Below are 230686 nucleotides of genomic sequence, written 5' to 3' on the forward strand. Positions count from 1 at the left end.
TGGGTGCCTTCTGCATTGGGATCGAGCGGCAAGCCCTTGAGCGCATCGACCACCTGATTACGCAGACCCTGGGTGCGACGCTCGAGCTCCGCTGCGTATTCTCCCTGACTCAACTGATCCAGCACCATGTCGAGGTCGCGAAGCGTCTCGGCATCACGTAGCAGGCGACTGGTTTGCCGCAACAGAGCCATGCTGTCGAGGGCGTGCTGAGTGATCTGTACCCGATCATATGCCTGCTGAACGACCATGCTGCTGATGATGATCAGGGGCACGAAACACAACACGCTGATCAGGCAGAATTTCATCCCGTAACCGAGTCGGTTCATCAGCGCAATCGCTGGCGCTAGGAAACTCATCACATCCACTCTCCTCGTGAATCTGGCGCTCCGGCCTGGTTGGATGCCAGGGACGGGTCAGTTTGCCTGAGCGGGCGCTCGCCGCTCGGCAGGCCAATCGCTAGATGATAGCAATACAATGTCTGCAAGCCATCAGCTGGATTGTCTCATACTGATGCTATCGGCAGCGCCGGATGGTTCTTTAACCGACCAGCGAGAGGAAAGCGATGGTGAGCGCCCAGACCAGGAGGGAATGCTGTAGGAGTCTGCGCGTAATGCGTAGTCGAGGCTCGGCGGATAAGGGAATACGCACGCTCGCCTCGATTAGATGACCAGCCAATTGTAGGCTCGGAGTGTCCCAGTCAGCGAGGTGGCGACGAAGGACCTTCATGGTCTGGTCGAGCCTGCCACCCAGCGCGAGGCTCACACCCAGCAGGCGCAGTGGTATCCACTCCAGGGCCTGACAGGCCTCATCAGCGGCCGCGCCCGCGGCGCCTCTGCGCTCGGCGGCCAGCCAGCTGAGTCGATACCCCAGCGCGGCAACCGGCCCCAGCAACACATACCAGAATGCAGGGACGAAGTAGCCACGCAGCGCTTCCAGGGCGACTGTGGCACGGACCGCCTGCCCCAGGCTTTCGGCGCTATCGGAGCGTATCGACCAGTCGCGCTCAGCGATCAAGGCCGCCGCCTGCTGATCACCGCGCTGCCATGCCAGCTCGACGGAGGACGTCATCGCACCGAGCGGATCTCTGCGGCTCACACACGCTAACAGCACCAGTACGTGCACCAGCAGGGTGAGCAAACCATGGGCGATTCCTTCGATCAGCCACAGCAGCCCTACGAGTGATACCAGCGGCACTGCGATACCCAACCCCACCCACCAATGGGGCTTGCCGCTTCGCCGCTGCGCAAGACGCTGAACCTCATCCATCCAACGGTGTGCCGGATCGCGCGGGAGACCGGTACGCCGAGGCGAAAGCCAGGTGATCAGCGCAACCAGGCACAAAACCAGAAAGTTCATCGTCCGGGTGCCTCGTCGGTGGGCGAGGATAGCGCGCGCAGATAGCCTTGCCAGTCGAAGCAGCGTCCAGGATCGGTTTTGCGCCCGGGGGCTATGTGCTCGTGGCCGATGATGCGATAAGGGGTGATGTGCGGGTAGTGCCGCATCAGCGCCCGACTCAGGCTGGTCAACGTCTGGTACTGAGCGTCGGTGAAGGGCGTTTCGTCCGTCCCCTCGAGTTCGATGCCAATGGAGAAGTCGTTGCAGTCGGAACAACCGCCGTACGACGAAGCGCCGGCATGCCAGGCACGATCAAGACAGGAGACGAATTGCGTCAGACAGCCGGTACGCTCGATGAGAAAGTGGGCTGAAACCCGCAAGTGGCCAATCTCGGCGAAGTACGGATGAGCACTGCCATCAAGCTGGCCAGAGAAGAACGCCTGTACATGACCTCCGCCGAATTGGCCTGGCGGCAAGCTGATATTATGGATCACCAACAGGGATATCGGCAGGCCAGGTGGTCGGGCGTTGAAATGCTCTGACGGACATTTGTTCGCCTCCTTTACCCAGCCATCTCCCGATACGTGCACCATGTCCGCCTGCCGCTGCCGAAAAGCCTATGCTAGCAGGCGAAAAAGGATGGTGCATCTGCCGGTCAGCTTCGCGTCGATTGAAGCTTGCGCAGGTTGCCGATAACCGACTCGAGGGCCCGGTCGAACAACTGATTGTCGTTGAGCAGGCGAACGAGGCCCGCGTCGTAATGGTGGTGCAGTGCAGACTGGCTGAATTCAGCCACTTTCATGCCGTTGCGATTAACGAAGATGTACTTCCCGCTGAAGCTGATGATCGCTGCCAGCTTGCAACGCTGTGCCGGCTGCCCTTCATTGATCACCAACTCGAACCATGAGCCCGGATGCAAATCAGCGACCCACGCCGACGCGGTGACGCTCGCCAGGTCATCGACCGATTGCGGCGCCTCTTCGACCGTGGCGGCCTGAATGACCGGCTCGGCTACCAAAACTTGCTGGAAGTCTGCGGCCTCGGCCTCGATGACATCCGATTCGCGTTTCTTCGCGGGTTGGGGAGCTTCTTCCAGCGAAAGGGATGATTCGACGTAAACAGCTTTCGGTTCGGCAACGCCTGCCGCTTCGAACGACGAGTCGGACGTCGCAGGGGCCGGCTTCACCGTCACGAAGCTCTGTTGCAGCAACGCCAGGCGATCCAGCAACGGAACACTCTGCGTCTCGTCCTGGCCGACAAGCTGCAAACCGTCACGCAACGCCTGAATCACTCGGGCATTCAAGGTTTCACGCTCAGCCAAGCCGGCGCTGCCAAGTGGCTCGACAGAGTCGAGCGTGCGTTGAGCCGTGGTGACGACATCGACCCAGGCAGAAGACTCGTCACCCTCGCGCAACCAGGTGATCTGCATGACCTGGCTCCAGGTATCGCGCAGCAGATCGACTACGAAGACCGGTAGAGTTCGACCGACCAGCAAACGATTGAGGACAAGCCCCACTTCGCGACGCGCCGCTTCGACCTTGGCACGGCCTTCCTCGGCGTCACGGGTACGCTGTTCCAGCCTTTCCGAACGACGCTGCTCGACCCGGACGAAATCGGCCAGCTCGTCATGTAGACGCTCGAAGAGTTCAGGGGCAGGGGTAGGCTCATCGAGCAGTGTGCCGACGATACGTTCGAGCAGGTTATACAGCTGATCCTTGCGAAGGTCGTCTTGATCGCTCCAACCCATGGTCGCACGGGCAATCTCGTTGAGCAGGCGGCGAGCGGGATGACCGGAACGGTTGAAAAATGTCTTGTCGGCAATCGCCACCCGTAGCAAGGGTAATTGCAGACGGCTAACCAGCGCCTTCAACGCGGCAGGCAAATGGGGATCGTCGAGAATAAAATCGAACAGCATGGAAACAAGGCTGATCACGTCATCATCGACGCGTGCGACGCTGCGCACCTGCCCGGTTTCGTAGCGCTGTCGATCGAGCGCCTGATGCAGTCCCTGCCGGAGGTTGCGAATGGACTGTGCACTGCCGTCGCTGACGGGCAGGCGTGACAGCATTCCGAGCAACTCCTGGGTCTGCATCGGCGTACCGCCACTGGTTCCAAGTCCCGACAGAGCCACATCACCGCTGGCGTGGCGCCAGCTACCGATGAGGTCACTGAACATGGACAGCACCTGCTCACCCTCAGCACTGCTGGCGCTCCCCGGTGCAGACGACGATGCGGCACGGCCGCCCTGTCCGCTCCGCGGTGCCTGTCCCGGCACGCCGGACAGCTTCAGGTCCGGCATGACCCCAGCACCGATCAACAGACCGTTGGCGTCCTCATAGAGATTATCGACACGATTGAGCACATAACGCTCAAAGAGCTTCAGAACGATCAGCTTGACCTTGATATGCAGGCCAAGCGGCGCATAGCTCTGCACGAAGATATCGGCCAGCGAACCGGGGCCTAGCGGGTTGTCGCGCTCATCGATACGCGCCTTGATCAGGCTGTTGATACGCGTCGCCAGATGGGCCAGCGCAGAACGGTTGCGCAGCGAAGCCCGGCCGACCATGCCATCCAGTGCTACGGTCTGCTCAAGGTCGTCCGGCTGCACCAGCGACAGGGTGTCCAGCTCGAACGTCGAGGCGACCGCGGGCTGTGCCGACTCGCTCCGATTGAGCTCGTCAAGCTGGGTCATGAGGCTGTTCAGACAGGTTCGCTCAAGCCCATGACGCTGCAGGCGGAGTTGCCGCATCGCCTCGAAGTACATGGATTGCTCGTTATTGCTGCCTGCCTTGTCAGCCATCTCGAAGAGGCTGTCATCGGCATTGTCGAACAGCTCGCCCAGCGCAGACTTGAAGAACACCAGGGCATGTTCACGAACCGGAATCAACGGGGCAGGCAAGGCTGCCGCGCGTGCGTTCGTCGTTCCCGGGCGATTCGTGCCGGGCGCGATGGGAACGACTTTCCGATCCTGTGTCATGTCTGATCTCCGGACAAGCTTCGCTTGTCTTTGAGCGGCACCAGATTGCTCGACCCTGAGCGTCCATCCCTGTACGACGTTAATCTGGCGTCAATATTCGCAGTATACAGATATTTAAAATCGAGCCAGTCCTTTCGTTCGGATTGTCGACGTAGATCACATAATAGCCGCTGGCAAGCGGAAGGGCCTGGGTTTCGACGCATTCATGTAACAATTCGACGATCACAGACAGGCCGGCGACAGCCAAGCCGTCCATGCTGTTCTCAGCTTACGGACGCCATGCAAAATTCCAGCATGGTCAGTCCCTTAGCCGCGTTTCGCTGCCGCAGGGCCAGCGACGCCAACGACTATAACAACCCTGGAGAGCTGCATTAATGGAATCACTCATTGGCGCTATCAACGCCATCAACGGTGTTGTATGGGGCCCAGCCATGCTCGCGCTGCTGGCCGGAACGGGACTCTACCTGACGCTAGGCCTCAAGATCCTCCCGCAACGCAAGCTGGTTTACGGCTTCAAAATGCTCTGGCGTGGCCGCAAGAGCACCGAAGACGGCGATATCAGCCCCTTCAACGCGTTGATGACCGCCCTCTCGGCGACCGTGGGCACCGGCAACATTGCGGGCGTGGCAACCGCTCTGTTCTTCGGCGGTCCGGGTGCGCTGTTCTGGATGTGGCTGATTGCGCTTGTCGGCATGGCCACCAAGTTCTGTGAAGCCTCGCTCGCGGTCCACTTCCGTGAGAAGGACGCTCATGGTCGCCATGTGGGCGGGCCGATGTACTACATCAAGAACGGCCTGGGCGCCAAATGGAAATGGCTGGGCATACTTTTCGCCATTTTCGGCATGCTCGCCGGCTTCGGTATCGGCAACACCATCCAGTCCAACTCGGTAGCCGATGCGCTGGAAAGCACCTTTGGCGTGCAGCCGCTGGTTACCGGCATCGTCATCGCAGTATTGGTCGCCCTGGTGTTGATCGGCGGCATCAAGCGCATCGGTGATGTTGCCGGCAAACTGGTGCCGATCATGGCGCTGTTTTATGTCGGCGGCGGCCTGATCATCCTGATCATGCATGTCGATCGCATTCCCGACGCATTCGGGCTCATCTTCTACCACGCCTTCAATCCGATCGCAGCAGCAGGCGGTTTTGCCGGAGCCAGCATCTGGGCAGCCATACGTTTTGGCGTCGCCCGTGGCGTCTTCTCCAACGAGGCCGGCCTTGGCAGCGCGCCGATCGCCCACGCGGCAGCCCAAACCAACAATCCGATTCGCCAGGGCACCGTGGCCATGCTCGGTACATTCATCGATACCATCGTGATCTGCTCGATCACTGGCCTGGTGATTCTGGTGACTGGCGCCTGGCAGAGCGGTGAGAACGGTGCGTCGCTGTCGGCCTATGCCTTCAATGAAGGTCTGCCGGGCGGCTGGGGTCAGTACATCGTCAGTATCGGGCTGGCCATTTTTGCGTTCACCACCATCATCGGCTGGAGCTTCTACGGCGAAAAATGCACCCAGTTCCTATTCGGCGAGAAATCCAACATCCCGTTTCGCGTGCTGTGGATCATCGCCATACCGCTCGGCACATTGCCGGGCATCGATCTGGGTAGCCTATGGCTGGTGGCGGACACGCTGAACGCGATGATGGCCATTCCTAACCTGATTGCTCTATTGCTGCTGAGCCCGGTGGTGTTCAAGCTGGCCCGTGCGTACTTCGACGACCCGGCCAATTCCTTCAAGCGTTGACCTTCCACACCCGCCCGGCCCGGGCGGGTGTTTTCATGCCCATCGGTTATACTCGCCGCCATCATCTGATCCGCGACGGGAGCCTCTATGCCGAACCTCATCCTCGACAACCTGCAGGCGACGATACATGACGACGTTGCCCGCGCCCTCGCCGAGGATGTCGGTGAAGGCGACATCACCGCAGCATTGATCCCGGCCGAACGCCGGGCATCAGCCACGATCATCAGCCGTGAGCAGGCCACGCTCAGCGGCACTGCCTGGGCCGATGAAGTCTTTCGTCAGGTCGATCCGGCAATCGAAGTCGAATGGCGCGCGGCAGACGGCGACCAGCTCGAGCCAAATCAGCCGTTCTGCCTGTTGCGGGGGCCCGCGCGTGCATTGCTCACCGCCGAACGCAGTGCGTTGAACTTCCTGCAGATGTTGTCTGCAACGGCTACCCGCAGCCGGTATTTCGCCAACCTCGTCGAGGGCACCGGGGTGCGACTGCTAGACACGCGTAAAACCTTGCCGGGCCTGCGCATGGCGCAGAAGTACGCTGTCACCTGTGGTGGCTGTCACAATCATCGCATCGGACTCTACGACGCCTTCCTGATCAAGGAAAATCACATCGCCGCGTGCGGCGGGATCGCCCAAGCCGTGCGCCAGGCACACACCATCGCCCCGGGCAAGCCGGTCGAAGTGGAAGTGGAAAGTCTTGAAGAGCTGCGCCAGGCGCTCGAAGCCGGCGCAGATATCATCATGCTTGATGAACTGAGTGATGCAGACATGCGCAGTGCAGTGACCATCACCGCCGGGCGGGCCAAGCTGGAAGCATCCGGCGGCATCACCGAAAGCAACCTGCGCAGCGTTGCCGAGACCGGCGTCGACTACATCTCGATCGGCAGCCTGACCAAGGACATCAAGGCTGTCGACCTGTCCATGCGACTGAGCATGTAGCGCTCAGTGCGCGACTTCAGTCGCGCACGTTCTCGTAGAGCATGTAGTGCGAGGTTTCATACAGCCCGCGAGCCAGCGGGAGCAGACGCTGGTATTCCTCGGGATGCTGTTCGGCCACATTGTCCAGCGGCGTATCCGAGTCCAGGTCATGCAGGCTCGGCTCGGTCCCGTCGTAGTTCATCTGCAGCAGGAAGTCCTGCGTCACCGCACCGATCAGCGGGAAGCTACCCTCACGCAGCACCAGCGGCACTACCCGTTCGCCTTCGGGTGCCGGTTGCAGCAGGTCGCGCCCCATGGTCCGGTTTTCGTACTCGAAGCCCAGTAGCGAAGCGACCGTAGGCAGCAGGTCAGCCAGACCGACAGCCTCATCGAACTCGCGCGGCTGCAACAGCCCTGGCGCGTAAATCAGCAGCGGCACGTTGTTGCTTTCCAGGCCCAGCTTTTCGAATGCAGGCTTCATGTAATCGATATTGGCGATCCTGGTGTTGTGGTCGCCGAACATGACGAAGATGGTGTTGTTCAGGTACCCGCCTTCTTCGGCCAACTCCATGAGTCGACCGATATTGAAGTCCAGCAGACGCACGGCGTTGTACTGGGCAACGCTCTGCGAACCAGCCGCCTGGACCTCTTCGAGCGGACGGTCGATGACTTCAAAACCGTCGTTCTCGGGCGGAATGGTATAGGGGCGGTGATGCCCGGCAGTCTGGATGTAGGCGAAGAATGGTTTGTCCTTGGGCAGCTCACGAAGGATCTCGTCGGTCTCCTTGAACAGGTCGAGGTCGGAGATGCCCCACACATCGACGTTTTCTGCTTTCCAGCCACCCTCTTCATACAGCTGAACGCCATCGATACTCTGGCGAATCAGCGCACTCATGTTCGCCCAGCCGGCATTCCCGCCGATGGTATATACCTTGTGATAACCCTCCAACGCGTTGACCAGCGAATGCTGGCGGGTGATCAGCGGGTTGCGGGTCGCTGTTTCCTGTCGCGAGACGTCCGGTATGCCGGTAATGCTCGCCCACACCGTTTTCGCCGTGCCGGTGACCGGAACGTAGAAATGCCGGAAGAACCAGCTCTCCTTCGCCAGCCGGTCCAGGTTGGGCGTGGGCTGGAGCGGGTTCCCGTAGGCGCCTACCGCTGTGGTACCCAGCGATTCGAGCATGACGAAGATCACGTTCGGGCGCTTATCGCCAGCAAGGCGGTGGGGCTGCTGTGGAACCTGGCGGGACAGTGTCAGCTTCTCGATATGTGGCTCGGCGACGCCCAGATATTCGCTCACCTGCGGGTAATGACGACGTACCTGTTCCAGGTCGTAACGCTGCTGCGGGACCGCCAGGGTGTCATAGAAAAAGATCACCGGATTCAGGCCCAGCGCACCGAGCTGCGTGTCGCCAGCGAAAAAGGCATCGCTCCAGCGCAGCGGAACCGGGTTTTCCAGATTGATATTGGTGTAGCGGCCGAGAATCGCCAGAAACACCAGGACGACCATCAGCGCGCTGCCCCAGACGCGGGACCACAATCCGATCCGTATTGCCGGCCGGTTGAAGGTCAACCGTTCGAGCCCGATCAGCGCACCGACCGTGATCAACAACAAGGCCAGCCAGGCCAAGGTGATCCATACGACAGGATAGGTCTCCCACAGCATCTGCTGGGAAATCTGCGCATCGGCGATGAACTTCAGCGCGGACGCGTTGAGCCGTACCCCGAGATAGGCGTAGTGACCAAAGTCGATGATGTACATCAACAGAACGATCGCCAGCGCGATGATCAGATACAGCCGGCCGACCCAGCGCAGCACGCTGGAACGCAGACTGTTCCAGACCGGCAGCCAGGCCAGCAGCATCACCGGCAGCATGAGCAGAATGGCCAGTCGGAGATCGAATCGCACCCCGACACCCAGCGTTTCGAGTACCAGCGGCCAGGAATGGTCTTCGCCGGGTGAAACGGCCGAAAAGCCGATGAGGAAGATCGTCCGCAGCAACAGCAGCAGGACAAAGACGATGGCTACGCCACCAAGGAAATAATGCAGACGCCGAGAGCGCAACCAGCCCATGACAACTCCTAATATCGATCGTGTGTCGTTCCGGCCGGCAACCAGCGATCACGCCCGCCGGTCGAAACGCGCCAGGGTCTGCATCGCTATGGAGAAATGTTCTGCATGAGCCAGCCGGCGAGGACTCGTGCCCTCGCTTCCGGGCAATCGCCCGCGGCTCAGCAAGCCATGGTATTGGCTGAAACGCTCGGCACTGTACAACCGGCGACCGCATGCAGGCAACAGAACGTCCGCGTCCAACTGTAGAGACGCCAGCGCGTCGCGGGCAGGCTCGGGAAAATCCCAGGCGCGGGCGACCCGCGCAGTCAGGCGACGCGAGGCTTGCAGCCACTGTGCACGAAACAGCTGGCTGCTTGGCGTCTCACTGCCATCGAACAAGGAATCGAGCACGCGGGCGCCAATCAGCAACCCCAGGTTGCTCGACAGACCGGCCAGGTACGCGGAGAACTCGTCGGGATCGCCCTCCTCGCGCGCCAGCGCCGCGCTGATCGCTGCGGTCTTCTCCGCCTGGCCCCATAACAGGGGCGCGGCGATACTGCTGAAGTGCCCGCGCCGGGAGTTGTAGACCGGCTTGAGCATTATGTTGGCCACCATCTGGCGCAACCCGCGCTGCCCAAGCACCAGCACAGCCTGCTCCAGCGATCTAGCGTCGCTGGAGCGGCGGTAGAACGGACTGTTGGCCAGTCTCATGACCTCACTCACCGATACCAGGTCTCGGCCGACCAGTTCCGCTAGATCCCGGGAAGAGGTCGCCGGGTCACGAAAGCTGGTCAGAAGCCGTGGCAGGATCGCCGGCACACGCGGTATCAGCGCATGATCCTTCAAAGCGCTATCAGCGATGCTTTCAAGCCTGCGGATCGAAGCAAGCTCGAACTGGTTCAGCGCGAGCGGCAACGGCGAATGCACGCCAAGAAGCAGACCAAGGAACGCCTGTTCGATGTCCGCGCCCTGCGAGTGCTCCACAGGCGCGCGTTGCGCCCTGGACGCAGAGGAGGTGCCCCGAAGGACGGCCGCGGTTCGAGGTAACGAAACAAACAGGGCCTTGAAGCGGGTCCACATGAGGCGCGTTCCGGTAGTAGCACTTTGATCGCGCATCATACAGCCGCGCCACCCGGGGCGGCGAGTACCGGCGTTCTCAGCCCGCCGTACGGTCGGAGCCCAATCCGGGGCTGAGGCTGTTCAATACGGAGCGGCAATCCGGCATATGCCAGTCGGCCAGATCGGGCCAGCTGTTCTGCGGCAAGATCAGGCAGGTACGACATCCCGCGGCGCGGCCGGCCTCAAGATCGAAGCGAAAGTCGCCGACCATCACCACCTCGGCCCGATTCAACTGCCACCGCTGGGTCAACTGCAGAATGCCATCGGGGTCTGGCTTGGGCAGCGCATCCTTGCGCCCAAGCACGTCTTCCTCGTTGAAGCAGTCTGCTACGCCGAGCGCACGGAGCGATGAGAACGCTACCGAGCGCAGATTACGGGTAAGAATCCCCAGCCGGTCCCCACGATCGCGGAGAAAACGAATTAGCTGCGCCGCCCCCAGTGCTGGCTGAACCGCCTCGGCCAGCCGATGTTCAATCGCATCGAGCCGTGCCGACAGGTCACTGCGACCGGGTTCGGGCAACGCGGCGATATACGTGAGGATATCGTCGTTGGCGGGGATACCAAGCTCGCGACGGATGGCCGGAAAATCATGCTGAGCGATCGTGAGCGTACCGTCGAGATCGAAAACCCAGCCGCGGATGCCGTCCATCCTATGGATTGAGGCTGCGCATCAGGGATTCCTGGGTCACCGATGCGACCAACTGACCCTGGCGGTTGAATATCTGTCCGCGCGACAAGCCGCGCGAGCCGGCCGCTGAAGGGCTATCCATGGCATACAGCAGCCAGTCGTCCATACGCAGCGGACGGTGATACCAGACCGCGTGATCCAGACTGGCAATCTGCATGTTCGGCGACCAGGACGAGACCGCGTGCGGCTGCAGCGCGGTGCCCAGCAGATGGAAGTCCGAGGCATAGGCCAGCAGATAACGATGCAGCGGCGGATCATCCGGCAGGTTGCCGTCGGCGCGCAGCCACATGTGCCGTACCGGCTCGGCGGGCTTCGGATCGAACGGATTGAACACGCCTACCGGGCGAATCTCGATCGGCTTGTCGACCAGCACCTTGTCGCGCACTTTCTCATGCAGCAGGTGCTGATATTTGCGGGTCAGCTCGGTCTCGTTCATCAGGTCGTCCGGGCCGGGCACGTCGGGCATGGTCGCCTGATGCTCATAGCCTTCCTCAAAGCCCTGGAAGGAACAGATCATGGTGAAGATCGGCTTGCCCTTCTGGATCGCCTGCACCCGGCGGGTAGTGAAGTTGGCGCCATCGCGCACCGGATCCACCTGGTAGACGATGGCCATGCGCGCATCGCCCGGGCGCAGGAAATAGCCGTGCACGGAATGCACATGCCGCTGCGGGTCCACCGTCTGGCTCGCCGCCGACAGTGCCTGCCCCAATACCTGGCCACCGAACAATTGCTTGAAGCCCAGATCCTGACTGTGTCCGCGGAACAGCGTTTCCTCGATCTTTTCCAGCGCCAGCAGGCGAACCAGATCATCCAGCATTTGCGTCATCTTGCATCCTCAACCGCTTCCGGAGTGCTCCGAAAGAAAGATAGTCCTGGCTGCGACGGCCTGCCGCAGCGATCAATGCCGGGAGTGTACCTTGCCGAGACATTTTCGGCAGCCTCCGAGCAGGCCTGCGCGTCGCGAGCCGGTCTGGCGATCAGCAGCCTGCTCACCCATACTCGGCCTTTTCCATTACGGATCGCTCATGGATCTGCCGCTGGTTTACCACCCGGAATACAGCTTTCGCTTCGCATCGGCCCATCGCTTTCCGATGGAAAAGTTCGTGTTGCTGCACGACCATCTGCGTGTCTCCGGTGTGCTGGGCAACCACAACCTGCACCAACCCGAGCGCGCCAGCGACGAATTGCTGGGTCTGGCCCATGACGCCGGGTACGTCGAGCGATTCCATTACAACCAGCTTAGCCGCGAAGAAATCCGCCGCATGGGCCTGCCCTGGAGCGAACAACTCTGGCAACGCACAACGCGCGCCGTGGGTGGCTCGGTGCTTACGGCCGAGCTCGCGCTGCGTCACGGCTTGGCCTGTCATTTAGCCGGCGGCACCCATCATGCTCATCATGATTTTGCTTCCGGTTTTTGTATTTTCAATGACCTGGCGATTATTAGCCGCCATCTGCTCGCAACCGGGCAGGTGCGTCGCCTGTTGATCCTCGATTGCGACGTACATCAGGGCGACGGAACGGCGTGTATTCTGCAGGACGAACCGGATGCGGTGACCGTGTCGCTGCACTGCGAGAACAACTTCCCGGCACGCAAGGCGCACAGCGACTGGGACATCCCTTTGCCGCGCGGGCTGGACGACGAAGGATATCTGCAGGTGCTGCAACAGGCACTGGACTACCTGCTGCCGCTCTATCAGCCCGACCTGGTCCTGTACGACGCGGGAGTCGATGTGCACCGCGACGACGCGCTGGGCTATCTGAATCTGACCGATGCCGGCATAGCCAGGCGCGACCGCCTGGTGATCGATCAATGTCTGGGGCGCGACATCCCCGTGTGTGCGGTCATCGGCGGCGGGTACGACAAGGACCGTCACGCCCTGGCGCGGCGGCACGGCATTCTCCACCACAGTGCGCGCGACATTTGGCGCGAACGGGGTTTGGGGTAAACTCCCCGCCCTGCCCCGCTCTCCCCAGGATGCACCGCATGGCTCCCCCTACTCCGCTATCACCCACGGTGGCCGTCATCGGTGCTGGTCCGGCCGGGCTGATGGCCGCAGAAGTACTCGCCGCCAGCGGCGTGCAGGTAGACGTGTTCGATGCCATGCCATCGGTTGCCCGCAAGTTCCTGCTCGCCGGTGTCGGCGGCATGAATATTACCCATTCCGAAGACAAGCCGGCTTTCCTTGAGCGCTACCGTGAAGCCACGCCCTGGGTAACCGATTGGCTGGCCGACTGGGACGCCGATGCGCTGCGCCGATGGATTCACAATCTCGGTGTCGAGACCTTCGTCGGCTCGTCCGGGCGGGTATTCCCGACTGACATGAAAGCCGCACCGCTCCTGCGGGCCTGGCTGTCGCGCCTGCGTGCCGGCGGGGTGCGCTTTCATACCCGGCATCGCTGGACCGGCTGGACCGAAGCCGGCGAGCTGGCGTTTGACTCCCCTACGGGCACGGTGGTGTTGCGACCCGAAGCCACCATCCTGGCGCTGGGCGGCGGTAGCTGGTCGCGCCTGGGCTCGGACGGTGCCTGGGTGCCCTGGCTCGGACAGCGACATGTTCGGGTGAGATCGTTGAGGCCGGCCAATTGCGGCTTCATTGCGGGCTGGAGTTCGAAGCTGGTCGAGCGCTTCGCCGGCCAGCCGCTGAAACAGGTCATCGCCTCGACAACCGACACGAACGGTAACCGGTTATCGCGCCGCGGCGAATGCGTGGTTACCGCCGACGGACTCGAAGGCAGCCTGATCTATGCGCTGTCGGCAGAACTTCGCGACGCGCTGGAAGAGCATGGCGAGGCGCGGCTGGAATTCGACCTTGCTCCCGACCGTCCGATCGAGCAGCTTGAAACGGCATTGTCAGCTCCGCGCAAAGGTCAGTCTCTCGCCTCGGTACTGCGCAAGCGCGCCGGCCTCGATCCATTGAAGGTCAGCTTGCTGCATGAGTGCACCGCCAGAGATGCGCTGCAAGACCCGCCCAAGCTGGCCCGCGCAATAAAGGCCTTGCCGGTTACACTGCGTGGCACGCGCCCACTGGACGAAGCGATCAGCTCAGCCGGAGGAATCGTTCGGGCGGAATTGGACGAGCAGTTGATGCTTAAGAACCTCCGGGGCGTGTTCTGCGCGGGCGAGATGCTCGACTGGGAAGCCCCGACGGGGGGCTACCTGCTGACCGCCTGTTTCGCCAGCGGCCGCATCGCCGGGCTCGGCGCGCTGCGCTATCTGCAGCAGCTCAGCGAGACGACCTGACACCACTCAGACGCGGCACCATCCAGCGCTCGAACAGCTGCGGGAACAGGCGCGCCAGCATACGCGCACGCCAATCGACATTGGATAGCACCAGCAACCGCCTGCGCCGCGTCGCTCCCCGGAAGATGGCTTCCGCTACATCGGTCGGCGAAGCGACCTTCATGGTCGGGTGCAGGCTCTGCGGGCTGATCGAACCATCGCCGACCAATGCATTCTTGCGGATATCGGTGGCGGTAAAGCCGGGGGCCACCAGCATCACGTTCACATCCTGCTCTTTCAGCTCCAGGCGAAGCGTCTCGAACAGACCGTGCAGTGCATGCTTGCTGGCGGTGTAAGCGCTGCGGTTAGGCAACGGCGCGAAGCCGGACAGCGAGCTGAGTACGATGATCTGCCCCCGCCGCTCGATCAGGCTCTGCATGGCATAGCGGGTGAGATACAGCGCGCCAAAGTAATTCACGGCCATGATGCGCTGGAAGATGGCGGTATCGGTGTCGGCAAACGCGCTGCGGTGGGTGATGCCGGCATTGTTGATCAAAACATCGATGCCGCCCATTTGCTCGATCACCCGGCAGATGGCCTCGTTGCACGCCTGCTCGTCCGACACGTCGCAGTGCAGCGCCAATACCTCCGCTCCGGTCCGGTCCTGCAATTGCTGACGCAGCGCGACCAGAGCGTCATCCTGAACATCCAGTATGGCCAGCCGGGCACCAGCCTGGGCGAAACGCAAGGCCAGCGCCCGACCGATTCCGGCGCAACCGCCGCTGATGACAACCACCTTGTGCTGAAACATGCCAACGGCCATGGCGCTCCCCCGCTTATTATTCTCAGCAAAGAGTGGGCAATATCGCCGCCGGGCGCAAGCCGCAGATCAGGGTGCCAAGCGTATGCGGCTCCATAGTCCGTTCTCGAGCCGATAACACAAACGATCGTGTAGGCGACTCGACCGGCCTTGCCAGAATTCGATCAGTTCCGGCACCAGGCGATAGCCGCCCCAGTGCTCGGGTCGCGGCGGCGGGTTGTCCGCGTAGCGCTCTTGCAGGGACTGAAGGTTCTCTTCCAACACTTCACGACCAGCGATTACCTGGCTCTGCGGCGAGGCCCAGGCTCCCAGGCGACTACCCACCGGACGGCTGTGGTAATAGGCATCGGACTCATCCGGGCTGACCCGTTCGACCTGGCCTTCGATACGCACCTGGCGCTCGAGGTCGTGCCACCAGAAGGTCATGGCTGCTCGAGGTTGCTCGGCAAGCTGTCGGCCTTTGTCGCTCTGGTAATTGGTAAAGAAAATGAAGCCGCGCGGGTCGACCCCCTTGAGCAGCAGGGTGCGCAAATGCGGTTGACCCTCGCCATCGACCGTCGCCAGCATCATCGCGTTGGGCTCGGTCGACTCGATATCCACAGCCTGCTGGAACCAGGTCGCAAACAGCGACATGGGTTCGTCAGGGGCCTGGCTTTCCGTCAGACCATCACGGGTGTAGTCACGGCGCAGATCGGCAATGTTCGGTTTCATCTGATGCTCCTTTGGCAATGACCCAATGCTAGCAGCCGTATGCTGCGGGACCTTGATCCGCGGCAATCAATCGCTCTGACGCAGCACAGCGTAGATCGCCCGACTGAGCACCAGTGCCCGCGGGTCCATCAACACGTATGGACCCATGGTATTGGTCACGTAGCCAAAGCCGACCTGCGCATCCGGATCGCAGAAACCCAGCGAGCCACCCGCGCCGGGATGACCGAAGGCGCGCGCGCCCATGCCGAAGCCGCCGCCCTCGTAGTCCTGATCGAGCATGACGCCCAGGCCAAAGCGCGTCGGGGCCAGCAGTGTCCTGTCCATGCCATGGCTGTGTTCGCGCTGCATCAGACTGACCAGTTCGTCGTCCAGCAGCCGCACACCATCGAGGCTGCCGCCATGCGCCAGCAGCTGCCAGAAACGCGCCATGGAACGCGCGTTGCCGGTGCCGTTGGCAGAGAAGATTTCCGCCTGCTGCCATTCGCGGCGATTGCTGCTGGTCATCATGCTCGACGGGTTGCCGAAGGCCTTGAAGCTCAGCTCATCAGGCCGGCCCATGGCAGCGAACAATGCGCGGGCGTACTGATCGCCGTACTGATTGCGCAGGCGCGAGAGCGAGGCGATACGATCGAGTTCGCTATCCGGCACCCCAACGTAGAAATCCATACCCAACGGCTGGCACACATTCTGGTTGATGTAGGCGCCGGGGCGCTCGTCGCTGAGACGGGCCAGCGGTTCGCCGAGCAACCATGCGTAGGTGACCGGTGCGTAACCGTGCGCCTCGCCGGGAGTCCACCAGGGTTTCTGCGCAGCCAGCGCAGCGGCCATGGTGTCCCACTCGAACAGCGCCTCGGGCGGCAGCGGCGCGGCGATGCCCGACAGCCCCGAACGGTGACTCAGCGCGTGGCGCAACGTGACCGATTCCTTGCCAGCCTGGGCAAACTCTGGCCAGACACTGGCGAGCGGCGCATCGAGTTCGATACGCCCAGCCTCGACCTGTTGCAACAGCGCGACCGCGCCCAGCGGCTTGGTGCAGGAAAATACGTTGACCAGAGTGTCCTGCTCCCACACCCGCTGGTTGTCCTTGTCCATCACGCCCTGCCACAGATCGAGGACAGTCTCGCCGCCAATCGTCACGCAGAGTGCCGCACCGCGCGCCTGTTCGTCGCTCTGTTGCTCGGCGAAAAGGTCGCGCACCGCCTCGAAGCGAGGATCGAAATAGCCTTGGATGGTGGTCATGTCTTGGTCCGTATCGGTTGTTGTTCTGGCGCTATTAAAGCGTGCTGGAGGCGTCTTTTCAGCTCGGATAAGCGGCGGGTATCCGCCGACATAGCCGCAAACGGGCTACTCGATTTCGCGACGAAAAGGCGGCAGCGAATCGAGAATGGCCTTGCCGTAGCGCTGGGTCACCAGGCGCCGGTCGAGCAGTGTGATCACGCCAGCATCCTGCTCGCTGCGCAGCAAACGGCCGCAGGCCTGAATCAGCCGCAGCGAGGCGTCCGGGACGGCGATTTCCATGAACGGGTTGCCACCGTTGCGCTCGATCCACTCGGCCAGCGCTGCCTCGACCGGATCATCGGGTACGGCGAAGGGAATCTTGGCGATCACTACGTGTTCGCAATAGCGCCCGGGCAGGTCAACGCCCTCGGCAAAGCTGGCCAGACCGAAGATCACGCTGGGCTCGCCCTTGTCTACCCGTGCGCGATGCTGACGAATCAGCTCCTGCTTGGACAGATCACCCTGCACCAGAAGCCGTTCGCGGAACGCGGCCGGCAGTCCGGCGAAAACCTCGAGCATCTGACGCCGCGATGAAAATAACACCAGACTCCCAGGGACGCCTTCGAGCATGTCGGGCAACCGCTCGATGATCGCCGCGCTATGCCCGGCATTGTCTCGCGGGTCGGCGCCGAGATTGGGTATACGCAACACGCCCTTTTCGCCGTGTTTGAACGGGCTCGGCGCCATGGCACAGACCGCGTTGCGCGGCACTCCCGCACGCTGGTTGAAGCGATCGAAACGGCCCAGTGCAGTCAGCGTTGCCGAAGTGACCAGGCAGGCGAAGGCGCTGTACCACAGTGACTGGCGCAGCGTATCGGCAGCAAGGATCGGGCTGACGTGCACTTCAAGGTCGTTGGCTTCGGTCAGCGTCAGCCAGCGCGCCGTCGGCGGCTTGTCCTCGGCATCGATCAGACAAAACTGTGTCCAGAGCGTCCAGTTGCCCTCGGCTCGCGCCAGCAGCGCCCCGAATAGCGGATACCATTCCTCGGCCTGGGTCTGGTGCACGCCGACCGACTCCCCGTCCATGGCCTCCTTGAGCATATCGACCAACCGCTGCAGCGAGTCGGTGATCCGGCCAAAACCGGCCTTGAGCTCGGTGCCCATGTCGCGCAGATGATCCGGAACCACACCGTGTTCGAATCGAAACTGCGGCCGCACGTGGCCGCTCAGATCCTCGGCGCTGGCAAAGTCAGCGACTTCGCCCAGCGCCTGGGTCATGAATTGCTGATGCGGCTTGAGGTCGCGCGCCTGAACCGGGACCTGCTCCAGCAGCCGGCCGAAGTCGCCGGGGAGCGGGTGCTGTGCGAGCAGCTTGGTCAGGTTCTTGTCCAGCTGGTCGAGCCAATCGGTCGTGGCGGTCATGCGCGTGTGATGGGCAAAGTGCGCGATCGCCTTGTCAGGCAGGTGGTGCCCTTCGTCGAAGATGTACAGACAGTCGCGCGGGTCCGGCAGGATCGCCCCGCCGCCGAGCGCCAGATCGGACAGGACCAGGTCATGGTTGGTGACGATGACATCGACCTTCTGCACACCTTCGCGCGCCTTGTAGAACACGCACTGGTTGAAGTGGCCGCAGCGCCGGTTGCTGCATTGGATATGATCGGTGGTCAGCCGCGACCAGTCCTGATCGTCCAGAGCTTCCGGCCAGGAGTCGCGCTCACCGTCCCATTTCTTGCTGCCCAGCGCCTCGACCATGCGTGTGTAGAGCTTGAGCCCCGCCTCGTCGATGTCGATCCGGAAGCCTTCTTCAGCGAAGCCCTGCTGCTGGCTGGACAGTGCCTGGTTGTCGGAGAACAGCTGATCAAGCTTGGACAGGCAGACGTAACGGCCGCGACCCTTGGCCAGCGAAAAATGAAAATCCAGGCCAGCGTTGCGCTGAATATCCGGCAGATCCTTGAGCACGATCTGCTCCTGCAGCGCAACCGTGGCCGTGGAGATCACCAGCGGCTTGCCGAGATGCTTGGCTATCGGAATCGCAGCCAGGCAATAGGCGACGGTTTTGCCGGTACCGGTGCCGGCCTCGATCACTGCAATGGCCGGTTCACCGTCGCGACGCCCCTCGTCGTCCAGCGTAACGCCACCGAACACCTTGGCCACTTCAGCGATCATCACACGCTGCCCGTAACGAGGCTTGAGAGACTTGTTTTCGAGGAAAGTACGGTAGGCCGTTTGGATCTGGCCCTTGAGATCATCGTTCAGCATGCAGGCTCCGGGAAACAGCGGGCATGATACGCCAAACAAGGTTACAGCGGGGCACCAGCCCGCCAGCCGGCGTGACGGGGGTAGCTACCCAGCGGGGATAGCTGAGAACGAACCCGAGCGCGAAAAGACCTCGCATAGACCCGGTGGCTGCGGGTAACTGCTCCCGGCTTGCCGACTGCCGCGCCCACCCTGTAGCGTGTAGCACGTTCAGCCCGGAGCCTAACGCGATGACTGTCAGCCCCACCTCTGCCCTGTTGGGCATTCTCGACAAATACCGGCCGAAGCGGCTTCTATGCGTAAGCGCTGAACCCGTTCCGGCGGCTATGGCCTATTGCGGGCAATTCGAGGAGTGCCAGTGCGTGAATACGGCCGAGGTTCCGCTGCCTGACGAACTGGCCAACCAACGCTACGACCTTGCAATCGTCGCCAACGAACTGGAGCGACTGGACAAGCGCGCCGGAATCGAGCTGCTCGCAGGGCTTCGCAACCTGTCGGTGAGCCGCATGGCGGTATTGGTCGATCACAGCCAGACGAGCGTCTGGCAGGATACTGATTTCTATGCTCTGGCTCTGCAGCGCAGCGCGCGCTTCGAGCAGGGCGACCGGATGCTGACGCTCTATACCTACGATCTCGCGGAGTACAAGCAAGTCCCCGACTGGCTGAACTCCAAGTACTGGGCCAATCCGGAAATGTTCGGCAAATACTGGTGGTAGCGGTGAACGAAGTCGACGCCTGTCCCTGCGGCTCTACCGAGACCTATCAGCAGTGCTGCCAACCGCTGCATGGCGGGGCTGCGGCACCAACCCCTGAACGGCTGATGCGCTCACGGTATTGCGCCTACACGCTCGGCCTGATCAATTACCTGGTGGCCACGACCTTGCCCGCTCAGCAGGCGGAACTGGACCGGGAAGCGATGGAGCAATGGAGTCGCGAAAGCCGCTGGCTAGGGCTGGAGGTCGAGCATGCAGATCCGCCGAAAGGCGATCGCGCGCAGGTGACATTCGTCGCGCACTGGGCTGATCCCGGCGGGCGTCCGCACAGTCACCGGGAGTGCTCGGACTTCCTGCACAGGGCCGGGCGCTGGTATTTCCTGGATCCGAACCATGCGCTCAAGACCGGGCGTAACGAGCCTTGTCCCTGTGGGTCGGGCCGCAAGTTCAAGCAGTGCTGCATGCCGTGAAAAGCGGCGGTCCTCACTCGACCAGTTTCAAATGCCCGATATTGGGGGAGACTGGCGCTGTGTCCGGCTTGATCTGATCCAGATCTGCCCCCGGGGGCGCAAGACTCAGCGCCGACAGATCGAGCGGCAACGGCGTATGGTCGACATACTCGTCCTGTAGATCGGCCCCCAGCTCGGCGATTCCGAAGTCCGGCGCCTGCACATTGGAGAAGGCCGCCATGTATTCGTCTCGCGGCACGACGCGGGCGCCGGCGGTGGCGCTGGAAGTTGGCGCTGGTGCAGGCGCTTCAGGCTCTCGCGTCGGGTCCTGCGCCACGGATTCCATCGGTTCTACTAGGCACACAGCACCGGCACGATCAATGGCCTGGCGATAACGCTCGGCTGCGGCGGCGTCGAGGCCCTGCTTGATGACGATCCGGCGACCGGAAAACAGCGTGTCGAGCTGCTGCTCTCCGGCCTGAAACAGCTGGCCCAGTCGCGCACGCGCCTGCTCGGCCGCGACGCCCGTTTTCACCTGTCCCTGAAAAACAATCTCGAAAAGCGGCATGTTGTCACTCCCTGGCAGCAATTGCGGTTAGTATGGACAGGCACTGGCCGCCGCACAACTCCACCCGCGGCCGTCGCTACGGAGGGGCTCATGTTCGTTCGTCAGTTGAGTATGTGGCTGATGCTACTTGGCATGTCATCGCTGAGCGGCTGCGCCGCGCTGGGCCTCGGACCTTCGTACACCAAGCCCGAGATCGCCCTCGCCAATGTCGAGATGCTCAAGTCGAACCTTTGGGAACAATCCTTTCAGCTACGTCTGCGCGTGGACAACCCCAACGACCGCGTCCTGCCGATCCGCGGCATGCACTACGTGGTATATCTCAACGACACCAAGCTGGCGACGGGCGTGAGTGATTCGACCTTCGACGTGCCCGCCTACGGTTCTGAGTATTTTCACCTCAACGTGCGTTCGAACCTGTGGCGGCACCTGGGTGACCTGGCGAAGATGGTCGAGCGGCAGCAGGCCGTCGACTACCGACTCGAGGGGCATATCCGTACCGGGTTCTTCCTCTCGCCGAAAATCAATCTGAAGGAAGAGGGTAGCCTCGATCCTTCCGAAATGCGGTTCTGACAATGAACATATTTGACTGGCTGGCTATAGCCGGCCTCGTGGTGATCGTCGCCCTGGCAGCCTATGCATATGTACTATGGCGCCGAGTCTGGCGGAAGCGCCAGGAACTGGAACGGGTCACGCGTGAACGCGATGATCGACTCGCGGAAGATATCCGCTTTCTGGCGCAAAGCCTGCAGACCGGCCAGGTGCCGATCATCGAAGGGTCGATCCGGATCAAGGTGTTGCTGGATAACTATCAACGCACATTGCCTGATGGTGTCGATACCGACGTTTTCACCGTGATCTACGATGAGACCGCCGACATTCCTACGCATCAGGGCTGGAAGGATCTGCCGAAGACCGAGCGCAACGCCTATCGGCAACGTATGGAACAATTGGAAGCCGAGCATGGCCCCAGAGCCATTCAGGCTGCCGAGCAGCTCGGCAGCGGTCTGCGCTGAACGAACGCCCAACCGTGACCGGCCAGGCGTTCCCACGAGCATTTAGACGACCGAATTGCCGCCATCGACCGCGACTGCCTGGCCGGTTACGTGACGTGATGCTTCGGAAGCGAAGAACACTGCCAGCCCTTTGATGTCCTCTTCTCCGCCTACGCGTCCAAGTGGGGTGCCCTGCTTGATGTGCTCACTGACCTTCTCCAGGCCCTTGGACAATTTGGTCGGGAAATAGCCGGGGCAGATTGCGTTGACGTTGATATTGTAAGGGCCCCACTCGCCAGCCAGCGCCCGCGTCAGGTTGATCGCTGCTGCCTTGCTGGTGTTGTACGCAACGGTGTGGATCCCGGTATTCGGGCGGTTGCCCTTGAAGCCGGCAATCGAGGCGATGTTGATGATCTTGCCCGACTGGCGCGGAATCATGAAGCGCCGCGCGACCTCCTGAGCCATCAGGAAACAGGCGTCGACGTTGAGATACATGACCTTGTTCCAGCCTTCGTAGCTGTGTTCGGCAGCAGGCTGGCCCCAGGTAGTACCGGCGTTATTGACCAGAATATCGATGGTGCCGAACTTGGCTTCGACCGCGTCCACCAGGCTCTTCACCGGGTCGCTCTCGGGCTTGCCCAAGTCGCAGGCGGAGCCGCCGGCCTCGATGCCTTGCTGGCCCAGCTGAGCAACCACTTCATCGACCTCGGCTGCATTACGCGCGCTGATGAACACCTTGGCCCCCATTTCGCCTAGAGCTTCCGCCATTTGCAGACCGAGTCCCTTGGTGCCGCCGGTGATCAGGGCGACCTTGCCGTTCAGATCGAATAGTTGTTTGACGCTCATGACGTGTCCTCTTGATATTGTGGCTGTGACAGTAACCCGGCAAGCATAGCCGGTGTAACGGAGCTGACCCGACCATCAGTGACGTCAGTGATGACGCTGCCCGCGCCAGTGTTATCATGCGCGCCCTCGCCTTCTCACCGCAGCCGGACTCCAGCCGATGGCCGAACACGATTTTCGACGTACCGCTCTCAACCCTTCGCACACCCTTATCGAGTGCCGCACTCTGGGCGCGGGCCTGTATCAGGTGACCGGCCAGGGTGGAGGTGTACAGCCGGGGGACAAGCTCATCTGCACCGTCAAGGGCAGCCGTGACCTGCCGATGCCGTTACGCGTGGAGAAGGTGCGTTATCTGATCAATCCGCCAGGGCAATGGACGGCCACAGCCCAGGGCCCGGATCTGCGCGGCCAGATGGTGCTGGGCTGGTCGATTCGTTGCGACGAATGTGGCCGCGATCAGGCCTTCGAGTTTCTCGTCGCCGAAAAGGATGACCTCGCGACACGCACGGCAAAGGCCGTCAGCCGTATCGGCCAGCTCGGCTGGCAGCCGCGCGGAGAAAACCATCTGTGTCCGGCGTGCGCGAGAAAAGCGTCGACTAGAACAGAGTGAGCTGTTCGCCCAGGGGAGCATGGGCATTGTCCAGCCGCACGCCAACACCGATCAGGCGCACCGGCCGGCCACCCCTGGCGAACGCACGACTGCACAGCTCCCGGTATCCATCCGGGCTTACCGGCGCGCCAGCCTGCTCCAGGGTGGTCTGGGTAAAATCGGAAAATTTGAGTTTGATGAACGGCTTGCTGATCCGGTACTGATCGCCGAGCCGGCCCAACCTCTGCGCGAGCGTCTCCAACAAAGCCGGAAGTGCGTCCAGGCAGGCATTGAGATCAGGCAGATCCTGATCGTAGGTATTTTCCACGCTCACCGACTGGCGTTTGCTCTCGACGACGACTGGGCGGTCATCGATTCCTCGCGCCAGGTGCCACAGCCGCTCACCGAAGCTACCGAACTCGCGCACCAGATCCTGCTTGCGCCACGGCAGCAACTCGCCACAGACGTCGATGCCCAGGTTTTTCAGCCGGGTTGCGGTGACCTTCCCTACCCCATGCAACCGCTCGACCGGCAGCTTTTCGACAAAGGCTTCGACTTCGTCCGGAAGGATCACTTTCAGCCCGTCCGGCTTGTTCCAGTCACTGGCGATCTTGGCGAGAAACTTGTTCGGTGCCACGCCGGCCGAGACGGTGATGTGCTGCGCCGCCTGGACCCGCTGGCGAATGGTCTGGGCGATCAGGGTGGCACTTCCGCGACACGCCTGGCTGTCGCTTACGTCCAGATAGGCTTCGTCAAGCGACAGGGGCTGGATAAGCGGCGTGTAATCGGAAAAGATCGCCTGAATAGCGTCGGATACCTCTCGGTAGACAGCCATTCTCGGGGGCACTATCAGCAGGTCCGGACACAGTTTCTTGGCGTACCCCGAAGCCATCGCCGAGCGGACGCCGTAGGCTCTTGCTTCATAATTGCAGGTCGCGACCACTCCGCGCCTGCCCGGGTCTCCGCCCACCGCGAGCGGCCGACCGCGCAGCCGCGGATCGTCGCGCATTTCAATGGCGGCGTAGAAGCAGTCGCAGTCGACGTGGATGATCTTGCGCACGAGACATACCCGGACGAGTTGGCCGCCTAGTGTACTGCATCAAACAGTAATAACCCGATTCCGTCCGGCGCGTTTGCCCTCGTACAAGGCCTTGTCCGCTCGCTGAACAAGGCTTTCCAGCTGCTCCTCGTCAGGATCCCGCTGCACCACGCCGGCCGTCGCGGTAATTCGGATATCCTCGGCTCCAAGCGCAATCGGTGTCGCCGCCAGCGTTTCGATAAAGCGGCGCGCGATATGGGCTGCAGTCGGCAGGTCAGTGTCGGGAAGCAGTACGACAAACTCCTCGCCACCGAGGCGGCCGAGGATGTCGACAGCGCGGAAGTTGTCGCGACAAAGCTGCGCGACATCCCGAAGCACCTGGTCCCCGGCTGAATGACCCCATGTATCGTTGACCTGCTTGAAGTGATCCAGGTCGATGATGCACAACGCCAGCGCGTTGCCCTTGCGCTGGGCACGGGCCAGTTCAGTGGCGAATAGCGTCTCGTACTGTCTGCGGTTGTTCAACCCGGTCAGCGGGTCGGTAGTGGCCTGTTTGACCAGCGCCTCCTGCAGGCGCGCCCGCTCGTCCATTTCTCTGCTCAACGCTTCGTTGGCCTGCTGAGCCTGACGCCACAGAGCGTACTGCTTGCGCTGGAGGATTTGGGTCCGCAAGGCGGCAGCCCAGCCAATGCCGATCGGCACCAGCAACAGCAGGGAAAGAGCGGCCATCTCGCCAGGAGACCTGGGACTCACGAGATGAACCGCAACCACCGTGGCAACCGCCATGTAGAGCGCCACACCGAGAACCGCCGGTACCCGGTTCGGTAGAAAGATGAACAATGAAATCAACATGATCAGCGTCAGTGTCACTATCCAGGCCACGATCTCCGGTCGCAGCTGATACACGCCCATGAACAGCGAGATAGCGATGAGCTCCAGCATTGTGATCCAGCGTGCCTCGGTGGCGCGAATCGGGCTGCGCGCCACCAACAACGCCAACACACCGATCAGCAGGCAGGTCACGCCCCGCATCGCCAGGCTCTCCCAGAACGCTGGCGTCGGCCCTAGCGCGTGATAGTCGGGAATCGCAAACAACAGCATCAGAATGGCCCAGATCGCCAGAGCCGTGAGCAGCTGTCGGGCGATCAGCTGACTGTGCTTGTGCAGATATTCATGCTCGGCCTGCCGATCGACGAACTCACCTGACCAGGCGCTGATCTTCCAAAGGGACTGATCGCTGGTCAGCGCAGCCGGCGGCAGTTCGGGCATGTGCTTGCTCAGCTCGTTCATCAGACGCGGTCCTCACTGCCTTCCTGGCTGGCCGTCACGACCCGATTCCGGCCGCTCTGCTTTCCCTCGTATAGCGCCCGATCGGCGCGCTTGACCGCTTGTTCGATGTTCCCGTCCTGCGCTTCCACTTCAGTCAGACCGAAAGTGGCGGTGACATGGACGGTTTCGCCATCGGCTTCCACCGGAGCCTGTTCGAGGCACTGCCGCAACCGGTCCACCAGGCGCTCAGCGCATTCCAGATCGGTTTCTGGCAGGAGCACGATGAACTCCTCGCCACCGAAGCGACCCACGATGTCCGTCTGGCGCAACTTCCGGGTAAATAGTGCCGCGACATGCCTGAGCACCTGGTCGCCCACGTCATGTCCATGGGTGTCGTTGATATGTTTGAAATGATCCAGATCCAGCACACACAACGACAACCGGGTGCCGAGCCGCCGGCTGCGCTCTCGCTCGCGGTGGAATAAAAGTTCGTACTGACGACGGTTATACAGCCCGGTCAACGCATCGGTAGTCGCCTGCTTCTGCAGTTCCACCTCGAGTGACTCGCGACGCTCGATTTCGTGTTGCAGCGAGGTGTTGATTTCGACCATCTCGCTGTGCAGGGCAAACTGCTGGCGTTGCACGATCTGCAGGCGCAGCGCAGCAGCAAATCCGACCACGGTCGGCAGGCACATAAAAAAGAACACGCCAACAAGCTTGGGCGCCTCGGCACCGAGCAGCTTCAAGCAAAGCAGCGTGCCGACGATACCGCAGGCTGCGGCGAGGTTCGATAACACCACACGGTTGGGAATGAAGATGTAGAGACAGATGAGAAGGATCAGCGTAACGCCGATGTTCCAGATGGCGATGTCCGGCCGAACGAAGTGAATGAGGAAGAACAGCAGGAAACCGACGATTTCCATAGCGGTAACTGCGTAACCGGATGTGGCCCAATGGGGGTTATAGCGCAGGCGCCACCCCAGCAGGAACAATAGTGCCGCGCTGATGGCTCGCGCACCCATGATCAGGGCAAAGCCGACGCTCCAACCCAATGCGATGAAATCCAGAAACCCGAACGACAACAGCAGGCCCGCCCACACCTTGAGAGAGGTTCTCAAGTGTTTGGCGACCATAGGTTCGACGTGCTTGCGGTAGGCTCGTTCTTCGACAGGGTCCAGGAACTCGCCCCGCCATGAGGACAGCGCGAATCGCTCGTTGGGTGTCTTCAAGAGGTGTTCCCTCCCCGTTTTGCCATGCACGGAAGTGCTGCGTTTTTATTGTTATATATTCAGGCGAAGTATACGGCAGACTTCGCAGTATTAAAGTGATATCAGTCAAGATTCCGCCCACCCCCGACCGAAGGCGTGAATAGGTAGATTGCCGGACAATGACACACCGGCTCCCACGCCGCAAGCCAGCGGAAACTCGGCTCTTGCGCTATTGTTCGGGGCCGGAATCAGTTCGGCAGTACAACGTCGCCAGAACACCTTTCGGTAGACGAAAAAAAACCCCGCGCTGCGAAACAGTGCGGGGTTTTTCTGATTGGTTGCGGGGGCAGGATTTGAACCTACGACCTTCGGGTTATGAGCCCGACGAGCTACCAGACTGCTCCACCCCGCGTCAGAGGTCGCCATTCTACGGATTGGCGGTGAGCTGTCAAGCGATTGATGCGAAAAACATTTTTTTCAGTTCCGACAGGCGGATCATATAGCTCGGTGCCTGCTTAGCTCAACTATGGGACAAAATGAGTATACTGGCGGCACATTGATTGCAAGATGCCCCTATGCGTTACTTTCGAGCCTCTCTAGTCTTACTGCTTGCTGCGGTGATGTCTGCTCCGTGCACGGCACAGGAGCCTGTAGCGAACGAAGCGCCTGCCCGCTTCATGTCGGCCGAGGTATGGCCCTGGGCCTATCTGGACGATAGCAGGCAGCCTGCAGGCTTGCTGCACACGCTGGCCCAACGGCTTACGCAGGTGGCCGGTCTGCCTTTGCACAACCGGGTGCTGCCGCACCAGCGTCTCCGGCATGACTTCCGATTGGGCAATGGCGATTTTGCGGTTCTATTCGAGAATCCCACCCTGGACGATTTCGCCATTCCCTTGGGCGAGGTCCTGCGAAGCGACATGTTTCTCGTCGCCCCCGCGGGCTCCAGAGTCACGCTTTCCTTCGAAGGCCTCGCCGGCCGGCCGGTCGGCTACATAAGGGGAACTTATTATGGCGAAGCCTTCGAAGCCGATCAGGGGATGATCAAAATCGCGACGCACAACCTCGACCAGGCACTACAGATGCTTGAAGCAGGCCGCCTCGATGCCTTCCTGAGTAGTGACGTGGTCCTCTATCACACCTTCCTGGCCAAGGGTATCGACCCGGCAGACTTCAGGCTTCGTGTTTACACCAGCGGGTTGGGGGGACATCTGTACATGCAGCGTGAAGCGTCCCGCCCGGACTACGGACCAAGGCTGCGCGCGGCACTGGATATCCTGCGCGAGACCGGTGAACTGGAAGACATTTTTCGCGTACCGCTCGTCAGTGAGCCGTCGCCACGCTGATCGAAGCGTCGATTTTCCTGTCTTGCGTTACGTCTTCGAATAAATGGTGGGCAGGCTGGCCCAGCCACGCCCGCACCATGGAGCATGGTATGCATGGAGTCGGTATGAGTAGTACACCACCGTCAGTTCTTGCTGAGATTCGCCATCGCATCGGTTATCTCACGCTGAATCGACCAGAGGCGCTGAATGCCCTGAATCTGGACATGGTCCGCCTGTTACAGGCGCAGCTCGACCTGTGGCTCGCCAGTACGGATGTTCGGGTGGTGGTCATCCGTGCTGCAGGCAACCGCGCATTCTCGGTCGGTGGCGATGTACGTGTGCTGTATGAAAGTTACCAGGCTGGTGATACGGAGGCCGCCGAGACCTTCTTCACTGAAGAATACGCTCTTGATCTGTTGATTCATCACTACCCCAAGCCGATCATCGCGCTTGTCGACGGGTACGTGCTCGGCGGTGGTATGGGTCTGGCGCAGGGCGCTCTGACCATCGCCACTCGCCGTTCACGCCTGGGCATGCCGGAAACGGCAATCGGATTTTTCCCGGACGTGGGCGCAAGCTACTTCCTGTCGCGACTCCCGGGCGCCCTGGGTGCTTATCTGGGAGTTACCGGCCTGCAGCTGAGCGCAGCCGATGCGCGGTACGCCGGATTGCTGGACATCGTCGTCGAGGATGACGGGGTGGCGGCGGTTGAACTCGCTCTGGCTGGGCTGAACGGCGCCGACCAGGTATTTTCCATGTTCGAGCGTCAGCTGCGTGAAATGGGCCTGGCGCCGGAAAGCGAGCTTGAACAGCTGCGGCCGGCCATCGACCGACATTTTGCAGCAGCCAATCTGCGCGACATTCGCGACTCGCTGCGTAGCGAGCAGCACCCGGCCTGGCGTGGCTGGGCCGAGCAAACGCTCGCTCTGATGGAGACCCGCTCCCCTCTTGCAATGGCTGTGACGCTGGAACTGCTGGCTTGCGGCGAGCAATTGTCACTGGAGGAGTGTTTCGCGCTCGAGTTACACCTCGATAAGCAATGGTTCGAACATGGCGATATAGCCGAAGGCGTACGAGCGCTGCTGGTCGATAAAGACAAACAACCCCGCTGGAAAGTCGCAAGTATCGACCAGCTCGATGAGGACAGGATCAAGGGCTTTTTCGAAGGATTCGACTCCTAGCGAAAATCCCGGCTGCGCACGTCCAGCCCAGTGAGCAAAGGCGTCAGGTCCACCAGGCGGCCAGCGATCAGATGCGTGACGCCTTCTTTCATCTCCAGCCGGCCGTGCACTTCGAGCAGGCGCGAGCCGATCAACTCCTTGCGCTGCCGCTCACCCAGGTCCGCCCAGACGATCACATTGACCATGCCGAACTCGTCTTCCAACGTGACGAAAATCACGCCTGTGGCCGTGCCGGGCCGCTGTCGGCCGATCGCCAGGCCGGCTACCCGGATGTATCGGCCATGTTCGATGGCGGCCAGGTCACTTGAGCTGCGGCAGCGCCTGGCCTGGAGTTGTGGTCGCAGCAACTCCAGCGGGTGCGGGCCCAGCGTAGTGCCCACCGTGGCATAGTCCGCCTGCAGATCTTCAGCAACGCTGGGTACCGGCAGTGCGACAGCGGCTTCGGCTGGCGAATCGATGCCTTCGAACAAAGCCAGTTGCGGCTCGATACCGGCCATGGCCCAGCGTGCCTGATGACGATGCCCGACCAACCCGCGCAAGGCGCCTGCGTCAGCCAGCAGCTCTCGACTACGCGCATCCAGCCCGGCGCGGCGATCCAGATCGGCGACGCTGATGTACGGACCTTCGCCCCGCGCGGCCTCAATACGCAAACCAACATCCTCGCGCAGCCCCCGGATCATTCGTAGCCCCATGCGCAGGGCCGGCTGCTCGCCCTGCCCGGGCTCCAGCGAGCAGTCCCAGTCGCTGTAGCGCACGTCTACCGCCAGCGTTTCCAGATTATGGCGGCGCAGGTCCTGCAGGATCTGGTCAGGGCTGTAGAAGCCCATCGGCCAGCTGTTGATCAACGCGCAGGCGAAAGCCACCGGCTCATGACATTTGAGCCAGCAGCTGGCATAGGTCAGCAGCGCGAAGCTCGCCGCATGGGATTCGGGAAAGCCGTAGCTGCCGAACCCGCGAATCTGCTCAAAGATCTTCTCGGCGAACTCCAGCGTATAACCGTTTTTCAGCATGCCCTCGGTCAGCCGCAGCTTGTGCGGCTCCAATCCGCCATGGCGCTTCCAGGCGGCCATGGAGCGGCGCAGCTGGTCTGCCTCTCCCGGCGTGTAATCAGCCGCAACGATGGCCAGTTCCATCACCTGTTCCTGAAACAGCGGCACGCCCAGCGTCCGCTCGAACACCCGGCGCAACGCCTCGGACGGATAGCTGATCGGCTCTTCACGATTTCTGCGACGCAAATACGGATGCACCATGTCGCCCTGGATCGGACCGGGCCGCACGATGGCTACCTGAATCACCAGATCATAAAAGGTTTGAGGCTTCATGCGCGGTAGCATGGCCATCTGCGCGCGCGATTCGATCTGGAATACGCCGACGGTATCGGCTCGGCTGATCATGTCATAGGTCGGTCCATCTTCTGCCGGAATGGTCGCCAGGGTCAGCTCGCGCCCGCGGTAATCGCGAATCAGATCGAAGGTACGCCGAATGGCGCTGAGCATGCCCAGGGCGAGAATGTCCACCTTGAGCAGACCGACAAGATCCAGATCGTCCTTGTCCCATTGGATGATCGTGCGCTCGGCCATTGCGGCATTTTCCACCGGCACCAGCGTTTCAAGCGGCTGCTCGGAAATCACAAAGCCGCCAGGATGCTGCGACAGATGGCGGGGAAATCCGATCAGCTCACCTGCCAGCACCATGACCTTGTGCAATACCGGACTGTCCGGGTCGAAACCGGCTTCGATCAGACGCTCCGGTGACGGCAGACGGTCGGTCCAGCTGCCAGCGCACTTGGCCAGCGCGTTGACCTGGTCCGGCGGCATGCCCAGCGCCTTGCCCACGTCGCGCAGAGCCCCGGCTGCGTGATAACTGCTGACCACAGCGGTCAGCGCAGCGCGGTGGCGACCGTAGCGCCGGAAGACGTACTGAATGACCTCTTCGCGCCGGTCATGCTCGAAATCGACATCGATATCCGGCGGCTCGTTGCGCTCCTTGGACAGGAACCGCTCGAACAATAAGTTCGAGCGTGACGGATCGATCTCGGTGATGCCCAGCGCATAACAGACCGCCGAGTTGGCTGCCGAGCCTCGGCCCTGACAGAGAATCGCCTGCTCGCGGGCGAAGCGCACGATGTCGTGAACGGTCAGAAAATAGCTTTCATAATTCATCTCGGCGATCAGCCCCAGCTCCTTCTCGATCTGCTGCCAGGTCTGTTCGCTGATACCGCCAGGCCAGCGCCAGCGTGCGCCCTGCTCGGTCAGTTCACGCAACCAGCTGCTGGGCGTGTGGCCTGCCGGAACCAGCTCGTGTGGATATTGATACTTGAGCTGCCCCAGATCGAACTGGCAGCGCTCGGCGATGCGCAGCGTTTCGGCAAGTAGCTCCTGCGGGTAAATCTGCGGCAGCGCATCGAGACTGCGCAGATGCCGTTCACCGTTGGGAAACAGCCGATAACCGGCTTCGGCCACGGTACAGTGGTGATGAATAGCGGTCATGGTGTCTTGCAAGGCCCGGCGACCCCGCGCGTGCATATGTACGTCACCACTGGCTACCGTTGGCAGCTTCAAGCGTTGTGCCAGCGTTAGCAGGCTTTTCAGACGCCCCGCATCGTCAGCTCCGCAATGCAGCTCCACGGCAAGCCACAGCCTCGCGGCAAACAGCTCCTTGAGCCAGCAGCCGTTGGCATCATCTTCTGGCGAGCCGGGTAACCACAGCGCCAGCAGTCCCTCCCTGGACTGATCAAAATCGTCTTTCAGAAGCCGGTATTCACCCTTGGTCGTGCGTCTTCGCGCCAGGGTAATCAGGCGGCAAAGGTTCTGGTAACCCATGATGTTTTCCACCAGCAGCACCAGCCTGGGGCCCTCTTCGATGCGCATCTCACTGCCGATGATCAAGGGAATTCCGCTTTCCTTGGCCGCCTGCCAGGCACGCACGATGCCGCTGAGCGTGCATTCGTCAGTGATCGCCAATGCTCGATAACCGTGCTGGGCGGCGCGCTTGAACAGTTCCTCGGCGCTGGACGCACCGCGTTGAAAGCTGAAGTTCGACAGGCAGTGCAGTTCGGCGTAACCGCTCATGCGAACCATCCGTGCAGCATCAGCCGCCCCGGCTGATCGACACTGCAGTAGGCCCAGGCCAGCTGGCCGCTGCGGGTTTGCACCAGATAGTAATCACGGCGGATATCTCCTCCGTCCCACCAGCCCGATTCGATACGCTCGGGGCCGGCCAGCACGCGTGGCGCGAACTCGTGCAAGGCGATCGGTTGCCGCAGCAGCCAGCCCGGACGCGGTGGCAGTTCTGCCGGTTTGCCTGCACTACCGGCATCAGCCATCTGCCAGGCGGCCTCGGGCCGGTGATCGGCCAAGGCGTGAACGCCCTGAACCGCCTCGTCGCCCAAACGCGCGCGCAAACGTTCGCGCAGCTGTTCCCAGGGCACCGACTGTTGCGGCCTTTCCTCGAACAGCTCGCGATGTTCCGGGACAAAGGCCGGCAGGTCGCGCGCTACCAGTCTCAGTGCCTGGGTCGGGCCGGGAATCTGCAACTGCTCGAAGCGACCCCGGGCCAGTTCGAACAGCATGGCCGGATCGCGCTCGGCACCGAGCAGGCCGACCGGGACCTGGCTATCGGGTCCTTCGCGGTGCTCAAGCAATAGAACGAAACGCTGCACGCCGCTATCGCGCCCGGCCAGAAAGGCCGCCAGGTCGCTTGTCAGACGACGCAGCGGGAACAACAAGGCCTGATGTGATTCCACATCGAAATTCAGCTCTATGCGCTGATCGAATTCATCCGGTGGCGCATAACAATCGAGCACCAGCGAGCGGTCACCCAGCAGGGTATCGATATGCTGCAGTACCTCGCGCGGAAAGCGCCGGGCCAGGCTGTCTCGTGGCAACTCAAGCAATTGCTTGAAGCGCCGCAGCCCCATGCGCTCGAAAGCGATGGCCGTGTCATGATCGAAACCGCAGCGGGTTACCGGCATGTTGCCGAGCACGTCCCGCAGCGCCTGCCGTTCCGGCACGGCGAGCCCATCATGTGCATTGGTCAGAAATCGGGCCGCAGCCGCATTGGGCGCGACGACAATACGGTGGCGAAATCCCAGGCGAGTCAGCTCTTCCCGCAACCGCGCCTCGAAGCGCGGCCAGGGGCCGAACAGGTTGAAGCTCGATTCCACCTCCATCAGCAGTGCACGGGGATAGTCCAGGCTCACATGCGAGCTGAAACGATAGGCCCAGGCGGCGAGAAATCGATGCCAGTGATCGATCTGCGCGACATCGTATTCGGCTGTGGCAAAGCTGCGCGTCAACGCATGGGCTGCGGTCAGGGTCTGCCCCGGACGCAATCCCAACTCCCGGGCAGCGGGATTGACTGCCTGCACGACCCGGCGCTGGGTCGGGCCGGTGATCAGCACCAGTGGTGCGTCGGGATCCTCGCAATTGCGCAGCACGGCGTCCATGGCCAATTGAGGCAGAAGAATACAGGCCCAGCGCATGGCATCACTGCCCCGCTGCAAGGGATATGGTACGAGCCGGCGCCAGGCCGCCCCGACATTTGAGCACGCGGATTTCTCCCGGCCCGTCGAAGGCGAGCCGCAAGGCCGCCGGAGATGGATTCACCTCCTCACCGATCGGACGGTAGGCGAAAGCCAGGGTCTGGCCGGTTTCGGCGGCCACCTGGAGCCTGCGCAGCGAGCGGTCATCGACCTTTTCCGGCCAACACAGCACGGCAGCGCAGCTGCCCGAACGCAGGCACTGTTCGGTCGCCCACAGCGCATCGCGACCGCTGCAGCGGACGATGCTCATCCAGCGCAGATCGACGCCGGCAGCCTGCCAGGCCCAGGGGAAAGCGACATGCGGCGGCGCCACCAGAACGATGCGCTCTCGCGCCTGGGTCAGGCGCGCCAACGTAGGCCACAACAGTTGCAACTCGCCGATGCCTTCGGCAGGGAGCAGGATTTCACTCAAAGCAGACTCCGGCCAGCCACCTGCCGGCAGAGCCTGATCGAGCACGGCATGGCCGGTCGGCTGTACCCCAGCCGGCCCGGACAGCGACTGGCCACGCCAGACGCGCCGCTCATCGATGAGCGTATCGAGTGCAACAACCGACCCCATGATCAACGCAGGCCAGGTTGTGTAAGAGAAAAAGTATCAACGACAGGGCACATACATACCGCCTGAATACTGTATATGCATACAGCATATCATTCAGCGGTTGGGGGTCAATCGGTGCCGGATGAGAGGCGTCGGGGACAGCGACACACTATAGGAATATCAACGCAAAACGGGCACCGAATCAGCGATCCGGTGCCCGTTGCTTGTACTACCTGGCTGAAACCCGGTTATTCGAAAACGATAACGCCGCGGGCATTCTTGCCGTCCAGCATGTCCTGAAATGCCTGCGGCGCCTCGTCGATGCTGTAGGTCTTGGTGACCAGTTCATCCAGCTTCAGACGATTGGCCTTGTACAGATTGAGAATCTTCGGGAAGTCATACTGCGGACGCGCCGAACCCAGCCAGCTGCCCTTGATGGTGCGTTCATCTGCTGGCAGCGAAAAGGTGTTGATCGTGGTTTTGTCCTGCATGTCCGCAACACCCACCACGACGACCGTACCCGCGCGGCCCAGAGCCTTGTAAGCCTGTTCGACGACCTTGCCGTTGCCAACGCACTCGAACGCGTAATCGACACCGCCACTGAGCTTCTTGATCGACTTGCTGACGTCGTCTACCTGGGTGAGATTGATGGTATGGGTCGCGCCAAACTCCTTGGCCATTTCCAGTTTCGTGTCGTTGGTATCGACCGCGATGACCATTTCCGCACCGGCCGTCACGCAACCCTGGATGACGTTCAGACCGACCCCGCCGATACCGAACACGGCGGCACGCGAACCCGGCTCCAGCTGGGCGGTATTGAATACCGAACCGACGCCAGTGATGACCGCGCAGCCGACCAGCGCAGCGCTGGACATCGGCACGCCTTCGTCGATCTTCACGCAGTTGTCCACATGCATGGTCGCGTATTCGGCCATCACGCCACAGGCGCCAAACACGTTGAGATCCTCGCCATCCTTGCCATGGGTACGGACGGTGCCGTCAGGCAGGGTGACCAGTGACTTGCGCGCGTTCTCACAGAGAACCGGCCGGCCACGAACGCAATTACGACATTTGCCACACATGGTAATGAAGGTGCTGACCACATAGTCGCCTTCCTTCAACTCGGTGACGCCATCACCCACTTCAATCACGACGCCAGCGGCTTCGTGGCCCAGGACCAGCGGCGGCGGATACTGAATCTTGCCGGTCGTTGCAGAGTGATCGCTATGGCACACGCCACATGCAGCGACCTTGATGGTGACTTCGCCCCGCTTGGGCCCATCGACGGTGATGGTCTCCACTTGAACGGGCTGGCCCCATTCGCGGCACACCACAGCTTTTGCCTGACGACTCATGATTTTCTCCTCTGTTGTAAGCCAGCTAGTCGATCTGCCCTAACCCAATGAGTCTGTGATCGTCTGATGAGAACGATGATAACTCAGGTCGCGCAGCGGTATGGTAGTGCAAATCGCCTCTGATTGGCGCGATTTGCATTTTTGGATCACTGCGCGCTGTCAGGCAACCGGGCCCGGATTAACCGGTCCCGGCAAAGGTGCCCTGCGTCCTTACAATCGATTTCTGAGAAACCGGATGGCCGTATCAGTGACCACGCCGAAGAGCACATGCGCCGCCAAGCCGCGCGCATGATCCTGCCAGGGATACTCGCCAGGCTTGCCTGAGAGACCCATGAGCGTATTCAAACCCTCGTCCTGAGCCAGGAACAGCCCCAGACCAAACAGGCTGCCGCGTCCGGCTCCGAGTAGCGGCACCTTGTCGTACAGCGCGCCATAGAGCGCGCCTGGAAGCATACCCAGCGAGTAATGAATCGCCATGCCCGCCGGGTGCGGTTGTTCGACATGCTTGCCAGCCAGGCCGGCGACCTTGTCGGCCATGACGTGAGCCGGATCCATGCCCTGCGGGCGTGCATCGATGGTGCGCTGACGGTCGCGCTCAGGCATGCGCTTGTAGGCGTACCAATCCAATCGATCCATGACCCAGACGGCCAGGGTTCCTGCAGCTGCACCTGCAGCCACCCACAGCAGCGTGTTTCCCGGGGATGATTTGCTCAACATAGGATCTCCTCAATCAGCCGGTCGTGAATTCGGAATTCATATCTCCAAGAGCTGGTTCGAGATTGACCAGCACCTTGTGGATGCGACCCGGCGATTTCGAAGGCCGTTCCTGCCAAGCGACCAATGGGAGCAAGGAGCTGAAGCCGAAGAAGCAGTTGTGGATTAACCCCGAAGACCGGTCAGCCAATCAAGGTCTTCCGGGCGGGTGACCTTGATGTTGTCGGCCCGCCCCTCGATCAGCCGAGGCGCATGACCGGCCCACTCCATCGCCGAGGCTTCATCGGTCACCGGAATACCCGCCGCCAGTGCGCCGCCAAGCGCTTCGCGCAACATGCCGAGTCGAAACATCTGCGGCGTGTAGGCTTGCCAGTACAGGCTGCGATCAGGGGTAGCGACTACCCGGCCATCCGGACCGACCTGCTTGAGGGTGTCACGCACCGGCACTGCCAACAGGCCGCCGACCGGATCGTCTGCCAACGACTCCAGTAGTCGGGCCAGATCCGAGTGTGCAAGGTTGGGCCGCGCTGCGTCATGCACAAGCACCCAGTCGCCGTCAGCCGCACCGAGCGCAACAAGCCGCTTGATCCCGGCGAGTACCGAGTTGGCACGCTCAGCGCCGCCCGCTGCGAGATTAACGCGATCATCGGCCGCACAGGCTAGTGTCGGCCAGTATCCATCGGCCGCCGACAGGCTGACGACCAGACCGCGCAGCCCAGGGTGATCGAGAAAACAATCGAGGGTATGTTCGATGAGAGTGCGGTCACCCAGGCGGAGATACTGCTTGGGACGGTCCGCTTGCATCCGCGCGCCGACGCCAGCCGCGGGAATCACCACCCAGAATGAGGGCGAGGCAGTCATTCGTTGCTGAGCTGAAACAGGGTTTCGCCTTCCCGCACCATGCCGAGCTCGTGACGGGCACGTTCTTCGATGGTCTCCAGGCCCTGCTTGAGTTCGAGGACTTCCGCAGTGAGCACCCGGTTACGTTCGAGCAACTGTTCGTTTTCCTGTTGCTGTTGAGCAATCTGCTGTTTGAGCTGGGCGACATGGGCGAAGCTACCCTCCCCCACCCAAAGGCGGTATTGCAGGCCAGCCAGCAAAACCAGGGCGGCAATCCAAAGCCATTTCACAACGTCCAGCCTCCCAGCGGGCAGCGATTCGGTGAGCAGATACTAATCGGCAAGCCAGCCAATTGCCATGTTCCAACGCAAAGCGCGCCGACAGGCGGCGCGCTTTGTTGATCCGGCCTGAGTAGTGCTTAGCCGCGGAACTCGGCACGGCCCTTGTAGGGGGCCTGACCGTCCAGCTGCTCTTCGATGCGCAGCAGCTGGTTGTACTTGGAAACCCGATCGGAGCGGCACAGCGATCCGGTCTTGATCTGACCGGCGGCAGTACCGACGGCCAGATCGGCGATGGTGCTGTCTTCGGTTTCACCGGAGCGGTGCGAGATCACTGCCGTGTAGCCAGCCTTCTTGGCCATCTGGATGGCTTCGAGCGTCTCGGTCAGCGAGCCGATCTGATTGAACTTGATCAGGATCGAATTACCGATGCTCTTGTCGATGCCTTCCTTGAGGATCTTGGTGTTGGTGACGAACAGATCGTCACCAACCAGCTGGACCTTCTCACCAATCTTGTCGGTCAGGACTTTCCAGCCGTCCCAGTCGGATTCATCCATGCCGTCTTCGATGGAGATGATCGGGTAGCGCTGGGTCAGGCCAGCCAGGTAATCCGCAAACCCGGCAGCATCGAACACCTGGCCTTCGCCGGCGAGGTCGTACTTGCCATCCTTGTAGAACTCGCTGGATGCGCAGTCCAGGGCCAGCGTGACGTCGTCGCCCAGCTTGTAGCCGGCGTTGGCCACGGCTTCAGCGATGGCGCCCAGAGCATCTTCATTGGAAGACAGGTTCGGCGCGAAGCCGCCCTCGTCGCCCACCGAGGTGCTCAGACCACGTGCCTTGAGCACAGCCTTGAGGTGATGAAAGATTTCCGCGCCCATGCGCAGCGCATCGGCAAAGTTCTTGGCGCCAACCGGCTGAACCATGAACTCCTGGATGTCGACGTTATTGTCGGCGTGCTCGCCGCCGTTGATGATGTTCATCATCGGTACCGGCATGCTGTATTGGCCGGGTGTGCCATTCAGATCGGCAATGTGCGCGTACAGGGGGACGCCCTTGAACTGGGCGGCAGCCTTGGCCGCAGCCAGGGAGACCGCGAGGATCGCATTGGCGCCCAGCTTGGCCTTGTTCTCGGTACCGTCCAGGTCGATCATGGCCCGGTCCAGAGCAACCTGATCGGTCGCGTCCTTGCCCAACAGCAGTTCGCGGATCGGACCGTTGATGTTGGCCACGGCATTGAGCACGCCCTTGCCCATATAACGGCTCTTGTCGCCGTCTCGCAGCTCCAGCGCTTCGCGCGAGCCGGTCGAGGCGCCGGACGGGGCGCAGGCGCTACCAACGATGTTGCCATCCAGAATCACATCCGCTTCGACAGTCGGATTGCCGCGCGAATCGAGGACTTCACGTCCCTTGATGTCGATGATCTTTGCCATGATTGTGCTATCTCCTTATGAATCGTCCGAAAGTAGATCAGGTTCGACGCGACAAGTTCACGCGGTCTCGAGCGTCGGGAATCCCTTGACCAGATCATCCAGCTGCTTGAGCTGTGAAAGGAACGGTTCGAGCTTGTCCAGCCGCAGCGCACAGGGGCCATCGCACTTGGCGTTGTCCGGATCGGGGTGCGCTTCCAGGAACAGACCAGCCAGGCCCTGGCTCATTCCGGCCTTGGCCAGATCGGTCACCTGGGCGCGGCGGCCGCCCGCCGAATCACTGCGTCCACCGGGCATCTGCAAGGCATGGGTCACGTCGAAGAACACCGGATAACCCGTCTGCTTCATGATGCCGAAGCCAAGCATATCGACTACCAGGTTGTTGTAACCGAAGCTCGAGCCACGCTCGCACAGAATCAGCCGATCGTTGCCGGCTTCCTGGCACTTGGTAAGGATGTGCTGCATTTCCTGCGGAGCGAGAAACTGCGCTTTCTTGATATTGATCGCCGCGCCGGTTTTCGCCATGGCCACGACCAGGTCGGTCTGGCGCGACAGGAAAGCCGGCAGCTGGATGATGTCGCAGACTTCGGCCACCGGTGCGGCTTGATACGGCTCGTGAACGTCGGTGATCACCGGCACCCTGAAGGTCTGCTTGATCTCTTCGAAGATCCGCAGCCCCGCTTCCATCCCCGGACCGCGGAACGAATTGATCGAGGAACGATTGGCCTTGTCGAAGCTGGCCTTGAACACGTAGGGGATGCCCAGCTTGCTCGTGACCTCGACGTAGGCCTCGCATATCTGCATGGCCAGGTCGCGGCTTTCGAGTACGTTCATCCCACCGAACAGCACGAACGGCTTGTCGTTGGCGATCTGGATGTCGCCAACGGTGATGGTTTTCTGCGTCATCGCTTGTCCTCAGGCCTTGGCGGCACGCTGGGCAATGGCGGCATTGACGAAGCCGCTGAACAACGGATGCCCATAGCGCGGCGTGGAAGTGAATTCCGGGTGGAACTGGCAGGCGACGAACCAGGGGTGGTCACCCACTTCGACCATCTCCACCAGCGCACCGTCGACCGAACGACCGGTAATCTTCAAGCCACCCGCTTCGAGATCGGGCAACAGGTTATTGTTGACCTCGTAACGGTGGCGATGGCGCTCGACAATGACGTCCTGGCCGTAGCATTCGTGCGCGCGCGAACCAGGAGTCAGTGCACATTCCTGCGCACCCAGGCGCATGGTACCGCCCAGGTCGGAATCCTCGGAGCGTTGCTCCATCTGACCGGAAGCGGTCTGCCACTCGGTGATCAGACCAACCACCGGGTGGGTACTGGTCTTGTCGAATTCGGTGGAGTTGGCGTCCTGCCAGCCGAGCACGTCACGGGCATATTCGATGACCGCCACCTGCATGCCCAGACAGATGCCCAGGTAGGGAATCTTGTTTTCACGGGCGTAACGCACCGTAGCGATCTTGCCTTCAACACCGCGCAGACCGAAGCCACCCGGAACCAGAATCGCGTCGACGCCTTCCAGCAGCTCCAGACCTTTCTGTTCGATATCTTCGGAATCGATGTAGCGTACGTTGACCTTGGTCCGGCTCTGGATGCCCGCATGGCTCAAAGCCTCGATCAGCGACTTGTAGGCTTCGAGCAGCTCCATGTATTTGCCGACCATGGCGATGGTGACTTCCTTCTCAGGGTACAGCTTGGCATCAACCACGCGGTCCCATTCGGAAAGATCGGCCTGCGAGCATTCCAGACCGAAACGCTCGACCACGAAGTCATCCAGACCCTGCGCATGCAGGACCGAGGGGATACGGTAGATGGTGTCGACATCTTCCAGGCCGATGACCGCGCGCTCTTCGACGTTGGTAAACAGAGCGATCTTGCGGCGCGAAGACAGGTCGATCGGATGATCGGAGCGGCAGATCAGCACGTCAGGCTGCAGACCGATGGAGCGCAGCTCCTTGACCGAATGCTGGGTCGGCTTGGTCTTGGTCTCGCCAGCAGTAGCGATGTACGGCACCAGAGTCAGGTGCATGAGCATGGCGCGACGTGCGCCGACCTCCACTCGCAGCTGGCGGATCGCCTCGAGGAATGGCTGGGACTCGATGTCGCCTACCGTACCGCCGATTTCCACCAGCGCAACGTCGGCATCACCGGCACCCTTGATGATGCGGCTCTTGATCTCGTCGGTGATGTGCGGGATGACCTGAATGGTCGCGCCGAGGTAATCGCCACGACGCTCCTTGCGCAACACATGCTCGTATACACGACCGGCAGTGAAGTTGTTGGCGCGGCTCATGGTCGCCTTGACGAAACGCTCGTAATGACCAAGATCGAGGTCGGTTTCGGCGCCATCGTGGGTGACAAAGACCTCACCATGCTGGAAGGGGCTCATGGTGCCCGGATCGACGTTGATGTACGGATCCAGCTTGAGCATGGTGACTTTCAGGCCACGCGCTTCAAGGATCGCTGCCAGCGATGCGGAGGCGATACCCTTGCCCAATGAAGATACAACACCACCCGTGACGAAGATGTAGCGCGTCATAAAAACCCGTAGATTGACTGTTAGGCGACCGCCGGCCGCAGAGGAATCGAAGGGAGACCAAAGTCTCGTCAAGATGGGAAGCCAGAATACCAGAGGACCCTGGTTTGCTCAATCGCAATGGCCGGCCGAAACAGGCGCTACTGCGCGGCTTGCGGCTCCCATCGTACGTGCCAACCGGTCTCGCCCGGTCCGACGCAGCCAAGCTCGGCCTGCCAGCGCCCGCCGACCGAAACCAGGCGGCCATCGCAGTATAGCAACGGCACCCGCTCCCGCAGCCAGGCGGGGATTGCCGCATCCTGCAGCAGATGCTTGAGGCTCTGGCTGGGCCTGCCAGCAGGTTTTATCGTTTCTCCACCCTGGCGATAGCGAATGTCCCACTGGCCGTCGCCGCTCAGGCCACCTGGGCCAGGCTCGAAACAAAGCCTGCCATTGCCAGGCAGATCGATCTGTTTCGCTGGCTCGATTCGCTGAGCCTGAGGGATCGGCAGGTGCTGCGGCAGCAGCCACAGACAGCCGGACGCACGGATCAGACGATAACCATCGAGCGTGATGGCCGGCTGGCTGTCAGGCCGCGCAGCGAGCTGATCAATCAGTTCACGAAGCTGGCGCTGATCGGGCATCCGACAGCCGAGCCGATGCAGCCAGAAACGCAGCAGGTTCGCCTGACGCGCCCTGCTCAGGCCAAGCAGTGGCTCGACCATCAGAGCCGGCCAACAGTGAAGCCATGGATCCTTTGGGGACGGTACGACTCGCTTCCAATCTTCTTCGGCGCGCTCATCGAGCAGTTCCAGCGACTCGCCAACATGTTCGGCAAGTCGAAGCAAGCTTCCCTCGGCCATGGGCCAGGCCTGCCGGACCCGCGGAAGAATGTCATGCCGCAATGCCGTGCGCGCGAAACGCGGGTCGCTGTTGGCCGGATCTTCTATCCAGCTCAAACCCTGCTGTTGCGCCCAGCTCTGCAGTTGGGCTCGCGGCCAGTCCAGCAGCGGGCGAAACATAGTGGCCGACCCCAGAGAACGGCGCTGTGGCATGCCCGCCAGACCACGCAAACCCGTCCCCCGAAGCAAACGAAACAGGACCGTCTCGATCTGGTCATCTCGATGGTGCGCCAGCAGTAGTACCTCGCCAGGCTCGAGTGCCGCTTCAAAGGCGTCATATCGTGCGTTACGTGCGGCGTTCTCGACACTGGCACCGGGAGCGACCGTCACCTGTATCACCTGCAGCGGCACACCTGCGCGACGGCACGCGTCTGCGCACTGTGCAGCCCAGCGATCGGCATCGGCGTGCAATCCGTGATGAACATGAACGGCGGAGATGGGCGGCAACTCGGACGAGCCGCGTAACAGCGAAAGTGCATGAAGAAGGGCCATGGAATCCAGGCCCCCGGACAACCCCAGCCGCCAGGCCGGGGCATCCATGCAGGGCGCCAGCCTGTCGAGCAGCGCCTGCGGGTGGAACATGATTACTTGATACCGAAGGCCATCAGCCGCTCGTAGCGGGAATCAAGCAGCGAGTCGGCATCGTGCTCGTCGAGCGAAGTCAACTGCTCCAGAAGCTGGGTCTTGATTCGTGCGGCGGTTTCCTTGGGGTCACGGTGCGCGCCGCCCAACGGCTCGTTGATGAGTTTGTCGACCAAACCCAGCTCCTTCAACCGTCCAGCAGTGATACCCATGGCCTCGGCAGCGTCGGCGGCCTTCTCTGATTTTTTCCAGAGAATCGACGCGCAGCCCTCGGGAGAGATCACCGAGTACGTCGAATATTGCAGCATCATCAGCCGGTCGCAGACCCCGATCGCCAACGCACCACCGGAGCCGCCTTCGCCGATGACGGTAGCGATGATCGGCGTCTTCAGGCGCGACATGATCTGCAGGTTCCAGGCGATCGCCTCGCTCTGCCCACGCTCTTCCGCGTCGATACCGGGGTATGCACCGGGCGTGTCGATGAAGGTAATGATCGGCATCTGGAAGCGTTCGGCCAGCTGCATCAGCCGGCAGGCCTTGCGGTAGCCCTCGGGCTTGGGCATGCCGAAGTTACGGCGTACCTTGTCTTTGACGTCACGCCCTTTCTGGTGGCCGATGATCATGACCGGACGGCCATCGAGCCGGGCCATGCCGCCGACGATCGCGGCGTCGTCGGCAAAGTGACGATCGCCGTGCATTTCTTCGAAATCGGTGAAGATGTGCCGGATATAATCCAGCGTATAGGGACGCTGCGGATGCCGCGCCATTTGCGCGACCTGCCAGCTCGACAGGTTGGAGAAGATGCTTTCGGTGAGGGAACGGCTCTTGTCTTCCAGTCGGGTGATTTCATCGCCAATGTTCAGCGAGTTGTCGGTACCGACCAGGCGCAGCTCTTCGATCTTTGCCTGCAGGTCTGCAATAGGCTGTTCGAACTCCAAATACTTCTGACTCTTGCTCATAAGCGTCCATCATCCGCGGGGCGCCCGCCGGGGGCATCCGATTTTTTGTTGATTACCTTACGGGATTGAGCAGCCTGCGTCGAGCAAGCGGTCCCCGGGGGTAGCAGTCATCTGTAGTGCAAGGAGACGCTGTCTTTGCCGAGCTGGTCACGCAGACTCTGGACCAGCTCATCAGCAGGCTCCACCCGCCACTCCTCGCCCAGGCGCAGCAAAGCTGTGGCGTCCGGACGGGTCACGTCGATCGTCACGGCGCAGCCGCCACGATGCTTGCGCAGCAGGTTGGCGATCTGAGCCAGGCAGTCTGGCCCATGACGAACCGTATCCATACTGATTCGCACACTGTCGAGCAGACTGGTACGGGCATCCTCGAGGCTCATCACGCGCTTGGCACGCATGCGCAGGCCGCCGGAGAAATCATCCTGCGCGACCTCACCTTCGACCACCAGCAATGCGTCTTTCTGGAGCAGACTCTGCGCGGCCTGGAAAGCGTCGGCAAACAGTGAGACCTCGATCCGCGCGGAACGATCATCGAGGGTGACGAAACCCACCTTGTCGCCGCGTTTGCTCTTCATGACACGCATGTCGAAGACCAGGCCGGCAATGGTCTGGGCTTCTCGGGATGGTTTCAGGTCGATGATGCGCTGCCTGGCGAAGCGACGGACTTCCTTCTCATATTCATCGATAGGATGCCCGGTGAGATACAGACCCAGCGTTTCCTTTTCGCCCCGCAGTCGCTCCTTGAACGACCACTCCCTCACGCGACGATAACTCTCGAACACGTCCCGGTCGGTCGACGGTCCCAAGAGGTCGCCAAACAGGTCTTCATGCCCGCTGTCCGCGCTGCGTGCGGTCTGCTCTGCCGAGGCCATGGCCTCTTCCATCGCTGCCGCCAGAGCGGCGCGGTTACGATCAACCTGCTTGAGGTAGGCCTGCTGTTCTTCGTCGAAGAACGGGCCCAGGCGATCCAGCGCGCCGCTGCGGATCAGCGCTTCCATCACCCGCTTGTTGATGCGTTTGAGGTCGACCCGCGCGCAGAAATCGAACAGATCGTTGAACGGTCCACCTGCCTGGCGGGTCTCGACAATGGTTTCCACCGGACCTTCGCCGACACCCTTGATTGCGCCGAGGCCATAGACGACGTCACCTGCGTCGTCCACGGTGAACTTGAATTCCGAGACATTCACATCCGGCGCCTTGATGCGCAACTTCATGCTGCGACACTCTTCGATGAGCGTCACCACCTTGTCGGTGTTGTGCATATCCGCAGACAGCACGGCCGCCATGAACGGCGCAGGATGATGCGCCTTGAGCCAGGCGGTCTGATACGAGACCAGCCCGTAAGCTGCCGAGTGCGACTTGTTGAAGCCGTAGCCGGCGAATTTTTCCACCAGATCGAAGATATTGCCCGCGAGGTCGGCATCGATATTGTTGTTCTGGCAACCTTCGAGAAAGATCGCGCGCTGCTTGGCCATCTCCTCGGGCTTCTTCTTGCCCATTGCCCGACGCAGCATGTCCGCTCCGCCCAGCGTATATCCAGCCATCACCTGAGCGATCTGCATCACCTGTTCCTGATACAGGATGATGCCGTAGGTTGGCTTGAGTACCGGCTCGAGCCCTGGATACTGATAATTCGGGTGTGGGTAGGAGACGATCTCGCGTCCGTGTTTGCGGTTGATGAAATCGTCGACCATGCCTGACTGCAGCGGGCCGGGACGGAACAGTGCCACCAGGGCGATGAGATCTTCCAGACAGTCCGGCTTGAGCTTCTTGATCAGCTCCTTCATGCCGCGCGATTCGAGCTGGAAGACCGCAGTAGTCTCCGCCTTTTGCAGCATGTGGTAGGTAGGCGCGTCATCGAGCGGGATGAAATCGATGTTCAGCGGATCCAGGCCCTTCTTGGCCTGCTCGCGGTTGATCGTCTCCATCGCCCAATCGATGATGGTCAGCGTGCGCAGGCCGAGGAAGTCGAACTTCACCAGACCCGCGGCTTCGACGTCATCCTTGTCGAACTGGGTCACCAGGCCCGCACCGGCCTCGTCACAATACAGCGGCGCGAAATCCGTCAGCTTGGTCGGCGCGATGACCACGCCACCGGCGTGCTTGCCGACGTTACGGGTGATACCTTCGAGCTTGAGCGCCATGTCCCAGATTTCCTGGGCTTCCTCGTCGGCCGCAAGGAACTCGCGCAGCAGTTCTTCCTGCTCGTGAGCCTTGGCCAGGGTCATGCCGACTTCGAAGGGAATCATTTTCGACAGCTTGTCGGCCAGGCCATAGGACTTGCCCTGCACCCGAGCCACGTCGCGCACCACAGCCTTGGCCGCCATGGTGCCGAAGGTGATGATCTGCGATACCGCGTTGCGACCGTAGGCTTCGGCCACGTACTCGATTACCCGGTCGCGACCTTCCATGCAGAAGTCGATGTCGAAGTCGGGCATGGATACCCGTTCCGGGTTGAGGAAGCGTTCGAACAGCAGGTCATAGGCCAGCGGATCGAGATCGGTAATCAACAAGGAGTACGCCACGAGCGAACCGGCTCCGGAGCCCCGGCCAGGACCTACCGGTACGCCGTTGCCTTTGGCCCATTTGATGAAGTCCATCACGATCAGGAAGTAACCGGGAAAGCCCATCTGATTGATGATGTCGAGCTCGAAGTTCAGACGGTCGACATATACCTGACGGCGTGTTTCGTAATCCGGCGTGTCCTTCGGCAGGATGATCTTCAGTCGCTCTTCGAGACCTTCGAAGGAAACCTGCTTGAAGTACTCTTCGATGGTCAGGCCTTCCGGAATCGGAAACTCCGGCAGGAAGTAGGTACCAAGCTGCACCTCAATGCTGCAACGCCGGGCAATCTCGACCGAGTTTTCCAAGGCCTCGGGGATATCCGCGAACAGCTCGGCCATTTCCTCGGAGGTCTTGAGGTACTGCTCTTCGCTGTACTGGCGGACGCGCCGCGGATCGTCGAGCGCGCGGCCTTCGCCGATACATACACGGGTTTCGTGCGCCTCGAAGTCCCCGCGCTTGAGAAACCGAACGTCGTTGGTGGCGACAACGGGGCAATCGAAGCGCTCTGCAAGCGCTACCGCCGAATGCAAATATTCCTCGTCGTGAGGTCGACTGGTGCGTTGCAGCTCAAGATAGAACCGGTTCGGGAACACACCCATCCAGTATTCGATGAGAGCGTCCGCTTCATACGGGCTGTTCGACAGGAGCGATTGTCCGATCTCGCCTTCCTTCGCCCCTGAGAGCGCAATTACACCTTCACTGGCCTCGGCAATCCACTCGCGGCGAATCGTCACCAGGCCGTTGCGCTGGCCCTCGGTGTAACCTCGGGAGACCAGCTCAGTCAGATTGCGGTAGCCCTTCTTGTTCATCGACAGGAGGGTCATGCGGGTGAGCTGGCTATCATCGTCGTGACCGACAACCCATATATCTACACCTGAGATTGGCTTGATGCCGGCACCCATGGCCGCCTTGTAGAACTTGACCAGACTGCACATGTTGTTCTGATCGGTCACCGCAACGGCAGGCATGCCGGCTTCAGCGGTCGCCTTGATCAGCGGCTTGATCTTGACCAGGCCATCGACCAGGGAATACTCACTGTGAACGCGCAGGTGGACGAAGGAGACGGTCATAAAATTCCTGTAGGTGGAGCGGACTGCAAGAGAGCGATTGTAGCGACCGAGGGATGGCGGGACCAGTCGAAACAAGAGTTAACGACCGACGACCGGCGCGGAGAGAATCGGTGTGTATTTTACCGGAGAGTTTGTCGCTGCGAGTACATGCATTCCGCAGCCCCTCCCCCGGCAGGGTTGCGCAAGACGCCGCAACCGCCATGTATGGCGGAAGTGCCGAAAATGCAGGAGCATTTTCCGGCGATCCCTGGAGGCTTCACCAAAACATCCATGTTTTGGAGACTTGCTCCCCCTGCCGGGGGACGATCCGCTCGTTCAGACACCAGTGTGGCTGAAAGACGTGTAGTTGAGAATCATGCTCTACCGCGGAACAAGCGGCACGGTCGAGGCGGCGGGGCTAAGCCGACCGTCGATCGCATGGGTGCGATCGACGAGCTCAGGACGTACTTGCCGGGTATCGGCGTGCTCTGTCGCCTCGACCGTGCCTGGCACAGACTCAGCCGACGCCAAAGGAACCCAACAAGAGTCATACGCCAGCCAATCAGACCAGCAAAGACGCCGTCTCCAACTGCTCTTCGTCCTGCTCCGACAGCACTTCCAATCCGAGAGCCTGCCGCACGGGCGCGAAAGAGCGACGGTGGATGACGGTGGCCCCGAGTTCGGCCAGCGCCTGCAGATGGAAGGGTGTCGCGTAGCCCTTGTGGCTGGACAATCCATAGCCAGGGTACACCAGATCGAGCTCGCACATCTCCCGGTCGCGGGCGACCTTGGCGAGAATGGAGGCAGCTGCGATGGCCGGCACGCGGGCATCACCCTTGATCACTGGCTCGCTGGGCATCGGCAATACCGGACAGCGGTTGCCGTCTACCAATACCCGGTCGGGCTGGACCGACAAGCCAAGCACGGCCCGCTGCATCGCCAGCATGGTGGCGTGGAGAATATTGAGCTGGTCGATCTCCTCGACTTCGGCCCGGGCGATGCACCAGGCAATCGCCCTCTCCTGAATGATCGGAAAAAGCTCCTCGCGACGGGCCTCGGTGAGCTTTTTCGAATCGTTCAAGCCTTCGATCGGACGTAGCGGATCCAGGATCACAGCCGCAGTCACCACAGCGCCGCACAGCGGACCACGGCCCACTTCATCGACGCCCGCGACCAGCTGGCCTTCGGGCAATACCCATTCCATGATGACTTGGTTCATGCCAGACGACCCTTCTCTCTCATCAGTTCTATCACTGCGTCGGCCGCAGCGCGGTCCGCGTCACGACGCAACAGATGGTGCAGTTCAGCGAAGGTAGCTTGCGCCTGCTCCCGCTCCGGGGAGGGATCCAGGCGCGTCAACAAGGCTTGGCCCATCGCTTGCGGCGTGGCGGCGTCCTGCAGAAACTCCGGAACTACTTCGCGTCGAGCCAGCAGATTGGGCAACGATACATGCCCCACCTTGACCAGCCGCTTGAGTATACGGAAGGTCAGACCAGCCATGCGGTACGCCACGACCATTGGGCGCTTGAACAGCATGGCTTCCAGCGTCGCGGTACCCGAGGCAATCAGGACAGCGTCGCAGGCCGCGAGCGCCTCGTGCGACTTCCCATCCAGCAGCTGCAGCCATATATCGACGTTACTCTCGGCGACGATCGCCTGCATCTGAGCCATTCGATCGGCGTTGGCGCACGGCATGATGAAGCGCAACTCTGGTCGACGCTCGGCGCACCAGGCGGCAGTTTGCAGAAACAAGCCGCCAAGCTTGCGTAGCTCGCCGTTGCGACTGCCCGGCATCAATGCGATCACACGCGCGTCAGCAGGCAGCCCGAGAGTGGCGCGAGCCGCGTTGCGATCCGGCGCTAACGGAATCTGGTCCGCCAGGGTATGACCCACGCAGCGCACCGGCACACCATGCCGCTGGTACACGTCTTCCTCGAAGGGAAACAGCGTTAGCATCAGATCGGTAGATTGGCGGATGCCCAACACACGCTTCTCGCGCCATGCCCACACCGAGGGACTAACGTAGTGCACGGTGGGAACGCCTTCAGTCCGTAGCTTTTTCTCGATGTTCAGAACGAAATCCGGCGCGTCGATGCCGATGAACACATCCGGATTCTGCGCTTTGAAGAATTCGATCAGGTCCTTGCGGATTGCCAATAGCTCACGCAGCCGGCCGAGCACTTCAACCAGCCCCATGACCGAAAGCCTATCCATAGGCACCTGGCTGACGAGTCCCTCAGCGATCATGCGCGGCCCGCCTATTCCGATGAACCGCGCGTCAGGGTAATCGCGCTTGAGCGCGCGCATCAGGCCCGCCCCCAGCGTATCGCCGGATGCTTCACCGGCTACCAGAGCGATACACAGGGGGGAACGAACGGATGCGCTGGGGCCAGCCATGGGTTAGCGGGTGATGCCGCGAGTTGATGCCAGAATGGAGTCGCGGTAGAGCGCTATTTCAGCAAATTGCGAAGCACTGTCTTCCAGCGCAGCCAACGCTTCCTGCAACGTCAGCCCCTGACGATACACGGTCTTGTAGGCACGGCGCAGCAAAGCGACCAGCTCAGGGCTATAGCCGCGACGACGCATGCCTTCGAAATTCATACCGTGGGCGCTGGCGGGATTTCCGCCGACCATGACGAATGCGGGGATGTCCTTGAACACGGCGCTGTTGGCCGCGCTCATCGACCAGGCGCCAAGCCGGCAGAACTGGTGCACCGTGGTGTAGCCGCCAAGGATGGCACCGTCACCGACATGTACGTGTCCGGCGATGGTGGCGTTGTTCGCCATGATGATGTTGTCACCGACGACGCAGTCGTGAGCCACGTGAACGTATGCCATGAGCAAGTTGTTACTTCCGATGGAAGTAATGCCCTGGTCCTGCACCGTACCGCGATGAAGGGTGCAACCTTCGCGGATGATATTGTTATCGCCGATCACCAGCCGGGTCGGCTCGCCGCGGTACTTCTTGTCCTGGCAGTCTTCGCCGACCGAGGCGAACTGGAAGATCCGGTTGCCCTGTCCGATCGTGGTAGGCCCCTTGATCACGACATGCGGACCAATGACCGTCCCAGCAGCGATTTCCACGTCCGGGCCTATCAGAGTCCAGGGCCCGACCTCGACATCATCAGCCAGCCGAGCGGCCGGATCGACGATTGCCTGAGGATGAATCCGACTCATATCTTGCGTTCCGCGCAGATGATTTCAGCAGCGCAGACTTCATGCGCGCCAACGATCGCGCGGCAGGAAAACCGCCAGATGCCGCGCTTGTTGCTGAGATGCTGGGCCTCGAGCTGCAACTGGTCACCCGGCACGACAGGCTGGCGAAAGCGCAGCTTGTCCGAGCCGACGAAGTAGTACAGCGTTCCATCCGAGGGCTTCACATTCATCATCTTGAAGCCGAGCAGACCAGCGGCCTGAGCCATTGCTTCAATGATCAGCACGCCAGGCATGATGGGATGTTGCGGGAAGTGTCCGTTGAAGAAAGGCTCGTTAACCGATACGTTCTTGTAGGCCCGAATGCGGCGATTCTCGAGATCCAGCTCCACCACCCGATCCACCAGCAGGAACGGGTACCGGTGGGGCAGGTATTCTTTGATTTCGTTGATGTCCATGTAGGCAAGCCTTGCAGTGAAATTGGTGCGCCGCAGCGCCGGTCAGGACTCTGAAGAATCCTGCGCAGCTGGAGTCACTGCCGCCAGCTGCTTCTCCATTTGCTGCACCCGCTTGGCCAGCGAATCCAGCTGCCGAATCCGCGCAGCGCTCTTCCTCCATTCAGCCGCAGGCTGCATGGCCGTCCCGGAGGAGTAAGCGCCTGGTTCTGTGATCGAGCGGGTGACCATGGTCATGCCGCTGACGAAAACATTGTCGCAGACCTCGATGTGGCCGACCATGCCAACGCCCCCGGCGATCATGCAGTGGCTGCCGATTCTGGTACTGCCCGAAATCCCCACACAGGCCGCCATGGCGGTGTGGTCACCGATCTGCACGTTGTGCGCGATCTGGATCTGATTGTCGAGTTTGACGCCGTTGCCGATGACGGTATCGGCGAGAGCGCCGCGATCGATGGCGGTATTCGCACCGATCTCCACGTCGTCGCCAATGGTGACACCACCGATCTGCGCAATTTTTTCCCATCGACCGCCGCTATTGGCGAAGCCGAAACCTTCCGAACCGATGACCGCGCCGGACTGAATCACTACCCCAGCGCCGATCCGTACATCGTGATACAGCGTGACCCTCGGCGCGAGCCAGCCGCCCTGGCCGATCCGGGAGCGCGCGCCGACGTGACAGTGCGCACCGAGCGTGACGCCCGCGCCCACTTCAGCCTGGGCCTCGATCACCACAAAGGGACCCACTGACGCCTCGGGATGCACCGTTGCGTCGTCAGCGACTACCGCGGTCGGATGAATGCCTGCAGCAGGACGCGGCTTGGGATCGAATCTATGGGACAGCCGGGCATAGGCAAGATACGGATCGCTGACGATCAGGGCGTTGCCGCCAAAACCTTCAGCGTCGGCCTCGCGCAAAAGCACCGCCGCCGCGCGAGTCGTAGCGAGAAGCTTGCGGTACTGTGCATTCGCCAGGAAGCTCAGCTGGTCAGGGCCTGCGTCAGCCAGCGTAGAGAGTCCGGTAATCGGCAGGGAGCCGTCACCAACCAGCCGGGCGTCAAGCACTTCGGCCAGTTGCGACAGGGAAAGGCGAGTGTCAGCCATGGTTTAGCGGGCGCTGTTCAGGCGCTCGATGACCTGGCGGGTGATATCGAAGTCCGGCTTGACGTCCACCACCGCGCTGCGGTCGATAACCAGATCGTAATTGCCCGACTGGATGATAGCCTGAACCGCTTCTTCAAGCTTGGGACGCAGGGTTTCGACGACCTGCCGCTCGTCCTTGGCGCGTTGTTCGTTCAGCTCGCGGGAAAGAGACTGGAACTCGCGTGCTTTCTGGCGGAACTCCAGATCGAGCTTTTCCTTTTCGGTCTGATCCAGCTTCTCACCGTCCTGCTGCATACGCTCCTGCAAGCGTTTGGCCTCGCTCTCCAGGTTGCGCAGACGCTGCACCTGAGTGCCGTACTTCTTTTCGGCATCGGCGGAGTAACGCTTGGCGGCATCGGACTCTACCAGTGCCATCTGATAATCGAGCACGGCAATTTTCATTTCGGCAGCAGCTGGGAAGCTGGCGAGCACCATCAAGGACATTGCTGCAACGCTAATTAACTTACGCACCTTCAACTGCTCCTGAGTTTTGTAATGTGAGAGGGGTCAGCTTCAGAACGTCTGACCCAAGGTGAACTGGAAAACCTGGGTGTCGTCTTCCGCTTCGTCGTTCAAGGGCATCGCTAGGCTGAACCCGAGCGGGCCCAGAGCGGTCAGCCATGACAAACCAACACCGGCGCTGTAACGTAACTGACCGGCATCTACGCTACCACAGCCCGGATTCTCACGGCCATTCAGCAGCTGAGTGTTTTCACATTCTGTATCGAAGATATTACCCACGTCGACGAACAGCACAGTACGCAGCGATCGCTGGTCAGTGACGAACGGTGCGGGGAAAATCAGTTCCGCGCCACCGGTGACCTTGATATTGCCACCGAAGGGTAGCTGATCGCGGTCTGGATCGATCGTCGCCGGTGTGCTGCGCGGGCCGAGCGAGCTGTCGCGGAAACCCCGCACCGAGCCGATACCGCCAGCATAATAATGCTCGTAGAAAGGTACTCGGCCAGTATCACCGAAGCTCCCGGCGTAACCCAGGTTCGCATGCATGCGCAGGGTCAATGCTTCGCTAACCGGTAGGAACTTCTGACCGCGATAGTCGACCTTGTAGAAACTCAGATCGCTTCCCGGAATGGTGGACTCCACATTGAGGTTTTGCGACGACCCCCGATCAGGAAACACACCGCGATTGAGCGTTGACTGCGACCAGCCGGCATTCAACTTGAAGTTGGTGAAGGAATCGCCCTCCTCCTCAAGGAACCTGACGATTTCCTGCACGGTATAGGTGCCGGTCTGGATATCGTCCTGCTGTGCGTTCAGTCCGAAGGACAGGCGCGAAGTATCGCTGATGGGGTAACCGACGTTGAAACCAGCGCCATAGGAGTCCACCGCGTAACTGGAGATGTCGACGTTGAGCTCGTCATAGTCCGTGGTCCGGTAGAAGGCGTTGTATCCCAGGCTGACCCCGTCGACCGTGAAGTAAGGATCCAGAAAGCCGAACGACAGCGAAGTCTGGTACTCGGACCGGTTGGCGCTGACGCTCACCCGGTTGCCGGTGCCGAAGAAGTTGTTCTGACTGATCGAGCCGCCAAGAATCAGACCAGTACCCTGCGCGAAGCCGATACTCGCGGTAATCGAACCAGATGGTTGCTCCTCGACGGAGTAGTTCACGTCGATCAGGTCTTCCGCACCGGGAACCGGTACGGTCTCCACGTCGACTTCCTTGAAAAAGCCGAGGCGCTCGAGTCGCACCTTGGATTGGTCGATCAGATGAGTCGAGGCCCAGCCGCCTTCCATCTGCCGCATTTCACGGCGCAGGACTTCGTCGTCAGTCTTGGTGTTGCCGCGGAAGTTGATGCGGTTAACGTAGGCGCGACGACCCGGGTCAACGAAGAAAGTAACCGTCACGGTACGGTCGTCTTCGTGGATTTCAGGAATCGCGTTGACGTTGGCGAAGGTATATCCCTCGTTACCCAGGCGACGGGTAACCAGATCGCTGCTGGCGGTCATTACCTGGCGCGAGAACACCTGGCCCGGCTCGACCAGCAACAACCGCTCGACTTCGCTTTCATCTACTTTCAGGTCACCGGAAAGCTTGACGTCCCGAACGGTATAGCGGTCGCCTTCGTTGATGTTGACGGTGATATAGACGTTGCGCTTGTCGGGGGTGATCGATACCTGAGTAGAGGCTACATCCATGTTGATGTAACCGCGGTCCAGGTAGTGGGAACGCAGGCGCTCTAGATCGCCGGAGAGTTTTTCACGCGAGTACTTGTCATCGTTGCGCAGGAATGAGAACCAACCGGAGGTACTCAATTCGAACAGGTCGACCAGCTCCTCGGTGGGGAACACCGTGTTACCGACGACGTTGATGTGCTTGATCGAGGCAACCTGGCCTTCATCGACGATGATGCGCAGCGCTACCCGGTTACGCGGCTCGGCAACGACTTCGGTTTCGATGTCGGCAGAATAGCGACCCTGGGCAACGTACTGGCGGAGCAGCTCGTTGCGCACACCTTCCAGTGTGGCCTGCTGGAATATCTCGCCCTCCGCGAGACCGGCAGCGCGCAGACCTTCGAGGAGGTCCTCGCTCTTCAGCGCTTTGTTACCCTCCAGCTCGATCGAGGAAATGGAAGGACGTTCGACCAGGTTGATCACCAGCACGTTGCCTTCACGGCCGAGCTGAATGTCCTGGAAGAAGCCGGTACGGAACAGCGAGCGCGAAGCATCGACCAACTCCTGATCGTCCACCTCGTCGCCAATATTCAGCGGCAAAGCACTGAACACGCTACCAGCCGAGACACGTTGCAACCCATTGACGCGAATGTCGGAGATCCGGAAGGAATCTGCAAAAACTTCCGGCGCCAGGAGAATCATCAGTAGCGCAGGCAATAGGTAACGTTTCATGAAATCCGTTCTGACTGACTGGTTGAAATAATTGGCCGCCGCTACCTTACGACAGCTCGGCTTTCACTGCCTTCTCGATCAGCCCAAACGGCTGATATCGTTGTAGATGGCAAATACCATCACACCAACGATAAGTGTCAGGCCGATCTGCAAACCCCAGGCCTGAATACGCTCCGACAGCGGCTTGCCCCGAATCCATTCAGCGACGTAATAAACCAAGTGACCGCCATCAAGGACTGGAATCGGCAACAGGTTCAGTACGCCCAGACTGATACTCAGATAGGCGAGGAAGCTGAGAAAGCTTTCTGGACCGGACTTGGCGGAAGCGCCCGCCACTTTAGCAATGGTTATCGGGCCGCTCAAGTTTTTTGCCGAGACCAGGCCAGTGAGCATTTTCTTCAGCGACTCGAGGGTCAGGACCGTCATGTCCCAGGTTTTGCCCAGCGCGACCGGTATCGCTACCAGCGGGTTGTAATCGATGCTGCGAACCATGTGCTCCGGCCAGTCGAACGAAGCGACGCCTGCTCCGATGAAGCCTACGCTGCGGCCGTCGTTTTCCCGGACACGTGGCGTCACTTCGATCATCCGCGTGTCACCGTCCCGTTCGACGGTCAACCGCAACGACTCACCGGCGCTTCCCTGGATCGCCGGGACCACCTGCCTTACCCAGTCCTGCACCGGCTCGCCGTTGATAGCCTGGATCAGATCGCCTTCCTGCAAGCCCGCCGCCTCCGCAGCGCCGTCCGGGCTTATCTGTCCGATACGTGGCTCAACCGCCGGCTGCCAGGACGTCAGCCCCAGGGCCTCGATCGGATCAGGTTGGTCTGCTCCACGCAGCCAGTCTTGAAGCATCAATGTATAGTTCTGCGCTGCACTATCCGGAGCTTCGCGGGCTAGTACTTCCAGCCGGCCGGTTTCGCCCAGACGCCGAATCAATTGTAGATTCACCTCATGCCAACTGGGCGTGGCGACACCGTCGATCTCCACCAACTCCATGCCTTCGACGAGACCGGCGCGCTCGGCAACGCTACCCGGCTCCACCGGCCCGAGTACCGGAGCGATAGTGGTGATGCCCATAACGGCAATCAGCCAGAACGCGACGATGGCCAGCAGAAAGTTGGCTACCGGACCGGCGCAGACGATCGCGATGCGCTTTTTGACATCCTTGCGGTTGAAAGCCTGGTCCAGTTCGGATGCATCTACAGGCCCTTCCCGCTCGTCCAGCATCTTTACGTAGCCGCCGAGCGGAATGGCGGCGATCGCGTATTCGGTGCCGCGCTTGTCCCGCCAGCTGAACAGCGCTTTTCCAAACCCCACGGAAAATCTCAGCACCTTGACGCCGCAGCGCCGGGCTACCCAGAAATGACCATACTCGTGGATGGTGACCAGCAGCCCAAGGGCCACGATGGTCGCAAGAAGGGTAAACAGAAGATCCATTGACGCCTCGTTCGGGCGAGGCGGTCAAAGACCTGCCTCAGCCAGTCAAACTTTGTTCGCCAGCCAGGTGGCGGCATGCTCGCGCGCAAGCCGATCGGCTTGAAGAATGTGGTCCAGATCGCGAACCGTTTCCGCCGGCAGGCTGCTGAGCGCGTCGTCGATGATAACAGGGATGTCGGTAAAACCAATGCGCCGACTGAGAAACGCCTCGACGGCCACTTCGTTCGCCGCGTTGAGCACGGCGCTGGCGGTCCCGCCCGCCTCGGCTGCGGCGCGAGCCAGACGTAGACAAGGGAAGCGCTCGACATCAGGCGATTCGAAATCCAGACAGGCAACTTGCAGCAAATCCAGCGCGGCGACCCCGGAGTCGATGCGCTCCGGCCAGGCCAATGCATGGGCAATCGGGGTGCGCATGTCAGGATTGCCAAGCTGCGCCAGCACGGACCCGTCGACGTATTCCACCATTGAGTGGATGACGCTCTGCGGATGCACGACAATCTCCACCTGCTGCGGACTGGCGTCGAACAGCCAGCATGCCTCGATCAGCTCCAGACCCTTGTTCATCATGCTGGCCGAGTCGACCGAGATCTTCTGCCCCATCGACCAGTTGGGATGCGCGCAGGCCTGTTCCGGGCTCACGCCAGCTAACTGGTCCAACGGATATTGGCGAAACGGCCCTCCGGAAGCCGTTAGCAATATCTTGCGCACGCCAACGCTGGCTAGGCCATCGGCGTAGCCTGGCGGCATGCACTGAAAGATGGCGTTGTGTTCACTATCGATGGGTAGCAGTCTGGCTCCGGACACCTTCACCGCGTCCATGAACAGGCTGCCGGACATGACCAGCGCTTCCTTGTTCGCCAGCAGGACCCGCTTGCCAGCCTGTACTGCTGCCAGAGTAGGCGCGAGCCCAGCCGCACCGACGATGGCAGCCATGACCGCATCGACGCGCTCGTCCGCTGCAACGCTGGAGAGCGCTTCGGCACCATGCAGAACGCGAGTCTGCTTGCCCGCGGACTGCAGTGTGGATTGCAAAACCGCCGCCTGTTTACCGTCTGCTACCACAGCGTATACCGGATCGTGCTCCATGCACTGAGCCTGAAGCACATCCATCCGGCTATGGCCGGTCAGGGCGAATACCCCGTAGCGATCCGGATGACGAGCGATGACATCCAGTGTACTGACTCCTATCGAGCCGGTAGCGCCTAGAATGCAGACTTGGCTAGTGGTCACCCAAGACGGCTCCCGACCAGTAGCCAGCAGAGCGCGAATACCGGTATGGCGGCGGTCAGGCTGTCGATCCGATCCATGATGCCTCCATGCCCCGGAAGCAGGTTGCTGCTGTCCTTCATACCCTGTTCACGCTTGAACAAGCTTTCGGTAAGGTCGCCGACCACGGAGAACAGCACGACTAGCAGCGCGCCCAACTGGCCTAGCAGCAGATCAGGCAGTGGCCAGTCGAGATAGACAAGAACACCCAGCGTGGCCAACTGCGTGAAGATCACACCGCCGTACAAGCCTTCCCGCGTCTTACCCGGACTGACGTTGGGTAAGAGCTTGTTGCGACCGAAATTCTTGCCGGCGACATAGGCGCCGATGTCGGCAATCCAGATCAACAGCAGAACAGCCAGAATGAGCAACAGGCCGGACGGCTGCTCACGCAGCCAGACCAGGCCGTACCAGGCCGGCAGCAGCACCACGAGACCGAATAGCTGACAGACCATTGACCCGGCCCAGATGCCACGTCCGTTCGGATAGCGAATGATGAGGAAAGTCGCGAACACCCACCAGACTGCAGCAGGTGTGAATAGATATTCAGGCGGCCAGGTATCGCGATACAGACCGACCATCAGCAGCGCGACAGCCAGAGCGTAAATGACCCGCCCCTTCTGCGTTGTTTCGCCACCGAGCCGTGCCCACTCCCAGGCGGCGAGCGCAACTATCGCACCAACGAACAGAGCGAAAGGCATTCCCTCGAGGAACACGAAGCCGGCAATGGCCAGCGGGGCGAGTATGACGGCGGTTATGACGCGCTGTTTCAGCATCAGGATTCCGCCGCGACTTGTTCGCTGGTCTTGCCGAACCGGCGCTGACGCTTGGCGAAATCGTCGAAGGCAGCACGCAAGGCCTCGTGCTTGAAATCGGGCCAGTAGAGATCCGAAAAGTAGAGTTCGGCGTAGGCGATCTGCCAGAGAAGGAAGTTGCTCACCCGACGCTCACCGCCGGTACGGATGCACAGGTCCGGCAGCGGCCATTCGGCAGTACAAAGGCGCTCCTGGAAATCCTGCTCGTCGATCGCCGCGGCGTCGAGCCGGCCGGCCTGAGCTTCGATTGCCAGGCGACGTGCAGCCTGAGTGATATCCCACTGACCACCATAATTTGCTGCTACCACCAGGGTCAGGCGCGAGCTGTCGGCTGTGAGCGCCTCGGCTTCGGCCATGGCCTTCTGCAATTCAGGCGAGAATCGCGAGCGGTCGCCAACGATTCGCAGGCAGATATCGTTCTCCGCAAGCTTGCGCACTTCGCGACGCAACGCGCTGAGGAAGAGGTCCATCAGCGCGCCCACTTCGTCGGCGGGTCGATTCCAGTTTTCGCTGGAAAAGGCGAACAACGTCAGCACTTCGACGCCTTCTTCAGCACAGACTTCGATGACCGCACGCACAGCGTCGACACCAGCCTTATGGCCGGCGACACCAGGTAGAAAGCGCTTGCGCGCCCAGCGGTTGTTTCCGTCCATGATGATGGCCACATGGCGGGGAACGGACGGCGGACGACCAGCTGTTGTCATATCATTCATGAGTCAATGGGGAACGATGGCTCAGATGGCCATCAGGTCCGATTCCTTGGCTTCCAGCGCCTTGTCGATCTCGGCGATGTATTTGTCAGTCAACTTCTGGACCTCGTCGGCTGCACGACGTTCCTCGTCTTCGCTGATTTCCTTTTCCTTCTGCAGGTCCTTCAACTGACTCAGAGCGTCGCGACGAATATTGCGTACAGCTACCCGGGCGTTCTCGGATTCGGAGCGCGCCTGCTTGGTAAAGCCCTTGCGCGTCTCTTCGGTCAGCGCAGGCATCGGCACACGGATGGTGGTGCCAGCGGTTGCCGGGTTGAGGCCCAGATCAGAGGTCATGATGGCTTTTTCGACAGCCTGAATCATGCTGCGGTCGAAAACTGTCAAGGCCAGGGTGCGAGAGTCTTCCACGTTCACGTTAGCCACCTGGCGCAGAGGTGTATCGCTACCGTAGTAGGACACCATGACGCTGTCCAGAATGCTCGGATGAGCACGGCCGGTGCGAATCTTGGCGAACGCGTGGTCAAGTGCCTCGACCGACTTCTTCATGCGCTCCTGCGCATCTTTCTTGATTTCATTGATCATCGATTAGCCCTCGATCAGAGTTCCTTCGGCGCTTCCTACCACTGCGTTGAGCAGCGCGCCGGGCTTGTTCATGTTGAAAACCCGTAGCGGCATCTTGTGATCCCGGATCAGACAGATCGCGGTAAGGTCCATGACGCCCAGCTTCAGGTCCAGCACCTGGTCATAGCTGAGCGTATCGAACCGCTGGGCGTTCGGATCCTTCATTGGGTCGGCATTGTACACCCCGTCGACCTTGGTCGCCTTGAGTACCAGATCAGCGTCGACTTCGATGCCACGCAGGCAAGCCGCCGTGTCAGTGGTGAAGAACGGGTTACCGGTGCCAGCCGAAAATATTACCACGTCGCCACCAGCCAGGTAGCGCATCGCCTTCCGGCGGTCGTAGTGTTCGGTGACGCCTTCCATGGTGATGGCCGACATGACACGCGTCTGAATGTTCGAGCGTTCGAGCGAATCGCGCATGGCCAGAGCGTTCATGACGGTAGCCAGCATACCCATGTGGTCGCCGGTAACGCGATCCATACCAACCGAGTGCAGCGCGGCGCCGCGGAAGAGGTTGCCGCCGCCGATGACCAGGCCAACCTGGACGCCGATGCCGACCAGTTGGCCGACTTCCAGAGCCATGCGATCCAGCACCTTCGGGTCGATACCGAAATCTTCGGTACCCATTAGCGCTTCACCGCTGAGTTTGAGAAGGATCCGCTTGTACTTGGGCTGGCGGCTGCTGGGTACCTGGGCCATCGATTCACTCTCCTGCGATAAAGGGAGAAAAACTCAACGAGTTCCACCAAGACCGTGCTGATGGCCACTTGTTCAGTGTTTCAAAAAAGAGGCTTCACGCCTGCGCGGGAAGCCTCTGGAAGACCATATTGCAGACGCCCCCGCGGAGCGTCTGCAGTGCCGCGGTCAACGGACACTATCACTGCTTGGAGGCAGCGACCTGAGCAGCGACTTCAGCAGCGAAGTCGGTTTCGGCGCGCTCGATGCCTTCGCCCACTTCGAAGCGGATGAAAGAAACGACTTCGGCACCGGCTTTCTTGGCCAAATCACCAACCTTGATTTCCGGATCCTTGACGAAGGGCTGCTCGACCAGACTCGCTTCGGCCAGGAACTTGTTGATGCGGCCCTTGACCATGTTTTCGACGATGTTGTCGGGCTTGCCGGCAATCTTGTCCGCGTTCAGCGCCAGGAAGATTTCCTTTTCCTTGGCCACAGCTTCTTCGGAGACCTGGGAAGGATCGACGAACTGCGGATTGCTGGCCGCTACGTGCATGGCGATGTCGCGAGCCAATTCCTCGTTGCCGCCCTTCAGATTGACAACCACACCAATGCGGTGACCGTGCAGGTAGGCGCCGATCACGTCGCCCTCAACACGGGCCAGACGGCGGATATTCACGTTCTCACCGGTCTTGGCCACGAGTGCCTCGCGTGCGCTTTCCTGATCCGCAACCAGCGGGGCAGCGTCGGTGTAGCCCGCTTCGAAAGCCTTTTCCAGGCTGGCGTTGACGAAGGCCTTGAAGTCGTCCTGGAGAGCCAGGAAGTCGGTCTGCGAATTGACTTCAATGATGACCGCCGTCTTATTGTCGGCGGAGACCTTGGCTGCGATTGCCCCTTCAGCGGCAATGTTGCCAGCCTTCTTCGCGGCCTTGATCGCGCCGGAGGCACGCATGTCGTCGATCGCCTTTTCGATATCGCCATCGGCGGCAACCAGAGCCTTCTTGCATTCCATCATGCCCTGGCCGGTACGCTCGCGCAGTTCCTTGACCATGGCTGCAGTGATCTGTGTCATGAATGATTCCTCTCGAATGGCTTGATTCTTTACTGCCCCGGTGCTGCGGGACAGGTCGTTCATGGTGCGTTGAGCATATTGCAAAAAGGGGGCATAGCCCCCTTTTCGATACGGCAATAGCGCGCCGAAATCCCGCTTAGCCCGCAGAGGCCTCGGTAGCAGGTGCTTCTTCTTCGACGAACTCGTCAGCACCACCACCGTTGTTCTTGCCACGCAATACGGCGTCGGCCATCGCAGCAGCGTACAGCTTGATCGCGCGAATCGCGTCGTCGTTGCCGGGGATGACGTAATCGACGCCTTCCGGGCTGCTGTTGGTATCGACGATGCCAATGACCGGGATGCCGAGCTTGTTGGCTTCGGTGATAGCGATGCGCTCGTGCTCAACGTCGATGACGAAAAGCGCGTCAGGCAGGCCGCCCATGTCCTTGATACCACCGAGGCTGCGATCAAGCTTCTCGAGATCGCGCGAACGCATCAGGGCTTCTTTCTTGGTCAGCTTGGTGAAGGTGCCATCCTGAGCCTGGCCTTCCAGGTCGCGCAGACGCTTGATCGACTGGCGGATGGTCTTGTAGTTGGTGAGCATGCCGCCCAACCAACGATGATCAACGTAGGGCATGCCTGCGCGGCTCGCTTCTTCAGCAATGATCTTGCTGGCAGCACGCTTGGTGCCGACGAACAGCAGCTTGTTCTTGCCGGCGGCCAGCTTCTCCACAAAGCTCAGGGCTTCGTGGAACATCGGCATGGTCTTTTCCAGGTTGATGATGTGAATCTTGTTGCGGGCGCCGAAAATGAACTTGCCCATTTTCGGGTTCCAATAACGGGTCTGGTGGCCGAAGTGCGCACCGGCCTTCAGCATGTCACGCATAGAGACTTGGGTCATGATAACTCCATCATAAAGTCGGGTTGGGCCTCCACGCATCCCAGTGTCCAACCCCGAAGGGCACCCAGGGCACTGTGTCGATACGTGTGCGGATTTCAAGTTTCGCCTGACGCGGTCGCGTTATCTCAGGCGCGGCGCTTTATACCATATCGCGACCGGCGAGAAAAGTTCGACATGCCGAGCGGCCCGACTCCGGACTTGCGGCAGCCGCTCAACAGCGGGCTGCTTGTCTGGTAAACTCTCTCGTTTGTTCAGCCTGCGTGCCTTGCGGCGCCGTTCTAGAGTGAGAGAGCCTTCATGACAGTAACCATCAAGACTGCGGAAGATATTGCCGGCATGCGCGTGGCCGGCCGCCTGGCGGCCGAGGTGCTGGAAATGATCGGCGAGCATGTCAAGCCCGGGGTGACCACCGAAGAGCTCGACCGCATTTGCCATGACTATATTGTCAACGTGCAGAACGCCATTCCGGCCCCGCTCAACTATGGCGGTGCGCCCGATCGGATTCCATTCCCCAAGTCCATCTGCACCTCGATCAATCACGTTGTCTGCCACGGCATTCCGAATGAGAAGCCGCTTAAAAGCGGCGACGCGATGAATATCGACATCACCGTGATCAAGGATGGTTATCACGGCGATACCAGCAAAATGTTCATTGTCGGCGAGACCCCGGAATGGGTGGAACGCCTGAGCCGCGTCACCCAGGAATGCCTCTATAAAGGCATCTCGGTAGTCAAGCCGGGCGCACGACTGGGGGACATCGGCCAGATCATCCAGGATCACGCCCATGCCAATCGCTACAGCGTCGTACGCGAGTACTGCGGTCATGGCATCGGCAAGGTGTTCCATGAAGACCCGCAGGTGCTGCACTACGGCCGCGCCGGCACCGGCATGGAGCTGAAGGAAGGCATGACCTTTACCATCGAGCCGATGATCAATCAGGGTCGGCCCGATACTCGCTTGCTTGGCGACGGCTGGACTGCCATTACCAAGGACCGCAAGCTTTCCGCGCAATGGGAGCACACCATTCTGGTAACGGCGGACGGATACGAAGTGCTTACCCGTCGTCAGGAAGAATCCTTCCAGTAAGTGTTGCTCGTCGTCACTGCAGGGGGTAGCTGTGGATACCGAACTGTTCGATCCAGGTCAGTTTCAAGCTGAACTGGCACTGAAAAGCAGCCCCATCGCTGCTTTCAAGAAAGCCATCGCTCAGGCGGATTCCGTCCTGCAGGCGCGCTTTACCGGCGGAAGGGATATCCACAAGCTTATCCATGATCGTGCCTGGTTCATCGATCAGATTCTCTCGCAGGCCTGGAACCGCCTCGCCTGCGCATCGGATCCGGGCATCGCGCTGCTCGCCGTGGGCGGCTACGGCCGTGGCGAACTGCACCCGCATTCTGATATCGACCTGCTGATTCTGCTGCGCGAAGGCAATGCCGACAGCTATCGCGATTCGATCGAGCAGTTTCTCATGCTGCTTTGGGATATCGGTCTGGAGGTCGGACAGAGCGTTCGATCGGTAGAAGACTGTGCGCAGGAAGCGCGGGCCGACATCACCGTCATCACCAACCTGATGGAATCGCGCACTCTGGCCGGTGCCGAATCGCTACGCCAGGCGATGATGCAGGCGATCAGCTCAGAGCACATGTGGAGCGATGCCGAATTCTTCCGCGCCAAGCGCGCCGAGCAGCAGGCCCGCCATGCCAAGTTCAACGACACCGAGTACAACCTCGAGCCGAACGTGAAAAGCTCCCCGGGCGGGCTGCGTGACATCCAGACCATCGGCTGGGTGGCGCTGCGGCACTTCGGCACCAACGATCTGCGCGAACTGGTCGACCAGGGCTTTCTCAACGAGCCCGAGTACAACATCCTCGCGTCGGGACGCGCCTATCTGTGGAAGGTTCGTTTCGCCCTGCACACGCTGGCCGGTCGCGCCGAGGATCGCCTGCTGTTCGATCACCAGCGTACCCTGGCACAACTGCTCGGCTATGAAGACAGCGACGCCAAGCTCGCCGTCGAGCGCTTCATGCAGAAATATTATCGTGTGGTGATGTCGCTCTCCGAACTCAACGACTTGCTGATGCAGCATTTCGAAGAGATCCTCCTGCGCAACGCAGAGGCAGCAGACATCCGTCCGTTGAACGCCCGCTTCCGGGTACGCAATCACTACATCGAAGTGACCCACCCGCAGGTATTCAAGCGCACGCCCTTCGCCTTGTTGGAAATTTTCGTGCTGATGGCACAGAACCCGGAGATCCGTGGCGTGCGCGCCGACAGCATCCGGCTATTGCGCGACCATCGCCACCTGATCGACGACAAGTTCCGCAGTGACATCCGCAACACCAGCCTGTTCATCGAGCTGCTGCGCTGCCAGGAAGGCATTCACCGTAATCTGCGGCGCATGAACCGTTACGGCATACTCGGTCGCTATCTGCCGGAGTTCGGCAAGATTGTCGGCCAGATGCAGCACGACCTCTTCCATATCTATACGGTCGATGCGCACACGCTCAACCTGATCAAGCACCTGCGCAAGCTGGGGCGCCCGGATTACCAGGAGAAGTATCCGCTGGCCTGGCGGATCTTCTGTCGTCTGCCCAAGCCAGACCTGCTGTATATCGCCGGGCTGTACCACGACATTGCCAAGGGCCGCGGCGGCGATCATTCCGAACTCGGAAAGGTGGATGCGGAAGCCTTCTGCCAACGGCATCAGTTGCCTGCCTGGGATTCGCATCTGGTCGGCTGGCTGGTGGAAAATCATCTGTTGATGTCCACCACCGCACAGCGCAAGGACATATCCGATCCCGACGTCATCCACGACTTCGCGGTGAAGATGGGCAATCAGGTGCGCCTGGATTATCTCTATGTGCTGACCATCGCCGACATCAACGCGACCAACCCGACGCTATGGAACAGCTGGCGTGCCTCGCTGCTGCGCCAGCTGTACACCGAAACCAAGCGGGCGCTGCGCCGCGGACTGGAGAACCCGCCGGACCGCGAGGAGCAGATTCGTCAAACGCAGCAGGCGGCCGTGGATATCCTGGTTCGTGCCGGCGTCGACGAAGATGATGCCGAAGCTCTGTGGTCCGAGCTGGGCGAAGACTATTTCCTGCGTCACACCGCCAGCGATGTCGCCTGGCATACCGAAGCCATCGCGCAGCATCCAAACCGAAACGGGCCCTTGGTTCTGATGCGGGAAACCGCACAACGCGAGTTCGAAGGCGCTACGCAGATATTCATTTACACGCCCGAGCAGAACGACCTGTTCGCCGTAACCGCCGCAGCGATGGATCAGCTCAACCTGAACATTCAGGACGCGCGGATCATCACGTCGACCAGCCGTTTCAGCCTGGATACCTATATCGTCCTCGACGCGGATGGCGGCTCCATTGGTGACAACCCCGAGCGCATTCGCCAGATCAAGCACGGCCTGATCGAGGCGCTGTCGGAACCGGATGATTATCCATCGATCATTCAGCGCCGCGTCCCGCGCCAGTTGAAACATTTCGCCTTCGACCCGGAGGTAACCATCTTCAATGATCACAGCGGTCAGCATACGATTCTCGAGCTGTCTGCGCCGGACCGGCCCGGCCTGCTGGCGCGCATGGGCAAGATCTTTCTGGACTTCGAAATCAGCGTTCAGAACGCCAAGATCGTCACGCTGGGCGAGCGCGTGGATGACGTCTTCGTACTCACCGACTCGAATAACCAGCCATTGTCCGATCCACAATTGTGCCAGCGACTGCAGAGCACCATCATCAAGACGCTAGGCTCCAGCGCCCAGCGAACCGACAACAGCCCGCCGTCGCAGATAGCCATCGGCCCCTGAGGATACTTTGCGGATGAATCCCGATCTGGACCGCCTGCAACCCTACCCGTTCGAGAAGCTGCGCGCGTTGCTCGCCGACGTGACGCCGAACCCGGCGCTTGCTCCGGTCTCGCTGTCCATTGGCGAGCCAAAGCATCCGTCGCCGACACTGGTTCTGGAGGCACTGGCCGCCAACCTCGACAAGGCTGCCCTTTACCCGACTACCCTGGGCCTGCCCGAATTGCGCCGCAGCATCGCCCACTGGCTGACCCGACGCTTCGAGTTGAACGCTGGTTCGCTGGACATCGATCGCAATATCGTGCCGGTCAACGGCACCCGCGAAGCGCTGTTCTCTTTCACCCAGGCCGTGGTCAGCCGGAACCCGGATGGACTGGTTGTCAGTCCGAATCCCTTTTATCAGATTTATGAAGGCGCGGCCTTTCTGGCCGGCGTCGAGCCGCATTACCTCGCCTGCGACGACAGCAACGGCTTCGTGCCGGATTTCGCCGCGGTACCCGAATCGATCTGGCGCCGTTGTCAGCTGCTGTTCATCTGCACGCCAGGCAATCCGACCGGCTCCGTGATCGCGCTGGAAAAGCTTCAACAGTTGATCGAACTGGCCGACCGCTACGACTTTGTGATTGCGTCAGACGAGTGCTACAGCGAAATCCACGACCCGTCAGGCCCCGCGCCGGTCGGTCTGCTGCAAGCCTGCGCGGCGATGGGCCGGAATGACTTCAGTCGCTGCGTGGTTTTTCATAGCCTGTCCAAGCGTTCCAACCTTCCGGGGTTGCGTTCGGGCTTCGTCGCAGGCGACGCCAGCCTCCTCAAGCCCTACCTGACCTACCGCACCTATCACGGTTGCGCGATGCCGGTGCAGACCCAGTTGGCAAGTGTCGCCGCCTGGCAGGACGAAACGCATGTGCGCGAAAACCAGGCGCAGTATCAGGCCAAGTTCGATGCCGTGCTAAATATCCTTGGCGAGGTAATGGACGTCGGACGCCCGGATGCAGGCTTCTATCTCTGGCCTAGAACTCCGATCGACGACGAGACTTTCACACGACGGTTACTGGCCGAGCAGAACGTGGCTGTCGTGCCGGGGCGCTACTTGTCGCGTGACGTGGACGGCTATAATCCGGGCGCCGGACGGGTGCGCATGGCGTTGGTTGCCCCTCTGGCAGACTGCATCGAAGCCGCCCATCGCATTCGCCGCCTGGTAGAGAGCCTCTGAACATGATTACCCTGTACGGCATCAAGGCCTGCGACACGATGAAAAAAGCGCGTGTCTGGCTCGAAGAGCAAGGCATTGAGTACCAGTTTCACGACTACAGGAAAGAAGGCATCGACGCTGACCAATTGCGGGCCTGGTGTGACGAACATGGCTGGGAAACTGTTCTCAATCGTCAGGGCACGACGTTCCGCAAGCTCGACGACGCCGACAAGGAAGCTATCGATACCAGCAAAGCCGTTGGCCTGATGCAGGCCAACCCATCGATGATTAAAAGACCGGTGCTCGACACCGGCTCGCAGCGACTGGTCGGTTTCAAGCCGGACCAGTATGCCGCTGCCCTCAAATGACCCTCCATGCATAGCATCCAAGGAATTAGCCCATGAGCGAATGTTTCAGCCTGGCCTTTGGCGTCGGAACGCAGAACACGGCCGGCAACTGGCTCGAAGTGTTCTATCCACAGCCGATGTTGCACCCTGACCCCAAACTGGTTCAGGTCGTCGCCGAACAGCTTGGTTATAGCGAAGGTAACCAGGCTCTGTTGCTGAAGGCAACGCAGTGCGAAGCACTGGGCAAGGCGCTGGAGCAGGCCGGTTTTGCCGAAGCTGGCGCGATCGTCGCGCAGTTTGCGGGCAGCAGCCGTCCCTTGGTAGCGACCATCCTGGCTACCGACGAGGCGCCCTCCTCTACGCCCGAGGCCTATCTCAAGCTGCATCTGCTCTCGCATCGCTTGGTCAAGCCGCATGGCGTGGTACTGGCCGGCATCTTTCCGCTGCTGCCGAACGTGGCCTGGACCAACCAGGGCGCGATCGACATCACCGAGTTGCCGCAGCGCCAACTCGCCGCACGACTGAAGGGCGATACCATCATCGTTCACAGCATCGACAAGTTTCCGTCAATGACCGACTACGTTGTGCCGGCCGGCATACGTATCGCCGACACTGCTCGGGTGCGTCTGGGCGCCTACGTGGGCGAAGGCACAACCGTCATGCATGAAGGCTTCATCAACTTCAATGCCGGTACCGCAGGCACGAGCATGGTCGAAGGTCGGATATCCGCCGGGGTATTCGTTGGCAAGGGTTCGGACCTGGGTGGTGGCTGCTCGACCATGGGCACCTTGTCAGGGGGCGGGAACATCGTCATTTCGGTCGGCGAAGGCTGCCTGATCGGTGCCAACGCGGGTATCGGTATTCCGCTGGGCGATCGCTGCACCGTCGAGGCCGGCCTGTATATCACTGCCGGGATAAAGGTCGCCCTGCTGGACGACGCCGACAACATCGTCGAGATCGTCAAGGCACGCGACCTGGCCAATCAGACCGATCTGCTGTTCCGTCGGAATTCGCAGACTGGCGCGATCGAGTGCAAGACCAACAAGAGCGCCATCCAGCTCAACGAGATGCTTCACGCGCACAACTGAACACAGCGGCAAGCTTCAAGCGGCAAGCCGATTGGCGCCGCTTGAAGCTCCGCTTTATGGATAGATCGTACTGGCTGCTAGCTCGGGCATCGAGACTCTGGCATCCTGCCTTCAGCTCAGAACTCTCAACTCGCCGCGTGCTGCTTGTCGCTCAGCGGCTCCCGCCGCTACCCTCTACCTCAGCAGGCGCTCGACGATCTTTGCCGCCATGTTCAGGCCAATGGCGCCGGTCACCATCGATACCGCTCCCAGTCCGCCCTCGCAGTCCAGCTTGACCACTTCCCCGTCGAATACCTTGGTTCGGCATACGCTGCCGTCAGGCTGCGGGTAGGTCAGTTGTTCGGTCGAATACACGCAGGGCACTCCGAAGCTCCGCTTGCTGTCAGCGCGCGGAAAATTGTGATGCCGACGCAGCTCGGAGCGCGCCTTGGCCGCGAGCGGGTCGTTGGTGGTCCTGGACAGGTCAGCGACCTTGATCTGCAGCGGGTCGAATTGCCCTGCCGCGCCGCCGGAGGTCACGATGGGAATCTTGCGGCGCTTGCACCAGGCGATCAGCGCCACCTTGGATTTGACGCTATCGATACAGTCGGCAACCGCATCCATGTCGTTGGTGATGTAATCCGGTAGCGTCTTCTCGGAGATGAAGTCCATCACCGCGTTGACCTTGCACTCCGGGTTAATCTGGCGCAGCCGCTCGGCCATGACTTCGACCTTTGGGCGTCCAATCTGCCCCTGCAACGCCGGAAGTTGCCGGTTGGTGTTGGTCTGGCATACCTCGTCCAGGTCGATAAGGGTGATCTGGCCGATGCCTGTACGCGCCAGCGCTTCGGTCGCCCAGGAACCGACCCCACCGATGCCAACAATCGCCACGTGACATTTCCCCAACCGCGCCAGGCCGTCGCGCCCGTAAAGTCGTGCTATTCCGCCGAAGCGTGGATCATCTGTCGACATACTGAACCCTCTCGAATCTGTGGCGATTATACCAGCGGCCAGCTGGTGCGTGGGCGACCGCCTACTGCGGGCTGATTAAAAAACGAGCAAGATCCTCCGGGGCAGGACGGATGACAATCCGATGTGGTTATCCTGCACTTATCCACAGCTCCATCCACCGTAACTGTGCACAACTCGGTATTTGTTACGTCCGCAAGCTGTGGGACACTGCCGCTCCATCTTTCGGTGCCTACGGAACAATGAACCCACCTCGACAGCGCCCGCCAGCCGCCGCGCCACATCCGCGCAATCGGCATCGAGGCCGTTATGATTTCGCCGCCCTGACCCGGACGGCCCCTGAGCTGCAGGGCTTCATGCGCCTCGGCGTGCACGGCCAGCCAACGCTCGATTTCGCCAATCCGGAAGCGGTGCGCTTGCTGAACCAGGCGCTGCTCCGTGCCGATTACGGCATCGTAGAATGGGACATTCCGCCAGGCTATCTTTGCCCTCCCGTGCCCGGGCGTGCCGACTATGTCCACGCCCTGGCCGACCTGCTCGCCGAAAGCCATGACGGCGTGCTACCGGCAGGCGAGAAGCTGCTTGGCCTCGACATCGGCACCGGCGCGAACCTGATCTATCCCCTCATCGGACAGGTGGAATATGGCTGGCGTTTCATTGGCGCCGACATCGATCCGGTGGCTCTGGACAACGCAGCGCGCATCCTCGCCGCCAATCCGAACGCCGCCCAATCCATCACGTTGCGCCGGCAGCCGGATCCGCGAAACATTTTCCTTGGCCTGATCCAGGCGGACGAGTCGATCGACTTCACGCTCTGCAATCCGCCCTTTCACCGCAGTGCCGAAGAGGCGCAGGATGCCAACCGGAAAAAGTGGCAGAATCTCAGGGGTTCTGCCGACCGATCGTTGAACTTCGGCGGTCAGCACAACGAACTCTACTGTGAGGATGGCGAGGCGGGATTTCTGCAGCGCATGGCCGACCAGAGCGCAGCCCATCGCAGCCAGGTCTTCTGGTTCTCCACCCTCGTATCCAAGCGCGAAAATGTTCAGCCGTTACAGGAGCGCGTCCGGGCCTTGGGCGCCGCCGATATTCGGGACGTTCCGATGGCGCAGGGCAACAAGCGCAGCCGCTTCGTGGCCTGGACGTTTCTCGACAAGAAGCAGCGTCGGGCCTGGCGTCGCGCTCGCTGGCCATGACCCCTGCATAGGCGGATCGGACCGGCAACTCTGCTATCATGCCGCTCTCAAATCCGTTACGACAGACGAGCCATGACCGAGCTTTCCCCGACCCTTGCCCTGGCCTGCGAATTGATATCGCGAGACTCCACCACCCCTGCCGATGCCGGCTGTCAGGAGCTGATGGCTGAGCGCCTGGCCGCTTGTGGTTTTGCCATCGAGCCGATGCGCTTCGGCGAGGTGGACAATCTCTGGGCACGACGCGGGACTCAGGGCCCGGTCCTGTGTTTCGCCGGGCATACTGATGTCGTGCCGACCGGACCAGTCGAGCAATGGACCAACCCGCCGTTTTCTCCGGCCATCCACAACGGAATGCTGCACGGGCGCGGCGCCGCGGACATGAAAGGCAGTCTGGCAGCCATGATCATTGCCGCCGAGCGCTTCGTCGCCGACTACCCCGATCATCATGGTTCGATCGCTTTTCTCATCACCAGTGATGAAGAAGGGCCAGCGGTGGACGGAACGGTGAAGGTCGTCGAGACGCTGAAGGCCCGCGACGAGAAGGTCGACTGGTGCATAGTCGGCGAGCCTTCGAGCACCGAAGTGGTCGGCGATGTGGTGAAGAACGGCCGCCGCGGGTCGCTCAATGCCCGGCTATTGGTCAAGGGCAAGCAGGGCCATGTTGCCTATCCGCACCTGGCGCGCAACCCGATTCACCTGGCTGCGCCGGCGCTGGCCGAGCTGGCGGGTGAATCATGGGATGACGGCAATGAGTTCTTCCCGCCCACCAGTTTTCAGATCTCCAACATTCGCTCTGGCACCGGCGCGACCAACGTCGTGCCGGGTGAGCTGGAGGCTCTGATCAATTTCCGCTTTTCCACAGAGTCGACGGTAGAAAGCCTGCAGAGCCGTACCCGGGACATCCTTGCCCGGCACGGCCTGAATTATGAACTGGACTGGACGGTATCCGGACTACCCTTTCTTACCGAGCCCGGTGCCCTGCTCGACGGAGTGGCTGGCGCGATTCTCGAGGTCACCGGTCGGCAGACGCAACCGTCCACCTCCGGCGGCACCTCTGACGGCCGCTTCATCGCTACCATGGGCACGCAGGTCGTCGAGTTGGGACCGGTGAACGCGACTATTCACCAGGTGGACGAATGTATCCGCGCCGAGGACCTTGAGATCCTCGCTGATATCTATCAGGCCACACTGGTCAGGTTGCTCGGCTGATGCTGGAGCTTATCTGCCCGATATGCCATCAGGCGTTGACCAACCTGGGCCAGCAGTGGCGCTGCGACAACGGCCATAGCTACGATCAGGCTCGCCAGGGCTACCTGAACCTGCTGATGGTGCAGCACAAGAACAGCCGTCAGCCAGGCGATACGCCGGCGATGCTCGCCTGCCGTCAGGCGTTTCTCGACGCGGGTCATTATCAACCGGTCAGCGAGACGATCAACCGGGCCTTTCTTGCCCAGGGCCCCGGTACCTTGCTCGATATGGGCTGTGGTGAGGGCTACTACACGGCCCGGCTCGCCTCGGTGCTGTCCGACAGCGAAGTTGGCGGGCTGGATATCAGCAAGGACGCGGTGATCAGGGCGACCCGCCGCAGCCGCGACCTGCGCTGGCTGGTGGCTTCGAGTGCTCGGCTGCCTGTCGCCGATGCCAGCCTCGACGCCCTGCTCTCGGTATTCAGCCCCTGGTCCTGGGACGAGTGTCTTCGCACATTGAAACCTGGCGGCCATTTGATGCTCGTCGGACCGCACGCCGACCACCTGCGCAGCCTGCGCGCCGCACTGTATGACGATGTGCACGCGACGCCGGACCTGCTCAAGGAACCGCCGCCGGAGCTGCAGGTCGTCAGCGACAAGACCCTGCGCTATCCTCTGGAACTGGAAGCCACCGACTTGGCCAATCTGATCGGCATGACGCCACACAGCTTGCGCAGCGCTCCCGATCGGCAACGGCATATTATCGAAACCGGTCTGGTCGGGCTGGAGGTCGCCATGCGCTTGGTCATCCTGCAACGTTGCTGAGGACATTCTGTGCGTCAACCTGACATCGAGATCTATCTGCGTGACGATCATCTGGACGACCTGTTCAACTGGCTGGGCCGTGAAGTCGGGCAGCTGAATCTGCACGCGCCGACGGGGCTGACCCAGCGCGGCTCCTTGAAGACATCTCACACGACTCCGGTCATGGTCGTTCGCAAGGCAGCCGGAAAATGGGCAAGCATCTGGTTCGACAGCGACCAGACACCTTGGGAGACGGACGTCGACTGCGCCCGGGCGGTTCACGCTGGCATCGGACATGAAGTCCGCTGTTCGGTCGGCGGGTGGACCGAATCGGACGGCGAAGCGGATGCTGATCGCTGGCTGAAGGTCAACAGCGAAGGCGAGGCGGAATTCGTCTGGGCACAAAAGCCTTAATGGCGCTCGGTTACTTCATCGTTGCGCTGGCAACAGCACTGATTACCATCGCGGCGATCGTCTTCCATTACGAGGCCGCGTACAGGCTCGGCGCCGTTACTAGCTGGTCCACGCTGCGGCCGCGCCTGCGGATACTCGTGTTGTTCTTCGGCCTGCTGCTTGCTCATGTGCTGGAAATATGGCTGTTTGGGATTGGCGCCTGGCTGCTCGCCGGTGTCGGCCCAGGCAGCGGCATTTCAGAGATGCAGCAGCCCGGATTGCTCGATTACGTTTACCTGTCCGCCGCAACCTATACCACGGTAGGTTACGGTGACCTCTCGCCTGGCGGCCATCTGCGATTCCTGTTCGGTACCGAAGCTCTGGCTGGACTCATGCTGATCACCTGGTCCGCCTCACTGACGTTCATCGAAATGCAGAACCACTGGCGGGACGAATGACCCCGAGGGCTGAAGCGGTGACTTACGGGCTACACTTCAGCGCACATGTCGAAGGAGGATAGTCTGATGAGCGAAACGATGATCCTGGCGTGCCCGAACTGCCACAAGAAGAACCGTCTGGCTGCCGAACGGCTCGAAGCCGGACCGAGCTGCGGCGCGTGCAAACAGCCCCTGTTCAACGGCCGCCCTGTCGCGGTCGGCCAGGCCACGTTCGCCAACCATGCGCAGAGCGATCTGCCAGTAGTGATCGATTTCTGGGCGCCCTGGTGCGGCCCGTGTCGACAGTTCGCACCGGTCTTCGAGCAGGCCACTGCCGAGTTGGAACCCCGGGCACGGCTGGTCAAGATCAACACCGAAGACGAGCCGGAACTGGCCTCTCGCTACGCCATTCGAAGCATACCGACACTGATGATCGTCCGACGTGGAAAGGAAATAGCTCGCCTTGCCGGAGCATTACCCGCTGCACAATTTCGTCAGTGGGTAAACCAGCACATCCAGTGAGCGGAGCGGGACGCTGCCATCTCGGCAACGCCCCTTCGCCTCATACCGGCGAAACGTCCTCCGCCTGCAGACCTTTCTGGCCCTGGGTCACAGTGAACTCTACCTTCTGGCCCTCGGCCAGTGTTCGGTGTCCGTCTCCGCGGATAGCTCGAAAATGTACGAATACGTCCGGACCGGACTCGCGTTGAATGAAGCCAAAACCCTTGGCATCGTTGAACCATTTAACGGTGCCGTGCTCACGCTCAGCCATTACCACTTCTCCACACACTGCGTTGTGTCACGCCGTCCGCATTACCGGACCGGCAATCCCGGCGCTCCCAACCACCGTCCCAGCGTCGCGCTCCTACTGTTCTGCTATCCGGTATGCCAAGCCCGGGCAGCTACGCGTCAGTGAAGAAAGGCTGTAAGAGACCGTATTTCGATTCTAGTCGAAGCGAAACACCGCGCAAGTATAGGGGAGCGACGGAGCGGCCTGTATCAGGGCGATACAGGCCAAACTGCCAGGGAGGGAAAAGAGGCTACTCTGCCGCTTGCCGGATGAGGTCTTCACGGCGCTTGTTCAGATTCTCGACCTGGCCGATGTTCAGCTGGTAGGCCCAGCGAGCGTCGGCGTTGACCGCGAGCGGCTCCTCGCCCGGATTGTCGAACTGGTCGATCAGCAACCAGTATTTTCCTTCGATCTCGTGCAGGCTCGCCTGCAACTCGGCACCGGCAAAGGTGCTCAATTGCATGCGCAGCATGGGCTCGCCCAGGGCAAGCTCACTGCGCAGCGTCACATCCTGTGCGCGCAGCTGAGCAAGGGCCAGAACCATGCTATTGATCGAGCGTTCATTCCCCGCCTGGACCTCGGCAGGCACACCAACGAGCCGGAAGTTGTAATCACCCTCCTGCGCCTTGTCCAGCTCCACTACTTCGCCATCGGCATGTTCCCAGCGCGCTGTCGCCAGACGCGCCATAGGCAGGCCAATCACTGAAAGCGCAAGCCAGTCTTGTGGGTTCACCGACATGGAGAAAGGCCTGTTGACCAGCCAGACCTGATCCTGATCGCGCATCCTGACCAGCTGTCCACCGCCGACGGTGTTACCGTAAATCAAAGACAGATCGCCTTCGTCGTCGCGCAGTATCACCTCCAGCGCTTCACTGCCTTCGGCTTGTGGATCCAGACCGAGCCGGGCGTGATGTTCGGGATTGCCCGTCTTGTCCTCGACGATACGTACCCCGCGGACCGCATGCAGCAGCGCTGCGATACGCTCGCGTTGCGCGGGGTAGTGATAGTGGTTGACGACGCCCCACTGCTGGTCCCGATACTCCAGTTCCACCTGCTGACCACCGCGACGCAGCTCGATACGCTCGAGGTCGTCGATGATCTCGCGCTGGGTGTCGGAAAACAGCGGTCGCGTTTCCAGGTCAGCGACGCGGTCTTCACTGCGCATTTGGACCGCCAGGGCGACCAGGGCGATGGAAACTACCGCGATCACTAGGATGATAATGTTGCGCATTGTCTATCTTCCTCAGGCCGAACGACGGCGAAGCCGGCCGATGCCCCACCACAACAGCACGCCCAGGGTGAGCAGGGCCGGTACCAGAGCAATGTTGATTACCTTGAGCCACATGCCGAGGCGCTCGATATCGGCGTTGAGCTGGAAGCGTACATCGCGCAGCTGCTTGCGGATCGCCAGCTTTTCATCCAGGAAACGCTGAATCGCCTGCTCCTGCTCCGCGCTCATCTCGGACAGCTGCGAAGGATCCTGCTCCTGCTGTAGCTCCGCCAACCGCCGCTCGGTCTCGGCAAGCTGCTGCTGCAGACGCTGTTCGCTGGCGCGGAAGCGGCGCTCGGCACGGCGCTGGAGCTCTTCAACGACAGTGAACGGACGGCTGAAGTCGCCACGCGAGCGGACGCTGATCAGGGCTTCGGATCCGGACAGGTTGTCCAGGGCGTTGATCAGCAGACCGCCGTTATCAGCCCAAGGCTGGGGGATGCGCTGGCCGAAAAGGTCCTGAATCTGCACCCACATGCGGTCGGTCAGCATGTCGGTATCGGCGATGACCACGACATTGATGTTGTCGCTCTCGACCACCTGCGGCTCACGCCCTTCCAGTCCCTCCGGGTAGGCGGTGCTGGCCGGGCCCTGCACGCGGGCGCCGAACAGGTATCGCTTTTCATCAGGCTCGAAGCCATCGAGCAGGGTTTCCGGGTCCCGCAGTTCGGTAAAGCGGCTCGAGGGCACCAGCGCGCTGTTGGTCGTGCTGGTGAGCAGCGGCGTGATGCGCGTGCTGGCGCCTTCGATAGGCTGCAGTGCACCGCCACTGGCGAGCGTCAACAGTTGGAGCGGCGCGGTGACGGTATCGTCGTCGCTGAGCTGCGCTGCTTCGAGTTCCAGCCAGCCAATGTGGCGCGCGGGCAATTGGCCCTGACCACGGCTCACCGACATGCCCAGGCGCGCATCCAGCACGACCTGCTCGGGGTTGTAATCGAGCCCCCAGGCCTTGAGCAGGGGTCCCAGATCCGAGGACTTGCCATCCGCCATGGCGGCGATCATCGCTTCCTGGCTCTGGTCAGCTTCGGCAACCGGGTCGATAAAGGCAAGCAGCTTGCCGCCGCGCAGCACGAACTGATCTACCGCGAACAGAGCCGCCTCGCTCAGAGACTTCGGGTGCACCAGCAACAGCACGTCGATCTCTGCTGGGATCTCGTCAAGATCGGCTTCGAGGTTGCGCACGGTGAACAGTTGCTGAACCTGCTCGTAAGCGACCCACGGTTCCCCACCCTGCCCCAGCATCGGATTCATGCTACCGCCAGCGATCGGCAGGCCGGTGATCAGACCGATTTCCGGCTTGTCCGGCTGAGCCAGACTGTTGACCAGTCGGCTCAGCTCGTACTCCAGCAGACCTTCCTGTTCCAGCGCAAAGAACGGAATCACCTCACGCTGGGCCAGACTGTTGGTGCCGGCAAGGCCGAAATACAACTGCTCGCCGGTATCGGACAAGGGAATCGCCTGCAACCCGAACTCCGCAGCACGGTCCTCCGCTTCCGAGAACGGCTGCGGATCGATGATGTGCAGCCGAATGTTGCCCTCGGCAACCCGCTCGTACTCCTGCAGCATCTCCTCGACACGGCGGGCGTAGTTGCGCAGCACCACCATGTCCTTGCTGGCGCGATCGGAGAAAAAGAAGTACAGGTCGATCGGCTCCTCCAGGTCCTCGAGGATCTGCTCGGTACCGTCGGAGATGGTGTACAGATTTTGCTCGGTCAAATCGAGTCTGGCGCCGGGCAGCAGCACATTGGAAGCCATATTGAAAGCGACGAAGGCCAGCAAAAGTACCAGCAGGCCGGTACCCGAATACATGATGCGTTTCATTGTTGTTCTCCTCGCCTCAATCGGCCTTTTTAAGGTCGATGACAATCGCCGTCGCCAATAACCAGACAACGATCAGCGAAATGAAATAAAGCAGGTCGCGCAGGTCGAGAACGCCCTTGCTGATGGCATCGAAGCGGATCAGGAAACTGAGCGAGGCGATCGCATCGAGCAGCCACTGCGGAGCCCAGCCGCTGAATACGTCCAGCACCAGCGGAAAGCCGCTGACGATAAAGACGAAACAGGCGACGACGCTGACGATGAATGCGATCACCTGGTTCTTGGTAACAGCCGACATGCATGAACCGATCGCCAGGTAGCCCCCTGCGAGCAGCCAGCTGCCGATATATCCGGTGAAGATCGCGCCATTGTCAGGCGAGCCGAGGTAGTTGACCGTGATGATCATCGGAAAGGTCAGCAGCAGCGCGAGACCGATAAACACCCAGGCGGCGAGGAATTTACCCATGACCATGTCGGTACGCGAGACAGGCAGCGTCATCAACAGCTCGATGGTGCCGGACTTGCGCTCTTCGGCCCACAGGCGCATCGCTACCGCCGGCACCAGGAACAGATACAACCAAGGATGAAAGTTGAAGAAGGGATTCAGGTCGGCCTGGCCACTTTCGTAAAAGCCGCCCAGATAAAAGGTGAAAACAGCCGAGAGCACCAAGAAGATGACGATGAAGATATACGCCAGCGGCGTGGCGAAGTAGCTGCGCAGCTCTCGCTTGAAGATCACTCCGAGGTTTTTCATGCCGCTTCCTCCGAGGTCAGGCGACGGAAGACTTCATCAAGACGGCCTCGCTCGACCGACAATTCCAGCACCGGCCAAGCGTGCTCACGCGCGTACTGCCCGACCACCGGAAAAATAACCTCGCCTGGTTTCGCGACCACCGTCAGCAGACGCCCTTCCCGCTGACGCTCGACGTCCAACACCCCGGGCAGCGCCAGCAATGGCTGACTGTCGACCGGCTGTGCGAGCGCGACGGTCACCGCCTGGTGATAGCGCGAACGCGCCTCGAGCTGATCCGGCGTTCCATCAGCCAGCAGTCGGCCGCGTGCAATGACGACGGCCCGGGTGCAGACCGCACTGACTTCTTCGAGAATGTGCGTAGAGATCACCACGATCTTGTTGCTACCGCTGGCGAGCTGCTGGATCAGCTGGCGAACCTGATGTTTCTGGTTGGGGTCGAGGCCATCGGTGGGCTCGTCGAGGATCAACACTTGAGGGTCGTGCAGGATCGCCTGCGCCAGCCCGACGCGGCGCTTGAAGCCTTTGGATAAGGTTTCGATGCTCTGGCCCAGAACACCCTGAAGCTCGACCTGCTCTACCGCCTGCTCGACTCGCTTGCGCTTCTCAGCGCCACTGAAGCCGCGAACTTCGGCAATGAACTCAAGAAATCCCTTAACCCGCATGTCGCCGTAGCACGGCGCACCTTCGGGCAGATAGCCCATATGCTTCTGAGCCTGGAGAATCTGGCTCTGGATATCGAAGCCGCACACCGAGGCAGAACCACCATCAGGCGTGAGGAAACCGGTCAGCATCTTCATAGTGGTCGACTTGCCGGCCCCGTTCGGGCCGAGAAAGCCAAGCACTTCCCCCGGTTGCACATCGAAGGAAAGATTGTCCACCGCAAGGTGATCGCCGAAGCGTTTGGTCAGGCTGTTTATCTTTATCATGGCCTCTTCCGTTCCCCAAAAAAACCGGCGCACCGCGACAGGCTGCGCACCGCAACGGGCAAGCATACATTGAATGCCGAAGTAATAAAGGACGATCTGAACCGGCGTGCATGACGGCCGAGGGGGATGATATCCGCCTGCGACGACAGGGATTGCCGACCCAGATTCCGTTTCTCACCGCACGAAATGATCAGCGCTGGAGCGCAAAGACTATATGAACCGAAGCGGACCATTTCAAGAGCTCTGCGGTTCGTGCAGCACCGCCATGTCACGCGCCAACAAAACCGTTAGAATCGCCGCAAAATGAACGCGGTCTGCCGCGATGACAACGAGAACGATATGTCTGCGGGTTTTTCATCATTGTTCGGGCGGTTGCGCTTCGGCTTTCTGCGCCGCCTGCTGTTCACCTGGGCGCGCTCGGAAACCATAGCCAACTCGGCTTACAACGAGCGACTCGACCAGCATCGACCGATTGTCTACGTCCTGCCCTCTCGCTCTCTGTCAGACCTGCTGGTACTGGATCGTGAATGCGCCAAGGCTGGCCTGCCACGACCGGTGCGGCCCACGCATGCGCCGCTCGACGAGCCTGAAGCCCATGTATTTCTCAATAACGGCCACGCCTGGGTCAACCGGCCGGACCCGCGCGATCAATCCCCACGACTGCTGCGGGTTCTCGATGCGGTGGAACGCCAGCACGCCATGGAAGTGCAGCTGGTACCGGTAAGCGTTTTCTGGGGTCAATCGCCGGACGCCGAATCCTCGCCGATCAAGTTGCTGTTTGCCTACAACTGGGCGGTCGGTGGGCGCTTGCGCAAACTGATGGCAATCCTGCTGCACGGCCGCAAGATACGCGTGCGCTTCGGCGAACCGATGTCGATGCGCGGTCTTGTCGATGAGAACCTCGGACACCAGCGCAACGTACGCAAGGTCAACCGTCTGCTGCGCGTGCACTTCCGCCAGCAACGGGGCGCTGTGGTCGGTCCGGACCTGTCACACCGCAGCACATTGTTGAAAGGGTTGTTACGCGCACCGCTCGTACGCGAAGCGATAGCTCGTGAGATGCAGGAAAAGGACGTAGACGAAGCCAGGGCGCGAAGGGAAGCCTCGCGGTACGCCAACGAAATTGCCTCCGATTTCACCTACACCATCATCCGCTTCCTCGAAGTCGTCCTGTCCTGGTTCTGGAACAAGCTGTACAAGGGCATCCGCATTCATCACATCGAAAGAGTCCAGGAAATCGCTCGCGGCAACGAGATCATCTATGTGCCCTGCCATCGCAGCCATATCGATTACCTGCTGTTGTCCTACATTCTGTTCCAGAACAGCCTGACCCCACCGCATATCGCTGCCGGCATCAACCTCAACATGCCCGTCATCGGGGGCATCCTGCGGCGGGGCGGGGCGTTTTTCATGCGTCGCACTTTCAAGGGCAATCAGCTGTATACGGCAGTGTTCAACGAATACCTGCATACGCTGTTCAGCCGTGGTTTCCCCGTCGAATATTTCATCGAAGGTGGCCGCTCGCGCACCGGCCGCATGCTCAATCCGAAAACCGGCATGCTCGCGATCACCCTCCGCAGCTATCTGCGCAGTTCACGCCGGCCCATTGTCTTCGTCCCGGTGTACATCGGTTATGAACGGGTTCTGGAGGGTCGCACTTATCTGGGCGAGCTGCGCGGACAGGCGAAAAAGAAGGAATCGATCTTCGACCTGTTTCGCGTGCTCGGGGCGTTGAAGCTGCCGTTCGGCCAGGTCGCGGTCAATTTCGGCGAGCCGGTGGCGCTGAGCGAGTTCCTCGATCGACGCCAGCCGGGCTGGCGTGAGCTGAGCCAGGCAGAGCAGCACCGCCCATCCTGGCTGCCCCAGGCGACCAATGACCTCGCCCAGCTACTCGCCCGGTCGATCAACGCCGCGGCCGATGTGAACCCGGTGAATCTGGTCGCCCTGGCCATGCTCTCGACCCCGCGCCTGGCACTCGACGAACCAGCGCTGGCGCGCGTATTGGAGAGCTTCACCGCCCTGCTTCGCCGAGTGCCCTATTGCGGCTGCGTTACGCTGCCGCAGCTCGAGGGCCGCGCGTTGATTGGCTATGTGGAACAGATGGGGCTGATTGGTCGCCAGTCCGATGCGTTGGGCGAGATACTCTTCCTGGACGAGCCGCAGGCCGTGTTGATGACCTATTACCGCAACAACGTGCTGCATCTGGTCGCACTGCCTGCACTGATCGCTTGCCTGTTTCTGAACAATCCGCGTGTCACCCGGTCGCAGATCGAGCGGCTCATTACGGCTATCTATCCCTACCTGCAGGCCGAACTCTTCCTGCAATGGAACGAAGCCGAGCTGCCTCAGGTGATCGAGCAATGGATCAATGGTCTGATCGCCCAGGGATTGCTCCGCGAGGAGAACGAGCAGCTTCACCGTCCTGACCCAAGCTCGGGGGAGTTCGTGCTGCTCAGCTTGCTGGCTCGCACCATTATCCAAATGCTCGAGCGGTTCTACATGGCCGCCGCGCTATTGCTGAACAATCCGAACGGCAGCCTGACGGCGGAGGAGCTGGAAGGCCTTTGTACGGTGATGGCGCAACGTCTGTCGATTCTGCATGGACTCAACGCGCCCGAGTTCTTCGACAAGACACTGTTCCGCCAATTCATCCAGCGGCTGACCGAACTGGAGGTACTCAGCACCAACGGGGAGGGACGTCTGCATTTCCAGCCGGGGCTTGAGGAAATTGCCGAAAGCACGGCCAGACGCGTACTCAGCGCAGAAATCCGGTTATCGATTCGGCAGGTCGCCCGCACCTCCGCTCCAGCAGCCACTGTCTGAAACGTCAGCCGAGCTTTCTCAGCCCATAGATATCGTAACGGCTCGACTGTCCCTGCAGCTTCGCATTCGGCTCGGGGCCGTCGATTACCGGCGCCTTGCGCGGACGCTTCACGGCCACACGGTGGCTGGCCAGGCCCAGCGCTTCAGATAGCAGCTTCGGTGCGTCGAGATCGTCTCCTGCCAAGGGACGGAAGAGACGCATCTCCTTTTTCACCAGAGCCGACTTGTCCCGGTGCGGAAACATCGGGTCCAAATGGATGACTTGCGGGACCGGGCCGGCCCAGTCGCGCATCGCCTCGATCGCATCAGCCTCGGTCAGTCGCATTCTCGCGGCGATCTCAGCTACTTCACCGCCCGCTTGCAGCGCCCGGCTCAGCCCATCGGCCAGCAGCGCGGCGATCACCGGCTGACGCTCGATCATCATCACTTCGCAACCCAGAGCCGCCAGCACGAAAGCATCGCGCCCAAGACCCGCCGTGGCGTCGAGAACAGAGGGCCTGATAGAGCCGCGCAGGCCGACAGCACGCGCGACCATCTGCCCGGCGCCACCACCGTACTGCCGACGGTGCGCCAGCGCACCCTCTACGAAGTCGACACGCACAGCGCCTGGCGCTCCCGCCTCGGTCGAACGCAGACTGAGGCCATCGTCAGCCAACTGCAGCAATAGTTCGGTGGTGCTCTGCTCGGGTGGGACGGCAGGGATGTTGAGCCGATTCGCCAGGTGTTCAGCGGCTTGCTGATGCTCAGCGCTGAGCCAGGTGACGGCCAACGACGCGGAAACGGATTGAACAAAAGTGGCAGGAGGCGTAGCAATCATGGCGTCAGGCGTAGAGGTCAACGCCGAAGATGCCTTCGACCTCGGATTCCAGCGGCAGGTTGGCGGTAGATTCGTAGCTGGCCAAGGCCTGGTTGACGCGGCCATACACCGGCTGGGATGACTCGCGACGTGCAGGGATGTATTCGGCATTGGCAGACAGCGCAACGACAGCTCTGGGGGTCAGCGCCCTGGTCGGCTCGACCGGAGCCGCGTGGCCGGGACGAGCCGACTCACTGCTGGCCGGTGGGGCCACAGATCGGCTGCGCTCAACGAGCGAGTTGAATGGAAGCTGACCATCCAGACGCATTTAGCCACTCCAGAATGAGTCCCGCCAGATTATCCGCAGGACGCCCTTGCAGCAAAGCTTCGCCGACGAAGCGGCTTTTTCGCCTTCATTTAGCGTCCTTTCGGAGTCGCCACCTGATCCCGCAGATAGATTGGCTGAGCGTCAGCCGCATCCAGGGTTGCCCCGCTGCGCCAGGCTGGCAATGCCAGGTCGATCAGATCGCGTGCATCGGGCAGATAATCAGCGCCCGTAGCCGGGACCTTCACTGCAAGCCGATCAACATAAGACCAACCGGTGCCACAACCAAACTGCGGTTCGAAACCGTCAGGCACCGATACTCGCTCCGGCGAACAGACGACTTCTTCCGAAACCGGTTGCATGACACCTTCGACCAAGCGGAAACAGCCCCAATACACCTCGTCCATCCGCGCATCGATTGCTGCACATACCCTTTCGGCGCCCTGCTCGCGCCAACCCCGTTGGGCCAGAGCCGCCAGGTTGGAGACCGCGATGACCGGTTTGCCGCTAGCAAAGGCCAGCCCCTGCACCATGCCGGTGGCTATCCGCACCCCGGTAAATGCGCCGGGACCCCTGCCGAAAACCAGGGCATCGAGCTCATCAAGAATGACTCCGCTCTCGGTCAGTAGTTCATCGACCATCGGCAGCAGCCGCTGAGCATGCATTCGGGGAATGATCTCGAAACGGTGGAACAGCCTATCACCGTGCAGGAGCGCGGCAGAGCAGGCCTCGGTGGCAGTATCAATGGCAAGCAGGGTAGTCATGCTGGACGCCTGAAAAGGAAGCGATTGTACCCAAAACGCGAAAGCCCGCGCGACAGCATCGCACGGGCTTTCATTGATGACGCGTCAGTGTTCAGCTCAGCGCAGCAAGCACCTTGGCGGTGATCTGATCAACGCTACCGACGCCTTCGATCTTCGAACACTTGGGCGTACCGGTGGCTGCGGATACCTTGCTGTAGAACTCCACGAGCGGCTTGGTCTGGGTGTGGTAGATCTGGAGACGCTTGCGAACGGTCTCTTCGCGATCATCGTCCCGCTGAATCAGCGGCTCGCCAGTGACATCGTCCTGCCCGGTCACCTTCGGCGGATTGTACTGAACGTGATATACGCGGCCAGAGTTCGGATGGACGCGACGGCCTGACAGACGCTGCACGATCTCCTCGTCGTCGACCGCGATTTCCAGAACGTGGTCAATCGCGATGCCTGCCTCGGCCAGCGCCTCGGCCTGCGGAATGGTGCGCGGGAAACCGTCGAAGAGGAACCCGTTGGCGCAGTCTTCCTGCTTGATCCGCTCGCTGATCAAGCCGATGATGAGTTCGTCAGAAACCAGTGCGCCACTGTCCATCACTTCCTTGACCTGCTTGCCCAGCTCGGAGCCGGCCTTGACTGCAGCACGCAGCATGTCGCCGGTGGAAATCTGCGGAATATTGAACCGCTGGCAGATGAACTGGGCCTGTGTGCCCTTCCCCGCTCCGGGGGCACCCAAAAGGATGACACGCATTGTTGAACTCCTCATCTAACTGAAACCGGGCCGCCTGGGGTATCGGACCACAAGCCGGCAGACACCAGCGCCGCTGGTGTGCGAGATTCGCGCATGCAAGGCAGAAGCGATGCGAAAAGGGCGTTCAACATACACGCACAGCCTGGCATGTACAAGCTGGACCAAGGTCGAGGGCAGGGTCTTCCAGACCCCACCACGCCTCGCCGTTCAGCCGGTGTTGCGCATCCCTGCAGCGATCCCTGCGACCGTGACCAGCAATGCCCGCTCAAGCTCAGGGGTCACGTCCTGACCCTGCGCACGAGTGCGCTTGAGCAACTCCGCTTGAAGCACGTGCAGCGGATCGGTGTAGGGATTGCGCACGGCTACCGATTCGGCCAGCAGATGGCTCCGCGACAGTAGCCGGTCGGTCTGGCGCAGCTCCAGCACGCTGTCGATGGCCTGTTGCAATGCGTCTCGAAGGCGTGTGCCGAGCTCCCAGAGCTGAGGCTCGGCGAGACGCTCTTCATAGAACCTGGCGATGCCGCCATCCGCCTTAGATAGCACCATTTCCAGCATCTCGATGCGTGCCGTGAAGAACGGCCACTGCGACATCATGTCGCGTAGTTCGGGAGCCTGGCCGGCATCGATCGCTTCGGCCAGCGCCTGCCCGGCGCCGAGCCAGGCCGGCAACATCAGGCGCGTCTGGGTCCAGGCGAAAATCCACGGGATCGCCCGCAACGTTTCGATGCCGCCCTGCGATCTGCGCTTTGCCGGACGGCTTCCAAGGGGCAGCCGAGCCAATTCCTGTTCCGGGGTGGCCTGGCGAAAGTATTCGACGAATTGAGACTCGTGACGGACCACGCCACGATAGATCTCCACCGACCGATCGGCCAGCGCCTGCATGGTCTCGCGCCACTGCGGCTGGGGCGCAGGCGGGGGCAACAGCGACGCTTCGAGCACTGCACTGGTGTAGAGGCGCAGACTCTGCACGGCGATTCCCGGAAGCCCGAACTTGAAGCGGATCATTTCGCCCTGCTCGGTGACTCGGAACTGGCCGTTCACCGAACCCGGAGGCTGCGACAGAATCGCCATGTGCGCCGGCGCGCCGCCGCGACCCACCGTGCCGCCCCGGCCGTGGAACAATCGCAATTTGACCTTGCGCTCGGCGCAGACCCGGACCAGCGCTTCCTGCGCCCGGTACTGGGCCCAGCCGGCCGCTAGCGCACCAGCATCCTTGGCGGAATCGGAATAGCCGATCATGACCTCCTGTTCATCACCGGCGAGCGTCCGGTAGGCCTCGTATGAGAGCAGGCGGTCAATGGTCGAGGCGCCATTTTCAAGGTCGGAGAGCGTCTCGAACAGCGGCGCCACGCGCATCGGCCAGCGCACGCCCGTCTCCTTCAGCAGCAGTTTCACCGCCAGCACATCGGAGGCGTTCGAGGCCATCGAGATTACGTAGGAACCAAGCAGTCCGGCTGGCTGACTCGCCACCACCCGGCAGGTTTCCAGCACCTCGGCGGTCTCGGCAGACGGTGTCCAGTGCGCAGGCAACAGCGGCCGGCGACCGTGAAGCTCGTCGAGCAGCCATTGGCAGCGACGCTCCTCGCTCCACTCGCCGAAACGGCCCATCCCCAGATACTCGGTGAGCTCACTCAAGGCATCCGAATGCCGCGATGCATCCTGACGAATGTCCAACCGCACCAAACCCAGGCCAAAGGCGTTCACCCGACGCAGCACGTCCAGCAGCAAACCATCGGCGATGATGCGCATGCCGCTCTCGGTCAACGAGCGATAGCAGCATTCCAGCGGATCGCGCAGCTCCTCGAGCCTGTGGAGTACATCCTCCGGCTCGTCCGTCGGTCTGCGCAACGCCTGCTCTGCCCAGGAACGGGTCGCCTGCAAGCGGCTGCGCAGCTGTTTGAGCAGGGCGCGATAGGGTTCGTCACTGTCGCCAGCGAGTTGCAGCAACTCCTCGCTTGCGGCCTGCATCGATAGTTGCGACGTGAGTTGTTCAATGTCACGCAGGTACAGATCCGCCGCCATCCAGCGACCCAGCAGCAGCACTTCCCGGGTTACCGACGCCGTCACGTTGGGATTGCCGTCGCGATCCCCGCCCATCCAGGATGCCACCCGTATGGGGGCGGCTCGCACGCCGAGCGCATCGCCAGCCTCGCGGCCTATCTCGCTATCGAGCTCGCGTAGAAAGCGTGGAAGCGCCTGCCACAGTGAATGTTCGATCACCGCAAAGCCCCACTTGGCTTCGTCCACCGGCGTGGGACGATTGCGGCGAATTTCGTCGGTATGCCAGGCCTCGCTGATCAGCCGCGCGAGATCACTGCGCAGCTCGGCCGTCTCGCCGATACTCAGATCATCATGATCCCGGCGCTCCAGCGTAGCGGCGATCGCATCGTATTTCTGGATCAGCGTACGACGGGTCACTTCGGTGGGGTGAGCGGTCAACACCAGCTCAATGTCCAGCGTTTCAACCTGTCGTGTCAAAGACGGGCCGTCCAGCCCCGAGGCACGCAGCCGCTGCATCAGCTCAACCAGGCAGGTGTCTTCGAATCGCTCGGGCTCGTCCGGCCTGCGGCGGCGGATACGATGGTACTGCTCCGCGATGTTCGCCAGATTGAGAAACTGGTTGAACGCGCGGCAGACCGGCAGCAGTTGATCGTCGGGCAGGTCGCGCAGTGCGGCGAGCAGTGCGTCGTGCTCGGCCTGATCACTGCGGCGCCCCTGCTTGGCTCCAAGACGGATTCGCTCGATACGCTCGAGAAACTCATCCCCCAGGTGCTCCTTTATAATTTGCCCCAGGAGCTCGCCCAGTTCGTGAACGTCCGCGCGCAACCGTGTGTCGATCTCTGCCATGTCAGCCTCCCGGTCGATAAACGAATCACAGCATGCGTTGTCACTGATGTAGAGGCAAGTCGACGCGCACCGGTTCGATTCTGCGACGAAAAGACTTGCAGCCTAGAGCGATACCCAGCCAATCCCAGGGGGGAAAATGAAGATTCGTGAACTGACCCAGGAATGGGAGCGCACTGCGAAGGGGCGCATGACGCACGAGAGCTATCAGGTCAACCTGCCGGTCGAAGACGCCGCACGGCTGGCAGCCCTGCACGAGATGTACCCCAAGCGCTGCGTCGAAGAGCTGATCACCGATCTGCTGTCGACCGCGTTGGAGGAGCTTGAAGAATGCTTGCCTTACGAGCCCGGTGACAAGGTCATTGCGGTCGATGAGATGGGCGACCCACTGTATGACGACGTTGGCCCGACGCCGCGCTTCCTGGAGCTGAGCCGGAAGTATCTGCACGAGCTGACCGAGCAGCAGAACGAGCCACAGCACTGACACCGCAGCTTATAATCCGGCGCGCTTGGCCTCGTCCCACAGCTGATCGAGACGCGCCAGGCCGGCCTGCTCGATCGACTCGCCGGCCTGCGCCAGTTGGTCTTCAATGTAACGAAAACGCCGCTCGAATTTGGCATTGCCGTCCCGCAGTGCCGTTTCGGCATCTACCTTCAGGTGTCTGGCGAGGTTGACCGCGCAGAACAGAAAGTCCCCCACCTCCTCCGCGACCGCCTGCTGATCACCCTCGGCTATCGCCTCGCGGATCTCGTCCATTTCCTCGCTCAACTTGGCCACCACCGGCGCTGCTTCCGACCAGTCAAAGCCCGCGCTGGCGGCGCGCTTCTGTAGCTTCTGGGCGCGGCTCAGCGCCGGCAACGCCGCCGGAACATCGTCCAATAGCGAGAGCTGCTGAGGCTGCGCGGCCTTTTCGGCACGCTCCTCTGCCTTGATTTCTTCCCAGCGCTGTTTTACCTGATCCGCTTCGATGGCCAGCGTGCCTGCAGGGGTGTGCAGATTGCCGTCGGGAAACACGTGGGGATGCCGCCGGACCAGCTTGCGGGTAATGCCATCGACTACCTGCTCCCAGTCGAAGTGACCTGCTTCCCGGCCGAGTTGCGCGTAGTACACCACCTGGAACAGCAAGTCGCCGAGTTCGCCGGACAGTTGCGGATAGTCCTGCATGGCGATGGCATCCGCTACCTCATAGGCCTCCTCCAGCGTATGCGGCACTATGCTGGCGAAGTCCTGTTCCAGGTCCCAGGGGCAGCCATGCTGCGGATCCCGCAGGCGCTGCATCAGATACAGCAGGTCATCCAGCGTATACCGGTCGCTCACGCACGGTTTTCCTGACGGTTGCGACGCGCCTCGATGATATTGGGCAACTGACCGATACGCCCCAACAGCCGGCCGAGCAGATTAAGCGTGGGGATCTCGATGGTCAGCAGCATGGATGCGCAGTTGTCATCCCTGCTGGTACGAGTGCTGACTTCCAGCACGTTGATCTTTTCGTTGGCGAGCAGCTGCGACACGTCTCGCAGCAGGCCGGCTCGGTCGTACGCGCGGATATAAATCTCCACCGGGTAAGTCTGCACCGGCTTGCCGCCCCAGTTGACCTCGATCAGTCGATCCGAGTCGCGGTCCTGCAGCTGCATGGCCGTAGCGCAATCGGCACGATGGACGGTGACGCCACGGCCAAGGGTGATGTAGCCGATGATCGGATCGCCCGGCACCGGCTGGCAGCAGCCGGCCAGTTGCGTGAGCAGGTTGCCCACGCCCTGAATGTATACATCGCTGCGCCGCCCTGTCTTGCTCGGCCGCCTCGGGATCAGCTCGAGCTGCTGCTCGGTGTGCCGGTCCGGCTCGACCAGTTGCTGGGCCACGTTGACCACGTGGGCCAGACGCATATCGCCGGAGCCGACCGCAGCGAACAGATCTTCCTGGCTGCGGATGCCGAGGCGGTCGATCAACTGTGCATAGTCGGCGCCGTTCAGCGCCAGGCGAGTCAGCTCGCGCTCCAGCATCAGCTTGCCAGCCTGCACGTTCTGCTCGCGCGCCTGCAGCTTGAACCAGTGCTGAATTTTCGCGCGAGCCCGTGAGGTGTTCACGTAGCCCAGGTTGGAGTTCAGCCAGTCGCGGCTCGGACTGCTGTGCTTGCCAGTGATGATCTCGACCTGCTCACCGGTCTGCAAAACATAGTTCAGCGGTACGATACGGCCGTTGACCTTCGCACCGCGGCAGCTATGGCCGATTTCGGTATGCACCCGGTAAGCGAAGTCCAGCGGCGTGGCGCCCTTGGGTACGTCCAGCACGTGGCCATCCGGCGTGAACAGGTAGATACGGTCCGGCTCGAAATCGACACGCAGCTGGTCAGCCAGACCGCCGATGTCGCCCATCTCCTCGTGCCACTCGAGCACCTGACGCAGCCAGGCGATCTTGTCTTCGTACGCGGTGGACGAAGCGCTGACATCGGTGCCCTTGTAACGCCAGTGCGCGCAGACGCCGAGCTCGGCTTCCTCGTGCATAGCCTGGGTGCGAATCTGCACCTCGAGCACCTTGCCTTCCGGGCCGATTACCGCCGTGTGCAAAGAGCGATAGCCGTTCTCCTTGGGGTTGGCGATGTAATCGTCGAACTCGTTGGGGATATGTCGCCACAGGCTGTGCACGATGCCCAGCGCGGTGTAGCAATCGCGCACCTGTGGTACCAGAATGCGGACCGCACGGACGTCGTAGACCTGGCTGAACTCGATGCCCTTGCGCTGCATCTTGCGCCAGATGGAATAGATGTGTTTTGCCCGCCCGGTGATGTCGGCATGAATGCCGGCATCTACGAGTTCGGAGCGCAGCTGAGCCATCACATCCTCGATATACACCTGGCGATCCAGCCGGCGTTCATCGAGCAACTTGGCGATCTGCTTGTACTGTATGGGCTCGAGATAACGGAACGACAGATCCTCGAGTTCCCACTTGATATGACCAATGCCGAGGCGGTGCGCGAGCGGCGCGTAGACGTCGAATACTTCGCGCGCGACGCGATAGCGCTTGGGGTCCGGGGCATCCTTCACGGCTCGGATGGCACAGGTACGTTCGGCCAGCTTGATCAGCGCAACGCGAACGTCGTCGATCATGGTGACGAGCATCTTGCGCAGCGTTTCCACCTGCGACTGCGGATTGAACATCGTCGCCTTGGCCGGGTTCTGCGAGACGCTGATGGCAGCCATGCGCTGCACGCCGTCGACCAGCATGGCCACCGCACTGCCAAGACGCTTCTCGACCGCCGCAAGTGTAGTTTTGCCCTCGCGCACGGCGCGGTAGATGACCGCAGCGACGAGCGACTCCTGGTCGAGCTTGAGGTCGGCAAGGATTTCGGCCATCTCCAGACCGGTGCGGTAGCTACTGGTGCCTTCGGCCCAGATATGCTCCGCGGCGATGGCCGCCTGCTCCAGTTCTTCCGCCCACACACAGGCGTCTCTGAGCAAAGCCGGCGTCGGAAGCGGCACCCGGGCCTCGATGCGTGTGATCCAGGCATCGAGGTTGACACTACCATCCCGGTTCGTTGGGTGTTCCGCGCGTACTTGTACCATTAACTCTTGTCCTTGCCAGACACGAACAGTGCCATGGCTTCCACATGGGCGGTTTGCGGAAACATGTCCATGATTCCCGCCTGTACCAGCCGATACCCCCTGCCCGCCAGGATGCCCGCATCACGGGCCAGCGTAGCCGGGTTGCAGGATACATACAGTATCCTTTCCACGCCGCGATCAGCGAGCGTATCCATCAGCGTTTCGGCTCCATCACGTGGCGGATCGAGCAACGCTGCATGGTACTGCTGCGCCGGCACATCATCGGCAAGTCGCTTCGACAAGTCGGCCTTGGAAAAGTGCGTTCGAGCGAGCGCATTTAATCCGGCGTTGCGCTGTGCCTGCAATACCATTTCATCGCTGCCCTCGATGCCGGCGACGAACGCACCGCTACGCGCCAGGGGCAGGGAGAAATTGCCTACTCCGCAGTATAGATCCAGAACGCTCTCGCCTGGCTGCAACGCAAGCCACTCAAGCGCCTGGTTGACCATCGCCTGGTTGATAACGGCATTGACCTGGGTGAAGTCGCCTGGAGCGAATTCGAAGCGTAGCTGCTGATCCGGCAGTTCATAGGCCGGCACGCGCGCATCGCCGACCGGCTCGGCGCGGTCGTTTTCGCCTGCTTGCAGCCAGAGCGATACACCATGAGCCGCAGCCAGCTCAGTCAGGGCGGCCACGTCATCTGACGATAGCCGGCCGAGATGACGCACCAACATCGCCGGAGCCGTTCCGCCGATCAGCTCGACGTGCCCGAGAGACTGCTTGGCATCGAGTCGACGCAGTACGTCGGGCAACGCCTTGATCAGCACTTCGAGCTCCGGAATCAGGATCGGACATTCGGCTACCTCGACCAGATCGCTACTGGCACGTTGGCGATAGCCGACCTCCAGCCGCTGCCCCCTGGCGTCCCAGCGCATGGCCAGGCGTGTACGCTGGCGATAGCCGTATGCCGGACCGAGCAGAGGCGGCATCCAGCGCTCCGGCTCAAGCCCGGCGAAGTGCTGCAGTTGCTGCGCCAGTGCCTGTTGCTTGATGCGGATCTGCAGTTCGTGCTCGATATGCTGCTGATTGCAGCCGCCGCAGAGGTCGGCGTGCCGACAACGCGGCGTCACCCGCTCGGGTGCCGACTGCTTCACCACATCGATGCGCGCCTCGATCAGCTTGCTGCGGGCACGCACTACCCGTGCGGACACCTGCTCGCCGGGCAGACCGCCCTCGACGAACACCGTGCGCCCTTGCCAGGTACCGATGCCGCGCCCGTCATGCGTCAGCCGTTCCAGCCCCAGCTCGATACGCTGCCCTATTGCTGCCGGCGCGTCCGTGTTGCGCCGTGCGCGCCCCCGATGTCTGTTCATGATGTGGGATCGAACACCCCGGTGGACAGGTAGCGATCGCCCCGGTCGCACACGATGGCAACGATGACCGCGTTTTCCACTTCCGCGGACAGACGCAACGCGGCCGCCACCGCACCGCCGGAGGAGACCCCGGCGAAGATGCCCTCTTCGCGCGCCAGGCGGCGCATCACGTCCTCCGCCTCGGGCTGGTTCATGTCGATTACGCGGTCGACCCGGCTGGCATCGAAGATACTCGGCAGGTAGGCCTCCGGCCAACGGCGGATACCCGGAATTGCTGCGCCCTCCATGGGCTGCAGGCCAACGATCTGAATATCCGGATTCTGTTCCTTCAGATAGCGCGACGTGCCCATGATCGTGCCTGTGGTGCCCATGGAGCTGACGAAGTGGGTAATGGTGCCCCGGGTGTCGCGCCAGATCTCCGGCCCGGTGCCGGTGTAGTGCGCCTCGGGGTTATCCGTGCTGGCAAATTGATCAAGAACCTTACCGTGCTTGTCGGCATGCATGCTCATCGCCAGGTCGCGTGCACCTTCCATACCCTGCTCGCGGCTCACCAGCACCAGTTCGGCGCCATAGGCCGACATCGCCGCCTTGCGCTCGGTGCTCATGTTGTCCGGCATGATCAGCACCATTTTGTAGCCCTTGATCGCTGCGGCCATGGCCAGCGCGATCCCAGTATTGCCCGAGGTCGCCTCGATCAACGTATCGCCCGGGCTGATTTCGCCGCGCTGCTCGGCGCGCTCGATCATCGAGAGCGCTGGCCGATCCTTGACCGAACCAGCCGGATTATTGCCTTCGAGCTTGACCAGGATGGTATTGCTGGTCTCTCCCGGCAGACGCTGCAGGCGAACCAGCGGGGTATTGCCGATGCAGTCGGCGATGGTTGGGAAATCGATGGTCATCGAAGGGCACCTCGGGGAATTCGGACGCGGGGTTGCGCTCGGAAGGCTGTGCTTTTGAGTCAGTCGGCCTATGATACCGGCATCGGTAGAATGGATATAGATATGAACGACATTGGCATCAAGACACGCCTCCTGTTGATGACGCTGCTTCCCTCGGGCCTGCTCGCGATTGCGCTGGGTGGCTACTTCAGTTGGCAGCACCTGCGAGTCCTCGACGAACAGTTACTCGAACGTGGGCTGATGACCGTTGAATATCTTCAGCGTCCGGCTGCCAGCGCCCTGCTGGACGACCAGCCGAGCCGGCTGCGTCCGCTGATATCCGAGGTGCTCAACCATAGCGATGTGCGCGCAGTCAGTCTGTATAACGAGGACATGCGTCGCCTCGAGCACAGCGGCCCCAAGATGCATCAGGCCGAGCGCACCGTGCCGGGCCAACTGGGTGCCGGCACTGGGCTGCAGGTGCAATCCGGGCCGCGCAGCAGCCGCTTCATGCTGCCGCTGCTCGCCAGCGCCGACCTCATCGAAGAGCGGGACCTGGCGAACGTGGAAACCGATGCGCTGCTCGGGTGGCTGGAAGTCGAACTGAGCCATGGCAACCTGTGGATCCTGCGTTACCAGACGATCCTCAGCACGCTGTTGCTGATCATTGCCGGGCTTATCGTGACCGGCGCCATGGTGACGCTGATGGGTCGTCGCATCACCGACCCGGTCAGACAGATCAACCTGGTTATCGGCAAGCTCAGCGAGGGCCAGCTTGATCAGCGCCTGCCTCCACAGGGCAGCCGCGAGCTGAACGAGCTGGCGGACGGCATCAATACCATGGCCGAGACGCTGCAGAGCGCACAGGGCGAGTTGCAGCAGAACATCGATCAGGCCACCGAAGACTTGCGCCAGACCCTCGAGACCATCGAAATACAGAACATCGAGCTGGATCTGGCGCGCAAGACCGCGCAGGAAGCCAGCCGCATCAAATCCGAATTCCTGGCCAACATGAGCCATGAATTGCGCACCCCGCTCAACGGCATCCTCGGCTTCAGCAATCTGCTGCAGCGTACCGACCTGAGCAACCGTCAGCAGGAATACCTCGGCACCATCGAAAAGTCTGCGGACAACCTGCTGGCGATCATCAACGAGATTCTCGATTTCTCGAAGATCGAGGCTGGCAAACTGGTTCTCGACAACCTGCCTTTCAATCTGCGCGATCTGATTCAGGACACGCTGACCATGCTTGCGCCAGCGGCTCATCAAAAGAGCCTGGAGTTGGTCAGCATCATCTATCGGGATACGCCGCTGGGCCTCAGCGGCGATCCGCTGCGACTCAAGCAGATTCTCGCCAACCTGATCAGCAATGCGATCAAGTTCACCAATCAGGGCTCGGTCAGCGTTCGGGTGATGCTCGAGCAGGAAGACGAGGCGCATGCCCTACTGCGTATCAGCGTGACCGACACCGGCATCGGCCTCACTCCGGCGCAGCAGAAATCACTCTTTCAGGCGTTCAGCCAAGCCGATAATTCGCTGTCGCGCCAAAGCGGCGGGACCGGGTTGGGACTGGTTATTTCCAAGCGTCTTGTCGAGCAGATGCAGGGCGAGATCGGGCTCCACAGTCAGCCCGGGGAAGGCTCGGAATTCTGGCTGACGCTGCGCCTGGGCAAATCCAGCCAGGCTCGTGACGACCTGCCGCGCAAACCGCTCGACGGTCTGCGCGCCGCGCTGGTCGAACCGCAGATGCTGAGCCGCCAGGCAGTGCTGCACAATCTGGAAGACCTTGGCTTCAGCGTGAGAACCTTCGAGTCCGCGCAAGCACTGCACACTTCGTTGCTCGGCTCAGGCAATGGCCGGGCCGAGAGCTTCGATCTGGTGCTGTTGAGCACCCGCCATGCCGACTGCCCTGCCGAGGACATCTTCGACATGGTACGTCGCTGGTCCGAGCGCGAACTGTGCAAGACGCTGCTGTTCACTGATACCACCGAGCATTATCCGATGCTCGACATGCTGCCGCGTGCAAGCTGCCAGGTGCTGTCCAAGCCGATCTGCACACGCAAGCTGTTCCGCGCCGCGCTGCATCTGCTGCGTCCGGGCACCGCGACGCCCGCGCCCGCTCGGGTCAGCAGTAGCGAGCCAAAGGTTAGCGTGCTTTGCGTGGACGACAATCTGGCCAACCTCAAGCTGGTCGAAGCGCTGCTGTCCGACATGGGCGCCCGGGTGCTCACCTCCACCAGTGGAGAGGATGCCCTGGACGTGATGAGCCGGGAGCAGGTCGACCTGATATTCATGGACGTGCAGATGCCCGGCATGGACGGTCGCCAGACCACCACCGAACTGCGTCAGCGCGAAGATGCTGCAGACTGCCCGGCGGTTCCGATCGTTGCGCTGACGGCTCATGCGCTGGCAGGCGAGCGACGGCAACTGCTCAAGTGCGGCATGAACGATTACATGAGCAAACCAATCAATCCGGAGCAATTGCGTCACTGCGTGCAGAAGTGGACCGGCGTCACACTCGACCCGCTAGCCGATAGCGTGCCGGGAACCGATATACCCGGCGGCACCCGACCTGCTCCGGAAGCTTTTCAGGGACCGACCAAACCCTCCACCAGCCAACAGGTTCTGGATCGCCAGGAAGGCTTGCGCCTGGCGGCCGGCAAGGCCGATCTGGCCGCCGACATGTTATCGATGCTGATCGCCGGGCTGCCCCGCGAACGCCAGCAGATCGAACAAGCCCGCATCGACGGCGACCGCAACGCGTTGCTTGAGGCGGTACACAGGCTACATGGTGCTACGCGGTATTGTGGTGTGCCAGAGCTGCGAGCCTGCTGCAACGAGGCTGAAAGTCTGATCAAGCAGAACCGTGATAGCGAGGTGGCGGTGGAAGGGATTCTCCAGGCGATGGATCGCCTCAAGCAGTGCTACGCAGCCCTACCCAGCTGACCAGACGACGAACGCCAGCGCCTGCTCGCGTTCGTCGCTGAGCGACAGCAGCATGCGCCCGCCGCCGCGGGCCTGCATCAAATCCGCCGCGGCTCCGGACACCAGCACATGCGGAGCGCCTTCGGGGTCATTGTCGATTTGCAGGTCATGCCAGGAAAGCCCCTTGGCCAACCCGGTGCCCAATGCCTTGAGAATTGCTTCCTTGGCTGCGAAGCGCTTGGCGAGGTAGCGCGCCGGCTGTGAATGCCGGCGGAATCGCTCCAGCTCGGCGTCGGTCAGAATGCGCCGGGCGAAGCGCTCGCCTTGCCGACCCAGCACTGCTTCGATCCGACTGACCAGCACCAGATCGGTACCAATCCCCAGGATCATTGAGCGGTAGACGTGGCGGCCGCTGCCAGCATCAGCTCACGCATCTCCCGCACTGCAGTTGCCAGGCCGCTGAACAGTGCTCGCGCGATGATCGCGTGGCCGATATTGAGTTCGTGGATCCCTGGAATCGCAGCGATCGGCTCGACGTTGTGATAATGCAGACCGTGCCCGGCATTGACCACCAACCCCAGCTTGCGCGCGTACGCCGTCCCTTCGCGGATCCTCTTCAAGGCCTGTGCCTGCTCATCGCCCTCGCTGTCGGCGTAGTGCCCGGTATGCAGCTCGATGACCGGCGCTCCGACCCGCGCGGCTGTTTCGATCTGGCGGGGGTCGGCGTCAATGAACAGCGAGACTTCTGCTCCCTGGCCGGACAACTCCTCGACCGCCTCCTGCACCCGGGCCTGATTGCCCGCCACATCCAGCCCGCCTTCGGTGGTCAGTTCTTCGCGGCGCTCGGGCACCAGACAGACATGCGCGGGTCGGATTGTCCCGGCAAAGGCGAGCATCTCGTCGGTCACCGCCATCTCGAGATTCATGCGGGTCTGCAACACCTCGGCGAGCAAGCGAACGTCGCGCTCCTGAATATGCCGGCGATCCTCGCGCAGATGCACGGTAATACCGTCTGCACCGGCCTGCTCGGCCTCGATCGCAGCCTGGACAGGATCCGGGTAACGGGTGCCGCGCGCCTGACGCAGGGTTGCGATATGGTCGATATTGACGCCAAGCAGAATACGCGAAGGATGGGTCACGACTGGACTCCTTTGGCTGATGAAAACAACTGTCGGCTCATTAGGGGACGATCGCCGAGATGAACGCTGAGCGCCTGCCGCATCAGCAACTTGGCCGCACGCAATGTAGCTGGATCGGTCCAGTCATCGGCGGCCATATGCAACAGGGACACACCTGGAAAACCAGCGTTGGGCGGTGCCTCGACTCGAGCCAGGCCCTGATCCGCCTGCCAGCCGTACCGAGCGTCGGGGTCGAGAGGCTGCCCCCACGCATCAACCGTCAGACTGAAGCCATAACCGAGAACATCCAGCAGCTGCCACTCGAACCGGCGCAACACAGGCTCGACCGGCGCCGAACTACCGAGTGCTTCAAGCGCGCTCTGGTAGGCGGCAAATAACAACGGCTGCGGATCGGCAGGCCGTAGCAGGCGCAGCAGCAATTCGTTGAGGTAGAGTCCGCTGAACAGATGATCACCCTGAAGCAGCGTGTAGCTGCCGGCGGTCTCGGCCGAGGCAAGCGTCTTCAGCTCGCTGCGGCCAGCCAGGCCGACCATCATCGGCACGAATGGCTGCGGTCCGCTGCCTTTGCGCGACCCCCGCGCTCCGCGCCAGACCACGCGCTGAACACCTTCATTGAGCGTCAGCAGATCGGCCAGCGCACTGGTGTCCCGATAGGGCCGACTATGTAGAACGTAGGCCGGACTGAGCGGATGCATTACTGATCGAAGCGATAGCCCAGCGAACTGAGGGCGCGTTCGTCATCGGACCAGCCGCGTTTCACCTTGACCCACAGGTTGAGCATGATCTTGCTGCCGAACAGCTTCTGCATGTCCAGGCGGGCTTCCTGACCGATCTTTTTCATCCGGTCACCACCATCGCCGATAATGATCTTCTTCTGGCCTTCACGCTCGACGAGAATCAGCGCATGGATATGCAGGATCTTGCCTTCCTGCTTGAACTGCTCGATTTCGACAGTCACCTGATAGGGCACTTCTGCGCCCAGCTGACGCATGACCTTCTCGCGCACCAGCTCAGCGGCGAGAAAGCGCGAGCTGCGATCGGTAATCTGGTCTTCCGGATAGAAATGCTCGCTTTCCGGGAGACGTTGAGCGATGACCTTTTCCAGTTCGGCTATGTTCTGTCCGTGCAGGGCGGATACCGGCACGACTTCCGCCTCGGGTAGCTGCTCGGTAAGCCATTCCAGGTGCGGCAACATCTGCCGCTTGTCTTCCATGCGGTCGACCTTGTTGACCACGAGGATGACCGGACAGGGCACATGCCGCACGCGGTCGAGCACCAGCTCGTCCTCGTCGGTCCAGCGCATCCGGTCGACCACGAACAAGACGACGTCGACATCCCGCAGCGCCTGACTGGCGCTCTTGTTCATGAACCGGTTCAGGGCCTTCTCATTGTCCTTGTGCAGGCCGGGCGTATCCACGTAGATCGCCTGTACACCCTCTTCGGTTTTGATACCGAGCATGGTGTGACGCGTAGTCTGCGGTTTGCGCGAGGTGATGGCGAGCTTCTGGCCAAGGATGTGATTGAGCAGGGTCGACTTGCCAACATTCGGTCGACCGACGATGGCGACATAGCCACAACGTGTTTGTTCATTCATCGTCTTTCTCCACCCCTAGCGCAATAAGTGCGAGCTGAGCTGCTTCCTGTTCGGCGAAACGCCGGCTACTACCGGTCCCGAACGTACGCTCGGCCAGCGGCGCGATCTGGCATTCGACCCGGAAGACCCGGCAGTGAGCTTCACCACTGCTGTCGATCACCTCATACCGAGGGAGTTCACACTGACGCGACTGCAAATACTCCTGGAGTCTCGTCTTGGGGTCCTTGTTGTTATCCACCAGCGTCAACGTGGCGATATGCTCCTGAAGCCAGAACAGCGTCCGTTCGCGTGCCTGATCCATACCCGCATCGAGGTAGATCGCGCCGATGATCGCCTCGGTGGCGTCGGCGAGAATCGATTCACGCCGGAAGCCGCCGCTCTTGAGCTCGCCTGAGCCCAGCCGGAGATAGTCCCCAAGTTCGAAACCCTTGGCCAGCTCGGCCAACGTCACGCCCTTGACCAGACGAGCCCGCAGGCGCGAAAGCTGACCTTCGCGTGCCTGAGGGAAACGTTCGAACAAGGCTTCTGCTGCGACGAAATTGAGAATAGAGTCGCCGAGAAATTCCAGACGCTCGTTATTGCGCCCACCAAGGCTGCGGTGGGTCAGGGCCAGGATCAGCAGATCCGGGTCCTTGAAGGTATAACCAATTTTGCGTTCCAGTCGGTCTAGCTTGTTACTCACTTGATGGGTCTGACGATATGGGTTTCATCGAAATGGATCAACAGATCCACGGTCTGGAGCAAAGGCGTGCGTACTTCGTACTGAATCACGGCAGTATAGGTATCGGTACCGCTCGAGGTGAGTTTGACCGCTTCATCGGCCTTGATGTCACGAATGCCGTTGATGTTCATGCCCTTGCTGATAAACGACTGGTACTCGCGCAGCGAATTGATCTTCACGCTCGGATCTTCGTTCGGCGCCAGGACGATCTTGCGCAACGCGAAATGATCCATGTAGATCGGAATGACCTTCATCGCCACAACCAGGGCGAATACGATCAGCGTAATGACGGCTAACCAGCCAAAAAAAGACATGCCCTTCTGGGAGTGGCGCATGAGTACCTCGTGACATCCATTGTTTATGTTATTTCCTGCTGCCACCCCCCATCAATGAATCAGGGAGATACTCGAGAAACTCGGCAGGTTGCTCAGCTTGGGTTCGGGCCAGTGCATCCAGACGGCGAAGGCCTTGCCGACAATATAATTGTCCGGAACCATTCCCCACAACTCCCGAGGCATCTGGTCCGACTGCCAGTAACGGCTGTCGTTGGAATTGTCACGGTTGTCGCCAATCATGAAGTAGTGTCCTTCCGGAACCAGCCACTCTTGCGGCCTCGCTGGTTGCGACAGGCGCTTGTGGCGAATCAGGTGAGCAGAATCCTCGAGATACTCCTCGTAGATGTCGACCTTGGCCAGCGACTGCAGCGGATGACCTGGCGGTACTTCATCGTCGGGCTCGGTACGCATCAGATCGCGCGGGACCGGCTCGCCGTTGACATACAGTTGCTTGTCCGCGTAACGGATATGATCGCCCGGCAGGCCGATGACCCGCTTGATGTAGTTGATGCGCGGCTCGTTGGGATAACGGAAAACCATGACGTCGCCACGCTGCGGATCACCAACGTCGAACACCTTGGTATCGACTACCGGCAACCGGATACCATAAGCAAACTTGTTCACCAGAATGAAATCGCCGACCTCCAGGGTCGGTTTCATCGAGCCGGAGGGAATCTGGAACGGCTCAACCAGGAAGGAGCGCAGAATCAGAACGACAGCAAGCACCGGGAAAAACGACTTTCCGTATTCAACCAGCAACGGCTCCTTGTCGAGCCGCTCGAGCGTCTGCGGATCGGGCGTATCAACCTGCGCCTGATACGCCGCGATGACGCGGCGACGGCGTGGCGCCAGCCAGACGAGATCCAGCAACGCAAGCAGGCCGGCGACCGCAACAGCGATAACCAGGATCAGTGGAAAGTTGATGTGCATGTATCTGCGCCGTCCTAGTTATCGACCTTGAGCACCGCCAGGAAGGCTTCCTGAGGAATTTCCACGCTACCGACCTGCTTCATGCGCTTTTTACCGGCCTTCTGCTTTTCCAGCAGCTTTTTCTTTCGGCTGGCATCACCGCCGTAACATTTGGCCAGAACGTTCTTGCGCAGCGCCTTGACCGTCGAGCGGGCGATGATCTGTCCGCCGATAGCTGCCTGGATAGCGACATCGAACATTTGCCGAGGAATCAGTTCGCTCATCTTTTCGACCAGCTGGCGACCCCGGTAGGGCGCATTGTCACGATGAACGATTAGCGCCAGGGCGTCGACCTTCTCGGCATTGATCAGGATATCGAGACGAACCAGCTTGGCCGGCTGGAAACGATCGAAGCTGTAATCGAGCGACGCGTACCCGCGACTGACCGACTTCAGACGATCGAAGAAGTCCAGCACCACCTCGTTCATCGGAAGATCATAGATGACCTGTACCTGAGTGCCGAGGAACACCATGTCGTGCTGCACGCCACGTTTTTCCACGCAGAGCGTGATAACCGCGCCCAGGTGGTCCTGGGGCACTAGAATGTTGGCGCGGACGATCGGCTCACGCATTTCCTCGATCATCGACGGATCGGGGAGCCGTGACGGGTTATCCACGTAGCTGACCTCGCCGTCCTTCTTCACCACTTCGAAGACTACGGTCGGCGCCGTCGTGATGAGATCCAGGTCGTACTCGCGCTCGAGCCGCTCCTGGATGATCTCCATATGCAGCATACCGAGGAAGCCGCAACGGAAACCGAAGCCCAGAGCTTCCGAGCTTTCCGGTTCGAAGTGCAGCGACGCATCGTTCAACGTCAGCTTCTGCAGGGCTTCGCGGAAATCCTCGAAATCATCGGAACTGACCGGAAACAGACCGGCATAGACCTGCGGCTTGACCTTCTGAAAGCCGGGCAACATCGCGACGTCAGGCGTGGTCGACAGGGTCAAGGTATCGCCAACCGGTGCGCCCTGAATGTCCTTGATGCCAGCGATGATGAAGCCGACTTCGCCGGCCTTGAGGTCAGCGGTTTCGGAATGCTTCGGATTGAATACCCCAACGCTGTCGACCTGGTGCAGCTTGCCTGTCGATTTGACCAGCACCTTGTCGCCCTTCTTGATCCGACCATGCTTGACACGGACCAGCGACACGACGCCAAGGTAGTTGTCGAACCAGGAATCGATGATCAGCGCTTGAAGCGGGGCTTCGATTTCACCTACCGGTGAAGGAATCGTCTGAATCAGCCTCTCCAGGACATCTTCAACGCCCAGGCCGCTTTTGGCACTGCAGGCAACCGCATCGGTAGCGTCGATGCCGATCACGCTCTCGATCTCGGCCATCACCCGTTCCGGCTCGGCCTGCGGCAAGTCGATCTTGTTCAACACCGGCATCACTTCCAGGCCTTGCTCGATCGCCGTGTAGCAGTTGGCCACCGACTGCGCCTCCACGCCCTGTGCAGCGTCGACGACCAGCAGCGCGCCTTCACAGGCGGCGAGCGAGCGGCTCACCTCGTAGTGAAAGTCGACGTGGCCGGGGGTATCGATGAAGTTCAACTGGTAGGTCTTGCCATCGCGCGCCTTGTAATACAGCGTCACGCTGTGTGCCTTGATGGTAATACCGCGCTCGCGTTCGAGATCCATCGAGTCGAGAACCTGCTCGGCCATTTCACGGTCGGCCAGGCCACCACAAATCTGGATAAAGCGATCCGCCAGCGTGGACTTGCCATGGTCGATATGGGCAATGATCGAAAAGTTTCGGATGAGACTCAGGTCACTCACAGCAGGATCTTCCAGACAAGGTTGCCAGGCATGGCGATGGAGGGGGAGCTTCCCCAAAAACAGCCCGCGAGTGTACCCGATTGAAACCGGGCTTGCTATCGCTGGGCCGGGCGGCCGGTGTCCGTACGACAAGCCGGTGAAGCCGAACACAGAAACGAAAACGGCGTCCATGTAGCCAGGGCACATGGACGCCGAAAATACCGCACCGGGTCTATTGGCCGAGGCGGAAGGTGATGTAACTGGCGCGTCCTTGCCGCACCACTCGCATGGAAATCGAGCGATCGGTCGGCAGGTCTTCCACCAGTTGCTGGAACGCTGCAACCGAGTCCACGCTTTGATTATCCAGATTGGTAATCACGTCGCCGGGACGCAAGCCCACCATCGCGCCAGGTCCCCGTCGAACCTCGCTGACAACAACCCCATCCTGTACGTCGAGGTTCTGCTTCTGCTCGACCGTCAGGTCGCGCACCACGACCCCAAGACGGTTGTCGCTCGCTGCGGAAGTCGAAGGTGCCTGACCGCCCGGCATGCCAGCCTGATCCTCGTCGGGCAACGCGCCGATCTTCATTTCCAGCTTCACACGCTTCTTGTCGCGCATGACCGTCACGGTGGCGGTCTCGCCAGGACGTACGCGACCGACGGCATGAGGCAGATCGGACGACATGACGATCTCTTCGCCGTTGAACGAAAGGATCACATCGCCGACTTTCAAACCGCCCTCGTCTCCCGGGCCGCCTGGCATGACCTGCGCAATCAGCGCACCGGCCGGCTTGGGTAGACCGAACGACTCGGCAAGGTCCTTGTTCACTTCCTGGATGACTACACCGAGCCAGCCACGGCGCACAGTGCCGTCACGCTTGAGCTGCTCGACCACATCCATCGCGACATCCACCGGGATCGAGAAGGACAATCCCATGAAGCCGCCGGAACGGGTGAAAATCTGCGAGTTGATGCCCACGACCTCGCCGTCGAGATTGAACAGCGGTCCGCCGGAATTGCCCGGATTGATCGCCACGTCGGTCTGAATGAAGGGTACGTAGCTCTCGTTCGGCAAGCTGCGTCCCTTGGCGCTGACGATCCCCGCGGTAACCGAGTGGTCGAAGCCGAACGGAGACCCTATCGCGACAACCCATTCGCCTGCCTTCAGATCCGCTGACCGCCCCATGCGCACTACCGGCAAGTCTTCACCTGCGTCGATTTTCAGCAGTGCCAGGTCCGATCGCGGATCGGCACCGATCAATTTGGCTGACAACTCCCGACGATCGGTCAGCCGCACGAAGATTTCGTCTGCATCGGCGACCACATGGTTGTTGGTCAGCACATAACCGTCGCGTGAGATGATGAACCCGGATCCCAATGACTGAGCCTGACGCTGCGGTGGCTGTTGACCCTGGGGCATGCCGCGCTCGAAGAACTCGCGGAAAATGGGCGGCAGGCCTTCCATGTCCGGCATTCCCGGCTGCATGCCAGGCATGCCCGCGGCTCGCGGATCAACGTTCTGACGGGTGCTGATATTGACTACAGCTGGCGAAGCCTCCTCAACCAGCTCGGTGAAATCGGGCAGGCTACGCGCGCCGGCAACTGACTGCCATGACAGCAGCACTGCGCCGGCAAGCGCGACGAACCAGCGATGCACGGGATATGTGGACACAGGAAACTTCCCCCATATGAAAAGAGAAACTCGACGGATTGTCAGATAATTCGAACGGTGGATCAACCGCTGGCCGCAGCGGAGAGCGAGCCGGATAGTGTACGTAGCACCTGAGGTTGAAATCGCGGGTCCCCGGCATGACGTCGACCCTGCAGGCGCACAGTCAACAAGCCGAGCAGCAGTCCGGCACCCGCCGCGACGATGATCCAGGGCTCCGCCAGGCTCAGCGCCTGCGCCAACAGAGCAAACAGGAAGAGTCCAGCAAGGGGAACGAGATAGACCCAAATAGATCCCGACACAACGGCTTGCTCGGGAATGCCGATGACGACTTCTTCGCCGATCTGGTGACTGCGGTCGGTCAAGACACGGACGAAACCCTGGCGCGACCGCGAAGCAACTTTGTGAAGCAGCGCCTGACCACAACCGGCCCGCGCCTGACAACTTCCACAGGTGCTACGCCGCACGGTTTCCACCCAGACAGCTCCGGGCTCGACGCTCAGAATCCGGCCTTGTTCTTCGATCATTGTTGCGCTTCGGTGTGCATCGGCAACAGGGAAGCGATAACACGCTCAGCAGTCGCAGACGGTATTTCACCCACCAGGGTCGCAAGGACGGTTTCTTCAGGCATGGTCAGCTTGCGGCTGACCGCCACGGTAGGACCGATTTGCGCGCGTACGTCCTCTGCCCGCTGCATGCCGTCCAGTTTTTCAACGAACAGACTGAAACGGGTCAGACCATCCGTATAGGTACGTGACACTGTAGGCGTGCTAGCCCCTTTCGCCGTTTCGGAGGTCTCGGATTGCAGCTGAAAACCCTGCGGCACCCAGGCCGGCCGCCATGCGTCGCCGAGATCGCCGCTGGCGGCTTGTGCCTGTTCGATCCGCGTGCAATCGGTAGTGGTCTCAAGAAGATCATCCGGAACCGAACCCACCTCCAACGACGCAAACTGGAACCGTTCCATCAGAACACCGCGCTCACCAAGCATCAGCGACTTGAGCAAGAGCCCTGTGTCGGAATCCAGATAAAGCTCATAGGCGTAGCGGTGCACGTCACGAGGTTCCACGGCAAGCACCGTGACCGGACGCGCTGCGACTCGGGTGGTTCCGATTACACGGGGAGCATACGAGGTGAGGAGCAACTCGAGTTCGTCGATCGGCTGAGACGCTTCGTGCGGGTTGAGACCGGTCCCGGCAGTACTGGAACAGACCAGCCGACCATCCCGGCGCAACCATTCCTGCACTGGCCCGTCGGACTGGACCAGCCGCTCGGTTACGCCATCGGAGCCAGCTCTGCGCCAGATCTGATGAGTAGTAAAACTGCCGCTGCGCTCATACGCGAAAGCGCCGCGGAAACTGAGCTCCCGCGACGCTTCGGTCATCCTGGATAACCAGTCCTGCGCTTCGTCCGCCGATACCGCCGTGGATATCAAGCAGCCCGCCAAACCGGCCCAGCGCAGCACCTTCCTGTTGACTGGCACTATCCGTTATCCGCGCTTACTGGTCGTCCAGGCTCGCAGCGCGAGCTTGCGGGACCAACTGCGGCGCAGGCGACTGGGCAGCGTTCTCTGCATGCTTGCGCAGATAATCACCGATACGCTGTTCCTGCCATGCCGGCGCGGCGGGTGTTGCATGCACATCGCCGGAGGACTGGAAGCCAGCCAGAACCGCCGTACCTGGCTGGGGAGCCACGGCCGGAGCCTGAACCTGTTCAACCGCTGCCGGTACAGAACGCTCGGCCACGATAGTCGATTCGCCCGGAACCGAACCCTCGTTGACCATACGCACACCAACCAGCACGGCGACCGTTACCGAAGCGGCAACAGCGAACTTGCCCAGTGTATGCCAGGCACCGGCCAACTTGGCCGAGGCACGCGGGGCGGACTCATTGGCGAGTGCCGCAGCGATACCAGCGGACAGGTCGACCTTAGCCTGCCAAGGCTCTTTATGCATGACCGCCCGGGCGAGCTGATACCGCTCCCAGGTCCCACGAACCGCAGGGTCCTGATCGGTGGCCTGGAGCACGCGCCGGACTTCCAACTGCTCGGCTTCGCCATCCATGAGCGCGGAGATAGACTCCTGCAAGGATTCGCTTCTCATTGGTGTACCTCTGCTAAAGACCCCAGGGGGCTTGGTGCGTTAACCCTTTATTCCTGCTCAGGCTTCGAGCAAAGGCTTGAGGGCTTTGTCGATTGCTTCACGTGCCCGGAAAATCCGCGACCTTACGGTCCCCACCGGACATTCCATCACGGAAGCAATATCCTCGTAGCTCAGACCTTCGAATTCACGCAAGGTCAGTGCTGTTCTCAAATCGTCAGGCAACAATTGCAGCGTTCGGTTCACCACTTGCTCGATTTCATCGCGAAGCATGTCGCGTTCAGGCGAGTGGATATCCTTTAGAGCACTGTCACCCTCGTAATATTCCGCATCTTCAGCGGCTATATCAGAATCCGGCGGACGACGTCCGCGCGCGACCAGGTAATTCTTCGCCGTGTTGATCGCGATGCGGTAGAGCCACGTATAGAACGCGCTATCACCGCGAAAGTTCGCCAGGGCACGGTAAGCCTTGATGAACGCCTCCTGGGCTACGTCCTGCGCTTCGTGATTGTCGTGTACGAAACGCGTCACCAGGGCCAGAATTTTGTGCTGGTATTTGAGTACCAGCAGATCGAATGCACGTTTGTCGCCTTTTTGAACCCGTTCGACCAACTGCTGGTCCGTCTGTTCAGCCATACCCCCGCTCTCCGTGGCGTAGAGGCAACACCCATGCCTTGAAGTAATAGACCTGCAATGTAGCCAAAAGTTCTCCCCTTATCAGGTTCAGCAATGAGAGCGGAAGGTTGCAGAAAAGTTCCCGCGATCTTTCCGTCTCGTTGCCAGCCCACTCCGTAAGCTGGTTAGGCTAGCGAGGTGGACGGTATTGTCCCTAACTCAGCTTCTATATACTACCCCTCGCGCCCGGACCCAACCGGCCCGGACATCGACCTGCGGAAACATATGACGGCGAAACTGCAATACGACGTACTGGTAATCGGCAGCGGCGCAGCGGGCTTGACCCTCGCGCTGCACCTGGCGACCGACCTGCGGGTCGCGGTATTGAGCAAGGGCCAGCTTTCCGAAGGCTCTACGTTCTGGGCCCAGGGCGGCGTTGCCGCAGTACTCGACGACAGCGATACCGTCGATGCGCATGTGCAGGACACACTGGTGGCCGGCGCTGGGCTTTGCCACGAAGACGCGGTGCGGCAGATCGTCGGCGACAGCCGCGACTCGATCGGCTGGCTGGTTGGCCAGGGCGTTCCCTTTACTCGCGAGCGCCGCGAAGACGGCAGCGAGACCGACGACTTCCATCTGACCCGAGAAGGCGGCCACAGCCATCGTCGTATCATCCATGCCGCTGATGCCACAGGCGCAGCGATCTTCAACACCCTTCTACTCAGAGCGCAGGAACATTCCAACATCGAACTGCTGGAAGACCGCGTGGCGGTAGATCTGATCACCCGCTCCAAACTCGGCTTGCCCGGCGCGAACCGGTGCCTCGGAGCCTATGTGCTGAACCGCCAGACCGGCGGCGTGGAGACATTTTCGGCTCGCTTCACCGTACTCGCCACCGGTGGGGCGAGCAAGGTTTATCTCTATACAAGCAATCCCGACAGCGCATCCGGCGACGGAATCGCCATGGCCTGGCGCGCAGGCTGTCGGGTCGCCAACATGGAATTCAACCAATTCCATCCGACCTGTCTCTATCATCCCAAAGCCAAGAGCTTTCTGGTGACCGAAGCACTACGCGGTGAGGGCGCTCTGCTCAAGCTGCCCGACGGGACTCGCTTCATGCCGCGCTTCGACCAGCGCGCGGAACTGGCTCCACGCGACATCGTCGCCCGAGCCATTGACCATGAAATGAAGCGGCTTGGCCTGGATTGCGTCTATCTGGACGTCACGCACAAGCCAGCGGATTTCATCCGCAGCCATTTTCCAACCGTCTACGAACGATGCCTGGAGTTCGGCATCGACATAACCCGCGAGCCCATCCCGGTGGTACCAGCCGCCCACTACACGTGCGGTGGCGTCATGGTCGACGAGAACGGACGCACCGACGTCACTGGTCTGTATGCGATCGGCGAGACCAGTTTCACCGGACTCCACGGGGCCAACCGGATGGCGAGCAACTCGCTACTTGAATGTATCGTGTACGGCCGTGCGGCGAGCCGAGATATTTTGTTGAATCTCGAACAGAGCAAGCTCTCGGACGAACTGCCGGGGTGGGATGAAAGCCGGGTAACCGATTCGGATGAAGACGTGATCATTTCGCATAACTGGGACGAGTTGAGGCGGTTCATGTGGGACTACGTCGGCATCGTCCGCACCACCAAACGCCTTCAGCGGGCCAAGCATCGAGTCGACATGCTACTGGCCGAAATCCACGAATTTTACAGTAATTACACGGTGAGCCGTGACCTGCTGGAACTGCGGAACCTGGCGGTGGTGGCGGACCTGATCATCCGCTCGGCCATGCAGCGCAAGGAGTCGCGGGGCCTGCACTACACGCTGGACTACCCCGCGCAACTGAACGAAGCGGAAGACACTATTCTGCAGCCGCCCAGCGCTGCCGACTGAAACGCAGCCGCAAGCGCAGACGCCTGAGGGAATCTTCCGAGGCAGCATCGACCGGCAAAATGACCGATACCGGTAGCCAGCGCCCCTGTTCGCGGAGCCTCACCACCGTGAGGAGCGCACTGACAAAGGTATCGCCTTGAAGGCTGGCGCCGGCTTCGCTGCCATCGCGGCGCAATACGTGCCAGCCGTGGCTGTCGAAACGCAGGCCCGTTATCGAACAGGCGTGGCGCAAGCTGACCTGACGTGGCCACACCCACCAGCAATAGAGCAAAACCAGCGTCATGCACAGCGCTGCCTGAATGCCGGGCAGGCCGCTACGGTACAGCCCGGCGATCGCCAGAGCGGTAGCCAGAACAATCAACCCCCCGAGTACACGGGACGGCTGTCGCTTGAGCAGAAGATAGTCACTTGGGCTGGACACGATCCAATATCATCCTCACGATGCGTTTGAGATCCGGGTCATCGGGCTCACCTCGCTGCATGAACCAGACGAACATATCCTGGTCTTCACATTCCAGCAGTTTGCGGTAACGTGCCTTGTCGTCATCCTCCAGAGCCAGGTAGGCCTCTTCCAAGAATGGCAGGAGCAATACATCCAGCTCCAGCATGCCGCGTCGACTGTGCCAGTACAGGCGCTTGTACTCTACTTCGGCCGACATCGACCTCTCCATCAGCGGTTGAAAGCTGGCCATGATGCACAAACATCAGTATAGCCTCAAGCCGGCGCTGACAAGCAGGCTCGACCAGACCTATGATGTAACAGCCCAATTCAGGACAGCGAACCCATGCCCGACACTCTCGATCCCTCCGTCCTCGCCCAGTGCTTCACCGCGCCGCTACCCGCGGAAGGTAACGACACACTGCTTTGCTGGCTCGATCAGGAAGGCATCATCGCACTGGAGGGGCCGGACACCGCCCGCTTTCTGCAGGGGCAGGTTACCTGCGACGTGAATGCCATCCAGGTTGGACACAGCACCCTTGGTGCTCGTTGCAATCCCAAGGGCCGTATGCAGTCGAGCTTCCGGCTGCTGCGCGTCGCCGAAGAGCAATACCTGTTGGTGCTGCACAAGGGACTGCTCGAGCGACAGATTGCCGAATTGAAAAAGTACGCCGTGTTCTTCAAGACGCAGCTGCGCGACGCCAGCAGTGAATGGCTACGCCTTGGACTGCGCAGTGACCGACTCGAGCGAGTCCTGGTCGATAATGACCTACCCTGCCCCACCGAAACCGGCGGACATGAGCAGGCTGCGACAGGTGTGGTGCTGCGGGTGGCGGACGCCGCGGTGGAGCTGTGGCTCAAGCCGGACCAGGCGCCGACGCACGTCCAACGGCTGAGCGGCACGGCGGCGATGGCATCAAGCCAGGCATGGCTACTCTGGCAGGTGCGGGCGGGTATCGGCCAGGTGTTTCCAGAGACCTACGAAAGCTTTATCCCCCAGATGCTCAACCTTCAGCAACTGGGTGGCGTCAGCTTTCGCAAGGGATGCTATACCGGTCAGGAAATCGTTGCTCGTATGCAATACCTGGGCAAGCTGAAGCGGCGGATGTATCGCCTGTTGGTGGCTGGCGAGGCTCTCCCGCCGCCTGCTACACCGATTGTCGACAGCGCTTCAGGGCAGACCGTTGGGGAGATAGTTATGGCCGCTCAGAGCGAAAGCGGCGTGGAAGCGCTGGCTGTCTTGCAGAAGGATGCGGCACAATTGGCAACACTGGTTGTCGGTGACATCAAAGGGCCACTATTGAGCCTGAGCGGATTGCCGTACGATATACAGTTGGAGGCCGGCGAGGCCGACAAGGACTAACGAGCAAGGGATACCCCAATGACAGATCTGGCCCAACGTGTTCAAGAACAGCTCATGGAAGCTATCGACCGGGACGAGCTGGTTCTGCCCACGCTTCCAGAGGTCGCGCTGCGAGTTCGCGAAGCCGCAGAAGACCCCGACGTCAGCATCCCGCATCTGGTGCGCGAGATCAGTAGTGACGCTGCGCTAAGTGCGCGATTGATCAAGGTGGTCAATAGTCCGTTGTTACGCACCCGGCAGGAGATCACCGATCTAGGCATGGCTGTCAACCGGATGGGGATAACCTATACCGCGAACCTGGCGATCGGCTTGGCGATGGCCCAGATGTTCCAGGCCACATCAGACCTGATCGATGCGAAAATGCGTCAGGTATGGTCTCGCAGCACGGAAGTAGCCGGCATCAGTCACGTGCTCTGCCGTCACTACACCAAGCTCAAGCCCGATCAGGCGACACTAGGCGGTCTGGTTCACCAGATCGGCGTGCTGCCTATTCTTAGCTATGCCGAAGAAAACGAAGCATTGCTGGCGGACGAGAAAAGCCTCGACCTGGTAATCGAACGCATCCATCCGATTCTCGGCGACCGCATTCTTCAGGCTTGGGACTTCCCGCTGCCGTTGCGGCATGTCCCCACTCAGCACCTGGATTTCAAGCGCAATTCGGCGGAAGTCGACTACGCGGACATCATTCAGGTCGCGGTACTGCAGAGTCTCGCTGGCACGGACCACCCTTGCGCCAGCATTGATTGCGGCCAGATCCCTGCTTTCACCAAGCTTGGCCTGAATCCTTACGAGGATGAGGAAGACGAGGATCTTTCAGCGGAAATGGAAGCTGCGATGCAGCTGCTCGGCTAGCGTGCTCAGCGGCAAGCACACTTGCCGCTTCACGTTTCGCGCCAGCTGCGTCAGCGGTTGCGCCATTGGGGTGGACGTTTCTGCAGGAAGGCAGCGACGCCCTCGGTGGTGTCGTCCAGATCGAACAGGTCTACAAATCGCTCCCGCTCTTCGCTTAACAGCGAGTTGATCGGGCGGTTACGCCCGGACTGGATAAGCTGCTTCGAATGTTTCACCGCTTGCGGGCTCTGTCGTCCGACCTGAGCGGCGAGTCGCAGAGCCGTGGTCAGCGCCTGCCCTTCCTCTACCACCTCTTCTACCAATCCGATTCGTTCAGCCTTGACGCCGTCGATGCGCTCCCCGCAGAGGATCATGCGTTTCGCCCAGCCTTCGCCCACCAGCCAGGCCAGCGCCTGGGTACCGCCAGCACAGGGCAACAGGCCAACACTTGCTTCCGGCAGACCCAGCTGCGCTTCGCGCTCGGCAATGCGAATATCGCATGCGAGCGCACACTCCAAGCCGCCGCCCATGGCATATCCGTTGATTGCCGCGATGGACACTCCGGCGAAGTCGCGCAGGGCTTCGAATGCCTGACCGAACAGCCGGGCGATCGTTCGCGCCTGGGCTTTGTCTCCTTCGGCGAACATGCGCAGGTCGGCACCTGCGGAGAAAAACCGGCGGCCGCGTCCGGTAATCACCAGGGCATAGACCTCCGGATCGTCATCCAGGTGCTCGATGAGCTCGACCAGCCCATGCAGTGTGTCCGTGTCCCAGGTGTTCGCCGGCGGGTTATCAATGGTGACCAGCGCGGTATATCCCACCTTTTGCACGACGAGCTTGTCGGTACGGGGGACCAGCGCGGTGTAAGGAGTCAGCGCGTGTTCCATGGCAACCTCCAATCGGATGGAAATTCCTCCAAAGAGTAAGACACGTCGCCGTTTTCGTCAGCAATCAGGCGGGAGGAAGCTGCCAGTCGATTGGAGTTCGGCCGTGTTGGCGCAGATAGTCGTTCGCCAGAGAGAAATGTCCGTTGCCTATGAAGCCGCGGTGCGCGGATAGCGGCGAAGGATGGACCGACTTCAGTACCAGATGATTCGCGGGATCGATCTGCTGGCCCTTTTTCTGCGCATAGCTGCCCCACAGCATGAACACCAGATGCTCGCGCCGCTCGTTCAACACATCGATGATTCGCGAAGTGAAGCGTTCCCAGCCGCGGTTGGCATGGGAACCGGCCTGGCTGTGCTCGACGGTGAGCACAGCGTTCAGCAGCAAAACGCCCTGTTCGGCCCAGCTTTGCAGGCAGCCGTGCCGGGGGATCGGCAGAGACAGATCACGCTGTAATTCCTTGAAGATATTCTGTAGAGATGGCGGCGCCGGGACGCCGGCCGGCACGGAAAAACACAGGCCATGCGCCTGACCGGGTCCGTGGTAGGGATCCTGACCGATGATCACTACCTTCACCTCTTCCAGCGGCGTACTGTTGAGCGCATTGAACATCAGCGGCCCAGGCGGGTACACCTGCTTGCCAGCCGTCTTCTGCTCAAGTAGGAATGCGCGTAGCTGTTGCATGTAGGGCTGGTCGAATTCCTCGGCCAACGCCTCTTTCCAGCCCGCCTCCAGCTGAACATCGCGGCCCGCCATGCTTATTCCGCTACCGGAACGGATTGCGCGTTGCAGCGCACTACGCGCTGACGCTGATCGACCAGCAAGCCGGACAGGCCGTTATGCCTGGCGTCGTGCAGCACAAGCACGCCATCGACACACTCGGCTACCTGATTCGCCGCCCGGCTACGCAACTGACCAGCCTCTTCCGACCCCACCGTCACCAGGCCGAATTCGGCCACGAGAAGGCCTTCTTCCTCACGAGCGATATTCAGATAGCCATACAGGTGCAAGACCATGACGGTGAAGAACACCGTACCCATGGCAGTCAATATCAAGGGAAGCTTGTTCACTTCCTGCTTCTCGGCCATACATCGCTCCGTCAGAGGATATTCGCGTAATCAGCTTCGATGCGATCGAGGCTGAGGTTGTTCAGGAATCCGGAGAAGCACATCCAGGCACTCAGCGCATTCAGGTCGGCAAACGGCTCTGGCAGATAGCGCGGCGGTACGACCAGCCCTTCCTCGACCAGTTGGCCCAGGGTTCGCATATCTTCGAGGGTGGTCTTGCCGCAGAACAGCAGCGGAATCTGCTGCAGCTTGCCCTTGCGCACCGCCAACTGAATGTAGTTGTAGGTCAGGATGAAGCCTTTCAGGTACGCCAGATCCTTGGTGAACGGCAAGCCGTCCGCGCTCGATCCACGGAAAACTCGACTGGCATTGGTGTAACTATCTTCGCGGGCATAACCCTCGTCCCGATAGAACTGGAACACATCGAGGAAGTTGCCGCCGGATTCGGCCATCTGGATCGCCCGGGTGCGGTCGGTCAGTTTGCGCAGACGCGCCGGGTACGAGGCGAAGGTGATGACTTCCATGAGGATCGCCAAACCTTCCTGAGTCACGGTGGACGAAGGCGGCCCCTTGGCCAGGAAAGTGCAGATCGGCTGATGTTGACCGTTGAGACTGGTTGCCACGTGCACCATACCCTCGTGCACCGCCAGCAGCTTCAGGTCGCGCTGGTTGAACAGAGCGTCACTGCGAATCTTGATGTAGTCGGCGCCTGCTGCCGCGTCGGCAACGATGCCATCGGACTCGAACACACGGACTGCCCGGTCATCCGGAAACGCCTGATCCATGCGCTCCTGAAGAATCGCCACCGCTTCCGGCGCGGCGATGGTCTTGGGTTCCCGGCCCAGGTCGGTACCGATGTTGGTCAAGGACTCACTCAGCATCATGCCCAGATCGGTCAGGGTCGGGTCGCCAGCATGGAAGGCATCCGACGCCGAGCCGTACAGCTCCTGCGAAATCAGACCAAAATCCGGCTTGCCCCGCGCCTCGACCATGCGAATGACCATGCGGTACTCGCGGCACATGCGGCGCATGATCTGACCGACCGGATTGAACGTCCCCAGTTGCCGGGTGATGTCTCGCTCGATGTCCTGCAACACCTCGCGCCGCTCGGTCGGATCGAAGCCCAGCGGGCGCGTGGCGTAGTAGTCAGGATTGACATCCGGCAGGCTCTTGCAGCGCTTGCGGAAAAACTCTTCGCGAACGCTATCGTCCCACTTGATCGCATCGAGAATGCGGATCGGCGCCTGCGCATCGACCAGTCGATCGGACAGGCTGCGGATGACCAGTTGGTACTGCTCGCTCTGTTTCACTGCCATTCCTCATTCCCCTTCGGGTCATTCGAGCTACGAGCGGCAAGCTATAAGCGGCAAGCAGTTCCGGTGTTGCCGTCTACACCGATCAGTTGAAGTTTGAAGCATCAAGCTTGCCGCTGACCGGAACGCTGAAGCTGCGCTTCAGTGCTCCGGGCGCATGTGCGGAAACAGGATCACGTCGCGAATCGACGGCGAGTCGGTCAACAGCATCACCAGACGGTCGATACCGATGCCCTCGCCCGCGGTCGGCGGCATCCCGTATTCCAGCGCCCGCACGAAGTCCGCGTCGTAGTGCATGGCTTCGTCGTCGCCGGCGTCCTTATCCGCCACCTGCGCATGGAAGCGTTCGGCCTGATCTTCGGCGTCATTGAGCTCCGAATAGGCATTGGCGATCTCACGGCCACCAATGAACAGCTCAAAGCGGTCAGTCACGCTCGGATCGTCGTCGCTGCGACGCGCCAGCGGCGAGACTTCGAACGGATAACGCGTGATGAACGTCGGCTGCTCCAGCTTGTGCTCGACCAGCTCCTCGAAAATCATCACCTGCAGCTTGCCCAGCCCCTCGAACCCCTTCACATCGGCGCCGGCCTTCTTGGCGATGGCGCGCGCCTTGTCCAGGTCTTGCAGATCTTCGGCGGTGATGTCCGGGCTGTACTTGAGGATCGAGTCGAATACCGACAGGCGCGCGAAGGGCTCACCGAAATGAAACACCTTGCCCTGGTAAGGGACATCGGTGGTGCCCAGAACTGCCATGGCCAGCTCGCGAAAAAGCTCCTCGGTCAAGTCCATGTTGTCTTCATAGTCAGCGTACGCCTGGTAAAACTCGAGCATGGTGAACTCGGGGTTGTGCCGGGTCGAGACGCCTTCGTTACGGAAGTTGCGGTTGATCTCGAACACACGCTCGAAGCCACCGACCACCAGGCGCTTGAGATAGAGCTCCGGGGCGATGCGCAGGAACATCGGCAGATCGAGCGCATTGTGGTGCGTCTCGAACGGCTTGGCCGCGGCGCCGCCAGGGATGGTCTGTAGCATCGGCGTCTCGACTTCAAGGAAGTCGCGCTCGGCAAGGAAGCGACGAATGTGGCTGATGATCTTCGAGCGCACCTGGAAGGTGTTGCGCGTGTCTTCGTTGACGATGAGGTCGACGTAGCGCTGACGATAGCGCTGTTCGGTGTCGGTCAGGCCGTGAAACTTGTCCGGCAGCGGCCGCAGCGACTTGGTCAGCAGCTCGACTGCAGTCATGTGCACGTACAGATCGCCCTTGCCGGAGCGCGCCAGCGTGCCTTCGGCGGAAATGATGTCGCCCATGTCCCAGGTCTTGATCTGCTCGAGCGTGTCCGCGGGCAGCCCTTTGCGGTCGACGTAGACCTGAATCCGCCCGGACATGTCCTGCAGCACCATAAAGGCGCCCCGGTTGAGCATGATGCGCCCCGCAACCTTGACCGGAATCGCAGCCGCTTCGAGTTCTTCCTTGCTCTTGTCCGCATACTGCTTCTGCAGCCGGCCGGCGTAGCTATCACGGCGGAACCGGTTGGGGAACACACTGCCTTTGGCGCGCTGCGCGGCAAGCTTTTCCTTGCGCAGGGCGATCAGACTGTTCTCTTCCTCTTGCAGGGCATGCTGGTCTTGCGGCTGGTCGGTCATTTCGGGTTGATTCCAGGTTCAATTCAATGAGTTCTTGCCGGGGCGACGACTCGCCGCCAGAGGCTCGTTCACCTGCACAGGGTTACAGACCCTGCTTCAGGCTGGCCTCGATGTATTCGTCCAGATCGCCGTCGAGCACCTTGTCGCAATCGCTGCGCTCGATCCCGGTACGCAGATCCTTGATGCGCGACTGGTCAAGAACGTAGGAGCGAATCTGATGGCCCCAGCCGATATCCGATTTGGTGTCTTCCAGCGCCTGCGCCGCAGCGTTGCGCTTCTGGATTTCCATCTCGTAGAGCTTGGCGCGGAGCATTTTCATCGCCGTGTCGCGGTTGGCGTGCTGCGAACGCTGGTTCTGACAGCTGACCACGGTGTTGGTCGGAACGTGGGTGATGCGGATCGCCGAATCGGTGGTGTTGACGTGCTGACCACCAGCGCCCGAGGAGCGGTAGGTGTCGACGCGTAAATCCGCCGGATTGATATCGATCTCGATATCGTCGTCGATTTCCGGCGATGCAAAGACTGCGGAGAACGAGGTATGACGCCGATTGCCCGAGTCAAAGGGGCTTTTGCGTACCAGGCGGTGCACGCCGATTTCGGTGCGCAGCCAACCGAAGACGTATTCGCCCTTGACGTGAACGGTAGCGCTCTTGATGCCAGCGACTTCGCCCTCGGACAGTTCGACGATCTCGGTTTCGAAGCCGTGCTTGTCGGCCCAGCGCAGGTACATGCGCAACAGCATGTTGGCCCAGTCCTGGGCCTCAGTGCCGCCGGAGCCGGCCTGGATGTCCAGGTAGCAGTTGTTGGGATCCATTTCGCCGCTGAACATCCGGCGAAATTCGAGCTTCTCCAGGGACTGCTGCAGGCGATTGAGCTCGGTGACGATGTCGGCGACCGCTGACTCGTCGTCCTCTTCATTGGCCATTTCCAGAAGCTCGGATGCGTCAGCCAGGCCGCCACTCATTTCGTCGAGGGTTTCGACGATCTGCGCCAGCTGGGCGCGTTCGCGGCCAAGGTTCTGTGCGCGTTCCGGATCGTTCCAGACGCTGGGGTCTTCGAGCTCGCGCTCGACTTCGGTCAGGCGATCACGCTTGTGATCGTAGTCAAAGATACCCCCTGATGGTATCCGTACGGCCGCGCAGGTCCTTGATGGTATTGAGGATCGGATTGATTTCCATGGTGACAAGTCCCGTCGGGAAAAGCGGCCATTGTAGCGGAAATCACCCTCGCAGTGCAGCGCTACCGGCGCCGCACGCTCGGGTCAGCGACCGAATACGCGCAGGAACACCAGCGTGCCCACACCCCAGCAGGCGTTGAGGATGAAACCGATCATGAAGCGTCCCGGCAGCTTGTCGACGTCGAAACCGATGCCCTTCAGCGGGAATACAATCAAAAGCGCCACGACAGTCAGTGCGATACCGCCGAACAGCGCCGCCTTGAGCCAGACCCAGCTGCGTCCTACGCGATCAAGAAACAGCACCAGAGCCAGCGCCCAGAGCCCTCCGAAAAAGGCGCCGGAGACCACCGAGGGGACACCCAGCGGTCTGGTCGGAGCCAGCGAGAACGGCGCAAAGGGCACGACACCCGCCGAATGCAACAGTCCCAGCGCAGGCTGGTGGAAACACAAAACCGCGAGAAAGCCAGCTATGAACGTAAGGATCCAGCGCATTGGGCGACCTCCCTGTGAAAGTCGCCAAACTATAGCAGGGGGTTTGCGCTCCGTCTGTCAAAGGCTCGATTGATGCAGGTCAGGGACGCCATGACCCCAGGGTCTGACTGGTGGCTCACCCATCCAGGAGGAAGGGTCACACCGGGGTCGCGCTGAACATGGTCCCGGACGCCGCGTGGCTGCCTCAGACGGACTCATCAAGCGTCGACAGGCTAACCAGTACTGGGTGGATATTGTCGGCAGACAACGGCCGGCTGAACCAGTAGCCCTGGATGTAGTGGCAGCCTTCGTCGCGCAGGAAGCGCATCTGCTCGGGCGTCTCGATGCCTTCGGCAATCACGTCCATCCGCAGTCCGCGGCCCAGGCCGATAATCGCCCGGCTGATCGCTCCGAGACGCTCGTCGTCCGGCGCACGGGTGATGAAGCTCTTGTCCACTTTGATGATGTGCAGCGGGTAGCGATGCAGGTAGCCCAGAGATGAAAACCCGGTGCCGAAATCATCGAGTGCGATGCGAATCCCCAGGCTCTCCAGTTCGCGCAGGGTTGCCAGAGTATCCGGCACGTCCTGCATAAGAAGACTTTCGGTAATCTCCAGCACCAGGCTGCTAGCAGGGAAGCCGGTTTCCTCGAGCACTGCCGCGACCCGGGCTGCGAAGCCCCCTTCATGCAGCTGGCGACTGGACAGATTCACCGAACAACGCAAACCGGGCAGGCCGTTGTCGTGCCAGCTCTTGACCTGTCGACAGGCTTCGCGCAGCACCCATTCACCCACCTCGACGATCTGGCCGGATTCCTCCAGCACCGGGATGAACTCGTCCGGGGATATCATGGTGCCGTCTTGCCACCAGCGCAGCAGAGCCTCGACGCCGATCACCCGGGACGTGCCGCCTTCGACTTTGACGATCGGCTGGTAATACAACTCGAACTGGTTGCGCAGCAGTGCTTCGCTCAAGGCATTTTCCAGCGTCAGGCGATGGTTCACCTCTTCCTGCAGGGTTTCGCTGTACAGCGCCAGCTGCGACTTACCGTAGGCCTTGGCCCGGTACAAGGCCAGATCGGCTTCACGCAGAGCGTCCTGTTCGGCACCATTACCCTTCAACGGCGCGACCCCGATACTCGCGGTGATGACCAGCCGATGCTCGCCGATCAGCATGGGGACATGTAACTCCTGCATGATGCGGCGCGCGACGATTTCCGCATCGCCATCCTGCGCCAGATCATCGAGCAGCACGACGAACTCGTCGCCGCCGAACCGGCACAGGTGATCACCGGGGCGCAGGCAACGACCAATCCGCTTGGCCGACTCCACCAGTACCTTGTCGCCGCTCTGGTGACCCAGGCTATCGTTGATCAGCTTGAATCGGTCGAGATCGATGAACAGCACCGAGGCGTGCCGCGCACCCGGCTTGGCCTGGCGCTGCAACGCCTGCAGCAGCAACTGGTTCATTCGCTGTCGGTTGGGTAGCCCGGTCAGCGGGTCATGGAAGGTGGCGTGCGCCAGGTCCTGCTCCGCGCTCTTGCGCAAGTTGATATCGGACAGGGAACCAGCTAGACGACGGATTCCGTAGTTGTCCTCCGAGACCAAGCCACGAATCAGGACCCAGACCAGCTGTCCGTCGACGTCTCGCATCTGGCATTCGATATTGAGATAAGGCTTGTAACCGGCCAGATGTGCTCGGACCGCCACGTTGAAGGCAGTGCGGTGCATGTCGGGCATCAACGCCGCCCATTCGGAAAGAGTAGAAGGCGCCCGCTCGCCAGCCAGACCGACAATGCGAAGCCAGCGCTCGGATACCTCGAGCGCATCATCCACCACGTTCCATTCCCAGATTCCGTCGTGCGCGCCCTCCACCGCCCGGGCATAGCGGGCACGGCTTTCTTCCAGCGCCAGTTTGTTCGCAGCGGAGTAGGTGTCCACAGCCAGAGTGAGATCGAAGAAGACGATTTTCAGCAGGCAGGCAAACAATCGGTCTGCCAGCTCTGGGTCATGCGCCCAGTGAGCGCGGATAGCTCCCTGCATATGGTTCAAGTAGAAATGGTAGGCGCCGAGATACCACTTCTGCTCCACCTGCTCGCGCTCGTGGCTCAGACCTACCAGCAAGCGCAGGCGCGCGTACTGGAGATCGTAGGGGCCATGCAGCAATTGCTGGTAGTAACGCTGCTGCTGTCCTTTCAACCGCTGCAGCATGCCCGGCTGCTGCAGCTGGGCGGAGGTTTCGGGGAACTGGAGCATATGGCGGTGAAGCGCATCGACTACGTCGCTGTGGAGCGTCTCGAGCGCATCGACATGCTCAGCCAGGCCAGCCATCGCCGGATCGTCCAGCAACAACAGCCGGAGCCGCTGCTGGACGTCGGCCACATTCAGACCGAGGCTGTTCTGCATGTCTTCCAGACGCTTCTTCAGGTCCTTCACCAACGTCTCCTAGACGCAACATCGCAAGGGCTCCTTGCCAACAATGGCTGAGCTGCGCAAGCGTGACACAGTACGCAAATGTGTCCCGACGCATTATATCAACCGAACCGCCAAGCGGCGTCAATGAAAACCAGTCCCATTAAGCCGAACAGGCTATTTCGTTTTTCGCACTCAACGCGTCTTGCGTATCCCCACCGAGACGTTCAGCGCGCCACTATCGAGGTCAGGCGGACTGCAGATGTTTGACCATGAGCTGCAGGCTCTGCTTGCCACGGTATTCGTTGATATCCAAGGTGTAGGCTATGAGCACGCGCTTGATTGCCGGATTCGGCCACTCGGCCGGATCGATGTGAAAAGCGATGGCATCAAGCAGCTGTGTACAGCCGCTGGGCTGAAGCACCATCTTAAGGTGTCGTTCACCGACCAGGCGCTGCTGAATGAGCGCGAACTCGCCGTGAAAACCAGGTTCGGGGAAGTGCTGGCCCCAGGGCCCTGCCTCGCGCAGCTGCGCCGCCAACTCGAGCGAGAACTCCTCGGCGCACAGTTCACCGTCGGATAGTAGCCGACCCGTCAGATCCTCCGCGCACAGCTGACGGCGGACTTCCGCATCGAAGGCCCGAGAAAACTGCTCGAAATGTGCTGCAGGCAGCGACAGGCCGGCCGCCATGGCGTGACCACCGAACTTGCTGATCAACCCGGGATTGAGTGCAGCGACCGCGTCGAGCGCATCGCGGATGTGCAGCCCCGCCACCGAGCGCGCAGAGCCCTTGAGCTCGCCTTCCCCGGCTTCAGCAAAGGCAATCACCGGGCGGTGGTAGCGCTCCTTGAGGCGTGAGGCAAGAATGCCGATCACCCCTTGATGCCAATCGGGTTGAAACAGGCACAAGCCGAACGGCAACGCCGCTTCGTCAACACAACTGCGCTCCAGCCAGGCCAGGGCCTGCTGCTGCATGTCGCGTTCGATGGCCTTGCGATCGCGGTTCAGGGTGTCCAGCTCACCGGCCATGTCGCGCGCCAGGCTCTCGTTGTCGGTCAGCAGACATTCGATGCCCAGACTCATGTCATCCAGCCGGCCGGCGGCGTTGAGCCGTGGGCCGATGATGAACCCCAAATCGGTCGATACCAGTCGCTCCGCCGGCCGGGCCGCCACTTCAAGCAAGGCGCGAATACCCGGGCGGCAGCGACCGCTGCGAATACGGCACAGGCCCTGGTGGACCAGAATGCGATTGTTGGCGTCCAGCGGCACCACGTCGGCCACCGTACCCAACGCCACCAGGTCCAGCAGTTCTGCCAGGTTTGGCTCGGAGCGCGACGGGCCGAACCAGCCTGCCTCACGCAACGATGCGCGTAGCGCCAGCATCACATAGAAAATCACGCCCACACCGGCTAGTGCCTTGCTCGGGAAATTGCATCCCGGCTGGCTGGGGTTGACGATGGCGTCGGCGTCTGGCAGCTGCGCACCGGGCAGGTGATGGTCGGTGACCACTACCTTGAGTCCCGCGGCGCGGGCGGCTGCGACACCCTCGACACTGGAAATGCCATTGTCCACGGTGACCAGCACTTCGGGCTCACGCTCCAGTGCGACCGCGACGATCTCCGGGGTCAGCCCGTAACCGTACTCGAACCGGTTCGGGACCAGGTAGTCGACCCGCCCAGCACCCAGCGAGCGCAGCGCCAGCACGGCAACGCAGCTGGCGGTAGCACCGTCGGCGTCGAAGTCGCCAACAATGATGATCGGACGTGCCTTGACCACCGCCTCATGAAGAACAGCGACGGCCCGCTCCATCCCCTTGAGCTGGGTGAACGGCAGCAGCGCTCGCACGCTGCGATCGAGCTCACGGTCGGAACACACCCCGCGGGCGGCATACAGACGCCTGAGCAGCTGCGGCAGGTTGCCTAGTTCAGGCAACTCGGCAGGCAACGCCCGCGCCTCGATGCGCATCAGCGCTCGCCCTGGAGCCACTCGAGGGGCAGCTCGTACTGTTGTTCGGCGTCACTGACGTAGAGCACCCCGTCGGTGATCATCACTCCCCAGCCAATACTGCGCGGCAGGCCAGCCGAGAGCGCTTCGTGCAGCTCCTGGGGCAGCGCGGCGATATGCAGATTGCTGAGGCCGGCCACGGCAGGCAACACCTTGTTGCCCCACGCCCGTGCATTGCCGTAGACCAGCAGCGATACGTGTTCGGCACGTCGCGAACACCATGTCAGCCGATCGGCATCGGGTTGACCGACCTCGATCCAGTGTTCGATCCGATCATCCAGGCTCTTGTGCCACAGCGCTGGCTCGTCGACGTCCGACAGACCGCGACCGAAGGCCAGGCGCTCCTGGTACCACAGCGCATAGGCGAGGATGCGTGCGGTCATCCGCGGTTCGGTCTCGGACGGATGCCGGGCCACCGTCATGCGCAGATTCTCGTAGACATTGCGGTCGACGTCCGACAGGTCCAGATTCACTTTATAGGGTGTCGCTTGCAGCGCCATGTTCCGCGTCTCGCTCGGCAGGGCGCAATAGTGTAGCGCAGCACGACCGGGCACCCCAGCACGGCGACAGGTCGGTGATCGGTCTGCCTCAGTCAGCAGTACGCGCCAGAGTGAACCCTGTGGCGCGCCCCAGGGTCAACAGGACTTGCTCGACAACCAACGGAGGTCCGCATGCCCATGGACTGGCTCTCAGATATGGATTACCCCACCCTTCGCGCGCTGATCGCCGCTACGCTTGCCGTGCTGGTCTTCGGGCTGGTGACGCGGCTGGGCCTGATGCTGCTGCGGCGGGTCACCCGACCATTTCTCTTTCCGCGCGAGCTGACCAAGAAAGTCAGCGCTCCGGTGCAATTGCTGGTCCCGCTGCTGGCGCTGCAAACGGTCTGGACCGGAGCGTCTGAGCAACTCCCTTACAGCGGCCTGCTGCGGCACGCCACACTGTTGTTGATCATCGCCACGCTGACCTGGCTGGGGCTGCGCGCGGTCAGCGCGGTACAGCAGGTAGTGGTCATCCTCAATCCGGTGGATGTCAGCGATAACCTTCGAGCCCGCCGCATCCAGACGCAAACCCGTGTACTGGTACGCACGCTGGGTGTGCTGGTCATCATTTTCGGCGTTTCGAGCATGCTGATGACCTTTCCAGGCGCCCGTCAGTTCGGCGCCAGCCTGCTGGCCTCCGCCGGGTTGGCCGGTCTGGCGGTGGGCTTTGCCGCCAGACCCGTACTCGGCAATCTGATTGCCGGGCTGCAGATTGCCATCACCCAGCCGATCCGGCTCGACGACGTCGTGATCGTCGAGAACGAATGGGGCCGGATCGAAGAGATCACCGGCACCTACGTGGTGGTGCGAATCTGGGACAGCCGGCGACTGGTCGTTCCGCTCACCTACTTCATAGAAAACCCGTTCCAGAACTGGACGCGACACAGCGCGTCCCTGCTTGGCTCGGTCTTCTTCTGGGTCGATTACTCGCTGCCGCTCGAGCCGCTACGCCGTGAGATGGAGCGGCTGTGCCAGGAAGAGCCAGGCCTATGGGATGGTGAAGTCTGCGTACTCCAGGTTACCGACTGCAACGAGAGAGCCATGCAGCTGCGGGTTCTGGCGAGCTCCGGCGATTCGTCGCGCAACTGGGATCTGCGCTGCTACCTGCGCGAGAATCTGCTGGCATTCATCAACCACAACTATCCCGGATCCCTGCCTCGCGTGCGAGCCAACCTGGAGACCCGCACCCAACCTAGCGAACAACAGCCGGCAGGTAGCGAAGGCGGGTTCACCGACCGTCAGCCACCGGTTTAGCTTCTAGCAGCTGAGCGTAATAGCTCGGCAGCTGCAGCAGCCCATAGCGCGCCGCTGCGCGACGCACCTCGTTGCGGCTGCCATCGAACCGGCGGGTTTCGCTGATCACTCGTTCCCGCCCGTTGATATTGGCAGCACAACCGAAACACACCAGACCATCGAGGTCATCGTCGTCGGATTCCGCCGCACCCGTGTTGGAAAGCGCCATGCTCGAGTTGCTGTGGCGCAGCGCCCCCAGTGCCATTTCACGCGCCACTTCCTCGCTGCACAGTCCGTATTCGTCGATCGTTTCGAAGCTGACATCGAGCATGTCGTTCTTCGCCTCGGGGAGATACACCACGTATCCTCGCTCGAACGCCGGGCCGACACCGGACACGTCGGCAATCATTGCCGCCATCAACCCCGCCGTGCAGGACTCGGCAGTAGCGACGGAAATCTGGCGGTTAATCAAAAAACCGACTACATCTTCTATACGAACCATTGGATTTACCTCTGTGGCATCTGCAATCTGAGAGGTGGCACGGATGGTCAAAGTTCCGGTTCGCAAAGACAGCCTCCGACGGGGCGGAAAGCCGGAACTTTCCGCGCAGCGGGCCGTCAGGGAAAGTAAGCGAATAAGAAATTCGCAGCACCGGCTTTCCTTGTCCTAGACGCCTGCTGAATGACGGATCAGATTGAGTGCGACGGCACCGACCTGACTCGAGTCCTTGGGGTGCCCTCGATTGAAGTAGATTGCTGTTGGCGGGGTGAGACTTTGGCGGAGAATGGTATGGGAAATTTGGTGGCGACAGCGCAGCCCGACGAGCTTGAAAATATTTCTTCTCGACCGCGATTGCATGTGGAAAGTCTGCAAACGCAGAAAAAGAAGGTGTTGTTCGTCACGCCGGAGTTTACTGACCTGGTAAAGGTCGGCGGCCTGGGTGATGTCTCCTCGGCACTCCCGCGCGCGTTGGATGCGCACCACGACATCCGACTTTTGATTCCCGGTTACCGCGAGGTCATGGATAGCGGCATCCCGATTCGCATTGTCGGCAAGGTCGACGGCCACGCCGCCCTGCCCCCCTGCCGGATCGGCCGGATGGATCTGGATGACGGAGTGATCGTCTACATCGTCATCTGCCCTGAACTGTATGAGCGAGACGGCACCCCCTACAGCGACAGCCAGGGTAACGACTGGCCGGATAATCACATTCGCTTCGCCCGCCTCGGACTGACAGCGGCCGAAATAGCCGCTGGCAATGCCTCGATCAGCTGGTCACCCGAACTGGTTCATGCCAACGACTGGCCCTCGTCGCTGGCGCCTGCTTTCATGGCCTGGCGCAAGCTGCGTACGCCATCGGTGATGACCGTTCACAATCTCTGCTATCAGGGACTCTTCGATGCCGCTTGCATGCCGGAGTTGGGTTTGCCGGCCGAGCAATTCACGCCCGAGGGCTTCGAATATTACGGTCAGATCTCCTTTCTCAAGGCGGGCCTGACCTGCGCCAACCACATCACCGCGGTTAGTCGTACCTACGCACGCGAGATCACCGAAGAGGAGCACGGCTGCGGGCTCGATGGCCTGCTGCGCAAGCGCGCCGAAGAGAATCAGCTGACCGGTATCCCCAACGGGATCGACCACACCTGGGACCCTGCCAACGACCCGCACCTGCTATGCGGTTTCCGCGAGGGCGAGTGGGACGGAAAGCGCGAACATGCCCGCTACGTGGAAGAGACCTTCGGCCTGGAACAGGATGACGGCCCCCTGTTCGCCGTGGTTTCGCGGCTGGTGCATCAGAAGGGCATCGACCTGACCATCGCCATCGCTGACGAGCTGGTCGAGGCCGGTGGACGCATGGCGGTAATAGGTCGCGGCGAGCCGAAGCTCGAGGAAGCCATGCGTCAACTGGCGCTGCGCCATCCCGGTCGTATCGGGGTCAACGTCGGTTTTAACGAGACCGATGCCCGACGCATGTTCGCCGGCAGCGACTTTTTGCTCATGCCCTCGCGCTTCGAGCCATGCGGGCTCAGCCAGATGTATGCCCAGCGCTTCGGCTCGCTGCCCATCGCGCGCCGCACCGGCGGGCTGGCTGACACCATCGAAGATGGCGTGACCGGCTTTTTGTTCAGCGAACCGACCGAAGCCAGCTATCTGGAGGCCGTGATGCGGGCGGTAAACGTGCACCGTCATCCGGAATTGCTCAACGCCATGCGTCGCAAGGCTATGGGATCGCCCCTGTACTGGCAGGAGTCGGTCAAGCCCTACGACGAACTTTACCAACGACTACTCAATGACAAGGTGCCGGCTACGCTGGCTCGCGAAGTCGGGAGACGATGAATGCCACAAAAGCTGCCCAGGCACGGAGCCCATCTGATTGACCCTAGTACTACCCGCTTCGCGCTCTGGGCACCGGATGCCCGCGAAGTATCCGTCGAACTGGACACTGGCAACATCAGCTTACTTCAACCCGGCACCGACGGCTGGTTCAGCGCCGAGGTGCCCTGCCCGGCCGGCACCGGCTACCGTTATCTGATCGATGGCGAACTTCGCGTGCCGGACCCGGCGTCCCGCGCGCAGATCGGCGACGTGCACGACTTCAGTCGGGTAGTCGACCACTCCGCATTTGAATGGACAACCGAGGGCTGGAATGGTCGGCCCTGGCACGAAACCATCATTTACGAACTCCACGCGGGTCTGCTCGGCGGCTTCGCCGGCGTCGAATCCTATCTGCCATATCTGAAAGAGCTCGGGATCACCGCGATCGAGCTGATGCCGCTGGGAGAATTCCCCGGCGCTCGCAACTGGGGGTATGACGGTGTACTGCCGTTCGCTCCGGAGTGCTCCTACGGCTCGCCAGACGACCTCAAGCGCCTGGTCGACAAAGCCCACGCGCACGGGCTGATGGTTTACGTGGATGTGGTCTACAACCACTTCGGGCCGGACGGCAATTATCTGCATGCTTACGCCGAACCCTTCTTCCGTGACGACATCCAGACCCCCTGGGGCCCGTCCATCGATTTTCGCCGCTCGGAAGTGCGCGACTATTTCTGCGAAAACGCCCTGATGTGGGTGATGGACTACCGCATTGATGGTCTGCGGCTGGATGCCGTCCATGCGATCAGCGAGAAGGACTTTCTGGTCGAACTGGCCCAGCGCGTGCGCGAAGCCGCCGGACCGGACCGGCACGTGCACCTGGTGCTGGAAAATGAAGACAACAGCGCAGGGCTGCTCGAACGCGGCTTCGATGCCCAGTGGAACGACGACGGACACAATGTCCTGCATCATCTGCTCACCGGCGAGCAGGAAGGTTATTACGCCGACTTTGCCAGCGAGCCGACATTGAAAATGGCGCGCTGTCTTGGCGAAGGTTTCATATACCAGGGCGATACCAACCGCCGCGGCCACGCACGTGGCGAGCCTAGCGCTCATCTGCCGCCGTCGTCCTTCGTCCTGTTCCTGCAGAACCATGACCAGATCGGCAACCGCGCCTTTGGCGAGCGACTGATTACCCTCGCCGACCCCGATTCGCTCCGCGCCGCAACGGCATTGATGCTGCTCTCGCCTATGGTACCGCTGCTGTTCATGGGCGAAGAATGGGGCTCGCAGCAACCCTTCCTGTACTTCACCGACCATAACGAAGAGCTCGCCCAGGCCGTACGCGAAGGTCGTCAGCGAGAATTTTCCGAATTCGCTCTGTTCGCCGGCAACGAGGGCGGCACCAAGGTTCCCGACCCGAACGCGGTAAAGACCTTCACCGCGTCGCGGCCCGATTTTGCAGGGTCGGTCGGCCAACCGGAATTCGAGCCCTGGCGCGTGCTGTATCGAGACCTGCTGCAGCTGCGCCACAAACACATCATCCCGCGCCTGGGCCAGGTTCGCTCCGAGGGCGTCCAGGTCCTTGCCGATAACGCGGTTTCTGCCCGCTGGCAGCTAGCCGATGGTCGCGTGCTGCGCATCGATATCAATCTGAGCGAAGCCTTCGTGGCGTCCGAGCCGGTGCCGCACGACGCCGAGCCCCTCTACCTGAATCGTGTCGATCCCGACTCCGGCATGCTTTCCCCGCACAGCGTAGTGGCGTTGCTGGAGGCGGCCCGATGAGCGATGCCCTTCTCGAACAACTGACCCGGGCGGCCGGGTTGGCCATCGACTGGACGGATGCCTTCGGCAAACCGCAGAGCGTGGCGCCGGACAATCAACGCGCCCTGCTGGAAGCCCTCGGCTACCCGGCCGGCGACGAACAGCAGATCCGGCAGAGCCTCAACAAAATCGAGCAGCAACGGCACAACCCCACGCTCTACCCGCTGCTTGCACATGACCAGGGCGAGCCACTGTGTTTCGCCGGGCGCTTCAAGGCCGGCCAGTCGTACCAGCTGACACTGGAGCATGGCGAGGCACTGGACGGCGATCTGGATGAAAACAGCTGTCTGCCGGGTATCGACAGCTGCGGTTACCACCACCTGAAGATCGCCGGGCAGGAAACCACGCTGGCGATCGCACCGCCTGCCTGCCCCAGCGTGGACGATCTGACCGGACGCGAAGGAGCCCGGATCTGGGGCATCACAGCGCAAGTCTATTCTCTGCGTCGACCAGGGGACGGCGGGTTGGGCGACACCAACGCGCTGGCCAGCCTGTGCGACGAGATTGCCCCGCACGGGGCCGACGCGATCGCCATCAGCCCGCTGCATGCGATGTTCAGCGCCGACCTGCACAACTACAGCCCGTACTCGCCGTCGAGCCGGATGTTTTTCAATATCCTGCATTCCTCCCCCGAACTCGTCCTCGGGCAAGAGGCCGTGGACCGGGCCGTGGAACAATGCGGCTTGCAGGAAGAAATGCGTCGGCTGGAGCAGCTCGACCTGATCGACTGGCCGGCCGCTTCAGCCGTGCGCTTACGCCTGTTGCGCCAACTTCACGGCAACTTCCAGGCCAGCCCGGGCGAGGCCATGCGCGACTTGCAGGCTTTCATTGACCAGGGCGGCGAAGCCCTGGAACAGCACTGCCGCTTCGAAGCCTTGCACGCATATATGCTGGAAAAGGGCGAAGCAGGCGACTGGCGACAGTGGCCGGCAGAACTGCGCGACCCGCACGGTACCGCCGTACAGCGCTTTGCCCGCGAGCATCAGCAGGACGTTGATTTCCATTGTTTTGCTCAATGGTTGATGACGCGCAGCCTGGAGCAGACACAGCGCAGCGCGCTGAAGGCTGGCATGAAGATCGGTTTGATCGCGGACCTGGCCGTCGGTGCCCACGGCGCAGGCAGCCAGACCTGGACACGTCAGAACGAATTCCTGCCGCAGGTGACCGTCGGTGCGCCCCCGGACATTCTCAACAGCAATGGTCAAAGTTGGGGCATTTCGGCCTTTTCACCGCAAGGGTTGAAAGAAAACGGCTTTCGCGCATTCATCGAAATGCTGCGAGCCAACATGGCTCATGCCGGTGGTATCCGCATCGATCACGTCATGGGGCTCAAGCGGCTTTGGGTGATCCCTGAAGGCGCCCCGTCGGACGCCGGCGCCTATCTCGAGTTTCCCTTCGAAGATCTGCTGCGGCTGATCTCCCTCGAGGCCTGGCGCAACAAGGCGCTGATCATCGGCGAAGACCTGGGTACCGTTCCCGAAGGGCTGCGAGAGGATCTGGCACGACGCAACCTGCTCGGCATGCGCGTCCTGCTGTTCGAGCAGGATGATGGACGCTTCATTCCCCCGGCGCGCTGGCCTGCCGATGCGCTGGCGACCACCACCACTCACGATCTACCGAGCATAAAGGGCTGGTTCAACTGCCGCGACATCGATGCGCGTATCGATGCCGGCCACCGCCCGGCGGAGCAATCGGAGGAGGATCGGACCGTGCGCGAAAAGGAAAAAACTGCGCTGGAACAGCTGCTTAGGGAAGAAGGCTTCCTCGCCGGCGCGGCCGATGACGACGACGCCAGACTCGACGCCTGCGTCGAACTGCTAGGCAGCACCCCCGCCCCACTGGCACTTCTGCCGCTGGAGGATGTCATGGGTAGCATGGATCAGCCAAACCTTCCGGGCCCCGGCGACGAGCACCCTAACTGGCGTCGTCGCTGGCCGGACGAGGTCGGCGACATGCTCAAGGACGGGGCAATCACGGCCCGTCTCAAGCGACTGGGCAAGGCACGTCAAGCGACGCGGAAAAAGGCAACATGACCGATTTACGGGCAACCATCCGACTGCAGTTTCACAAAGACTTCACGCTCGACGACGCGGTACCACTGGTCAGCTATTTCGCCAGGCTGGGCATCAGTCACATCTACGCCTCGCCCTTGCTGACCGCTCGCCCCGGCTCGATGCATGGTTACGACGTCATCGACCCCACCCGGATCAATCCGGAACTTGGCGGCGAACCCGCGCTGCAGCGGTTGATCGAGGAACTGCGCAAGCACGACATGGGCCTGATCCTGGACATCGTCTCCAACCACATGGCCGTGGGCGGTAGCGGCAACCCCTGGTGGCTTGATGTGCTGGAGTGGGGCCCGATGAGCCCCTTCGCGCACTTTTTCGACATCCAGTGGCAATCGCTCGATCCGTTCATGCACGACCAACTGCTGGTGCCCTTCCTGCGCACCGATTATGGCGAAGTCCTTTCCAGCGGCGAGTTGCGTCTGCACTTCGACGCCGAGCAGGGTCAGTTCTACGCCGCGCATTACGACCACCGTTTCCCGCTGTATCCACCGACCTACCAGCAGGTGTTGCGCGCCAGCGACAACGAGACGCTGGCGGCCATGGCAGACAAGTTCCAGTTGCTGGACGAGTCCGCCGGTGCCTGGAGAATTGCACAGGAACTGCGCCGTGAACTGGCCGAGGCGGTATCGCGAGAATCGCTGCACGGTGCCATCGAGCATGCGCTTGCCCGCTTCGATCCGACCAACGAGGGGGGCCGCAAGCCGCTACACGTATTGCTGGAGCGTCAGTACTACCGCCTGGCGAGCTGGCGTACCGCTGCCGACGACATCAACTGGCGCCGCTTCTTCGATATCAACGAGTTGGGCGGCCTGCGGGTCGAACTGCCCGATGTATTCGAAGCAACCCATTCCAAGGTATTCGAGCTGGTCGAGAACGGCAGCATCGACGGGCTGCGGATCGATCACGTCGACGGTCTGGCCAACCCCCGCGCTTACTGCCGCCGGTTGCGCCGCCGCGTCGATAGCCTGCGTGGCGAACAGGGCAGCGCGCACTTTCCGATCTATGTCGAGAAAATCATCGGCGAAGGCGAAGCGTTACCGACCGGTTGGGGCGTCGACGGCACGACCGGCTATGAATTCATGAACCAGGTCTCTCTGCTGCAACATGACACCGAGGGCGGCACTCAGCTGGGCACATTATGGAACTCGCTCAGTGGGCGCCCTGCGGACTTCCTCGAGGAGGTTTATGAGGCGCGCAAACTGGTACTTGCCAGCTCTCTCGCCGGGGATCTGGAAAGCGTTGCCCAGGGCCTGCTGCAGATCGCGCGCTTCCACATCGACACCCGCGACCTGACCCTTGGCGCCATCCGCCGGGTGCTCACCGAACTGGTGGCGCATTTCCCGGTATATCGCACCTATGCCGGCGCGGTCGGTCGTTCGGCCGAAGATCAGGTCTTCTTCGACCAGGCCAAGGAAGGCGCACGCGCCTACCTGCCCGAAGCCGAGTGGCCGGTACTCGAACAGCTTGATCAATGGCTCGGCGGCGAGCCGCTTTGCCGTTTGCCGCCCGGGCATGAGCGCCACCTGCGCAACAAGGTGCTGGTGCGCTTCCAGCAACTGACTTCCCCCGCCGCGGCCAAGGCGGTGGAAGACACGGCCTGCTATCGGGCCGGGGTGTTGCTGTCGCGATACGACGTCGGCTTCGATCCTCAGCACCTGGGCGCCGACGCTGCAACCTTTCATGAAGAATGTCTGAACCGCGCGCAGACGTTCCCGGATTCGATGCTGACCACCGCCACGCATGACAACAAGCGTGGCGAAGACACCCGGGCGCGGCTGGCGGTACTCAGCGAACGCGCATCCTGGCTGTCGGAGAAGGTGCAAACCTGGCAAGGGCTGGCCGCCCCGCTGCGCGGCGAACTGGACGGCAACCCTGCGCCGACGCCGGGCGATGAAGCCATTCTCTACCAGGCCTTGCTCGGTAGCTGGTCGCCAACGCTGGATGCGAACGACGGGGAAGCCATGCAGGGCTACCTCGATCGACTGCTTGGCTGGCAGGAGAAGGCCTTGCGGGAGGCCAAGCTGGTCAGTAGCTGGAGCTCGCCGAACGAGGCTTATGAGCAGGCTTGCCGAAGCTTTCTGAGTACGCTGATGACCGGCGACGATGCCGCCGAACTGCGCCGTGACATCGCCCAGGCGGTTGACACCATCGCGCCGACCGGCGCGCTTAACGGATTGGTCCAGACCATGTTGCGTCTGACCGTGCCGGGCGTGCCGGACTTGTACCAGGGCTGCGAGTTCTGGGACTTCAATCTGGTCGACCCGGACAACCGCAGACCGGTCGATTTCACCGCGCGCGTCGAAGCGCTGCAGCAGACCCCGGAGCCCGCCGAACTGTTGCAAGCGTGGCGCGACGGTCGCATCAAGCAATGGCTGATCCGACGCGTTCTCGGCATCCGGGCGGCGCAACCACAGCTGTTCCGCCACGGCGCCTATGTTGCGCTGGAAACAGAAGGCGAACATGCAGACCGGGTCGTTGCATTCGCGCGTCGCTACGAAGGCGACTATCTTGTGATCGTAGTGCCGCGCACGGTTAGCGCCCTGCTTGGCGACAGCCCGACTCCTCTCGTTCCAGCGGAACGCTGGGGCGACACGCGGGTCAGGCTGCCTTCGCCGATGCACGAGAACCAGTTGAGCTGCGCGCTGTCTTCTTCTTCGATCAGCCCGGTTGACGGCTGTATCGCCGTCAGTGACGTACTGGCGGACTTTCCGGTCAACCTGCTGTGTTCCACCCCTCATTGCAAGGAGTCAAGCGTATGACCACCGACGACCGCGTGCAACAGCTCGCCTATCAGATCTGGGAATCGGAAGGAAAGCCCGAAGGCCAGGAAGCTCGCCACTGGGAGATGGCACGCAAGCTCGCCGAGTCCGAAACAAGCGAGACCCCGGCCAAGCCGGCACCGAAGGCCAAGCGCGTCAGCAAACCCAAGGCTGCACCGGACGCTGAAAAGGCCAAGCCGGAAAGCGAGAAGCCAGCGGTACTGAAAAAACCCCGCGCTCCGCGAAGCACGAGCAAGACTCCGAAAGTTTGAAGCTGTTCCCGGCGCCGCCGGGACGAAAGAGGTTTTGATCAATGAGCAGGCAGCAAACCCGTTCCGCTGCGCCTGAGGTGACTCAGCGCTCGCGTGTTTCAGAAGGTAATCCCTTTCCCCTCGGCGCGACCTGGGATGGTCTGGGGGTCAACTTCGCCATCTTTTCCGCCCACGCTACCAAGGTCGAGCTGTGTCTGTTCGACAGCAAGGGCGAGGAAGAAATCGAACGCATAGAGCTGCCTGAGTACACGGACGAGATCTGGCATGGGTACCTGCCCGACGCACATCCCGGCATGGTGTATGGCTATCGCGTGTACGGGCCGTACGAGCCGGAGGCCGGTCATCGTTTCAACCCGAACAAGCTGCTGATCGATCCGTACGCCAAGCAACTGGTAGGCGAACTGATCTTCGACGAAGCACTGTTCGGTTACACCATCGGGCATCCGGACGCCGATCTCAGTTTTGACGAGCGCGACAGCGCGCCCTTCGTCCCCAAGGCGAAGGTTGTCGACCCGGCGTTCACCTGGGGCGAGCGAAACTGGCAGCGTATTCCGTGGGACAAGACCATCGTCTATGAGACCCACATCAAGGGCATCAGCATGTTGCATCCTGCGGTGCCGGATCGCCTGCGCGGCACCTTCGCCGGGTTGAAGAACGGCTCGCTGCTGCAGCACATCCGCTCGCTCGGCGTCTCCAGTGTCGAACTGCTGCCGATTCACGCCTTCGTCAACGAGCCGCACCTGCAGGAAAAAGGCCTTTCCAATTATTGGGGTTACAACAGCATCGCCTTTTTCGCGCCGCACCCGGCGTATCTGTCCAGCGGCAACATCAACGAATTCAAGGAAATGGTTGCGCATCTGCACCACGCCGGGCTGGAAGTGCTGCTGGACGTAGTCTACAACCATACCGCTGAAGGCAATGAGCTTGGCCCTACGCTCTCCATGCGCGGCATCGACAACAGCAGCTACTACCGCCTGCTACCGGACAACAAACGCTACTACATCAACGACTCCGGCACCGGCAACACGCTGGATATGGGTCATCCCTGTGTCCTGCAGATGGTCACCGACTCCTTGCGTTACTGGGCGTCGGAGATGGGTGTCGACGGCTTTCGCTTCGACCTGGCGACCATCCTCGGCCGTTATGCGGACGGGTTCGACGAGCGCCACGGCTTCCTCGTCGCATGCCGGCAGGATCCGGTGCTGAGCCAGGTAAAACTGATCGCAGAACCCTGGGACTGTGGCCCCGGCGGCTACCAGGTCGGCGGCTTCCCGCCCGGCTGGGCTGAGTGGAACGACCGCTTCCGCGACAACGTTCGTGGTTTCTGGCGTGGCGACGAGGGGCAATTGCCGGAGCTCGCCAGTCGCCTGACAGCCTCCGGCGATCACTTCAATCAGCGGGGACGCCGGCCATTCGCTTCGGTCAACTTCGTTACTGCGCACGACGGCTTCACCTTGCGCGACACGGTCTCATACAACGAGAAGCACAACGAGGCCAACGGCGAAGACAATAACGACGGCAGCGATCACAACATTTCCTGGAACCACGGCGCGGAAGGTCCGACCGACGATCCGGACATCCGCGAGCTGCGCATGCGCCAGATGCGTAACATGCTGGCGACGCTGTTCTTCTCGCAGGGCACACCGATGATTCTGGCGGGCGACGAGTTCGGCCGCACCCAGCACGGTAACAACAACGTGTATTGCCAGGATAACGAAATCGCCTGGATTGGCTGGGAACTGGACGAGGAGGCCCGCAGCCTGCTGGAATTCACCCGCCGGTTGATCACCTTACGACGCGCCTATCCGATCCTGCGCCGCGGTCGCTTTCTCATCGGCCACTACAATGAAGAGCTCGGCGTCAAGGATGTCACCTGGCTGGCACCCGACGGTGAGGAGATGACCGAGTCGCAGTGGCACGACAACAACGCCCGCTGCCTTGGCATGATTCTCGATGGTCGCGCGCAACCCACCGGCATTCGTCGCAGCGGCGCGGATGCGACTTTGCTGCTTATCATCAATTCGCATGATGACGTAGTGAACTTTATCCTTCCGGAAGTTGCCCAAGGCTCGAGCTGGATCTGTCTTGTGGATACCAATCGACCTGAATCCCGCCCCGTAGAGCGCTATGACTTCGGGGATGAGTTTTCGGTGACCAGCCGATCTCTGTTGCTATTTGAACTAGAACATCAGGACCCGCACTAGCGTTCGCTTACGCACCGCGTGCGTGGAGCCTGGGAAAGCCCGTCGGGGGAGCCATACGGCTCCCCCGTCACGTAGTCGGCCAGGAGCGCAGTCGGGCGACGGTGAGATCCTATGGAGTTGGGAGCGAATGAAGTTCGAAGATTTCGGCCGCAGCGGGGCACCTTTGCACGCCTGGAAAAGCTCGAGCCGCCTGGCATCGCTGCCTGCGGTGAGCTGTGACGAGCTGGTCCCCCCGCATGCCCGTGCAGTAGTTCTGGCTCCACACCCGGATGATGAAATACTCGGCAGCGGCGGCATTCTGCAGCTGCTCGCCCGGCGTAAACGCAGCTTGATGCTCATCTCCGTCACCAACGGCAGCGCCAGCCATCCTGATTCGACCCACTGGACCAGCGAACGGCTCGGAATCATACGTCCCCAGGAAAGCGCCGAGGCCTTGCGTCGCCTTGGGCTGTACATGAACGGTCTGCAATGGATTCATGGCGGTTTCCCTGATAACAGGGTCGGCGATCAGTTGGTCGACCTCAAGCGCTTCCTGCGCACCTACCTGCGCCCGACCGATGTGATATTCACACCCTGGCGTGATGATGGTCATGCGGATCACGAGGCGGTGGCTGACGCGGCACTGGCGGTTGGCCGGGAAATCGGCGCTGCGGTGTATGAAGTGCCCATCTGGGCCTGGAACTGGGCGAGCCCGGAGGATCCACGGATTCCCTGGGCCCGCGCTCATAAGATACATCTGGATCGCTGGACCCAGGCGCGCAAGCGTCACGCCATCCAGGCGTTTGCCAGCCAGCTGACGCCCGACCCGGTCAACGGCCGGGCTCCGCCATTGAATCCTGCGACGCTGGAACGGCTCCAGCAGGCCTTCGAGGTGGTTTTCCTCTAGCGCACGACGATGCGGGAACACCGGCCTCTTTGTCGATGCCCTGTTATCGCTGGGTGCCATTTGAAAGCGACGACCTCCGAGACGGCCGCAGGATTTGCAATATGGTCGCCCCGCGAATACGTCCCTTCCATGTCCGGATATCGATCTCGAGTGTCCTTTTCTGCTGAACGCGGCGGTTCACAAAAGTTGAACCGCCTCTCTTCGCAAAAGTCCATTTCTACAGCACTCGGCAACTTCCATTCGAAGCGCGATACGAGGACACAGTGTATGAAGGCAGTCGTATTCCATGATGTAGGGGATATCCGCCTGGACGACGTCCCGGAGCCCACCCTGCGATCCCCCACCGACGCGATCATCCGCGTGACAGCAAGCGCCATTTGCGGCACGGACCTGCACTTCGTGAGGGGGACCGTCGGAGGTATGAAAGCCGGGACCATCCTGGGTCATGAAGGTGTCGGCATTGTGGAAGAGCTCGGCTCGGATGTACGTAACCTGCAGGTCGGTGATCGCGTGGTCGTCCCTTCGACGATCGCCTGCGGCAACTGCTCCTACTGCCGCGCCGGCTACTACGCTCAATGCGACACTGCCAATCCAAACGGCAAGACGGCGGGCACTGCGTTTTACGGCGGCCCTACCTTCACCGGTCCGTTCGATGGCTTGCAGGCGGAAAAAGCACGTATCCCGCACGCCAACATCGGTCTGGTAAAGCTGCCTGATGAGATCAGCGACGATCAGGCCATCCTGCTCTCCGACATTTTCCCCACCGGTTACTTCGGCGCCGAATCAGCTGAGATCACACCCGGCGACAGCGTAGCCGTGTTCGGTTGCGGCCCGGTAGGCCAGTTCGCGATCGCCAGCGCCAAACTGATGGGTGCCTCACGCATCTTCGCCATCGACCGTTTCCCTGATCGACTGGACATGGCTCGCCGTCAGGGCGCGGAAACCATCAATTTCGACGATGAGAATCCGGTCGATGCGATCAAGCGGTTGACCGGCGAGATCGGTGTGGATCGCGCGATCGATGCGGTAGGCGTCGATGCAGAATGCCCGCATGGCCACGGTCATGATCAGAAGCAATCAGCCGGCCAGCCCTGGCAGCCAGGCGATGCGCCGGCACAGGCGCTGGAGTGGGCGGTGGAGGCTCTGGCGAAGGCCGGCACGCTGTCGATCATCGGCGTCTACTCCGGGGAGTCCAAGACCTTTCCGATCGGTGCGGCGATGAACAAGAACCTGACCATCAACATGGGTAACTGCCACCATCGCAAATACATTCCGAAGCTGATCGAGCTGGTCGTCAGTGGCCGGATAGATCCGACCAAGGTGCTTACCCAGGTCAAGCCGATGAGTGACGTCATTCAGGCGTTCGAAGCCTTCGACCGTCGCGACAGCGGCTGGATCAAGGTCGAACTCAAGCCAGGGGCCGGCGTGCAGGACAAGGAATCCGAGGCTTCGCGGAAGGCCAACACCGAGCTCGACGAGGCCATCGACGAATCCTTCCCGGCCAGCGATCCGCCAGCCATGACGCGGCCGAAGAGCTGAGCCGGCCATGCCCGATGTGCGAATCGGTATTTCCGGCTGGCGCTACACACCATGGCGCGGCGACTTTTATCCCGACGGCCTGGTGCAGCGGCGCGAGCTGGAGTTCGCCTCGCGGGCAGTGAACAGCATCGAGATCAATGGCTCGTTCTACTCGCTGCAGACGCCGGAGCGTTACGTGCGCTGGGCGGCCGACACGCCCGAAGGCTTCGTCTTCAGCATCAAGGGCCCGCGCTTCATCACGCACACCCGTCGGCTCAGGGATATCCATGAGCCGCTGGCGAATTTCTTTGCCTCGGGCTTTCTCGGGATGCGCGAGAAGCTGGGACCGATCCTCTGGCAGTTTCCGGCCAATTTTCGCTATGACCGAGCTCTGTTCGATGACTTCCTCGGACGGCTTCCGCGTGATACCGACCAGGCGGTGAAACTTGCGCGGGATTGCGCGGACCGCCTGAAGAAGCCCGGCTATCTCGATGCCGACAAGGGCCAGAGGCTGCGCCATGCCGTTGAGGTACGCAGCGAAACCTTCGTCACCGAAGACTTCGTGGCGCTGCTGCGCAAGCACAACGTAGCACTTGTGGTGGCCGACACGGCGGGCAAGTGGCCCTATGCCGAAGACCTCACCGCTGATTTCCTCTACATCCGCCTGCATGGGGACAAGGAGCTGTACACCAGTGGCTACAGCAATGAAGCCCTGGAACGCTGGAAAAAGCGCATTCAGACCTGGACCCGCGGACGTCAGGTCGCTGACGCCCGACTGATCGGTCCGCGAGAAGATACCCCACGCAAGGAGCGAGACGTGTTCTGTTATTTCGACAACGACGTAAAAGTGCGAGCCCCGTACGATGCCCGCCAGCTGCTTGGCAAGCTTGGATTGGACAAGGACCTGCAAGCCACTCCAGGCGTGCTGTTTGACGAGGAGGCATGAGGAGCGATGCAGTGAACCGGATGAGCCAACTCGATCAGAACGACCCACGTCTCGCCCCGCCGGTCACGTCGCTGCGCATCATGACGGTCAACGTGCACAAGGGTTTCACCTTCTTCAACCGCAAGTTCATTCTTCCCGAGCTGCGCGAGGCCGTCAGTACGCACGGCGCGGATATGGTCTTCCTTCAGGAAGTACACGGCGAGCATCATCATCATGCGCTACGCTATGGCAACTGGCCGACCACGCCGCAATACGAATACCTGGCCGATACCATGTGGCCGGACTTCGCCTACGGGCGCAACGCGGTGTACCCGCATGGCGACCACGGCAACGCGCTATTGTCCAAATTCCCCATCCTGCGCTACGAAAATCGTGACATATCGGTGCTCGGCACCGAGGAGCGAGGGCTGCTGCATTCGGTGCTCGACGTACCGGGACACAAGGAGGTCCACGCCATCTGTGTGCACCTCGGTTTACAGGAATCGCACCGCCGCGAGCAGCTGGAACTTTTATGCAAACTGGTGGACTCATTACCACCGGACGCGCCGGTCATCGTTGCGGGCGATTTCAACGACTGGCGCAAGCGTGCCGATGTGATTCTCAACGGCTGCGGTCTGCGCGAGGCGTTCGTGTCCGCGCATGGCGCCCCGGCGAAGAGTTTCCCAGCGCGATGGCCCCTGCTCTGCCTCGACCGAATCTACGTTCGTAATGCGACGACGCGCGGGGCACAGGTGCTTTCGCGCAGACCCTGGTCCCACCTTTCGGACCATGCGCCACTAGTAGTCGAGGTGTGCCTATGAACTTCCATTGGCGGGAAGGCAATGAAGTCGAATTGCTCATCAACGGCGAAGGATTCTTCCCCAGTGTGTTCGAAAGCATTCGTGCTGCCGAGAAGGAAATCCTGCTCGAGACTTTCATCATTTTCGACGACCGGGTCGGTCGAGCACTGAAAGCAGCGTTGCTCGAAGCCGCCGCGCGCGGTGTACAGATCGACCTCACCGTCGACGGCTACGGCACGGCAGACCTCAGCAGCGAGTTCATCACCGAAATGGCCCAGGCCGGCATTCGCATGCACATGTTCGATCCCGCGCCTCGGGTGTTGGGCATGCGTACCAACCTGTTCAGGCGGCTGCATCGCAAGATCGTGGTCATCGACGGGGAGATTGGCTTCATTGGCGGGATCAACTTCGGCGCCGATCACATGACCGACTATGGCCCGATGGCCAAGCAGGACTATGCGGTGAAAGTACGCGGTCCGATCGTCGCCGATCTGCATCGCGCGGCGCTGGCTCTGGTCAGCCGCAGCCCGGCGGTCGGCAACGAGCTGCCTGCGGTCAAACCGGTTACCCGGCATGTCGGCTCGGTACGCATGATGCTGGCCATACGCGACAACGAGGCGCATCCGACCGACATTGAGGAGCACTACCTTCAGGCATTCCGCTCGGCCAACTATCGGCTGGTGGTGGCGAATGCCTACTTTTTCCCCGGGTATCGAGTGCTGCGCGAGCTACGCAACGCCGCGCGACGGGGAGTCAAGGTAACGCTGATCCTGCAGGGTCAGCCGGACAAGGCATGGGTCAGTGCATTCTCGCATCTGCTTTACAACTATCTGTTGCGTGACGGGGTGACCATTCGTGAATACTGCGAACGTCCACTACACGGCAAGGTAGCCCTGGTCGACCGCGAATGGTGCACGGTGGGTTCGAGCAATCTCGATCCGCTGAGCCTGTCGTTGAACCTTGAGGCCAACCTGTTCATTCGCGACCCGGATCTGAACCAGCAGCTCTATGACCATCTGATGGAGCTTTCCGAAGCCCAGTGTGAAGCCATCACTCAGAAAATTGCGCTCCGAGGGTTCTGGTGGCGGGCTCCGCTGATATCCCTGAGCTTCCATTTCATCCGCCGCTTCCCGGCTATGGCCGGTATGCTGCCGGCCCACACTCCCAAGCTGCAGCCACTGACCACCGAAGAGGTTCTGGAGGAACTGCGGCAGACGGGCGAGATTCCCTGTAGTGATGAGAAAACCTGATGAAAAAACCGGGCGCCGATACGCGCAAACGCTGGATCCGTCGGCTCAAGCCGGTCATATCAATCCTGTTCTTCGTTGGCGTTCCCGCCCTGCTGGTATACATGCTTCGCGATGTGGACTGGCAGGAGGTATGGCAGTCACTGCGCAGTTACGATCCATGGATTCTCGCTGCCGGAGTAGGCATCGCAGCGGTCAGCTACACCATGTTCGCCTGCTACGATCTGCTAGGACGTTATTACACCGGTCATAAACTGAGCGTGCCGAAAACGCTCGGCGTGGCCTTCGTCTGCTACGCCTTCAACCTGAACCTGGGCGCCTGGGTCGGCGGCATGGCACTGCGTTATCGCCTGTATACGCGCATGGGACTGGATACCATGACCGTTACACGCATCTTTTCCATCGCTTTGCTCGCAAACTGGGTCGGCTATATGTTCCTGGCGGGCATGGTGTTTTCGCTACGCCTGGTCGATCTTCCCGAGAACTGGGCCATTGGCGCGACCGCGTTGCAGCTGATCGGCTTTGCGCTGATCGCCGTCAGCATGGGCTACCTGGCAGCGTGCAAGTTTTCAAAGAAAAGAAGCTGGACGGTGCGCGGGAATGAGATCGTGCTGCCTTCGCTACGCTTTGCCTTCATACAGGTGGTCAACGGCGCGGTGAACTGGTCCCTGATGGCCGCCCTGATCTATCTGCTGCTGCCCGAGGAAGCCTTCTATCCCTCGGTTCTGGCGATTCTGCTGGTGAGCAGCATCGCGGGCGTCATCACCCATATTCCCGGCGGGCTGGGTGTTCTGGAAGCGGTGTTCGTGTCCATGCTGCAGCACAAGATCCCCACTGGGGCATTGCTGGCTGCTCTGATAGGCTATCGGGCGATCTATTTCCTGCTACCGCTATCGATCGCCACGATCGCGTATTTCGTGATGGAAAGAGTGGCCCGCAACCAGCATGACGATGTCACGCCGGATGAACAGGCCAGGCGGTCAGAAACCGCCTGATTCGGGCCGTAGGATGAGAGTCCCCAGCGGCGGCAGGTCCAGCGACAGCGACTGGGCCTCGCCGTGGCTGACGATTTCTTCGGTGCGCACCTCGGACTGCGTGCCCGCATTCGAACCGGCATAGTGTTCCGCATCGCTGTTGAGCAACAGCGACCAGACCCCACCCATGGGTACGCCCACGCGATAACCGTTACGCGGCATCGGGGTGAAGTTGTGTATCACCAGCACCGGCACGCCATGTTCCCCTGAACGCAGCCAGGCGAAGACACTGTTCGCTGCGTCGTCACCGATCAGCCACTGAAAGCCCTCGGGGCGCCCGTCCCACTCGTGCAATGCAGGCTCGTTGCGATAGAGGTTATTCAGGTCCTTGACCAGCGTCTGCACGCCTTGATGCTCGCTGTAACGCAGCAGATACCAGTCCAGTTCCGCATCGTGGTTCCACTCGCGCCACGCCCCGATCTCACAGCCCATGAACAGCAGCTTCTTGCCTGGATGGGTCCACATGAAGCTCAGGTAAGCGCGCAGGTTGGCAAACTTCTGCCAGCGGTCCCCAGGCATCTTGTCCAGCAGCGACCGCTTGCCATGCACCACCTCGTCATGCGAGATGGGCAGCACGAACTGCTCGGAGAAAGCGTAATCCAGGCCGAAGGTGACCAGATTGTGGTGGTAGCGTCGATTGATCGAATCTTCGCTGATGTATTTGAGGCTGTCGTGCATCCAGCCCATGTTCCACTTGTAAGCGAAGCCCAGGCCACCTTCACGGGTTGGCTGGCTTACGCCCGGCCAGGCAGTCGATTCTTCAGCAATCACCAGAGCGCCAGGCGCCTCGGTTGCCACCACGTCGTTCAGGTGGCGCAGGAAGTCGATCGCTTCGAGGTTCTCGCGTCCGCCGTAGCGGTTGGGGATCCACTCGTCATGCTTGCGTGAATAATCCCGGTAGAGCATCGAGGCCACCGCATCCACCCGCAGACCATCGACGTGGAAATGCCGCAACCAATGCAGGCCCGACGCGAGCATGTAGCCGTGTACTTCGGTCCGCCCCAGATTGTAGATGTAGGTATCCCAGTCCTGGTGGAAGCCTTCGAACGGGTGCTCGTACTCGAACAAGGCCGTGCCATCAAAGCGTGCCAGGCCGTGCTCGTCCGTCGGGAAGTGTGCAGGAACCCAATCGAGGATCACGCCGATCTCGGCGCGGTGACAGGCGTCGATGAAGGCGGCAAAATCGTGCGGGCTTCCGTAGCGTGCGCTGGGCGCGAACTGCGACAGCAACTGATAACCCCAAGAGCCGCCGAACGGGTGCTCCATGATCGGCATCAGCTCGATGTGGGTAAAACCCAGATCCTTGATGTACGGGATCAGGCGCTCGCCCAGCTCGTGCCAGCTCAGGGTTCGGCCATCAGCGCCGCCCTCCTTCTGCCACGAGCCGACATGCAGTTCGTAGATCGACATCGGCGCCGTATGCGCATGGCGCTGTTGCCGCTGTTCCATCCACTCGTGATCGGACCAGCTGTAGTTCAGCGGATCCGCAACGACCGAGCTGGTGTCTGGCGGAGCCTGGGTACGCAGCGCGAACGGGTCGGCTTTCAGCGGCAATATGCCATGCTGGCCGAGAATCTCGTATTTGTAGATCTCGCCGGGCTGAAGCCTGGGGATGAACAGCTCCCAGACGCCTGTCGGATGCCGCAACCGCATGGGATGGCGACGCCCGTCCCAGCTGTTGAAGTTGCCGACTACCGAAACGCGCCGGGCATTGGGCGCCCAGACGGCAAAACGGACCCCGGGGACGCCATCGATGGTCATCAGCTGCGCGCCGAGGCATTGACCGAGCTCCCGATGATTGCCTTCGGCGAACAGATACAAATCCATTTCGCCCAGCAGCATACCGAAGCTGTAGGGGTCCTCGGTTTCCTGGATACCGCCGGCCCAGCGAATGCGAAAGCGATACTTCTGCTTTACCGGCAGTCTCGCCACGAACAGGCCGGGCACCTGCGGCTGGTCCATTTCGCCCAGGCTTTCGCCGGTCTCCGCGCTCAGCAGTTCAACCCGTATTGCGTTCGGCTGATAGGTGCGAATGATCAGCCCTTCACCATCTTCGTGCGGCCCGAGAATGGAAAACGGATTGGTATGCTCGGCCCGAACCAGAGCTTGAGCATCCACTGCAGCAATCTGCAGTCCGTTGTGTTCGATAGTCTGGCCAGCTGTCATTGTAACGTCCCCTCAAGCAGTTGCTCGGCAAGCTCGGCCAACCCGCGCAGCGGAACGCTGAGCCAGGTCGGGCGATGCTCGGCTTCGTAGAGTATCTCGTAAGCCGCTTTTTCCAGGCTGAACAGCAACAAGGCTGCCTGCTCGCCCTCTTCGGACTGCCACTGGTGTGGCACATCCGCCGCGGCCTTCGCGTAAGCATCCAGGAATGCGCGCGTTGCGCCTTCACGGTAGGCACTCACGGTCTGCATACGAATAGTGTCGGCCTCGGGTGTGGTGTCCGTGCTTTGCGCATCGCGCAGGCCCATGGCGACAGCGTAGTCGAAAGAGCGCAGCACCCCGGTGACATCCTTGTACGGGCTGTGCAGCGCCCTGCGCTCATCCAGCGGCCGAGACGGCTCGCCTTCGAAGTCGATGAGATACGCATCGCCCTGTACGACCAGTACCTGACCCAGGTGCAGGTCGCCATGGACACGGATGCGCAACCCGCCGACTACCCGCTGGGCGAGGCCATCGAGCGCCTTGAGCAGCGGCTTGCGACGCTTGAGCAGAACCTTGGCCAGCTCGGCCGTTTCTTCGTCGAAGGCCTTGGTCGGCTGCTCCAGCGCATCGAGTGCCTGCTCCACCTGACCGCGAATGCTTTCACTCCAGGCTGTCGCTTGAGCAGCGTCGGTAACCTGCGGAGCGAAGTCCGGATTATCCGAATCGCTGGCGAGCACCGCGTGCATTTCACCGAGCCGCATCCCGAGCTGCGTCGAGAAGTCCTCAAGTTCGGACAAGGCGGTGAACTGGTTCTCCAGCTGCGACATGCCGCCCGCCAACTGGTCGCGGATGGCGCGCTCGAGCGTCGACTGGGTCCATTGCCAGGCATCGCCCTGGTTGTTGACGAAGCGCTGCAACACCATGAGAGCGTGCGGCTCGCCGCTGTCGTCCACCCGGGTCATCTGGCCCAGCATTTGTGCACAATAGGCGAAACCATGCTCGGTGAGGAAGCTGCTCATCTCCAGCTCCGGATGAACCCCCGGGCGAACATGGCGGATCAGCTTGAGCACCGTACTGCCGCCGACGACCACCGAGCTGTTCGACTGCTCGGCCGACAGATAGGTGATCTCCGGCTCATCGCCCAGCTCGATCTCTTTCAGACCCGGGAACGACCGGAACTGCAGCGTGCCCGCCGGGCCCGCCAGATCCTTGCCGCCCTGCATGTGGGTCACCACATTGCGCACGAAGCTCTCTACCGCAAACGCGTCGGTGAGGAAGCCTACACGCGGGCCGCGGCGAATGCGGGCCATGGCCAGTTGCTCGGACAGCACGCTGGCGTTGTCCTCCTCTACCAGGCCGAAGGGCAACTGATAGAGGGCTTTTCCGGAAGCGGTCTCGACTTCGATTTCTGACAACAGGCATTGATGCGTCTTGTCATCGAACGGAACCCCGTACACCACGCGCGCCTTCGCCTGCTCGTGCCCACCGAACCAGCGGCGCTTGGGTAGCCAGGTCGCCAGCGTCTCGCGCTCGAGCACCTTGCTGCATTCGCCCTCGAGAACCTCGTTGAGACGCCGCTTGATGACCAGCGTGGCCATCTCGGGCATCCGCTGGGGCGGCTCGAGGTGCCAGCTGGGCATGCGCTCTTCTTCGGCCAGATAGAACCAGTAGAAGCCGTAGGGAGGCAGCGTCAGCAGGTAGCTCAAGGAACCGATAGGCGGGAAGGCGCTACCGCCGACCATCTCTACCGGCACCTTGCCGACATAGTTGGACATGTCGAGCTCCACCGCCTGCGCGGCGCGCGAGACGTTGGCGACGCAGAGGATGCTGTCGGTACGACCTTCTTCGTCGGTGAACTCGCGAACATACGCAAGGATTCGGCGGTTGGCCGGGGCCAGCATCTTCAAGGTACCGCGACCGAACGCCTTGAACTGCTTGCGCACGGTCAGCATCCGACGGGTCCAGTTGAGCAGCGAATGCGGATCCTTCTCGGCGGCCTCGACGTTGATCGTCTGATAACCGTAGAGGGGATCCTGAATTGGCGGCAATACCAGGCTGGCCGGATCGGCGCGGGAAAACCCGCCGTTACGATCCTGCGACCACTGCATGGGCGTGCGCACGCCATCGCGGTCACCGAGGAAGATGTTGTCGCCCATGCCCAGCTCGTCGCCGTAATACAGCGTCGGCGTGCCCGGCATCGACAGCAGCAGGCTGTTGAGCAGCTCGATGCGGCGACGGTCGCGCTCGACCAGCGGCGCCAGGCGACGACGGATACCAAGGTTGATCCGCGCGCGGCGGTCCGAGGCGTAGTAATTCCAGAGATAATCCCGCTCCTTGTCGGTCACCATCTCCAGCGTCAGCTCGTCATGGTTGCGCAGGAAGATCGCCCACTGGCAGTTCGACGGAATGTCCGGCGTCTGGCGCAGGATATCGGTAATCGGGAAACGATCTTCCTGAGCGATAGCCATGTACATGCGCGGCATCAGCGGGAAGTGAAACGCCATGTGACATTCGTTACCCAGCCCGTTCTCATCCCCGCCGAAATACAACTGGGTGTCTTCAGGCCACTGGTTGGCTTCGGCCAATAGCATGCGGTCCGGGTAGACACGGTCGAGTTCGGCGCGGATCGCCTTGAGCACGTCGTGGGTTTCCGGCAGATTCTCGTTGTTGGTGCCTTCACGCTCGATCAGATAGGGGATAGCGTCCAGGCGCAGGCCGTCGATACCCAGGTCCAGCCAGAAGCGCATGACCGAAAGCACTTCCTTCATCACCTGCGGATTATCGAAGTTCAGATCCGGCTGGTGCGAATAGAAGCGGTGCCAGTAGTACTGGCCGGCCACGGGGTCCCAGGTCCAGTTGGATTTCTCGGTATCCAGGAAGATGATTCGCGTGCCGCTGTACGCCTCGTCGCTATCGGACCAGACATAATAGTTGCGCGCAGCCGAGCCCGGCTTGGCGCGCCGGGCTCGCTGGAACCAGGGATGCTGGTCTGACGTGTGGTTGATGACCAGCTCGCAGATCACCCGCAGCCCGCGCTTGTGCGCCTCGGCGATGAAGCGCTTGGCGTCGGCCATTTTGCCGTAGTCCGAATGCACATTGCGGTAATCGGCGATATCGTAGCCATCATCGCGACGTGGCGATGGGAAGAAGGGCAGCAACCAGATGGTGTTCACACCAAGCCCGGCGATGTAGTCGAGCTTCTGAATGAGGCCGGCAAAGTCGCCGATGCCGTCATTGTTCGAGTCAAAGAACGATTTCACGTGCACCTGATAAATGACCGCATCCTTGTACCAAAGAGGGTCATCGATGAACGCCTTGCTCCTGGTTTTATTTGTCTTCGCCATGTTGGGGTGCCTCGGCCGCTTGCTGCGGCGTTACTGAGTTTGAATGCGCCAGATACCGAACGGAAGATTCCAGGGTTCGATGCGCATCCATTGAGTCTTGCCGTGCCAGGTCCAGGTGTGCCCGGTCATCAGATCCTCGCCTTGCGTGGTGGCATCGTCGGGCAGACCGAGCTCCCACAGCGGCAGGTCAAAATGGGCTTCTTGCGCGTTCCACGGGTCCATGCTGATAGCCACCAGGATGAAGTTTTTCAGGTCCGCGGTACGCTTGCCGAAATAGAAGATGTTGTCGTTCCAGGCTGTGTACGCCTTGAACCCAAGATGCGTCTGCAGCGCCGGGTTCTGCCGGCGGATGCGATTGAGCTGGGTGATCTCGGCGACGATATTGCCCGGCGCGTAATAATCCCGGGGACGAATCTCGTATTTCTCCGAGTCCAGGTATTCCTCCTTGCCTGGCACCGGCGCCGCCTCGCAGATTTCGAACCCCGAGTACATCCCCCAGGACCCTGCGCCCATCGTTGCCAGCGCAGCACGAATCAGAAAACCTGCCCGACCGGAGTGCTGCAGGAAGTACGGGTTGATGTCCGGCGTATTGACGAAGAAGTTCGGCCGGTAGCAGTTGCGCCAGGGCTCTTCGTTGAGCTGGGTATAGAACTCCGACAACTCGTGCTTGGTGTTACGCCAGGTGAAATAGGTATAGCTCTGACTGAAGCCGATCTTGCCCAGACGCGCCATCATCGGCGGCCGCGTGAAGGCTTCAGAGAGGAAGATCACCTCTGGATTTTTCTGACGGATGTCGGCTATCAGCCATTCCCAGAACGGCATCGGCTTGGTGTGCGGGTTGTCCACGCGGAATAGCGTCACGCCCAGCTCGACCCAGCCACGCACCACATCGCGCAGGGCGATCCACAGACCAGGCACGGCGTCGTCGGCATAGAAATCGACGTTGACGATATCCTCGTACTTCTTCGGCGGATTTTCCGCGTGACGGATGCTTCCGTCCGGCCGCCAGCTGAACCAGCCCGGATGCTCCTGCAACCAGGGATGGTCCGGGGAGCACTGCACGGCGAAGTCCAGCGCGATCTCCAGCTTGTGCATGCGCGCGGCCGACACCAGCTCGCGGAAGTCGTCGAAGCTGCCGAGCTGCGGATGAATCGCCTCGTGCCCGCCTTCGTGGCTGCCGATCGCGTAAGGGCTGCCCGGATCGCCTTCGTGTGCAGTCAGTGAGTTGTTCGGCCCCTTGCGGTGTGTGCGACCGATAGGATGAATCGGCGGGAAATACAGCACGTCGAAGCCCATGGCAGCGATGTCCGGTAGCCGGTCCATCACGTCGCGAAAGGTCCCATGTCGTTCAGGGTCGTCGGTCACCGACCGCGGGAAGAGCTCGTACCAGCTGGCGAATTCAGCCTGCACTCGCTCGACATCCAGCGGATAGAGATCGCTGCGCACCACATGCGGATGCCCCTCGCCTGCGCGGACGATCCGGCGCAGTTCGAGATCAAGGAGTGCATAGACGCGGTCGTCCAGGCTGCCACCCGCGGACACTCGCTGCAGAACATCCTCGATCTTGCCGCGGTTGTCCGGCGATGCGTTTTCCAGCGCCTCACGCAGCAGTGCTTCGCCCTCCTTGATCTCCAGCTCTACCGGCACACCGGCGGCAAACTTTTTCTCGAGTTCGTCGCAATAGGTAGCAAACACATCGACCCACGCCTCGATGGCGAACACCAGACGTCCGGCTTCGCCGGGGACGAATTCGGCGTGCCAACGGTCGTGACCGAGACTTTCCAACGGCTCGGCTTGCCAGTCCTCGGCCTCGACGGAACGCCAGAGCAGGTTACCGGCGAGCTTGTCGTGGCCATCGGAAAACACAATGGCGTCGACCTTCACGGCTCGCCCCACTGTCGCTTTCGCAGCGAAGCGGCCGTTTTCGACGACCGGCGATACCGACTCGATAGCCAGACGCGGCAGGCGTACCGCCTCCTCGACTGACAAGCCTTCGGATGTGGCATGAAATGAAACAGCTCGGGTTGGCTCGGACATGGCCTTCAGTTCCTCGGAAACGTTGCATTGCTGAAGCGAAGGCCGGCGCGAGGCCGGCGCGATGCTTACCCGTTGATGACGCTGCCACCATTGACGTGGAGAACCTGGCCACTCATGTAGCTGGAATCCTCACTGGCAAGATAGACGTAGGCTGGTGCCACCTCGGCAGGCTGACCCGGCCGCCCCATGGGCGTATTGCTGCCGAAGCTCGCAACCTGTTCCTCGGTGAAGGTGGAAGGAATCAGCGGCGTCCAGATCGGACCGGGCGCGACGCCGTTGACGCGAATTCCGCGTGCGGCGAGATTGATCGACAGCGAACGGGTAAAGCCGACGATGGCGCCCTTGGTGGACGAGTAATCGATCAGCATCGGGTTGCCTTTGTAGGCGGTAACCGACGTCGTATTGATGATGCTGGCGCCTTCCTTGAGATGAGGCAGGACTTTCTGGGTCAGCTGGAACATGCCGAGAATATTGGTGCGGAAGGTGTGCTCCCACTGCTCGGCGGTAATGTCCTCGAACTGCTTTTGCGGATGCTGCTCCGCCGCGTTATTCACCAGGATGTCGATCTTGCCCCACTTGCGAATGGTTTCATCGACGACCCGCTGACACAGGTAGTCATCGATCACGTCGCCCGCGAAATAGAGCATCTCGCTACCGCAGGCCTCGACCTGACGACGGGTCTCTTCGGCGTCGGCATGTTCTTCCAGATACACCATGACCACCAAGGCTCCTTCCTTGGCGAAGTGGATGGCGACCGAGCGACCGATGCCGCTGTCGGCACCAGTAATCAACGCTACCTTGCCGGTCAGTTTTCCGGCTGGACGATAGCTCTCGCGGAAATAGATCGGCTCCGGATCCATCTTGTATTCCCGTCCTGGGCGATGGTCCTGATGCTGCGGTGGTAGCGTTTCTTCAGACATGCTCGCCTCCAAATAACGAATGGGGTGTGCTGGGTGTGACAGAGCTGTCGAAACATTGGTTCCGGCGTATCGGACCGCTTGCGTTCGGCCATGCAGGCCCTGATCAGTCCTCCTCCGGAGGCTTCGCACCGATAGTGCGCCACATACTGGCAGTAATGCGTTGCCGGTTGGCGTACCCGGACCATGGATCCGAATTCAGCGTATCGAGCCGTTCACCGAGATTGCCGACGGTCCACTGGGATGCCGCTTTGAGCTGACCGAGCTCGTCTCGGTGGATGGGAACCGACACCGGCAGACCGGGCCGCGCGCGTGCCGAGTAGGCGGCGACCGTGCTGGCGCCGCGCTGGTTGCGCAGATAGTCGATGAAAATCTTTCCGACGCGGTTCTTCGGTCCCATGGTGGCGGTCAGCCGATCCGGCTGCCGACGACAGGCGAACTCCGAGACCGCGTGGGCAAAGGCCTTGACGCGCTCCCAGCCATGAAAGCGTCCGAGCGGCACGACGATGTGCATGCCCTTTCCGCCACTGGTCTTGAGGAACGCGTCGAGCCTCAGCTCGTCAAGAATGTCGAGAAGAAAGGCCGTGGCGTCGAGCATTCGCTGCCACGGCAATTCCGGGTCAGGATCCAGATCGAAGACCAGATGATCCGGGCGCTCGATCCGGTCAGTCGTGGCGCCCCAGGTGTGAAACTCCACCGCGCCCATCTGCACCGCGCCGACCAGCGCCTTCTGCGTGTCGATTTCCATTAGCGGCGGATGGGCTGGATCGAGTGATTGATCAAGATGCTTGATATCCGGGATGGCCAGTCTCCCGGCGTGCTTCTGAAAGAACTGCTCACCCTCGATGCCTTCCGGGGCCCGCAGCAGCGAGACGGGGCGATTGTCCAGTCCCGGGAGGATCCAGTCGGCGACGCGGCAGTAGAACCGTGCCAGGTCGATCTTGTGCAGTCCGCTTTGCGAGTCGATCACCCGCTCGGGGCTGGAAACCGATACCTCAGCTACGTCGATCCGCCCGGTTGAACGCTTGCCCGCGCTGCGCCCGCCGCGGCTGCGCGGCTTCGCTGACCGAGTCGCTTCAGCGGCCATGACGTACCCCTGGATCGCTGCTTGACCCCGGAATCACCCGCCCGAAGCCTTCTTCCGAGTGCTGGAGGTTTTCGCCGCTGGCTTGGCAGCAGACTTGCCCCCTGATTTGCCACCGCCCTTCGAGTCGTCGGACGAGCCACTTGATTTGCCGCCCTTCGCCGCCGGTTTGCCCGCCAGGCTGCGCTTGAGCAGTTCGGTAAGATCGGTGACGTTGGACGCTCTCCGCTCTTCGGGCCCGGTTTCGTCCTTGTCGACCGATTCGATCTCGCCGTTCTCGGCTTTCTCTTCGACCAGCTCCATGATGCGATCCTGGAAGTTGTCGCGATATTCCTCGGGTTGCCAGGAAGTGGTCATGTCGTCCACCAGGCGGGTGGCCATGTCCAGCTCGCCCTTGGACAGCTTCACGTCCTTCACCGCATCGGTGAGATCCAGGTAATCCAGGCCGCGAACCTCGGACGGCCAGCGAAGCATGACCAGCATCAACGCATCGTCTAAGGGCATGAGCGCCGCGAGTTGCTGACGGGTACGCACCACCACGTTGGCCAGGGCCACCTTGCCGGTCTTGACCAGGGTTTCACGGAGCAACGCGTAGACCTTCTCGCCACGTTTGTCCGGCGCGAGAAAATACGGCTTCTCGATGTTCGGCAGAGGGATCTCGCTGCTTTCGACGAAAGCGAAGATGTCGATGGTCTGGGTCGCCTTGGGGTGCGCTGCGCGGATCTCGTCATCGTTCAGCACGACGTACTGGCCGCGCTCGTATTCAACGCCCTTGACTATGTTTTCCCGGTCGATTTCCTCACCGGTGGCCTTGTTGATCCGCTTGTACCCGACCGGATCCATGCTGCGCTTGTCGAGCCAGTCGAAATTCACGCCCTGCGAGGACGTAGCCGATACCAGCCCGACCGGTATGTGCACCAGCCCGAAACTGATCGCGCCCTTCCAGATTGACCGTGGCATAGCCGTTCACCTGTTGAGAACTGTCTACGGATGACTCGGCCGTGGCGGGAAAAGTTTCCGCAGCTGCGCCTCGCTTCAATGGTCGGTCTTGTCGGTACGCTGGAACAGCAGCGGGAGGATGTGCAACACGATCAGTGCGAGACCGGTACTGACCAGAGCAGTCGCCTCCTTGCCCAGCCCGACCGCCACGCCGATGGCTGCGGTAAACCAGATCCCCGCAGCCGTGGTCAGGCCACGCACGTTGCTGAGATGCTCGCCCTTGATGATGGTACCGGCGCAAAGAAAGCCGATGCCCTGGATGATGCCCTGCACCACCCGGCTCATCGCATCGTCCATCGCGCCGGACATGTCTGCCGCCACGACGAACAGACAGGAACCCAGACATACCAGCATGTGGGTGCGCAGTCCCGCAGCCTTGCCCTGATGTTCCCGTTCGAAGCCGAGGACGCCCCCAAGCATGGCAGCGAAGAGCAATCGCAAGGTCACTCTGGTCGCCTCTTCCACATCACTCAAATCCGAGAATTCGTTGATCGTGGTGGCGAAAATGATTTCCCAGTTGCTCATCATTGGCTCCTTGCTCGGTTGCCTGCGCGGTATCAGCCCTGTGACCTCCGCTGCCTGAAAGAGTTTTTGCGATGAGCGCCAGCACCGTGCCGGCCGCTTCGCCTCGCACCGCATGCAACGGAACTAAACAGCGGGTTCAGGGGGTCTACAGAGGCACACGCAGCAGTATCGGAGACCGCACATGTCGAAGAAGCACTTTTTTCTTGTGGGATACATCCTTGATAACGACCCGCGTTCAATGGAACTCGAGCTCGATCAGGACTCCCTTTCCGACGATCAGGCGCGCGAATACATCCGCTCGCAAAACCCGACCGCGAACGACCAGCATATTACTGATATCCGGGTGACCGAGATCCAGAAGCCCAAGGGTCACAGCAATGACCCGGGGCACAATCTGCAGCATTCCGATCTCTGAGCGGCAAACCGCCGCGTCACCGGCAGCGCGCCAGGACGACGGGCTATAGCGACACATGAGGGAGCATAAATGCGCGCGCTGACCTATCACGGCCATCACGACGTACGCATCGAAACGGTTGACGACCCGACCATTCAGCAGCCCGACGACATCATCGTCAAGGTGACGACCGCGGGTATCTGCGGCGCTGACTTGCATCTCTACCGGGGCAAGAACTCGCCGATGAAACTCGGCGACATCCTCGGTCAGGAATTCATCGGTGAAGTGGTGGAAACCGGGCCCGAAGTGACCAGCGTACGCAAGGGTGACCGTGTTGTGGTGCCCTCCGTGATTGCCTGCGGCAGGTGCTTTTTTTGCAAGCGCGGCCAGCACGCAGCCTGTGAAACCACCGCCGGACGAGATGGCGGCCAAAGCGACCGGCACATTCCGCCGCGGGCAGCATTGTTCGGCTTCGGCCATGCGCATGGGGCGATTCCCGGCGGGCACGCCGAGTACGTCCGCGTTCCGCACGGGAATGTCGGACCCAGGCCCATTCTCGATTCGCTTACCGACGAACAGGCCATTTTTCTCGGCAGCAGCCTACCGGCCAGTTACCAGGCTGCGGTCGAGGCTGGCATCGGCCCGGGGCACAGCGTGGCTATCTTCGGTGCGGGGCCGGTGGGGCTGCTCGCCGCCGCCTGCGCCCGGATGCTCGGCGCGGAACAGATATTCGTCATCGACCATCACCCCTACCGCCTGGCTTTCGCCGAGAAACACTACGACGCCCACACCATCAATTTCGATGAGGTTGACGCGCCGGAGCAGGAAATCATCAGTCGTACGGCGGGCCGTCGCGGTGTCGATACGGTCATCGATGCGGTGGGCTTCGAAGCCAAGGGCAGCACGCTGGAAACAGTGCTCAGCAAGATCAAGCTGGAACCCGGCAGCAGCATCGCGCTACGCCAGTGTCTCGCCGCCGTGCGCCGTGGCGGCCACGTCAGCATCTCCGGCGCGTACTGGGGCACTACGTCGAACGTAGCGCTTACCGAGGCCTTCGACCGGGGCGTAACGCTGACCATGGGGCAGGCGCATGTCCATCCCTATCTGAGCGAGCTGCAGGAGCACATCGCAAAGGGCGCGCTGCAGCCGGAAAAGATCATCAGCCATGGCATGTCCCTCGAGGAAGCGGCGGCCGGCTATCTGATTTTTGACCGAAAGGAGGAAGAGTGCCGCAAGGTCATATTGCGGCCATAACGTAATGGAAACCTACGTCGTACATGGAACAAGGAGACGATCGTGAGCCCTGAAAGCTACGTTCTACTATTGATTTCCTGCTGGCTGCTACTGGCGAGCGCTCTGCTCTGGGGGATGCTGCGCATCGCCCGCCGCCATTACCCTGCCGACGAGACCTGTGAGCAGCGTTCCGAGCCGGAGAATAGCGACCACATCGTGGCACGCGGCTCGCAGCAAGGCTTGAACAGCCTGCCCCAGATGCATCCAGGTCATTTCGCTCGCACCTTCGGCCCGTCGTCCGATCGCGCGCGCTGCTGAGAGCTATGAGGGTGCCTGGGCAATCCTCGCCGGGGCGCCCCTGCAGCCTGATCATGTGCTGAATCCCGGGCCCAGCCCCGACGCGGGGGTCAAGCGGGATGGATGATCAACAAAGCAGGCTACCCGTCCTTGGCAATTGGCCATCTGTCGGACAACCGCCAAATATCCCCCTGTTTAAAACACATCAGCTTGCTTACAATCGGTCCCACTGCTATCAAGTACGAACCACTCGATTTCGCGCGTCATCGAACCAATGTTCGCCATTCGAGGGGTGAGCAGTCTTAGCGAGACCACCTCCGGTCGTTTGTCATGCTTAGTTGCCACAATGAGCAAACAGCTATTGGCGGCGTATCAGGTTGCGATCCAACCTCAAATGCACATGGCACCAGGAAACACCATGAGAAAGTCGTCTCTGTATGCAGAGGATATCGAACGTATTCTCAATGCGACCATGGAAGTAGCGAGTAACCGATGCACCGTCGAATCGGACGGTACGCTGACTGTTCAGCTGCGCTGCCGCGACGAGACCCTCACCGTGGTCGGTATCAAGCCCGTTGAATTCTACAATGCCGAAGCGGTTCAGCGGCTCGCATTGAGTCTGTTGGACGAGCTCGAAGCGACGTCCACCCTTGGCGGGCCGGTCCTGACGACAGTGGAAGCCCGTCGCGAAGAAGTCTGACACGGCCCGGGCGCATCCGGCGCCCGGCCACGAAACACTACCGATCACCCCTTGCTATGATCCGGCGACTCGGGTGTCTCGGCCATGCCTCTCGGCCCGAAGCGGCCCCACAATATCCAGCCGATAACCGGCAACAGCACGACGACGAGCGCCCAGCCCACCTTGGCTTGCTGGCTTTTCCGGCTCTTTGAAATACTCGTCAGCATCCACAGATCGATACAGATGATCAGCAATGCAGCAATGGCAATCAATACACCCGGTTCCATGCTCTAGCCCCTTTTTACGTGTCTAGACTTTATGTCTCCCTCCGCGCGGCAGAGTTCCTGTCGGGCCTCAATTGCCTCCGCCATTCATCTGCGCGGCTGAACTAGCCGATGTATCGCCAGTCGTTATTCTCAGATGCACAGCTATCGGAGGTAATGGCCATGCCACGCGGAAGCAAGGACAAGTACACCGAAAAACAGCAGCGCAAGGCCGAACACATCGAAGAAAGCTACGAAGAGAAAGGCGTACCGGAGAAAGACGCCGAAGCCCGGGCATGGGCGACGGTCAACAAGCAATCCGGCGGTGGCAATCGAAAAGGCGGCTCTGGCCAAACGAAGAGCGAATCGGCCAAACACCGCGATGCCAGCCAGTCAGCACGGCGCGCCGTAAAGACCAAACGGGGCGAACCACGCCCGGATCGCTCGCTGGAGTCCGAAACCAAGGAGGAGCTGATGCGCAAGGCACGCTCCAGAAACATCAGCGGACGCTCCAGCATGCGCAAGCAGGAGCTGGTCGATGCATTGAAGAAAGCGTCCTGATTCATCCATTCTCGAGGAGGATTTCATGAGTAAAGTTCGTATGTTGGCGATGGGCCTGGTTACGCTGGGTGCCGCGGCAGCGGCCTACCGCGCCATGGCCGAGCGCAAGTACTTCGGCCCGGCCCGCTTCATCGACGCGGCCTCTGCAAAGGGTATCGGGGAGATCGAGGCGGCGCGCCTGGCTTTGAAGAAAGGCCAGTCGGAAGGAGTGAAGCAGTTCGCTCAGCAGATGATCGAGGAACACACCGCAATCAACCGTGACCTACGCCAGATTGCCCGCAACAAGGGTTACGAAATGGCCGACGAGGCGGACATGCTGAGCAAGACGGAAGAGCTGTTGCTCAACCTGCGCGAATCGACGGCATTCGACGACGCGTATCTGAAACACCAGGTCGCCAGCCACGAACATTCGCTTTCGCTATTTCGTCGGGCCGCGGAGTTCGACGACTTCGACGTCAGCAACTTTGCAATGAAGACCCGACCCAAACTGGAGCACCACCTGAAAATGGCTAAAGACATCCAGAAAGACACCGAGCGAGGCTCGACCCAGAGCAACGACACGCAGCAGAACAAGAGCGCAGCCGGATCTCGGGGTGCCTCAACCACCGCCACGGGCGCGGCGCCCGAAAAGGACGTAGCGGCCGGCACTGCGAACAATTATGCGAGCAGCGACATTGGCGGTACAACCCACGCCAGCAGCGGGCCGAATCCCGGCGGTGGGATGCCACCAAACAGTGCTGCGGGCAGCTCGACGGGGAGCACACAGCCCGGACCAGCGGACAGCCCCACCAGCGTACCTGGCAGCCCGGCCAAGGGGCCGTCGGACAAATCCTCCCGCAACCTGCCCGGTCACACTGGCGGCGAGCGCTAGGCTCCCTGAGCCAGCGCAGGGGCGCGCAGTATCCGCTCAGGATTGGAGTAGATATTGAAGCGCCCTTCGCGCAGGAAGCCCACCAGCGTGATTCCCGCTTCCTCGGCCAGCGCTACGGCGTAGCTGCTGGGCGCGGAGATCGCACAGACGATGGTCGCGCGGGCCATCACACATTTTTGAATCAACTCGAAGCTGGCGCGGCCGCTCAACAGCACGATGCGGTCGCTCAGCGGCAGGCGCTGTTCGAGCAACGCCCAGCCGTTCAGCTTGTCCATCGCGTTATGCCGGCCGACATCCTCACGCACGGCCTCGAGTTCGCCTTGCAGCGAGAACAGCGCCGCCGCATGCAGCCCGCCGGTGCGATCGAACACCGCCTGGCGCTGACGCAAGCGAGCTGGCAGCGCTGACAGCAGCTCGGCGGAAACGTGAGGCCCTTCAGGCAAAGGCGGCAGCCCGCGCATCGACTCCAGATTCAACTTGCTCTTCCCGCAGACACCGCAAGCACTGGTCGACAGCGATGAGCGCTGCAACACCTGCCCCTGCTCGGTGCCCTCGCCCGCCAGCACGACCTGTATCACGTCCGGCTGATCGATCAGTTGCGCCAGCGTGTGGAAGTCATCCGCATGCCGCACCAGTCCTTCACTGAGCAGCAGCCCGGCAGCCAGCTCTCGATCATGGCCCGGCGTGCGCATGGTGATGACCGGGTCGGCGCCAGCGACGCGGATCTCCAGCGCCTGCTCCACCGCCACCCGGTCATCTCTGGCGCTGAACGCGTTGCCCTGCATCGAGACGACTTCCACCTCGATGGCGCTGCGCACTGGCGAAGCGGCTACGAAATCGGCTGACATGGGGCTTCTCCTGAAATGGGTATGAAATTCTGACGGCCGGGCCGCAGCGAAGTTCGCCTTCCTCGTGCGACAAGCAGGCCGCGCTGCTGGTATCGTCTCTGGCTTCTGTCATCCTCCGGAGCCGCCATGTCTGCAACCCAACCGCTGTCGGGCCTGAAGGTCATCGAGCTTGGTACTCTGATCGCCGGCCCGTTCGCCGCCCGGATCTGCGCCGAGTTTGGCGCCGAGGTCATCAAGATCGAGTCGCCCGACGGTGGGGATCCGCTGCGCAAGTGGCGCAAGCTGTACGAAGGCACCTCCCTGTGGTGGTTCGTTCAGGCGCGCAACAAGCGGTCGGTGACGCTCAACCTTAAACACCCGGACGGCATCGCCATACTCAAGCGCCTGTTGGGCGACGCGGACATCCTGATCGAGAACTTCCGCCCGGGTACGCTTGAAAAGCTCGGCCTCGACGCGGCCACGCTCGACGCCATCAATCCCGGCCTGGTCATCGTGCGCCTGTCAGGGTTTGGCCAGACCGGACCGCAGCGCGACCAGCCGGGCTTCGGCGCGGTCGGTGAGTCGATGGGCGGGCTACGCTACATCACCGGCTACGACGACCGCCCACCGGTACGCACCGGCATATCGATCGGCGACTCCATCGCCGCGCTATGGGGAGTGATCGGCGCGCTGATGGCGTTGCGTCACAAGGAGGTCAATGGCGGCCGGGGTCAGGTCGTCGATGTTGCGCTTTACGAGGCCGTGTTCGCCATGATGGAAAGCATGGTCCCGGAATTCGACGTGCTCGGGTTCGTTCGCGAACGCAGCGGCAACATCATGCCCGGCATCACCCCCTCCTCCATTCATACCTGCAGCGACGGCAATCCGGTACAGATCGGTGCCAACGGGGATGCCATCTTCAAGCGGTTCATGCGTGCCATCAACCGTGTCGATCTCGCCGAAGATGCCGACCTGAACGATAACGCCGGGCGCGATGCCAGGCGCGACGAGTTGTACGCCGTCATCGATAACTGGGCGGCGTCTTTGCCGCTGGAAGAAGTGCTCGGGACGCTGGAAGCGGCCGATGTGCCGGCGAGCCGCATCTACTCCGTCGCGGATATGTTCCGCGATCCACAATTTCTGGCGCGGGGAATGTTCGTTCAGGGACAGCTACCCGATGGCAAGCCGCTCAGCATGCCGGGAATCGTACCGAAACTGTCGGAAACCCCCGGAACCACCAATTGGAGCGGTCCGGCATTGGGGGAACATACCGATTCGGTCCTGGAAGGCATGGGGTTCGAGCGGGATCAGATTGTGGCGTTGCGCCAGGCCGGCGCGATCTGAAGCGTTGAGGCAGCAACGAGCCGCGAGAGAAGAAAAGCGGAAGAATTCAAGCGGGCGGCGCCGTGTTCTGCAGAATCACGACGCGACCGCGTACCGATGGCGCTTACGCGCCGCCGTGTTGGCTGATCAACGAAAGCCCAGGAAGGACAGGATAGCCAGGACGATGACGACTGCGCCGACGATGTAGACGATATTATTCATAGGTTTCGACCTCTCTGCGTTTTATTGGATACGGAATCGCCTAGGCGACCCCGGCAACGGACCTGCTCCCCCTTGGGTCAATCAGGCCCGTTGACTCGTTGGACATCACTTATCGCAAAAAATTTATATCAATCTGCATCCGCGTGACTGGTGCCGTCCACGGCGTCATTCTCCACCCATGCACAGGTACTTGATTTCGGTATATTCATCGAGTCCGTGGCGGGAGCCTTCGCGCCCCAGGCCTGACTCCTTGACGCCTCCGAACGGCGCGGCGGCATTGGATATGGCGCCTTCGTTGATGCCTATGATGCCGGCCTCCAGACCGTGGGCCACCCGCCAGACACGATGGATGTCCTGAGTATAGAAATAGGCGGCCAGGCCATACGGCGTGTCGTTGGCAATCTGCAGTGCCTGCTCTTCCGTATCGAAGCGCATGACGGCGGCCAGCGGGCCGAAGGTTTCCTCATCGCACACCTGCATATCCGCGCTGATATCGGTCAGCAGAAGCGGATGCACGAAGTTGCCTTCGTCAGTGGATGGCTCCGGGCCGCTGACGCGAATGGCGCCCTTGTCGATGGCGTCGTGATAATGGGCATGGACCTTCTTCACCGCCTCGTGATTGATCAGCGCCGACTGGTTCACCCCTTCTTCGAAGCCATCTCCGACGTTGAGATCGGTCATGGCCTGGGCGAGCGCCGAGACGAAGCGATTGTGGATGCCCGACTGCACCAGAAAGCGGTTCACGCAAACGCAGGTCTGTCCGGTATTGCGGAACTTGCTCGCCATGGCGCCAGCGACCGCCTTGTCGATATCCGCGTCATCGAAAACGATGAACGGCGCGTTGCCGCCGAGTTCGAGCGATATCTTCTGGATGTGCTCCGATGCCTGCGCCATAAGTTCTCTGCCCACCGGCGTGGAACCGGTGAAACTCAGCTTGCGCACGATCGGACTGCTGGTGAATACCTTGCCGATTGCACTCGACTTGCCGGTGACCACATTGAATACCCCGGCGGGGATACCGGCTTCTTCGGCGAGCAACGCCATCGCCAGCGCAGTATAAGGCGTGGCATTGGCCGGCTTGACGATCATCGAACAACCCGCGGCCAGCGCTGCCCCGGCCTTGCGGGTAATCATCGCAGCAGGGAAATTCCAGGGGGTGATCGCTGCAGTGACCCCAACCGGCTCGCGGATCACGACGATATGCTGGCCTGGCTTGGCGCCGGGAATCGTTTCCCCGTACATGCGCCGCGCTTCCTCGGCATACCAGCGGATGAACGAAGCGGCATAATCGACTTCGCCGCGCGACTCGGCCAGCGGCTTGCCCTGCTCGAGCGTCATCAGCACAGCTATATCTTCCTTGTGCTCGCGCAGCAGGTCGTACCAGCGCAGCAGCAGGTCTGCCCGTTCCTGAGCGGTACGCGCGCGCCAGGCAATGAAGGCTGACTGGGCGGAATCAATGGCAGCACTGATTTCGGCGTCGGACAGCAAGGGCACGGTGCCGATGACATCGCCGGTCGCCGGATTGTCGACGGGAATGGTCGCGCCGTCGCGAGCGTCTACCCACTCCCCATTGATGTAGCATTGCTGGCGAAACAAACGTGGCGAACTCAAACGAGAGAGTGACATGTAGCCTCCTGTCGGGATGCATGCATAAGACGATACGAAGCGAGGCAGGCGCCCGAACAGGCGGCCTGGCAGGCCAGCGGTTTCCCAATGGACAACGTCAGCCGAGGTTTATTCGGGTGCGAATCAGCCGACCCCAGGGCGAGGATGGCGGAGCGTTCCAGGCGTGCTCATGCAGCCAGGTGAGTGACGTTGAATCCTTCGCCAGACGGCTCTGATCGGCACTGGCGATGGCCCTGGGTCCTTTTTCCAGGCACTCACGGCAAAGCTGCTCGAGACGTTCCCGTCGAGGCCCGCGCCGGCAATTGCGGGCGAGCGAGGCGTGCAGGAGATTGATGCGCGGATTGAGGATGGCCTCGCAAAAGGCCGGATAGTCCGCATCGAGTCGATCCAGTGAACGCCCGGTGACCAGGTCATCAATCAGCGGCGACCCGTCGATTTCTTCAGGAACCGCAAGCCAGCGACGTTTGCGCAACCAATCGCCGGCTGCGACGCCGCTGAGCAGGACGAAAATGGGCGCGGCAAAGATCAGCGGTAAAGCGACCGGCAAGGACCAGATGAAAAACATAGGGTCGAGCCAGAGCGCGAACAGAGCCCAGCCCAGGGCCAGCAAGGTTCCCATCGCCTGATTGAGAATGGCACTCCCCCAGCTCAACTCCGCCGTGCGGTTCTGACCGGCCCACTTCAGCGTGACATTGAACAGTGCCTCCACCACGTAGCGAGACTGGGTCAGCATGCGAATCGGCGCTAGCAGCGCAGACAGCAGCATTTCCACCAGTACGCTACCGAACAGTCTGCCAGCGCCCCCGTAGACCCGGGTACGGCGCTTGAACACGACATCCAGCGCGGCCAGCAGCTTAGGCAGAAAGAGTAGCGTGAAGGTCAGACTCACCAGCACGATGGCGCGCATCGGCCGCCATTCCGGCCACTGCGGATAGAGCTGGTACTGGTCCGGAAAATACTCGATGGGCAGCAGCACCAGCCGCGCGGTCTCGATCGTGGTGAGAATCAGGAAGATCAGCCATAGCGGCGAGGCGAGATACGACATGATGCCGTTGAGCAGCGCGAAACGGTGCGCCAGTCGCAATCTACGGCCAGCAAACAGCAGCCACAGATGCTGCATGTTGCCCTTGGCCCAGCGCCGGTCGCGAGTCAGCTCGTCGACCAGCGTCGGCGGTGATTCCTCGTAGCTGCCGCTCAGGCCCGGCTCCAGCCAGACCTCGTAACCGGCGCGGCCCATGTACGCCGCCTCGACGAAGTCATGGCTGGTTATCGGTCCGCGGAACAGGCCCCAGCCTCGCAGCTTGCGCAAACCGCAATGACGCATGAAGGGTTCGATGCGCAGTATCGCGTTGTGGCCCCAGAAAGCCGCCTCGCCGAGCTGCACCGAAGCCAGCCCGGTGGTGAACAGCGGGCCGTACAACTGATTAGCGAACTGCTGTACCCGAGCGAATAGCGATCGGCCATTGATCAGCGTCGGGCTGGTCTGCAGGATGCCCACCTGAGGATGACGCTGCATCAGCTGAACCATGCGTACCAGCGTCTCGCCGTCCATCAGGCTGTCAGCATCGAGTACCGTCATGTAGTCGTACTGCCGGCCCCAGCGACGCAGAAAATCGCCGATGTTGCCGCTTTTGTAATTGAGATTGAGCGTACGGCGACGGTAGAACAGCTTGCCCTCGGCGCCCAATTCCTCGCACAGCTCGGCCCAGGCGGACTGCTCACGTAGCCAGACGTCCGGATCGCGACTGTCCGAGAGAATGAAAAAGTCGAAATGCTCCAGCGCGCCGGTGCGTTCCAGGCTGTGATAGACCGCTCGCAAGCCGCCCAGGGTGCGATCGATCGGCTCGTGGTAGATCGGCAGCAGAATGGCAGTGCGACGCAGCGGAGTGGCGGCGAGTGTTTCGGCGCTTTGCTGGCTGAGCAAGGCGTGGCGGTCACCGATGCGCCGGAACCAGAACCCGAACACACCGATCCAGAAGCCCAGCGATATCCACAGAAACAGCACGGCGAAAATCGCCGCCATGGCGATTTCCAGGCCGTTTCCACCATGGTAAGGCAACACAGACAGCATGAACCAGGTAGCAGTCGCGGTTTGCGCCAGGACGACGACCAGTAGCAGTATCCGCCGTATGGCAGCAGCGAGCCGCCAGCGGGTACGCGGGCGCGGGCCACCTGTATCGTTGCGGCGTGCACTCATCAGCGTTCCCCGTAACCGAGGCTGCCGCGTTGTAGCGGGGGGCTCGGTTGTGGGCGGGTCGCACGTGGCACATCGAGACGCGGCGCCAGTCGTTGCAGGCACGCCTGAAACGCAGCTTCACCAGTCCCCAGCACGTCGGCAACGACGAGCAGGACCTCGCGCTCGACTTCGTCGTTCAAGCGCACGCCGGACCAGGCCAGATAGGCCAAGACCCTCGCCACCAGATCTTCAGCATGCGCTGCGGCCATACCCGGCCTCAACGATTCACGACGCGCAGAATGTCGGTTCCTGGCGGCACTTCATAAGTCCAGGTCTCGCTCAAGGTCTGCTCGCCTTCTCGCAAATAGGCTCTGAGCGCCAATGGCTTCTGTGCGGCCGGACGGGCCAGCACGGAGAGCCGCCAGCGGTCGAGCGGTGCCACATACTCGACGAAATGCTCGATGATTTCGGTGTCGTTCAGCCCTGACACGTCGGCCACCACCGCCGCACCCGGGTCGCGCTCCGCCAGCGGTCCATCAGCGAAATCGACAATGATCCGCACGGCTCCCGCCTCGGCTCCGCCACCAATACGGCTGCCGTCGCCGAGGTAGGTATCCACCGCTCGGGCCAGCGTTTCGCCAGCCACGTGTTGCCCGCCGAAGCGAACCTTGTAGTTGAAATGCAGCGACTGCTCGGGCCGGATCGCACCGTTGGTGCGCCAGAACGAGACGATGTTGTCGTTGGTTTCGTCCGGGGTCGGCAGCTGGACCAGCACGACATCGCCACGGCCCCAGTCGCCTTCGGGCTCGACCCAGGCGCTCGGACGCGAGTGGTAATAGGCTTCGGCGTCCATGTAGCTGTCGAACTCGGTGTCCCGCTGGATCAGACCGAACCCGCGCACGTTCTGCGTTGCGAAATAGTCGGTATTCAGCGTCTCGGGATTGCGCAACGGGCGCCACAACCACTCATCGCTGGCCCCGTCATGGATCAGCAATCCGTCCGAATCGTGCACTTCCGGGCGCCACTCGCCCGGCGGCTGCAGCATGTTCTCGCCGTAGTAGAACATGCTGGTCAACGGCGCCAGCCCGAGCAGCTCTATTGACCGACGCGGGAAAATAACGCTCTTGACCGCAAGCTCGGTGGTTTCGCCGGGCGTCACGGTGAACTGGTAGGCACCGGTCAGGCTCTCGCCGTCTAGCAGGCCATACAGGCGAAAGGTTTCATCGCCCGGCTCGGGTTTTTCCAGCCAGAACTCGACGAATGCAGGAAACTCTTCCCCGCTGGGCAGACCGGTATCGACTGCGACACCTCGGCCGGAAATGCCGAAATTGTTTTCCTTGCCGACTGCGCGGAAGTAGCTCGCACCCGCGAAGACCAGAAACTGATTCATCACATCCGGCGCGTCAAAGGGAAAGGTGACCTTGAGACCTGCATATCCGAGGTCAGCGGGAACGAGCTTTTCGATCTCCGGATTCGGATAGTCGAACTGGCTCTTCTCGAACTGCAGCGGTTCAGCCTCCCCTTGCTCGATAATGTTGATCCGAACCGGGTGCGTATAAAACAGCCCCGGCGGAACCATCATCACCTTGAACTTGGATTCGCTGTCGCGCCACAGGCTGCTCTCGGTGCGGAAACGAATGCCCTGGTAATCGTTGTAGCTGAGGTCGCGCATGAACCTGGGCACAGGCGCGGGGGCCGAATAGGGACTGGCGGCCGCGTCCCGCGCCTGGGTTATCACGGTTTCAAATTCGAAGGCCTGGGCGGTTTGAACGAACGACGCCGCGCCCAGCAGCGGGACGGCGAAAGCGGAAAGCCTGGACAGCATGCTTGAAGCTCCTAGCGAATGACGCGAGTGCCCGGTACCGCTCGCGAAGGTTTCGCACACTGGGCAGTTGCCTGCTTAGGCGCTTTCCGGCGGCTTCGGTTCCCTTTGTAAGTGGATGCTCGCCATCACGGACGAGCATTGCTTTGCCAGCGTATGCTGTCGACACGATAGCGAAACGCTAATAGGTGTCGATTGCACATTAGTGCTGAACTACCCTTCCCAGGTGCCCTCCAAACGATGAATCCCAAACCGCGGAGGCCGGAGTCGTGCTCGGCATATTTACTATCGCAGCCGCACTGATATTGCTGGCCGTCACCTTCATGGCGAGAGTGCGCCTTACTCAGTGGTGGGTGCGCGCGTGTGAATTCCCTCGAGTGCAGATCGCTTCGCTCGCCCTGCTGACGCTCGTCCTCGCCGGTTTTGCCGACAGCTCGCTGAAATGGCTGACGGTCGTCATCTGCCTGGTAGTGATCGCGGTGCAGGTCTGGCACATCATGCCCTGGACGCCATTCTGGGACGTACAGATGCAGGCCGCGGAGACGAGTGATGACCGGCATTGTGTAACCATCCTGATTGCCAATGTGCTCACACCCAACCGTAACTTTGCCGGATTGACCAAGCAGATCATCTATCGCAAACCGGACGTGATCCTTACGCTGGAAAGTGATCAGTGGTGGGGCGACCGGCTCGACGAATCCATTGGCGGCGAGTGGCCGCACTCGGTGAAAATCCCGCTGGACAACCTGTATGGCATGCATCTGTACTCCCGGCTGGAGCTGACTGACGTACAGGTCTCGTATCTGATCCAGGACGATATTCCCTCGATCCATGGCACCCTGCACTTGCGAAACGGTGCCACCGTGACCCTGCACGCCGTCCATCCGCGCCCGCCCGCACCCGCCGAAAGCGACGAGTCGCTATGGCGTGATGCCGAGCTGTTGCTGGTCGGCAAGCGTATACGCGAATCTGGCGGCCCGACCCTGCTGATCGGCGATCTCAATGACGTGGCCTGGTCGCGAACGACCCGCCTGTTCGCAGAAGTCAGCGGAATGCTCGATCCTCGCCGCGGGCGTGGCATGTTCAGTACTTACCATGCGGACCATCTCTCGCTGCGCTGGCCTTTGGATCACATCTTCGCCAGCGAGCATTTCTCTCTCGGCAGCATCGAGCGGCTGGAAAAATACGGCTCCGATCACTTTCCGATACTGGCTACGCTCTGTTACAGCCCGGAAAAACAGGCCGAACAGGAGAAGCCTGAAGCCGAAGACGATCAGAAGCACACTGCGGATGAGGTCATCGGCGAGGCGAAGGAGCGGGCTCACCGTGGTGAAGACCCGCACTGAGCCGGGCGACCGCCCTGTTTACCAGCCTATGCGCCGCTGCATGGTCAGCAACCAGCGCCAGCCCAACCACCCGGCACCCAGTAAATAGGGGATGGCGCCCAGCACCCACATGATCAAGCCAGCGAGTTGCTGGTCCTCGAGACTGCGCGCTTCGCCGTACAGCGGCTCCCGTGCGAAGGTCAGCAGAGCGCCAAGGAAACCGGTATGCATCAGCGTGAACAGCAGCGCCAGCAGCGCCCAGGGCACAAGCAGACGCGAGCTGCGCAGCACTGCCCACCAGAAAAGACCCGCGCTGACGATAAACAGCAGATGCTCGACCGCATGCCACCAGGGATGCTCCACAGCCAGCATGTAGAATTTCGGCGTGTGCCAGAACCAGACGATGAAGCCGTGCACGTAGGCTGTGAGCATCGGCCGCTGGGTCAGACGCAGGAGTGGGTTCCAGAGCGCCGACAACCGCCTGGCTCCGCCAGCAGACAGTTGCGGCAACGGGCGACTGAGAACGAATAACGGCGGCACCACTACCATGAACACCATGTGCTGCGTCATATGCGCCGACGTGCTGGTTTCCGCCCAGTCGTCCAACGGGCCGAGCACGGCCAGGCCACCCAGAGCCAAGCCCACATGAAAAAGCGACACGGCACCTGCACCGGGCCAGACACGCACGCAGCCACGCAGGTAACAGGCCCAGAGCACCAGCAACAGCCCTGCGGTAAGCCATGCCGGCAGGCGTTCATCAGCCGCCGCAGCGAAGGGGCTATGTGCCCATGCCAACGGGGCGAAGACAGCCAATAACAGTCCAAGCAACGTCGCTCGAGTAATCGTCATATGCATGGGGGAAGGAACAGCGCTGGCAGAGCGAGACCGAACGAGGCGATCGCCCCTACCAGATAGACTCCGCCGGCGACTCGCCCAAGGAAACGCTTGTCCGGCTCTCCGCTCTGGTAGTCCGGAGCGGCTTTCCAGCAGCGCCAGGAATTGAACAACAGGAAACCGCCGACGAGGGTACCCATGCCCAGTACCGCTGCGTTGACCCAGGTGCGCATATCGGCTTCAGCGGGCGGTGGCGCGACCTCGCAGATCACTCCAGTGCTACCGTATACGAAAACGAACCAGCCGCTCCACACGAGCAACCCGAACACCAGCTGCAACGGATGCAAGGGATGCAACATGATCTTTTTCATGAAACGCTTGATCATGCGCCGCTCCAGGTCATCGGTAGCAGCATGAACGCTGCGAAACTTATCCAGAACGCCCCGGTTGCGTAGGCCCACAACGGCAGCACAACTACCGGCTCGTAGGGCAGCGACGCATCGACATAGCCGACGCGCACGCGCAACGCCTGCAATACCGAAGCCAGCGTTGCCAGCCCGCTCTGCAACAGCAGATACCAGAGCATCAGGCTGAGCAGCGAATCGTGCGCGAGCGTGGTTGGGGTAAGGGGTGCGTCGATTGCCTCCCACAGCAACCAGCCGAAATGTGCCGCACCCAGGGCCGAAACCACCCACAACAGCGGTTCGAGCAGCGAGTCATCACCCTTGCGCAGGCGGCCTACCGCCCATGCAAACAGGCCTGCCGCAAGCGTGAGCAGTATGCCGCTGCCTGTGAGCGCAACCAGACTCAGCGGCCCATCGGCTGGCGTGTTCCAGAGCGGTGCGGAGGTCCACAGGTAGAACCAGCCGAAAATCAGCGAGGAGAACAGCGTGCCGTTGGCGATCAGCGCGACCAGAACACCCCACAGCCCTGGACCGCTGAAGGTGCGCGAGTGCAGCGGAGGATCAGTGCGCTCCCAGTCTTCGGTCTTCGGCGCTGCAAGGGGATGAGCCCCGTTATGCCAACTCCAGCGGATCAGAAACATCAGCGCCAATACGGCTCCAGCCAGTGCGACCCAGTAGTACTTGGTAAGCAGGCCCAAACAGACGACCGCGATCATTGACGCGGCCTGCAGTGGAATCCACGAGTTGCTCGGCAGGTGGATGACATCCTTCAGTTGCCCGGTTACCGCATCGGAACCGTAAATTTCGCGCCGACCGTGCCCGATCTCCGGTAGCCCGTGCTGACCCGTAGCAATGGTATGCGGCAAGTCGGGATCCTCCCATAACGGGTGGCGCGATTTGATCTCCGGCAGGCTGGCAAAGTTGTAGGTCGTTACCGGCATTTCCACCGCCCACTCCAGACTGTCGGCATTCCACGGGTTCTGCTCCGCCTTGCGACCGAAACGAAAATGCAGCGCAATGTCGACGATGATCACAGCCACACCCAAGGCGGTGATGAAGCCGCCGACCGAGGAGATCAGGTTGAACCACTCCCAGCCGAGCCCGGCCTCGTAGGTGTAGACCCGCCGGGGCATGCCGAACAGCCCGGTCAGGTGCATGATCAAGAAGGTCATGTTGAAACCGATGAAGAACAGCCAGAAGCCCCAGCGGCCGAGGGTCTCCGAAGGCATGCGCCCGGACACGTGCGGTAGCCAGTAATAGAACCCGGCGATCAGCGGAAACACCATCCCGCCGACCAGCACGTAGTGCATGTGGGCGACTACGAAATGCGTGTCATGGGCCTGCCAGTCGAACGGCACCAGGGCCAGCATGACCCCGGTCAGGCCACCGCAGACGAACACCAGGAGAAAACCGATGATCCACAACATCGGCAATCGAAACACCACCCGGCCCGTCCATAGCGTGGCGACCCAGGCGAATATCTGGATACCGGTAGGGATCGCCACGATCATGCTCGCCACGGAAAAGAACGCCAGCCCCAGCTTAGGAATGCCGACGGTGTACATATGGTGAACCCACAGACCGAAGCTAATGAAGCCTTGTACGATGATCGCCAGCACGATCCAGCGGTAGCCGACCAGTGTGCGCTGGGCAAAGACAGGCAACAGGGTCGAGACGATCCCCGCTGCGGGAAAGAAGATGATGTACACCTCGGGGTGGCCGAACAGCCAGAACAGATGCTGCCAGAGCAACGGATCTCCGCCGCCTGCAACGCCGAAGAATACGAAGTCGGCAGCTCGCTCCAGTTCGAGCATGATGCTGGCCAGGATCAGCGGCGGGAAGCCGAAGATGATCATCAGCGCCATGGCCAGGATGTACCAGCAGAAGATCGGCATCTGCCGCAGGGACATGCCGTTGGTTCGGGTGCGCAGGATCGACACGACCAGCTCGACCCCGGCACTGATTGCCGAAATCTCGACAAAGGTAATGCCCAGCAACCAGAAGTCCGGACCCTTCCCGGGGGAGAATACGCCGTTGCTCAACGGCGGATACATGAACCAGCCAGCCGCGGGAGCCATATCCAGCAAAAGGCTGGATACAACGATGATTCCACCGAACAGGTAACAGTAATAACCCAGCGCACTCAGGCGCGGGAAGACCAGATCCCGCGCACCGATCATCTTGGGAATCAGGTACATCGCCCCGCCCTCGAGGATCGGGATGGCGAAGAGGAACATCATCACCGTGCCATGCATGGTGAACACCTGGTTGTAGGCGTTCACGCTGAGGATGTCCTGATCCGGCAGGGCCAGCTGGGTGCGGATCAGCATCGCCAGCAAGCCGCCAATCAGAAAGAACACTGTGCCGGTAAGGATGAAGCGCAGGCCGATGGTGGTGTGGTTTACCGCAGCCAGCTGACCCCAGCCGGGCAGATTCCCCCAGACGCGGTCGAACTCTTCGCGGCGATCGGAGTGCTGCGGTGTGTCATTCATCGGTCTGCCCGTCCTCCAGCCAATTGTCGAACTCCGCCTGCGGCACCGCTTCGACAACGAATTTCATGTGGGCATGGTTCGTTCCGCAGAACTCGGCGCAGTGCCCTCGATAGGTCCCGGGTTGATCGGCCTGAATCCGCAACACGTTGATGTGGCCCGGCACGGCGTCCATCTTCCCGGCCAGCCGGGGCACCCAGAACGAATGCACGACGTCGCGACTGGTGATATGGACGTCCACTGGCACGCCGGCGGGGATGAGCATGTGATCTTCCAGTCGGTGGTTGGTGCCAGGGTAATTGGCCTCCCACTGCCATTGCTGGCCGATGATCTGAACTTCGACCGCTTCGCCCTGCTCCGGCGGCAATGGCAGCATCACTCTGCCCACCGGCAAGCCGAGGGCCAGCACAGCGGTCACGCTCACCCCCGGTAGAACCAGTCCGCCCCAGAGAATCCAGCGGTTCTGCACGCGCTGCGCCTGCTCGTCGGAGATCTTCCCCGGATCACGGTTCATGCCGACGAACCAGAGAATGACCACACCGATATAAACCAGCGTGAAGTAGCCCAACATGCCCCACCAGAGCCAGGCAGCACCGCTTGCCTGCGGTCCGGCCGGATCAAGTGTGGAATAGGAGCCGCCACACGCTGTCAGAAGCATGAACATGGCGAGCAGCGAAGGGGCTGCTAGCCTTTTCGAAAGACTCCGGCGAGCAAAACCGGACAACGAACCCATACGAGGCGCATGATGATCCGAGGTCAGGTTAAAAGCAGAGTGGTCGTTCTCGGCCATCCCATCCACCCGATGCTGATCCATTTCCCGGTGGCGGCGATGATTGCCGTACTCGGTACCGATCTGGCTTATGTCTTCACGTTGGACGAGTTCTGGGCCAGGGCAAGCGTATGGCTGGCAGGGACTGGTGCCGTCGGCGGGCTTATTGCCGGAAGCATAGGCATGATCGATCTGGTGACGGTCCCCGAGATTCGTCGGCTGGTGACCTCTTGGTGCCATGCGATCATGGCGGTCACGCTGCTCTCTCTTGCCACGCTGAACTGGCTCCTGCGCATCGTCGAGCCGTCTCCGGATGTGCTGCCGTGGGGGGTGTATCTCTCCCTGCTCAACGCCGTACTGATCTCGATTACCAGCATGCTCGGCGGCCAGCTGGTTTACGACCACGCGATCGGTGTCTCGCAGGAAAAAGTCGAGGAGCGCCGCCAACAGTCGTGACAGGCGCGCTCCTTGGAGCCGGGCGAAACCGATCATAGCAGCTGCTCCATGTCCGGTTTCGCCAGTACCAGCCAGAAGATCGTGCTCATCAGCAACGCGATGCAGATCGTCAGTACCCAGCACCATGGCACCACCGGCTTCCCGTTGTCAGTCTCGGAGCGCAGGATCATGATCCCGGTCAGGGTATGACAGACGGCCAATCCTGCCACCAGGCTCAGCTTGGCGATCAGCCAGGTATCCACCGTCTGATCCACGATGAACACCCAGGTGCCTGCGATGATGGCGACCAGTGCAGCCGGCGTGGCGATACGGGTGAACATGAATCGGGGAATCGAATCGAAACGATCCTGCGGCTCGTAAACCAGGGTTTTGTCGGTCACGCCACCAATGATCAGGGTGGGGAGATACAGCAGCGATGCCGTCCAGATCAGCATGGCAGCGATGTGCGGCACCAGGAACCAGAGCATCCGGTGGGGTTTCCTCTTACAGCGGGGGTGGGTCAATCACAGTATGTTGACAACGACGAGCGTGAAAGTTGCGCCGAATACTACAAGCGCAAGCAGCACCAACAACCCGTCGTGCACGACCAATGACAACCCCAGGGCCAGCAATGCCAGGCCGGCCGCCGATGATGAGAACGGCACCAGCTCCATGAACGGCATGCACAGACCAATGACCACGCATACCGCGGCTACTCCGTAACTGGCACCGTTATGCACCAGGAATGTAAGCCGCGGCTTGAGCACGCGATCTATTAAGCGCGCTGGCTTGGCGAGCCAGCCCAGCGCCTTTTCCAGCTTGCCGTGCTCGACGGAGCGATCGAGTATGTAATGAGGCAGCCAGAACTGTTTCCTGCCGATCAGCATCTGCACCGCTATCAGCAAGACGAACGAGGCCATGAAAAAGGACATGCCAGGTACACCGCTGAGCGGTGAGAAAAGCGTGATTCCGATGAGCATCAACAGCGGACCGAACGAGCGGCTGCCGATCGATTCGACCACCATGCCAATCGAAACCTCGTCATTGTCATGCGCCAGCTCGCCGACCCGGTCGAGCAGTTGTTCAAGGTTCTGTAGCGGCTGGTTCATCGGGGGTCCCATGGCTGGATCTAGCGCCTGACAGACGAATTATGGGATTGGAGGCATCTGGATCGGGGAAGTTCGCTGGCGATTCAATGGCGCGCGTGGAAATGAAAAAGCCCGGCGACGCCGGGCTTTTTCATTTCAACAGGACCTCTTCGCTATCAGAGCGGCCTGCCGCGGTTGCCGTGCGCGGCAACGAATTGCTGCACGTCACGCAGATGGTTCGGCAGAACGGTGCAGCGCTCTTCCCGATCGAACAGATCGGTCAGATGTGCCGGCAGTTCGGGCTCGATGTCCACTGCCGCCTTGAGCACGGCTTCCGGGAACTTGACCGGATGCGCGGTACCCAGCGTGATCATCGGCGTACTCATCGACCGCCGACACTCGCGTGCGGCGCGTACGCCAATCGCCGTGTGCGGATCCAGCAGCTCGCCGCAGTCCTCATAGACCTTGGTGATGGTCTCGCACGTTGAGTCGTCGTCCACGGCCAGGGAGTCGAACAGACGACGGGCTTCGGTCCATCGCTCGTTATCCACCGACAGCTTGCCGGTTTCCTTGAACGTAGACATCAGCTGCGCCACTAGCGAACCGTTGCGGCCGTGGAGATCGAATAGCAGCCGTTCGAAGTTCGACGAGACCATGATGTCCATGGACGGCGACAGGGATGGATGCAGCGTGTCCTTGTCGTACTGATTGCCGCTCATGAAGCGATGCAGGATGTCGTTGCGGTTGGTGGCGACGATCAGTTGGCTGATCGGCAGCCCCATGTTGCGGGCCAGGTAGCCGGCGAAAATGTCGCCAAAATTACCGGTTGGCACCGAAAACGCCATCGAGCGCGCCGGCCCACCGAGCTGCAGCGCAGCATGGAAGTAATACACGATCTGAGCCATGATCCGTGCCCAGTTGATCGAGTTCACTGCCACCAGACGTGTGCCCTTCAAAAAGCCCTGGTCGGCAAAGCTGGCCTTGACCATTTCCTGGCAGTCGTCGAAGTTGCCTTCGATGGCTATGTTATGGATGTTCTCACCAAGAATGGTGGTCATCTGACGGCGCTGCACGTCCGACACGCGCTGGTGCGGATGCAGGATGAAGATGTCGACGTTCTCGCAGCGGCGGCAGCCTTCGATGGCAGCCGAGCCGGTATCGCCGGAGGTCGCACCCATGATCACTACCCGCTCGCCACGCTTGAGCAGGAAGTAATCGAGCAGGCGACCCAGCAGTTGCAGCGCGAAATCCTTGAACGCCAGTGTCGGGCCGTGGAACAGCTCCAGTACCCACTCGTTGGCACCCAGCTGACGCAGCGGCGCGACGGACTTGTGCTCGAAAGCGGCGTAGGTTTCGCCGAGGATCTGCTTGAAGTCAGCATCCGGGATGCTGCCCGCAACGAACGGCCGCATGACCTGGAATGCCAGCTCGTGATAGGGCAGCCCGGCCCAGGAGGCAATCTCCTCCTGGGTGAAGCGTGGCAGGTTCTCGGGAACGTACAGGCCACCATCGGTGGCCAGGCCGGCGAGCAGTACGTCTTCGAAATTCAGGGCCGGTGCCTGGCCGCGGGTGCTGATATAGCGCATGAGAGCAAACCTTCGGTTTGAGCGGCAAGCTGTGAGCCGCAAGCGACAAGTGTCCGAGTGGAGCTTCGCGCTTGCAGCTTGGGGCTTGCCGCTGAGTTAGTTCAGTTGTTCCACCCGGATCCGCATTACCGGGCCGGCGATATCGTCCAGTGCTTCCAGGGCAGCGATCGCATCATTCATGTGCTGCTCGAGCACTCGGTGCGTGAGGAGAATGATCGGCACCAGGCCATCCTGCTCCTCGACTTCCTTCTGGATGATCGACTCGATATTGATCCCACGCTCGGAGAGGATGGTCGCCACCTTGGCCAGAACACCGGGGCGATCCTGCGCTTGCAGGCGCAGGTAATACGCGGTCTCTACCTGCTCTACCGGCAATACCGGAAGGTCCGACAGCAGGTCGGCCTGGAACGCGAGATGCGGGACGCGGTTGTTCGGGTCGGTGGTCAGGGTGCGCACTACATCGATGATGTCGGCGACCACGGCAGAAGCGGTCGGCTCGGCACCGGCACCAGCTCCGTAGTAAAGCGTCGAGCCGACTGCATCGCCGTTGACCATCACCGCGTTCATCACGCCATTGACGTTGGCGAGCAATCGATGGGCCGGGATCAGCGTCGGGTGAACCCGCAGCTCGGCGCCTTTTTCGGTACGGCGCGCAATACCCAAATGCTTGATCCGGTAACCGAATGCTTCGGCGTAGTTAACATCCGCAGTCGTCAGGCGGGTGATGCCTTCGGTGTAGGCGCGATCGAATTGCAGCGGGATACCAAAGGCAATGGATGCCAGGATAGTCAGCTTGTGCGCAGCGTCGATGCCTTCCACGTCGAACGTCGGATCGGCCTCGGCGTAACCCAGCGCCTGCGCTTCAGCGAGCACGTCTTCGAAGGTCCGGCCCTTTTCGCGCATCTCGGTGAGAATGAAGTTGCCGGTGCCGTTGATGATGCCTGCCACCCAGTCGATCTGGTTCGCCGCCAGACCTTCGCGCAGCGCCTTGATAATCGGGATTCCGCCGGCGACAGAGGCTTCGAAAGCCACCATCACGCCCTTCTCTACGGCTGCCTGGAATATCTCGTTGCCATGCACGGCGATCAACGCCTTGTTGGCGGTCACCACGTGCTTGCCGTTGGCGATGGCCTGGAGTACAACCTCCTTGGCAACGCCGGAACCGCCAATGAGTTCGACGATGATGTCGATCTCGGGATTGTTGACCACTGCGAATACGTCGTCGGTGACCGGTGTTGAACCCAGGTCGCAAGTCGGATTGACATGGCGAGCGGCGATCTGCGCAACCTCAATGCCACGTCCCGCGCGCCGGGCTATTTCAGCAGCATTGCGCTGCAAGACATTGAAAGTGCCGCCGCCGACGGTGCCCAACCCACAAATTCCAACTTTGACCGGTTTCAACCTAGCCCCCACTCGTTTCGTTGCTGATTCGTCGCGCGAACCGGTGCTGCCCTGCGCACCGGTGCGTCTCTCGTGTTGCCGGCGTGCCGGCGCTTATTCGTAGGCCATAGCCTCTGCGGCCAGTACCTCGGCCGGCTTGTATCCCGGCAGCATGATGCCGTTGGCCAGGAAAATTGCCGGCGTGCCCTGCACACCGAGCTTCTGGCCAAGCTCGAACTGCTCGGCCACCGGATCGTCGCATTTGGACGACTTCACCGATTTGCCCTGCTTAGCCCGGGTCATGGCGGTCTGCTTGTCTTCGGCGCACCAGACCGACTGCATGGTATCGGCAACCGGATTGCCCATGCCGGAACGGGGGAAGGCGGCGTAGCGCACCTCGATTCCCAGTTCATTAAGCTGTTCGATCTCGCTGTGCAGCTTGCGGCAATAGCCGCAGTCCACATCGGTAAAAATGGTGACGTGCGTCTTCGGGTTCTTCGGAGCGAAGATCACCAGCTCTTCCTTCGGAATCGCGTCGATGGCCTGCTTGGTGCCACGAGCTTCCGCCTCGGCGGCTGCAGTCAGATTGCGCGGCTGCCCGGAGGCGACGTCGAAAAGCGAGCCCTGCATCATGTATTTCCCGTCGCCGCTGGCGTACAGCACCCGGCCGTTTTCCAGCTGCACCTGGTACAGTCCGGCGATCGGCGTCTCGCTGACCGCGGTTACCTTGGCGGGAAACTGAAGCCGCTCCAGCGTCTGCTGGATGGCTTGCTCGGGACCTGCCGAAGCGTTCATGGCGGCAAGCGCAAGGGCCCAGCCTGCGATACGTTTGAACAGCATGATTCGGTTCCTCCTGAAGACGCGCAAGCTTATCACGAAACCTCTGCCTCACCCACGGGGATGATGGCTTGCGTGGAGGTCGCGCAGACGGTGCCGGGCGATATGGGTGTAGATCTGGGTAGTCGACAGATCGCTGTGTCCAAGCAGCATTTGCACCACGCGCAGATCTGCGCCGTGGTTGAGCAGATGGGTCGCGAACGCATGGCGCAGCGTATGCGGCGAGAGCTCGCTGCGAATGCCGGCCTGTTGTGCGTGCAGCTTGATACGGTGCCAGAAAGTCTGGCGGGTCATCTGCTGGGCCCTGCGACTCGGGAACAGCACGTCGCTGGGCTGCCCGCCGAGCAGAGCCGGTCGCGCCTGGCGGGCATAACGGTCGAGCCAGACCAGAGCCTCCTCTCCCAGGGGAACCAGACGCTCCTTGTCGCCCTTGCCGGTCACGCGCACCACGCCCTGACGCAGATTCACCTGATCCAGTCGCAGCCCGACCAGTTCGCTGACGCGCAACCCACAGGCGTAGAGAACCTCCAGCATGCAGCGATCCCGCAGGCCCAGACTGTCTTCGACATCCGGCGCGTCAAGCAGTGCTTCGACATCCGTCTCGCTCAGGGACTTGGGCAGCGGCCTGCCTAGCTTGGGCATGGCGACGTCAAGCGTAGGGTCTTCGCTGACCAGATTCTGCCGAAGCGCGTGACGGTAAAAGCCACGGATGCACGACAGAAAGCGTGCAGTGGAGCGCGCCTTGTAACTCTGGCCGATGCGCCATGCCAGATGCTCCATCACATCGGCGCGGCCGAGCGCGAGCAGCGACAAGCGCCTTCCGGCGGCCCAGACCGCGAGGGTTTCGAGATCCGTGCGGTAAGCCTCGAGACTTTGCCGCGCCAACCCTCGCTCAAGCCAGAGGCTATCGAGGTAGGCAGCGATCAGTCGCGTCTCGGATTCCGGCACGGAGGGCCTTTCGGGGTTAGCTGGCATCGATATCTCGCGGCGAATGAAGAACGTACAAGTGCAGTCGCAGGCACGCAAGCCGCCTGCATGGCCAGGGTTTCAGGCTGAGCCCAGCGCGGGTGTGGTTCCCCTTCGCGCCCAGGTGCGCTCCTACATCAGGCTGCTGTAAGAGCGGGCATGAACGCGAAGCAGCATGCACGACGACCCTTCGCCCAGCAACACCGTCTTCGGCCCAGGTGCGCACCTGCATCATCTGCCTCTAGGAGCGGGCATGACCGCGAAGGGGTGGCGCCAAAGCCAACTCCCAAGCAAAAAAAAGCAGCCCGCAGGCTGCTTTTTTCTGGAGCGACTGGCAATCAGCCCAGCTTTTCCTTGATGCGTGCTGCCTTGCCGGACAGTTCGCGCAGGTAGTACAGCTTGGCCTTGCGGACGTCACCGCGACGCTTGACGCTGATGCTATCGATCAGCGGCGAGTAGGTCTGGAAGGTACGCTCTACGCCAACGCCGCTGGAGATCTTGCGCACAGTGAAGGCCGAGTTCAGACCACGGTTACGCTTACCGATAACCACACCTTCGAAAGCCTGCAGACGCGAACGCTCGCCTTCCTTTACTTTAACCTGAACGATGACGGTGTCGCCCGGTGCGAACGGGGGCACTTCCTTGCTCATCTGTTCCGCTTCAATCTGGGCAATAATGTTGGACATTTCTAACTCCTGCTCAAGCCGCCGGACTTGCTTCAATGGTTATCGGTTGCCTGTTCGCGAATGAATTCCGCCAACAGCTGTTGCTGTTCTTTGCTCAATGTCAGGTCCTCCAGCAGTTCCGGCCGGCGTTGCCAGGTTCTGCCAAGGGACTGCTTGAGACGCCAGCGCCGGATCAATGCATGATTACCACTGAGCAGCACCTCCGGTACGCGCCGCTCCGCAAACTCTTCCGGCCGGGTGTAATGCGGACAATCCAGCCACCCTTCCGTAAATGAATCTTCTGCCGCCGAATCGGCGTGACCCAGGACACCGGGAATCAACCGGGCTACCGAGTCGAGGAGCACCATGGCTCCCAGTTCACCACCCGACAGGACATAGTCGCCGATGGATATTTCCTCATCGACGCACATGTCGATAATGCGTTCGTCGATGCCTTCGTATCGCCCGCAAAGCAGGACGATGCTATCGAGCCTGGCCAACTCCTGCGCCCGCTGCTGCGTCAGAGGACGCCCCTGCGGCGACAGATAGATCACCCGCGGCGGCGAGGGAGCCTGTTCTCGAATGGCTTCGATCGCCTCGAGCAGCGGCTCGACCTTCATCAGCATGCCGGGACCGCCACCGAAGGGCCGGTCATCCACCGTGCGATGCCGATCATGGGCATGATCACGCGGGTTGCTGAAAACCACCTTCAGCTGCTCTCTTGTCACCGCACGACCTGTGACGCCGTACTCCGTCAGGGCCGAAAACATCTCCGGGAACAGGGTCACCACACCGGCCCACACCGGTCAGAACTCCACGTCCCAGTCGACCTGCATCAGGCCGGCCTGCAGATCGATATGCTTCACATACAGATCCGGCAGGTAAGGCAGCAGACGTTCGCGATCATCAACGCTGCCTTCGCAGGGTTTGACGACCATGACGTCGTTAGAACCGGTTTCGAGCAGATGGTCGATACGACCGAGCAGCTGCCCATCCAGCGTCTCGACCCGAAGGCCCTCCAGCTGGTACCAGTAAAATTCACCTTCATCGAGATCCGGCAGGGCGTCCTGCGCCACGCAAATCTCGAAATTCACCATATCCTCGGCCTGGTTACGATCGTCCACGCCCTTGAGCTGAACGATGAGTACGCGACCCTGTACACGAGCGCTGGTGACGGACACCGTTCGCTGTTCCGCGCCTCTGCGAAGAGACCATTGCGGATAGTCCAGCACGTTATCCAGCGGGTCGGTGTGCGAGAGCACTTTCACCGCCCCACGAATGCCATGCACCGAAACGATCTTGCCCAGGACCAGCATGGGTGGCCCGGACTGTTCCGGCGACGAGGTCATATCAGGCAGAGGCCTGAGTTTCCTTCAGCAGCGATGCAACGCGGTCAGACGGCTGTGCACCCTGGCTCAGCCAGTAGCTGACGCGCTCCTGGTTGACCGACAGGCGCATCTCACCACCAGTGGCGACCGGGTTGAAGAAGCCAACGCGCTCGACGAAACGGCCATCACGGGCGTTACGGCTGTTGGTCACGGTCAGGTGATAGAAGGGGCGCTTCTTGGAGCCACCACGAGCAAGACGAATGGTTACCATGTGAACATCGTTTCCTGTGTTTGAGTCACGCTTCAAATAATTCATCACGGGCCTATAGCCCGAAAGGTCGCGTATTCTACGGAATATCCCGACCGATGAAAACTGTTTTTTCGGCAGCAAGCCTGCGCCCGGCGACGAGCGAACCGCAGCCGACTGCCAGAATCAGAACTTGGGCATACCGCCACCGGGCGGCATCATGCCACCGCCGCCACCACCCAAGCCACCCATGCCGCGCATCAATTTGGCCATGCCGCCCTTGCCGCTGACCTTCTTCATCATCTTCTGCATCTGCTTGTGCTGCTTGATGACGCGCCCGATGTCCTGGATCTGAGTACCCGAACCGGCAGCGATACGGCGCTTGCGCGAGCCGCTGATGATATCTGGATTACGGCGTTCGGCCGGCGTCATCGAATTGATGATCGCCTCCATCTGCTTGAATTGCTTCTCGGCCTGAGTCTGTGCGGTTTCCATCTGGGTCGGGCTGATCTTGCCCATCATCGGCAGCTTGTCCATCAGTGAACCGAGACCGCCCATGCCGCGCATCTGTTGCAGCTGATCGCGGAAGTCCTCAAGATCGAAGCCCTTGCCTTTCTTGAGTTTCTTGGCGAGCTTTTCCGCCTTGTCCTTATCGAGCTTCTGCTCGGCCTGCTCGATCAGGCTGAGTACGTCGCCCATGCCGAGGATGCGCGAGGCTACACGATCCGGATGGAAAACTTCCAGCGCATCGGTCTTCTCGCCCACACCGAGATACTTGATCGGCTTGCCGGTGATGTGACGAACCGACAGCGCAGCACCACCACGCGCGTCACCGTCGACCTTGGTGAGGATGACACCGGTCAGCGGCAGCGCTTCGTTGAACGCCTGGGCGGTATTGGCGGCGTCCTGACCGGTCATGGCGTCGACCACGAACAGCGTTTCGGCCGGCTTGGCCGCAGCATGCACCGCGCGGATCTCGTCCATCATGTCGGCGTCGATATGCAGGCGGCCCGCGGTGTCGACGATCAGCACGTCCATGAAGCGGTTCTTCGCCTCGCGCAGGGCGGCCTCGACGATGGCAACCGGCTGCTGGCCAGCATCGGACGGGAAGAAGGCCACGTCCACTTCCTTGGCCAGCATTTCGAGCTGTTTGATCGCCGCCGGACGGTAGACGTCCGCACTGACCACCATGACCTTCTTCTTCTGCCGTTCGCGCAGCGTCTTGGCCAGCTTCGCAACCGACGTCGTCTTACCCGCGCCCTGCAGACCGGCCATCAGAATCACCGCGGGTGGCGATACCGCCAGATTCAGCCCGACGGTTTCACCCATCACCGACTCGAGTTCGGCACGAATGATCTTGACGAAGGCCTGGCCCGGCGACAGGCTGCGCGAGACTTCCTGACCCACTGCGCGTTCGCGCACCTGGTCGACAAAGGTCTTGACCACCGGCAACGCGACGTCGGCCTCGAGCAGCGCCATGCGTACTTCGCGCAGCGTATCCTTGATATTTTCGTCGGTCAGCTTGGCCCGGCCGGTTACTCCGCGCAGGCTGTGCGACAGGCGTTCGGTAAGATTTTCAAACATCGGTCGTCTCCTCTGCTTCGCGTCCCCGGACGGGTGGAAGCCAACAAGCCGGGAAGTATAGCGCTGCCGGGCGGCAGATTACAGGCAAGCGCTTTATCAGCTTCGCGGCTTATGCCACACTGCGTCTTTATTGATAACCTTTCTCAAGGACGTATGACCGCTCTGATTACCAGCGTGCTGGCAGCGGCCCTCTATCTGGGCGCGGCTTTCTATCAGATGCACTGCCTGGGCAAGCGCCTGGCGGTGAACGTCAATCTTCTGCGCGGCCTTGGCCTGGTCGCTCTGCTCATGCATGCAACCAGCTTGTATGTGGAGCTGTCGCAAGGCCCGGGGCTCTCGCTCGGATTCTTCAACGCAGCGTCACTTATTGCCTGGCTGGTGATCGCATTGACGCTTCTTTCGAGTTTCCGCGCGCCCACCGCCTCACTGCTGCTGGGTCTGTTCCCGCTCGGCGCGGTCACGGCGGTGCTGTCCTCGTTGCTCCCTGATCACGGCGCCATCCGCATTGCCGGGCAGGAAGGGCTGCTGACGCATATCCTGTTGTCGATCCTGGCCTATGGCATCCTGACCATCGCTGCCTTCCAGGCGGTACTGCTGGCGGTGCAGGATTACCAACTCAGGCACAAGCATCCGACGCGCTTCAACCGAACCTTTCCGCCGCTACAGACCATGGAGCGGCTGCTGTTCCAGTTTCTGCTGTGTGGCGAGGCGCTGCTCACCCTGGCGCTGATCTCAGGCTTCGTCTACCTGGAAAACATGTTCGCTCAGGACGTGGCCCACAAGACGTTCCTTTCATGCCTGGCCTGGGTGGTGTTTGGCATTCTGCTGTGGGGCCGCTACTTTAAAGGCTGGCGAGGCAGTAATGCGATCCGCTGGACCCTGGCAGGCTTCCTGCTCCTGATGCTGGCCTACTTCGGCAGCAAGCTGGTCCACGAGTTTGTACTCCCGCTTTGATCAGTCGCCTTCTCAGGTCACTTGAGGCATCACCTTGAACGACACCAGCACAGGCGTCCTACTTCTCGTCCTGCTCCTGCTCATCATGCTTTCGGCGTTCTTTTCGAGCTCCGAAACCAGCATGATGAGTCTCAATCGATACAGGCTCAAACACCTGACCAAGGAAGGGCACAAAGGCGCCCAGCGAGCCTCCTCGCTGCTTGAACGCCCAGACCGGCTGCTCGGCACCATCCTGGTTGGCAATAACATCGTAAACATCCTGGCAGCCTCCATCGCCACCGTCGTAGCGGTGCAGATATGGGGCGATGCGGGCATTGCCATCGCCACCGTCGCCTTGACCGTGGTGGTGCTGATCTTCGGCGAGATCACGCCCAAAACGCTCGCAGCCCTACGCCCAGAGCTGATCGCCTTCCCTGCCAGCGTCGTACTCGCCATTCTGCAGAAGTTGCTGTATCCAGTGGTCTGGCTATGCAGCGCCATCAGCGGGATGTTGCTGCGCCTGGTTGGTGTGAATCCCAAGGATGCCGGGGGTGATCAGCTGACCACGGAGGAACTGCGCACGGTGGTCCGCGAAGCCGGGGTCGGCATCACTCGTACTCGTCAAAACATGTTGCTGGGCATCCTCGATCTGGAAAAAATGACCGTCGATGACATCATGGTACCGCGCAACGAAGCCATCGGCATCGACCTCGAAGACGAGATGCCGGTGATCATCAACCAGCTGCGCGCCTCCCATCACACCCGGTTACCCGTTTACGACGGCGACATCAATAACATCAAGGGCATCGTGCACATGCGCGCCATTGCCCGCCTTTTGAGCCGTGGTGACCTGACCAAGGAAGCGGTGGTAAACGCCTGCAAGGAGCCCTACTTCGTACCGGAGAACACTCCGCTGCATACGCAGCTGTTCAACTTCCAGAAGCAGAAGCGCCGCATCGCGATCGTCGTGGATGAATATGGCGACGTGATTGGCCTGGTGACGCTGGAAGATATCCTCGAAGAGATCGTCGGTGATTTCACCACCGATATGCTCCTGCCCAGCCAGGACATTCATCCGCAGGACGATGGCAGCTTTGTCATCGAGGGTGGCGCGGCCATTCGCGACATCAACAAGCAGCTGCAATGGAAACTTCCGGCAGACGGCCCGAAAACGTTGAACGGGCTGATTACCGAACAGCTGGAGAGCATTCCCGAGAGTCCGGTGTGCCTGACCATCGGCATGTACCGCCTGGAAATCCTCCAGACCAAGGACAATATGATCAAAAGCGTACGGGTCTCGGCACGTAACAGCGAAGCCCGCCCCGCCGAGCGCGGTCAAGCTTCCTGAGCTTTCAGAACTGTCCGACGATGTGCGCCGCCCAGACGCGGTAGCCTTCTGCCGAGGGGTGATAACCGTCGCGCGCCAGCATGCCTGGAGCGAACAGGAAACCGAATGGAAGGTGAGTGACGCCTTCCAGGCGCGCCACTGCTTTCAAATCCTGATCGAGCAGGCCGGCGCGCAGACCGAACCAGCCCCGCAACGGCTGCGGCAGAGCGGAAAATTCACCGAGCGGCGGTACGCCCGTCAGCACCACTCGATCACAACTCCCGGCGAATCGTCGAACCAGCTGCCGGATATTCTTTCTCCAGCGCCAGCGAGGCGTCAGATGAGTGGTGTCGTTCACGCCGAGCACGATGACCACGGCATCCCAGCGCGCATCAGTCAGTTCAAGCGACCCATCGATCAAATCGCTCGCCCTCGCCCCGTTACAACCACAGGCCTGCCAGCAGACCGGCCGCTGCAGGGTTGCGGCCAGTTGCATCGCCAACTGGCCGCTGAGTGCCTCGGCCTGCGAATCGACGCCCACGCCGGCGACGGTCGACTCGCCTATCAACAACAGTTTGAAAGGTTCGCCCGTTTCTGCCGCGCCGGAGCAGGCGACAGTGCCTTGCCAAGGCTGCGCAGCGTCGGGCAGGCGTAGTGCAGTACGACGGATCCACAGCGCTTGCGGTAGCAGCAACGGCAATGCCGGTGCCACCAGATACCACCAGCGACTCAGAGCGTGACCTCCACCGCCTCGACAACGCGCAACGCCCGGGCCCGGGCAGCGTCGATGCTTTCATCACGAGCGAGGGCGACGCCCATGCGCCGCTGGCCGTCGACATCCGGCTTACCGAACAGACGTAGCTGGGTATCCGGCTCGACGAGTGCGGCGCGCAGGTTGCTGAAGCTGACTTGCGCGGACTGGCCAGACACCAGAATCACCGCCGAGGCTGATGGTCCGAGCTGGCGGATCTGCGGGATCGGCAACCCGAGGATGGCCCGCGCATGCAGGGCAAACTCGGACAGATCCTGCGAGATCATGGTGACCATGCCGGTGTCGTGCGGCCGCGGCGACACTTCGCTGAACCAGACCTGGTCACCCTTGATGAACAGCTCGACGCCGAACAGGCCTCGTCCGCCCAGGGCATCGGTTACCGCCAGGGCCACTCGCCGCGATTCGGCCAGCGCAGCCTCGGACATCGCCTGCGGCTGCCAGGACTCCTGATAGTCGCCTCCCTCCTGTCGATGGCCGATCGGCGCGCAGAAGTCGGTCCCGTTGATGTGCCTGACGGTCAATAAAGTGATCTCGTAATCGAAATCGACGAAGCCCTCGACAATCACCCGCCCTTGCCCCGCCCGGCCGCCCGCCTGCGCATAGTCCCAGGCGGTATCGATGTCCGCCTCGGTTCTGACCAAGCTCTGGCCCTTGCCAGAAGAACTCATCACCGGCTTGACCACGCACGGCAGCCCGATCGCCTGTACCGCCTCGCGGTACTGCTCGCGCGTCTCGGCAAAGCGGTAAGCGGAAGTCGGCAGGCCCAGCTCCTCGGCAGCCAGCCGACGGATGCCCTCTCGGTTCATGGTCAGCCAGGCAGCGTTCGCGGTGGGCACGACGTGGTAGCCTTCCTGCTCGAGTTCGATGAGCGTCGGCGTAGCGATCGCTTCGATCTCCGGCACCACGAAGTCTGGTTGCTCGGCCTCGATCACCTCGCGCAGGGAGCGACCGTCGAGCATGTTGATGACGTGGCTGCGGTGCGCGACCTGCATGGCCGGCGCGTGTTCATAACGATCCACCGCGATGACCTCGCAACCCAACCGCTGCAGCTCGATAGCCAGCTCCTTGCCCAGCTCACCGGAGCCCAGCAGCAAGACGCGCGTCGCCGTTGCCGAGTACGGCGTTCCAATCGGTATCATGTTCGGTTTCCGTTCGAGTCGTTGGAAGACATCCACAGTCCCTGCTTGCGTGCGCGCTGCTCGCAGAGGGCCAGCACCTGCCTGCGCTCGGCATCGCTCATGCGTGCCCAACGGGTGATCTCGTCACCGGTGCGCTGGCATCCGGTGCATATGTCATCGTCGTCCAGGCAGCACACCGCTACGCAAGGCGAGCGCACCACCGAATCGCTCATCAATCGTCCTGCGGCTTCAGGTCGCGGCGGTAGCGCTGAGCGTTGTGCACGTAATGCGCAGCGCCAGCCTCGATCATCTTCTTCTGCTGCTCGTTGAGCTCACGCACAACCTTGCCGGGTGAACCCATGACCAGCGAGCCGTCAGGGATTTCCTTGCCCTCGGGGATCAGCGCATTGGCGCCGATGATGCAGTGCTTGCCGATCTTCGCGCCGTTGAGCACCACCGCGTTGATACCGATCAGACTGTAATCGCCCACGGTGCAGCCATGCAGCATGGCGTTATGGCCGACGGTCACGCCCTTGCCGAGCGTCAACGGCGAGCCGGGGTCGGTATGCATCACCGCGCCATCCTGTACATTGCTGTGTTCACCAAGCAGGATCAGCTCATTGTCGCCGCGGATCACCGCGCCGAACCAGACGCTCGCACCCGCCTCCAGGCGTACATTGCCGACCACCGTGGCGTTATCGGCGATCCAGGCGTCATCGGCCATTTCGACCCGGGCATCTCCAAGGCTGTACTTCATGTTCACTCCTGTTCGTGATCGGATTCGTAGGGGGTGTGCAGCGGGATGCGCGCGTCGAACGCGACGTTCATCAGCTCGGTCAGCATCAACGCGGTCAGGCCCCATATCTTGAAGCCTTCGAAGCGATAACTGGGCACGTACCAGCTACGACCCTGATAGTCGATCCGGTGAGTCATCTCCCGCGGATCGCCGAGGAAATAGCGCACCGGCACCCGAAACACTTCTTCGATTTCGCTGGGATTGGGCTTCAGATCGAACACATCCGGCACGATGCCCACGTAAGGCGTCACCTTGATGCCGAAGCGCGACACCAGGCTGTCCATCGGACCGACCACATCGACCGCGTCGGGCGGCAGGCCGATCTCTTCATGCGTCTCGCGCAGGGCGGTATAACGCAGGTCGACATCCCCCGGATCACGCCGACCACCTGGGAAGGACACCTCGCCGGAATGCGTCGAAAGCCGCCGCGAGCGCAGCGTGAGGATGATTTCCGGTTCATCATGCACACAGGTTACCGGAATCAGAACACCGGCTTCCGGCAGGCCTGCCGCCTCGATCTCGCGCGGCTTGTGTTCCAGTACCCGCGTGCGCATCTGGTCCAGCATGCAGCACACCTCGAAGTTTTTCCCAATCATGGCATGATCATCGGTGGTCGGCCACAACCGCCACCACGATGAATGACCATCCATAGGCGCCAGCTTATTGCGATTGGCCACCCTTGCCGAGCCGGCAAATGCGCCGCAAGATAAAGCAAAAGTGAACCCGCCAGCCAACGCAGGGATCCGATTCAGCATGAAATACTGCAGCCATTGCGGCGAAACAGTCTCCGAACTGATTCCGCCGGGGGACAACCGCCTGCGCTACGTGTGCGGCCACTGCGAAACCATCCACTATCAGAACCCGCGCATCGTCGCCGGCTGCCTGGCCGTGCACGAGCAGCAGGTGCTGTTGTGCCGTCGCGCCATCGAGCCTCGGCACGGCTTCTGGACGCTGCCCGCAGGCTTCATGGAAAACGGCGAGACCACCGAGCAGGCAGCACTGCGGGAAACCTGGGAAGAAGCCCGCGCTCGGGTCCAGGCACAGCAGCTATACATGCTGTTCAATCTTCCGCATATCAATCAGGTGTACATGTTCTTCCGCGCCGAACTGAGCGACCTGGAGTTTGCCGCCGGCGAGGAAAGCCTCGAGGTCAGGCTGTTTCACGAGCACGAGATTCCCTGGAACGAGCTGGCGTTTCCTACCATCGGCAAGACACTCAAGCAGTACTTCATCGATCGCCAGGTCAGCGACTTTCCAGTCCGCATGACTGATATCACCTACCCGGCCCGGGCGCCCCGACAGGCCGTATGATTCGACTCCTGATACTACTGCTGGGCTTCGCCGTGGCAGCTCCCGCCATGGCCGGCCCGTTCATCGACAAGCTGCTCATCCACAAGGCTGAACGACGGCTGGACGTGATCAGCCACGGCGAGGTCATCCGCACCTACCGTGTCTCGCTGGGCAAACAGCCTGTTGGACACAAGCAGCGTGCCGGCGACCAGCGCACGCCCGAAGGCATCTACTTCATCGACTGGCGTCACGAAAGCGAGCAGTACAACCTCAGCCTGCACCTGGATTATCCGAACCTCAAGGATAGCGCTGCGGCATGGCGGCGCGGCGACGATCCCGGCAGCATGATCATGATCCATGGCACGCCGATCGACGAGGAATATCCGGAATGGTTCTTCGAGGGTCTCGATTGGACCAACGGCTGCATCGCTCTCAACAACGTGAACATGCGCGAGCTATGGGAACTGGTACCTGACGGCACCCTCGTCGACATCCGTCCTTGACCTAGGTCAACATCGCGCCTTGTCAACTGCCTCAGACTGGCTCCATCACATCTTCCGGCTGGCGACCCATGCAACGTCATCCGTGAACAAGGAGCCGAACCATGAAATTGAAACTGCTGTGCCTGGCACTGGCTGCAAGCCTCTCCGTCCCGTGCCTGGCTGATCGTATCGCCGACGAGCCGATCAAACCCATCGAGCCAGCCAAGATCACCGAACCGCAGAAGGTCGAACTGGGCAAGAAGCTGTTCTTCGATCCGCGACTGTCCCGTTCGGGTTTCATTTCCTGCAACTCCTGCCACAACCTGAGCACCGGCGGCAGTGACAACCTGCCGACGTCCATCGGCCATAATTGGCAGGAAGGGCCCATCAACTCGCCGACGGTATTGAACTCGAGCATGAGCGTCGCGCAGTTCTGGGACGGCCGGGCGAAGACGCTCGAAGAGCAGGCCGCGGGCCCGATCTCCAATCCCAAGGAAATGGCTCTCACCCATGCCGTAGCGCTAGACGTGCTGCGCTCCATTCCGCAGTACCGCAGCGATTTTGCGGACATCTACGGCACTCAGGAGATCACGCTGGATCAAGTGACCAACGCGATCGCCGCCTTCGAAGAAACCCTGGTCACGCCTGACTCGCGCTTCGACCGGTGGCTCAAGGGCGATGACAACGCGCTGACCGACCAGGAGCTGGCCGGCTACGAGACTTTCAAGGAAGTGGGCTGCACCGCCTGCCACAATGGCGCGGCCGTTGGCGGCACCTCATTTCAGAAAATGGGCATCGTCAAACCCTATATCACCGACAACCCGGCCGAAGGCCGTGTAGCGGTCACCGGTGACGATGCGGACCGGTTTTCCTTCAAGGTGCCGACACTACGCAACGTCGAACTGACCTACCCCTACTTCCACGACGGAGCACATTGGCAGCTGGACAAAGCGGTGGACCTGATGGCGCGGCTGCAGCTGGGCCGCGAACTGCCGAAGAGCGATATCGACAACATGACCGCGTTCCTCAAGACCTTGACCGGGGAGCAGCCCCAGTTCGCCATTCCGCGACTGCCGCCGTCGACCGAGAACACGCCGAAACCCGTCCCCTTCGCCAAGGACTAACGAAAAAGGGCGTGCCCAGGCACGCCCTTTTTACATCATCAGTTCCTGGGTCAACGCCCAGACATCGAAAGCAGGTTCTTCGTAAGGGTGCGCCTTGCGCAAGGCCGCTACCACATCTCGTACCACATCGCCGTGGCATAGGGTCTCGACGCGGTATTCCTGTACGTATTCCAGCTCACCGACCTCGCCTATATGCGGATCGGCTCCTTTCAACGGCCGGAACTGCCCCTGGCCCAGCGCTTGCCAACAGCATGAATCGTAATCGCCCATCTTGCCGGCCCCTGCGTCGAAGACTGCACGCTTGACGGGCTCTAGGTGCGATTCAGGCACGAAAAAACAGAGTTTGTACATGTGAGTGCTCCATCTAGCCGGTCAGGAAAGTCTAGCGGGACTCAACGAGTCATGCAGAGGAAACGGAAGGGGAGAACCAGCGGAGTGGACATAAAACGACGAAAGCCGCCCGGTGGTAATCCATCCGGACGGCTTCTCGATCAAGGCTCGATCAGTTGGACTGGCGCTGGATAGCTTCCCCGCCTCGCTCAATATCTTCACCTGCACCTTGCATCGTGTTGCAACCAGCAACACCGAACATGAACAGCATGCTGAGCAGCATAGATTTCATCGCAAGCTTCATAAATCAACTCCAGTTGAGGGACTCGTTGCTTATGAGTGCAGCGAAGCGCGGACAGTTCCTTGAGCGGCCAGCAAATGATCTCGTGGCTCGCAGAATCTGCCCTGACAGCCTCAATCGGATGCCGAATCGTCGACCGTCTCGCGCACCGCCGCCTCCGAGACCGGCCACGCCTCGAACTGCGGCAGGCCGTCACTCAGCGCATACCAAAGAGCTTTGGAGCCGACGAAGATGTTCGCCAGAGGGCGCCGACCCGGATCGCCCTCTAGGCCACCCAAGGCGATACCGACAACATCAGGGTTGTCCGCGTAGAAGCTGGCCAGGTTCGAGCCGCAGATCGAGCAGAAGGTTTTGGTCACGTTGTCGGATGAATTGAATCGAGACAGCAGGTGTTCGCCAGCAAGCCAGGTGAACTGTGAGCGTTTGATCGACGCGCGTGTTCTGAACGCAGCGCCATGCCAGCGTCTGCATTTGGAGCAGTGGCAGTTGAAGACAGGCCCGAGGTCACCCTCGATCTGGTAGACGATGGTTTCACACAGGCATCGCCCGGTAATCGATTTCATTGCTGACTCTCCTTGAATGACGACGAAATTAGCGAAGCGACTCGGCCCCCTTCGCGCCCGGGTGCGCTCCTACACAACCCGTTCTGCGCCCAACTTGGCCGCGACGGGTCTGATTTCAGATCAGTACAACGTGTCCTTCAAGTGCGCAGCCACCTGTTCGTCATAGGCTTGCGCATCCACTTTCCCCTGCGTATGCGCGGCCAGCATGGTTCCGATGCTCGGCACCGCCGGCGTCTGGGCGCGGGTTTCCCACAGCCCGCCGCGCACCAGCGCGCGAGCGCAGTGGATGAACGCCTCATCGACCCGCACGACCAGCACGGTGACCGGCAGCTTACCGGCTACTTCAAAGCGCGCGAGCAACGCCGGATCCCGGCTGATTTGCGCTCGACCGTTCACACGCAATGTTTCGTTGCGCCCGGGAATAAGAAACAGCAGACCAACCGAAGGGTTGTCGAGAATATTGCGCAAGCTATCCAGCCGGTTGTTGCCGCGCCGATCGGCTATCAGCAGCGTATGCTCATCGACTGCCAGCACCGAGCCTGACGAGTCGCCACGGGGAGAACAATCCGCTCCCGACTTGCCGCAGGTGGACAGTGCGAAAAAAGGGGAGGCCGCGATGAATGCACGGCAATGCACATCCAGATGATCAATCTGCTTGAGCTTCGCCCGCTCGCTGGGCGAAGCGTAGAGCCCGGTGAGCTGTTCAGTCGTGGTGACCAGCGTTGCCGTATCAATATCCATCTTGGCTTCTCCTGTGGAATTATTATTCTGCTCGCGCTACTCCGCCTCGCCTGAAGCACATCGCTGGCAGAGACAAGCCGTGTCCCGGGCGGCGTCCGGGATCCGCTGCAACACCTCCGCGTCCACAACCATCTGCTTGCACCAACAGTCGCCATCAAAGGACCCTGTGCGCGCCGGCTGGCAGGCGTTGTCGGAGCCACATAGCGGGCAGGACTGGATGGGCGAAGGACGATCAGTTTGTGTCATGTCAATTCCGGATTAGGCCAGGCAAGGGTCAAACGGCCACGAGATGCTTTCGCATATAAATGCGTGACAACCCCTGCTCGGTGCGTCTGTCGTATTCGCGATAACCGATTCGCGCATAGAGGTAGCGGTTTTCAACCATCAGCTCGTTGGTGTACAGGAAAATGCTGTCGTGACCTGCCGCTAATGCACATTGTTCAGCATGATCCAGCAGCATCTTGCCTATGCCCTGCCGCTGGTAGGTGGGGTGCACTGCCACGTTGTCCAAAAGGAAGCCTTCATCGGTCTCCCGAAGCACCAGCACACCGGCCACCGTGCTTGCTGCCATGGCGACAAATACCATCCGCTCGTGAATCAACCTGGCGTAATCATCCAGCATCGGAGCAGGCGGTTGGCCAATGCGCGCAACGAAATGTTGGTACGCCATTTGAACGCACTGAACCATGCCGTCTACGTCGACCACTTCAGCCGGACGCAGCAAGACAGCTGCCGGGACGAACCCGTTGTTTCGAACGTTCACTGCCCCGTCTTCACCTGTAGATATGTGCATGCATCGTTGCGCCGCATTCGATAGTGAGGCGCCGGCTATCGATGTCCGGTCTGACAGACAGCGGCAAAACGCTGGACGGCCTGTGTCGACGTAGCGATAACGGACGCCTCCAGCGAAACATCGACATGGTTCACGTCCCGCATGATGGTTACCGGAACCCTCTTGGCAACATCGCGGAACATATCACCGAAACGGTCCGCATAGAACATCGCGTCTTCGCCTTCGACGATCCTATCGCACAGACTAGGTGTCGCATGTATTCCTCCCTGAACTCATAGTGGGCAGCGACTTACTCGACGACCACCGCCGTCCCGCTGGCCGACACCATCAACATGCCGTTACGCTCACCGAGCACCTCGTAGTCGATATCTACGCCGACCACCGCATTGGCGCCCGCTTCAGCAGCTTTTTCTTCCAACTCTTTCAACGCGATGTCCCGTGCTCGGGTCAGCTCCCGCTCATAGGTGGCGGAGCGACCACCCACCATGTCGCGGATGCCCGCGAACAGATCCTTGAACAGATTGGCGCCGAGGATGGCTTCGCCGGCAACGATACCGCAGTACCGGGTAATTTTCCGGCCTTCGATGCTATGCGTGGTCGATACGATCATGGTGTGCTCCCTGGTGTGGTGGATATGATGTTTGCGACAGATTGCGGCATGTCCGGCGCCTCCTCACGGATACGCATGAACCGGGCAAATCGCGGCAGACCGGTCGAGGTCAACCCGTTGAAGCGGTAGGTGACCCAACTGCCAATGGGCGGTGGATTGTCACGCTCGGCATCGCTCAAACCGCTGCCCAAACGAAAGCGCCGACCGTCGTCTCGCTCGACGATAAGGGCACCGACTTTGCCGGTGTATTTACCGCTGCCTTCGGTATAGCCCACAACCCAGGCTTCGGCATCTTCATATTGTTTGTACTTGAGCAGGTCCTGGCTGCGGCCCGAGCGATACACAGCATGCTGATGGTGAAGCATCAAGCCTTCGCCGCCGGCCGCGACCACTCTATGCAGGGCTTGATCCAGCTGGTCCGCACCGGTCACCTTGTATTGCTCGACGGGCTGCAACCAGGCAGTCGCACGGCCGGCTATCTTGCGCATGGCTTCGACGCGCGCATCGAACGACCCGCCATGCGCCGGCAGATCGAACACCATGAACCGCACGTCGCGCCAGGCTTTGTCGTTGGGAGCGGTGCTGCGCACGATGCCGCTCACCTCGTCGAAGCGACCCCGGGCGATCCAGAGCTCGCCATCCATGGGCGTGGCGGGCCAACCGTCAGTGAACCAGTCTGGCGCTGCGATCCGATATCCTCCGCGGGTCCATAGCGAATCGCCGTCCCAGTGCCCACGCACACCGTCGAGCTTCTCGCTGACCCAGTATTCGGTGAGCTGCACCTCGCCGCGGTAGACACTCGCGAGCATGGGCTGGTGCGGCGAGCCTTGCTCTGCCTGCGCGAGCTGAACGAGGAAGGTAAAGCTGAGGATGAGGAACGAACAGAGATAACGCATGCGACGTCCTTGTCGGCTGACGATGAAAAGTAATGAACGTTACGTGGCGCAGCGAACCCACCCGCTTACGGGCCGGCCGAATCCTGGCCGGCTCCCCCCGGCAAAGGCGGTAAATTTTCACCGAACACGGACAGCACCCGTGTGAAACTCGCGTCCGGCTCGGCGCGCAGCGTCATCGGCTCGCCAGTGACCGGATGGGCAAAGCTCATGCCGGTAGCGGCGAGCATCAGTCGGCTGTAGCCGAATCGCTCGGCGAAGTAATGGTTGTGCCGCGTCCGGCCGTAGTTGGTATCGCCAATGATGGGATGGGCAATATGCTGCATGTGCCGGCGTAGCTGATGCTTGCGGCCGGTCTCCGGGTACAGTTCGACCAGACTGTAGCGGCTCGAAGGATAACCTTCGAGCCGGACCGGGATCTCGGTGGTCGCCAGGCGTCGAAAGCGGGAACGCGCCTCGCGCATGGGTTGCGGATCGTCCTTGCAGCGGCGGTCGATCGCATGCTCACGTAACGGGTGATCGATCAGCCCGGCCTCCGCGCTCCACCCACGAACCAGTGCAAGATAGGTCTTCTGCACTTCGCCTGCCATAAAAGCCTTGCCTAGGACACTGGCAGTATCCGGATCACGCGCGAACAGCAGCAAACCGGAGGTGGGCCTGTCCAGACGATGGACCGGATAGACATGCTCGCCGCCGTTCAAGGCACGAGCATACTGCAGCGCGAATTCGGTCTCATGCCGGTCGATCGGGCTGCGGTGCAGCAACAGGCCGGCGGGTTTGTGCACGGCCAGCAGATAGGGGTCGCGAAAGAGTTCGACCAGCGGGTTCGGATCGACTGCAGTAGAAGCATGCTGTGTCGCGCCCACGCTCCGGTCAAATAAACCGGCCTGTGTGTTCATTCGATCAGATCGGCCATGGCGTGCTCGCCATCATCCGCCAGCCCCGCCTTCACCCCGGCGCGGTTGGCCTCCGGTTGGTTCTGGCTGGCTTTGAGTTTACCGGTCAGCTTGTCGATCCTGATTTCCACGCCAACGATCCCGCGGATCAGCTTGTTCGTGTAGTCCCGTGGCGCGTCGTCGACCGACCAGGGGCTGGCTCGCCCGGACTCGTGCTGGCCGCTCAGAGCACGCAGGTGATGCCCCAGCCAGCCGGCGTCCTCTACTAGTCGCACCGGGCCTTCAACGTGGACGGCGAGATAATTCCAGGTAGGCACAACCCGGCCATGCTCGGCTTTGGAGGGATACCACGAGGGCGACACATAAGCATGTGGCCCCTTAAACACCACCAGCACCTTCGCCCCCTGTTCGAGCCTCTGCCACACCGGATTGCCGCGCGCTAAATGACACTGCAGCACCCCCATGCAGCCGTCTGATTCGCTCAGATAAAACGGCACATGGTTGGCTTCGATGCCCTGCTCATCTGCAACGATCAGCAAGCCGAAACCGTGCTGGCGGATGTATTGCAGCAGCGTTTCGGTGTTGTCCTGCTTGAAATGGCTGGGCACGTACATGGTCTGAACCTCTGGTTGCCAACACGGCGGATCATACCTGCCCGCCTGTTGATGGAACAGTTAGCGAACGTCGCGCTTGAAAAGCAGCACAACCAGATAGACAAGAGCGAACGGCGGGATGGCCGAGAGCAGCACACGCAGCAAATCCGGCGATGACGGGTGTCTGCGTTTTGCGGCGGCCAAGAAAATAGCTTAACGCGCCGACTATCAACGCAAGTCCCGACAGAATGTCGCCGAGTAATGTGAGGCTTATATTCATTCAGGTGCCTCCTTGGCAAGATGCTCGATCCTGACGGTCGGCCTGCTTTTCGATACTGATCCACTTCCTTTGAGTCGACGCGCTAGCGTCTTACTGTTGCGAAGAACATACATGGCCACCGGAGGCTTGTGGGCCACGGAGCAGAGACGGAGCGTCGACGTCCCGATTATCGATCACGAACGTCGCCTGCTCCATCGGGGAGCACCGTAGCCGGTAAAGTGCTTGCCCTGCTACATAGCGTTTTCCCAGCGGTGAATCCGGATCTCGCGGTATGCCGTCTCGTTTCGCCAGCCTTTCGATAGAGGTGATCGGATCGACGTCCAGATAGAGCGAAACGTCCCAGTAGGCTCTCAATTCTGGGCGGTGAGTGAAGATACCATCGAACAAGAGCACATCCCGGGCCGGGCTAGTCGCGGCTCAACCGAGACACGCCGATCCGTGACGTGGTCGAACGCAGCGGACACATACTTGCCCGCGCCACCCGGGGAAAGCGGATCGAGCAGCAGGCGCTTCAAGGCCGGATAGTCATAGGAATCGGAATAGAAACCTTCTGCCGAGTACCGGCCGCGCCGATACCTAACGGCGCGTGGCTGATGAAACCCGTCTACCGACGCGCGCATCACGCCTACGCCCCATGCATCCAAGCGATGAGCCAATGAAGCGGCAAACCGGGTCTTGCCCGCACCGTCCGCGCCGTCGATGGCAACGCGAGTGACGAATTCGCCTCGCGCTTGCAGAACGTAGCGCGCGATGTCGTCCAGCAGGTCGGTCATGTGCTTGCGTCCATGCTCTGTCATCCGCCGCAGCCAACTGGAACACCAGCCTTGAGCGAAGACGTCTTAGAAGGAGGGGGGGCCTTGATCCGGCCGTGAATTGGGGCAAGGTTATCAGCTCAGATGCTCAAGCGTTCGGTCCCACGCTTCGACGCAAGCAGGCTTCTGGCGTGCGCACTCTCCAAATACGCTACCCGGCGGAACGGTACGACCGTCCTTCTTGAACTTCATCTTCACCAGAATTTGACCGTGCCGTTGGTCTTCAAGGAAGAGCACATGCGAGAAATAGGCACACCGATCGTCCGCGAAGAGAATGGCGGTCTCGATACGGACCCGCTTGAACATTGCGACAGGCTTGAGAAAAACGACTAGCTGGGAGGTGTTGACGAACTTGTGTCCTTTGCGCAGAAGGGTGCCGAGCAAACCCGTCCTAACCAGGAAATCGAGTTGAGCCGACTCGGCTATTTGCAGGTATTTGTCGCTTTTCAAAACCCTCGTACCACAGTCGAAAGGAGTGACCCAAAAGTGTTTATGCACGGTCGCCCACGGGCCGGCTCGATGACGCATGGCAAGCGCGGATATCAGCGTTAGGAGGTTCCGGATGATGCCTGACATGCTTTTCCATGAGCCCATCTTCGCGGGCGGGATTCGTTGGAGTTGTATTCGGAGCGAATCGTCAGTTTTCTGATGCGTCCGGCAGATCAGCGCGCCCGAAGAGGATGCGCGAACTCAGGTGACGCTTCGGGGGCCTTAGCTTCGCGCTCCCAATAAACGAACGCGGTAAATGAAGCCGAGAACACCTTTGTATCCAAGCACCAGCCATAACGCGAAAACAAGTTCGGCAAACGAGGCGATGATCGACCCTATCTGCGAAGCAGAAACCGATTCGCCGTAGCCTTGATTTGAGATGATCAGCCAATACAGAGACCATTGCACGACATCAGAGAGCGCCGACGCAAACAGCCATAGTCCGAGCAGCGTGCAACCAATCTCTAGTATGGGCGTCGTGTCGGTAGAAACCTTAGTTCCGCCTCCGTCCGTCACGGGTAGCAACTTGCGTGCAATGCTGAGCGGGAAACGCCAGAGGACAACAGCGATGGCAAGGGTGAACGCAGCCCCGAATAGCGTAGCCAGCAGCAGACTCTTATGATCGTATCCAGTCGCTGAGGCAATCAACGTCCCAGACCTGACCGCCAGCACGAACAGAAAAACCGAGAACAACCGTGAAGCGATAGCAACGATATCTTCCTTTGACATGTCAACCTCCTCCAATCGTAACGCGAAGCTAAGCGGCGTACTGAGCAGGGCAACCTGCGTACGGAACACGTGTTGAACGAATAGTTACGTTGCCGGACATTCACCAGCCTACGTCTCGCCTGATCGTTGGAAGCTCTCGCTGGGAGCCGGGAATGCTTTCCTGAATGTGAAAGCTTCCTTTGTAGGTCCCGATGTTCTCAACGTATTCAGCTTGGCGGCTGCCTCTTCGATCGACGGAATATGGCCAGCGGGAACCCACCAAAGCACCATGTGCGACTCTGCCATTTTATGAAACCACTCTTTCTTGCGGCGCATGATCTCAACGTGGGCAGACCGGTAAACATAATGATGCAGAGCTTCGATCGAGTCCCACAGCGACACATTAACGATATGGTCGGAACCGAAATAGTCGATGCCAGTGGCGTCCCCATCCTCGGTTTGTAACCGCCAGATGAACCCAGGGGACTGGTCTGCCAACGAGTTGATGCGGTTCAGATTCTCAACAAAATCGAAAAGCTGCAGCGAATCGATTGGAGCCATCAGGCTGGCAATGTTGAGCTGAGCAATATGGTATTGGAGCATCTCTCCCTCCCTGCAAAACGCTTAACGTTGGACACTGAAGGCGGCCTGCGGTAAGGGACGACGTCCCTAAACAGCGTGTTTACTCGGCGACGCGCGATAAACCGATTGGTAGTGGGAGACTACCGGAAACGGATCGTAGAAATGGTGGCGCAGCTTCTCTCAGTCTTAGTACTCGACAGATTCGATAATCAATGTCCCGCGCCGTGCGGTGTGCGCCAGTCAACTGCTAGCCGGAAGCACGTCCGCCTGGGACGAAACGGACCGACTCAACAGATATTCAAGGTGTGCGCGCACCTCTGGCCATTCTCCCTTGTGCAGGCTGTACATCACCGTGTCCCGGATCGTTCCGTCGCGGCGCAACCCGTTGCCGCGAATAACCCCGTCCTTCTTCGCGCCGAGCCGCTCGATGGCCCGCTGGCTGGCGAAGTTGAAAACGTCGGTCCGCCAGCCGACGACGTTACAGCCCAGCGTGTCGAAAGCGTGCGTTAACATCAGTAGCTTGCACGTGGTGTTGATATGCGTCCGCTGCGCTCGCTTGGCGTACCAGGTGTAGCCGATCTCCACGCGCTTCGGGTCAGGCAGTATGTCGTGATAACTGGTGGAGCCAAGCACTAGGCCGCTGGCCTCTTCAACCACAGCGAAAGCAAACCGGTGACCCTCCGCCCGGCTTTTGAGCGCAGCTTCAATGTAACCGCGCGTCTGGTCGGGCTCTGGAATTGAGGTGACCCGCACATCCCATAGCGCGCCGTCCGCAGCTGCGGCGTGCAGACCGGCTTCGTGGTCAAGTACAAGCGGGACGAGCTTTACGCCTCGTGCGGCCAGGGTGATGGGTTCGATGAAGGCCATGATCTATATGCTCTCGTTAATCGATTGAAACGCGCAGCACGCCTAATAGGGACGCTCAATCACTTACCTTCTCGGCCGCCCTGCCACCCGTAATCGCGTGACTTCCACATTTCGTGATTTCAATACCAGGGGGGCTGCCGCGGCGCGATCAGGCGTGAGCGCTTTCGCAGGCATGCTACCGCCCTACCCTTCGCGAACAGGCATGGCGGTATGAAACGATTAGAGGGAAAAGAGACAGCTGTCCTTGCCGCCGGGCGGGTTGGTTCAGGCATCCTCTGCCGAGTCCGAGCATATTACAGCCGATTAGCCCATTCCAATCGGGACGCGGCGCACAAAAACAAAAACCCCGACACGGGGCCGGGGTTTTTGTTTGCGTTGGTGGCGTACTAGCCGACCCACACTCGCGCATTGCGGAACATGCGCATCCAGCCGCCGTCTTCGCTCCAGTCTTCGGGAATCCAAGAGTTCTGTACGGCGCGGAAGTTGCGTTCCGGATGCGGCATGATGATGGTGACGCGGCCGTCGCGGGTGGTCAGGCCGGTGATGCCGCGCGGCGAGCCGTTGGGGTTGGCCGGGTAACGTTCGGTCATGCGGCCGCGGTTGTCGATAAAGCGTACCGCAACGCTGTTGCTCGCTTCGCAAGCGTCGACGGCTGAGGTATCAGCAAACTCCGCATGGCCTTCGCCGTGGGCGATGGCGATCGGCATGCGTGAGCCGACCATGCCGGCGAAGAAGATCGACGGCGATGGCTGGATTTCCACCATCGCCACACGGCCTTCGAATTGCTCGGAGCGGTTGCGCACGAAACGCGGCCAGTGATCACTGCCGGGGATCAGTTCACGCAGGTTCGATAGCATTTGGCAGCCGTTACATACGCCCAAGGCGAAGGTTTCCGGACGCTGGAAAAATGCAGTAAAGGCCTCGCGCGCCTGCTCGTTGAACAAGATCGACTTGGCCCAGCCTTCACCGGCACCCAGTACGTCACCGTAGGAGAAACCACCGCAGGCGACCAGCCCGCGGAAGTCGGCCAGATCCACACGGCCCTCAAGTATGTCGCTCATGTGGACGTCGATCGCGTTGAAGCCGGCGCGGGTAAAGCCTGCGGCCATTTCCAGCTGACCGTTGACGCCCTGCTCGCGCAGGATCGCCACGTGTGGACGAATACCGGTGTTGATGTATGGCGCGGCAACGTCTTCATTCGGCTCGAAGCTGAGCTGCGCATGCATGCCCGGGTTGCCGTCGTCCGCGATGGACTCGAACTCCTGGTCCGCCCCTTCCGGGTTGTCGCGCAGGCGCTGGATGCGCCAGCTGGTCTCGGCCCAGGCCTGCTGCCAGTTGGCGCGCGTACCGCTGAGCACGGTCTGATCATTGAAGCTGAAGGTCAGCGTTTGTTCAGTGGTCGGCTGGCCGATGACCGCACTGCAGTCACCCAGGCCGGCCGCAGCCAGTTGGCTGAGAACAGCTTCGGTGTCGCCCTGGCGAACCTGAATCACGGCGCCGAGTTCTTCGTTGAACAGCACGCCGGTAAGTTCCGTGTTGGCGTCGGCCAGCACATCCAGGCGGATGTTCAAGCCGCACCGACCAGCGAAGGCCATTTCGGCCAGAGTAGTCAGCAGACCACCATCCGAACGGTCGTGGTAGGCAAGCAGTTGGCCGTCCTGGTTCAAACCCTGGATCACAGCGAAGAACGCCTTGAGGTCTTCGGCATCATCCAGATCCGGACCCTGGGAGCCGATGCGGTTGTAGACTTGCGCCAGTGCGGAGCCGCCCAGACGATTCTGCCCGCGGCCCAGGTCGATCAGGATCAGATCGGTCTCGCCCTGATTGCTGCGCAGTTCAGGCGTGAGGGTGAAGCGAATGTCCTGCACGGGCGCGAAGCCGGTGACGATCAGCGACAGCGGCGAGGTGACGCTCTTGTCCTGACCCTCTTCGCTCCAGCGGGTCTTCATGGACATCGAGTCCTTGCCGACCGGCACGGTGATGCCGAGTTCGGGGCATAGCTCCATGCCGACCGCTTTGACCGTTTCGTACAGACGCACATCTTCACCGGGGTGGCCAGCGGCGGCCATCCAGTTGGCGGAGAGCTTGATGTCGGACAGCTTCTCGATGCGCGCGGCAGCCAGGTTGGTCACGGTTTCGGCAACGGCCATGCGGCCCGAAGCAGGGGCATCGAGCAGCGCCAGCGGTGTGCGCTCGCCCATGGCCATGGCTTCGCCGGTGTATACGTCATAACTGGTGGCGGTGACTGCGCAATCGGCAACCGGCACCTGCCAGGGGCCGACCATCTGATCGCGCGCGACCAGACCGGTGATGGTGCGGTCGCCAATGGTGATTAGAAAGCCCTTGCTGGCCACCGAAGGCAGGCGCAGCACGCGGCCAACGGCCTCTTCAAGATCGATCTGAGTGGCGTCAAAGTCGTCACTCGGCGATGCTTCACGCTCAGCGCTGCGGTGCATGCGCGGCGGCTTGCCGAGCAGGACGGAGAGCGGCATGTCGACCGGCTGATTGTCGAAGTGCTGATCGTTGAGCACCAGCAGCTGCTCTTCGGTCGCCTCACCCACCACGGCATAGGGGCAACGCTCGCGTTCGCACAGCGCCGCAAAGCGCTCGAAGTCGGCGTTGTCCACGGCCATCACGTAGCGTTCCTGCGACTCGTTGGACCAGATTTCCAGCGGGCTCATGCCTGGCTCGTCGTTCGGGACGTTGCGCAGTTCGAAGCGCCCGCCACGGCCGCCGTCGTTGACCAGCTCGGGGAAGGCGTTCGACAGACCACCGGCACCCACGTCATGGATGAAGCGAATCGGGTTCTTGTCGCCCTGCGCCCAGCAGCGGTCGATGACCTCCTGGCAGCGGCGTTCCATTTCCGGGTTCTCGCGCTGCACGGAGGCAAAATCCAGATCCTCGGCGCTGGCACCGGTGGCCATCGACGAGGCTGCGCCGCCGCCCAGACCGATCAGCATGGCCGGGCCGCCCAACACGACGAGCTTGGCGCCGACTGGAATCTCGGCCTTCTCAACGTGACCGGCGCGGATATTGCCCAGGCCGCCGGCGATCATGATCGGCTTGTGGTAACCGCGAATCTCCGGACCGCGCGGTGACTGCACGGTCTGTTCGAAGGTCCGGAAATAGCCGGTCAGGTTCGGCCGGCCGAACTCGTTGTTGAACGCGGCGCCGCCCAGCGGGCCGTCGATCATGATCTGCAACGGGGTGACGATGCGGTCCGGCTTGCCGTTGTCTTCTTCCCAGGGCTGTTCGAAGCCAGGGATACGCAGGTTGGAGACGGTGAAACCGCTCAGGCCGGCCTTGGGCTTGCCGCCGCGGCCAGTAGCGCCTTCGTCACGAATCTCGCCACCGGAGCCGGTCGCGGCACCCGGAAACGGGGCGATGGCGGTCGGGTGGTTGTGCGTCTCGACCTTCATCAGGATATGAACCGGTTCCTCATGGAAGCGGTACTCGTTGCTGCCTGGCTGCGGGAAGAAACGGCCAGCCACGAAACCTTCAATGACGGCGGCATTGTCCTTGTAGGCAGACAACACACCTTCGCGGTGCAGTTCGTAGGTGTTCTTGATCATGCCGAACAGGCTTTTTTCCTGCGCCTGGCCGTCTATGTCCCAGCTGGCGTTGAAGATCTTGTGCCGGCAATGCTCGGAGTTGGCCTGGGCGAACATCATCAGCTCGACGTCGCTGGGGTTACGCCCGAGGTCGGTAAAGCTCTGGACCAGATAGTCGATCTCGTCTTCAGCGAGCGCCAGACCGAGCGTCTGGTTGGCCTCTTCCAATGCCGCACGGCCGCCGGCGAGAATATCGACGCGGTTGAACGGCTTGGGCTGGGTGTGGGCAAACAATCCTTCGGCCGCATCGAACTGCTCTAGCACCATCTCGGTCATACGATCATGCAGCAGAGCGGCAATCCGTTGACGTGCGTTGGCGTCCAGATCACCCTTGACGTAGTAAGCGAGGCCGCGCTCGATTCGAGCGACCGACTGCAATCCGCAGTTATGCGCGATATCAGTAGCCTTGCTCGACCAGGGCGAGATGGTGCCGAAGCGCGGGACGACCAGAAACAGCTTCCCTTCCGGTTCCTCCACCGCGACGGACGGGCCATAGCGCAGCAGCCGCGCGAACACTTCGTGACCCCGATCATCCAGTTCGGCGGAAAGCTCTGCAAAATGCATGAAATCGGCATACAGTCCGGAAACGGCCGGCACTTCGGACTGGATACGCGACAGCAGCTTATTGCGGCGGAAATCGGAAAGGGCTGGGGCTCCACGCAGGATATGCATGTCGGTAACGGCCTCGGAGAAACAGGGATGGAAAATGAAGGCGCATAGGATAACCCAAGGACGGCGTGACGGCCATGCTGGCTGACCGGCTCGGCGCCCCACGCCGCGGCTCTGCGAGCGCTCAGACAAACGCGGCTACATGCGGTAACTATTGCCTCGCACGGCTTTTCCTTATACTGAGTCGCATGTCGCCCCGCCTGATTCGAAAGATCCCCGTTCCTGCCCTGCTGGCTGCGGTCCTCACGACGCTGTTGGCAGGCTGCGGCGAACAACCCAGCCGTCTCGAGCAGATCCGCGACGACGGAACGCTGCGCGTGGTGACCCGCAATACCCCGACCACCTATTACCAGGACCGGCATGGCGATACCGGCCTGGAATACGAGCTGAGCAAGCGCTTCGCCCAGAGCCTCGGTGTCAGGCTGGAGATCAGCACTACCGCCACCCTGGATGACCTTTACCACCAACTCTCCAGCGAAAACGGGCCGGATCTGGCCGCTGCCGGGGTAACGATCAACCCCGAGCGCGAGGATCAGGTGCGCTTCGCCGAGCCATACCTGGAGACCACGCCTCAGGTGGTCTATCGCCGGGGCAAGCGCCAGCCGCGCGATATTGAAGACCTGTACGGCAAGCGCATCATGGTGCTGAAAGGCAGCACGCTGGCAGACATGCTGCGCGGTCTGCAGCAGGAGCATCCGAACCTGGTGTTCGAGGAATCCGACAGCCTCGAAGTGGCCGACCTGCTGCGCCTGGTCAACGATGAAGAAATCGACCACGCCGTGGTGTATTCCAATGAACTGGTGGTCAACCAGGCGTTTTATCCTGCTGTGCGCGTCGGGTTCGACCTGGGCGATCCGCGCTCTATGGCCTGGGCGCTCCCTCGCGAGCCGGACGATACTCTGCTCGAAGCGGTGCGTGAGTTCTTCGCCGGCATCAAGGCCGACGGCACGCTGGATCAGCTCATCGAGCGTTTTTACGGGCATTCCGACGTGCTGGACTACGTCGGCGCACGAGCCTTCGCTCGGCATATGACCCAGCGCCTGCCCCGCTTCGAAACGCAATTCCGCCAGGCCGGCGACCAGTACGCGCTCGACTGGCGCCTGCTCGCCGCCATGGGTTATCAGGAGTCGCTGTGGGATCCGGACGCACGTTCGCCGACCGGGGTACGCGGGTTGATGATGCTCACGCTGCCTACCGCCAAGTTCGTCGGCGTAACCAACCGTATCGACCCCAAGCAAAGCATCTTTGGTGGAGCACGTTATTTAATCTGGGTCCGCGATCAGCTATCCACAGACATACCCGAGCCCGACCGCACCTGGTTTGCCCTGGCTGCCTACAACGTAGGCCTGGGTCATCTCGATGACGCACGGACCCTGACTCGCAACAACGGCCGCGATCCGAACCGCTGGATCGACGTGAAGGATCACTTACCGCTGTTGCAGAAGAAGCAGTGGTATACCCAGACCCGCTACGGTTACGCCCGCGGCTCCGAACCCGTGCATTACGTACAGAACATCCGACGCTATTACGAGATCCTGCAATGGGTCACCCAGCCGCAAGCGGAAACCGCGAGCTTGCCGGAAGGCGAATACCATGCACCGGGGATACTCGAGCAGTTGCCGCAGGGGATCTAGCGCCGCCTGTGACGGCGCAGCGACAAGCTGTGAGCATCAAGCGGCAAGCTATCCGAGTGGGACGATGAAACAGGTGTGCTTCTGCGGCGTGTTGCGATCCGAGGGCTCGCTAAAGCCGGGTGCGGCTTGGCTTGAAGCTTGCCGCTTGAAGCTTGTCGCTGATTGCTGAGTGCTGAGTGCTGAGTGCTGAGCGACAGTTATCTGTCGCGACCCCGCCGCTGCCGAAAGAATGCCGTCAGCACCGCACCACACTCCTCCGCCAGCACGCCTCCCTCCACCTGAACATGATGGTTATACCAAGGCTGGTCAAGGGTCTGGCTGCGGCTGACGATGGCGCCGGCACGCGGTTCGCTGGCGCCGTAGACGAGTCGGGAAATACGACTGTGCACCAGCAGGCCGGCGCACATGGTGCAAGGTTCGAGGGTGACGTAGAGGGTAGCGCCGGGTAGCCGGTAGTTGCCGAGAGCGTCGGCGGCCTGGCGAATGGCGACCATTTCCGCGTGAGCGCTGGGGTCGTGGGCGCTGATTGGCTGGTTGAAGCCCTTGCCGACCACGGCCCCATCGACAACCAACACCGCCCCGACCGGCACCTCGCCAAGCAAGGCACCCCGCTCGGCTTCGGCCAGCGCCAGCCGCATGAAGTCTATGTCAGCTGGCTTCATGGCCGGCTCCCGTCAGACGAGCTTCCGCTCGCGCAGCAGACCAATGACCTTGTCGACGCAGCTTTCCAGGTCCATGTCAGCGGTGTTGATCACCAGATCGGCATTTTCCGGCGCTTCGTACGGGTAGGACACGCCCGGAATCGTACCTTCGACATTGGCTGCGTAGAGGCCTGACGGGTCACGCGTCTGGCAGACATCCAAGGGTGCGTCCAGATGCACCAGCAGGCAGCGCTCGCCGAGAATATGCCGAGCGGTGTCACGGCTTTCCTTGGTCGGCGCGACGAAGGCGCCCAGGGCGATCAGACCGGCTTCGTTGAGCTGACGGGCGATACGCACGCCCTTGTGCAGATTCTCCGCACGACCGGCTGCGTCCTGGGCCAGGCCCTTGGACAGGTCCTGGCGCATGGCCTTGCCATCGAGCACGTAGCAGGCGCGGCCCTGGTCGAACAGCTTGCGCTCCACGGCGTAGGCGATGGTGCTCTTGCCCGAGCCCGACAGGCCGGTGAACAGGACCGTAACCGGATCCTGACCAAAGCGCGCGGCACGCTCGGAAGCCGTGACGTGGGCGAAGCGGCCGTGGTGGCTTTCGCCGCTGTTCTGCCCCATCAGACCCTTGGCGACGATCATGCCGGCGCCGACGGTGCCGTTGGTCATGCGGTCGATGACGATGAAGGCGCCGGAGGTGCGGTTGCTGCGGTAGTCGTCATAGGCGATCGGGCGCTCGAGCGACAGCTCGACCCGGCCGATCTCGTTCAGGCCCAGCTGGCCGGCTTCCTGCTGCTCCAGCGTGTTCACATCGATGCGATGCACGATGCGCGTGAACGAGCCCGGGCTGTAGCTGGTAGCGCGCTTGATGTCGTACTTGCGCCCCGGCTGCATGGGTTGCTCGGCCATCCACACGATATTGGCCTCGAAGTGGTCGCCGATCAGCGGGCGGTTATCGACGTGGGCGAGCATGTCGCCACGGGAAATATCGATCTCGTCCTCCAGCGTCAGCGTGACAGCCTGGCCGGGGCCGGCTGTTTCCAGCTCGCCATCATAGGTGACGATGGATTTGACGCGGCTGCTCTTGCCCGAAGGCAATACGACCAGCTCGTCGCCCTTGTGCACGATGCCCGAGGCGATGGTGCCGGCGAAGCCACGGAAGTTCAGGTTCGGCCGGGTGACCAGCTGAACCGGGAAGCGCAGATCCTTGACGTTGCGATCAGCCGCCACTTCCACCGTTTCCAGAATCTCCATGAGGGTCTGGCCGGTATACCAGGGGCTACGCTCGCTACGGTTGACCACGTTGTCGCCCTTGAGAGCAGACATCGGCACGAAGTGCACGCTGTTGCCGTCGAGCATTTCCAGCCCCTTGGCGAACTCGCGATAGTCGTCGCAAATCTGATTGAACACGCCTTCATCGAAGTTTTTCAGGTCCATCTTGTTCACGGCGACGACGATGTGCTTGATGCCCAGCAGCGAGGCGATGAAGCTGTGCCGCTTGGTCTGGGTCTGCACGCCGTAACGCGCATCAATCAGAATAATCGCAAGATCACAGGTCGAGGCGCCAGTGGCCATGTTGCGCGTGTACTGCTCATGTCCGGGGGTGTCGGCGATGATGAACTTGCGCTTGGCTGTCGAGAAATACCGGTAAGCCACGTCGATGGTGATGCCCTGCTCACGCTCGGCCTGCAGACCGTCAACCAGCAGCGCGAGATCAATGTCTTCGCCAGTGGTACCGGACTTCTTCGAATCGCGGGTGATGGCTTCCATATGATCTTCGTAGATCATCTTGGAGTCATGCAGCAGACGCCCGATCAGGGTGCTCTTGCCGTCATCGACGTTACCGCAGGTCAAAAAGCGCAGCAGCTCCTTGCGTTCGTGCTGCGACAGGTAGGCCAGAATGTCCTGACCGATCAGATCCGATTGGTGACTCATGTAATTCGTTCTCCGGGCCGAGTGTCGCGCTTAGAAATAACCTTGACGTTTTTTCTCTTCCATCGAGCCTGCCTGATCGTGATCGATCACGCGGCCCTGGCGCTCGGACGTTCTGGTCAGAAGCATTTCCTGAATGATGTCGGGCAGGGTCGCCGCGCTGGATTCGACTGCGCCGGTCAGCGGATAGCAGCCCAGGGTGCGGAAGCGCACCATCTTCATTTCCGGCTTTTCGCCTTCGTTGAGCGGCATGCGCTCGTCGTCGACCATGATCAGCGAGCCGTTACGCTCGACAACCGGGCGTTCAGCAGCGAAATACAACGGTACGATCGGGATGCTTTCCAGATAGATGTACTGCCAGATGTCCAGCTCGGTCCAGTTCGACAGGGGGAACACGCGGATGCTTTCGCCCTTGTGCACTTTGCCGTTGTAGATGTTCCAGAGCTCGGGACGCTGGTTCTTCGGGTCCCAGCGGTGGTGCTTGTCGCGGAACGAATACACCCGCTCCTTGGCTCGGGACTTTTCCTCGTCGCGGCGTGCGCCACCGAAGGCTGCGTCGAAACCGTACTTGTCGAGCGCCTGCTTCAGACCCTGGGTCTTCATGACATCGGTATGTACCGCACTCCCGTGAGTGAACGGGTTCACGCCCTGGGCCAGGCCTTCCGGGTTCTGATGCACCAGCAGGTCAAGATCCATCTCGTTGACCATCTTCTCGCGGAACTTGTACATCTCGCGAAACTTCCAGCCTGTATCCACGTGCAGCACCGGGAACGGCAGCTTGCCGGGATAGAAAGCCTTGCGGGCCAGATGCAGCATGACTGCCGAATCCTTGCCGATCGAATACAGCATGACCGGATTCTGGAACTCGGCCGCAACCTCACGAATGATATGGATGCTTTCCGCTTCCAGCTGTTTCAGGTGAGTCAGTTTTTCCAGCATGGCGCTCTCGCAACGATAAGGGGGACGCCGGGCGTCCCGAATTCGAATTGGCCGCATTGTAACAAAGCAGGTTGCTTATAATAAGCGCACCGACAAGAACCTTGAGCTATATGGATATTCGAAAGCGCTTGTCGCTCTGGCATCGCGCACGGCTCAAACCGGATTGTCGATATCGATGAACTCATGCTCGATGTCGAAGCGTTCCGCCAAGTGCTCGCCTAGCGCTTTAACACCGTAGCGCTCGGTGGCGTGATGCCCTGCCGCAAAGAAATGAATGCCATGTTCCCGAGCCGCGTGTACCGTCGGCTCGGAGACTTCGCCGGTAATGTAGGCGTCGACGCCAAGCGCGACTGCCTTTTCTATATAACCTTGCGCTCCGCCCGTGCACCAGGCGATACGGCGAATCGGCCGGCCGCTGCCGGCAATGTGCAGGGGCGCCCTGCCCAGCGCCTGTTCAAGCGAGGCAGCGAAGGCCTCGCCCGAACACGTCTCGCTGGCCTGCCCTACAAGTCCGACCGATCGCGGATTGCCGGGCTCGAGCCCACCTTCGATCGTCCAACCCATCAGCCGCGCGAGCTGCACGTTATTGCCCAGTTCGGCGTGCACGTCGAGCGGCAAGTGGTACGCCAGCAAGCTCATGTCATGGTCCATCAGCTTCTTGATGCGACGATAACGCATGCCGGTGATGGGCGCGGCCTCGCCCTTCCAGAAATAGCCATGATGGACCAGCACAAGCTGCGCGCCGCGCTCGGCTGCGGCATCGAGCAACGCCTGGCTGGCCGTGACCCCGGTAACGATCCGGCGAACCTGCCCTGCTCCCTCGACCTGCAGCCCATTCGGACAGTAGTCCTGGAAGGCGTGCTGCTCCAGCAGCTCATCGCAATACTGCACCAGCGCGGTACGCTCGATCATGGTTATCTCCGGGACGCGACAAAACCGACATTTTCGGTATCTGAACGGGTATTACAAGGAACCCGCTCTCTACAGACCACGGGCGGCGACCTATAATGCTCGCTTCCGCGCTTACCGCCTGCAACTCAAAGGGAAAACATCGATGAAGGATCACTTGCGCAGCCTGGGCTGGCCCGTCACTTGGGGACTGCTGCTGGCGCTATTGGTCATCGAGGCGTTCCCTCACTGGCTCGGGCTCGCGCCCAATGCCAATGTCGAGATTCAGGTCACGCCCGAGCCCGAGCGTGTCGTGAGCTCGTCCGGCCCGGTTTCCTACAGCGCGGCGGTGCGCCGAGCAGCACCCGCAGTAGCGAACATTTTCACCAGCAAGGAAGTGACGCCGGAAGAAGCAGCAGGTCAGCTCAACCCTACGCTACGCGATTACGCCGACAACCTGCCGGGCTCGTCCCGCCGCCAGTCCAGCCTCGGGTCGGCGGTGATTCTGAGCAGCGATGGTTACCTGTTGACCAACAACCATGTGATCGCCGATGCCGACGAAATACTCGTCGCCTTGCAGGACGGTCGCGAGACCATCGCCCGATTGATCGGTACCGATCCGGAAACCGACCTGGCGGTCCTGAAGATCGACCTGCCGAACCTGCCGGCAGTCACCATCAGCCCTGCCGAGGATCAACGGACCGGTGATGTGGTCATGGCGATCGGCAACCCGTTCGGGCTCGGCCAGACGGTAACCATGGGGATCATCAGCGCCACCGGTCGCAACCAGTTGGGGCTGAACACCTATGAAGACTTCATCCAGACCGACGCAGCGATCAACCAGGGCAATTCCGGGGGCGCGCTCATCGATGCGCACGGCAGCCTGATCGGTATCAATACGGCGATCTTCTCCCAGTCAGGTGGCTCTCAGGGGATTGGTTTCGCGATTCCCGCCAAGCTGGCCGCTGAGGTCATGCAGGCAATCATTGCCAACGGCCGGGTGATTCGCGGCTGGCTGGGCGTAGAGGTACAGCCGCTGAGTGCCGAGCAGGCCGCGGCTGCCGACCTGGAATTCGGTCAGGGGATCGTTGTGTCGGGGTTGTATCGGGAAGGCCCCGCCTGGCAGGCCGGCTTGCTGCCGGGCGACATCATCCTGAGCATCGATGGCCAGCCCGCCATCAACGGCCGCAGCGCGATGAACCAGGTGGCCCGGGCGAAACCGGGCGAGACGGTCAGCATGCGCGTGCTGCGTGACGGCGACACCAAGAGCTTCCGGGCCGAAGTCGGCGTGCGTCCCAGCTTCCGACCTTAAGAATTACCGCTGCCGCTGAACCGTCAGATGACGGTTCGCAAGGCCTGCAGCAACGCCTCGTTCTGTTCCGGCGTACCGATGGTGATCCGCAGATACTGCTCGATGCGCGGCAGGCGGAAATGCCTAACGATGATGCCGTGCTCGCGCAGACCCTGAGCGAGCTCGACCGCGTCTCGAGACGAATGCCGCGCGAAGACGAAGTTAGCGGCTGAAGGCAGTACGCCGAACCCCATCTCTTCCAGCTGTGCGGTCAGTTGTTCACGGCTGTCGATCACACGGCGGCGCGTGTCGTCGAACCATTGCTGGTCCTCGAACGCCGCCACGGCGCCAACGATTGCCAGACGATCAAGGGGATAGGAGTTGAAGCTGTTCTTGATCCGCTCCAGCGCCTCGATCAGATCCTTGTGGCCGACCGCCAGACCGACCCTCAAGCCCGCCAGGGAGCGGGACTTCGACAGGGTCTGAGTTACCAGCAGATTCGGGTAGCGATCGACCAGGCTGATCGACGTCTGGCCTCCGAAATCCACATAGGCTTCATCCACCACGACGACCGAATCACGATTCTGCTGGAGCAGCCGCTCGATCTCCTCGAGCCCCAGCGGTACGCCGGTTGGCGCATTCGGGTTGGGGAAGATGATCCCGCCATTGGCACGAGCGTAGTCATCGACATTGATGCTGAAGTCGTCTCCCAGCGCCACCGGTTGCGGCTGGATACCGTACAGACCGCAATACACCGGATAGAAGCTATAGGTGATGTCCGGGAACAGCAGCGGCCGGCCGTGCTGGAACAGACCATGAAAAACATGCGCAAGCACTTCGTCGGAGCCGTTGCCGACGAAGACCTGTTCGGTGCTGACGTTGTAGTACTCGGCTATGCGCTGCTTGAGCGCATCCGCATTCGGGGCCGGATACAGGCGCAACCTGTCGTCCAATTCGGCACGGATCGCTTCGATTACCTTTGGCGAAGGACCATAGGGGTTTTCATTGGTGTTGAGTTTGACCAGATTGGCCAACTTCGGCTGCTCGCCTGGCACATAGGGCACCAGCTCGTGTACGAAGGGACTCCAGAAACGGCTCACAGCGATCTCCTTGGGAGAGGGACAAGCATCAAGCTGGACGCTACAAGCCGACCCCGGCGCGCAGACCGGCGGTTAACGTGCCGCGTGCTGCCTGTCGCTTCAATTCTTGATTCGGTATTCCGCGCTACGGGCGTGGGCAGTGAGGCTTTCACCGCGCGCGAGCACCGAGGCAGTCCTGGCCAGATCCGATGCGCCGTCCGGAGAACAGAAGATCACCGAGGAGCGTTTCTGGAAATCGTACACGCCAAGCGGTGATGAGAAGCGCGCGGTACCGGAGGTCGGCAATACGTGATTCGGGCCGGCACAGTAGTCGCCCAGCGCCTCGGGAGTGAAGCGCCCCATGAAGATGGCGCCAGCGTGGCGGATCAAGGGCAGCAGCGCCTCGGGATCGGCGACGGACAACTCGAGGTGTTCCGGAGCGATGCGGTTGGACACTTCACAAGCCTGCTCGAGACTGTCTACCTTGATCAGCGCGCCGCGCGTTTCCAGCGAGGTTCTTACGATGTCGGACCGCTCCAGTTCACCCAGTAGGCGGTTGAGACTGGCTTCGACGGCGTCGAGAAAGGCCGCGTCGGGGGACAGCAGGATCGACTGCGCATCCTCGTCATGCTCGGCCTGTGAGAACAGATCCATGGCGATCCAGTCCGGGTCGGTCTGGCCATCGCATACCACGAGAATTTCCGATGGGCCGGCGATCATATCGATCCCGACCTGGCCGAACACCGCCCGCTTGGCGGTGGCGACATAGATATTCCCGGGCCCGACGATCTTGTCGACACGCGGCACGCTTTCCGTGCCATAGGCCAGCGCGGCGACGGCCTGGGCACCGCCAACGGTGAAGACGCGATCGACCCCGGCCAGACAGGCCGCGGCCAGCACCAACTCATTGATCTCGCCACGCGGAGTCGGAACCATCATGACGACTTCTGGCACCCCGGCAACCTTCGCGGGAACGGCGTTCATCAATACCGAAGACGGGTAGGATGCCTTGCCGCCGGGCACATAGAGGCCGGCACGATCGAGCGGCGTGATTTGCTGGCCCAGTACGGTTCCGCTGGGCTCGGTATAGCGCCAGGAGTCCTGACGCTGCTTCTCATGGTAGCTGCGCACGCGCTCGGCAGCGACTTCCAGCGCCTGTCGCTGATCGGCGGTGATGCGTTCAAGCGCCAGCTCCAGGCGCGCACGATCGAGGATCAGATCATCCATGGAGTCGACGCTCAGGCCGTCGAAGCGCGCGGTGTATTCGACAACCGCCGCATCGCCGCGCTGGCGCACGGCCTGGATGATTTCTTCGACGCGTTCGTTGACCGATTTGTCGGAGACGCTTTCCCAGGCGAGCAGCGCGTCCAGATGGCTGCCGAAATCAGCCTGATTGGCATCGAGACGGGCTATCTGCAGCGGCTTGCTCATGGGGGTCACCTTGGTATTGGAACGGATCAGCTGGCGCGGCTCTCGACCGCGTCCCGCAACACTTCGATCAGCGCCTTGATGCGGGCGTGCTTCATCTTCATCGAAGCCTTGTTGACGATCAACCGTGAACTGATGTGGGCGATCAGCTCCTGCGGTTCGAGGCCGTTGGCCTTGAGTGTGTTGCCAGTATCGACGACATCGATGATCTTGTCCGCCAGCCCGACCAGAGGGGCTAGCTCCATCGAGCCATACAGCTTGATGACTTCGACCTGCCGGCCCTGTTCGGCGTAATAGCGACGCGCGACATTGACGAACTTGGTCGCCACCCGCAGACGCCCGTTCGGCTCCGGCGTATCAACCGGGCCGGCGGTCATCAGCTTGCAGTTGGCGATCTTCAGGTCCAGCGGCTCATAGAGCCCCTGGCTGCCGTATTCCATCAGCACGTCCTTGCCAGCGACACCCAGGTCCGCCGCACCGTGCTCAACGTAGGTAGGCACGTCGGTCGCCCGTACGATCAACAGACGTACGTCGGGATCGGTGGTGGTGAAGATCAGCTTGCGGCTCTTCTCCAGGTCCTCAACCGGCTCGATGCCTGCGAGCTTGAGCAGCGGCAACGTGTCATCGAGGATCCGTCCCTTGGAAAGCGCAATGGTCAGACTCTGGCTCATAAGCTCCTCAGGACGGTACCCGGCGAATACAAGCGCCAAGCGCCTGCAGCTTCTCTTCAATGCATTCGTAGCCGCGATCGACGTGGTAAATCCGGTCGACCAGCGTATCGCCGTCGGCCACCAGCGCCGCGATGATCAGGCTCGCCGAGGCACGCAGATCGGTCGCCATGACCGGAGCGCCCTTTAGCTTCTCGACGCCGGTGACGATCGCGGTGTTGCCCTCGATGGTGATCTTCGAGCCCATGCGGTTCATTTCCTGAACGTGCATGAAGCGGTTTTCGAAGATTGTTTCCACCACAGTACCGACACCGTCGGAAACCGCGTTCATGGCAATGAACTGGGCCTGCATATCAGTCGGGAATGCCGGGTACGGCGCGGTGCGCAGGCTGACCGCGCGCGGGCGGTTGCCTTTCATATCCAGGCTGATCCAGTTCTTGCCTGTTTCGATGTGCGCGCCCGCCTCTTCCAGCTTGAGCAACACTGATTCGAGGATGGTCGGATCGGTTTCCTTGAGCTTGACCCGGCCACGCGTGGCCGCGGCGGCCACCAGATAGGTGCCGGTTTCGATGCGATCAGGCATCACCGAGTAGCGCGCGCCGTGCAGCCGCTTCACGCCGTTAATGGTGATGGTATCGGTGCCGTGACCCTGGATATCCGCGCCCATGGCAATCAGACACTCGGCAAGGTCGACGACTTCCGGTTCACGCGCAGCATTTTCCAGAACCGTACGGCCGTTGGCCAGGGTGGCGGCCATAAGAATGTTCTCGGTGCCGGTGACGCTGACCGTGTCGAAGAAAAAATGCGCGCCGCGCAATCCGCCTTCCGGAGCCTTTGCCTTGATGTAGCCGCCGTCGACCGTAATTTCGGCGCCCATCGCCTGTAGCCCGCGAATATGCAGATCGACAGGGCGCGAGCCGATGGCGCAGCCGCCCGGCAATGCCACTTCGGCCTGGCCGAAGTGAGCGACCATCGGACCGAGCACCAGGATCGAGGCGCGCATGGTCTTGACCAGTTCATACGGGGCAACCAGCGTGGTGATGCTGCGCGGATCGACTTCCACGTTCATTCGTTCGTCGACGATCGGCTGGATTCCCATCCGGCCGAACAGCTCGATCATGGTGGTAATGTCGTGCAGGTGCGGAAGATTGCAGATAGTCACGGCCTCGTCGGCCAGCAACGTGGCGGCCAGAATCGGCAGCGCCGAATTCTTCGCACCGGAAATACGAATTTCACCGTCCAGGCGCTTGCCACCGGTGATGATCAACTTGTCCATACGGAATCTCTTGTTGGCTGGCCGTCAGGAACGGCTGGCCCATGCTTCGCGAGTAAAGAACTTCATGGTCACCGCATGGATGCTGCCATCGGCGATATGCTCATTGAGCAGTGCATAGATCTGTTGCTGACGCTTGACTGGCGACAGCTTGGCCAATTCGTCGCTGATCAGCAGCAGCTGGAAATTGCAGCCCTCGCCTTCGACCGCCACTTCGGCGTCCGGTAGCTGTGACTCGATCAGTTGCTTGACCTCGTTGGCCTGCATAGTAACTCTCCGGTATTCGGTGAAGGGCGGTACGTTAACCTGCGCTGCCCGACGCGGCAATCGACTCGATCCACTGATCGAGGCCGCACACCACGGCCATGCTTCGCAGCCCGGCAGGCATGCCACTAACGGTAAGCGAACCCTGGCGTGCCTCGACGACGCGCGCAGCAACCAGTATCAATGACAGGCCGACGCTGTTGACGCGGGTTACGCCGGAAAAATCCAGACGTACCGATGGTCCTGCCGCAGCGACACGTCGCTCAAGCTCCGGACGGACGGTGACTGCCGAACTGAAGTCGAGTTCGCCTTCGAGCCGCAAGCAGTCGGCCTGGTCGGCGAGCAGGCGAACGCTCATTCGGCAACCTTTTTCTCGACAGTCTCGCGCGACTGCGCGACGACGCCACCCCAGTTATCGATCACGGCATCCAGGTCGTTGCGGTTGGCCTGCATGGCCTGGGCGAACTGATCGCGGAACAGCAGACCGATGTTGATGCCTTCGACAATGACATTGCGCACCTTCCACTGTCCGTCCAGATTGACCATGGTGTAGGTGACCGGGTAAACGTTGCCGTTGTCCGCGCGAATCTCCATGTTCACACTGGCCCGATCCGGACCCTGCTGGTCGCGGTTGTTCGGTGGCAGCACCTTGATGTCGCCGCTATCGAACTCAAGCAGTGCGTTACCGTAGAACTGCACCATGCTGCGCTTGAACGTCTCGATGAAACGCTGCATTTGCTCTTCGCTCGCGCTGCGGCTGTACCGCACGGTCATGACGCTGCGGGCAATGCCGTCGAAATCCACGACCGGGTCGAGAACCTGATTGAGGCCCTGCAGGAAGGCTTCGGTATCCTTGCGATAGGTTTCCCGGTTGGCGTCCAGGACGTCCATCACTTTTCGGGATGTATCTTCAACCACCTGTTGAGGTGTCTGGGCAGCATGCGCCAGCCAGGGCAGTGACAGCATCAATACAGCGGCAAACCTGAATAAAGTGCGCATGCGGATCTCCGGGATCAGTCGTCTGTGCTGACAGTGTTGAGCAGGAAGCGCCCGATCAGCTCTTCCAGAACCAGTGCTGACTGCGTGTCGTGAATTTCGTCGCCGTCGGCCAGCAAATCGTCTTCGCCACCAACGGAGATACCGACATATTTCTCACCCAGCAACCCCGCCGTGACAATCGAGGCAGTGCTATCGGCCGGCAGCGTATCGACATCCGAGCTGATCGCCATCTCGACGAAGCCGGTGTAGCGGTTCTTGTCGAATTGGATGCTCGTAACCTGGCCAATGGTCACACCTGCCATGGTCACCTTCGCACGAGGCGTCAGGCCAGCGACGTTGTCGAAATGGGCATAGACACGGTAGGTGTCGCCGGACGTGGTCGAACTCAGGCCGCTGACTCGCAGGGCCAGGACAACCAGGGCAAGCACCCCGATCAGGATGAACAGACCAACGGTCAGCTCGAGAGTACGCGTACGCATGATGCAAAAGTCCTTCAGGTTCAGAACATCAGAGCGGTGAGAATGAAGTCCAGGCCGAGCACGGCCAGAGACGCATAGACGACAGTCCGGGTCGTCGCGCGGCTGATGCCCTCGGAAGTCGGCTCGCAATCGTAACCCTGGAATACGGCGATCCAGGTAATGACGAAAGCGAACACCAGCGCCTTGATGAGCCCGTTAAGGACGTCATCACCAAACTGGACGGCGTTCTGCATGTTGACCCAGTAGGAGCCGGAGTATACCCCCAACCAGTCCACGGCGACCATGGCGCCACCCCAGATCCCGACGACGCAGAAGATCAGCGAAAGCAGCGGCATGGAAATGAAGCCGGCCCACAACCGCGGGGCGACGACATACTTGAGCGGGTCGACGCCGATCATCTCCAGACTCGACAACTGCTCGGTGGTCTTCATCAGGCCGATTTCCGCAGTCAAGGCCGAACCCGCGCGACCAGCAAACAGCAGACCGGTCACTACCGGGCCGAGCTCGCGCAGCAGCGTCAGCGCCACCATCTGCCCCACCGCTTGCTCGGAACCATAGCTGACCAGAATGTTGTAGCCCTGCAGCGCCAGCACCATACCGATGAACAGCCCGGAAACGATAATGATCGGCAGTGACAGCACGCCCACCGCGAACAATTGGCGCAGCAACAGCTGCCAGCTCTTGCCGAAACGGGTGCGACCGAACAGGGCGAGAAAGAGGAATACGCCGGCACGCCCCAGCGCAGAAACAAGGTCGATCCCGGAACGCCCGAGCCGGGCCAGTCGATTGGCCGCGGCATTCATGGCTTGCTCCCCTTGCCGAGAAGATCCTGCACATAATCCTGTGCCGGGTAGTGGAATGCGACCGGACCGTCGGGCTCGCCCTGCATGAATTGTCGGATGCGGGGATTTTCCGAGTTCATCAGCTCGTCCGGCTCGCCCTGACCAAGGACCTGCCCGTCGCCCACGACATACAGGTAATCGGCAATGCTCGCGGTCTCGGCCAGGTCATGCGATACCACGATACTGGTCAGTCCCAGCGCATCGTTCAGCAAACGGATCAGCCGTACCAGCACACCCATGGAAATCGGATCCTGGCCGACGAACGGCTCGTCATACATCATCAGCTCCGGGTCCAGCGCAATCGCACGGGCGAGCGCCACCCGACGCTTCATGCCGCCGGAAAGCTCGTCAGGCATCAGTTTCCAGGCACCACGCAGCCCTACCGCCTGCAATTTGAGCATGACGATGTCACGAACCATGTCTTCCGGGAGAGAGGTATGCACACGTAGTGGGAAAGCGACGTTCTCGAACACATCCAGATCAGTGAACAAGGCACCGGACTGAAACAGCATGCCCATGTCCTGGCGCGCCTCGAATAGCTCTTCACGACCCAATCTGGGAATGTTCCGGCCGTTGACGAGTATCGAACCGCTGTCCGGTCGCAACTGCGCCCCGATCAGGCGCAATAGGGTAGTCTTGCCGCAGCCGGACGGCCCCATGATGCCCGTGACCTTCCCGCGAGGGATGCGGATGTCGACATTGTTGAAGATGGTTCGGCCCGAGCGGCTGAACGTCACCTTCTGCATATCGACGATGTAATCCGAGGAAGCGGCCATGTCTGGTTGATCCATCCCTTGCTACCGGCAATGGCCGGAAAAAATGACGCGCCAATATACCAGTTCGGCCAGCCGCACCCAAGCAGTGCAACATCTACTAACCGAACAGGGTTGGCAAAGCCGCATTTCCGTTGCTAAAGGTGAGATGAATCCGACAAGTCGTTATACTTAGCGGCTGATCCATGACCAGTAGCCGACCCATGCCCGAATTCGATTTCATTGCCTCGGCCCAGCGCACCATCAATCTCGAACGGGATGCGGTGCACACGCTGTTGACCCGCCTCGACGAACACTTTGAACGCGCCTGCGAAGTGCTGCTCGCTAGCAGCGGCCGCGTGGTCGTGACCGGCATGGGCAAGTCCGGTCATATCGGCCGCAAGATCGCGGCCACGCTGGCCAGCACCGGCACGCCGGCCTTTTTCGTTCACCCAGGCGAAGCCAGCCATGGCGACATGGGCATGATGACTCGCGACGATGTGGTTATCGCTCTGTCCAACTCGGGCAATACCGCCGAGGTGGTGACCTTGCTGCCTCTGATCAAGCGTTTGGGCATTCCGATGATCAGCATCACCGGCAACCCGGATTCGACCCTTGCTCGCGCCGCAGTGGCCAACCTCAATACCGCCGTGGACATCGAAGCCTGTCCGCTGAATCTGGCGCCCACCTCAAGTACCACCACTGCTCTGGTGATGGGTGACGCCCTGGCCATCGCGTTGCTTGAAGCGCGCGGCTTCAGTGCCGAGGATTTCGCTTTTTCCCATCCTGGCGGCACGTTGGGGCGACGCCTGCTGCTTCTGGTCGACGACATCATGCACGGCGGCGAACGCATGCCGCTGGTTGCGCCCGAAACCCCTCTGCGGGATGCCTTGCTGGAAATGACCCGTAAAGGGCTCGGCTTGACCGGCGTGGTCGACTCGGCTGGCCAGCTCAGTGGCATCTTCACCGACGGCGACTTGCGCCGCACGTTGGACAACGACGTCGACATGCGCAGCGCGACAATTGCCTCGGTGATGACGGCTCGCTGCAAGACGGTGCAGCAAGGCATCCTCGCTGCCGAAGCGCTGAAGGTGATGGAGGACCTGAAGATCAACGGGCTGTTCGTGGTCGATCAGGATGGCAAACCGGTAGGCGCACTCAACATGCATGACCTTCTGCGAGCGGGGGTGGTATGAGTCACGAACTGGATACATTGGTCGAGCGAGCCCGGCGGATTCGCCTGGCAATCTTCGACGTCGACGGAGTACTGACTGACGGCCGCCTGTACTTCATGCCCGACGGGACAGAATTCAAATCCTTCAATACCCTGGACGGCCACGGGATCAAGATGCTGCGCGCTTCCGGCGTGGAGGTGGCTATCATCAGTGGCCGCAACTCTCCGCTGGTAGAGAAGCGTGCCGCCAACCTGGGCATCCCCCATCTGATTCAGGGTCGCGAGGACAAACTCAATGCGCTGGACGAACTGCTTCGCCTGGTGCCGGTAGAACTGGACCAGGTCGCGTTTCTCGGCGACGACCTTCCCGACCTGCAGGTAATGCGCCGGGTGGGTCTGGGCATGGCAGTGGCCACGGCTGACTCCTTCGTCCGCGAACACGCTCATGGCATCACCCTGGCCGCTGGCGGACAAGGCGCGGCACGGGAGTTCTGCGAGCTGATCATGCGCGCCCAGGGCACGCTCGAACAGGCCCGGGCGGCGTATCTGTGATCATCAAGCTGCCTCGATATGTGGTACTTGCGATCGTCGTCGGCACCGGAGTCCTGGCCGCGTTGGCCATGGGGTACTGGAACATCCGCCCCGCCAGCTTCCAGCCTGATCCTCTGGTAATCGACCCGCGGCAACCGGATTTCTTCATGGAAAACGCGCGCATTCGCAAGCTCAATGTCGAAGGTACGGTTTCCTACGAACTGACTACCGAGCGCGCCACCCATCTGGCTAGCGATGAAAGCACGCTGCTCGAAGAGCCTTACCTGGTATTTTTCCGCAAGGGCGAGCCCCAGCCATGGGAGCTGCGGGCACGCCATGGCCAGGCGGATGCAGGCGGCGACCGTGTGCGCCTGACTGAAGAAGTCGAGCTTCAGCAGAAACTTCCCGACCGGGCGCTCACCCAGCTCACCACCTCGCTGCTGGACGTGTATCCGCAGCGCGATTATGCCGAGACCGACCAACCGGTTAGAATCGAAGCGGCCAATGGCGTGACGACTGCGGTCGGCATGCAGGTTCAGTTCAATGACGGCACCATGACGCTGCTGTCCAACGTAAGAGGCGAACATGAGGTGCGTTAAAGCCATACTCGCTGCCGCGATGCTCGGAGCCAGCCTGCCGGCAATGGCGCTGCCCGAAGACAGCGAACAGCCGATTCGCATACAGGCCGATACCGCCAGGCTGGACGAGCGTCGCAACGTAGCGGTCTACACCGGCGACGTGATCATCACCCAGGGCAGCATGCGCCTTACCGGCCAGGAGGTAACCCTGACCACGGATGCCGACGGCGCCGTGACCAAGGTCGTCAGCAAAGGCAGTCCGGCTACCTTCGTGCAGACGCCGCAGCCTGGCCAGACGCCCGTCAATGGACGCGGTCGAACGATCGAATACCACGCCACCGATGAAACGGTAGTGATGATCGACAACGCGCATCTGGAGCAGGACGGCAACACCTTCCAGGGCGACTATGTCAGTTACGACGTAGCGCGCCAGGTCGTCGATGCCGGTCGCACTGCAGGCGCGCAGGGAACTGGGCAGCAGCGCATCGAGATGGTCATTCAACCACGTCGCCGGAACGAGCCCGCCACCAATGAGTAAGCTCGAAGCGCGGCATCTGGCCAAGGCATACAAAGCACGCAAGGTAGTGCGCGACGTCTCGGTGGCCATCCACAGCGGCGAGGTGGTCGGCCTGCTCGGCCCCAACGGCGCAGGCAAGACCACCTGTTTCTACATGATCGTCGGGCTGGTCAAGGCCGACGAGGGCAACATTCTGATCAATGACGTCGATGTTACCAAGCTGCCTATGCACGGCCGGGCACGTCAGGGCATCGGATATTTGCCGCAGGAAGCTTCCATCTTCCGCAAACTCACGGTCGGCCAGAACATCATGGCGATCCTGGAGACGCGAAAGGACCTGAACGCCAAGGGGCGAGAAGGCAAACTCGAATCACTCTTGCGCGAGTTTCATATCCACCACCTCAAGGACAGTCTTGGCATGAGCCTGTCAGGCGGAGAACGGCGGCGCGCCGAGATCGCCCGGGCCTTGGCGACGGAGCCCAAGTTCATTCTGCTCGACGAGCCCTTCGCCGGGGTGGACCCGATTTCGGTCAACGACATCAAGCAGATCATCCAGCACCTGCGCGACAAGGGCATCGGCGTACTGATCACGGACCACAACGTGCGTGAAACGCTGGATATCTGCGACAAGGCATACATCGTCAATGACGGTCACATCATTGCCGAAGGCAATGCAGAAACCGTACTCTCGAACCAGACGGTCCGTGATGTGTACCTCGGTCATGCCTTCCGCCTGTAACTGGCTCGGTGATTCAGGCATGCTAAAGGCATCGGGCCACATTCTCGGTCAGGGCATCATCCAGCGCACAGGGTACTTCACCGCATAATGAAACCATCGCTCGTCCTCAAGATGGGGCAGCAGCTGACCATGACGCCTCAGCTGCAGCAAGCCATCCGACTCCTTCAGCTCTCCAGTCTCGACCTCCAACAGGAAGTCCAGGAGGCACTGGAAGCCAACCCCATGCTGGAAATGGCCGATGATGGTGACGACGAGTACGGTTCAGGCTCCCACGAGCAATCTTCCGATGGAGACGACGCCCCGGCGGTGACCATTCCCGAGCCAGTCGAGCTCGACTCCATCGAGCAGCATGGTCAGGGTGAGGAAGGCAACTGGAACGAGCAGATTCCCACTGAGCTGCCAGTCGATACCCAATGGGAAGATGTGTACCAGACTTCTGCCAGTTCATTGCCGAGCAATGACGACGAAGACTGGGACTTTACCGCTCGCACCGGGACCGGCGAGACGCTTCAGAGCCACCTGGAGTGGCAGCTCAACCTCATTCCCTTGTCAGAAACTGATTACCAGATTGCCTTGGCGCTGATCGATGGCATCAACCCGGACGGCTATCTGAGCGAATCGCTCGAAGAAATCCTCACCTCGCTTGATCCGGAGCTTGAGGTAGAACTCGACGAAGTCGAGATGGTGCTTCACCGGATTCAGCAATTCGAGCCGGTCGGCGTCGGCGCACGTGACCTGCGCGAATGTCTGCTTCTGCAATTGAGACAGTTGCCTGCCGACACGCCGATGCTGGAACAGGCCACGCGTGTGGTGAAGGACCATCTGGAGCTGCTCGGCAACCGCGATTTCGCTCAGTTGATGCGGCGCTCCAAACTCAAGGAAGACCAGCTTCGCGATGCTGTTGCGCTGATCCAGACGCTCAACCCGCGTCCCGGATCGGAGATCGCCTCGGGCGATGCCGAATACGTCATTCCCGATGTGATCGTGCGCCGCGACACCAATCGCTGGATCGTCGAGCTGAACCAGGACGCCGTCCCCAAGGTACGCGTGAACGGCCATTACGCATCAATGGTCCGCCGCGCTGACAGCAGCGAAGACAACACCTACCTGCGCAACCATCTGCAGGAGGCCCGCTGGTTCATCAAGAGCCTGCAGAGCCGCAACGAAACGCTGATGAAGGTCGCCACGCAGATCGTCGAGCATCAGCGCGGCTTCCTCGAGCACGGCGAAGAAGCCATGAAGCCACTGGTATTGCACGACATCGCCGAAGCGGTCGGCATGCACGAATCGACAATTTCGCGCGTCACGACGCAGAAATACATGCACACGCCGCGGGGAATCTTCGAACTCAAGTACTTCTTCTCCAGCCATGTCGGCACCACCGAAGGCGGGGAATTTTCCTCGACCGCCATTCGCGCACTGATCAAGAAACTGGTTGCAGCAGAAAACCCGAAGAAACCATTGAGCGACAGCAAGATCGCTGGTTTACTGGAAGAACAGGGAATATCGGTAGCCCGCAGAACGATTGCCAAATATCGCGAGTCGCTCAACATCGCGCCGTCGAGCGAACGCAAGCGGTTGGTGTGACCAGCCGGGATTTTCAGGTGGCACCATCGGGTGACAGTCAGCGTCGCCCCGCTATATCAAGCCAATCAGGAGAAGCCGTATGCAATTGAACATCAGCGGTCATCAACTAGACATCACCGACAGCCTGCGCGACTACGTCACGGAAAAGATGTCACGGCTCGAGCGACATTTCGACAAAATCACCAACGTGCAGGTCATCCTGGAAGTCGAAAAGGTACGGCAAAAGGCAGAGGCCATTCTTCACGTGGCCGGAGGCGAAGTCGTCGCCAATGCTGAAGCGACCGATATGTATGCAGCTATCGACCTGCTTACTGACAAACTGGACCGTCAGTTGATCAAGCACAAGGAAAAGAACATCAACCGCCTTCAAGGCGCCAACGACCGCTAAGGCCGCATACGCCGAAGACCCATGCAAATAGACCATATCCTCACCCCCGAGCGCACCTTTGCCGGTGTGCAGGGGGGCTCGAAGAAACGTGTGCTGGAGCAGATCGGCAAGTTGATTGCCCAGCACACCAACCTTGACCCTGATGCCATCTACGAAAACCTGATCGCTCGGGAGCGACTCGGCTCGACTGGCTTCGGCAACGGTATCGCTATTCCGCACAGCCGCTTGGCCGGCTGTGATCGTGCCATCGGCGCCCTGCTGCAACTGGAGAGCAAGATCGATTTCGACGCGCTAGACGGCGAGCCGGTGGATCTGATCTTCGTGTTGCTGGTCCCACAACAGGCAACCGAGCAACACCTGCAGATTCTGAAGATGCTGGCCGAGAAGCTCGATCAGCAAAGCGTGCGCGAATCGCTGCGCGCCGCTCCCGACTCGCAGTCGCTCTACCAGGCGATGATCGGCGCGGGCGGAAACTGAGCGTGCGTCTGGTGGTGGTCAGTGGTCGCTCCGGCTCTGGAAAGAGTACGGCGCTGCACATGCTCGAAGACAACGGCTTCTACTGTATCGACAACCTGCCAGCCGGACTGTTGCCCGAATTGGCCAGACAGGCGAACCAGACCGATGTGCGCCTGCCCAAGGTTGCGATCAGTATCGATGCGCGGAATCTGCCCAGCGACCTGGCGCGCTTCCCGGCGCTGCTGCGCAAGGTCCGCGAAACAGGCACGCAGTGTGACGTACTGTTCCTCGCTTCGACCGATGACGTGCTGATCAAGCGTTTCTCCGAGACCCGGCGCAAACATCCGCTGACCGACGAGCATCATTCGCTGGCCGAGGCGATCTCCGAGGAGATGCGCCTGCTCGAGCCGATCATCGATCTCGCCGACCTGAAGATCGATACCAGTCACCTCACCCTGTACCAGTTGCGCGATGTGCTCAAGCAACGGCTACTTGGCGCGGAGGCACATGAGCCTTCGGTACTGATCCAGTCATTCGGGTTCAAGCGCGGCGTTCCGGTGGACTCCGATCTCGTGTTCGACGTCCGCTGCCTGCCTAACCCTTACTGGAAGAAGGATCTACGTCCCTTCTGCGGCAAGGACCAGGAAATCCGCGACTACCTCGGCGCGGAGCCCGAAGTGGAAGAGATGTACCAGGACATCCGTCAGTTCCTGGAAAAATGGTTGCCACGTTACGCCGCCGGCGAACGCAGCTATACAACCATTTCCATCGGTTGTACTGGCGGGCATCATCGTTCGGTATACATAGCCGAACGCCTGCTAAAGGAACTGAGCGCGAATACCTCCAATTTGCTGATACGCCATCGCGACCTACCTTGATGATGTTGACCAGACGTATCCAGATCATCAACAAACTGGGGCTGCATGCACGAGCCGCTGCCAAGTTTGTTGGCGTCGCCAATCGCTACGATTGTGATGTCGCTGTCGGAACGAGCGAAGAATCGATGGTCAACGGCAAGAGCATCATGCAGGTGATGATGCTAGCCGCTGGCAAGGGCAGCGAGATATACATACAGTGTCAGGGTCCACAGTCCGAAGCGGCCATGAACGACCTCTGCGCGCTGATTGATGACTATTTCGAGGAAGGGGAGTAACCCCCCAGCTACAAGCTGAAAGGATCAAGCGGTCCGAGGCGGAGGGAGTCCGTCGCCATAACAGCCATAACAGCCATAACAGCCGACATGGATTCCCCTTCACATTTTCCTAGCCAGATATCCTCGATGGCCTGCGTCTGCTCGCAGCCTGTCGCTGGCAACTGACCGTAGGCGACGCTACGCGCCGCCCACGGTCATCCCGTCCACCAGCCAGCTGCCGGTCAGGTAATTGCCGCGCCGCTCGACATCAGAACCGACGCAGCGCAGCTGGCGGAACATGTCTCGCAGATTGCCGGCGATGGTGACTTCCTTGACTGGATGCTTGATCTGCCCGTTCTCCACCCAGAAACCGCCCGCTCCGCGCGAATAGTCACCGGTAACACCGTTGACACCTTGCCCCATCATCTCGGTGACCAACAGCCCGGTGCCCATTTCGGCCAACAGCGCTGTCAGATCCCCTGCGTTGCTGGAGATATGCAGGTTGTTCACACCGCCGGCGTTGGCGGTGCTGGGTAAGCCGAGCTTGCGACCCGAGTAGGTACTGAGAACCCAGCTGCGCAGGAGACCGTGCTGCACGAAAAACTGGTTGCGGGTAGCCAGACCATCGGAATCGAACGCAGCACTGCCAAGCGCCCTGGGCAGGTGCGGCCGTTCGTCGACGTTTACCCAATCCGGAAACACTGGCGCACCGAGCGCGTCGAGCAGGAACGTGGACTTGCGATACACCGCCCCGCCGGCAATAGCGCCGACCAGATTTCCCAGCAAGCCGGCGGCCTGGTCGGCAGCGAAAAGCACGGGGACCTTCGCCGTCTTGATCGGACCCGCTCCGAGCCGTGCCAGAGCGCGCTCCGCGGCCTTGCGACCAAGTGCCTCGGGGCTCTGCAGCTGCGCAGCGACCCTGTCGACCCCGTACCAGTAGTCCCGCTGCATGCCCTGATCGGACGAAACGATCATGACCGCCGACGCGCTGTGACGCGTTCCCAGGCTGCTGCCGATGAATCCATGGCTGTTCCCGTAAACGCGGCAACCTTCCTGAGTACTGACGTTGGCTCCGTCACTGGTCAACCGTGGGTCCATATCCAAGGCGGCTGATTCGGACTGCAGCGCACGCTCGATCAAGGCTTCGGCAGACTGGTTCCAGGGGTGGTACAGGTCAAGCTCAGGCAAGCTAGTGGCCATGAGCTCGGCATCGGCAAGGCCCGCATAGGGGTCTTCCGAGGCGTGGCGAGCGATTGCCAGAGCGGCTTCGATCGATGAGGTTATCGCCGCGTCCGAGGTGTCCGAGGTGCTTACGGTGCCCTTGCGATTGCCCAGGTAGAGAGTAATTCCGAAGCCCTGGTCGCGATTGAATTCGACTGTCTCGACCTCCCCCTGTCGCACGCCGACAGACAGTCCGGTGTTCTGACTCACGACCACTTCGCAGGCCGATGCGCCCTGCTTGCTTGCGGCATCGAGAATGAAGGCGACGCGTTGTTCCAGGTTACGTTGCATCTCTTGCGGATCGTTCGGGCTGTTCGGCGTATCGGTCATGGGGTCTCCTTTGCTCGGGTCATTGTACTCCGGACAGCCGTGGTGTGAACGGGTATCATGCCACCCTGACGAATCAGCAAGAGGCGATGGCGGCGGCATGACAGATTTTCACGATGAGGACACCTCTGAAGAGGAACTCCCCAGCAAGTCCCAGGTGAAGCGGGAAATGCAGGCGCTGCAGGACCTCGGCCGCCGGCTCACCGAGCTCAAACCCGAGCAGCTGGCAAAACTGGAGCTCACCGACAAGTTGCGCAACGCCCTTGCCGAAGCCCATCGGCATACGGCTCGCGGCGCACTCAAGCGCCACCTGAGTTTCGTCGGCAAATTGATGCGCGATCAGGATGTCGAAGCCATTCAGATCTATCTTGACCGGCTCGACAGCAGTAGCCAGGTGCATGCGCAGCACTTCCATCAACTCGAGCGCTGGCGTGACCGTCTGCTCACCGGCGATCCGGTCGAACAGGAAGCCTTCATTGAAGCCTACCCCGCAGCGGACCGGCAGACGATTCGTCAGCTCGTTCGCCAGGCGAAGAAAGAAGCGGCGGAGAACAAGCCACCCGCCGCGTCACGCAAGCTGTTCAAATTGATCCGCGAAGTCGTTGAACAGTCACTCTAGACGATCGGGGGGATAACTCCGTCCCGATTCAATCGCATCAGAGTCAATCGATTCGTCGATTGGCCAAAGCGTCGACCCGGTGCTAGCTTGATTCAGAAAGCCTGACACCGAGGTCTCCGTGAATATAGCTCTGCCATCGCCACGCATCGAAACAATCATCCAGCCCGACCCGTCGGCGGAAAAAGCTCAACTGCTTTCCGGCTTGCTGTCGCCTCAGGCTCGAATCGATCCGAAATACTTCTACGATGACCTGGGTTGCGAGCTGTTTACCCGGATCTGCGAACTCGACGAGTACTATCCCACGCGCACCGAGGCGGGGATCTTCGAGGATTGTCGAGACGAGATCAGCACAGCCCTGCCCTCGGCAGCCCAATGGGTCGACCTCGGCTGCGGTGACTGCGCCAAGTCGGCACGGTGGCTGGACCATGTGGCACCGACTCGACTGGTCGGTGTGGATATCGCTGGCGACTTCCTGCAGAGCTCACTGACTGGCGTAGCAGCGCGGTACCCGAGGATCGACTGCGTCGGCGTGGTCAGCGACTTTACCCAGTCCATGGATATCCAGGGTCTGCTCGCCGAGAAGCCTGAATCACCGCCAGTATTCTTTTACCCCGGCTCGTCCATCGGCAACTTCGATCGTCCGCATGCGCTGCGATTTCTGCGCAGTATCCGCCAGCACTGCGGCGCCGACGGCAGGCTGCTGATCGGCGTCGATCTGGTGAAAGACCGCGACATTCTCGAAGCTGCCTATGACGACGCTCAGGGCGTCACCGCCGCGTTCAATCTCCACGTTCTCGAAGTGGTCAACCGCGAGCTCGGCGCGGACTTCGACCCCGACAGGTTTCGGCATCGCGCGCTCTTCGACAGTGAACAACAGCGCATTGAAATGCAGCTGGTAGCCCGTCGCGAACAGGCGGTGCACTTCACTGGCGAAGCAACCCGGCATTTTGCCGAGGGCGAGCATGTCCTCACCGAGTATTCGCACAAGTACACCATTGATGGCTTCGGCAACATGCTCAGGGAAGCCGGCTTCGGTCGCTACCAGGTCTGGACGGACGCGAACCAATGGTTCGGCGTGTTCCTGGCGGAGCCGATCTGATGAGCGTGCACAACCCCCTACTCCGCTCCGAAGTCCTCGCATCCCGCTACGATGAGGTCCGCGCTCATACTCGCTCGCTCATCGAGGGGCTTAGCGATGAAGATTGCCAGCTGCAGTCGATGGCCGACGCCAGCCCCACCAAGTGGCACCTGGCGCACACCACCTGGTTTTTCGAGACGTTCGTTCTCGCGTCGCTCGAGAATCCGCCGCCCCCCTTCGACCCGGCGTTCAAGGTGCTTTTCAATTCATATTACGTGGGCGTCGGCGAGCGCCATCAACGCAATGAACGAGGCCTGATTTCCAGGCCTTCTCTGAAAGAGGTACTCGAGTACCGAGATGTCGTCGACCAACAGGTGCGCAAGGCCTTCGCCGCCGGCGGCTTCAGCGATACATTGCTAGCGCTGGTAGAGCTCGGCCTCAATCATGAGCAACAACATCAGGAGTTGTTGCTCACGGACCAGAAACATCATTTCGCCTGCAATCCTCTGTGGCCTGCCTGGCGCAGCAGCTCGCGTGACCAGGCCCCACAGGCCGGACGCGACCAGGCCAGGCAGTTCGCCCGCTGTGAAGGTGGACTGGTTGAAATCGGTCATGTCGGTGACGGCTTCAGCTACGACAACGAAGGACCGCGCCACCGAGTCTGGCTGGACCCCTTCGAGATTCAGACGCGCAACGTAAGCAACGGCGACTACCTCGCCTTCATGGCCGAAGGCGGTTACAACCGTCCGGAACTCTGGCTCTCCGATGGTTGGGATGAGCTGAACAAGCAGGGCTGGCAGGCGCCGTTGTACTGGCGCTACCGAGACGGCGACTGGTATTCGTTCACCCTGCATGGCGAGCAGGCAATCGATCATGAGGCGCCTGTCACCCACCTGAGTTTTTACGAAGCCGAGGCGTATGCACGCTGGGCCGGAGCGCGGCTACCGACCGAGGCCGAATGGGAATGCGCAGCGGCCAGCGATCTGCCGCTTTCAGGGCTGTTCGACGAGGTCTGGCAGTGGACCAATAGCGCGTACCTGCCCTACCCCCGTTATCAACCGGCCGCTGGCGCGGTGGGCGAATACAACGGCAAGTTCATGATCAATCAGATGGTGCTGCGAGGCAGCTCGCTGGCCACGCCCCCGGGGCATGCCCGCGTCAGCTACCGCAACTTCTTTCCGCCGCAGGCACGTTGGCAATTCAGCGGGTTGCGACTGGCCCGCTGCATCTGAACCGGGCATAAAAAAGCCGCCCCGGTTTCCCGGGGCGGCTTTCGTGTCACCACTTCAAACCGGCATCAGTAGCCCAGCGCGAAGTTTTCCTCATCCATGGCCATCAGGTTGTCGGCACCCGACAGAATGGCATCCACATGCATGCGGGTACGCGGCAGGATGCGCTGGAAGTAGAAGCGCGCAGTCTGCAGCTTGGCTTCGTAGAACGCCTTGTCTTCGGTGCCGGCAGCCAGCTTCTCGCCAGCCACACGAGCCATGTCCGCCCAGAAGTAGGCCAGGCAGGCGTAACCCGAGTACATGCAGTAGTCGACTGCGGCCGCGCCAACCATCTCGCGGTCCTTCATCGCTGCCATGCCGATCTTCATGGTCAGCTCGCCCCATTCCTTGTTCAGCTGCGCCAGCGGACCAACCAGTTCCTTGATCGCCTCGTTGCCTTCGTTGGCCTGGCAGAACTTGTGAACGATCCTGGTGAAGCCTTTCAGCGCTTCGCCCTGGCTCATCAGAACCTTGCGGCCCAGCAGATCCAGCGCCTGGATGCC

The 230686-nt window shown here is 61.1% G+C and carries 221 protein-coding genes, 1 tRNA gene and 1 pseudogene (2 of these 223 running past the window's edge); 70 read left to right on the forward strand and 153 right to left on the reverse strand.

Annotation, left to right across the window (positions count from 1 at the left end; all coding sequences use genetic code 11):
* From BLT85_RS10550 to BLT85_RS10565, 4 genes are all read right to left on the reverse strand, one after another.
* Positions 1-359: the 5' end (the start) of a methyl-accepting chemotaxis protein gene (locus BLT85_RS10550; RefSeq protein ID WP_093394314.1), read on the reverse strand. The gene continues 1660 nt to the left of window position 1, outside the view; 359 of the gene's 2019 nt are visible here — the first part of the coding sequence; its start codon is at positions 357-359; its stop codon lies off the left edge, out of view.
* Between the two features lie 178 nt (positions 360-537).
* Positions 538-1356, reverse strand: coding sequence for a regulatory signaling modulator protein AmpE (gene ampE / locus BLT85_RS10555; protein ID WP_093394317.1), 819 nt, complete (start codon positions 1354-1356; stop codon positions 538-540).
* Positions 1353-1928 (reverse strand): 1,6-anhydro-N-acetylmuramyl-L-alanine amidase AmpD, encoded by a 576-nt coding sequence (gene ampD / locus BLT85_RS10560; RefSeq protein ID WP_093394320.1) that lies wholly within the window; start codon positions 1926-1928, stop codon positions 1353-1355. Before ampD ends, ampE begins: the two co-directional genes overlap by 4 nt.
* A gap of 62 nt (positions 1929-1990) precedes the next feature.
* Complete coding sequence (locus BLT85_RS10565; protein ID WP_093394323.1) at positions 1991-4312, reverse strand: DUF1631 domain-containing protein; 2322 nt, start codon at positions 4310-4312, stop codon at positions 1991-1993.
* Between the two features lie 374 nt (positions 4313-4686).
* Between BLT85_RS10565 and BLT85_RS10570 the strand changes: the two genes are divergently transcribed.
* Complete coding sequence (locus tag BLT85_RS10570) at positions 4687-6051, forward strand: alanine/glycine:cation symporter family protein (RefSeq protein WP_093394326.1); 1365 nt, start codon at positions 4687-4689, stop codon at positions 6049-6051.
* An 87-nt stretch (positions 6052-6138) separates the two neighbouring features.
* On the forward strand, positions 6139-6987 hold the full coding sequence (gene nadC / locus BLT85_RS10575; RefSeq protein WP_093394329.1) for a carboxylating nicotinate-nucleotide diphosphorylase: 849 nt from the start codon (positions 6139-6141) through the stop codon (positions 6985-6987).
* A gap of 16 nt (positions 6988-7003) precedes the next feature.
* On the opposite strand, the gene BLT85_RS10580 is transcribed toward nadC, so the two are convergent.
* The 4 genes from BLT85_RS10580 to tesB form a co-directional block, all read right to left on the reverse strand.
* Entirely contained in the window at positions 7004-9040 is a 2037-nt protein-coding gene (locus BLT85_RS10580; protein WP_093394332.1) for an LTA synthase family protein, read from the reverse strand.
* Between the two features lie 48 nt (positions 9041-9088).
* Positions 9089-10003 carry an HDOD domain-containing protein gene (locus tag BLT85_RS10585; protein WP_157718172.1) on the reverse strand — a complete coding sequence of 305 codons (915 nt, stop codon included), beginning with the start codon at positions 10001-10003 and terminating at the stop codon, positions 9089-9091.
* 172 nt (positions 10004-10175) lie between these two features.
* Positions 10176-10787, reverse strand: a complete 612-nt coding sequence (locus BLT85_RS10590; RefSeq protein WP_093394338.1) for an HAD family hydrolase — start codon at positions 10785-10787, stop codon at positions 10176-10178.
* 1 nt (position 10788) lies between these two features.
* The gene (tesB, locus tag BLT85_RS10595) at positions 10789-11652 is read right to left on the reverse strand and encodes an acyl-CoA thioesterase II (RefSeq protein WP_093394341.1); all 864 of its coding nucleotides are present in this window, start codon (positions 11650-11652) and stop codon (positions 10789-10791) included.
* Between the two features lie 199 nt (positions 11653-11851).
* Between tesB and BLT85_RS10600 the strand changes: the two genes are divergently transcribed.
* Positions 11852-12772 carry a histone deacetylase family protein gene (locus tag BLT85_RS10600; RefSeq protein WP_093394344.1) on the forward strand — a complete coding sequence of 307 codons (921 nt, stop codon included), beginning with the start codon at positions 11852-11854 and terminating at the stop codon, positions 12770-12772.
* A gap of 38 nt (positions 12773-12810) precedes the next feature.
* Positions 12811-14067 (forward strand): TIGR03862 family flavoprotein, encoded by a 1257-nt coding sequence (locus tag BLT85_RS10605; protein WP_093394347.1) that lies wholly within the window; start codon positions 12811-12813, stop codon positions 14065-14067.
* On the opposite strand, the gene BLT85_RS10610 is transcribed toward BLT85_RS10605, so the two are convergent.
* From BLT85_RS10610 to dinG, 4 genes are all read right to left on the reverse strand, one after another.
* On the reverse strand, positions 14051-14869 hold the full coding sequence (locus tag BLT85_RS10610) for an SDR family oxidoreductase (RefSeq protein WP_093394350.1): 819 nt from the start codon (positions 14867-14869) through the stop codon (positions 14051-14053). The two genes, BLT85_RS10605 and BLT85_RS10610, sit on opposite strands and share 17 nt — an antisense overlap.
* A gap of 66 nt (positions 14870-14935) precedes the next feature.
* Positions 14936-15577: a pyridoxamine 5'-phosphate oxidase gene (gene pdxH, locus BLT85_RS10615; RefSeq protein WP_093394353.1), complete on the reverse strand. Its 642-nt coding sequence runs from the start codon at positions 15575-15577 to the stop codon at positions 14936-14938.
* A 66-nt stretch (positions 15578-15643) separates the two neighbouring features.
* Positions 15644-16816, reverse strand: a complete 1173-nt coding sequence (locus tag BLT85_RS10620; RefSeq protein ID WP_093394356.1) for a serine hydrolase domain-containing protein — start codon at positions 16814-16816, stop codon at positions 15644-15646.
* A 105-nt stretch (positions 16817-16921) separates the two neighbouring features.
* The gene (gene dinG, locus BLT85_RS10625) at positions 16922-19054 is read right to left on the reverse strand and encodes an ATP-dependent DNA helicase DinG (RefSeq protein ID WP_093394358.1); all 2133 of its coding nucleotides are present in this window, start codon (positions 19052-19054) and stop codon (positions 16922-16924) included.
* A 227-nt stretch (positions 19055-19281) separates the two neighbouring features.
* Between dinG and BLT85_RS10630 the strand changes: the two genes are divergently transcribed.
* Both BLT85_RS10630 and BLT85_RS10635 read left to right on the forward strand, forming a co-directional pair.
* The gene (locus BLT85_RS10630; protein ID WP_093394361.1) at positions 19282-19767 is read left to right on the forward strand and encodes a DUF6231 family protein; all 486 of its coding nucleotides are present in this window, start codon (positions 19282-19284) and stop codon (positions 19765-19767) included.
* Between the two features lie 2 nt (positions 19768-19769).
* Entirely contained in the window at positions 19770-20234 is a 465-nt protein-coding gene (locus tag BLT85_RS10635; RefSeq protein ID WP_093394363.1) for a YchJ family protein, read from the forward strand.
* A gap of 13 nt (positions 20235-20247) precedes the next feature.
* Here BLT85_RS10635 and BLT85_RS10640 read toward each other — a convergent pair whose 3' ends face one another.
* Complete coding sequence (locus BLT85_RS10640; RefSeq protein WP_093394366.1) at positions 20248-20781, reverse strand: hypothetical protein; 534 nt, start codon at positions 20779-20781, stop codon at positions 20248-20250.
* 90 nt (positions 20782-20871) lie between these two features.
* Here BLT85_RS10640 and BLT85_RS10645 point away from each other — a divergent pair, with 90 nt between their 5' ends.
* Together BLT85_RS10645 and BLT85_RS10650 are read left to right on the forward strand one after the other, a co-directional pair.
* Positions 20872-21351 carry an LEA type 2 family protein gene (locus tag BLT85_RS10645; RefSeq protein ID WP_093394368.1) on the forward strand — a complete coding sequence of 160 codons (480 nt, stop codon included), beginning with the start codon at positions 20872-20874 and terminating at the stop codon, positions 21349-21351.
* Between the two features lie 2 nt (positions 21352-21353).
* Complete coding sequence (locus tag BLT85_RS10650) at positions 21354-21794, forward strand: DUF2489 domain-containing protein (RefSeq protein WP_093394371.1); 441 nt, start codon at positions 21354-21356, stop codon at positions 21792-21794.
* Between the two features lie 42 nt (positions 21795-21836).
* Here BLT85_RS10650 and BLT85_RS10655 read toward each other — a convergent pair whose 3' ends face one another.
* Entirely contained in the window at positions 21837-22619 is a 783-nt protein-coding gene (locus tag BLT85_RS10655) for an SDR family oxidoreductase (protein ID WP_093394374.1), read from the reverse strand.
* A 157-nt stretch (positions 22620-22776) separates the two neighbouring features.
* Between BLT85_RS10655 and BLT85_RS10660 the strand changes: the two genes are divergently transcribed.
* On the forward strand, positions 22777-23226 hold the full coding sequence (locus tag BLT85_RS10660) for a hypothetical protein (protein WP_093394377.1): 450 nt from the start codon (positions 22777-22779) through the stop codon (positions 23224-23226).
* Here BLT85_RS10660 and dinB read toward each other — a convergent pair.
* From dinB to BLT85_RS10680, 4 genes are all read right to left on the reverse strand, one after another.
* Entirely contained in the window at positions 23213-24214 is a 1002-nt protein-coding gene (gene dinB / locus BLT85_RS10665; protein WP_231701595.1) for a DNA polymerase IV, read from the reverse strand. The two genes, BLT85_RS10660 and dinB, sit on opposite strands and share 14 nt — an antisense overlap.
* A 90-nt stretch (positions 24215-24304) precedes the next feature.
* Positions 24305-25534: a GGDEF domain-containing protein gene (locus tag BLT85_RS10670; RefSeq protein WP_093394383.1), complete on the reverse strand. Its 1230-nt coding sequence runs from the start codon at positions 25532-25534 to the stop codon at positions 24305-24307.
* Positions 25534-26742, reverse strand: coding sequence for a GGDEF domain-containing protein (locus BLT85_RS10675; protein WP_093394386.1), 1209 nt, complete (start codon positions 26740-26742; stop codon positions 25534-25536). The genes BLT85_RS10670 and BLT85_RS10675 overlap by 1 nt, the downstream gene beginning before the upstream one ends.
* Positions 26743-27056: 314 nt before the next feature.
* Positions 27057-27133, reverse strand: a tRNA-Met gene (locus tag BLT85_RS10680).
* Between the two features lie 163 nt (positions 27134-27296).
* Between BLT85_RS10680 and BLT85_RS10685 the strand changes: the two genes are divergently transcribed.
* Together BLT85_RS10685 and BLT85_RS10690 are read left to right on the forward strand one after the other, a co-directional pair.
* Positions 27297-28064: a substrate-binding periplasmic protein gene (locus BLT85_RS10685; RefSeq protein ID WP_093394389.1), complete on the forward strand. Its 768-nt coding sequence runs from the start codon at positions 27297-27299 to the stop codon at positions 28062-28064.
* Between the two features lie 104 nt (positions 28065-28168).
* A complete protein-coding gene (locus BLT85_RS10690) occupies positions 28169-29224 on the forward strand; it encodes an enoyl-CoA hydratase/isomerase family protein (RefSeq protein ID WP_093394392.1) in 1056 nt (351 codons plus the stop codon).
* On the opposite strand, the gene BLT85_RS10695 is transcribed toward BLT85_RS10690, so the two are convergent.
* The 28 genes from BLT85_RS10695 to rpsB form a co-directional block, all read right to left on the reverse strand.
* Complete coding sequence (locus BLT85_RS10695) at positions 29221-32295, reverse strand: error-prone DNA polymerase (RefSeq protein WP_093394395.1); 3075 nt, start codon at positions 32293-32295, stop codon at positions 29221-29223. The genes BLT85_RS10690 and BLT85_RS10695 overlap by 4 nt on opposite strands.
* Positions 32292-33707 carry a Y-family DNA polymerase gene (locus BLT85_RS10700; protein WP_093394398.1) on the reverse strand — a complete coding sequence of 472 codons (1416 nt, stop codon included), beginning with the start codon at positions 33705-33707 and terminating at the stop codon, positions 32292-32294. Before BLT85_RS10700 ends, BLT85_RS10695 begins: the two co-directional genes overlap by 4 nt.
* A gap of 4 nt (positions 33708-33711) precedes the next feature.
* On the reverse strand, positions 33712-34326 hold the full coding sequence (gene imuA / locus BLT85_RS10705) for a translesion DNA synthesis-associated protein ImuA (RefSeq protein ID WP_093394401.1): 615 nt from the start codon (positions 34324-34326) through the stop codon (positions 33712-33714).
* A 227-nt stretch (positions 34327-34553) separates the two neighbouring features.
* The gene (locus tag BLT85_RS10710) at positions 34554-35660 is read right to left on the reverse strand and encodes a Zn-dependent alcohol dehydrogenase (RefSeq protein WP_093394404.1); all 1107 of its coding nucleotides are present in this window, start codon (positions 35658-35660) and stop codon (positions 34554-34556) included.
* A gap of 210 nt (positions 35661-35870) precedes the next feature.
* Positions 35871-36377: a DUF1440 domain-containing protein gene (locus BLT85_RS10715; protein WP_093394407.1), complete on the reverse strand. Its 507-nt coding sequence runs from the start codon at positions 36375-36377 to the stop codon at positions 35871-35873.
* 162 nt (positions 36378-36539) lie between these two features.
* Complete coding sequence (gene ispD / locus BLT85_RS10720; RefSeq protein WP_093394410.1) at positions 36540-37235, reverse strand: 2-C-methyl-D-erythritol 4-phosphate cytidylyltransferase; 696 nt, start codon at positions 37233-37235, stop codon at positions 36540-36542.
* A complete protein-coding gene (gene ftsB, locus BLT85_RS10725; protein ID WP_407920146.1) occupies positions 37232-37504 on the reverse strand; it encodes a cell division protein FtsB in 273 nt (90 codons plus the stop codon). Before ftsB ends, ispD begins: the two co-directional genes overlap by 4 nt.
* 128 nt (positions 37505-37632) lie before the next feature.
* The gene (eno, locus tag BLT85_RS10730; RefSeq protein WP_093394415.1) at positions 37633-38922 is read right to left on the reverse strand and encodes a phosphopyruvate hydratase; all 1290 of its coding nucleotides are present in this window, start codon (positions 38920-38922) and stop codon (positions 37633-37635) included.
* 57 nt (positions 38923-38979) lie between these two features.
* The gene (gene kdsA, locus BLT85_RS10735) at positions 38980-39825 is read right to left on the reverse strand and encodes a 3-deoxy-8-phosphooctulonate synthase (protein WP_093394418.1); all 846 of its coding nucleotides are present in this window, start codon (positions 39823-39825) and stop codon (positions 38980-38982) included.
* 9 nt (positions 39826-39834) lie between these two features.
* Entirely contained in the window at positions 39835-41466 is a 1632-nt protein-coding gene (locus tag BLT85_RS10740; protein WP_093394421.1) for a CTP synthase, read from the reverse strand.
* A 137-nt stretch (positions 41467-41603) separates the two neighbouring features.
* Positions 41604-42926 carry a tRNA lysidine(34) synthetase TilS gene (gene tilS / locus BLT85_RS10745; RefSeq protein WP_093394424.1) on the reverse strand — a complete coding sequence of 441 codons (1323 nt, stop codon included), beginning with the start codon at positions 42924-42926 and terminating at the stop codon, positions 41604-41606.
* Positions 42927-42928: 2 nt separating this feature from the next.
* Entirely contained in the window at positions 42929-43885 is a 957-nt protein-coding gene (accA, locus tag BLT85_RS10750) for an acetyl-CoA carboxylase carboxyl transferase subunit alpha (protein ID WP_093394426.1), read from the reverse strand.
* Positions 43886-43992: 107 nt separating this feature from the next.
* Positions 43993-47517: a DNA polymerase III subunit alpha gene (gene dnaE, locus BLT85_RS10755; RefSeq protein ID WP_093394429.1), complete on the reverse strand. Its 3525-nt coding sequence runs from the start codon at positions 47515-47517 to the stop codon at positions 43993-43995.
* A 541-nt stretch (positions 47518-48058) separates the two neighbouring features.
* Positions 48059-48700 carry a ribonuclease HII gene (gene rnhB, locus BLT85_RS10760; protein WP_407920175.1) on the reverse strand — a complete coding sequence of 214 codons (642 nt, stop codon included), beginning with the start codon at positions 48698-48700 and terminating at the stop codon, positions 48059-48061.
* Between the two features lie 11 nt (positions 48701-48711).
* A complete protein-coding gene (gene lpxB / locus BLT85_RS10765; protein ID WP_093394435.1) occupies positions 48712-49893 on the reverse strand; it encodes a lipid-A-disaccharide synthase in 1182 nt (393 codons plus the stop codon).
* Positions 49894-49896: 3 nt separating this feature from the next.
* Positions 49897-50673 (reverse strand): acyl-ACP--UDP-N-acetylglucosamine O-acyltransferase, encoded by a 777-nt coding sequence (gene lpxA, locus BLT85_RS10770; protein ID WP_093394437.1) that lies wholly within the window; start codon positions 50671-50673, stop codon positions 49897-49899.
* Positions 50670-51107 carry a 3-hydroxyacyl-ACP dehydratase FabZ gene (gene fabZ, locus BLT85_RS10775; protein ID WP_093394440.1) on the reverse strand — a complete coding sequence of 146 codons (438 nt, stop codon included), beginning with the start codon at positions 51105-51107 and terminating at the stop codon, positions 50670-50672. Before fabZ ends, lpxA begins: the two co-directional genes overlap by 4 nt.
* A 42-nt stretch (positions 51108-51149) precedes the next feature.
* On the reverse strand, positions 51150-52208 hold the full coding sequence (lpxD, locus tag BLT85_RS10780; RefSeq protein ID WP_093394444.1) for a UDP-3-O-(3-hydroxymyristoyl)glucosamine N-acyltransferase: 1059 nt from the start codon (positions 52206-52208) through the stop codon (positions 51150-51152).
* A gap of 3 nt (positions 52209-52211) precedes the next feature.
* Complete coding sequence (locus BLT85_RS10785) at positions 52212-52718, reverse strand: OmpH family outer membrane protein (RefSeq protein WP_093394447.1); 507 nt, start codon at positions 52716-52718, stop codon at positions 52212-52214.
* A 42-nt stretch (positions 52719-52760) separates the two neighbouring features.
* Complete coding sequence (gene bamA, locus BLT85_RS10790; RefSeq protein ID WP_093394450.1) at positions 52761-55112, reverse strand: outer membrane protein assembly factor BamA; 2352 nt, start codon at positions 55110-55112, stop codon at positions 52761-52763.
* A gap of 78 nt (positions 55113-55190) precedes the next feature.
* Entirely contained in the window at positions 55191-56549 is a 1359-nt protein-coding gene (rseP, locus tag BLT85_RS10795) for an RIP metalloprotease RseP (RefSeq protein ID WP_093394453.1), read from the reverse strand.
* Between the two features lie 45 nt (positions 56550-56594).
* The gene (ispC, locus tag BLT85_RS10800) at positions 56595-57779 is read right to left on the reverse strand and encodes a 1-deoxy-D-xylulose-5-phosphate reductoisomerase (protein ID WP_231701465.1); all 1185 of its coding nucleotides are present in this window, start codon (positions 57777-57779) and stop codon (positions 56595-56597) included.
* On the reverse strand, positions 57776-58591 hold the full coding sequence (locus BLT85_RS10805; RefSeq protein WP_093394456.1) for a phosphatidate cytidylyltransferase: 816 nt from the start codon (positions 58589-58591) through the stop codon (positions 57776-57778). The genes ispC and BLT85_RS10805 overlap by 4 nt, the downstream gene beginning before the upstream one ends.
* Positions 58591-59334: a polyprenyl diphosphate synthase gene (uppS, locus tag BLT85_RS10810; RefSeq protein WP_172829830.1), complete on the reverse strand. Its 744-nt coding sequence runs from the start codon at positions 59332-59334 to the stop codon at positions 58591-58593. The genes BLT85_RS10805 and uppS overlap by 1 nt, the downstream gene beginning before the upstream one ends.
* Positions 59335-59364: 30 nt before the next feature.
* Positions 59365-59922 carry a ribosome recycling factor gene (frr, locus tag BLT85_RS10815; protein ID WP_093394462.1) on the reverse strand — a complete coding sequence of 186 codons (558 nt, stop codon included), beginning with the start codon at positions 59920-59922 and terminating at the stop codon, positions 59365-59367.
* Positions 59923-59925: 3 nt separating this feature from the next.
* Positions 59926-60660, reverse strand: a complete 735-nt coding sequence (gene pyrH / locus BLT85_RS10820) for a UMP kinase (RefSeq protein WP_093394465.1) — start codon at positions 60658-60660, stop codon at positions 59926-59928.
* A 178-nt stretch (positions 60661-60838) separates the two neighbouring features.
* Positions 60839-61708 (reverse strand): translation elongation factor Ts, encoded by an 870-nt coding sequence (tsf, locus tag BLT85_RS10825; protein ID WP_093394468.1) that lies wholly within the window; start codon positions 61706-61708, stop codon positions 60839-60841.
* A 136-nt stretch (positions 61709-61844) separates the two neighbouring features.
* Positions 61845-62588: a 30S ribosomal protein S2 gene (gene rpsB, locus BLT85_RS10830; RefSeq protein WP_093394470.1), complete on the reverse strand. Its 744-nt coding sequence runs from the start codon at positions 62586-62588 to the stop codon at positions 61845-61847.
* Positions 62589-62885: 297 nt separating this feature from the next.
* Here rpsB and map point away from each other — a divergent pair, with 297 nt between their 5' ends.
* The 5 genes from map to dapD are packed head-to-tail and all read left to right on the forward strand — an operon-like array spanning position 62886 to position 69035.
* Positions 62886-63674: a type I methionyl aminopeptidase gene (gene map, locus BLT85_RS10835; protein ID WP_093394472.1), complete on the forward strand. Its 789-nt coding sequence runs from the start codon at positions 62886-62888 to the stop codon at positions 63672-63674.
* A 31-nt stretch (positions 63675-63705) separates the two neighbouring features.
* Entirely contained in the window at positions 63706-66411 is a 2706-nt protein-coding gene (locus BLT85_RS10840) for a [protein-PII] uridylyltransferase (protein ID WP_093394475.1), read from the forward strand.
* 13 nt (positions 66412-66424) lie between these two features.
* Positions 66425-67621 (forward strand): succinyldiaminopimelate transaminase, encoded by a 1197-nt coding sequence (gene dapC / locus BLT85_RS10845; RefSeq protein ID WP_093394477.1) that lies wholly within the window; start codon positions 66425-66427, stop codon positions 67619-67621.
* 2 nt (positions 67622-67623) lie between these two features.
* Positions 67624-67968 (forward strand): ArsC family reductase, encoded by a 345-nt coding sequence (locus BLT85_RS10850; protein WP_093394480.1) that lies wholly within the window; start codon positions 67624-67626, stop codon positions 67966-67968.
* A 32-nt stretch (positions 67969-68000) separates the two neighbouring features.
* Positions 68001-69035, forward strand: coding sequence for a 2,3,4,5-tetrahydropyridine-2,6-dicarboxylate N-succinyltransferase (dapD, locus tag BLT85_RS10855; protein ID WP_093394483.1), 1035 nt, complete (start codon positions 68001-68003; stop codon positions 69033-69035).
* Between the two features lie 174 nt (positions 69036-69209).
* On the opposite strand, the gene tcdA is transcribed toward dapD, so the two are convergent.
* Positions 69210-69986, reverse strand: coding sequence for a tRNA cyclic N6-threonylcarbamoyladenosine(37) synthase TcdA (tcdA, locus tag BLT85_RS10860; protein WP_093394486.1), 777 nt, complete (start codon positions 69984-69986; stop codon positions 69210-69212).
* A 239-nt stretch (positions 69987-70225) separates the two neighbouring features.
* On the opposite strand from tcdA, the gene rlmF reads away from it, so the two are divergent.
* From rlmF to trxC, 6 genes are all read left to right on the forward strand, one after another.
* Positions 70226-71179 (forward strand): 23S rRNA (adenine(1618)-N(6))-methyltransferase RlmF, encoded by a 954-nt coding sequence (gene rlmF / locus BLT85_RS10865; RefSeq protein WP_093394489.1) that lies wholly within the window; start codon positions 70226-70228, stop codon positions 71177-71179.
* A 72-nt stretch (positions 71180-71251) separates the two neighbouring features.
* Positions 71252-72388, forward strand: a complete 1137-nt coding sequence (gene dapE, locus BLT85_RS10870; RefSeq protein WP_093394492.1) for a succinyl-diaminopimelate desuccinylase — start codon at positions 71252-71254, stop codon at positions 72386-72388.
* Positions 72388-73191 (forward strand): putative RNA methyltransferase, encoded by an 804-nt coding sequence (locus tag BLT85_RS10875; RefSeq protein ID WP_093394495.1) that lies wholly within the window; start codon positions 72388-72390, stop codon positions 73189-73191. Before dapE ends, BLT85_RS10875 begins: the two co-directional genes overlap by 1 nt.
* A 9-nt stretch (positions 73192-73200) precedes the next feature.
* On the forward strand, positions 73201-73584 hold the full coding sequence (locus BLT85_RS10880; protein WP_093394498.1) for a hypothetical protein: 384 nt from the start codon (positions 73201-73203) through the stop codon (positions 73582-73584).
* Positions 73584-74021: an ion channel gene (locus BLT85_RS10885; protein ID WP_093394501.1), complete on the forward strand. Its 438-nt coding sequence runs from the start codon at positions 73584-73586 to the stop codon at positions 74019-74021. Before BLT85_RS10880 ends, BLT85_RS10885 begins: the two co-directional genes overlap by 1 nt.
* 66 nt (positions 74022-74087) lie before the next feature.
* Positions 74088-74522 carry a thioredoxin TrxC gene (gene trxC / locus BLT85_RS10890; RefSeq protein ID WP_093394503.1) on the forward strand — a complete coding sequence of 145 codons (435 nt, stop codon included), beginning with the start codon at positions 74088-74090 and terminating at the stop codon, positions 74520-74522.
* 40 nt (positions 74523-74562) lie between these two features.
* Here trxC and BLT85_RS10895 read toward each other — a convergent pair whose 3' ends face one another.
* The 5 genes from BLT85_RS10895 to BLT85_RS10915 form a co-directional block, all read right to left on the reverse strand.
* Positions 74563-74772: a cold-shock protein gene (locus BLT85_RS10895; protein WP_093394507.1), complete on the reverse strand. Its 210-nt coding sequence runs from the start codon at positions 74770-74772 to the stop codon at positions 74563-74565.
* Between the two features lie 268 nt (positions 74773-75040).
* Positions 75041-76021 carry a DUF4340 domain-containing protein gene (locus tag BLT85_RS10900; RefSeq protein ID WP_093394510.1) on the reverse strand — a complete coding sequence of 327 codons (981 nt, stop codon included), beginning with the start codon at positions 76019-76021 and terminating at the stop codon, positions 75041-75043.
* A gap of 12 nt (positions 76022-76033) precedes the next feature.
* On the reverse strand, positions 76034-77881 hold the full coding sequence (locus tag BLT85_RS10905) for a GldG family protein (RefSeq protein WP_093394513.1): 1848 nt from the start codon (positions 77879-77881) through the stop codon (positions 76034-76036).
* 16 nt (positions 77882-77897) lie between these two features.
* Positions 77898-78632, reverse strand: coding sequence for an ABC transporter permease subunit (locus tag BLT85_RS10910; RefSeq protein ID WP_093394517.1), 735 nt, complete (start codon positions 78630-78632; stop codon positions 77898-77900).
* Positions 78629-79558, reverse strand: coding sequence for an ABC transporter ATP-binding protein (locus tag BLT85_RS10915; RefSeq protein WP_093394520.1), 930 nt, complete (start codon positions 79556-79558; stop codon positions 78629-78631). The genes BLT85_RS10910 and BLT85_RS10915 overlap by 4 nt, the downstream gene beginning before the upstream one ends.
* A 339-nt stretch (positions 79559-79897) precedes the next feature.
* Here BLT85_RS10915 and plsB point away from each other — a divergent pair, with 339 nt between their 5' ends.
* Positions 79898-82381, forward strand: a complete 2484-nt coding sequence (plsB, locus tag BLT85_RS10920) for a glycerol-3-phosphate 1-O-acyltransferase PlsB (protein ID WP_093397659.1) — start codon at positions 79898-79900, stop codon at positions 82379-82381.
* A gap of 4 nt (positions 82382-82385) precedes the next feature.
* On the opposite strand, the gene BLT85_RS10925 is transcribed toward plsB, so the two are convergent.
* The 5 genes from BLT85_RS10925 to ppc all read right to left on the reverse strand — a co-directional run bounded on the left by BLT85_RS10925 (position 82386) and on the right by ppc (position 87852).
* Positions 82386-83198, reverse strand: a complete 813-nt coding sequence (locus tag BLT85_RS10925; RefSeq protein WP_093394524.1) for a class I SAM-dependent methyltransferase — start codon at positions 83196-83198, stop codon at positions 82386-82388.
* A gap of 4 nt (positions 83199-83202) precedes the next feature.
* Positions 83203-83505, reverse strand: a complete 303-nt coding sequence (locus BLT85_RS10930) for a hypothetical protein (protein WP_093394527.1) — start codon at positions 83503-83505, stop codon at positions 83203-83205.
* A gap of 89 nt (positions 83506-83594) precedes the next feature.
* The gene (tsaB, locus tag BLT85_RS10935; RefSeq protein WP_093394530.1) at positions 83595-84266 is read right to left on the reverse strand and encodes a tRNA (adenosine(37)-N6)-threonylcarbamoyltransferase complex dimerization subunit type 1 TsaB; all 672 of its coding nucleotides are present in this window, start codon (positions 84264-84266) and stop codon (positions 83595-83597) included.
* Positions 84267-84357: 91 nt separating this feature from the next.
* Positions 84358-85005, reverse strand: coding sequence for an adenylate kinase (gene adk, locus BLT85_RS10940; protein WP_093394533.1), 648 nt, complete (start codon positions 85003-85005; stop codon positions 84358-84360).
* 207 nt (positions 85006-85212) lie between these two features.
* Positions 85213-87852 carry a phosphoenolpyruvate carboxylase gene (ppc, locus tag BLT85_RS10945; RefSeq protein WP_093394536.1) on the reverse strand — a complete coding sequence of 880 codons (2640 nt, stop codon included), beginning with the start codon at positions 87850-87852 and terminating at the stop codon, positions 85213-85215.
* 136 nt (positions 87853-87988) lie between these two features.
* On the opposite strand from ppc, the gene BLT85_RS10950 reads away from it, so the two are divergent.
* Positions 87989-88333: a pilin assembly protein gene (locus BLT85_RS10950; RefSeq protein WP_093394539.1), complete on the forward strand. Its 345-nt coding sequence runs from the start codon at positions 87989-87991 to the stop codon at positions 88331-88333.
* A 9-nt stretch (positions 88334-88342) separates the two neighbouring features.
* Here the strand turns inward: BLT85_RS10950 and mazG are convergent, their stop codons facing one another.
* From mazG to cysM, 4 genes are read right to left on the reverse strand one after another with little or no spacing between them, the layout of a single operon-like run.
* The gene (gene mazG / locus BLT85_RS10955; protein ID WP_093397662.1) at positions 88343-89128 is read right to left on the reverse strand and encodes a nucleoside triphosphate pyrophosphohydrolase; all 786 of its coding nucleotides are present in this window, start codon (positions 89126-89128) and stop codon (positions 88343-88345) included.
* A 35-nt stretch (positions 89129-89163) separates the two neighbouring features.
* Entirely contained in the window at positions 89164-91413 is a 2250-nt protein-coding gene (relA, locus tag BLT85_RS10960; protein ID WP_093394542.1) for a GTP diphosphokinase, read from the reverse strand.
* On the reverse strand, positions 91413-92765 hold the full coding sequence (gene rlmD / locus BLT85_RS10965; RefSeq protein WP_093394545.1) for a 23S rRNA (uracil(1939)-C(5))-methyltransferase RlmD: 1353 nt from the start codon (positions 92763-92765) through the stop codon (positions 91413-91415). Before rlmD ends, relA begins: the two co-directional genes overlap by 1 nt.
* Positions 92762-93664, reverse strand: a complete 903-nt coding sequence (gene cysM / locus BLT85_RS10970; RefSeq protein WP_093394548.1) for a cysteine synthase CysM — start codon at positions 93662-93664, stop codon at positions 92762-92764. Before cysM ends, rlmD begins: the two co-directional genes overlap by 4 nt.
* Before the next feature lie 102 nt (positions 93665-93766).
* On the opposite strand from cysM, the gene BLT85_RS10975 reads away from it, so the two are divergent.
* Positions 93767-96589: a response regulator gene (locus BLT85_RS10975; protein WP_231701467.1), complete on the forward strand. Its 2823-nt coding sequence runs from the start codon at positions 93767-93769 to the stop codon at positions 96587-96589.
* On the opposite strand, the gene acpS is transcribed toward BLT85_RS10975, so the two are convergent.
* The 13 genes from acpS to rpoE form a co-directional block, all read right to left on the reverse strand.
* On the reverse strand, positions 96578-96958 hold the full coding sequence (gene acpS, locus BLT85_RS10980) for a holo-ACP synthase (protein ID WP_093394551.1): 381 nt from the start codon (positions 96956-96958) through the stop codon (positions 96578-96580). The two genes, BLT85_RS10975 and acpS, sit on opposite strands and share 12 nt — an antisense overlap.
* Positions 96955-97707, reverse strand: a complete 753-nt coding sequence (gene pdxJ / locus BLT85_RS10985; protein WP_093394554.1) for a pyridoxine 5'-phosphate synthase — start codon at positions 97705-97707, stop codon at positions 96955-96957. The genes acpS and pdxJ overlap by 4 nt, the downstream gene beginning before the upstream one ends.
* Entirely contained in the window at positions 97704-98402 is a 699-nt protein-coding gene (recO, locus tag BLT85_RS10990; RefSeq protein ID WP_093394557.1) for a DNA repair protein RecO, read from the reverse strand. The genes pdxJ and recO overlap by 4 nt, the downstream gene beginning before the upstream one ends.
* Positions 98402-99301 (reverse strand): GTPase Era, encoded by a 900-nt coding sequence (era, locus tag BLT85_RS10995; RefSeq protein ID WP_093394560.1) that lies wholly within the window; start codon positions 99299-99301, stop codon positions 98402-98404. Before era ends, recO begins: the two co-directional genes overlap by 1 nt.
* A complete protein-coding gene (gene rnc / locus BLT85_RS11000; RefSeq protein WP_093394562.1) occupies positions 99294-99983 on the reverse strand; it encodes a ribonuclease III in 690 nt (229 codons plus the stop codon). Before rnc ends, era begins: the two co-directional genes overlap by 8 nt.
* Positions 99980-100357 (reverse strand): DUF4845 domain-containing protein, encoded by a 378-nt coding sequence (locus BLT85_RS11005; protein WP_093394565.1) that lies wholly within the window; start codon positions 100355-100357, stop codon positions 99980-99982. The genes rnc and BLT85_RS11005 overlap by 4 nt, the downstream gene beginning before the upstream one ends.
* Positions 100358-100408: 51 nt before the next feature.
* Complete coding sequence (lepB, locus tag BLT85_RS11010; protein ID WP_093394568.1) at positions 100409-101287, reverse strand: signal peptidase I; 879 nt, start codon at positions 101285-101287, stop codon at positions 100409-100411.
* A gap of 14 nt (positions 101288-101301) precedes the next feature.
* Positions 101302-103101 (reverse strand): translation elongation factor 4, encoded by a 1800-nt coding sequence (lepA, locus tag BLT85_RS11015; protein WP_093394571.1) that lies wholly within the window; start codon positions 103099-103101, stop codon positions 101302-101304.
* Positions 103102-103312: 211 nt separating this feature from the next.
* Positions 103313-104752, reverse strand: coding sequence for a DegQ family serine endoprotease (locus tag BLT85_RS11020; RefSeq protein WP_093394574.1), 1440 nt, complete (start codon positions 104750-104752; stop codon positions 103313-103315).
* A 62-nt stretch (positions 104753-104814) separates the two neighbouring features.
* A complete protein-coding gene (locus BLT85_RS11025; RefSeq protein ID WP_093394576.1) occupies positions 104815-105276 on the reverse strand; it encodes a SoxR reducing system RseC family protein in 462 nt (153 codons plus the stop codon).
* Positions 105273-106229 carry a MucB/RseB C-terminal domain-containing protein gene (locus BLT85_RS11030; protein ID WP_157718173.1) on the reverse strand — a complete coding sequence of 319 codons (957 nt, stop codon included), beginning with the start codon at positions 106227-106229 and terminating at the stop codon, positions 105273-105275. Before BLT85_RS11030 ends, BLT85_RS11025 begins: the two co-directional genes overlap by 4 nt.
* A gap of 16 nt (positions 106230-106245) precedes the next feature.
* The gene (locus BLT85_RS11035) at positions 106246-106848 is read right to left on the reverse strand and encodes an RseA family anti-sigma factor (protein ID WP_093394582.1); all 603 of its coding nucleotides are present in this window, start codon (positions 106846-106848) and stop codon (positions 106246-106248) included.
* A 57-nt stretch (positions 106849-106905) separates the two neighbouring features.
* Positions 106906-107481: an RNA polymerase sigma factor RpoE gene (gene rpoE, locus BLT85_RS11040; protein ID WP_093394585.1), complete on the reverse strand. Its 576-nt coding sequence runs from the start codon at positions 107479-107481 to the stop codon at positions 106906-106908.
* Positions 107482-107745: 264 nt separating this feature from the next.
* On the opposite strand from rpoE, the gene nadB reads away from it, so the two are divergent.
* On the forward strand, positions 107746-109362 hold the full coding sequence (gene nadB, locus BLT85_RS11045) for an L-aspartate oxidase (protein ID WP_093394588.1): 1617 nt from the start codon (positions 107746-107748) through the stop codon (positions 109360-109362).
* Here the strand turns inward: nadB and BLT85_RS11050 are convergent.
* Both BLT85_RS11050 and BLT85_RS11055 read right to left on the reverse strand, forming a co-directional pair.
* Positions 109331-109783 carry a hypothetical protein gene (locus tag BLT85_RS11050; RefSeq protein WP_093394591.1) on the reverse strand — a complete coding sequence of 151 codons (453 nt, stop codon included), beginning with the start codon at positions 109781-109783 and terminating at the stop codon, positions 109331-109333. The two genes, nadB and BLT85_RS11050, sit on opposite strands and share 32 nt — an antisense overlap.
* The gene (locus BLT85_RS11055) at positions 109767-110021 is read right to left on the reverse strand and encodes an FAD assembly factor SdhE (protein WP_093394594.1); all 255 of its coding nucleotides are present in this window, start codon (positions 110019-110021) and stop codon (positions 109767-109769) included. The genes BLT85_RS11050 and BLT85_RS11055 overlap by 17 nt, the downstream gene beginning before the upstream one ends.
* Before the next feature lie 126 nt (positions 110022-110147).
* Here BLT85_RS11055 and ygfZ point away from each other — a divergent pair, with 126 nt between their 5' ends.
* Both ygfZ and BLT85_RS11065 read left to right on the forward strand, forming a co-directional pair.
* Positions 110148-111164 (forward strand): CAF17-like 4Fe-4S cluster assembly/insertion protein YgfZ, encoded by a 1017-nt coding sequence (gene ygfZ / locus BLT85_RS11060; protein ID WP_093394597.1) that lies wholly within the window; start codon positions 110148-110150, stop codon positions 111162-111164.
* Between the two features lie 18 nt (positions 111165-111182).
* On the forward strand, positions 111183-112016 hold the full coding sequence (locus BLT85_RS11065) for an HDOD domain-containing protein (protein WP_093394599.1): 834 nt from the start codon (positions 111183-111185) through the stop codon (positions 112014-112016).
* A 50-nt stretch (positions 112017-112066) separates the two neighbouring features.
* Here the strand turns inward: BLT85_RS11065 and BLT85_RS11070 are convergent, their stop codons facing one another.
* The 10 genes from BLT85_RS11070 to BLT85_RS11115 all read right to left on the reverse strand — a co-directional run bounded on the left by BLT85_RS11070 (position 112067) and on the right by BLT85_RS11115 (position 123467).
* The gene (locus BLT85_RS11070) at positions 112067-112882 is read right to left on the reverse strand and encodes an enoyl-CoA hydratase (protein ID WP_093394602.1); all 816 of its coding nucleotides are present in this window, start codon (positions 112880-112882) and stop codon (positions 112067-112069) included.
* Between the two features lie 64 nt (positions 112883-112946).
* Positions 112947-113636, reverse strand: a complete 690-nt coding sequence (ung, locus tag BLT85_RS11075; protein ID WP_093394606.1) for a uracil-DNA glycosylase — start codon at positions 113634-113636, stop codon at positions 112947-112949.
* A 2-nt stretch (positions 113637-113638) separates the two neighbouring features.
* The gene (locus tag BLT85_RS11080) at positions 113639-113968 is read right to left on the reverse strand and encodes a hypothetical protein (RefSeq protein ID WP_093394609.1); all 330 of its coding nucleotides are present in this window, start codon (positions 113966-113968) and stop codon (positions 113639-113641) included.
* An 11-nt stretch (positions 113969-113979) separates the two neighbouring features.
* Positions 113980-115263: a flavohemoglobin expression-modulating QEGLA motif protein gene (locus BLT85_RS11085; RefSeq protein ID WP_093394612.1), complete on the reverse strand. Its 1284-nt coding sequence runs from the start codon at positions 115261-115263 to the stop codon at positions 113980-113982.
* Between the two features lie 138 nt (positions 115264-115401).
* The gene (gene lysS, locus BLT85_RS11090; protein ID WP_093394614.1) at positions 115402-116904 is read right to left on the reverse strand and encodes a lysine--tRNA ligase; all 1503 of its coding nucleotides are present in this window, start codon (positions 116902-116904) and stop codon (positions 115402-115404) included.
* Positions 116905-116986: 82 nt separating this feature from the next.
* A protein-coding gene (gene prfB / locus BLT85_RS11095) for a peptide chain release factor 2 (protein ID WP_157718174.1) occupies positions 116987-118082 on the reverse strand; the annotation gives its coding sequence in 2 pieces (ribosomal slippage) (positions 116987-118009 and positions 118011-118082; 1095 coding nt in all).
* Between the two features lie 83 nt (positions 118083-118165).
* Positions 118166-118573, reverse strand: a complete 408-nt coding sequence (locus tag BLT85_RS11100; RefSeq protein WP_093394617.1) for a hypothetical protein — start codon at positions 118571-118573, stop codon at positions 118166-118168.
* Between the two features lie 184 nt (positions 118574-118757).
* Positions 118758-120986 carry a putative bifunctional diguanylate cyclase/phosphodiesterase gene (locus BLT85_RS11105; RefSeq protein WP_231701468.1) on the reverse strand — a complete coding sequence of 743 codons (2229 nt, stop codon included), beginning with the start codon at positions 120984-120986 and terminating at the stop codon, positions 118758-118760.
* Between the two features lie 223 nt (positions 120987-121209).
* A complete protein-coding gene (gene recJ, locus BLT85_RS11110; RefSeq protein WP_093394619.1) occupies positions 121210-122928 on the reverse strand; it encodes a single-stranded-DNA-specific exonuclease RecJ in 1719 nt (572 codons plus the stop codon).
* Positions 122928-123467 carry a YaeQ family protein gene (locus BLT85_RS11115; RefSeq protein WP_093394621.1) on the reverse strand — a complete coding sequence of 180 codons (540 nt, stop codon included), beginning with the start codon at positions 123465-123467 and terminating at the stop codon, positions 122928-122930. The genes recJ and BLT85_RS11115 overlap by 1 nt, the downstream gene beginning before the upstream one ends.
* 177 nt (positions 123468-123644) lie before the next feature.
* Here BLT85_RS11115 and BLT85_RS11120 point away from each other — a divergent pair, with 177 nt between their 5' ends.
* Positions 123645-124760, forward strand: a complete 1116-nt coding sequence (locus BLT85_RS11120; protein WP_407920176.1) for a mechanosensitive ion channel family protein — start codon at positions 123645-123647, stop codon at positions 124758-124760.
* Here the strand turns inward: BLT85_RS11120 and BLT85_RS11125 are convergent.
* Positions 124735-125241 carry a CinA family protein gene (locus BLT85_RS11125; protein ID WP_093394625.1) on the reverse strand — a complete coding sequence of 169 codons (507 nt, stop codon included), beginning with the start codon at positions 125239-125241 and terminating at the stop codon, positions 124735-124737. The genes BLT85_RS11120 and BLT85_RS11125 overlap by 26 nt on opposite strands.
* A 288-nt stretch (positions 125242-125529) precedes the next feature.
* Here BLT85_RS11125 and glgA point away from each other — a divergent pair, with 288 nt between their 5' ends.
* From glgA to BLT85_RS11185, 12 genes are all read left to right on the forward strand, one after another.
* Positions 125530-127077 carry a glycogen synthase GlgA gene (gene glgA, locus BLT85_RS11130; protein WP_093394628.1) on the forward strand — a complete coding sequence of 516 codons (1548 nt, stop codon included), beginning with the start codon at positions 125530-125532 and terminating at the stop codon, positions 127075-127077.
* A complete protein-coding gene (gene treZ / locus BLT85_RS11135; protein ID WP_093394630.1) occupies positions 127078-128838 on the forward strand; it encodes a malto-oligosyltrehalose trehalohydrolase in 1761 nt (586 codons plus the stop codon).
* Positions 128835-130910 carry a 4-alpha-glucanotransferase gene (gene malQ, locus BLT85_RS11140; RefSeq protein ID WP_093394632.1) on the forward strand — a complete coding sequence of 692 codons (2076 nt, stop codon included), beginning with the start codon at positions 128835-128837 and terminating at the stop codon, positions 130908-130910. The genes treZ and malQ overlap by 4 nt, the downstream gene beginning before the upstream one ends.
* Positions 130907-133705 (forward strand): malto-oligosyltrehalose synthase, encoded by a 2799-nt coding sequence (locus tag BLT85_RS11145; RefSeq protein ID WP_093394634.1) that lies wholly within the window; start codon positions 130907-130909, stop codon positions 133703-133705. The genes malQ and BLT85_RS11145 overlap by 4 nt, the downstream gene beginning before the upstream one ends.
* Positions 133702-133977, forward strand: a complete 276-nt coding sequence (locus tag BLT85_RS11150) for a DUF2934 domain-containing protein (protein ID WP_093394636.1) — start codon at positions 133702-133704, stop codon at positions 133975-133977. The genes BLT85_RS11145 and BLT85_RS11150 overlap by 4 nt, the downstream gene beginning before the upstream one ends.
* Before the next feature lie 41 nt (positions 133978-134018).
* Positions 134019-136181, forward strand: a complete 2163-nt coding sequence (gene glgX, locus BLT85_RS11155; protein WP_093394638.1) for a glycogen debranching protein GlgX — start codon at positions 134019-134021, stop codon at positions 136179-136181.
* 127 nt (positions 136182-136308) lie between these two features.
* Positions 136309-137067, forward strand: a complete 759-nt coding sequence (locus BLT85_RS11160; RefSeq protein WP_093394640.1) for a PIG-L deacetylase family protein — start codon at positions 136309-136311, stop codon at positions 137065-137067.
* A 267-nt stretch (positions 137068-137334) separates the two neighbouring features.
* A complete protein-coding gene (locus tag BLT85_RS11165) occupies positions 137335-138606 on the forward strand; it encodes a zinc-dependent alcohol dehydrogenase (protein WP_093394643.1) in 1272 nt (423 codons plus the stop codon).
* Positions 138607-138613: 7 nt separating this feature from the next.
* Entirely contained in the window at positions 138614-139531 is a 918-nt protein-coding gene (locus BLT85_RS11170; RefSeq protein ID WP_093394645.1) for a DUF72 domain-containing protein, read from the forward strand.
* Between the two features lie 20 nt (positions 139532-139551).
* Positions 139552-140331, forward strand: coding sequence for an endonuclease/exonuclease/phosphatase family protein (locus BLT85_RS11175; RefSeq protein ID WP_093394648.1), 780 nt, complete (start codon positions 139552-139554; stop codon positions 140329-140331).
* Positions 140328-141560, forward strand: coding sequence for a cardiolipin synthase ClsB (gene clsB, locus BLT85_RS11180; RefSeq protein ID WP_093394651.1), 1233 nt, complete (start codon positions 140328-140330; stop codon positions 141558-141560). The genes BLT85_RS11175 and clsB overlap by 4 nt, the downstream gene beginning before the upstream one ends.
* Positions 141560-142552, forward strand: a complete 993-nt coding sequence (locus BLT85_RS11185; protein ID WP_093394654.1) for a lysylphosphatidylglycerol synthase domain-containing protein — start codon at positions 141560-141562, stop codon at positions 142550-142552. Before clsB ends, BLT85_RS11185 begins: the two co-directional genes overlap by 1 nt.
* Here the strand turns inward: BLT85_RS11185 and glgB are convergent.
* The 7 genes and pseudogenes from glgB to BLT85_RS11220 all read right to left on the reverse strand — a co-directional run bounded on the left by glgB (position 142538) and on the right by BLT85_RS11220 (position 153642).
* A complete protein-coding gene (glgB, locus tag BLT85_RS11190) occupies positions 142538-144757 on the reverse strand; it encodes a 1,4-alpha-glucan branching protein GlgB (RefSeq protein ID WP_093394657.1) in 2220 nt (739 codons plus the stop codon). The genes BLT85_RS11185 and glgB overlap by 15 nt on opposite strands.
* Positions 144754-148080, reverse strand: coding sequence for a maltose alpha-D-glucosyltransferase (gene treS, locus BLT85_RS11195; protein WP_093394660.1), 3327 nt, complete (start codon positions 148078-148080; stop codon positions 144754-144756). The genes glgB and treS overlap by 4 nt, the downstream gene beginning before the upstream one ends.
* Positions 148081-148110: 30 nt before the next feature.
* A complete protein-coding gene (locus BLT85_RS11200) occupies positions 148111-150117 on the reverse strand; it encodes an alpha-1,4-glucan--maltose-1-phosphate maltosyltransferase (protein WP_093394663.1) in 2007 nt (668 codons plus the stop codon).
* A gap of 65 nt (positions 150118-150182) precedes the next feature.
* Positions 150183-151037: an SDR family oxidoreductase gene (locus BLT85_RS11205; protein ID WP_093394667.1), complete on the reverse strand. Its 855-nt coding sequence runs from the start codon at positions 151035-151037 to the stop codon at positions 150183-150185.
* Positions 151038-151140: 103 nt separating this feature from the next.
* A pseudogene (gene ligD / locus BLT85_RS11210) lies at positions 151141-152115 on the reverse strand (non-homologous end-joining DNA ligase); the annotation flags it as partial.
* A gap of 39 nt (positions 152116-152154) precedes the next feature.
* Complete coding sequence (gene ku, locus BLT85_RS11215; RefSeq protein ID WP_093394673.1) at positions 152155-153078, reverse strand: non-homologous end joining protein Ku; 924 nt, start codon at positions 153076-153078, stop codon at positions 152155-152157.
* 75 nt (positions 153079-153153) lie between these two features.
* Positions 153154-153642: an MgtC/SapB family protein gene (locus tag BLT85_RS11220; RefSeq protein WP_093394676.1), complete on the reverse strand. Its 489-nt coding sequence runs from the start codon at positions 153640-153642 to the stop codon at positions 153154-153156.
* Positions 153643-153823: 181 nt separating this feature from the next.
* Here BLT85_RS11220 and BLT85_RS11225 point away from each other — a divergent pair, with 181 nt between their 5' ends.
* The 4 genes from BLT85_RS11225 to BLT85_RS11240 all read left to right on the forward strand — a co-directional run bounded on the left by BLT85_RS11225 (position 153824) and on the right by BLT85_RS11240 (position 156266).
* A complete protein-coding gene (locus BLT85_RS11225; RefSeq protein WP_093394679.1) occupies positions 153824-154057 on the forward strand; it encodes a hypothetical protein in 234 nt (77 codons plus the stop codon).
* Positions 154058-154126: 69 nt separating this feature from the next.
* Positions 154127-155290, forward strand: coding sequence for a zinc-dependent alcohol dehydrogenase (locus BLT85_RS11230; protein ID WP_093394682.1), 1164 nt, complete (start codon positions 154127-154129; stop codon positions 155288-155290).
* A gap of 42 nt (positions 155291-155332) precedes the next feature.
* Positions 155333-155587: a hypothetical protein gene (locus tag BLT85_RS11235; protein WP_093394685.1), complete on the forward strand. Its 255-nt coding sequence runs from the start codon at positions 155333-155335 to the stop codon at positions 155585-155587.
* A gap of 397 nt (positions 155588-155984) precedes the next feature.
* Positions 155985-156266 carry a hypothetical protein gene (locus BLT85_RS11240; RefSeq protein ID WP_093394688.1) on the forward strand — a complete coding sequence of 94 codons (282 nt, stop codon included), beginning with the start codon at positions 155985-155987 and terminating at the stop codon, positions 156264-156266.
* A gap of 44 nt (positions 156267-156310) precedes the next feature.
* On the opposite strand, the gene BLT85_RS11245 is transcribed toward BLT85_RS11240, so the two are convergent.
* Positions 156311-156532, reverse strand: coding sequence for a PLD nuclease N-terminal domain-containing protein (locus BLT85_RS11245; RefSeq protein ID WP_093394691.1), 222 nt, complete (start codon positions 156530-156532; stop codon positions 156311-156313).
* A gap of 159 nt (positions 156533-156691) precedes the next feature.
* Between BLT85_RS11245 and BLT85_RS11250 the strand changes: the two genes are divergently transcribed.
* Both BLT85_RS11250 and BLT85_RS11255 read left to right on the forward strand, forming a co-directional pair.
* Positions 156692-157069, forward strand: a complete 378-nt coding sequence (locus BLT85_RS11250; RefSeq protein WP_093397671.1) for a Rho termination factor N-terminal domain-containing protein — start codon at positions 156692-156694, stop codon at positions 157067-157069.
* A 25-nt stretch (positions 157070-157094) separates the two neighbouring features.
* On the forward strand, positions 157095-157940 hold the full coding sequence (locus BLT85_RS11255; protein WP_093394694.1) for a DUF4142 domain-containing protein: 846 nt from the start codon (positions 157095-157097) through the stop codon (positions 157938-157940).
* On the opposite strand, the gene fdhD is transcribed toward BLT85_RS11255, so the two are convergent.
* Positions 157937-158788 (reverse strand): formate dehydrogenase accessory sulfurtransferase FdhD, encoded by an 852-nt coding sequence (gene fdhD, locus BLT85_RS11260; protein ID WP_197673845.1) that lies wholly within the window; start codon positions 158786-158788, stop codon positions 157937-157939. The genes BLT85_RS11255 and fdhD overlap by 4 nt on opposite strands.
* 126 nt (positions 158789-158914) lie before the next feature.
* On the opposite strand from fdhD, the gene BLT85_RS11265 reads away from it, so the two are divergent.
* Positions 158915-160111, forward strand: a complete 1197-nt coding sequence (locus tag BLT85_RS11265) for a CaiB/BaiF CoA transferase family protein (RefSeq protein ID WP_093394697.1) — start codon at positions 158915-158917, stop codon at positions 160109-160111.
* 366 nt (positions 160112-160477) lie between these two features.
* Here the strand turns inward: BLT85_RS11265 and BLT85_RS11270 are convergent, their stop codons facing one another.
* From BLT85_RS11270 to BLT85_RS11285, 4 genes are all read right to left on the reverse strand, one after another.
* Positions 160478-161938: an NAD-dependent succinate-semialdehyde dehydrogenase gene (locus BLT85_RS11270; RefSeq protein WP_093394700.1), complete on the reverse strand. Its 1461-nt coding sequence runs from the start codon at positions 161936-161938 to the stop codon at positions 160478-160480.
* A gap of 97 nt (positions 161939-162035) precedes the next feature.
* Positions 162036-164135: a glucans biosynthesis glucosyltransferase MdoH gene (gene mdoH / locus BLT85_RS11275; protein ID WP_093394703.1), complete on the reverse strand. Its 2100-nt coding sequence runs from the start codon at positions 164133-164135 to the stop codon at positions 162036-162038.
* Positions 164135-164383 carry a hypothetical protein gene (locus BLT85_RS11280; protein ID WP_093394706.1) on the reverse strand — a complete coding sequence of 83 codons (249 nt, stop codon included), beginning with the start codon at positions 164381-164383 and terminating at the stop codon, positions 164135-164137. The genes mdoH and BLT85_RS11280 overlap by 1 nt, the downstream gene beginning before the upstream one ends.
* An 8-nt stretch (positions 164384-164391) precedes the next feature.
* Complete coding sequence (locus BLT85_RS11285) at positions 164392-165939, reverse strand: glucan biosynthesis protein G (protein ID WP_093394709.1); 1548 nt, start codon at positions 165937-165939, stop codon at positions 164392-164394.
* Positions 165940-166205: 266 nt separating this feature from the next.
* Here BLT85_RS11285 and BLT85_RS11290 point away from each other — a divergent pair, with 266 nt between their 5' ends.
* Positions 166206-167282: an endonuclease/exonuclease/phosphatase family protein gene (locus tag BLT85_RS11290; protein WP_093394712.1), complete on the forward strand. Its 1077-nt coding sequence runs from the start codon at positions 166206-166208 to the stop codon at positions 167280-167282.
* 18 nt (positions 167283-167300) lie between these two features.
* Here BLT85_RS11290 and BLT85_RS11295 read toward each other — a convergent pair whose 3' ends face one another.
* The 4 genes from BLT85_RS11295 to coxB are packed head-to-tail and all read right to left on the reverse strand — an operon-like array spanning position 167301 to position 171652.
* Positions 167301-168116 (reverse strand): cytochrome c oxidase assembly protein, encoded by an 816-nt coding sequence (locus BLT85_RS11295; RefSeq protein WP_231701469.1) that lies wholly within the window; start codon positions 168114-168116, stop codon positions 167301-167303.
* Positions 168107-168481: a hypothetical protein gene (locus BLT85_RS11300; protein WP_093394717.1), complete on the reverse strand. Its 375-nt coding sequence runs from the start codon at positions 168479-168481 to the stop codon at positions 168107-168109. Before BLT85_RS11300 ends, BLT85_RS11295 begins: the two co-directional genes overlap by 10 nt.
* The gene (gene ctaD, locus BLT85_RS11305; RefSeq protein ID WP_093394720.1) at positions 168478-170991 is read right to left on the reverse strand and encodes a cytochrome c oxidase subunit I; all 2514 of its coding nucleotides are present in this window, start codon (positions 170989-170991) and stop codon (positions 168478-168480) included. The genes BLT85_RS11300 and ctaD overlap by 4 nt, the downstream gene beginning before the upstream one ends.
* Positions 170984-171652, reverse strand: a complete 669-nt coding sequence (gene coxB / locus BLT85_RS11310; protein WP_093394723.1) for a cytochrome c oxidase subunit II — start codon at positions 171650-171652, stop codon at positions 170984-170986. Before coxB ends, ctaD begins: the two co-directional genes overlap by 8 nt.
* Positions 171653-171730: 78 nt before the next feature.
* Here coxB and BLT85_RS11315 point away from each other — a divergent pair, with 78 nt between their 5' ends.
* Positions 171731-172213, forward strand: a complete 483-nt coding sequence (locus tag BLT85_RS11315) for a DUF2231 domain-containing protein (RefSeq protein ID WP_093394726.1) — start codon at positions 171731-171733, stop codon at positions 172211-172213.
* 32 nt (positions 172214-172245) lie between these two features.
* Here BLT85_RS11315 and BLT85_RS11320 read toward each other — a convergent pair whose 3' ends face one another.
* From BLT85_RS11320 to ffh, 11 genes are all read right to left on the reverse strand, one after another.
* Positions 172246-172680 carry a CopD family protein gene (locus BLT85_RS11320; RefSeq protein WP_093394729.1) on the reverse strand — a complete coding sequence of 145 codons (435 nt, stop codon included), beginning with the start codon at positions 172678-172680 and terminating at the stop codon, positions 172246-172248.
* A 36-nt stretch (positions 172681-172716) separates the two neighbouring features.
* Positions 172717-173301: an exopolysaccharide biosynthesis protein gene (locus BLT85_RS11325; RefSeq protein WP_093394732.1), complete on the reverse strand. Its 585-nt coding sequence runs from the start codon at positions 173299-173301 to the stop codon at positions 172717-172719.
* Positions 173302-173456: 155 nt separating this feature from the next.
* Positions 173457-174866 carry a threonine synthase gene (gene thrC, locus BLT85_RS11330; RefSeq protein ID WP_093394735.1) on the reverse strand — a complete coding sequence of 470 codons (1410 nt, stop codon included), beginning with the start codon at positions 174864-174866 and terminating at the stop codon, positions 173457-173459.
* A 96-nt stretch (positions 174867-174962) separates the two neighbouring features.
* Complete coding sequence (locus BLT85_RS11335; protein ID WP_093394738.1) at positions 174963-176267, reverse strand: homoserine dehydrogenase; 1305 nt, start codon at positions 176265-176267, stop codon at positions 174963-174965.
* Between the two features lie 93 nt (positions 176268-176360).
* On the reverse strand, positions 176361-177086 hold the full coding sequence (locus BLT85_RS11340; protein WP_093394741.1) for a thioredoxin fold domain-containing protein: 726 nt from the start codon (positions 177084-177086) through the stop codon (positions 176361-176363).
* Positions 177087-177134: 48 nt separating this feature from the next.
* Positions 177135-178031, reverse strand: a complete 897-nt coding sequence (gene xerD, locus BLT85_RS11345) for a site-specific tyrosine recombinase XerD (RefSeq protein ID WP_407920177.1) — start codon at positions 178029-178031, stop codon at positions 177135-177137.
* A 356-nt stretch (positions 178032-178387) separates the two neighbouring features.
* Complete coding sequence (gene rplS, locus BLT85_RS11350) at positions 178388-178735, reverse strand: 50S ribosomal protein L19 (protein WP_093394746.1); 348 nt, start codon at positions 178733-178735, stop codon at positions 178388-178390.
* A 32-nt stretch (positions 178736-178767) separates the two neighbouring features.
* A complete protein-coding gene (trmD, locus tag BLT85_RS11355; protein ID WP_231701597.1) occupies positions 178768-179484 on the reverse strand; it encodes a tRNA (guanosine(37)-N1)-methyltransferase TrmD in 717 nt (238 codons plus the stop codon).
* A gap of 36 nt (positions 179485-179520) precedes the next feature.
* Positions 179521-180063 (reverse strand): ribosome maturation factor RimM, encoded by a 543-nt coding sequence (gene rimM, locus BLT85_RS11360; RefSeq protein WP_093394751.1) that lies wholly within the window; start codon positions 180061-180063, stop codon positions 179521-179523.
* A 1-nt stretch (position 180064) separates the two neighbouring features.
* The gene (gene rpsP / locus BLT85_RS11365) at positions 180065-180313 is read right to left on the reverse strand and encodes a 30S ribosomal protein S16 (RefSeq protein WP_093394753.1); all 249 of its coding nucleotides are present in this window, start codon (positions 180311-180313) and stop codon (positions 180065-180067) included.
* A 162-nt stretch (positions 180314-180475) separates the two neighbouring features.
* Positions 180476-181873 carry a signal recognition particle protein gene (gene ffh, locus BLT85_RS11370; RefSeq protein WP_093394755.1) on the reverse strand — a complete coding sequence of 466 codons (1398 nt, stop codon included), beginning with the start codon at positions 181871-181873 and terminating at the stop codon, positions 180476-180478.
* Between the two features lie 153 nt (positions 181874-182026).
* Here ffh and BLT85_RS11375 point away from each other — a divergent pair, with 153 nt between their 5' ends.
* Together BLT85_RS11375 and BLT85_RS11380 are read left to right on the forward strand one after the other, a co-directional pair.
* On the forward strand, positions 182027-182827 hold the full coding sequence (locus BLT85_RS11375; protein WP_093394757.1) for a cytochrome C assembly family protein: 801 nt from the start codon (positions 182027-182029) through the stop codon (positions 182825-182827).
* Between the two features lie 85 nt (positions 182828-182912).
* The gene (locus BLT85_RS11380) at positions 182913-184154 is read left to right on the forward strand and encodes an HlyC/CorC family transporter (RefSeq protein WP_231701598.1); all 1242 of its coding nucleotides are present in this window, start codon (positions 182913-182915) and stop codon (positions 184152-184154) included.
* A 4-nt stretch (positions 184155-184158) separates the two neighbouring features.
* Here BLT85_RS11380 and BLT85_RS11385 read toward each other — a convergent pair whose 3' ends face one another.
* The 5 genes from BLT85_RS11385 to BLT85_RS11405 are packed head-to-tail and all read right to left on the reverse strand — an operon-like array spanning position 184159 to position 187385.
* A complete protein-coding gene (locus tag BLT85_RS11385) occupies positions 184159-184845 on the reverse strand; it encodes an SGNH/GDSL hydrolase family protein (RefSeq protein ID WP_231701470.1) in 687 nt (228 codons plus the stop codon).
* A gap of 17 nt (positions 184846-184862) precedes the next feature.
* Positions 184863-186044: a formate-dependent phosphoribosylglycinamide formyltransferase gene (gene purT / locus BLT85_RS11390; RefSeq protein ID WP_093394765.1), complete on the reverse strand. Its 1182-nt coding sequence runs from the start codon at positions 186042-186044 to the stop codon at positions 184863-184865.
* Complete coding sequence (locus BLT85_RS11395; RefSeq protein ID WP_093394768.1) at positions 186041-186256, reverse strand: DUF1289 domain-containing protein; 216 nt, start codon at positions 186254-186256, stop codon at positions 186041-186043. The genes purT and BLT85_RS11395 overlap by 4 nt, the downstream gene beginning before the upstream one ends.
* Positions 186256-186780 (reverse strand): gamma carbonic anhydrase family protein, encoded by a 525-nt coding sequence (locus BLT85_RS11400; protein WP_093394771.1) that lies wholly within the window; start codon positions 186778-186780, stop codon positions 186256-186258. Before BLT85_RS11400 ends, BLT85_RS11395 begins: the two co-directional genes overlap by 1 nt.
* Positions 186781-186782: 2 nt before the next feature.
* Positions 186783-187385 carry an NUDIX hydrolase gene (locus BLT85_RS11405; RefSeq protein ID WP_093397677.1) on the reverse strand — a complete coding sequence of 201 codons (603 nt, stop codon included), beginning with the start codon at positions 187383-187385 and terminating at the stop codon, positions 186783-186785.
* Positions 187386-187572: 187 nt separating this feature from the next.
* Here BLT85_RS11405 and BLT85_RS11410 point away from each other — a divergent pair, with 187 nt between their 5' ends.
* The 3 genes from BLT85_RS11410 (at position 187573) to BLT85_RS11420 (ending at position 189715) form a co-directional block, all read left to right on the forward strand.
* Positions 187573-188130 (forward strand): NUDIX hydrolase, encoded by a 558-nt coding sequence (locus BLT85_RS11410; RefSeq protein ID WP_093394774.1) that lies wholly within the window; start codon positions 187573-187575, stop codon positions 188128-188130.
* Between the two features lie 47 nt (positions 188131-188177).
* A complete protein-coding gene (locus BLT85_RS11415; protein WP_231701599.1) occupies positions 188178-188612 on the forward strand; it encodes a L,D-transpeptidase family protein in 435 nt (144 codons plus the stop codon).
* Between the two features lie 101 nt (positions 188613-188713).
* Entirely contained in the window at positions 188714-189715 is a 1002-nt protein-coding gene (locus BLT85_RS11420; RefSeq protein ID WP_093394780.1) for a cytochrome-c peroxidase, read from the forward strand.
* A 30-nt stretch (positions 189716-189745) separates the two neighbouring features.
* On the opposite strand, the gene BLT85_RS11425 is transcribed toward BLT85_RS11420, so the two are convergent.
* From BLT85_RS11425 to purL, 17 genes are all read right to left on the reverse strand, one after another.
* Entirely contained in the window at positions 189746-190066 is a 321-nt protein-coding gene (locus tag BLT85_RS11425; protein WP_093394783.1) for a Nif3-like dinuclear metal center hexameric protein, read from the reverse strand.
* A gap of 151 nt (positions 190067-190217) precedes the next feature.
* The gene (locus BLT85_RS11430) at positions 190218-190349 is read right to left on the reverse strand and encodes an entericidin A/B family lipoprotein (protein ID WP_093394786.1); all 132 of its coding nucleotides are present in this window, start codon (positions 190347-190349) and stop codon (positions 190218-190220) included.
* A 110-nt stretch (positions 190350-190459) separates the two neighbouring features.
* Positions 190460-190909: a GFA family protein gene (locus tag BLT85_RS11435; RefSeq protein ID WP_093394789.1), complete on the reverse strand. Its 450-nt coding sequence runs from the start codon at positions 190907-190909 to the stop codon at positions 190460-190462.
* A 120-nt stretch (positions 190910-191029) separates the two neighbouring features.
* On the reverse strand, positions 191030-191650 hold the full coding sequence (locus tag BLT85_RS11440) for a pyridoxamine 5'-phosphate oxidase family protein (RefSeq protein ID WP_093394792.1): 621 nt from the start codon (positions 191648-191650) through the stop codon (positions 191030-191032).
* A gap of 36 nt (positions 191651-191686) precedes the next feature.
* The gene (locus BLT85_RS17015; protein ID WP_093394795.1) at positions 191687-191896 is read right to left on the reverse strand and encodes a cysteine-rich CWC family protein; all 210 of its coding nucleotides are present in this window, start codon (positions 191894-191896) and stop codon (positions 191687-191689) included.
* Positions 191897-191924: 28 nt separating this feature from the next.
* Positions 191925-192443 (reverse strand): GNAT family N-acetyltransferase, encoded by a 519-nt coding sequence (locus BLT85_RS11450; RefSeq protein ID WP_231701471.1) that lies wholly within the window; start codon positions 192441-192443, stop codon positions 191925-191927.
* Positions 192444-192732: 289 nt separating this feature from the next.
* Positions 192733-193053: a heavy metal-binding domain-containing protein gene (locus BLT85_RS11455; protein WP_093394798.1), complete on the reverse strand. Its 321-nt coding sequence runs from the start codon at positions 193051-193053 to the stop codon at positions 192733-192735.
* Complete coding sequence (locus tag BLT85_RS11460) at positions 193050-193949, reverse strand: DNA ligase (RefSeq protein ID WP_093394802.1); 900 nt, start codon at positions 193947-193949, stop codon at positions 193050-193052. The genes BLT85_RS11455 and BLT85_RS11460 overlap by 4 nt, the downstream gene beginning before the upstream one ends.
* A 65-nt stretch (positions 193950-194014) precedes the next feature.
* Positions 194015-194845 (reverse strand): pseudouridine synthase, encoded by an 831-nt coding sequence (locus BLT85_RS11465; RefSeq protein ID WP_093394804.1) that lies wholly within the window; start codon positions 194843-194845, stop codon positions 194015-194017.
* Positions 194842-195456 (reverse strand): FMN-binding negative transcriptional regulator, encoded by a 615-nt coding sequence (locus BLT85_RS11470; protein ID WP_093394807.1) that lies wholly within the window; start codon positions 195454-195456, stop codon positions 194842-194844. The genes BLT85_RS11465 and BLT85_RS11470 overlap by 4 nt, the downstream gene beginning before the upstream one ends.
* Positions 195457-195487: 31 nt before the next feature.
* Entirely contained in the window at positions 195488-195715 is a 228-nt protein-coding gene (locus tag BLT85_RS16685) for a hypothetical protein (protein WP_197673846.1), read from the reverse strand.
* Positions 195716-196065: 350 nt separating this feature from the next.
* Entirely contained in the window at positions 196066-196488 is a 423-nt protein-coding gene (locus BLT85_RS11475; RefSeq protein WP_093394809.1) for a nucleoside/nucleotide kinase family protein, read from the reverse strand.
* Between the two features lie 114 nt (positions 196489-196602).
* Positions 196603-197103: a thioesterase family protein gene (locus BLT85_RS11480; protein ID WP_093394812.1), complete on the reverse strand. Its 501-nt coding sequence runs from the start codon at positions 197101-197103 to the stop codon at positions 196603-196605.
* Between the two features lie 135 nt (positions 197104-197238).
* Positions 197239-197745 carry a hypothetical protein gene (locus BLT85_RS11485; protein ID WP_093394815.1) on the reverse strand — a complete coding sequence of 169 codons (507 nt, stop codon included), beginning with the start codon at positions 197743-197745 and terminating at the stop codon, positions 197239-197241.
* A 108-nt stretch (positions 197746-197853) separates the two neighbouring features.
* Positions 197854-198327: a DUF3291 domain-containing protein gene (locus tag BLT85_RS11490; protein ID WP_093394818.1), complete on the reverse strand. Its 474-nt coding sequence runs from the start codon at positions 198325-198327 to the stop codon at positions 197854-197856.
* Between the two features lie 219 nt (positions 198328-198546).
* A complete protein-coding gene (locus BLT85_RS11495) occupies positions 198547-199173 on the reverse strand; it encodes a GNAT family N-acetyltransferase (protein WP_093394820.1) in 627 nt (208 codons plus the stop codon).
* Between the two features lie 386 nt (positions 199174-199559).
* Positions 199560-203456: a phosphoribosylformylglycinamidine synthase gene (gene purL / locus BLT85_RS11500; protein WP_093394822.1), complete on the reverse strand. Its 3897-nt coding sequence runs from the start codon at positions 203454-203456 to the stop codon at positions 199560-199562.
* A gap of 185 nt (positions 203457-203641) precedes the next feature.
* Between purL and mltF the strand changes: the two genes are divergently transcribed.
* The gene (gene mltF / locus BLT85_RS11505) at positions 203642-205087 is read left to right on the forward strand and encodes a membrane-bound lytic murein transglycosylase MltF (RefSeq protein WP_093394824.1); all 1446 of its coding nucleotides are present in this window, start codon (positions 203642-203644) and stop codon (positions 205085-205087) included.
* A 197-nt stretch (positions 205088-205284) separates the two neighbouring features.
* On the opposite strand, the gene tadA is transcribed toward mltF, so the two are convergent.
* The 4 genes from tadA to BLT85_RS11525 all read right to left on the reverse strand — a co-directional run bounded on the left by tadA (position 205285) and on the right by BLT85_RS11525 (position 209517).
* On the reverse strand, positions 205285-205749 hold the full coding sequence (gene tadA / locus BLT85_RS11510; RefSeq protein WP_231701472.1) for a tRNA adenosine(34) deaminase TadA: 465 nt from the start codon (positions 205747-205749) through the stop codon (positions 205285-205287).
* A gap of 12 nt (positions 205750-205761) precedes the next feature.
* Positions 205762-207669: a sulfate adenylyltransferase subunit CysN gene (gene cysN / locus BLT85_RS11515; protein ID WP_093394827.1), complete on the reverse strand. Its 1908-nt coding sequence runs from the start codon at positions 207667-207669 to the stop codon at positions 205762-205764.
* A 30-nt stretch (positions 207670-207699) separates the two neighbouring features.
* Positions 207700-208605, reverse strand: coding sequence for a sulfate adenylyltransferase subunit CysD (gene cysD / locus BLT85_RS11520; protein ID WP_093394830.1), 906 nt, complete (start codon positions 208603-208605; stop codon positions 207700-207702).
* A 153-nt stretch (positions 208606-208758) separates the two neighbouring features.
* Positions 208759-209517: a Nif3-like dinuclear metal center hexameric protein gene (locus BLT85_RS11525; protein ID WP_093394833.1), complete on the reverse strand. Its 759-nt coding sequence runs from the start codon at positions 209515-209517 to the stop codon at positions 208759-208761.
* Positions 209518-209659: 142 nt separating this feature from the next.
* Between BLT85_RS11525 and BLT85_RS11530 the strand changes: the two genes are divergently transcribed.
* Positions 209660-210805, forward strand: a complete 1146-nt coding sequence (locus tag BLT85_RS11530; protein ID WP_093394836.1) for a S1C family serine protease — start codon at positions 209660-209662, stop codon at positions 210803-210805.
* Between the two features lie 23 nt (positions 210806-210828).
* On the opposite strand, the gene hisC is transcribed toward BLT85_RS11530, so the two are convergent.
* The 10 genes from hisC to BLT85_RS11580 all read right to left on the reverse strand — a co-directional run bounded on the left by hisC (position 210829) and on the right by BLT85_RS11580 (position 218592).
* Positions 210829-211884, reverse strand: coding sequence for a histidinol-phosphate transaminase (gene hisC, locus BLT85_RS11535; RefSeq protein WP_093394839.1), 1056 nt, complete (start codon positions 211882-211884; stop codon positions 210829-210831).
* A 99-nt stretch (positions 211885-211983) separates the two neighbouring features.
* Positions 211984-213294 (reverse strand): histidinol dehydrogenase, encoded by a 1311-nt coding sequence (hisD, locus tag BLT85_RS11540; RefSeq protein ID WP_093394841.1) that lies wholly within the window; start codon positions 213292-213294, stop codon positions 211984-211986.
* A 26-nt stretch (positions 213295-213320) separates the two neighbouring features.
* On the reverse strand, positions 213321-213962 hold the full coding sequence (gene hisG, locus BLT85_RS11545; protein WP_093394844.1) for an ATP phosphoribosyltransferase: 642 nt from the start codon (positions 213960-213962) through the stop codon (positions 213321-213323).
* A gap of 7 nt (positions 213963-213969) precedes the next feature.
* The gene (gene murA, locus BLT85_RS11550; RefSeq protein ID WP_093394847.1) at positions 213970-215235 is read right to left on the reverse strand and encodes a UDP-N-acetylglucosamine 1-carboxyvinyltransferase; all 1266 of its coding nucleotides are present in this window, start codon (positions 215233-215235) and stop codon (positions 213970-213972) included.
* A gap of 24 nt (positions 215236-215259) precedes the next feature.
* On the reverse strand, positions 215260-215499 hold the full coding sequence (locus tag BLT85_RS11555; protein ID WP_093394850.1) for a BolA family protein: 240 nt from the start codon (positions 215497-215499) through the stop codon (positions 215260-215262).
* 34 nt (positions 215500-215533) lie between these two features.
* On the reverse strand, positions 215534-215854 hold the full coding sequence (locus tag BLT85_RS11560; protein WP_093394853.1) for an STAS domain-containing protein: 321 nt from the start codon (positions 215852-215854) through the stop codon (positions 215534-215536).
* Entirely contained in the window at positions 215851-216495 is a 645-nt protein-coding gene (locus tag BLT85_RS11565) for an MlaC/ttg2D family ABC transporter substrate-binding protein (RefSeq protein ID WP_093394855.1), read from the reverse strand. Before BLT85_RS11565 ends, BLT85_RS11560 begins: the two co-directional genes overlap by 4 nt.
* A gap of 14 nt (positions 216496-216509) precedes the next feature.
* Positions 216510-216974: an outer membrane lipid asymmetry maintenance protein MlaD gene (gene mlaD, locus BLT85_RS11570; protein WP_093394858.1), complete on the reverse strand. Its 465-nt coding sequence runs from the start codon at positions 216972-216974 to the stop codon at positions 216510-216512.
* A 20-nt stretch (positions 216975-216994) separates the two neighbouring features.
* Positions 216995-217777, reverse strand: coding sequence for a lipid asymmetry maintenance ABC transporter permease subunit MlaE (gene mlaE / locus BLT85_RS11575; RefSeq protein WP_093394861.1), 783 nt, complete (start codon positions 217775-217777; stop codon positions 216995-216997).
* Positions 217774-218592, reverse strand: a complete 819-nt coding sequence (locus tag BLT85_RS11580; protein ID WP_093394863.1) for an ATP-binding cassette domain-containing protein — start codon at positions 218590-218592, stop codon at positions 217774-217776. The genes mlaE and BLT85_RS11580 overlap by 4 nt, the downstream gene beginning before the upstream one ends.
* A gap of 200 nt (positions 218593-218792) precedes the next feature.
* Between BLT85_RS11580 and BLT85_RS11585 the strand changes: the two genes are divergently transcribed.
* The 10 genes from BLT85_RS11585 to BLT85_RS11630 all read left to right on the forward strand — a co-directional run bounded on the left by BLT85_RS11585 (position 218793) and on the right by BLT85_RS11630 (position 225691).
* Positions 218793-219764, forward strand: coding sequence for a KpsF/GutQ family sugar-phosphate isomerase (locus BLT85_RS11585; RefSeq protein WP_093394866.1), 972 nt, complete (start codon positions 218793-218795; stop codon positions 219762-219764).
* Positions 219761-220294, forward strand: a complete 534-nt coding sequence (locus BLT85_RS11590) for a KdsC family phosphatase (protein WP_093394868.1) — start codon at positions 219761-219763, stop codon at positions 220292-220294. The genes BLT85_RS11585 and BLT85_RS11590 overlap by 4 nt, the downstream gene beginning before the upstream one ends.
* Positions 220291-220872 (forward strand): LPS export ABC transporter periplasmic protein LptC, encoded by a 582-nt coding sequence (lptC, locus tag BLT85_RS11595; RefSeq protein WP_093394870.1) that lies wholly within the window; start codon positions 220291-220293, stop codon positions 220870-220872. The genes BLT85_RS11590 and lptC overlap by 4 nt, the downstream gene beginning before the upstream one ends.
* Positions 220859-221389: a lipopolysaccharide transport periplasmic protein LptA gene (lptA, locus tag BLT85_RS11600; RefSeq protein ID WP_172829831.1), complete on the forward strand. Its 531-nt coding sequence runs from the start codon at positions 220859-220861 to the stop codon at positions 221387-221389. The genes lptC and lptA overlap by 14 nt, the downstream gene beginning before the upstream one ends.
* Positions 221382-222107, forward strand: a complete 726-nt coding sequence (gene lptB / locus BLT85_RS11605) for an LPS export ABC transporter ATP-binding protein (RefSeq protein WP_093394875.1) — start codon at positions 221382-221384, stop codon at positions 222105-222107. The genes lptA and lptB overlap by 8 nt, the downstream gene beginning before the upstream one ends.
* A gap of 87 nt (positions 222108-222194) precedes the next feature.
* Positions 222195-223694 carry an RNA polymerase factor sigma-54 gene (locus BLT85_RS11610; RefSeq protein ID WP_093394879.1) on the forward strand — a complete coding sequence of 500 codons (1500 nt, stop codon included), beginning with the start codon at positions 222195-222197 and terminating at the stop codon, positions 223692-223694.
* Positions 223695-223773: 79 nt separating this feature from the next.
* Positions 223774-224082, forward strand: a complete 309-nt coding sequence (hpf, locus tag BLT85_RS11615; protein WP_093394882.1) for a ribosome hibernation promoting factor — start codon at positions 223774-223776, stop codon at positions 224080-224082.
* 21 nt (positions 224083-224103) lie between these two features.
* Positions 224104-224559, forward strand: coding sequence for a PTS IIA-like nitrogen regulatory protein PtsN (gene ptsN / locus BLT85_RS11620; protein WP_093394885.1), 456 nt, complete (start codon positions 224104-224106; stop codon positions 224557-224559).
* A gap of 2 nt (positions 224560-224561) precedes the next feature.
* Positions 224562-225416 carry an RNase adapter RapZ gene (rapZ, locus tag BLT85_RS11625; RefSeq protein ID WP_093394888.1) on the forward strand — a complete coding sequence of 285 codons (855 nt, stop codon included), beginning with the start codon at positions 224562-224564 and terminating at the stop codon, positions 225414-225416.
* 2 nt (positions 225417-225418) lie between these two features.
* Complete coding sequence (locus BLT85_RS11630) at positions 225419-225691, forward strand: HPr family phosphocarrier protein (protein WP_093397691.1); 273 nt, start codon at positions 225419-225421, stop codon at positions 225689-225691.
* Positions 225692-225868: 177 nt separating this feature from the next.
* Here BLT85_RS11630 and pmbA read toward each other — a convergent pair whose 3' ends face one another.
* Positions 225869-227221 carry a metalloprotease PmbA gene (gene pmbA / locus BLT85_RS11635; RefSeq protein WP_231701473.1) on the reverse strand — a complete coding sequence of 451 codons (1353 nt, stop codon included), beginning with the start codon at positions 227219-227221 and terminating at the stop codon, positions 225869-225871.
* 97 nt (positions 227222-227318) lie between these two features.
* Between pmbA and yjgA the strand changes: the two genes are divergently transcribed.
* The 3 genes from yjgA (at position 227319) to egtB (ending at position 230147) form a co-directional block, all read left to right on the forward strand.
* On the forward strand, positions 227319-227837 hold the full coding sequence (gene yjgA / locus BLT85_RS11640; RefSeq protein ID WP_093394891.1) for a ribosome biogenesis factor YjgA: 519 nt from the start codon (positions 227319-227321) through the stop codon (positions 227835-227837).
* 118 nt (positions 227838-227955) lie between these two features.
* A complete protein-coding gene (gene egtD, locus BLT85_RS11645; protein WP_197673847.1) occupies positions 227956-228936 on the forward strand; it encodes an L-histidine N(alpha)-methyltransferase in 981 nt (326 codons plus the stop codon).
* The gene (egtB, locus tag BLT85_RS11650; protein ID WP_093394893.1) at positions 228936-230147 is read left to right on the forward strand and encodes an ergothioneine biosynthesis protein EgtB; all 1212 of its coding nucleotides are present in this window, start codon (positions 228936-228938) and stop codon (positions 230145-230147) included. Before egtD ends, egtB begins: the two co-directional genes overlap by 1 nt.
* 65 nt (positions 230148-230212) lie before the next feature.
* Here the strand turns inward: egtB and BLT85_RS11655 are convergent, their stop codons facing one another.
* Positions 230213-230686 carry the end of a phenylacyl-CoA dehydrogenase gene (locus BLT85_RS11655; RefSeq protein ID WP_093394895.1) on the reverse strand. 1332 nt of this gene lie beyond the right edge of the window, so the window shows 474 of its 1806 coding nt (coding positions 1333-1806); the start codon falls outside the window, past its right edge; its stop codon occupies positions 230213-230215.

The sequence above is a fragment of the Halopseudomonas xinjiangensis genome (genome assembly GCF_900104945.1).
Classification (GTDB): domain Bacteria; phylum Pseudomonadota; class Gammaproteobacteria; order Pseudomonadales; family Pseudomonadaceae; genus Halopseudomonas; species Halopseudomonas xinjiangensis.

Coding starts and splice junctions, on each gene's coding strand:
- ampE (WP_093394317.1), bottom strand. CDS start 1,356: ATGAACTTTCTGGTTTTGTGCCTGGTTGCGCTGATCACCTGGCTTTCG.
- ampD (WP_093394320.1), bottom strand. CDS start 1,928: ATGGTGCACGTATCGGGAGATGGCTGGGTAAAGGAGGCGAACAAATGT.
- BLT85_RS10565 (WP_093394323.1), bottom strand. CDS start 4,312: ATGACACAGGATCGGAAAGTCGTTCCCATCGCGCCCGGCACGAATCGC.
- BLT85_RS10570 (WP_093394326.1), top strand. CDS start 4,687: ATGGAATCACTCATTGGCGCTATCAACGCCATCAACGGTGTTGTATGG.
- nadC (WP_093394329.1), top strand. CDS start 6,139: ATGCCGAACCTCATCCTCGACAACCTGCAGGCGACGATACATGACGAC.
- BLT85_RS10580 (WP_093394332.1), bottom strand. CDS start 9,040: ATGGGCTGGTTGCGCTCTCGGCGTCTGCATTATTTCCTTGGTGGCGTA.
- BLT85_RS10590 (WP_093394338.1), bottom strand. CDS start 10,787: ATGGACGGCATCCGCGGCTGGGTTTTCGATCTCGACGGTACGCTCACG.
- tesB (WP_093394341.1), bottom strand. CDS start 11,652: ATGACGCAAATGCTGGATGATCTGGTTCGCCTGCTGGCGCTGGAAAAG.
- BLT85_RS10600 (WP_093394344.1), top strand. CDS start 11,852: ATGGATCTGCCGCTGGTTTACCACCCGGAATACAGCTTTCGCTTCGCA.
- BLT85_RS10605 (WP_093394347.1), top strand. CDS start 12,811: ATGGCTCCCCCTACTCCGCTATCACCCACGGTGGCCGTCATCGGTGCT.
- BLT85_RS10610 (WP_093394350.1), bottom strand. CDS start 14,869: ATGGCCGTTGGCATGTTTCAGCACAAGGTGGTTGTCATCAGCGGCGGT.
- pdxH (WP_093394353.1), bottom strand. CDS start 15,577: ATGAAACCGAACATTGCCGATCTGCGCCGTGACTACACCCGTGATGGT.
- BLT85_RS10620 (WP_093394356.1), bottom strand. CDS start 16,816: ATGACCACCATCCAAGGCTATTTCGATCCTCGCTTCGAGGCGGTGCGC.
- dinG (WP_093394358.1), bottom strand. CDS start 19,054: ATGCTGAACGATGATCTCAAGGGCCAGATCCAAACGGCCTACCGTACT.
- BLT85_RS10630 (WP_093394361.1), top strand. CDS start 19,282: ATGACTGTCAGCCCCACCTCTGCCCTGTTGGGCATTCTCGACAAATAC.
- BLT85_RS10640 (WP_093394366.1), bottom strand. CDS start 20,781: ATGCCGCTTTTCGAGATTGTTTTTCAGGGACAGGTGAAAACGGGCGTC.
- BLT85_RS10645 (WP_093394368.1), top strand. CDS start 20,872: ATGTTCGTTCGTCAGTTGAGTATGTGGCTGATGCTACTTGGCATGTCA.
- BLT85_RS10650 (WP_093394371.1), top strand. CDS start 21,354: ATGAACATATTTGACTGGCTGGCTATAGCCGGCCTCGTGGTGATCGTC.
- BLT85_RS10655 (WP_093394374.1), bottom strand. CDS start 22,619: ATGAGCGTCAAACAACTATTCGATCTGAACGGCAAGGTCGCCCTGATC.
- BLT85_RS10660 (WP_093394377.1), top strand. CDS start 22,777: ATGGCCGAACACGATTTTCGACGTACCGCTCTCAACCCTTCGCACACC.
- dinB (WP_231701595.1), bottom strand. CDS start 24,214: ATGCGCGACGATCCGCGGCTGCGCGGTCGGCCGCTCGCGGTGGGCGGA.
- BLT85_RS10670 (WP_093394383.1), bottom strand. CDS start 25,534: ATGAACGAGCTGAGCAAGCACATGCCCGAACTGCCGCCGGCTGCGCTG.
- BLT85_RS10685 (WP_093394389.1), top strand. CDS start 27,297: ATGCGTTACTTTCGAGCCTCTCTAGTCTTACTGCTTGCTGCGGTGATG.
- BLT85_RS10690 (WP_093394392.1), top strand. CDS start 28,169: ATGAGTAGTACACCACCGTCAGTTCTTGCTGAGATTCGCCATCGCATC.
- BLT85_RS10695 (WP_093394395.1), bottom strand. CDS start 32,295: ATGAGCGGTTACGCCGAACTGCACTGCCTGTCGAACTTCAGCTTTCAA.
- BLT85_RS10700 (WP_093394398.1), bottom strand. CDS start 33,707: ATGCGCTGGGCCTGTATTCTTCTGCCTCAATTGGCCATGGACGCCGTG.
- imuA (WP_093394401.1), bottom strand. CDS start 34,326: ATGGGGTCGGTTGTTGCACTCGATACGCTCATCGATGAGCGGCGCGTC.
- BLT85_RS10710 (WP_093394404.1), bottom strand. CDS start 35,660: ATGAGTCGTCAGGCAAAAGCTGTGGTGTGCCGCGAATGGGGCCAGCCC.
- BLT85_RS10715 (WP_093394407.1), bottom strand. CDS start 36,377: ATGTTGAGCAAATCATCCCCGGGAAACACGCTGCTGTGGGTGGCTGCA.
- ispD (WP_093394410.1), bottom strand. CDS start 37,235: ATGACTGCCTCGCCCTCATTCTGGGTGGTGATTCCCGCGGCTGGCGTC.
- eno (WP_093394415.1), bottom strand. CDS start 38,922: ATGGCAAAGATCATCGACATCAAGGGACGTGAAGTCCTCGATTCGCGC.
- kdsA (WP_093394418.1), bottom strand. CDS start 39,825: ATGACGCAGAAAACCATCACCGTTGGCGACATCCAGATCGCCAACGAC.
- BLT85_RS10740 (WP_093394421.1), bottom strand. CDS start 41,466: ATGACGCGCTACATCTTCGTCACGGGTGGTGTTGTATCTTCATTGGGC.
- tilS (WP_093394424.1), bottom strand. CDS start 42,926: ATGTTCCACCCGCAGGCGCTGCTCGACAGGCTGGCGCCCTGCATGGAT.
- accA (WP_093394426.1), bottom strand. CDS start 43,885: ATGAGCAAGAGTCAGAAGTATTTGGAGTTCGAACAGCCTATTGCAGAC.
- dnaE (WP_093394429.1), bottom strand. CDS start 47,517: ATGACCGTCTCCTTCGTCCACCTGCGCGTTCACAGTGAGTATTCCCTG.
- rnhB (WP_407920175.1), bottom strand. CDS start 48,700: ATGGAATGGGTATTGCCCGAAGGCCAGCTGGTCGCGGGCGTCGATGAA.
- lpxB (WP_093394435.1), bottom strand. CDS start 49,893: ATGGCTGGCCCCAGCGCATCCGTTCGTTCCCCCCTGTGTATCGCTCTG.
- lpxA (WP_093394437.1), bottom strand. CDS start 50,673: ATGAGTCGGATTCATCCTCAGGCAATCGTCGATCCGGCCGCTCGGCTG.
- fabZ (WP_093394440.1), bottom strand. CDS start 51,107: ATGGACATCAACGAAATCAAAGAATACCTGCCCCACCGGTACCCGTTC.
- lpxD (WP_093394444.1), bottom strand. CDS start 52,208: ATGGCTGACACTCGCCTTTCCCTGTCGCAACTGGCCGAAGTGCTTGAC.
- bamA (WP_093394450.1), bottom strand. CDS start 55,112: ATGAAACGTTACCTATTGCCTGCGCTACTGATGATTCTCCTGGCGCCG.
- rseP (WP_093394453.1), bottom strand. CDS start 56,549: ATGGATCTTCTGTTTACCCTTCTTGCGACCATCGTGGCCCTTGGGCTG.
- BLT85_RS10805 (WP_093394456.1), bottom strand. CDS start 58,591: ATGCTGAAACAGCGCGTCATAACCGCCGTCATACTCGCCCCGCTGGCC.
- uppS (WP_172829830.1), bottom strand. CDS start 59,334: ATGACAACAGCTGGTCGTCCGCCGTCCGTTCCCCGCCATGTGGCCATC.
- frr (WP_093394462.1), bottom strand. CDS start 59,922: ATGATCAATGAAATCAAGAAAGATGCGCAGGAGCGCATGAAGAAGTCG.
- pyrH (WP_093394465.1), bottom strand. CDS start 60,660: ATGGCCCAGGTACCCAGCAGCCGCCAGCCCAAGTACAAGCGGATCCTT.
- tsf (WP_093394468.1), bottom strand. CDS start 61,708: ATGACACAGATCACTGCAGCCATGGTCAAGGAACTGCGCGAGCGTACC.
- rpsB (WP_093394470.1), bottom strand. CDS start 62,588: ATGACCCAAGTCTCTATGCGTGACATGCTGAAGGCCGGTGCGCACTTC.
- map (WP_093394472.1), top strand. CDS start 62,886: ATGACAGTAACCATCAAGACTGCGGAAGATATTGCCGGCATGCGCGTG.
- dapC (WP_093394477.1), top strand. CDS start 66,425: ATGAATCCCGATCTGGACCGCCTGCAACCCTACCCGTTCGAGAAGCTG.
- BLT85_RS10850 (WP_093394480.1), top strand. CDS start 67,624: ATGATTACCCTGTACGGCATCAAGGCCTGCGACACGATGAAAAAAGCG.
- dapD (WP_093394483.1), top strand. CDS start 68,001: ATGAGCGAATGTTTCAGCCTGGCCTTTGGCGTCGGAACGCAGAACACG.
- tcdA (WP_093394486.1), bottom strand. CDS start 69,986: ATGTCGACAGATGATCCACGCTTCGGCGGAATAGCACGACTTTACGGG.
- rlmF (WP_093394489.1), top strand. CDS start 70,226: ATGAACCCACCTCGACAGCGCCCGCCAGCCGCCGCGCCACATCCGCGC.
- dapE (WP_093394492.1), top strand. CDS start 71,252: ATGACCGAGCTTTCCCCGACCCTTGCCCTGGCCTGCGAATTGATATCG.
- BLT85_RS10875 (WP_093394495.1), top strand. CDS start 72,388: ATGCTGGAGCTTATCTGCCCGATATGCCATCAGGCGTTGACCAACCTG.
- BLT85_RS10885 (WP_093394501.1), top strand. CDS start 73,584: ATGGCGCTCGGTTACTTCATCGTTGCGCTGGCAACAGCACTGATTACC.
- trxC (WP_093394503.1), top strand. CDS start 74,088: ATGAGCGAAACGATGATCCTGGCGTGCCCGAACTGCCACAAGAAGAAC.
- BLT85_RS10895 (WP_093394507.1), bottom strand. CDS start 74,772: ATGGCTGAGCGTGAGCACGGCACCGTTAAATGGTTCAACGATGCCAAG.
- BLT85_RS10900 (WP_093394510.1), bottom strand. CDS start 76,021: ATGCGCAACATTATCATCCTAGTGATCGCGGTAGTTTCCATCGCCCTG.
- BLT85_RS10905 (WP_093394513.1), bottom strand. CDS start 77,881: ATGAAACGCATCATGTATTCGGGTACCGGCCTGCTGGTACTTTTGCTG.
- BLT85_RS10910 (WP_093394517.1), bottom strand. CDS start 78,632: ATGAAAAACCTCGGAGTGATCTTCAAGCGAGAGCTGCGCAGCTACTTC.
- BLT85_RS10915 (WP_093394520.1), bottom strand. CDS start 79,558: ATGATAAAGATAAACAGCCTGACCAAACGCTTCGGCGATCACCTTGCG.
- plsB (WP_093397659.1), top strand. CDS start 79,898: ATGTCTGCGGGTTTTTCATCATTGTTCGGGCGGTTGCGCTTCGGCTTT.
- BLT85_RS10925 (WP_093394524.1), bottom strand. CDS start 83,198: ATGATTGCTACGCCTCCTGCCACTTTTGTTCAATCCGTTTCCGCGTCG.
- BLT85_RS10930 (WP_093394527.1), bottom strand. CDS start 83,505: ATGCGTCTGGATGGTCAGCTTCCATTCAACTCGCTCGTTGAGCGCAGC.
- tsaB (WP_093394530.1), bottom strand. CDS start 84,266: ATGACTACCCTGCTTGCCATTGATACTGCCACCGAGGCCTGCTCTGCC.
- adk (WP_093394533.1), bottom strand. CDS start 85,005: ATGCGTGTCATCCTTTTGGGTGCCCCCGGAGCGGGGAAGGGCACACAG.
- ppc (WP_093394536.1), bottom strand. CDS start 87,852: ATGGCAGAGATCGACACACGGTTGCGCGCGGACGTTCACGAACTGGGC.
- BLT85_RS10950 (WP_093394539.1), top strand. CDS start 87,989: ATGAAGATTCGTGAACTGACCCAGGAATGGGAGCGCACTGCGAAGGGG.
- mazG (WP_093397662.1), bottom strand. CDS start 89,128: ATGCAGCGCCTGCGGGATCCGCAGCATGGCTGCCCCTGGGACCTGGAA.
- relA (WP_093394542.1), bottom strand. CDS start 91,413: ATGGTACAAGTACGCGCGGAACACCCAACGAACCGGGATGGTAGTGTC.
- rlmD (WP_093394545.1), bottom strand. CDS start 92,765: ATGAACAGACATCGGGGGCGCGCACGGCGCAACACGGACGCGCCGGCA.
- cysM (WP_093394548.1), bottom strand. CDS start 93,664: ATGACCATCGATTTCCCAACCATCGCCGACTGCATCGGCAATACCCCG.
- BLT85_RS10975 (WP_231701467.1), top strand. CDS start 93,767: ATGAACGACATTGGCATCAAGACACGCCTCCTGTTGATGACGCTGCTT.
- acpS (WP_093394551.1), bottom strand. CDS start 96,958: ATGATCCTGGGGATTGGTACCGATCTGGTGCTGGTCAGTCGGATCGAA.
- recO (WP_093394557.1), bottom strand. CDS start 98,402: ATGCATCCGCTCAGTCCGGCCTACGTTCTACATAGTCGGCCCTATCGG.
- era (WP_093394560.1), bottom strand. CDS start 99,301: ATGAATGAACAAACACGTTGTGGCTATGTCGCCATCGTCGGTCGACCG.
- BLT85_RS11005 (WP_093394565.1), bottom strand. CDS start 100,357: ATGCGCCACTCCCAGAAGGGCATGTCTTTTTTTGGCTGGTTAGCCGTC.
- lepB (WP_093394568.1), bottom strand. CDS start 101,287: ATGCACATCAACTTTCCACTGATCCTGGTTATCGCTGTTGCGGTCGCC.
- BLT85_RS11025 (WP_093394576.1), bottom strand. CDS start 105,276: ATGATCGAAGAACAAGGCCGGATTCTGAGCGTCGAGCCCGGAGCTGTC.
- BLT85_RS11035 (WP_093394582.1), bottom strand. CDS start 106,848: ATGAGAAGCGAATCCTTGCAGGAGTCTATCTCCGCGCTCATGGATGGC.
- rpoE (WP_093394585.1), bottom strand. CDS start 107,481: ATGGCTGAACAGACGGACCAGCAGTTGGTCGAACGGGTTCAAAAAGGC.
- nadB (WP_093394588.1), top strand. CDS start 107,746: ATGACGGCGAAACTGCAATACGACGTACTGGTAATCGGCAGCGGCGCA.
- BLT85_RS11055 (WP_093394594.1), bottom strand. CDS start 110,021: ATGTCGGCCGAAGTAGAGTACAAGCGCCTGTACTGGCACAGTCGACGC.
- ygfZ (WP_093394597.1), top strand. CDS start 110,148: ATGCCCGACACTCTCGATCCCTCCGTCCTCGCCCAGTGCTTCACCGCG.
- BLT85_RS11065 (WP_093394599.1), top strand. CDS start 111,183: ATGACAGATCTGGCCCAACGTGTTCAAGAACAGCTCATGGAAGCTATC.
- BLT85_RS11070 (WP_093394602.1), bottom strand. CDS start 112,882: ATGGAACACGCGCTGACTCCTTACACCGCGCTGGTCCCCCGTACCGAC.
- ung (WP_093394606.1), bottom strand. CDS start 113,636: ATGGCGGGCCGCGATGTTCAGCTGGAGGCGGGCTGGAAAGAGGCGTTG.
- BLT85_RS11080 (WP_093394609.1), bottom strand. CDS start 113,968: ATGGCCGAGAAGCAGGAAGTGAACAAGCTTCCCTTGATATTGACTGCC.
- BLT85_RS11085 (WP_093394612.1), bottom strand. CDS start 115,263: ATGGCAGTGAAACAGAGCGAGCAGTACCAACTGGTCATCCGCAGCCTG.
- lysS (WP_093394614.1), bottom strand. CDS start 116,904: ATGACCGACCAGCCGCAAGACCAGCATGCCCTGCAAGAGGAAGAGAAC.
- BLT85_RS11100 (WP_093394617.1), bottom strand. CDS start 118,573: ATGCGCTGGATCCTTACGTTCATAGCTGGCTTTCTCGCGGTTTTGTGT.
- recJ (WP_093394619.1), bottom strand. CDS start 122,928: ATGCGCATCGAGGCGCGGGCGTTGCCTGCCGAGTTGCCTGAACTAGGC.
- BLT85_RS11115 (WP_093394621.1), bottom strand. CDS start 123,467: ATGGCGCTGCAAGCGACACCCTATAAAGTGAATCTGGACCTGTCGGAC.
- BLT85_RS11120 (WP_407920176.1), top strand. CDS start 123,645: ATGGACTGGCTCTCAGATATGGATTACCCCACCCTTCGCGCGCTGATC.
- BLT85_RS11125 (WP_093394625.1), bottom strand. CDS start 125,241: ATGGTTCGTATAGAAGATGTAGTCGGTTTTTTGATTAACCGCCAGATT.
- glgA (WP_093394628.1), top strand. CDS start 125,530: ATGGGAAATTTGGTGGCGACAGCGCAGCCCGACGAGCTTGAAAATATT.
- treZ (WP_093394630.1), top strand. CDS start 127,078: ATGCCACAAAAGCTGCCCAGGCACGGAGCCCATCTGATTGACCCTAGT.
- malQ (WP_093394632.1), top strand. CDS start 128,835: ATGAGCGATGCCCTTCTCGAACAACTGACCCGGGCGGCCGGGTTGGCC.
- BLT85_RS11145 (WP_093394634.1), top strand. CDS start 130,907: ATGACCGATTTACGGGCAACCATCCGACTGCAGTTTCACAAAGACTTC.
- BLT85_RS11150 (WP_093394636.1), top strand. CDS start 133,702: ATGACCACCGACGACCGCGTGCAACAGCTCGCCTATCAGATCTGGGAA.
- glgX (WP_093394638.1), top strand. CDS start 134,019: ATGAGCAGGCAGCAAACCCGTTCCGCTGCGCCTGAGGTGACTCAGCGC.
- BLT85_RS11160 (WP_093394640.1), top strand. CDS start 136,309: ATGAAGTTCGAAGATTTCGGCCGCAGCGGGGCACCTTTGCACGCCTGG.
- BLT85_RS11165 (WP_093394643.1), top strand. CDS start 137,335: ATGAAGGCAGTCGTATTCCATGATGTAGGGGATATCCGCCTGGACGAC.
- BLT85_RS11170 (WP_093394645.1), top strand. CDS start 138,614: ATGCCCGATGTGCGAATCGGTATTTCCGGCTGGCGCTACACACCATGG.
- BLT85_RS11175 (WP_093394648.1), top strand. CDS start 139,552: ATGAGCCAACTCGATCAGAACGACCCACGTCTCGCCCCGCCGGTCACG.
- clsB (WP_093394651.1), top strand. CDS start 140,328: ATGAACTTCCATTGGCGGGAAGGCAATGAAGTCGAATTGCTCATCAAC.
- BLT85_RS11185 (WP_093394654.1), top strand. CDS start 141,560: ATGAAAAAACCGGGCGCCGATACGCGCAAACGCTGGATCCGTCGGCTC.
- glgB (WP_093394657.1), bottom strand. CDS start 144,757: ATGACAGCTGGCCAGACTATCGAACACAACGGACTGCAGATTGCTGCA.
- treS (WP_093394660.1), bottom strand. CDS start 148,080: ATGGCGAAGACAAATAAAACCAGGAGCAAGGCGTTCATCGATGACCCT.
- BLT85_RS11200 (WP_093394663.1), bottom strand. CDS start 150,117: ATGTCCGAGCCAACCCGAGCTGTTTCATTTCATGCCACATCCGAAGGC.
- BLT85_RS11205 (WP_093394667.1), bottom strand. CDS start 151,037: ATGTCTGAAGAAACGCTACCACCGCAGCATCAGGACCATCGCCCAGGA.
- ku (WP_093394673.1), bottom strand. CDS start 153,078: ATGCCACGGTCAATCTGGAAGGGCGCGATCAGTTTCGGGCTGGTGCAC.
- BLT85_RS11220 (WP_093394676.1), bottom strand. CDS start 153,642: ATGAGCAACTGGGAAATCATTTTCGCCACCACGATCAACGAATTCTCG.
- BLT85_RS11225 (WP_093394679.1), top strand. CDS start 153,824: ATGTCGAAGAAGCACTTTTTTCTTGTGGGATACATCCTTGATAACGAC.
- BLT85_RS11230 (WP_093394682.1), top strand. CDS start 154,127: ATGCGCGCGCTGACCTATCACGGCCATCACGACGTACGCATCGAAACG.
- BLT85_RS11240 (WP_093394688.1), top strand. CDS start 155,985: ATGAGAAAGTCGTCTCTGTATGCAGAGGATATCGAACGTATTCTCAAT.
- BLT85_RS11245 (WP_093394691.1), bottom strand. CDS start 156,532: ATGGAACCGGGTGTATTGATTGCCATTGCTGCATTGCTGATCATCTGT.
- BLT85_RS11250 (WP_093397671.1), top strand. CDS start 156,692: ATGCCACGCGGAAGCAAGGACAAGTACACCGAAAAACAGCAGCGCAAG.
- BLT85_RS11255 (WP_093394694.1), top strand. CDS start 157,095: ATGAGTAAAGTTCGTATGTTGGCGATGGGCCTGGTTACGCTGGGTGCC.
- fdhD (WP_197673845.1), bottom strand. CDS start 158,788: ATGTCAGCCGATTTCGTAGCCGCTTCGCCAGTGCGCAGCGCCATCGAG.
- BLT85_RS11265 (WP_093394697.1), top strand. CDS start 158,915: ATGTCTGCAACCCAACCGCTGTCGGGCCTGAAGGTCATCGAGCTTGGT.
- BLT85_RS11270 (WP_093394700.1), bottom strand. CDS start 161,938: ATGTCACTCTCTCGTTTGAGTTCGCCACGTTTGTTTCGCCAGCAATGC.
- mdoH (WP_093394703.1), bottom strand. CDS start 164,135: ATGAGTGCACGCCGCAACGATACAGGTGGCCCGCGCCCGCGTACCCGC.
- BLT85_RS11280 (WP_093394706.1), bottom strand. CDS start 164,383: ATGGCCGCAGCGCATGCTGAAGATCTGGTGGCGAGGGTCTTGGCCTAT.
- BLT85_RS11285 (WP_093394709.1), bottom strand. CDS start 165,939: ATGCTGTCCAGGCTTTCCGCTTTCGCCGTCCCGCTGCTGGGCGCGGCG.
- BLT85_RS11295 (WP_231701469.1), bottom strand. CDS start 168,116: ATGCATATGACGATTACTCGAGCGACGTTGCTTGGACTGTTATTGGCT.
- BLT85_RS11300 (WP_093394717.1), bottom strand. CDS start 168,481: ATGATCAAGCGTTTCATGAAAAAGATCATGTTGCATCCCTTGCATCCG.
- ctaD (WP_093394720.1), bottom strand. CDS start 170,991: ATGAATGACACACCGCAGCACTCCGATCGCCGCGAAGAGTTCGACCGC.
- coxB (WP_093394723.1), bottom strand. CDS start 171,652: ATGTTCATGCTTCTGACAGCGTGTGGCGGCTCCTATTCCACACTTGAT.
- BLT85_RS11315 (WP_093394726.1), top strand. CDS start 171,731: ATGATGATCCGAGGTCAGGTTAAAAGCAGAGTGGTCGTTCTCGGCCAT.
- BLT85_RS11320 (WP_093394729.1), bottom strand. CDS start 172,680: ATGCTCTGGTTCCTGGTGCCGCACATCGCTGCCATGCTGATCTGGACG.
- BLT85_RS11325 (WP_093394732.1), bottom strand. CDS start 173,301: ATGAACCAGCCGCTACAGAACCTTGAACAACTGCTCGACCGGGTCGGC.
- thrC (WP_093394735.1), bottom strand. CDS start 174,866: ATGCGCTATATCAGCACCCGCGGCCAGGCACCGGCCCTGAATTTCGAA.
- BLT85_RS11340 (WP_093394741.1), bottom strand. CDS start 177,086: ATGCTGTTCAAACGTATCGCAGGCTGGGCCCTTGCGCTTGCCGCCATG.
- rplS (WP_093394746.1), bottom strand. CDS start 178,735: ATGTCCAACATTATTGCCCAGATTGAAGCGGAACAGATGAGCAAGGAA.
- trmD (WP_231701597.1), bottom strand. CDS start 179,484: ATGTTTTCGGCCCTGACGGAGTACGGCGTCACAGGTCGTGCGGTGACA.
- rimM (WP_093394751.1), bottom strand. CDS start 180,063: ATGACCTCGTCGCCGGAACAGTCCGGGCCACCCATGCTGGTCCTGGGC.
- rpsP (WP_093394753.1), bottom strand. CDS start 180,313: ATGGTAACCATTCGTCTTGCTCGTGGTGGCTCCAAGAAGCGCCCCTTC.
- ffh (WP_093394755.1), bottom strand. CDS start 181,873: ATGTTTGAAAATCTTACCGAACGCCTGTCGCACAGCCTGCGCGGAGTA.
- BLT85_RS11375 (WP_093394757.1), top strand. CDS start 182,027: ATGACCGCTCTGATTACCAGCGTGCTGGCAGCGGCCCTCTATCTGGGC.
- BLT85_RS11380 (WP_231701598.1), top strand. CDS start 182,913: ATGCTTTCGGCGTTCTTTTCGAGCTCCGAAACCAGCATGATGAGTCTC.
- purT (WP_093394765.1), bottom strand. CDS start 186,044: ATGATACCGATTGGAACGCCGTACTCGGCAACGGCGACGCGCGTCTTG.
- BLT85_RS11395 (WP_093394768.1), bottom strand. CDS start 186,256: ATGAGCGATTCGGTGGTGCGCTCGCCTTGCGTAGCGGTGTGCTGCCTG.
- BLT85_RS11400 (WP_093394771.1), bottom strand. CDS start 186,780: ATGAAGTACAGCCTTGGAGATGCCCGGGTCGAAATGGCCGATGACGCC.
- BLT85_RS11405 (WP_093397677.1), bottom strand. CDS start 187,385: ATGCTGGACCAGATGCGCACGCGGGTACTGGAACACAAGCCGCGCGAG.
- BLT85_RS11410 (WP_093394774.1), top strand. CDS start 187,573: ATGAAATACTGCAGCCATTGCGGCGAAACAGTCTCCGAACTGATTCCG.
- BLT85_RS11415 (WP_231701599.1), top strand. CDS start 188,178: ATGGCCGGCCCGTTCATCGACAAGCTGCTCATCCACAAGGCTGAACGA.
- BLT85_RS11420 (WP_093394780.1), top strand. CDS start 188,714: ATGAAATTGAAACTGCTGTGCCTGGCACTGGCTGCAAGCCTCTCCGTC.
- BLT85_RS11425 (WP_093394783.1), bottom strand. CDS start 190,066: ATGTACAAACTCTGTTTTTTCGTGCCTGAATCGCACCTAGAGCCCGTC.
- BLT85_RS11430 (WP_093394786.1), bottom strand. CDS start 190,349: ATGAAGCTTGCGATGAAATCTATGCTGCTCAGCATGCTGTTCATGTTC.
- BLT85_RS11435 (WP_093394789.1), bottom strand. CDS start 190,909: ATGAAATCGATTACCGGGCGATGCCTGTGTGAAACCATCGTCTACCAG.
- BLT85_RS11440 (WP_093394792.1), bottom strand. CDS start 191,650: ATGGATATTGATACGGCAACGCTGGTCACCACGACTGAACAGCTCACC.
- BLT85_RS17015 (WP_093394795.1), bottom strand. CDS start 191,896: ATGACACAAACTGATCGTCCTTCGCCCATCCAGTCCTGCCCGCTATGT.
- BLT85_RS11450 (WP_231701471.1), bottom strand. CDS start 192,443: ATGCACATATCTACAGGTGAAGACGGGGCAGTGAACGTTCGAAACAAC.
- BLT85_RS11455 (WP_093394798.1), bottom strand. CDS start 193,053: ATGATCGTATCGACCACGCATAGCATCGAAGGCCGGAAAATTACCCGG.
- BLT85_RS11460 (WP_093394802.1), bottom strand. CDS start 193,949: ATGCGTTATCTCTGTTCGTTCCTCATCCTCAGCTTTACCTTCCTCGTT.
- BLT85_RS11465 (WP_093394804.1), bottom strand. CDS start 194,845: ATGAACACACAGGCCGGTTTATTTGACCGGAGCGTGGGCGCGACACAG.
- BLT85_RS11470 (WP_093394807.1), bottom strand. CDS start 195,456: ATGTACGTGCCCAGCCATTTCAAGCAGGACAACACCGAAACGCTGCTG.
- BLT85_RS16685 (WP_197673846.1), bottom strand. CDS start 195,715: ATGAATATAAGCCTCACATTACTCGGCGACATTCTGTCGGGACTTGCG.
- BLT85_RS11475 (WP_093394809.1), bottom strand. CDS start 196,488: ATGACCGACCTGCTGGACGACATCGCGCGCTACGTTCTGCAAGCGCGA.
- BLT85_RS11480 (WP_093394812.1), bottom strand. CDS start 197,103: ATGTCAGGCATCATCCGGAACCTCCTAACGCTGATATCCGCGCTTGCC.
- BLT85_RS11485 (WP_093394815.1), bottom strand. CDS start 197,745: ATGTCAAAGGAAGATATCGTTGCTATCGCTTCACGGTTGTTCTCGGTT.
- BLT85_RS11490 (WP_093394818.1), bottom strand. CDS start 198,327: ATGCTCCAATACCATATTGCTCAGCTCAACATTGCCAGCCTGATGGCT.
- BLT85_RS11495 (WP_093394820.1), bottom strand. CDS start 199,173: ATGGCCTTCATCGAACCCATCACCCTGGCCGCACGAGGCGTAAAGCTC.
- purL (WP_093394822.1), bottom strand. CDS start 203,456: ATGCATATCCTGCGTGGAGCCCCAGCCCTTTCCGATTTCCGCCGCAAT.
- mltF (WP_093394824.1), top strand. CDS start 203,642: ATGTCGCCCCGCCTGATTCGAAAGATCCCCGTTCCTGCCCTGCTGGCT.
- tadA (WP_231701472.1), bottom strand. CDS start 205,749: ATGAAGCCAGCTGACATAGACTTCATGCGGCTGGCGCTGGCCGAAGCC.
- cysN (WP_093394827.1), bottom strand. CDS start 207,669: ATGAGTCACCAATCGGATCTGATCGGTCAGGACATTCTGGCCTACCTG.
- cysD (WP_093394830.1), bottom strand. CDS start 208,605: ATGCTGGAAAAACTGACTCACCTGAAACAGCTGGAAGCGGAAAGCATC.
- BLT85_RS11525 (WP_093394833.1), bottom strand. CDS start 209,517: ATGATCGAGCGTACCGCGCTGGTGCAGTATTGCGATGAGCTGCTGGAG.
- BLT85_RS11530 (WP_093394836.1), top strand. CDS start 209,660: ATGAAGGATCACTTGCGCAGCCTGGGCTGGCCCGTCACTTGGGGACTG.
- hisD (WP_093394841.1), bottom strand. CDS start 213,294: ATGAGCAAGCCGCTGCAGATAGCCCGTCTCGATGCCAATCAGGCTGAT.
- hisG (WP_093394844.1), bottom strand. CDS start 213,962: ATGAGCCAGAGTCTGACCATTGCGCTTTCCAAGGGACGGATCCTCGAT.
- murA (WP_093394847.1), bottom strand. CDS start 215,235: ATGGACAAGTTGATCATCACCGGTGGCAAGCGCCTGGACGGTGAAATT.
- BLT85_RS11555 (WP_093394850.1), bottom strand. CDS start 215,499: ATGCAGGCCAACGAGGTCAAGCAACTGATCGAGTCACAGCTACCGGAC.
- BLT85_RS11560 (WP_093394853.1), bottom strand. CDS start 215,854: ATGAGCGTTCGCCTGCTCGCCGACCAGGCCGACTGCTTGCGGCTCGAA.
- BLT85_RS11565 (WP_093394855.1), bottom strand. CDS start 216,495: ATGCGCACTTTATTCAGGTTTGCCGCTGTATTGATGCTGTCACTGCCC.
- mlaD (WP_093394858.1), bottom strand. CDS start 216,974: ATGCGTACGCGTACTCTCGAGCTGACCGTTGGTCTGTTCATCCTGATC.
- mlaE (WP_093394861.1), bottom strand. CDS start 217,777: ATGAATGCCGCGGCCAATCGACTGGCCCGGCTCGGGCGTTCCGGGATC.
- BLT85_RS11580 (WP_093394863.1), bottom strand. CDS start 218,592: ATGGCCGCTTCCTCGGATTACATCGTCGATATGCAGAAGGTGACGTTC.
- BLT85_RS11585 (WP_093394866.1), top strand. CDS start 218,793: ATGCCCGAATTCGATTTCATTGCCTCGGCCCAGCGCACCATCAATCTC.
- BLT85_RS11590 (WP_093394868.1), top strand. CDS start 219,761: ATGAGTCACGAACTGGATACATTGGTCGAGCGAGCCCGGCGGATTCGC.
- lptA (WP_172829831.1), top strand. CDS start 220,859: ATGAGGTGCGTTAAAGCCATACTCGCTGCCGCGATGCTCGGAGCCAGC.
- lptB (WP_093394875.1), top strand. CDS start 221,382: ATGAGTAAGCTCGAAGCGCGGCATCTGGCCAAGGCATACAAAGCACGC.
- BLT85_RS11610 (WP_093394879.1), top strand. CDS start 222,195: ATGAAACCATCGCTCGTCCTCAAGATGGGGCAGCAGCTGACCATGACG.
- hpf (WP_093394882.1), top strand. CDS start 223,774: ATGCAATTGAACATCAGCGGTCATCAACTAGACATCACCGACAGCCTG.
- ptsN (WP_093394885.1), top strand. CDS start 224,104: ATGCAAATAGACCATATCCTCACCCCCGAGCGCACCTTTGCCGGTGTG.
- BLT85_RS11630 (WP_093397691.1), top strand. CDS start 225,419: ATGTTGACCAGACGTATCCAGATCATCAACAAACTGGGGCTGCATGCA.
- pmbA (WP_231701473.1), bottom strand. CDS start 227,221: ATGACCGATACGCCGAACAGCCCGAACGATCCGCAAGAGATGCAACGT.
- yjgA (WP_093394891.1), top strand. CDS start 227,319: ATGACAGATTTTCACGATGAGGACACCTCTGAAGAGGAACTCCCCAGC.
- egtB (WP_093394893.1), top strand. CDS start 228,936: ATGAGCGTGCACAACCCCCTACTCCGCTCCGAAGTCCTCGCATCCCGC.